The following is a 174,194-nucleotide window of genomic DNA, read 5'->3' as shown; positions in this document are numbered from 1 at the left end:
TATAGCTAAGCCCACAATCATTGATAGCCTCTCACGATGTCGTCGAGGGTGGTCTGGTCCTGATACTCGCGGCGCTTCTTGAGAGCGGCGAAGTCATGCTCGATGGGATTGAGGTCGGGAGAATAGGGCGCGAGAAACAGCAGGGTCGCGCCAGTCGCTGCGATGAGCTGCGCTGTTTCGGGTGCGGTATGAAATGCGGCGTTGTCCATGATCACGAGATGGTGGACGTTCAGACGCGGGCACAGCCGCGTCTTCAGCCAGGCGTTGAAGACGGTTGTATCGCAGGTGCCTTCGAATAGACAGGGTTCGGCGAGTCGCCCATCCATGCGAGCGGCGATGAGCGACGTGCGGGGCCGTCGATGCCCGGAAACCAGGCCGTCCACACGCTGGCCTTTGGGCGCATATCCATGCCGCCGCGCCGTCGAAGACACAAACCCGCATTCATCGATGTACACGGGGTGTTTGCCACGGCGCACGAACCGCTCGCGAAGGCGGAGGAACTGTTTTCGTCGGAGCGGGTCGCGTTCGGAATAGCCCAGTCTTTTTTTTACGGGTCACCCCCAATTTTCGCAGCGCGTTCCAGATACAGTGCCGCGAGACCTGGAACTGCCGCGCCCGTTCCGCTTGAGTCTGATCGGGCTGTGCCTCCACATGCCGACGTAACTGCTCCCAATCCAGCTTGCGGGCCCGGCGAGGGCCGGGACGCTGGTACGTCAGGCCGCCAGGCTTGAGCCAGCGGTACACGCTCGCCTCACCGACCTTGAACCGCCGAGCCGCTTCGGCCTTGCTGCCTCCACCGCGAACAAACTCCACAACCCGTTGGCGCAAATCTGTTGAGCATCTCATCCCACAGGATCGCACATGTCTACCGTCAATAGCGATCAGTAATTGAGGGCTTAGCCATAACAAGAACCCCGCGATCAAGGCCGGCAGGTACCCGAACAGCATCTCATGAACATGCCACTCACGCGGAGTATAAAGAAAGTCCGCCGACACCCTGCCTGCGAACAGGGCAACCCAGGCCAGGACGGCCAAACCGGTGAATACCGCTGCGCCGAGAAAGAAGGGACGGAATCCGTAGGATAAGAATGCCGGTCCTGCATAGCGAGGGAAGGTCGGCTCGTCGTCCTCTTGTTGCTCGGCCGCGGCCGGCCGGCCAACCATCTGGGTCGGTTCCGATGCCATAGAGCTTGATTCTGGGGTGGAGCTCAGATGCCTGTCAACCAAGGGCGAACGTATGGGCAGGCCGCCGATCTCATGTCGAACGGTCCAGAAACCGTTTGGAAGCGGGATAGGTGCTCCAGAGCAGTTCGAGGGTGATGGATGTCAACAGAGCCGCGAGTTGTGTGGGTGTCTTGTCCGTTCCAGGCGTGAGTTCTTGCTCCCGCAAACGTATCCACAGTTCATGCAAAGTGGCGCGCTGCCCCGCGACCAACGTTTTTACCTTGTCGATCCAGAACCTGGGGTCTTCAGGATCCGCAACGTACTGCCCCTGGCCTCGGCCGAAGTGCGCGACAGCCAAATACCGGATGATGACGTCTTGGACCAGCAAATCCAGATAGTCATCCGACCACATGACCGGAGTCTGCTGGTGACCTGCCTGCCGCTCCGCCCAGGCTTCTCCCCCGAAAAAGCCGAGAACGCCTCCGACCACGGCCCCAGCGACCGTGAACAGACCCATGCTGACCCCACCTGTCGCCGCGTCAAGATGGAGTCCCGCGTAGGCCCCGCTGGTCAAGGCTCCACCGATCCCCCCAATGGCAGTCCCGCTAAGAGTGGCTTCGCCCCTACTTTGTCCGCCTCGTAGCACTTCGACATGTTCCATTCTGGCCTGGATCACACCGATCGCATCCCCTTCCAGACCATGCAGGGCAATGACCGCTTTCGTCGTCGCCCCAACCTCGTTCACCAAGTCCTTCAAGAGACTATCGACGGCCCGTTGTTTCTGCGCATCCATCGACGAACCGTCACCCTTGGTCAGCACTCGAGCTCTCGCGGCGCGTGACACCAGCACAGCCCACTGCTCCATTGCCGCATGGAACAGAGTCAGGTTCGCCTTCTTCCACGCGGCAAACAATCGGGCCATGCGCTGACGGTCATCCGGGGGCAACAGCGAGTGAATGGTCTCGAAGAGAATGCCTTCCTGGACCCAGCAGCGGCTGAACGCATCGAGGCTGTGCACGCCCCTGACGAACCCATAGCGAGCGAAGTAGTCCTTCCAGGGTTGCTCCAGGCGTTCCTGATCTTGGCGGTCTTTAGGAGGGCCGGTTTGATTCAGGAGGACGACGACCGGCTTGCCGATCCATTCGAGTAACTGCAGTTCCGGCGCGATATACCCCGCCATGCTCGGTTCTTCGGCCGCATTCACGAGATAGAGGACGACATCCGCCTCTTGCTGGACATTCAACACCGCCTGTTGGGCACACCAGGACGGCCGATCACGAAAGCGGTCCCACACCTCGGTCAGAATCCGAACGATGGGATTCTTGGCCCCCTGTAACCGCGAGAGGATTTTTTGGCAATTGGGAAAGCCGGGCGTGTCCCATAACTGCAGGGACTCCCCGTCCTCCGTTTCCAGCACGATGTATTTTTGATTCTCGAGGGTGACATGGGCTCGATCGGCGACGAGGCCGATATCCTTCCGGAGCAGCGTTCTCGCCAGGGTGGTCTTTCCGATATTCGTATGGGAAATCAAGGAGAGGGCGATCTGCTGTTTCTTGACGCTCATCGCGCTCCCCGAAAATCGCCGGGCCACAAACAGTCCGGCAAGGTTTGCAGTTCCCCATCCGGCGGTCCGGCAGGGTCCCGGTATCTCAGGGCCTGGAGTCCGCACTCTTTCACCAGCGTAGCCCAGGCCTGACACCGTTCATTCAGACGCTTTTCATGGTCGATCTGCGCATAGGCTTCGCAATCCAGCAGGACCAACAGCATGTTCGGCCGACCTCGGCCTCGGACCGTGGTTTTCAGCTCCTCTAAAAATTCGCCATGTGTTTCCTCCGGAGCCTGGGCCACATTGAACAACGCGACAGCGCACAGAGCTCGATCCGGGTCGACCGGAAAGTGTGGAGGGGGTTCGCCGTACTGGACTGAGTGTCCCAGATGGATATCCGCCAGCACGCCGAATGCGTCGCTGAGGAATGCCAGAAGCCGATCGTCGCCCTCCTTCACGCGATGGCTATAGGCCAGCACCTCCACAAGCAGCCCCTTCCCTCGGTAAGGATTCAGCAGTCGCCGGAAATACGGCTCATTGCTCGGCAGATGCATCGCACCGGCCAGACGAGCCGTACGCCTCCAGGCCGCCGCGGCCAGCAAGGTCCGCGGCAGGACAATGAAGAGTATCGTCGTCATCGCCCAGAAATGAATCCAGATCGCCGCATTGGCCCTGGCTGTGCCTTGCAGGTCAACGATGGCTTCCACGCCGGGCATCGGGGTCCCCAACAGCCAACTTGCCGGCGCGAAGAGGACGGAGAGAAAGGTGTGGACGCCCTTGGCACCCATGAACGTGCTGTCCCATCCCGCCTTGTACAGAAAACTGAACCCACGCAGGTAGAGTCCCGCGATCACGCCGATCGCCAGCGCGGCCGCAGCCGCGTGGAGCAGACTGCGGGCATGGGAGATCAACAATTCACGGCCGCCGTGGAGCAGGCGCGCGGCGTACATCGCAAGGGATGCTGCAATCCATCGCTGTTCGTCGGAACCCTGTGCGCGATCAGACCGAAGTCGGCTGAGCCGTCCCTTCACACCGAGTCCCAGAAGCCATTCCACCAGCCCCTCCAGGCCTGGCTGCGACCGATCTCGCGACGGTCGCGGCACGATCATGTCGTAGAGCACACCGGCATAGACAACCGCATTCCAGAGGAGAAGGGTGAGAAGAGGAAAATTCAGGAGGTTAATCTGACCCGCAGGGCCTATCGGGTCAGCGAGAAAGCCTCCGATCACAGCACAGCCGATCAGCAGCGTGACCGGCGTCTTGATTCGCAGAACGGCGAAAGCCGAAGCGAGCGCGGGATGTTTCTGAGTCAGCCGATCGATGATGTATTCAGCCCGCTCAATGACCGAAGCCTCTCCATGGCGGGCAGGATCTTCCAGGGACTTGTCACCTTGAGGATCGAATCTTTCATGACGAGGCAACTCCCGCTCGTACCGCAAAATAAACTTGTGGTCCGGATCATGTTCTTCGCAGGCCTGAACCAGGAGCACTTTGGCAAGTTGGGCAGGCGTCATCGATAGTCAGCCACGCGCTCGTTGTTCACAATGAATGTCCCTCTCCGCAACACGATGTGGCGCATTATCGGAGCCCGAAATGATTCCGTCAATGCATGTTGGGGATTCTTCATTCCATCATGCAGCTGTGGAGCCACGTACGAAGGTCTGTATCATTTCGTCTCTCTGGGCGTATCACTTGAGATACGATTTGCAGTGAAAACCATTCCGGCGTGAGTGTCGGATGATACACGGCGAGCATGCTCCAGTCCCAACTTTGACAAGCATATACAGCCACGCAGCCGTGCAAGTTTCCCCATGGCATTATCGTTGCGTAGAGGAATCATTCATCACGAGCACGATCCTTTGCGCTCGGCCCATCATCAAAGGAGGGATTGCGATGAAATGCGTAAGATGCAGTGGCCTGATGGTCGTGGATCATTTCCTGGATATGCAGGAAAGTTGGATGCCGATGTGGATGCGGGGACTGCGCTGCGTGACGTGCGGCAATATCGAGGATCCCTTGATCCATTATAATCGAATGATTCATGAGGTTCGCAGAACCAGAAGGCGAGTGTCGCGAGCGGCGCACCCGATCACCGCACCAGCTCAGGCAGCATAGCTGGGGTGCGACCGCCCTCACGACCCACTGTTTGACTGCTCCCCGTCACATGGATAGATTGACCGCCTGTGAAAAGAAATGGAGGAAGACCTTGTTGTGCGGGCGGTTCGACTCGTGACGGCGGCAGACTCAACCAAAGACAGAATTATTTTCCTGAGACTTGGACCTTAACGGAGGAGCGCCTCGATGAAACGTTTAAGCGACCTCACCGATTACGTATCAATCCTTCCCTACGCGAGCGAAATTTTTGGAGTATATCAGCCATTAATAGGGTGGAAGTCCAAGCGAATCGAAGCGCGCTTCGGTGATGGCCTCGCCCAGGACAAACGAAACATCGCACACGCGCTGACCAAGAGCTTCACCGGTGATGTTCAAATCAAGTACTTGGACGATGACGGTCATCCCTGCGCGGAGCCGGAAATCAGAATTCGCATCGGGCGCTTACTGGATGGCAAAAAACGGCACTCTGATAGTGTCTTAATCGACACCATCTCGCAACGGCTTCCTCCTCGTGAAAAGATGAAGGATGATGAGTGGGCAGAACACCTCACGGAAGAGCGCCTCAACATCTACCTCGTCGAGTTTGTTCACCCTCACTATCGCCGCAGCTTTACAGATCTCTGCGCGGAACTCCATCAGTTCGGCGGTCATCTGACGCGAGACAAGATGACGCTTGAATCTTTGAAGTCGGCAATCTCTCAACAATTGAACTACGAGTCGGCGTTGGCTGGAGCCTTACACTTGCTGCTTAAGGAAAAGCAGTTCGGCACGATCAAGAATCTTTTCTATTCAACACTCTCGCAAAACCAGACCGCAATCACATTGGCCAAAATTCTTTCGGCAACGAACAGCGCGGACGCGTATCTGGAGCTGGACAATCTTGACCCGCAAAATAGAGACCATCTTCGCAGCGTGGCTCTCTCTCCGATTAGCGTGGTGCATTTGTATCGTCAGTTCTTCTTCGAGCTTGATACTTTTCTGGGAACACCGGTGAGCCATGTATGGATGAGCCCCGGAGCGACCGTGGAGCTCATTGAGACACACACGACAAGAACCCTCGTGGAGCGCACGGTAGAGACTTCACTTGAAACGACCATGAAATCGGAACAATCGAGAACTGAGAAAGAAGAGCTGTCCGATGCCACGAAAGAAGACAACAAGCAAGACATCAAGCTTGGGGCGAGCGTGACGGCTAAATACATGTCCATCACGGCGACAGGCAGCTTTGATTTTACCGCCTCCCAGCAAACATCGCGAGAGCAGTCATACAAAAGAATGCGCGAGCAGTCCGAGAAACTCTCTTCCGAGATCCGCAAGAATTACAAGTCCACCTTCAAAACAGTGACGGAGACAACCGACACATCAAGCAAACGCTACGTCCTCAGCAACACAACCGACAAACTTATCAACTACGAACTGCGCCGCAAGATGCGCCAGGTCGGGGTGCAAGTACAAGATATCGGCACGTATCTCTGTTGGCAATCCTATGTTAACGATCCAGGCGCCGCCTTGGGCGTGGCGGAGCTCGTTCACATCGCCAAGAAGCCCGATCTGGAGGATCCTCCTCATCCCGATAAAGTTGTTCCTCAAAAGGATTTCTCGCAGGACATCCAGCCCGTGCGCATTCCATTTGTGCCGACCAACGACCACGATGACCGCGGAGAAGATTACGACTACGGCGCCGAACGGAACGACGAGGGTGAAGAAACCAAGTACCGTATTCAATGGGAATTCCCTCAAACGGTGTCGTGCGACAAGCCCGAATATGAGTTCCACGACGTCCAACTCCAGGTTACCGATGGCAATGCCGTGGTGGAGGTTCGCGACAAGAAAGCGGAAGGGAACAGGGGCAGTTTCACGATCATTCTGAAGCATGTGCATTTCGGTGATCGCGATGCCATCATGGTAAAACCGACGATTTTCTGGAAGTCGACTCAGGACGTGACGAAATTGGAGGAGGAGAACGCAAAACAGTTGAAAGAGTTCAAGGTGAAAGAAGCGAAAGCTTATCACGATGCATTCATCCTCGCAGCCAAGGACCGTGTGAAGTTGGCCAGCAAGATCGGGCAGCGTCCGTCGGACGAGTTACGCGAAGAGGAGCGCATCGTCGTCTATCGCAAGCTCGTCCAGGAGATGCTGATGAAGGGCATCGCCCTTCCCGACGACGCGACCCGACATGTGGTAGCCGAGCTCATCAACAATATCTTCGATGTCGATAAGATGCTGTATTTCGTGGCTCCCGAATGGTGGCGTCCACGGCGCCACCAAAGTCACCAAAGCCTGGGGAAATACACGGGACCGACGGCAACTGCCGTTCAATCCAACCTCGGCGTCTCGAAATCGCTGGCTGCAAAAATTGCGGCTGTCCCGGCCTTCGCCAAGGGCGTTCTCACCACCGCCTTCGGCAGCTCACAAAGAGAGACGCCGCTGAACGAGCATATCGTAGGTTGGGGAGGGACCAAGGAGAACCGCGACGATAACTACTACATTACTGAAGACTCCGACCCTGCAAAATTAGGAAGTTCGCTTGGGTGGCTACTGCAGCTTGACGGCGACAATATGAGAAATGCCTTTTTGAATGCGCCTTGGGTTAAGGCCGTCATCCCTATTAGGCCAGGAAAGGAAGAAGCTGCAATAAACTGGCTCAAGGGAGTCGAAGGATTCAATGGAATTGGTGACACTGATATCTACCACGCAAACAATCCAGAGGAAAAAGACATTCATGGCAACCCACTCGATGGGCAAAAACTCATTGATGTTATTCTCGACTTGGCCAAGAAGATTAAGCAAAAGCATGAAGAGGGAATCAAACTGGGGAAATACCCCAAGCCACAAGAGCTTGACAAACCAGAATTGGTAGACAATGACAACGCTGTCACTTCAACCCCGATTGATAGAGTCTATGAACATGGCTTTTATCCGCTGAAAGGAGGATTCAAAGCGAAGGTTGAGCAAAACTACGACATGGTAGCCCAATGGATAGAAGTCCTGCCTACAGACCAAGTTGTGCCGGTCGAAGTAAAGTATGACCCAAAGACAGGACGACAGGTGTAACACCATATACTCGGTGACACTCGGTTGCCTGGTCCGATCTCATTTCCTGCCTTGCACATAAAAGCAAGGCGTAACCTGTAGGCTGTCGTATGCCTCTGATAAGACCAGTGGTAGGGTGCCATGAAAGTTGGATTTAACTATCCAATGTCCTTCAATAGGTTCGGGGCCGACATCGGACCGAACCCACATTGCTCATTACGGCAATGGGTAACGGAGCAATCGCTTGTCGCCAAGGGCGCTGTGGGACGCATACCACTTCCCCCACTTTTCGAGAATCTTGACCGCAATCTCGCCAATCTAAAGAAGATGGGGATTTATGTCGTGCGATTTTTCCTCTTGGCCAATGGCTTCAACTGGCTCGGCCATGGTCCGATTCTCCGAGGGCATAATGGCCAGAATCCGGCGCTCCCCTATCACAATTGGGAGTTTTCGCCTTTATTGAGTGTAGATCCGAGGTTTGTGCTTCATTTTGAAAAGCTGCTGGCGAGTTTCCGCAACGCTGAGCTGCTTATCATCCCATCACTTGTAAGCTTTGAATTTACCGGCAACAGCAGAATGCGTGACGAAAAAGGCTTGGCGCCAGGGGGACGGGCTGATTGCATTAAGGACCCCGGCAAGCGGCAAATATTTTTGAGTACGGTATTGAATGCTCTGCTCACTGCGTCAGCTCGATATACACAGCAGATTTATGCGTGGGAAGTGATCAATGAACCGTATTGGTGTTACTCGCCGATTGGCCCGCTCTCTAACGCATCGAGCGATGTCATGAAGGCCAACCCGGATACGCTCGTGGGTTTTGCTAGGCAGCCGGAGGTCACTCAGGACGAGATGAATACATTCATCGGAGAAGCAATTGCATTGATCAATTCGAAGGGTTTCCCATCAACCGTGGGGCATAGATTTTTCAGAGATTTAGAAGAAAGAAGGCCCCTGGACTGGGAGACTGTTAAACCGCCACAGAGTTACCTCTACTATGCGGGAAGCAAACCTCAGTTCCACTATTACGCCAAGCCGACGTTGGGACTCGGGGACCCCTACCAGATCAAGGATCAAGGTCTTTTCAACGCGGCAGCAGGAGGTATTTTACCTAAGCCATTTTTGGGTGAGTTTGATTCCGACCTAAACAGTTTCGGAAAACCCTGGCCCGAACTGCAAGGGAATGACTCCACGTTGAGCCGGTTGCGATTACTTGAAAGTCAGGGGTGTGAACTCGCATTGCTCTGGCCGGATCAAGGGACGCCTTCAAAAGATGCCCGCCCTGATCCTATCAAATTAGCTTCTACCACCCGTCAAGCCATAGTTAATTTTACTGGCGGAACGATGCCCCCTCCAAACGAATGACCACACAGGATGACTTTCTCCGACGTCTCTCTAAAAACAATCGCAACGTCAATGAGCATGGACCTGCAGCTTCAACAGTCGCGACGAACAGACGCTCATTATTGACGCTTTGTCGAGTTGCAAAAAAATGTTGCCTTTTCCAATACCCAGGACGTACGGAAAATTCGCTGATGGTTGTTAACCCCCATTGACCACGGCCAACACCCGTCGCCCGTATCGTTCGGCCTTCAGCTCGCCGATACCCGGAATCTCCAACAAGGCCGCCGGCGTCCCTGGCTTGAAACCCGCAATGGCTTTCAACGTCTTGTCATGAAAAATGAGGAAGGGCGCGACACCCTCTTCTTCGGCTAGTTCGGTGCGAAGTTGTCGGAGCCGTTCAACAAGCCGGGGATCCGGCGCCGAAGCCGGAGCGATGCCTGCGAAGGCGGCAGACGAGCGACGCGGCTTGTTCACCGATACATCGGTCTCAGGCTCCTGTTCCTGTGTCAATGCCACTTCACGAATCCCCTGCAGCACCTCTCGCCCCCTAGACGTCAATTCGAGAGTGGGATACTCGGTGCCTTCGATGCGAAGATACCCGGACTCAATGAGGCTCTTCACCAGACCCATCACAACCGGCTTGGTCTGTGCCCGACAGATCCCGTATGTCGGACAGTCTTCCGCGCCGGAGCCCACCAGCGCTTTCGCACGGCTTCCACGAAGCATGTCGACGATGCGCCCCATGCCGAACCGCCCCATGCACCAGGACACCGTTTCCAATATCGCCTTTTCCGAAACGCCGGTCGCATGCAAGACCGTCCGGCTCGGCTGCCGGGCCGGCGCGACACAACGATCGCACAGGCCGCAGGGGCCCAAGGCCGGCTCGGTCTCATCGCTAAAATACTCGAGAATCGCGCGCTGCCGGCAGCTCGATCCCGATACATACCCCAGCATTTCTTGAAGGAGCGTCCGCATTCGTTCCGCGCGCGCCACGCCTTCCTGGTCTTTTAACGCCTGATCGATGAAGTATTCCTGCGTGGCGAGATCGCGCTCATGGAACAACAACGCACAAGCCGCGGGCTGTCCGTCACGACCGGCGCGCCCAACCTCCTGGTAATAGGCTTCGATGCTTCCGGGAATGTCGAAATGGACGACCAATCGGACGTCCGGCTTATCGATGCCCATGCCGAAGGCATTCGTCGCGGCCAGGATTCGCACCGTCCCTCGGCGAAACTCCTCATGGACCATCCGTCGTTCCTCATCTGAAAGACCGGCATGGTAATAGCCCACCGAGGCATGGGATTGTCCCAGCCATGCGGCGACCTCCTCCACGGCTCGTCGAGTAGCGCAATAGACGAGGATCGTGCCCTTCTCCGTCTCGCGAACCAAGCGTCCCAGCGTCGACAGCTTGTCTTGTCGAGACTGAGGGAGATGAACGGAGAGAGCGAGGTTGGCCCGACGAAACCCTGCGACGAGTCGGAACGGATCGCGAAGCGACAGCCGCCGGCAAAGATCCGTTTGCACACGAGTGGTAGCCGTCGCGGTCAGCGCCAGGCAGGGAGGATTCGTGAGTTCCTGGCGCAGGCGACCGATTTTGAGGTAATCGGGCCTGAAGTCATGGCCCCACTGGGAAATACAATGCGCTTCGTCGACCACCAACAACGAGACCCAGAGGGAGCGCAACAACCGGAGAAATCCCTCATGTTGCATCCGCTCCGGCGCCAAATACAGCAGCTGGAGCCGCCGCTGCTGGAGCTCCTGCATCACGCGGCTCTTTTCCAACCCGGTGAGGCCCGAGTGAAACGCAGCCGCGGCAATCTTCCGCTGCTTCATGGCCGTCACTTGATCCTGCATCAAGGCGATCAGCGGAGAAATCACCAGCGTCAACCCTGGGAGCAGGGTCGCCGGCAACTGATAGCAGAGCGACTTCCCCTGCCCTGTCGGCATGACCGCCATCGCATCGCGTCCTGCCAACACGGCGCGGATGACTGCTTCTTGGCCTGGCCGAAACGTGGCAAAGCCGAATCGTTCGCTGAGCTGTCGAGTTAGATCATCCACAGGGAAGGCACATCAGAAGGATAGGATCGTGATAGCGATCACAGCGGATCGCAGTATAGATGACCGGCCATGGGCAAGTCGAGCAAGCGGAAAGAGCGCCATTGGCTCTCACGCCATATGCCCGCATCCGTGACCTAACCGGACTGCCGGAACCGACTACCGGACGTATCCAATTCGATTCATGCGAGGTATCTAATTCGATTCTATATGACTGAGAGAAGTCGACAGACGATAAGAGCACCACGTAGCGCTGTCACGCCATTTCAAAGGTACCGCCTTGCGCAAGTCAATTCTTCTCAATGGCATGCGGTTTGCTGAGCACCCAGGCATTCGGCGACTGGGCGGCATGCGCACATCGTCGTGAATCAGTGCATCTACTTATTGTTACCGACCAGTAGGCATTGAGGGACCTGAATGACGGGCATATACGATGCTCGCCCGTACGCCCCCTCGCATGCCGATGTGTTCGGTTCAATCGGATAACAACGGTCAGATGTCACATTTCATTCTCTCATCATTAAAGGAGGCTTCCATGAAGAGGTACGTTAGTTTCGGGGCTGCCCTCTGCCTTGCGGCGGGAGTAGCCGGTTGTTCCGGAGACGATTCTGCACCGCCGACGGCTAACCCGTTTCCGCCGCTGCCGACGGCCAATACGACGTATTTTGATGTGACGGACGAGGCGGGGCGTTGGTTCGATACGCGTGCAACGATTGCGGGCACGAACTCACTTGCGGTTGTGCCGCCCGGCCAGAAGATTCGGTTTCTGCAAACTCGTTCGTTCGCCGGTCCGTCTCGGGTCGAAAGCTTTCATACGGTCACGAGCCTGATTTTCCCAGGCGCGGCACAGCCGTCCGAGCAGATTGATCAGTTGACCGCGAATAAAAATGACCATGAAGTGACCCTGACCACTCCGGGTCTCCATGTGTTTGTGTGCAAGGTGCATCCCTACATGTTGGCCGGCGTGATCGTAGATGATCCCGCAACGGACGGGCTGGACATCGGCAACAAGCTTCATTTGATCGGCGTCACCAACCCGGCTAATGCGAGCACCGCGCTTCCGAGCAATTCGAACATCGGCCTCAGGTTGTTGCGCGCGTTCTTCATCGTCACCAGTCCGTCGAATTGGAAAGACTATACCAAGGTCGGAGAACAGTATAAGCCGACCTATCCCGCCGTACCCGTCCGCGTCGCAAACGCGAGCGGCGTTGAGGCCGTCATTCCCAATCTCAATGCTGCACTCCAGGGAACGTTTGACGGCGACACCATCCCGGCAGTGCAACATCCCAGCATCGACGGGGTGGGAGAGGTCTGGGTCGACACACAGTACGAGGAAAGCGCCGGCAAAGGTCCGGCCTATCCCAGCACGATGACTGTGGTCGACGTGGAAGGGACGGATAAATGGAAAGTGACTCGCAAAATCGCGCTGCCGGCCCAGAAGATGAATAACGCCCACAACATGTGGGCGAGTCACGATCAAAAGCAAATCTACAATACGGAATGGCATGGCAAGAGCATCTACTCCATCGACGGCGCGACCGGAGCCCTCTTGAAAGAAATCGTGATCGGCGAAGATCCGGCCCACGTGATGACGAGGGTGGATACGGAGCAGGTACACGTGACCTTGAACGGGGAAGATGCGGTGGTCGAGCTGAATAAGGCGGCGAATGGGGACATTGCCGTCAACCCGGCGCGTCCGGGAGGACAAGGCAGGATTCTGATGCAGGCCCCCGGCGCCGCGCAGACCCAGCCTCACGCGCATTGGATGGGGCATGACGGCAAAACCATGGCCACCCCGAACTCCAATTCGAATGATTCGACGCTCTTCGATTTCGTGCTAGACGTCATCAGGCACAAGCCCGCCACCGGCCCCTTGCCGATTGCCGCCGCGATGAACCCCACCTCAACGAAGTACTATGTCTCCAACTACCTGGGCCATAGTACTTCCGTGATCAACATGGCAACGGGAAACAAGATCAAGGATATCCCGCTCCTGCTGAACGGCAACTACGATCCCATCACCGGCGCCATCACGGGGCCGGTCGGCGGTCTGCCGATTCAAACTCCCGTCAGCCCCGATGGGAAATTCGTGGTCACGGGGAACACCTTGACCGGGACGATCACCATCATTCGAACCAGCGATGACACCTTGGTGGCGATGGTTCCCTGCGATCCGGGATGTCACGGGGTGAACTTCGGAGCCAAGAAAGGCGGCGGGTACTACGCCTATGTCACCAGCAAATTCTCCAACCGGCTGATCATCTTGGACTACGATGCCGACAATGATGGAATCGTGACCCAAACAGGACCGGACGCACCGGTCATTGCCGGGTGGGTCGTGTTGGTCGACGATTCCACCACAGCGAAGGATGACACGATTACCGGCAATAAAGGCATGGGCGGCCAAGGCGTCCTGCCTGTGCCCAATGTCTACAAAGGCTGGGTGCAGAAGCTGCCGACCGAATTTAAGAGCCAGCTCACGGCAGCGCAGCAGAATCCGGTTCCGTAGAACCGGCAATTTCACATAGCTGCATCGGAGAGGCCTCGATGTCGGTGGTGCGCAACCACCGCATCGGGGCCCCTCCGATTTTCCCAACGCATCACTGAAGAGGCAAATCGCACACTAGGCGGTAGGATAAGCCACAGCGCAAGGCAAAGCCCCCGCAGGGAGGAGATATGACCGGGAAATTGTGTCGTCGAACTTGGTCAGGCTGCCAGTGAATTGGCTCCAGCCCCCTGGTCTCCCACTGGGTTCAATTCATCAAGTCGCTGGATCTTAGCCTTATAGGCGCTCACCTTGCGCATAATCATCGCTCTCAAATCTTCATCGACATGAGAGAGCGCTTCTCGTACCCCGGCGATATCGCCATCCTCCGCGAGATGGGCTGCGATACCGATGAGCGGCAAAACTCCGGCATCACCCATGGCCTTGGCGATCTCGATGGCCCCGGATCGATCCCCGGCTTTGACAAAAACTTGAGGAAGTTCAAGGTAGAAGTGACTCGCCAAGAGGGACGGATCCGGGCATGAGACAATCGTGTCCTTGACAGACTGCACGTTTCCTCGCTCCGATTCGATAAAGAGCATCATTTGCCAGACTTCTCGCAAGTACCGTCTGTCGACCATTTCGCTGACCGTCTGTCGCGCCCCGACCGTATCGCCCGCCAGCGCTTGTCTGATCGCCTGGTCCTTCAACTGTGCATCCGTCGGTGTTTGAGTTGGCATCATGCCTTGACTCCTCTCTGCACTCCTTCGGAGTACGAAATTGAAATTCAGAACACCTGTTTCGAAATGTAGCGGTGAATGTCGTTCTTGTCGATCTTTTCCCGCCAATCGACAGGCCCATTGATCTGCCGTTGCGCTCACCTTATCGAGGATTTCGCTTTATCAATGAGACAGAATTAGACTGCGGGACTGAATCACGGTCATTAAAGGAGTGAGGTGTCCGTGAAGAGCAGATGACGAAAAGATCCGCCACGGAAGGGATGGTACAGGCTTACCCCCATTGGCGGCTTTGCCGCTTTTAAAAGATCGGACTTCTATGAAGTCTATTTCCTCCCATCACTTGCGCATCTGAAATGACCAGCTATACTTTCTCTGATGCGTTCCACGAAATACATCATCGTGCAAGACGGGGACGGGTGGCGCGGGTACCTGGAAGGTTACCAGGAGCAAGAGGCCTATGGGGAGTCGTTCGAAGAGCTGCAAATCAAGCTGTGGCAACTACACCAAGAACTCATCGCCCAAGAATCAGAACAGGACCGGTACGGGAACAGAGAACAGGACCGGCATCATGGTCATACGTCCACGCTCCCCCGTCACACCCCCACCGTATCCCGCCCCATGTCACGCGCCCAGATCAAGCGCCGAGCACGAGTGGAGCAGCTCATGTTTGCAATCATCAGTAATCGCTGAGCACGACCGACGTTCAGCCATTCTTCTGTCACCAACCCCATGACCGCCGGATACTGAATGCCGCGAAAAGCTTCCGAACTCAGCCTCCCATAAATTAGCCGGCTCACCGAAGCAGCACGAGACCACCGACTGATGCCTTCGACGGATCTGATCGGCCGGTCTCATGTTGAAATTTAACTGGATGTTTTTATTCACCACTTTCCCTGCGTACGTGGGGAAGCTCCGATTGACCCGATAGGTGAAGTGTTGATACACATATTTCTCGGGTATTCTCACCAAATTCTGCGAGGCCGGCCATGCCGATCGATGAAATCACACAAAAGGTCAGCGAGCGCTATGCCAAAGCCGCCAGTACCGGCGAAGAAATGTGCTGCCCCACCAGCTACGATATGGGGCACCTCAAAACCTTCATTCCGGAAGAGGTCTTGAAGATTGCGTATGGTTGCGGCACACCGGCGGGTCTCAAGACGGTGCAGGCCGGTGAGACAGTCTTGGACATCGGGTCGGGCGGCGGGATTGATTGTTTTGAGGCCTCCCGCTTGGTGGGCCCCACAGGCCACGTGATCGGGATCGACATGACCGATACGATGCTGGAGATCGCCCGCAAGCATGCGGCGGTGGTGACCACAAACCTCGGTTATCCCGAATCGAACGTGGAGTTCCGGAAAGGGTTGGCCGATGCGATGCCGGTGCAAGACGGCACGATTGATCTGATCATCTCAAATTGCGTCATCAACCTGGCGCCGGATAAGCGGAAGGTATTTCAGGAAATGTATCGGGTTGCCAAACCCGGCGGCCGGTTCACCATCTCCGACATTGTATCGGACCAAACCGTGCCGCAGTACCTGGTCCACGACGCCCAGAAATGGGGCGATTGTTTGTCCGGCGCCCTGACGCTCACCGACTACCTGAACGGCATGACGGCAGCCGGCTTTTTTGGCATTCATCTGGTGAAGTTTTCGCCCTGGCGCGTCATCGACGGCATCCATTTTTTTTCTGTGACGTTGACCGGCTACAAGCTGGCTCCGGCATCAACTACTCCCTCCGTCCAGTATGCGACCCTTCGTGGCCCATTCATCCGACTTGTGGATGAACGGGGCACGACCTACCAGCGCGGCATTCCGCAACCGATCACGTCGGAGGTGACGCTGTTATTGAGCACCCCTCCCTTCGCCGAGCACTTCCTCCTGACTACCGAACCTGTCGCGCTGGACGGCGATGATCCGCGCTGGACGGCAGTATTCCCGGCCGATGCCCCATGCACCTGGCAAGGCCACTATGCGCTGCTGGCCGGTCCCTTCGTTGAAGCGACCGATGACGATCACCATGTCTATCGACGGGGTGAGCCACTGGAGATTTGCTCCAAAACGGTGGCGGTTCTAGAAACGGGAGGGTATCGGCCCCATTTCGTCATCTTGAATCGAGCCGGCGACTCTGTGAGCGGCGAAGTTGTGACCTGTTCACCTAATGAAGGCTGCTGTTAGATGGCTGTCACGTTGCTTGGCCGAGGCAACCCTCTTGCCTCAGCGGCTGAACAACTTCGCCTCCTCGATCAATCATCTGTTTCCCCACCGTTTGACCTTCGCCTCGCTCAAGCCGATCTGTTTCCGCTCCAGGCGACCGGCATCACCGTCTTTCAGATCAACGTCGGCAAACTGTGCAATCAGGCCTGTCGCCACTGCCATGTGGATGCCGGCCCCGATCGTCCTGAAGCCATGTCCTTGGAAACGGCAGAGCGCTGTATGCGGGCGCTGGCCAAGACGGACATTCCCACCGTGGATATCACGGGCGGCGCGCCGGAGCTGAATCCGCATTTTCGCTGGCTTGTCGAACAGTCCCGCAGACTTGGCCGACATGTTATGGATCGCTGCAATCTGTCCGTGTTGCTGCTTCCTTCCCAGGCGGATCTCGCGGAATTCCTGGCTCGCCACCAGGTCGAGATCGTTGCCTCGCTTCCGTCGTACCGTGCCGGCCAGACCGATGCACAGCGAGGTGACGGCGTGTTTGAGAAGTCGATGGAAGCCCTTCGTCTGCTGAACCGGTTCGGCTATGGCCGTCCGAATAGCGGGCTCGCCCTGAACCTCGTCTACAATCCCGTCGGCGCGTTCCTGCCCCCAAAGCAAGATGCCATCGAAGCGCAGTTCAAGAACGAACTGCGGGCTCGACATGGGATCGAGTTCAACCGGCTGTACACGATCACCAACATGCCGATCAGCCGGTTCCTGGAGTTTCTCGTCGAAAGCGGCAACTATGACCAGTACATGACGCGCCTAGTCAACGCGTTCAATCCAGCCGCTGCGAGCGGCCTCATGTGCCGGTATACACTGTCCGTTGGATGGGACGGCAGACTCTACGACTGTGACTTCAACCAGATGCTCGAACTCTCGGTTGATCACAGAGTACCGTCGCATATCCGCGACTTCGATCCTGATCAACTCCATCATCGACAGATCGTCACGCGCAACCATTGCTTCGGTTGCACAGCCGGTTCCGGTTCATCCTGTGGCGGGTCTACTGCCTAGAAGGTCTTGATGGTCCTATCGGTCCTCACCTTTTCCAGATCCTCGTGCTCGCCTTTGCGTACGGCACGAATGCGTGTCGAAGGCCATCGCGACGCTGATCGACAGCGACATCACTGACTAGCGGAACTGCCGTCGTTTGGGGAACATGTGAACGATGATCGAAGCCGCCACTGGGCACCAGTGCGGGAGATGATCCTTGCCTGGATGGTAGCTCCTTCCCGCCGCACTCCCGGATTGGTCATATCCCACTCGGGTTATCTAGACCTTGTCTATTACGGCAACAGTCTGCTATGGTGCCCATCTGTTTTTCATTGTCATTGGATATCCTACAGCACTGAATGGTCTGGGACCCAAAAGATCCATGGGGCAAAAAGCCTGACCCGCTTGAAGAAGCCTTCAAGCAGGCCCAATCGCAATTCAAGGACATTTTTCCTCCTGGTGGCCTGAAGAGCCTCCTCCCCTCCGGCGGGGTCTGGAATCTCATCATCGCCGCTCTATTGATCTTTCTCGTCTGGCAAAGTGTGTTTATCGTCGCGCCGGATGAAGAAGGTGTCGTCAAGCGATTCGGGGTCCCGGTCCGGGCCGTAGAGCCAGGCCCGCACTTCAAAATTCCTCTGATTGAAACCGTTCTCCAGCCAAAAGTCGCCAAACTCTTTCGCGTAGAGGTCGGGTTCCGCACCAATCAGCAAGGCCGCCAGCAGATGGTGCCTCAGGAAGCCTTGATGCTGACCGGCGATATGAATATCCTCGCCATCGAATTCATCGTTCAGTACAAGATTAAAGAGGCCCGCAACTTCTTGTTCAACGTGGCGGACATCCATGAAACCATCGGCAAAGCGGCCGAAGCCTCCATGCGTGAAGTCGTCGGTAAAAGTAAGATCGACGAAGCTCTGACCACCGGGAAAGCCGTGATTCAGCAGGACACCTTGACGTTGCTGCAGACGATTCTTGATCAGTACCAATCCGGTGTGCAGATTGCCGCCGTGCAACTCCAAGATGTCGATCCCCCGGAAGCGGTCGCCGCCGCGTTCAAAGACGTGACGAATGCCAAGGAAGACCGGGAAAAGCTCATCAACCAAGCCCAAGGCTACCGGAACGACATTATTCCGAGAGCCAAGGGTGAAGCGGCTGAATTGGTCAACCGAGCCAAGGGGTTTGCCCAGGCCCGGCTCAATCGTGCCCAGGGCGAAACCAATCGGTTCCTCGCCACCTTGAAAGAGTACAGCCAATCCAAGGACGTCATCAGCAAGCGGATTTATATCGAAACCATGGAAGAAATCCTGCCGCATACGGAAAAGATCATCATCGACGGAAAAGGCGGAGAGCGCCTATTGCCATATCTTCCGCTGGACCGCCTCTCAAAGTCGGCATCCATGACCGGAGCCAAGTCCGTCTCCCAACCGGAGATTGAGGAGTCTCGACCAGAGCTATCTCCAACGCTAAAGGCGAGGGGCTCCCGACCATGACCAAGCAAGGATTGGTGATCACACTTCTCGCTGTGATGATTGCATTGTTTGTGCTCGGAGCTTCCCCTCTCTTCGTCGTAGACGTGATCCAAACTGCCATCGTCGTGCAACTCGGGAAGCCCGTTCGCAACATCACCGAACCAGGACTGTACGTGAAAATGCCGTTCGTTCAGGAGGTGACATACTTCGAGAAACGTTTGTTGGATTACGATTCGAATGCGCAGGATGTCATTACCTCGGACAAGAAGACCCTGTTGCTCGACAACTTTGCGAAATGGCGCATTGTGGATCCCTTGAAGGTCTATCAGAACTTCCAGAGCCAACGCGGTGCGCTCCAACGGCTGCACGATATCATCTATTCCGAGCTTCGCGTGGAGCTAGGCCGGCATGAGCTGCTCGAGATCGTGTCCAGCACGAGGGCCGACATCATGAAGGTGGTTACCGAACGGGCGAACGAGAAGGCCTCGGCGTACGGCATTGAGATCCAGGATGTCAGAATCAAGCGCGCTGATTTGCCTGAACAAAATGAGAAGGCCGTCTTTGCGCGGATGCAGGCGGAACGGGAACGACAGGCTAAGCAATATCGCGCGGAGGGTGCGGAGGAAGCGCAAAAAATCAGATCGGAAGCTGAGAAAGACCGGGAAATTATCCTGGCCCAGGCCTATAAAGAGTCGGAAGAACTTCGAGGCGGCGGCGATGCCAAGGCATTTCGGATCTATGCTGACGCTTACCGACAGGACCTAAAGTTTTTCGAGTTCACCCGCTCCATGGAAGCTTATAAGAGCGCCTTCAAAGACGGCACGACCCTGGTGATGAGCCCCGATTCTGAGTTCTTCAGATATTTGAAGCAGCGCTGAGTGACTATGACAGCCCCACTATTTTCCCGCTGGTCGGATCAAGCGTAATCCGCTCACCAGCCGGTTTCTTAGGTAATCCCGGCATCAACTGAATCCCTGAACAGACCGCCGTCACGAATCCAGCACCGGCCAGGATCTGCAATTCCTTGATGGGGATCGTAAAACCAGTCGGCCTTCCCTTTAACGTAGGGTCGTGCGAAAGCGACAGTGGCGTTTTCGCCATGCAAATGGGCAAGCCTCCATACCCCAATGCCTCGGCCATATCTATTTGACGCTTCGCCTCTGGTTCATAGGAGACCCCGGCAGCTCCGTACATATGGGTTGCAATAGTTTCTATCTTCTTTCTGATCGGCCATGACACATCATAGAGATACCTGAATTGGGCAGGTCTTTCAGAGGCCTTGAGGACAGCCGCTGCCAGCCGCTCGGCCCCCTTCCCACCGTCGGCCCAATGTGTGGAGACCGCCGCATCGACTGCTCCCATCCTCAGAGACTGTTCTCGAACCCAGTCCAACTCATCCTGAGGGTCATCCTTGAAGGCATTCACGGCGACCACAACTGGAACTCCATGCGCCAGAACATTGGCGACATGCTGTTCCAGATTAGCAATCCCTTTCGATAAGGCCTGCTGATTCGGCCCCGTGAGACTTGCAGGCAGTGCACTGCCTGCCTTGGCGACGCCGCCCCCTCCATGAAGTTTCAGCGCCCGTAAGGTCGCCACAACAACCGCCACAGTCGGAGTGAATCCTGATGCACGGCACTTGATGTTGAAAAACTTCTCCGCTCCAAGATCGCTACCGAAACCTGCCTCGGTCACGACGAAATCAGCGCATCGAAGTGCAATGGCATCGGAAATGATCGAGCAGTTCCCATGGGCGATATTGCCAAAAGGCCCCGTATGCACGAATGCAGGGGTCCCTTCTAGAGTTTGAACCAAATTTGGTTTGAGGGCGTCCTTCAGAAGAACCGCCATCGATCCGACGCACCCAAGCGCTTCAGCCCTGACCGGTGCCCCTGACGTTGTGAACCCGACCACTATTCGGCCTAGCCGCTCGCGAAGATCTTTGTGATCCTTCGCCAGTGCCACCACCGCCATGACCTCTGAAGCTTCGGTGATGACGAATTGGCCCCGCCGTCTGCCGGTTTCTTCCCCCAACAACACGTCCCGAAGAGCGCGATCATTGACGCACAGTGTCCGAGGCCATGTGATTCCTGTTGGATCGATCGAGAGAGGGTTGCCATGAAATAAATGATTGTCGAGAAAAGCAGAAAGGAGATTGTGACCGGCAGCCACCGCATGGGCATCTCCCGTCAGATGAAGGTTGATATCCTCCATCGGTACCACCTGAGCATGCCCCCCCCCGGTACCGCCGCCCTTCATGCCAAATACCGGCCCGAGAGATGGCTGCCTGAGGGTAAGCGCTGCCCGACACCCGAGCCGAGTGAGCCCCATAGCTAGGCCGATCGATGTCGTCGTCTTTCCCTCTCCTAAAGGTGTTGGGTTAATCGCTGTGACGAGTACATATCGTCCTTGGGGCACGGCATCAAGCCGATCCACGATTTGCGGCGATATCTTTGCCTTGTCCCGTCCATAGAGAGTCAGTTCTTCCGCGCGGATCCCAAGCTGAGAACCGATTTCTAAAATGGAGCGTGGAGTAACGGATTGAGCAATGTCGAGGTCGGTCAAGAGGGTCTCATCGTTATCTAGATTGCACGGGGCCGCAGCATCGCAGAGGCTCTAATCAAAAAGCGGATCGGGCGTCGGACAGTTGGATTTCGAGAAGCAGCAGAAACAGGTTGCGCTGCCTTCAATAGTGTCGAAACGATCTATTATTCCAGAATGTACTTAGTCGGATCAAGCGCCTGGCCGTTCAACTTCACCATGTAGTGCAGGTGGGGACCGGTAGATAGGCCCGAGCTCCCGACAAGCGCAATGACATCACCACGCTCGACCCTTTGGCCTTCCTTCACTAAGGCCTTCGCCAGGTGTCCGTAGAGAGTTTCAACCCCAAATCCATGATCGACGCGGACCATGTTGCCGAGCTTAGGATCGTATCCGACGGACGTAATCCGCCCTTGGGCAGGAGCACGGACCGGGGTGTTCGGCGCGGCGCCGATATCTAACCCATCATGCCAGGCCGGCTTCTCCGTAAAGGGAGAAATTCGAGGACCAAACCCAGATGTCACCCATCCTTTGACCGGCCAAATCGAGGGCGTCGAGGCCCAACGAGACGAGCGCTGCTCGGCCGCCTGTGATAACTCGTCAAGAATGCGTTCCTGCACCGTGGCTTGTTTTGAAAGCCTTTCCAACCCCTCTTTCACTGATGCAATCGCCAGGAGAGTATCTCGAGAGGACTCTAATCCAACGGCAGACGAGTGTTCGTGATTGCCGTCTGACGCTTGTTTGGAACTATCAGAGGCGAGACCCCGTTCGTCGCCACCAGATATCGCGCCTCCCTCTTCAAGAATCGGTACTTCTTCTCCGCCTCTGCCGTTTGCCATATCTCCTGTCTTGGGTACTTCTATGCCTAGCATGACTCGAAGCCTTTGATTCACCTCATTCATCGCCCCAAGACGTTTCTTCAGCTCATCAATGGCTGTGGAGAAGGCGGCGGTCTGCTCTCGTGCACTCATAGCTTCCGTGCGGAAAGCCGCCAACTCCCAAACCTCTCCCGTTCTGATGACATAGTGAGAAACGACAAGAAGATCGGCGAGAACCACCAATCCCACACAGACCAACAATCGGCGGAGTAGCTTCTTTGAAAAGCTGAAGCGGATAGGCTTTGCCGTAGATCCTCTGAAAACCACAACGGTATAGGCATCGCCGTCTTGAAGATTTGTCTGGTTCATAACCTTCGTCTCCCGTGCCAGCTTGTACCTGAAAAGCCTATCAAAAACTTACCCTGCAAGTTACCGATCTAACCCGCTCTTGGTCAACTCAAATATAGCGCTTGGACGAGACAGTTTCAGCTACATTATCTAGGAGGTTTCTCGATGAATCCACTCAAGATATGGTGGAAAACCTTGACCAACAGGAATTGCTATTATTTCCGGCACCTTGTAGGAATGGACCTTCCGTATTGCTTCTTCAAGGGAATTGAATTTATCAGAGGTTGTTTTGATTAGCAGTAACGACTCCTGATCGTTCATCAACTTTCCTTCCCACCAATACGTTGAACGCACGGTGGGAACCGTAGAAGCGCAAGCAGCCAGGCGCGACTGTACCACCTGATTGGCAATCTTCACCGCTTCCTCTTGGCTTGCCGTTGTAACCATGACAACCACCACATGGACCGGTTCAGCTCCCATAAGATAGCCAGGATACCCAAGCGCCTCTCTACAATCAACCTGATCATTGGCAATAATGAGGCAGGCTCTTTGAGTTCATGTTGAGCAACATCCGTGCCTTTCCAATAAAGACTCATAATTGACATTGCATTTATTTACAATAACTTACGATTCATCATGATTGAGGACGGGACTCTTCGATGAGAGAGCATAGGACAAGCGTGGAAGTCAGGCAATTTTTGGGACATGGACGTTCAAAAACCGACTCTCCCTGAGTTTTTCACAGGCTGTCTCATGAAGGTGATCAATACAGACTCTACGTCTTCCCTATCTTTGCTAACTCCGAGAAGTAATGAGCGAATGTCTTCATCCCCCCTGAAGCCTGACCCCAGTCGTAATATTCGTTGGGAGCGTGATATCCATGCTCAGGTAAGCTCAAACCTATGAAAAGGATGGGCACCTTCCAAGTTTTCTGCATGGTAACCACGGCACCGATTGATCCTCCTTCTCGCACAAATGCCGGATCCTTACCAAACCCCGCCTTTACGGCGCGTTTCACGCAATCCACGTATGATCCAGCAACGCTGCCCTTAAATGGATGGAGCATGCCCTCTTTCTCCACCTTCACATCCGGATTCACCTTCGTCACATGCTTCTTCAGCAGGGTAAACACTCTTTCCGGCACCTGGCCTGGGACAAGACGCATACTGACCTTGAGCTCCGCATGACCAGGCACAACCGTTTTAACTCCCGGTCCGTGGTATCCTCCGCTGAGGCCATGAATTTCAAAGGTCGGAGATGCCCAGATCCGTCGCATGACCTCCGCCGGATCCTGTACACGAAGTGATCGAAACCCGTAGGCTTCCTTAAAACGTCTTACTTCAAAGCCGGATTGAAGGAAACCCTTGATCTCATTGTCGGTAGGCTTGACCACATCGTCATAAAAACCAGGGATCTTTACCTTGCCGGTCCTGGCATCGACACAAGTATTCGCCACCTCCATCAATTCGGCCAGCGGGTTACGAGCGGCTCCTCCGGTCACGCCCGAATGAGCGTCTTTCTCTCCCGTGCGCAGAATCAGCCGCGCGCCGAGCAGACCGCGCAAGCCGTAGGGCACTGCAGGCCGGCCCTTGGCAATCCAGATCGTATCCGACACAACCACGGAATCCGGTCGTGGAATCGCATTGTGGTTTCTCAGCCCTGCGGCAAAGTGGGGGCTCCCGATTTCCTCTTCCAGTTCCCACAAGAACCGGATATTGATCGGCCAACCTTGCTCGATCGCATATCGAGCGCCGAACATCGCCGTGAGGGCCGGCCCCTTGTCATCGGTCGCTCCTCGCCCTCGATACATCCCCTGTTCATTCTTAAAGGCAAACGGCGCCTGCCTCCATTCCGGCTCCTGCGCCGGCTGCACGTCCAAATGATTGTAGATCGTGACGGTTGGATACTCAGGCCCTGTTACCCATCCGCCGGAAACGATGGGATACCCGCCGGTCTCTACCACTTGAACCTTGGCATTCATCCCGACCAAATACTGGCTCGCAAGGTCAGCCATGCGCCGCATATCGCCCGCACGTGATGAATCCATACTGATCGACGGTATCTCCACCATCTGCCCCAAGAAATCCTCAAACTTTGACCGTGATTCCTTGACAAAGTTCCTCAGTCGCCGCTCATTGACCATATGCGCGATCCTCCTTGACGAAAAGCCGTGGGATTATAGGCGATCATGCCTTGCAAGCGAAAGCGGCTCCGAGCTTCAAATTCAGAATGATGATAAGATGCCTTTCATCCCCATGACCACTTCGGCGCGAATCGTCGCTCCTCTCATCGTCCTGCTGCTCACACTTCCAGGAGCCGACCCACCGGTTCCGGCATGGGCGGAGGAACCGACCAGCATTCAAGCGATACTCGAAGAACCGCGGGACTATCACCTTCGGCATGTCACCTTGCGAGGTACCGCACGGGATGTGCAACCCCTGGAGCCCTACACGATTGTGAACGGAGACAATTGTTATGGAGCGTATTTGTTTCGTCTTGAGGACGATGAGGCGACGATCCCGGTGGCGGTGTTAGGTATTTGTGGCAGGCCAGTTGTCCGCGATCCGGAAGTCCAGGATGGAGATCGAGTCGAAGTCAGCGCCACGATTCAGGCACCGAGTCACGGAGGACACTATCTCAGTTTCAAAGGGTTGAAAGCGGTGACCGAACAAGAACGTGTGGTACAAGCGGTCGCCGATCGCATTCTTCCGATTGTGGAATGAACCCCCATCCAGATACAGCGAATCGGGAATCGCCGCGGTGAAGGTGGGGACATGGAGATGTTGCCAAGTATCGCAATAGTGCTATCCACCTTCCCTCCGGCGAAAGGCGTGGGAAACCTCCGATGCGAGAGTCCAAGACCGTCTGGTTGCTGATATTCCTGTTGGTAGCCGGCTGTGCGAGCAGCCAGGGGGTCGATCGGGCTGCCCTGAACGAAGTCCTTCATATCGATCCTACCCCGACCCCTGAGAGTCAGCCCCTCGCGAACCAGGACGTTCACCGTTCAACAGCCCTTCGGCTCGGGGTCTTTTTTGTGAATCACGATTTTCCACACAGGCAGTCCGTCCGAAAGGTGGAATGGCTGACCAGGCAGAGAGACCAACTTCTCCGCGAACTGGCACCACTACAAGATACGCATGTCCTCCAGGACACATTCGTGCTGATGGATGCTACCCTCCAAGGGCAAGATATCCGCGGGATCCGCCAGGCTGGGGCTCGATATGGAGCCGACCTGATCTTAGTCGTCGATGGAGCTGCTGCCGTCGATCGGTACAACAACCGCTTGGCCTGGTTGTATCCGACCTTACTCGGCGCCTATCTGGCTCCCGGCACGGAATGCGACACGCTCGTCATGGTCACCGGCGGCCTATGGGCTGTGCGCTCGGAATGGCATGCGCCGATGCAGACAGTGGAAGGAACTTCAAAGCTGGTCGGGTCGGCGGTTATGCTCGAGGATAGCGCGGCTCTCACAGAGGCCAAGCAGCGAGCGATCCAAACACTCGGCAAGCGCATCGTCGACCAGCTCCCGCGCTGGATACAGGAGCTCCCCCCGGCTGCCGTCCACTCACGGTGAGTCGAGGCTGACAAGAACTCCCAGCAAAAGCAGATGCTGCTCGCGCGCAAGGCTGACGACGTCGGGACGGATCCCCCCGCCCTTGAAGAACCCACCTCCCACCCCGGCGGAGTCATCGTAACGATGTTCGACTCGCACCACCGTGTTGACCCATTGGTACGGGAGCTTGTACTCGACCGTGGACGTGATGGCCTTCACGAATTGCTCTGAGCCTGTCCACCGACCATTGCGATCCCAGTAAAACTCGGGTCGCAACGCCACGGACCAGGGTCCGTTGATCTGCCACCTGACGACCATGTTGCCTCCCATGACAAAGGTTCGTGGACGACCGGGCCGACCGGAGATGCTCTCGGTTCCGATATCGAATGAGACCGCGACCGTCACATCATCCCCTCGCCATTCCAGAATGTGATTCCCATACACACGCCAGAACTCCAGAGAAGTATCCGTTTGATTTGGTCCAGCGAAGAACGTTTGACTCCACGTGACCCGTGGCATGGCTTTCCAAATCCATCTTCCCCCGTAGCTCGGCAGATCATTCGGGTGCGCCAGATGAGAGTAGCTATTCACGACGAAGGCAGTGACGGTGAGATTGTCCTGGAGAGGATACTGCGCATTCACGCCGAACATCATATAGGGCGTGTTGTCCGCGATCCACGATCTCGTATAATTGGCGTTGTCTTTTGCATAGAGCGACTCGTACCCCATCAGACTGTTGAACAGGCCGGCGGTGACCGTCAACCCGTTGCCGACCGGAGCCAGATACGACACGTTCGCGCGATGAACGTGCCTCAGCACATCCGATCCGTCGACCCGCCTCTCTCCCTGCAAAAATGCGAACTCTTCCGAATCCCGGCCTCCTTGAAAGCCAAGTTCCATGCCCCAGCGCGAGGACTCACTCGCATCCTTTCGCACATATCCCAAACCCATGTTGGGCGAAAGCTCGTTATGCTCGAATGCAGTGGTGCGACCGCGCCACAGGTGGTTATCGGGGAAATTGAAATTGCCGATGTAACTGACGTCCACGTAAGCCCCATAGTGCCAGCCGGTCGTGGCCGCCTCCTTGGGATTGGTTGCGCCCGGCACGAGTGTCGTGGTCTCTTTCGATACCTGATTCGAATCTTCAGCCACACAGACAGGCACCGCCGTGAAAAGCCCCCATGCAATTACTAGAAGGCTGATGCGCTTGTGGATCATGACGGGATTGGCGTCGCCTGCTTGCCTTATGGGGATTTTCAACATGTAAGACTCCGATGTCGGCTCGCAAACTATACTTCGCCGGGCATCAAAACGGGATAAAAACCGGCAAAGCGAAGATCAGGAAAGTGTAAGGAGAGGCTAGGGGGGTTATTCTGTCCGGAGTCGATATCCAACACCCAATTCAGTGACCAGATAGCGCGGATGCGCCGGATTGCCTTCCAGTTTGTTTCTCAACTGACGCATGTAGACCCGTAGATAATGACCTTCCTCCACATGCAGCGGACCCCACACTTCCTTCAACAGTTGGCGGTGGGTCAGCACTTTGCCGGCAGACCGGATCAACGTGGTGAGGAGTTTGTATTCGATCGGTGTCAGATGAACTTCCTTCTCTGAGACAAACACCTGCCGCCGCCCGAGATCGACCTTCAGATCGCCGAGCACGAACACCGATCCTCCGCCGTCACCGGTTTTGGCTGCATGACGAAGCGCCGCTCGCATCCGTGCGAGGAGTTCGTTGACCCCGAAGGGCTTCGTCACATAGTCGTCGGCGCCGAGGTCGAGGGCCGCCACTTTCGCCTGTTCCTGGTCACGCGCGGACAGCACGATGATGGGGCCAGCGGTCCATTCCCGCACCTGCCGAATGACTTCGGCGCCGTCGAGATCCGGAAGGCCGAGATCCAGCAGGATGAGGTCGGGATTCCACGCTTTGGCCTGAGCGAGACCATCGTGTCCTGTCGCAGCCTCATGAAACCGAAATCCGTGAGCGGGCAACGTCGTCCTGAGGAAACGCCGGATTTCCGGCTCGTCTTCGATTAAGAGTATCGTGGCTTCCTGTGACATAGGGCGCTACGCACCAGCTCTCCGATTGAAAAGGATCGGCCTCGTCGAGCCTCCGCCTACTCCGTCTCCACAGACGGTTGCCGGTCCGGCAACGGAATCGAGAAATGAAAGAGGGCGCCGCCTCCGGAGCGATTCCCGGCCCACATACGGCCGCCATGCGCTTCCACGATGCCGCGACAAATCGTCAGCCCGAGTCCAACCCCACCATCTCGCGCAAGCCTGCCGCGATAAAATTTATCGAAGATGCGGTCCTCCTCCCCGGAGAGGATGCCTGGCCCTCGATCGGCCACTTCGACCACGACTTCGCGATCGCTCGCCGATGCAGACACATCAATCCTACTTCCCGAGGGCGTATACTTGACGGCATTTTCCACAAGATTGATCACCACCTGTTCCAGCAGCACTCCATCGACCAACACCAGCGGCAGATCGGCCGGAAACGCCGTGTGAACGGTGCGCTCGCGCAACCGCCCCTCCAATCTCGCCAGAGCCGCTCCCGCGACTTCATCCACGGAATGCCATTCTTTGTTGAGCTTCACGGCTCCCGCTTCGAGTCGCATCATATCGAGAAGGTTCTTCAGCAAACGGTCAAGGCGATCAGCCTCTCGATGGATGGATTGCGCGAGCTCGCGCCGCGCAACGGCGTCAAGTTCCCCTCGTTCCACCGCCAAGCCACTGGCGGCCCCGATGATGGTGGCGAGGGGGGTCCGCAGGTCGTGGGACACGGAGCTGAGGATGGCGTTCCGCATGCGCTCCGTTTCCGCCTGCACATGCGCCTGCTGAGCTTCGTCGGACAACCGAGTCCGTTCGATCGCCAAGGCCACTTGATTCACCAGCGATTCCAGCAAATGCAACCGTTCGGGGTCCATGAGGAGAGCGGCGTCTTTCGGCCGCACCGCCACGACACCGATGGCGCCGGATGAAGCCGTCAAGGGCAAATAGAGCGAGCCGGCTCCCGGAAGCGTATCGGTCCCGAGTCCGGCTCGCTCGCTGTGGTCGTAGACCCATTGAGCCACACCCGACTCTTTTGGGTCCAATTCAAAGAACAGAAGTTCCCCGCGTTGCAACTGCACCCGCTTCTCAGCATCCGCCAGGAATACGGCGACTTGCGCGTCAAACGCGTCCCGAAGATGCTTGGCCGCGATCTGAGCCAGCATGCTTGTGCCCCGATAGGTGGCGAGATCCCGGCTCATGGCATAGAGCACGCCCGTGCGTCTTTCTCGGTAGCGGGCGAGCTCGACTTGCCGCTGAAGACGCACGGCCAGATTGCTGATGACCAGGGCCACCGCCAGCATCACGCCGAAGGTCAACAGGTATTGAATGTCGGAGACGGCAAAGGAGAAATAAGGCGGGACGAAAAAGAAATCGAACGTCGCCACGCTCAGAACGGAGGCCAGGACCGACGGCCCTCGCCCACAGCCGATCGCGACGGCGACGACGGCGATCAGGTACATCATGATCAAATTCGCCGACGCGAAGTAAGGAAACATCAGCCAGTCAACCGCCGTCCCGGCCAACACCCCCGCCAGGGCGTAGGCATATCCCGCCACATCGCCGGCACTTCGGAAAGCACGGCGCGCGAGAGGTTGTCCCTCAGCGGCCGCTCCCGTGATGACATAGATATCGATCTCTCCACTTTGATGGACGAGGTCCGACACCACCGACCCGAACAGCCATTCCTTCCAGCGGGATCTGATCGGTTTTCCGACGATGATCTTGGTGGCGTTCCGGCTCCGCGCGTAAGTCAAGAGCTCCTGAGCCACGTTCTCTCCCGTCAACGTGATCGTTTCGGCGCCGAGCTGCTCCGCCAGCCGCAGGCTCTGCACCAGCCGGTCTCGTTCGGACTGAGGGAGTCGGAGATGTCGGGGAATCTGGACGTACACCGCGATCCATTTGGCGTGTAGGTCCGCCGCCATCTGACGCGCGGCCCTGATCAGGCGAGGCCCGCGGGGCTTCATGTTGACGCACACCATGATGGTTTCCGCCGCCGGCCAGGTCCGCACGACCGCATGGTCGCGCCGGTAGACCTCCATTTGCTGATCGACCCGTTCGGCCGTCCGGCGCAAAGCGAGTTCACGAAGCGCGATCAGATTACCCTTTGCGAAGAAATTTCGAATCGCATGCTGGATCTGCTCCGGGACATACACCTTCCCGTCCTTGAGTCGCTGAAGCAAATCGTCGGGCGGAAGGTCGATCAACTCCACATCATCCGCCCGTTCGAGCACGGAATCCGGCACGGTCTCGCGCACCCGCACGCCGGTAATCTGCGCCACCACATCGTTCAGGCTTTCCAGATGCTGCACGTTCACGGTGGTGTAGACCGTGATGCCGGCCTTGAGTAATTCCTGCACATCCTGCCACCGTTTGGCATGACGCAGACCCGGCGCGTTGCTGTGCGCGAGTTCGTCGATGAGGATGACAGTAGGATGGCGCACGAGCGCCGCATCGAGATCAAATTCCCGGAGTGTGGCGCCGTGATACTCGACTGCGCGAAGCGGTAGGACTTCCAGTCCCTTCACCAGCGCCTCGGTCTCCGCCCGACCATGCGTCTCCACGACGCCGACGGCGACGTCCACGCCGTCTCGCCGTTGCTCATGCGCCGCTCCCAGCATGGCATAGGTTTTCCCCACGCCCGGGTTGGCGCCGAAGAAGACTTTGAGCTTGCCCTGCAACCGCCGGTTCTCTTCATCCTGCGCGCGCTTGAGCAGCGCATCGGGATCTGGTCGCTGTGAGTTCATGGCGGGTCCTCAGCTCAGGGCCGCACCGGGCTCGAGCAATGGTGACGGCTGAAGGCATCGCCAATATGGTCCGCCGATCCTTCGACGGGACCGGCAGGCGCCCCCGACTTTTACGCCGTATGATACGCTGACAGGGTCTTCTTACCACATCTTGCTGCGCTGAGGATTGTGTTGTGTCCGACAGCAAAGAGAGGAGCCGCTATGGAAAACATGGACATCGGGAGATTGATCACAGCGAGACCGCCCGGCATCGGACCGATGCAGCTCGTCCTGTGGATCGTCATGATGGTTCGGCATCCCGGATTCGATGATTGCGTCTCGACCTGAGTGAGCCCCATTCTGACGAACTCAACCGTTGGGCGGACGGTGCACCCTATCGCCTGGTGGCAACCATTTCCCCAGCAGCCAGATTAAGAAGGCCATCGCCCAAAGGGTAACCATAAAGAGGATAAGTATGACCACGCAACGCTCCTTCCGCGCGTCGGAAAGTTCAACGGAGAATCGGTTCAGCGATGCAGCGCATCGAGCGCAAGGTTCAGCCGCAACACATTGACTCTCCGTTCACCCAGCAATCCGAATTGGCGTTCTTCTGTGTGCCGGGAAACCAGCTCTTGCACGAGGGTCTCATCCAGACCTCGCGCGCGGGCCACTCGCTTCACTTGGTACAGAGCGGCAGCCGGGCTGATGTGAAGGTCCAGCCCGCTTCCGGAGGCCGTCACCAGGTCGACGGGCATGGGCAAATCGTTGCTCGGATCGGCCCCTCGTAAGGCGGCGACTCTCGTTTTGACCATTTCGATCAACGTCTGGTTGGTCGGTCCGAGGTTCGACCCACCCGATGCAGCGGCGTTGTAGGGAAACGGCGAAGTCGCCGACGGACGGCTCCAGAAATACTCCGGTTTGTCAAAATATTGTCCGATCAACGCGGACCCGATCACCTTGCCTTCGCGCGCGATCAAGCTGCCGTTCGCCTGCTCCGGAAACAACGTGTGCGCGATCCCTGTGACCGCCAGCGGATAGAGCAGGCCCGTCAAGACAGTCAGGAGGAGGAGCATGGTCAGGGCGGGTCTCATTTGGTCCTTCATATCTCCCTCTTCGCGTCCTACTCGTTACTCGATCACACAAGATGCAAGGCCACCAGAACCAGATCGATCAGCTTGATGCCCACGAACGGCACGACGATGCCCCCCAATCCATAGATCAAGAGATGCCGCCGCAGCAGCAGCCCCGCTCCGATCGGCCGATAGGTGATGCCTCTCAAGGCGAGCGGAATGAGTGCGACGATAATGAGTGCGTTGAAGATGACCGCCGAAAGGACCGCGCTCTGCGGAGTCGCCAAACGCATCACGTTCAATGTATCGAGCGCCGGATACGTCGTGGCGAAGGCAGCGGGAATGATGGCGAAGTACTTGGCCACATCGTTGGCGATACTGAACGTGGTCAAGGCGCCGCGAGTCATGAGCAATTGTTTGCCGATTTCCACGATTTCAATGAGCTTGGTCGGGTTGGAATCCAGATCGACCAAATTGCCGGCCTCCTTGGCTGCTTGGGTTCCCGTATTCATGGCGACCGCCACATCGGCCTGCGCCAGGGCCGGCGCGTCATTGGTTCCGTCCCCGGTCATGGCCACGAGACGTCCGTCCGCTTGCAGATCGCGGATCAACTTCAGCTTGGCCTCCGGTGTGGCCTGCGCCAGAAAATCATCCACCCCGGCCTCCGCCGCCACGGCCGCCGCTGTTTGCGGGTTGTCGCCCGTGATCATGACCGTTTTGATGCCCATCCGGCGGAGCTCAACAAATCGTTCCTTGATCCCGCCCTTCACGATGTCTTGTAGCGCGATCACCCCGAGCACCTTGGCTTTCTCCGCCACCACGAGCGGCGTTCCGCCTTGTTTGGCGATCGTTTCGACATTCAGTCGGACAAGCTGAGAAAAACGTCCTCCCTGCTCTGTCACAGAGGCCTCGATAGCGTCCGCCGATCCCTTGCGGATCTGTCGCCCATCAAGGTTGACCCCGCTCATCCGCATCTGGGCCGTGAAGGGAATGAATGTGGCGCCCATCTCATGGAGGTCTCGCGCGCGCAATCCATACTTCTCCTTGGCCAGGATGACGATGCTGCGGCCCTCCGGCGTTTCGTCCGCCAACGACGAGAGTTGGGCCGCGTCGGCCAACGTCCGGATGTCGACTCCTTCCGCCGGCAGGAAGGCGGTTGCCTGACGGTTGCCCAGCGTGATGGTGCCGGTCTTATCCAGCAGGAGGACGTCCACGTCCCCCGCCGCTTCAACGGCCTTTCCCGACATCGCGATGACATTGGCTTGCACCATGCGATCCATGCCGGCAATGCCGATGGCCGAGAGAAGAGCCCCAATGGTCGTTGGAATCAGGCAGACCACAAGCGCCGTCAACACCGTGACAGTGACCGGCGTCCCCTGCCCCATGGTCTGCACGCTGTACAGCGAGAACGGCAACAATGTCACCGTGGCCAATAAAAAGATGCTGGTCATCGCCGCGAGCAGAATGGTGAGGGCGATTTCATTCGGTGTTTTCTGGCGCTTGGCTCCTTCCACCATGGCGATCATCCGATCCAGGAAGCTTTCTCCCTGACCGGCTGTGACGCGAACGATGAGCCAGTCGGACAGGAGCTTCGTGCCTCCGGTCACGGCGCTGCGATCGCCGCCGCTTTCCCGAATGACGGGCGCGCTCTCGCCGGTGATGGCGCTCTCATTCACCGACGCCACCCCCTCCACGACCTCGCCGTCGGCCGGAATGAAATCACCTGGCTCCACGAGGACCACATCTCCTTTCGTGAGCTGATTTGCTGAGACCAGGCTGAACGTATCGCGTCGCTGGAACCGGCGGTTCCACGCACCATCGTGCTGACTCCCAGGATCGACCTTGCCAAGCTTCTTGGCCGTGAGTTCCCGCCGCGCCCGCCGAAGCGAATCAGCCTGCGCTTTGCCCCGGCCTTCCGCCATGGCTTCCGCAAAGTTTGCGAACAGCAGGGTGAACCAAAGCCAAAGCGCGATGGCACAAATGAACCAAGTCGGCGCTTCTCCTGTTCCGGCCAGCGCCTGCAGAAGCAAAAGGGTCGTCAAGACGCTTCCAGCCCACACCACGAACATGACCGGATTCTTGACCTGATGACAAGGGTCTAGCTTGACGACGGCGGCGCGCCACGCAAGACTCATCACGCCGGCGTCGAAGAGAGATGGGGCCTTGTGTGATGTTGTCGGCATGCTTATCGATGTGGCTCCCTACTGCCCCCTCGTCATCAGCTCTTCGACGACGGGCCCCAAGGCTAGAGCGGGAAGAAATGTCAGCGCCCCGACCATCACGACCACGCCGATCAAGAGCACCACGAACAGCGGCGTGTGGGTCGGCAAGGTTCCGGGTCCGGCCGGCGCCGCTTTCTTGCGAGCCAGAGCGCCTGCGAGCGCCAGAGTCGGGATGGCCGGCCAGAACCTCGACATCAACATCGCAAGGCCGCCCGTCAGATTATAAAAAGGTGTATTGACGTTGAGCCCCGCGAACGCGCTGCCGTTGTTGTTGCCCTGGGACGTATAGGCGTAGAGGACTTCGCTGAACCCGTGGGGACCCGGATTCAAGATAGACGATCGGCCTGTCTCGGTGCTGATCGCAAGGGCGGTAAAACCCAAGACGACGATGGGCATGATGAGAATGAGCAGCGCAGCCATCTTCATCTCATAGGGCTCGATCTTCTTGCCCAGATACTCCGGTGTCCGACCGACCATGAGCCCGGCGACAAACACGGCAATGATGGCAAAGACGATCATGCCGTACAGTCCAGAGCCGACTCCGCCGAAGACCACTTCGCCGAACTGCATGAGGAACAGCGGCATGAGTCCGCCCAGTGGGGTATAGGAATCGTGCATCGAGTTCACCGAGCCATTGGAAGCGGCGGTCGTCACGGCGGACCACAGGACCGAAGCCGTGATGCCGAATCGCGTCTCCTTCCCTTCCATGTTGCCTCCCGCTTGACCGGCTTGAGGCTGCTGATCCACGCCGATACCGGTCAGCAATGGATTGCCGCTTTGTTCGGCCCACAGCCCGAAGGGAATAACACAGAGCAGCAGAATGGTCATGACGGCAAGAATGACCCTGCCTTGCCTGGTGTCTCCCACCATTCGACCAAACGTGTGGCAAAGCGCGGCAGGAATGAGGAGGATGGCCAAGGCCTCAAGGAAATTGGACAGCGGCGTCGGGTTCTCGAATGGATGGGCGGAATTCACGTTGAAGAATCCGCCGCCGTTCGTGCCGAGTTGCTTGATGGCGATCTGAGAGGCAGCCGGCCCCACTGCAATGACTTGCTCGATTGCCGTGGCCGGTTCGGTTTTTGGCTTTCCCTGTGCATCGAGCACGGCCTGGCCGTTCGCATCGGTCACGGGCTTGTCGTAACCGAAAGGCTGGAACAGCGTCGCCGTTTGGTATGAATTGAAGGTTTGGACGACACCCTGAGACACCAAGGACACGGATAACAGCAGAGCCAGAGGCAGAAGAATGTAGAGCGTGCCGCGGACCAGATCGCTCCAGAAATTTCCCAGCGTCGTCGATGTGCTCCGGCTCAAGCCCCGGATCAATGCCACGAGCACCGCCATTCCCGTCGCGGCGGAAACGAAGTTCTGCACGGTCAGGCCAAGCATCTGGGTCAGGTAACTCAGGGTGGTTTCCCCGCCATACGCCTGCCAGTTGGTATTGGTCACGAAGCTCGCGGCCATGTTGAAGGCCAGGTCCGGTGCAACGCCGCCTAGATCGGCCGGGTTGAGGGGCAAAAGATTCTGAAGCCGCTGCAAGCCATAGAGCAACAAAAGCCCGGCTGCATTGAAGAGCAACATCGCCATCCCGTAACGTTTCCAGTCCATCTCGTCGGTTGGTCGAATGCCGGAAAGTCCATACATGGCCCGTTCCATGGGACCCAGAAGAAGGTCCAGGCCAAAGGGCTTGCCTTCATAGACTCTCGCCATGTACCAGCCGAGCGGCGTCGCGAGCGCCAGCAGCACGACGAAGAACACGAGCACTTGGAGGAGGGCTTGCATCGTCATCAAAACCACTCGGCCTTCAGCAATGCGACCATGAGATAGATCAGCAGGCCAGCCGACACCATTCCGCCGAACACATACATCGCGTTCATCCGCATCCTCTTAGAGGCGATCCAACCCAAACATCAGCCAGCCGGAGAGAAAGAAAAACCCGAGTACCAGCGCTACAGCGACGATGTCCATGGCGGTTCCTTCCCTTACCCTTGCAAACCACCCTACAAAATCCTCCGTAAAAATGGTGTCAAAATAGACGGCTGCCTCATCAAGAAGGAGTGAAAACCGGCTCCGAAAGAGAAAAGTTATGGAAGCAGTGGCGTGTGGTAGCTAAGCAGTCCGGCGGCGATAGTGGCGCAACAAGAGGGCGCCTCCCCAAAGGAAGGACACAAGCATGAGGAGAATCCCGACGTTGTAGGTGAGGTGAGCCAACCGATGATCCCATTCCAATAAGCCGAGCATCGTCAGAATGTTGTTCCAATCGTGTCCGTCGGTTTCTTTCCCGGTCACGCCGCCGATCAGCATGAGGTCCAGCGCTCGCGCATCGTTGATGTAGGGAGCGATATCCATCAGGCTCTCCGCTGTCCACCACAAAGCCACGGAAGCTCCGAAGGGATCACGAGTCTTTACAAGGAATGTGCCGAGACAGATGATCGGCATGAGAACCTGACCGAGCGTTCCACCCAGAACCGTCATGAAGCGACCGAACGGGATGAAGATCACATGCCCGGCTTCATGAAAAGGAAGGTTGATGAGGTGAAGGAAAGACTCGCCGGTGTAATTTGTTTCCAGTGGCGTCACGATGAACGTCCAGCCCCACCAGACCATGGCCACAAACAGGGCTGCTCGGCCGTAAAACGTCATCGAATCGGTCGTCATATCCGACTCGATCAGCCAATGCTTCGCCGTTAGCAGCCACGGAGATCTCGCAATTGACGAGGACGGTGAGGGAAGACGTGCTTTCGGAAAATCCAGCCGATACTTGGCGAAGATGATCCCACATCGGGCACACTCCGGCGTCTCATCAAGCCGTTCGGCATAACATTTAGGACAACGTGTGGTGGATGCTCCGACGCCCAGCATCTCCACACTGTAGAGCCGCACCTGGAGTCCGACAAGAAAATCATCAGAACAGTGCAGCAGTTAGACACTCAACCCCAACAAGTCGATCCGCAGAGAAGCAGCAGATCTCTTCAGCTTGAAAGAGCAGACGTGCTAAGATGCCCTCTTATGTGAGTGAAGGTTTATACCGACAGTTCTGAGGGTTGGTCCTTATCGGTTCTTCTTTTATGAGGGCGATCGTGATGACCCATCACATATCCACATTGAACGAGAAGATAAGGTGGCAAGGTTTTGGCTTGATCCGATTCGGTTGCAAGAAAGCGGAGGATTTTCACGTCCGGAAATCGTTCGGGTTCATACACGCGTGACCGAGCAAAAGAAATGAATACTTCGGCAGTTGACATTTCATTGCCGGTAGCCGAAACAGTGATACTGACAGAAGACACGCTCACCATAGAGCTGAGCGATGGGCGGAGCTTGTCCGTGCCATTTGCTTGGTTTCCCCGCCTGGTTCATGCCACACCCGTAGGACGAAAAAACTGGCGATTGATCTGCAGAGGGCACGGGATTCACTGGGACAAGCTCGACGAGGAAATCAGTATCGAAGGCCTTCTTGCAGGCAGACCGTCCGGTGAAAGCCAAGCGTCGTTTAAGAAATGGCTCTTAGCTCGCGGGTCCAGTAGGACGCGAAGCTCTGTTCGACGTACTGGGAATCATCGTCATTAGCGATTCATCAAGCCTTCCCTCGCCAGCTGGATTCGTTCATCTTGCAGGCAACTGTACAGTTCTTTTGAACCGGTAGAACATCCTTGTGTGGTCTTGCAAGCCAATGCTCCTGACGCCGCGACCGACAACGGATTGCCGACAGCACTTTTCAGATCACCATCTGGATCATCACAACTCTCTCGTCACCGTTTCAAAACCACACTCCGCTCGCACTTCCGTTAGAAAACCAGCCTGTCCCTATTTTCCTCTCCGCAGCGCACACACTCCACAGTCTCTTCCAGCCACTGAGCCCGACATTTTGGACAATGAGTTATAGATGCACCCGGCGGTAAGCATCTCTACACTGTAGGACCGCGTCCGGAATCGGACAAGAAAATCAGAAGACTGTTGCGAGGGAGAAGGGAAGTGGCAACCAATCACATCTGGCTCATGCTGCCCTTCCCCCGATTTCACAGACACCTCCCTAAGTGGGAGAATGAGGAAATCGGAGGACAGTATGAGCTCGAAGACACGACGGTCGTATACGGAGGCGTTCAAAGAAGAAGCGGTGCGCTTAGTCCGGGAGTCAGGACATCCCGTTGCACAGGTGGCGCGGGATCTGGGGATTGCGGACCATCTCCTCTACCGGTGGCGCGCGGAGCAACAGCAGGCTGAGGGGTGTGGACAGACCCGGCACTCTCTCCGGGCCGAACAGGCGGAACTGATCCAGCTCCGGCGGGAAAATGCTATTTTGAAGCAGGAGCGGGATTTTTTAAAACGTGCGGCGGCGTTCTTCGCGAAGGAGTCGCGATGAGATACCGCGTGATCCACGAACACGACCGTCGCTATCCGATCCGCTTAATGTGCCGTGTCCTCGCCGTCTCGGCAGCGGGCTATTACGCGTGGCGATCACGGCCTGAAAGTGCCCGGTCCATCCAGACGCGTATACTGCGCTCAGCCATTCGGGTGATCCACCAGGAGTCGCGGGAAACGTACGGCAGTCCCCGGATCTGGGACGCCTTAGTCAAACAGGGGCACCGCGTTGGCGAGCATCGCGTCGCTCGGCTCATGCGCCAAGACGGTATTCGGGCGAAGACCGTGACGAAGTGGCGCGCCACCACCCAGTCCCAGCATCAGTTCCCGGTGGCCGCGAATACTCTGGATCGGGCCTTCACGGTTGAAGCTCCTAATCGAGTGTGGGCCGGAGACCTGACCTACGTCTGGACACGGGAGGGCTGGCTCTATCTGGCGGTTCTACTCGATCTGTATTCACGCCGGGTGGTCGGCTGGGCGATGGGCCAGCGATTAACGGGTGAGTTGGCGGAGCAGGCCCTCCTGATGGCCGTGATGAACCGAATTCCCAGGGTAGGGCTCCTGCACCATTCGGACCGCGGCAGTCAGTATGCCGCGACGAGCTACCAGCACCGACTCGCTGAGTATGGCCTTATTCCCAGTATGAGCCGCAAAGGCAACTGCTGGGACAACGCGTGCGTCGAAAGTTTCTTTGGAACGCTCAAGCGGGAGCTCGTGTACCATCGGCACTATGCCACCCGAGACGAAGCCAAGAAGGAGATCTTCGAATACATCGAGGGGTTCTACAATCGGCAGCGTCGGCACTCAACCCTCGGCTATCACTCCCCAGCTGAGTATGAAGCGCGGGCAGCAGTCGCGTAACCACGTGTCCATGAAATCGAGGGAAGATCATGCCTCGGCTAATGGGATGCACAAAACATTATGTGAGGTGGCCCCATTTATGACAACTTAGGTGAGGAAGTAGCACATTTGCCGTCTGGCTTCGAAATAGAGATCGTCTGAATCTACTTCGAAGGATATCTATTCAGCCGGATGTGCACGGTTCCCGCACTTTATGCACACGAAACTTTGTCCTTCCTTTCGCTGCTCAAGGTCTCCTAGTTTCAATAGTTTTAAGGCTAGCGGAAGTTTCATTATGCCTTCTTTGCACTTAGGGTGTTTCATGTCTGTGCTCATAGAACCTCCCTTCTGCCGTCATAACATGACCCGCACACTTTATATTTGATCTGACGTTTCTCATCGCTTCCTATTTACCGTCTCTCAACTTCTCGATCTCGGGATCCAATTCCGAATAAACATGCCTTACTCCCTTCTTCGTGTTTTCTCCAAAGTGCCGGAAACCGGCTTCAACTAACATGGGCATTACTAGCCGTAGATCGCTCGACGATCCCGTACTCGTGATGTCCCCCTTCCACAGTGTGATAACTTGGCTAGTGGTCTTATAGTGTGCAAGGTCGACTACATCGACTATGAGAATCCTTGTGTATTCTCTCACGCTTCCCGAAACAGTCTGTGAGCCCACAACTCCAGATGTCGTTCCACTAAAGGTAGTCATTCCACCGCTGCCAAAACTACTTCCTGAAAAATTATTTGTTCCGTATATGGGGAGACTATACGCATAGTTTCGGACTCCGGCAGAGTTGATGCCGTACGCGATGAAGATTGCCATGTCCGCCAAGCTAAGATCAGCTCGGCGGTACCCACGTTCGCCTAATTTCATTTCAACCATGCGGGCATAGTCTTGGAATTCCAGATCACTATCTTGACCTTTGACTGGGAGAATGGCATAGGTGGCTTGTGCTGGGAGTTGTCGGTCTCTGTGTTGAAAGCCGTTGGCAACGACGTGAAATTCCGCGCACCCTGTTTGAAGGATTGCAAATACCGCTAGCAGTAATGCCCATTGCCACATATTGCCCTCCGCGAAGCGATGTCCTGGATAAGAAATATAAATAAGGCTACGTTTCAAAAGAGAAGGCGTCAACTTTCGTCAGATATACTGCTCTCCCTAAGACAAGAAAATGGCTGCAGGGTCGGATCTTGTATTGTGCGCGGCCAAGGGATCGATCAACGACTCCGATCACTGGACATGGTCAGGTGTTGGCAAAAGTCATCCGTGGCCAAGTTCCTTATGTCCTCCAATTCTCAACGCCAGCCAGTCGCCCGCCAACCGGCGATACTGCAAATGCGCTCGCACACGATCATTGATCCGAATCGAATAAACATCTGGCCCTTCCTTTGGCCATTTCTTGAAATCAGCCCCGGCTGTAATCCCCATCTTGAGTTTCTCTTTTGTACGCTCCCAAGCCTTTTGGATTGGGGGATCAAGCACCCGAAGCCTGTCCCGAAACTTGTCTGAATATTGAATGCATGTGATTTGACTGAAGAACGTCAGCCAATCGGGTGGAAGGTCGAGCTTGGCTCCGTCTTGCACGAGATGAATGGGACAGTATCGCCAATCAATCCGTGGCCACATGGGAAACTGTGAGGCCCAATCGTAGCCGAACTGCGCATCAAACAAGTAGCGAATGATTGAACCGTTTGTGGAATGCTTGCCGTATTGTTCGGCTAGCTCTGCTAGTTTTTTTTCCCAGTCTGCTGGTTGGACTCGCCATCCGTCCCGATAACCTTCCGGCTGATCCTGAGTAAAACGCCGAAGAGCAGCCTGTTTTCTTGGTACTTGTAACCCAGGCTTTCTACTGCGGAACGCCTTCAACATATAAGCGTTAGCCAATTGCTCCTCGAGAACACGGTAAGAAGGCTTGCTCGACTTATTGGCTGCCTTGGCGGGTATCCACCACGGCTCTTGATGAACTAATTCTGCCTGGGCCACCGCATAGTCCGTGGCAAAGTGAAACAGCTCGTGATTCAGGATCGCATGAAATGCGAGATGAGCCTTAGCGCTAAGCGAGACCTGTAAGTCTGCAAACACATGGTGGATCACATAAGCGATACCGGACACCTTTACATAGCTACCCCATTGGACTCCCGTGACATGAAACGATGCATACCACCCAAGCGCATCCATGCCGTGTATCAAGATGCTCTGTCGAATGCGCTCCCCTTCTTCCCCTCCTAGTGCCGGAAAGGTCTCATCAATATTCGCGCCTATTTCAATCACAGGGGTGAACTCTGAAACAGAATCACCTTCGTTCATCTGTTCTTCATTTCTGACCGGAGCGATCGCCAGGCCAGTGTCAACAGTCTTATCTCCTTCCCAAATGGTCGAAGTTTGCACGCCTGGTTCCGGACCCCGATATGTGGAATCCGACGGGAATGCCACAAGTGCGCCGGGGGGCTGACTTAAGCCACGTCGAATATCTGCAATACGTTTCATCTCATCGACACCCCGTCAAAGGTTGACTAATGACCAGCGCGATGCAGTGTCCCTCCTGACTGAGAAGACGCACAAGTAGCAGGGTCGGCTTTTGAACTGTGCATGACCAACATATCGAACGACGGGTCCGATGCACAGAACAAGATGAGGTCCCACCATGGGTAGGTGCACCGGTCACGAGCATTTCTACACTTTAAGATCGCCTGTGGAATTGGACAAGACAATCAACGGAACAGGACGAAAGGAAAAAGGAAGAGGAAACGAAGCGCTTAGTGGAAAGAAAACGGTACCGGGGCAAAGGTGACGACAAACACAACTAAGGCAATCCAACCCACAATGGTCCGATTGCGACCCAACGGAACGTGAGGATCCATGACGGGGGGATGGCCGAGTCCCCAGAGTCCCGCCATGAATGCCCAGAGAAACCAGCCGGGCCAGCCGAAGAAGCCTAAGGCCAACAAGATCGGGAGAAAGGCCATCGCCATCGTCCGTTGGCGCCGGCCCCACAGGGCATAGGCAACGTGGCCACCGTCGAGCTGACCGATCGGAAGGAGATTGAGCGACGTGACAAAGAGCCCGAACCAAGCAGCAAAGCCGATCGGATGGAGCACCACGTCTGCCTCCGGTGGAAGCGGCCCGATCACCAGCCACGACATGAGCTGAAGCAGCAACGGTTCGCCGAGTTGCAAACCGTGGGTGGCCGTTCTCTCCACCACCGTGGACAAACTGAGTCCGACGATCAGCGCGACAACGGCCACGATGAAACCCGCCAAGGGACCGGCAACCCCGATATCGAACAGCGCGCGACGACTCAGAATCGGGCCGCGCATGCGGATGATGGCGCCGAATGTCCCGATGAAATGGGGCGGCCCTGGGATAAACAGCGGCAAGGAGGCGGGCACCCGATGAATCTTGGATAGCACATAGTGCCCCAGCTCATGTGTAGTGAGAATAAACAGCAGCGCTCCGGCAAACGGAATTCCCCGCCAGAGCGTCTCGGGAGAGGCCAGGAGAAAATTCAGGGGCCCACGCGCGGGACCGTTGTAGGCTTGGTAGGCCCCGGCCCACAATGTCGTAAAAACGGTCAGGAGAAAGAGGACGATCGGTAATGCCCACTTGGAAAAAACCGACGGCTCGACATCGTCATCGTCCTCCGCCTCGTCCCTGGGCAGCGGAGCCGGCTCTTCTCGAGTTTCAAGAGCGAGACCGCGATCGAGATCTCGCTGTTCATTTCGCTCGAATCCATCCATGTCATTCTAGTCTACTGAATCGTCGCAAACGGATTGTGATCGAGTTCTTCCTCAACGGTGGTGGCAGGCCCATGCCCGGGCAAGAGACGATAATCGGGTGCGAGGGACAGCACACGGTCGCGAACCGAATTGAGATGAGTCGAATACAATTCCTTGGGATTGGACCGACCGATCGATCCGGCAAAGAGGGTATCTCCGACGAAACAGACTGGGAGTTGAGCATCATCCAGCCGATAACAGATGCCGCCCGCGGTATGGCCCGGCGTCGTGAGACAGTGAAGCCTCCGGCCTCCGACGCTGATGGACAATCCATCGACCGGTGCAACGAGTACATCCGTTCGTGGCCGCCAACTCAACAGATCGATGTCCTCCGTTCCAATGTATACCGGTACGTCATAATGGCTCAGAATCTGCTCGATCCCATCCGCATGGTCCGCATGGCCATGCGTGAGGCAAATGCCGATCAGCCGCAGACCCAGTCGACGAAGTCGATCAAGCATGGCGGGGGCGTTATAGGCGGTATCCACCAACAGTGCCTCACCCTCATCATGCACAATGTACCCCTGCACACCATACCCACCGACGGATCCCTGAACCATCTCCACCCACGGCGGTGTACGCTGCGCAACCGGCTCCCATTTATCGATTGCAATCTGTTCAAGCGGCTCGGCTCGCAGGCCCAAGGCCTTCGCCAACGCCCGCACCTCAGCGCGGTCTCTAGGCTGGTCTCCCCGTTCCAACGCCGTGATATCTCCGCCGGGCAAGCCCGTCATCCTCGCAACATCGCCGACCGAGAAGCCCTGGCCCGTGCGTGCCTTTTTGAGAATGTCACAGAAGTCGTCTTCAAGGGGCATGTGTCTCGCTTCAGCTACTGAATTCTTAGGTTCTCGATCTTGCCACTAGCCTAACCTAGAAACTGAGTAAACAGTACCATGATTTCGGCCCTTCAGTGAATCAATCCCACTCCGCAATTCTGACAACTCACAGTACCGTGCCGTATCGGTTTCAATCAAGAATCGACCTAGCTGCCGTATGAGTTCCCGCGCCATGTCCTTGACACTTCATTTCTATATGGTGTCTACTGCCATATGCCGAAAGCCAGGCTGGTCCTCCACACAAGATATGTGGACGAGCAGGGAGGGCTGGTGGAAATGAAAGCCTATGATGTTCCGAAGGCCCTGGCAACTCCTCACGGATTCAAGTATTCCTTGGTTTACATACGCAACGGAGAGCGGCTGGTCGGATATGACAATCACGAGCACAAGGGTGATCATCGGCACTCTCGTGCAGCCACATCGCCGTATACCTTCACGACTATCGCACAGTTAATCGAGGACTTTCGCCGCGATGTCGAAGCCATAAGAAAGGAGTGAGAACGATGAAAGTCAAACGGCTCAAAGTGGGTGTGCGGTCGTTGGATGAAGGGCTTCAAGAATTCGGTTCCACACTCAAGGCCATTCAGTCAGGCAAGGTCTTGACCAAGCGAACAGGAGTGTATTTCGTCAGTGTGGAAGCGATGCGGCAGGTACTGACACCATCTCGCCTGGCCTTGTTACATCTGATCCGTACACGTCGCCCTCGCTCTATTGCGGCACTGGCCAAGCTGATAGGCAGGAATTTTAAGAACGTGCACGCTGACGTGAAGCTTCTCGCCGATCTCGGTCTCGTGCATTTGGAACCAGGAGCGCACTTGCGTGACGCCGTCACTCCAACCGTCCCCTATGAGCGAATTCAATTCGAAATCGCGGTGTGAAAGCGAAGTGCGTCATGACGCACATTCATTCCCAAGCACCACCGGCTTCTTGAAGTAGCGCCCAGAAATCAGCAGCACTGTAAAACGACTTATGGTGTCCAAGTGTGGATTCCACAATCTTTAGGTTTCCCCGGAAACATCAGAAGACCAGGAGGGCGAGGAGCTGCGCACATCTTCCGGTGTGTAGAGATAACCAGATTCCGGGTGATTGTCCAAAAGAATCAGAACCCACTTGTCTCCATAGATGCGTTTCAACTTTTCCAAAATCGGCTTTCTGACTCCCCCCACTCAACAGAACTTTCAGGAACATACAACCCGAAATCACCTTCGCCAATTCCTAGCTTCCTGAGCAGGGATGCCGAATCGCGCTCAGTTGTTCGCCGATGCAAATGAAGAACCTTTGACGACCCATCACGATCAACGTCGAAGTGCTTCTCGATCATTTCGACGAACCTGCCGAATACTGTTACAGGGTCTATGCCAATGCCTCTCCTCCATTCGTTGCATCCATCAACTTTCTGCTCGGCTGGAAGGACGGGCACGGGCGATCGCCATAGCGTCGCTGCGATCCAATAGCTGCGATCAAGCGCGCACGACGACATTGCGACGCTGCGTCGCGGCCTCAGAGGAGTGCGCGGTCAAACGAAAAATGGTCTCGGTCACTCATGCAACCGCATCGCATCATGGCGACGCCGAAGCTGCCCGCCCTTCCGGCTGCTTCCTTTCTCTATCCTTCTGGTGACAGCGTGATTTCTTTCACGTCGCCGAACGTCGCAAGCGCTTTCGGCAAGGCCTCCCCTGACCCGACGGCCACGATCTTCAATCGATCCGGGCGCAAATGTTTCTTGGCCGCCGCCAAGACGTCTTCCTTGGTCAGTCGCACGACCTTGGCCCGCAGCTGTTGAAGAAAGTCCTTCGGCAAGCCATCATATTCTAACTCGACCAACCGGCTGACGATCGCCGAGGGGCTGGAAAAAGAAAACACGAACGAATTGACGTACGCTTCTTTGGCTTCCGCAAGCTCGGTATCGGTCACCGGCTCGGCGCGCATTCGTTCAATATTCGCCACAAACCGCTCGATCACTTCCTGAGTGGACGTCAACTTGGTTTCCGCCCGCATCAGCCAGACACCTTGGTCATGCATCCCCGTATTGAGGCGGCTCCCGACGGAATAGGCCAGTCCCCGTTTCGTCCGCACGTCGTTGAACAGGCGGCTGCGAAACGAACTCCCACCCAAAATATCGTTCGCGATGGCCAAGGCGACATAGTCGGGATCATTCTCCTTGAGCGAGAGATGTCCTACCCGGAGGTGGGTCTGCGAAGTTTCTTTCCCGACGAACCGGACAACCGGTCTGGACAGCTCCGCCTCCGGCACATCGAAAATCTTCAGCTCGGGCACCGTTCCCTTTTTCCAATCGCCGAACACCTTCCCGAGTAACGCCACCATCTCGTCTCTTTTGAAGTCACCCGTCACGCCAAGGATCATGCCGTTGGGGTGAATCGTGTTGCGATGGAACGTGACGAGATCCTCCCTCGTGATGCGTGTGATCGAACCCTGCGAGGTTTCTCGCGCGCTCGGATGATCGGCTCCATAGAGCGCCTTGGAAAATTCCCGCCCGACGACGGAGCCGGGATTATCCTGACGGCGGCGGATCCCCTCGATGGCTTGCAATCTGGCCAATTCGACACGAGCAGGATCGAACGCCGGGGTCCGAATGAGACCGGCGAAGATCTCCAACCCCCGATTGACATCCTTGCTCAGGACATCGAGAGACGCCGACCCTGATTGTCGTCCGATCCCGATACTCACATCGGCCGCGAATTGCTCCAGTTCTGCATCAACCTGCTCAGCGGATAGACCGCCACCGCCACCGGTCCGCATCACCGCCCCGGTCATGCCGGCCAGTCCGATCTTATCGGTCGGATCGAGCCAACTCCCTGTCCGCATCGTGGCCGTGATCGTGACCAACGGTAACTCATGGTCTTCAAGCAGATAGAGGACCATGCCATTGTCCAACACAACCCGCTCGGGCTCCGGTGGTGAGAATTCCACAGGCTTGAATGTCATGGTTCTGGGATCACCGAGCGTCAGATCGGCCGCATCAGTTCCGGCTGCCGAGGCCATCAACACCATCAGCAGGCCGAGCAGCGTCCCGAGCCGGCCAGTCATGCCCACCCGCTCTCGTCTCATCCGATTCATGGCTTCACCTCATTAACGGGCATGGCCACAATAGCCTTCGGGTTCCCCTTCTTCACCAAGACGGCGACGGTACGATTCGACTTGGTAAAGTACTGTGCCGCGACTCGCTGCACATCGGCGGCCGTGACCTTCGCGACTTGGTCACGTGACGTGAGGATGTAGCGCCAACCACCGGCCACCGCCTGATACAAGGCCAGTTGAGAAGCAAGACCGCTGTTCGACCGCAGGCCTCGCACCAAGTCGGCGTCCAGATTATTGAGCACCTTTTCAAGCTCCTGAGCAGAGACCGGTTCACGTTTGAGTCGTTCAATCTCCTCATAGATGGCGGTTTCGACCTCCGCCGTCGTATGAGGGGCCAAGGGAGTCGCCGTCACGACGAAGAGATTCGGCGCCCGCACCCCCGGATGGTTCCCATCCGACCCGACCGAGGCGGCCAGCCGCTTCTCCCGTACCAGCCTTTGATGCAAGCGCGACGTCAGTCCATCGCTCAGCACGGCATCGATCACGTCAAACACATCGTCATCCGGATGGTCCACAGTCGGCTTGTGATAACCGATGACAAGAGCCGGTTCCGCATCGAACTCGACTTCGACGCGGCGCTCGCCTCGCTGCTCCGGCTCGACCGTCACCAAAGGCGGTGATGGCGGCGCGGCAGGGATCTTTCCAAACGTCTGTTCGATCAAGGCAATCGTTTTTTTCGGATCGATATCACCGACCAGGGCAATCGTGGCGCGATTCGGACCGTAGTGGGTCTTGAAGAAGGCCTCCGTGGCGACAGGCGTCAACGAGAGAATGTCTGATCCCCACCCAATCGTCGGAACCCCGTAACTATGGGCTCGAAACGCCGCTGATGTGAACGTCTCGAACAACAGGCCATTCGGGCTGTCGTCGTTCCGAAGCCGCCGTTCTTCCATCACGACACCGCGTTCCTTATAGAACTCGCGCAACACGGGGTTGGCCATCCGATCCGATTCGATCGCCGCCCACAAGGGCAGCCGATTGGACGGCAGACTGATCATGTACCGCGTCAGATCTTTCCCCGTCGATGCGTTCAGTCCCACGCCGCCGTGCCGCTGATACAACAAGGCCATTTCATTCCCGATGACATATTGAGCGGCCTGAGCCTGTAGATCCAAGAAGCGCTTTTGAAGCGACTCGATCGTCGCTCGCTCTTCAGCCGTCGCATGACTCCCTTTGGCGGCCATGTCACGCTGACGTTGGTCGAGCTCTGTCCCGACCAGCGCCAGTTCGTCCAATATCGGCTTTTCTTTCTCGTAGTCGGTCGTGCCGACCGTACGTGTGCCTTTAAAGGCCATGTGCTCATAGAGATGCGCGAGTCCGGTTTGCCCGACCTGCTCATTGATCCCGCCCACCGCGAAAGTGATATTGATGGACACGACAGGCGTCTGATGGCGTTCGACCATGAGAACGGTCAGCCCATTGGCCAAGCGATGCTCGACCACCCGTTCCGCAAGACTCGGCGACGCTGCCGACAGCGCGTTGACGTGTAAGACGAGACCGAGGGTCATGACAAGCGAACAGAGCGTAATGCGTGAAGCGTGAAGCCTTGTTCGACGCGTACCCGCCAGTTTCGAGTTCCATGTTTCTTGTTTCATGTTCGGGGTTCCTTCAATAGCTTGAAACCTGAAACTTGCAACATGAAACTCTTGAGCGGGATGCGCTTCATGAGATGCCAGAGACGGGTGAATTGTCATATAAACAGCTCCATGAGTTGTTCCGGCCTTTCGATGAACCAATCGGGCTGACAGGCTTCCATCTTCGAGCGATTGCCCATGCCATATCCGACGGCGCAGACACGGATGCCGGCGTTATGTCCTCCGTTGATATCGTTCGTGCTGTCCCCGACAAGGATCGTCCTTTCTTTCGGCGCGCCCACGGTTTCCATGAGGTGCAATAACATTCCTGGTTCCGGTTTGAGTCCGAACCCGTTGTCTCCGCCGACCATGTGCAGGAAATGCTGCGGACCCAACCCGTTCAGGATCACACGGGTATATTCGATCGATTTGTTGGTCGCAATCGTTTTGTCTTTGTGGGAAAAATGTTGCAGCATCGGCTCAATGCCGGGGTAGAAGCTCGTCCGATCCAGACAATGTTCGAGATAATGGCCTCGAAAGACTTTCAGCGCTTCTTCAAACTTGGTCTGATTTCCCTCCCCGACCGCCAGACGCAGCAACCGCTTCACCCCATCCCCGACAAAACCGAAAATGTCTTCAATGGGGCGCTCGGGTAATCCCAGTGCGGCAAGGGTGAAGTTGACGGATTGCGCGATGTCCCACTTCGACTCGATCAACGTACCGTCCAAGTCGAAAATCATCAAATCCACGGGGGTCTTAGCCATTACTTCGCCTTTCGTAAGGAGTCAATGAGGGCAGCGAGCAGGATCCGTTGTGCGGCATCCTGTTCATGGGTTTCCGCCTCTCGCGCAAAACTCACCATCCGTTTGAGGCCGACGTGAGGAGGGAGGACCGGCGAAACGATGCGCCAGTAGTTCCGCACGACCTTTACGTGGAAACGAACCTCTTCCGTCGTGTCCTCGGGAACGAAGGTGGCGGTTTCTAAATAGACGGCCCCCCGCACATGAAAGGTGACGGGGATAATCACCTCCAGATTATTGAGAATCTCCCATTTTCGATAGTCCTCCGGGACAGTTGCTTCCTGGATGACCACGACGCGACCCCATGCCGGCTCTTCTGTCCAATCGATATAGGGGCTCACGGTGTCGAAGGAGGAAGTGTCTAAACGAGCGCCCTTCTGGTCCAACAGCACATACCGTTTCACGACTTCCACCGGAGACCGCCTCATCGAACCGCTCGGACTCAGTTGTGCGTGTGAAGAGACAGCGAGAGTCAGGACAGTCAGAGCGACAAGGGAGTGGACAAGGCACTTGGGTAAAGAAATCACGTGTCTAACCGGTGGACCTCATATACATACATCGGTTCCGCACGAAGGCGCCTAGACGCACATCCGACACCCTGTGTTTTTCAGATATGCGCTTCAGCCGCCTCATTCTAGCAAACGGGACGCGAGACATCCAGGTAACGAAGTGATGGCGCCTCCGTTGTTTGACCTTCTCGAAACGAGAATGCTACGGTCGCTCTTCGGATCGACGTCTTGCAAGGAAGAAGAGCCTGTGTTCACCCTTCAGCGGAGACGGATTCAGCGCATCGGTTTTCTCATCGGCCTGCTGGGCGCGTTCAGCCTATTGTCCGTAGTCTCGACCACCGCCGCCGACTTCGGCGACGGGCCTCTGAATGCCGACACCGGCATCAGCCAGCCGGGTCAAATCGAGCGGCTGTCCTCGCCCACAACACCTCCCCGGAAAGCCTCCGATCTGCTCACGCAGCTCGAAAAGCGAGGTGGGATACCGCTGCCTGGCTACGTCGGGGGACGTGATTTCCAAAACCGAGAACGACGTCTTCCACGAGGCTTCTATCGGGAGTATGATGTCAATCCCAAGATCCGAGGCCGCGGACGCGATGCCGAACGCATCGTTATCGAGCGGCGGACCGGGAAAGCCTATTACACCGGAGATCACTACCGAACGTTTGTCCCTCTTAACTGACGAACATCTTAAACAAACGAACATTCCTATGGCGGGAACCCCTACGTTACAGGCTCACCTTTGCAATGCCACACCTCCCTGGTCGGCCCTTCTTGTCGTCCCTCGGGGGACCACCACCGCAGCGCTGGTGAAAACGCCGCCGGGGTTTGCCCTGCGGACCATCCAAGGAAAGAAATGCCGAACTCCTTCGGATCTCTTCGGCGAGTTCGCGCGGGCGCTCGCCTTTCCGGACTACTTCGGACATAACTGGGACGCGCTTGAAGAGTGTTTGGCCGACTTCGAATGGCTTCAAGCCAAAGGGTACATCTTGCTCATTCATGACGCCGAAGCCGTGCTTCCCCTGGATGAGGAAGAGTACGAGACACTATTGGAAATCCTCAGCGACGCCGGCGAAGCTTGGAGCAAGGGACAAACGGCTGAGGGTCGGTGCGCCCCATTCCACGTGTGTTTTGCGGTGACGGAACACAACAAATCGAAACGGACACACTGGCACTTGAAGGAATTCTCTCCTACCGAATCAAAAAGACCCAAGACGCAGCCCGGCCCCAAACGCTCGCCCAAGCGGGCTAAGAAATAAAATCTTCCACGCTGAGCTGAGATAGGCCACACGGCGAGAAGAAACTACCCGCGAGTCTTTCGAGCCAAACCTCTTAAGCCGACACATAACCGCATGACCGATCGCACCGCCCGTCGAATACGAGATGGATGCGCCTTCGCCATGTCGACGGAAACACCAGAGAGACCTGTGTCTCGTTGACAGGCGGTCCATCCGGCTTGTACCGCTTGCAAATGCTCAAGGCAGATACTATGCGTCTCTCGACGATCTCCAAGGGGAGCCTTTTCGCCGACGAATCCTACCCGACCTTCTCCACGGCACCATGAGCAGATGACTTGCATAATCCGTCTCGCTTTTCCGCTAGTCTGAAAATACAGCAAGAATCGCGCCGTCACGGAAAAACGGAAGCCAGGACGAAAACAAAGTAAAAATTTGAACTTCCGGTCGAACCTCAGCCTGTCGCCGTATCGGTATCGATGGATCCTGTATCCCTTACAACATTTTTTGACCGCTCACAGCGCGCCTCCGAACGGATCGCGCAACAATGCGTTTCTTGACCGGCTCTCGCCTTGCATGATAGGGTGCGCCGCCGTTATGAAAACATCCCGCTCTGCCAAGCTTTTCGTCGAGGCTCAGCAACTCATTCCCGGTGGCGTCAACAGCCCCGTTCGAGCCTTTCGCTCGGTCGGCGGGCAGCCACGTTTCATCGCGCGCGCCAAGGGATCGCGCCTCTACGATGTGGACAAGAACGCCTACATTGATTACGTGCTGTCCTGGGGGCCGATGATTCTGGGACATGCCCATTCGGCCGTCATCGCATCGATCAAGAAGGCGGCCGGACAAGGCACGAGTTACGGAGCGCCCACGGAATTGGAAGTGTCACTGGCCAGAGAGATTCGCAACGCCTTTCCATCAATGGAGAAGCTCAGGCTGGTCAGTTCCGGAACGGAAGCGGTCATGAGCGCGATCCGGGTCGCCCGCGGATTCACCAAGCGGACCGGCATCATGAAATTCGAAGGGTGTTACCACGGACATAGCGATTACCTGTTGGCAAAAGCCGGATCGGGATTGGCCACCTTAGGGATTCCGGATTCACCGGGCGTGCCGGACGACTTCGCCAAACATACCCTGACCGCGCCCTATAATGACATTCGGACGATCCAGCAGATGATCAAGACCCACCGAGATCAGCTTGCCTGCATTATCGTCGAGCCGATCGCCGGAAATATGGGCGTCGTTCCTCCTGCTCCGGACTTCCTCGCGGCACTGCGGCAACTGACCACTGACCACAACATCTTGCTGATTTTCGATGAAGTCATCTCGGGATTCCGGGTGAACTACGGAGGCGCGCAGGCCCTCTACGGCATCAAGCCGGATCTGACCGTACTGGGGAAAATTATCGGCGGTGGATTGCCGGTGGGTGCCTATGGCGGTCGGAAGGAGATCATGGACCTCATCGCGCCGGTCGGGCCGGTCTATCAAGCCGGGACTCTCTCCGGGAACCCGCTGGCAGTGACCGCGGGACTCGCCACTCTCAAACAGTTGCGGGCAAAGGGGGTGTACAAGAAACTCGACGAACGATCAGCCGCGCTAGCCAAAGGCATCGGTGAGGCCGCGAAAAAGGCTGGAATTCCCGTAACGCAAACCCGAATCGGGTCGATGTTGACGACCTTCTTCACTCCTGGACCTGTCGTCGATTGGAACACGGCCAAACAGTCCGACACGAAGCGGTACGGCCGGTTTTTTCACCACATGCTGGAGCAGGGCGTCTATCTCGCCCCTTCTCAGTTCGAGGCTGCCTTCCTCTCCACTGCACACAGCGCACAGGACATCGAGAAGACCGTCCGCGCGGCGCATGCGGCGTTCAAGAGACTCTGATCGCGTCGCTCGTATCGAGTAAGATACACAATTATCTATTTAGATACAGTACACACCTGAGAGTTCCTTCGCTTCCCGAGATACGCTCGCTCGCCTCGCGGCGAAGCCGAGGGCCTCGCCCACCTCGCAGACTCTTCGATGCGGGCTGAGTCGGAGGGGGCTTCACGCTTCACATCCCTACTCATCATCCTCGTCGTCCGCCTCCAGTGCCTCTTGCCGCTTCTGTTCCTCCATTGCGTTATGGAGCAACATGCGGATAAACATGGAATAGAGCGACCCTTTTTCCAATGTGCCTCCGGGTGGAATGGCGATTTTCCCTTCCTTGATCATGCGGTCCATCCAAGCTTTTTGATCCGGGGCGATCAATACCGGAATTTCTACCAGCCCCACCCGTCCCATCATATCCATGACATTCAACCTCCGTGAAGCGTGAAGAAGCGTCGTTCGTATCTCGCAAGATGTGGATACTCCTCAACGAGATACGTTTCACGAACGACGAGATGCGAACCAATTTCAGCATGCGGTTTCGAACATTGTCAATCAATCGAAATCTGGCACGACACCTGCGTACACAGACAAACCATGAAACCGCGCCGACGCATGATTACAGCCTGGTTGATCATATTCATAATGTGGCAAATCCCGTCACTCGACGCCCATGCCCAACGCATACAGAAGTCCGACCTCGGCTCAACCCTGGAACCTCAGTGCGACCGTTGTTGGTATCCATCACCGAATGATGAACCATCGAATCGCCTTCCCACGTACAAACAACGGCGCCACCCACGTCCGCCGGACAGCAGACCACAGCGCTATCCAAAAGGCCGCTACAAATTAGAGTCCTCGCATAAGCCGTCTCGGCTTTCTACGCTTCGAGCCCGGTCGCGGCACGAGATGAAGGTGCTGAGCACATTACAAATGCGCGTAGTCGACGGTGATACGATTCGAGTCGGAGGCGAGCGGATCAGACTTCGCGGCATCGACACGCCCGAGTTGAGCGAACTGCAAGGCCCGGCGGCCAAGCAGCGGCTGGAAGAGTTGCTGCGCAGCGGCGCGATTCGTATCGAGCCGCACGGCCGAGATGTCTACAACCGCCTGCTGGCCGACGTGTTTGTCAATGAACAGAACGTGGCGGAGATTCTTCGAAGCGAAGGTTTCTCAAAAACAGGATAGAGAGGAAGCGCGTCATTCATTGGTCTACTCGCCCACGGCAAGAGGAGAAGCGTTCATCTCAAAGCATTCAGACGAAACTCATCATGCGCGACAAGAATATCGCATGTGTTGAAGTGACCAACATCTCCAAACATGGACTCTGGCTGTGCACCAGAGACAGCGAGCTCTTTATTTCATTCAGAGAATTCCCTCGGTTTTTAGACGCCTCCGTATCAAAGATCATGAGAGTCGAACAACCGAACCCCGACTTCCTGCATTGGCCGGATCTCGGCATCGATCTCGCCGTCGAGTCCGTCAGATGTTTTCCGCTCCCGTCAAAACCGTCGCGCCCGACAACACGTGCTTGTCGACAAGCGAAGACCGGACCCAGCACACAATCGAAAAGCAGTCTGCCTTCAGCTCCCGTCAAACGCCGCCCAAAGAACAAAGCATGAGTCTTCCCGGGATTCCGCACTTTCCTAATGCCGTTAGCCATGTAAAAGACGATGAAGGGGGCAAGACTCAAAGCACGGACTAACAAACCGGCGCATCACCATACCCTCCGTTATTCATGTGCAATCATCTATCGGAAGGGCGTGACGATATCCGCACATCTGCCCGACATGGCATAAGACCATCCTTGTTCCGCGCAATAACCTAACCGTCTGCTCAGAGTTTACTCAATCGCCAAGTCATTCCTCCGGTCAGATCTGCCGGCCTCTTCCGAATCGAATCCGATCCATTGTGGAATCCATTTAGATACAGACTGGCCGACCAGCTCCGAAACGTACGTCTAGGCTATTGAAATACCAGGCGCTTCGTCCCGGACGCATGTGGCGCAGAACGTGCTTCGACAAAAGAAGAGAGCGCCCGATATTTACTGCGCACAGTAAGGAGTAGGGACATTTTTGAATTCAACTTAATCTTTAATTCGTAGGAGGTTACCCATGGATGGTATCGGTACCGGCAATCAACGGCTTCTCGACATGGTCAACATTCGACGGAAGCTATACCTTGATAAACCTGAGCTATTCTTTCCATGGCGAAAGCCCTGCATAGTGAACGCCTTGCTCGTGGTCGATGGGCTCGACTTCGGCATGGGGGATTTTGGGCTATCAGCATTCGTCGACATCCTGAAGAACGACGGGCGTAGCTACGTGAAATTCAACCTCACGCTTGCCCACTTGGACCCGAATGCCGGCAATACGGCCGTGCAGGCCGGGGCGCCTGGCATCGCCCGCAGCATCAAAGGATTTGTGTTTGACGACCCTAATCATTTCACCTCGACGATGTATGACGAAGTGTGGATGTTCGGCGTTAGAGATAATTTTCACACAACACCCGATGGAACGACAATATTCGCTAACCGACGATCCAATCCAGCTCGTTACCCGGCGGACCGGCTCGGTGACGGCGAACTCGACGCACTGACGGCGCATATGAATCGTGGCGGCGGCATTTTCGCCACCGGAGACCACGGCACCCTTGGGAAAGCGCTCTGTGGCTCAATCGACCGCGTACGCAACATGCGCTATTGGGACGACTTCGGCTCGGGCGAAACAAGCATGGGCGGCCCGCGCCGAAATGACTCAAACCAAACCGGGCACGACGCAGGCAGTCAGTTCAGTGATCAAAGTGACGACATTCCTCAGCGTCTGGACCTTAAACTGTACAGCACCCCTGTCGGAATCTTTCGCGAGGCGCGTTATCCACACCCGGTGATGTGCAGCCGTCTCGGCCGCATTGATGTATTTCCTGATCACCCCCACGAGGGAGAGTGTCGTGAGCCGAGCAGTCTCAGCGGAACGTGTCGTGACGGCACACCGGAATATCCGACACCACACCTGGCCGCTCCGGAGGTTGTCGCAACGGGTCACGTCCCGGCGGGCAACCGGGCATCATCTCGCAACGGCGCCTCGCTAAAAGATGCGACGCAGGCACACTTGTTTGGGGTCGTGTCCACATACGACGGTCATCGGGTTTCGAAAGGTCGAGTGGTGTGCGATTCGACATGGCATCATTTCGTCAACGTCAATCTTATCGGAGTGGTCGAGGGTGGCATCTTCGACGACTTCGATTACCCGGGGCACCCGGGAACACCGGGCACGCACACCTCTAAACATGATGGGTTTCTCTCGTCCGCGGCCGGACGCGCCGCGCTCGACAAGATCAAGGAGTACTATGTCAACGTCGGCGTGTGGATCGCGCCGGCCGACAAGATCAGCTGCATGAACTCACGCTTGTGGTGGGAACTGATCTTTGCTGACCGCATTGTCGAGGCGACGTTGACTGAGTTCACGAAGCCCTGGACGGAAATCTCGCTGCATCAGCTGTACTTGATCGGTGTCCATGCCCGCGACGTGATCGGGCGGCAAGCCGGCACTTGTCAATCTCTTGCTTGGATACTGCCTGAGATCGACCTTATCTGGATCGAGTTGCGGCCATGGATTGATCCGTGGGGGCCGTTGGATCCAAAGCGCGTGAAGGACCCGGTGCTGCCATGGTTTGATCTCCAGCCGCTCCTCGACATCGCCGTCGGCGGCGCGGTCGCGGCCTTGCGTGAGGCCTTCCCGGCAGTTCCCACGGCCGATGCGCTTGATGGCCGGTCGATTGAAATCGTACGCAAGGCTACATCCGTGACATTCGGACGCGCACTGAAGGCGCTGGGCAACGAGGTAAAGTCGATCGATGGGTTGATGGCCAGTGGTCGCAAGCGCATCAGCTAAGAGCAGCACTTCTTTGGAGGGGGGCTACCTGTCCCCCCTCCTTTTCCCAGGTGCAGCGTCTATGCTCGCTTCAGATTTTCAGGACACATTCGGCGCATCGATGTGCCGTCTATCGATGCTCACCTCGCCTCGTTCCTGAAGGGAACGTTCCATAGCGCGCACAGTTTCACGGTCGGATCAGTCATGCCGTGAATCTGTCCTGAGTCCGGTTCTCCGAGTCAACAGGAAGGGCCATTGAATCGGCGAAACGCCGAGGCTACAATTCGCCAGTTCGTCTCGTAGCGTCAATGTAAACGGCCGGCGGTAAAGCACGGCTCATCCTTGGTCGAGGGTATTATTTTTTTAAGAACAGGCAACTTGAAGCTGAGACACTTCATCGCCATCTGTGGCGTACTCTGGGTATCGCCTGTCCATGCCCAGAGCCCCATGGCAGCTCAAGTCTGTAGTCTGCTGACATCTCCCTCGTTGACGGCCGTCCAATCCAGGATGGGAACGGGCGAGGGGTGCGCGTGGCAATGGCCCAACGGTCAGGTGCTGTCAGTATATGTACACGTCGACCTACAAAGTGAAACCGTGACGGAGACCAAACAGATCCTCGACCTGTCCTTGCAGAACCCGGCGTTCAAACGAACGGCATTCCCGGTTTGTACGGGAGGGGACATGGTCCTCGGTGATTTTCGGAACGGCAAAGGCCCTGGCGGCACCGGCTATACTCAGTGTTCGGGATTTGTGCTGACCTTTAGCTTTCAAGGCGCCGATACCCAAAAACATTTGCCTAGCATCGCCAAGCGACTCGCCGGCACAACCTTGGCTCGCTAGCCCCTGATCCTGTGAAGAAGCGGTCCATTCTCGCATCGCGTCACATGAAGAACCTGGTTCCGGGTTCGGCCTCCGGCGAAGCCAAAGGCTTCCCTGAATCGCCCATCGAAGTCGTTGCGGAGAACCAAAGAGCCACCATTTTCGCGGCTGAAAGGGTACGAGCATGAAAAATGTTGAGATGAGTATCGAAGGGTCCGTGTTGACGATCAGAGTGGACCTCTCAAAGGAGTTCGGTCCCTCTTCAACGGGCAAGACCATCATCATAGCTTCGACGGAAGGGAACGTGACGATTCCGAATCGACAAGAGAAGATCGGACTCAATGTGTACCGAAAAAAATAGCGCCGCCCTTCAACCATACGGCTCTACCGTCTTCCTTGACGGGCCTGTTTGCTTTTTCGACCCTCTCTCGTGGCAGATCCGAAAGAGCGCTCTAGACGCATCAATTAGGCTTCGATCCACAGAAAATCCTCATGGCTGTGGATAAGGATACGTCCGGGTGGTCGGATCACTGCGCCGGTAGGACTTGTTGATGGATGCCTCATACATATCGCTAGGAATGGATGGAAACATCCAGAAGAATGATAGGAGCCACTATTAGCAGTGGGTCTTCTTGATGCAATCCAGACGCTCAAAAAGTAGGCAGTGTTGTGAATAACCCCATCATGTATGCATAGTCTGACTAAGAAACAGACTTACTCACAAGGTTATCCACAGAAGGTGGGGATTGAAGAGGAGATTCGTTGAATTCTCCAAACGGGCCGGGCATGTGAAGATTCCTTGAGGTGGTCATGAAACGCTTTTGCGCAACGCTTGCTGTCATCGCTTCGATGTGTATAACGGGGTGCGCCTCCTTCGCTGAGAAGGCAGGAGGGCCGGATCGCCCTGCGCGGGTAACCGCGAGCGGATACACGCAAGAAGGCTGTCTGCTCAATCTGAAGCTGGCCGCGCGCGAGAGAAGCGTACGATTGATACCAGACGACGTACAAGTGGACGCGAGCTGGCTCATGCTTATTTTCCCGTTCTTGAATCAGGAAGCCTATCGGTGCTCGGGAAGTTTCATCGAACGAGCGAAACGGCCGTCGAGCAAAGATTCGCTCTACCCCATCGATTAATGCCGGCAGCGACGAGACTCACTCAGTTCGCCGCGCGGTCCGATCTCGCCTGCCGATGGGGCGACAGCCGGCTGACCATGGGCGCGCGCCACGACAATCGCGAACAGCGTCACGGCCCCGTTGCAAAGTGAATCAGGAGACGATAGGATCGCCTTCCCTCTTTCCCTTTTCGCTCAAGAAACAGGGAAAGCGCCGACATCGATAATGCCAACGTGGGTACTTCTGCCTGTGCCGCTATTGCCGGACGCAGCACCTTATCGACTTTGTGGGTGAGACATGATCATCAACGTATTCGCTTTCGCGCTTGTCACCATCGCCATGTTATGCGGAACCATGCCGGTTTCTCTGGCCGCCGGGGACTCAAACGGCCAGTCGTCGCAAGACGAATTGAGTGTGACGAGAAACTATCTCCAGCAGGCCAAGCAACGAATCGATGAGCTCGAGCGACAACTCGCGGCCGGCAATCTGGAGAATGCTAAACGACGGATCGGCGAGCTCGTTCTTCAGCTCCATGCCAAGGAGAATGAGATCGCCGCCCTGCGAGCCAATGCCTACGAGAGTTCCAAGAAGCTTCGAGAGGATCTTGCGTCACAAACCGAGGAGCTCAACCAGGCCAAACGTCGCGTTGCCGACGTTGAACAACTGATGACGACGGGGAAAGGACAAGAATTGACGCAGGCTAAACGCCGCGCAGCCGACGCCGAACAACAGACGGCTAAAAAAGACCAGGAACTGGCGCAGGCCAAACGTCGTATCGCCGACATCGAACAACTGATGGTGGGGAAGGAGCAAGAACTGGCGCAAGCCAAACGTCGCGTTGCCGACGCCGAACAACAGATAGCGGGGAAAGATCAGGAACTGACACAGTCCAGACGCCGTATCGCCGACATCGAACAACAGATGGTGGGGAAGGAGCAAGAACTGGCGCAGGCCAAACGACGCTTTGCCGACGCCGAACAGCAGACGGCGCGGAAAGAACAAGAACTGGCACAGGCCAAACGCCGCCCAGCGGAAGCAGAACAATTCGCGACATCAGGGAAAGAGCAAGAACTGGCGCAGGCCAAACGCCGTGTTGCCGATGCCGAACAACAGATAGCGCGGAAGGAGCAAGAGCTGGCGCAAGTCAAGGACGATCTCAAACAAGCCACGCAAAAACTGGCGGATCTCAATCCTCAACTCATGGCGCGAGACGCGGAACTCGCGCGCGCGAAGCAATTGCTGGCGGACCTCGAGCGCAATTCGCCCAAGCAAGCCGAGCTCGCTCCGGCCCAAGAGGACAGCGCCGTGGATAAGAATGTGTTTCCTCTGCAATCGCTCGATCAGAACCTCGCCGTGACCAGCCTGCTGCCATCCACGCCTGCGGTTGCCGATGAGACAGAGGCCCTGACAAGCAGCGACCTCGGCAAGATGAGCGAGAGCCTGGCGAGCCTCTTACAGCCCGAACTCAAGAAGGGCAGCGCGACGTTGAGGCAGCGAGGCAATAAATTGACCCTCGCGTTTGCAACCGGTGAATTATTCCCCTCCGGCGACGCCACGATCACCCTCGGCGGCACCTCGTTACTCGAACGGGTCGGAGCCGTTTTACAGGGATTCCGTTACCAGAGCATCGAGGTTGCCGGCCATACCGACAACACGCCGCTCCGGAACGACCCTCGGAAAGGCGTCCGGGATAACGTCGAACTCTCCCGAACACGGGCCGAACATGCCACTCAGGTCCTGCTCAACGGAGGGCTTGAGGCCGACCGCGTCAAAGCCATCGGGTACGCCGATACCAAGCCCATCGCGGCTAATGACACCGAAAAAAATCGAAGTAAGAACCGGCGCATCGAAATCGTGATTACGCAGTGGTCGGAATCAGGAGGCACAGTGGGTGACACGAAGGCGCAGCTCGGCAAGAAACTCCAGGGCTTCTCGACTCAAACGGTCACGCATCATTGACGATGACGGAACCGCCCCTGTTTTCTCGTAATCAACGAGCCTCCATCTCCGACCGAACAAGTCCGGAGATGTTCTCCGTGTCGAGCGCGTTCGGTTAAGGATGGGCCGCCGACCGGAGCGCGGCGACCAGGTCTCTGTCCAAACGTTTGACTTTCCCGTTCCCGTCCGTCGCCGCCAACCGAGCCGACCCTTCGACCACGACACGCCCACTCGCTGCATTCTTGATCACATGAGCGAAGGTGAACGACGCAGCCGTCGTCTCGGAAATAACCGTCTCAATCATCAACGTCTCGCCATAGCGGGCAGGCGACCGGTAGTTCGCCTCCGCATGCACGACGACGAACACTGTTCCTTCAGCCATGAGCCCTGCCACCGACAGCCCTCGATCTTCGAGATAGTGGGTCCGCGCCCGCTCAAAATATTTGAGATAGTTGGCGTAGTAGACGACCCCACCGCAGTCGGTATCTTCGTAGTAGATTCGTATCTCCATAGATTTATAAAGCTACAAACTCGAGTTTGAGTTGACTTCGCGATCACTCCTTAGCGAGGAAACAAAAAATCTTTGAACTCATTCCTCGGTAAAATAGTCTGAGTCAATCCGTTTTATCTGGAAGGTTGCTGTCGTGGGGCTTAGAGGCATTCCCTTCCTCTGAACAGGATGGCGCCCTATTTGGCTTTCGGTCTGCCTAGCTGCAATTGTTGCAAGAAGCCATAGATCCAGCCGTTTGGTTTCAACACTCCTATATCGTCAAGGAATTGATTCAACCGTTTGACAGTGTACTTTCTTCCACCACGGCTCCCATGCCTGGCATCAGTAAAATGGGTCGAAAGTGTGTTTAGCCTGTTGCGCTCTAGATTAGCGAGAATATCCTGCCCCAGGAGTTCGATGATGTAAGGACGCGAAGCCAGCCTAACTTCGGACGTTTTGCCGGACCCTTCATCTGCAAGAATCCTATAGATGTTGTTTATGGATAAGTCATAACGAACAAAAGAAAATCGCCTTTTGATAGCTTCGTCGAGTTTCGACTTGACGATATCCCATACCTTTTCATTAAACTCTGCCTCGACTGCCCTCCCAAAGCCCTGAGGAATGGATCGACATTGCTCAATCTGTAGGGTGGGAGATCGGCTATTTAGTACGGCTTCTATCAGGGATTCCTTCGCATCAGGAGAAAGCACCCGTACAAGCTGTCCCAAATTCTGATTGAGCCATTCAATTGCCGCCTGCCTCTCTTCCTTGAACAGAACTCCTGATTGTAAGCGGCTAATCTCAAGCCTTGCATTTTCTCTATCACTCTCAAGTTCGTGAATATAGACTAAAAGTGTGTTCCGAATGCCAGCATCATCTTCACTTTCTATTCCGGAGTAGCTTCTGGCAGCTTCCGCAACATAGCCTAATCCAGCTTCATAAAATTCCCTGTCAACCTCTTTCGCCTCGTAGGCTTCTTTAACGTGTACAAGAAGTTCACGCACCCGTTCGTATTCGCCAAGTTGAGCATAGACTCCCATCGTTTCTAGTAAATAACTTTTATCTACCTCAGAAGTGGTACGGGCGTCTCGATGGAGATCCTCGTAAACTGCTGCCGCGTGGTCGAGCACATCATGGTCTCGGTACCAGAGTGCAATGCCCTGCTTCTCAGCCCACCCGAAAGTGACATCGTGTTCGGTCTCAAATTCGGACCAGGCTGTTCGTCTTTGGTCTGGTGTGAGTGATTTGGCTGTGAAGGATAGCTTCTCAAAGATAGGGTCAAATTCTGACGGAAACGGGATGTCACCTCCATCCTGACAGCACCTTTCCAGTAGCTTGAGCAACTGCTTATCCCCCCTTGTACTTGCTATCTCTTTTTCAGAGATAGGACTGGACTTTGGAGAAGCAGTTATAAGGTCATCAATTGCGCGTTTTGTCTCTTCATCCATAACGTTCATCCGGCCATTCCGCATACGCGGCACTCCTGCTCAATACCAGGAGTACGATTAGGCGCGGTCGTACAATTTAGTATGTCTCCGTATGAGACCGCCAGGCTGCGGCAGCTCGTTGCCATCTTTGGTTGTAGGAAAAGTCCCTATAATCGGTAGTACTCAAACCGGCCTCTGATTCTCTAACTCTAGAAAGTGAGCACCGGAAACTTCGGCAACGATGTCTCATTGACGCCCGACAGCTTGATGACCACATCATAAAGCTGCTGCACTCGCTCCGCTTTGATCGGCTCGAAGCCGTGCCCTAACACCGCGTGGTTGGCCGCATCCAGCAACGGCTTCATCTTCGGCCATTCCTTGAGAAAAGCTTGGCCCAGTTGATCGCCCAGCCCGGCCAATACACGAAACTGCGCTTGGAGCGGCAACTTATATTTGCCGTCGATGTCCTCGAGATAGCAGGCGCGGCAGGTCTCTTGAAGCGCTTGGGGGAGCTGTTCGGGCGAGACATCCCAACTCTTGAGCTTGTGCGCCTTATAGAGCCGGACTTGCGCGAACGCCTCCAGCGCGCGAACAAGCGCTGTCATAGCCCCTTCGGGGTCATGGCCGACATGGAGATGCCTGCCCACATGCGCCAATAAGTCCAGCGCCAGGTATTCTTTGACCTCCGCAGGGTCCAACACCAGCTTCTCCAGGAAACTCGCGTTGGCCTTCAGCGCAGGCAAGATCGCTTTCAATCCGGTCGGCCCGCCCCACAACGAAGCCATCTCCAGAGCCTTTGTCGCGGTCCTCAACTTGTCCCAGGATTGACGGTACTGAAACCGTTCCCATAACTCATAGCCCTCGGCCAAATCGGTGAAGGCGCGATAGAGCGGCTTTTGCCCGCCGCTCACCCGCAGTTCCACGCCATGGAACAGTTTGGCCGCTGCGTGAAAGAGGCCCCGGTTAAATAACTCGCATCCTTCCCGACGTGACACGGTCGATTGCTCGTCCCATGGATTACTCTGGGTCCAGACGAGCCTCTTTGGACCCAACTCGATACAATCGCCCTCCTGACCCTCACGCGCCTGAATCAGCTCGACCACCCGGGAAGTCCATGGGAGCGCCACCAAGGTGAGCGCGCTCGCCATCGCCGGGGTGGCTCCGCTCAGATCCACCACCAGCTCTCCCGGCTGTATCTCCCATGTCCGCATGAGATCCGGTAACGACCGGGCAATCGTCTGATAGATAGCTGGGAACTCCGTGGCGTCCGCCATCACGATCCAATCCCACCGCCTCGGCATCTGTTGGATCTTCGGCTGGACGGCCGATTCCACCAAGGCTTTGCTTCCTTCAGGCAACACGAAACACAGGGCTTCCGGGTTGAGCCTGTTGATCGAATAGACCGCCGCTGCCGCATCATCGACCAATGCAACCACGAGCGTCTTGATGGGTTGGTCTTGTGCCATCGCGCGACGACTATACCATCGCGCTCACGCGCGTTCAATTTGATGCACGGGAACAGTGAGACGGCCCTCGTCCTTGACAGCCTAGACGCCCTTCCCTAGAATCGCGACCATGCAAACAATTGTTTTGACGGCTTTTGCGGACAGCGCCAGAGTCAAACAGCAGTTTGCGCAGGATCACGCCGATCGTATCGTGCAGGTCGCGGCGCTCCTCGCGAAAGCTTTCCAGAACGGCAATAAAGTCCTCCTGTTCGGCAACGGCGGGAGCGCGACCGATGCCGCGCATATTGCGGCGGAGTTTGTCGGGCGATACCAGCGCGACCGGATGCCGCTACCCGCGATTGCCTTGGCGACGGACATTGCCGCCATTACCTGCATCGCCAATGACTATGGGTATGAGGAACTCTTTGCCCGTCAGGTGCGCGCGCACGGACGAAAAGGCGACATCGCCATCGGCATCAGCACCAGCGGAAATTCTCCAAACGTATTGAAAGGGGTCGAGGCGGCCCGCGACGGTGGCTTGACCACGATCGCCTGGACCGGCGCCAACGGCGGAAAGCTGGCCGGGTTGGTCGAGTATCCCTTCGTCGTCCCGTCGACGGTTACGTCTCGGATTCAAGAAAGCCATATCACGCTCGGCCATGTCCTGTGCGAATTGGTAGAGGATCATTTCCTTGGGAAAGCGTCCTGACCGGACTCTCTCGACTCGGCCTCCCGCCTTGATCCCTCCGATCAATGCATCGGATCTCAGGACCTATCCGCTGAAAAAACGGCACAGCAAGGTCCGGCTTTCGGACTTGGCCGCGCCGTGGAAACGCGGGGGGACGTTCTCGACATTCTATGCCCGCCTCCCGAACATTCTCGCGGTCAAAACGTTGCGGGCCGTCGCCCAGGCCGTCGTGAAAGCACATCGACGGCGTCGCCCCGTCATCCTCGGAATCGGCGCCCATGTCATCAAGGTGGGCCTCTCCCCGATCATCACCGACTTGATGGAACGTGGCATCGTCACGGCCGTGGCCATGAACGGAGCCGGAATTATTCACGACTTTGAATTGGCCCTCATGGGTCACACCTCCGAAGAAGTCGATGCCGAGATCGACGAGGGGCGGTTCGGCATGGCGGAGGAAACGGGGCGGATTCTGAATGAAGCCATCACGCGTGGCGCGAAGGACGGCCATGGACTGGGTGAAGCCATCGGACGCTACATCAACCACACAGCCGATCAATTCCCGAATCGAGCCGTCAGCATTCTCGCCACAGGAGCGACACTCGGAATTCCGGTGACCGTGCATGTCGCGGTCGGAACCGACATTATCCACATGCACCCCTCCGCGGACGGCGCAGCCATTGGAGCCACTTCTCTCCTGGACTTCAGGCGTCTGACCGCTGTCGTCGCCGGGATGGAAGGTGGCGTCTATCTGAACGTCGGCTCGGCTGTGATTCTGCCGGAGGTCTTTCTGAAAACACTGTCGTTAGGGAGAAATCTCGGCCATCCGATCGCCGATATCACGACCGTGAACATGGACTTTCTCTCCCATTACCGGCCGCAGACCAACGTCGTGCGTCGCCCCACGCAAAAAGGCGGCCGGGGCTATTCCTTGACCGGTCACCACGAGATCATGCTGCCGTTGCTCGCGGCGGCCGTGCTGGAGGAATTGGGATGAGCCCAACCCCGTCCGCTCCGAGCCTTTCAGTGGTCCTTTCCTCGGAATGCCTGCAAGCTCGTTGGCAGCGCTTGAACACACAGTACTTTTCCGGTGCACTCAAGCCGATCGAGATCGTCTGGAGTCAGCGCTTGACCTCCTCGGTCGGGATGTTTGCCTGTCGCGAAGGCTCAAAGGCATTCTTCCCTCCCGCCCTCACTCACAGTCATCGAGAAATTCGCCTGTCCCTCCCGCTCTTTGAACAGCTCGCCGCGCGGACACCATACGCGGAACAGGAACTGCTCAACACCTTGGCTCATGAAATGATTCATCAATGGCAATTCGATGTATTGAAACGTCGACCTGATCATGGCTTGGAGTTTTTGCGGAAGATGGCACAGATGAATCGATCCGGAGAAGTCGCCGTGACGACCTACCACACGCTGGAGAAGGAAGTGCTGGCCTTATCGAAATTCGCCTGGCGATGCCAAGACTGCGGGCGACTGTATCAACGGCACCGAAGAACGATCCAGCCCAAGCGTCATCACTGCGGATCCTGCCAAGGCGCCTTGCAGGAACTCGTGTCGCCGACTCAACTGATCGAGGATCATCCCACGCCCTACCCGACTCAGGCCTCGGACCCATCACCTCGGTCAGCCGGATCGACGAAGCGTGCCGGAGCACCGGAACAATTGACGCTTGAGTTGACCTGAGAGAGGGGGGGAACTGCTGGAGATGCAGCCTACGCGGCTTCTTGACTGCTCTCCGGGCTGGGCCGTCCCTGTTCCTGGTTCACTCGGCTCAGGACGCCAGCCAGCGCGTCCACAGAAATAGGTTTTGGCAGATAATCATCCATCCCCGCCGCCAGACACCGTTCACGGTCTCCCTGCATGGCGTTCGCGGTCATGGCGATGATCGGCACGCGGTGGGGAGTTTCGAGTTTGTGGTTTCGAGTTTCTAGACCCGAAACCGGAAACCCGGAACTCGAAACAGTTCCGGCCGCTTCACGTTGTCGAATAATCCCTGTCGCTTCCAAGCCATCCATGTCCGGCATCTGGCAATCCATGAACACCACGTCGTAGCGTATGCGAGACACCGCCTCGACCGCCTCACGCCCGTTGGCCACGACATCGATTCGATGCCCCAATCGCTGGAAGAGGCGAACGGCTACTTTTTGATTAATGATGTTATCCTCAGCCAAAAGAATACGGAGATCCACTTTGGCCTTGGTCTCCGCAAGGGTATGCCGAGTGATGAGCGGCGGCGAATCTCCCATGGTCGACTGACCTGCGCTGCCGGGGCGCTGGGCAAGGACCGCGACGAGACAATCATGCAACTGCCGCTCACGAATCGGCTTGGTCAGATAGGCTGCGAGTCCGGCTTCTTTGGCTGTCTTGGCATCTCCCCGCCGACCGAACGACGTGAGCAGCACAAGTTTGGTCTCGCTTCGTTCAGCTTGCGCCTGGATCACGCGCGCCAATTCGATCCCATCCGTCGGACTCATATCCATATCCAACAGCGCCAGATCGAACCGTGGTTGCCCGGGCCGACCACTCAACACATCCACCGCCTCGGAGCCGCTGCGAGTCAGTGTCGGCAACATGCCCCATTTCTTCGTCATCAGCTCCACAATCCTTCGATTGATGGCCTTATCATCGACGATCAAGATGCGGAGACCCGCCAGCACAGCGGCAACGGGATCGGCACTGCGGGAGCCTTCCGCCTGCTTGCGCAAATTCATCGTAAACCAGAAGCAGCTTCCTTCCCCCACCCGGCTCGTCACCCCAATCGTTCCTCCCATCATTTCGACCAGACGTTTGCAAATCGCAAGACCGAGGCCGGTCCCGCCATATTTCCTCGTCGTGGACCCATCGGCTTGGCTGAACGACTGAAACAGCCGTTCGCGGGCTTGCTCGGAAATTCCGATGCCGGTGTCCGTGACGGCAACGCGAATCCTCGCATCCTCCTTCGATTGAGCCTCAACCGTCACTTCCACCACCACGTCGCCGCGTTCGGTAAACTTGATGGCGTTCGCCGTCAAGTTCATCACCACCTGCCGGAGTCGACCCGGATCACCACGCAGATCGCGCGGCACATCGGCATGGAAGAGACAGGCCAGATTGAGCCCTTTGGACGACGCCCGTTCGGCCACCAGGTTCAACGACTCGTCGACGGCAAGACGAAGATCGAATTCAATCGTCTCCAAATCCATTTTTCCCGCTTCGATCTTGGAGAAATCGAGAATGTCGTTGATGATCGTCAGCAAGTGATTGCCGCAGGTTCGAACGATTTCAGCGGATTCCCTCTGCTCGTCGGTCAGTTTCGTATCAAGCAAGAGGTCTGTCATGCCGATCACGCCGTTCATCGGTGTCCGGATTTCGTGGCTCATGGTCGCCAGGAACGCCGACTTGGCCTCGGTGGCGGCTTTAGCTTCCCTCAAAGCGGCATCCAGCTGCTGATTCACATGCTCCAACTGTCGGGCATAATTCTTCTGTGCTTGCTCCGCTTCTTTCCGGCTCGTGATGTCTCGGATAAACGCGCTGAAGATGACGGAGTCCTCGACGGCTAACGGCGTCATGGCGATTTCCACTGGAAACTCCCGGCTGTCGCGCCGGAGACCGATCATTTCGACCAGCCGGTTCGGGAGGGGCCCATCCCTGAGTTCAAGGAGCCGCTGAACATACTCGCGATAGCTGAGTCGCTGGGATGGCGGAAAGATGATATCGGCGACATCACGCCCGATCACCTCGTATGCCGACCAGCCGAACATCTGCTCGGCCTGGGCATTCCACTCGGTAATCCGACCCATGTGATCCATCGTCATCACGGCGTCGAGCGCCGTGTCGATAATGAGGCTGGTCCGGGCTTCATTCTCATGCAGCGCCGCTTCCACTTCAGTTCGTTCGACGAACAGGCCGATCTGTCTGCCGACCGTGCCCAAGGTTCCCAGCAAATCCCAATCCTCAGCCTGAGGCTCGCGGCTGAAGAGCTCTATGACGCCGTATACATTAGCCCTCAGCCAAATCGGGAACGCGCAGGCCGCGCGTAGCCTGCCCGTCGCTTCGACAGGCCCGGGTGCCGCCATGGGGTCTCGCGCGAGATCCTCCACCCACAGTGGCTCGCCGCGGGCCCAACAATGCTCCGGCAGATCGGACCCGGCAGCGTACGCCGCCTGCCGACGACCGCCCATACATTCCTGCCCTACCGCTGCATCGATCGACCAGTTCTGCGCGCAGACAAGGGCTCGCCGGTCCTCTTGCACCCGCCAGAATAGCCCGGCATGCCAATCGAGATTCACGACAATGGCCTGGAGAAGGTCGGGAACCGCTTGTTCGACGGTGGAGGCGCCGGCGAGCACTTTGGCCACAGCGTGCTGAAGCGCTTGCCGACGGTCGGCGCGCCGTTGCTCTGTGAGGTCCCGGACGACGCTAAGAACCGCTTGCACGGTGCCGTCGCCGGCCGGCAGTGGGACGAATGTGATCTCGACCCACCGCACCTGCCCCGATAATCCAACGAGCCGCCCCTTCCCACAGGTTTCTCGGCCTTCCCCGGCCGCCTTATGCATTTCTTCGATCCGCGGACAATCGTTCGCCTGGAGATACGCTCGAACATCGGTCCCCACAATCTCTTCCGAAAAACCCGCTTCGAAGAAGAGGCAGCCGGCAGGATTGATTTGAAGCACCCGGTAGTCGAGCCCAATCACCAAGATCCCATGGGGTTCGGCTTCCAAAATACTCCGGAGCCGCTGCTCGTTTTCCTGGAAGCGGAGTCTCTCGGCCTCCGCGCAGATCCTGGCGCGGCGTGCTCGCTGGGAGGTCCGTATGAGAAAGAAGATCAAGGAAGCGACCAGCACAACATTGGCCGCTGCAATAATCCAGACCATACTCACGCCATCCACGATCATCGCCCCTGCTCCAAGCACATCCGTGACTCTAGCCCAAGTCCCTTGCCCAGGCCTTCGAGTCTGGTATGTGCCGTATCGGTTCATTATGTGGCAACCGGTCCGGTAACACCAGGATTCTGCTGAAACATCGTGTGCATCACGAAAGGATGTACGAGCCCCGGACGGCGGGCACCGTCCAGTCCGACTTTCTTTCCATGTAGCCGACAGGGCGATCTGCACGGTATGATGGGAGCATGATCACAAAAGTGTTGCCACGCGATCGACTCCTCTCCGCGCTTTCCGGTGAACGGGCAAACGGAAAACGGATCGTGTTCACAAACGGCTGTTTCGACTTGATGCATGTCGGACATACCAGATACCTACAAGCCGCCAGGGCCCTCGGCGATGTCCTTGTCGTCGGGGTCAACAGTGATGCCTCGGTCCGTACGCTGGACAAGGCACCCGACCGGCCCATCGTGCCGGAAGCACACAGGGCTGAGGTGCTGGCCGCCTTAGGCTGTGTGGATCTTGTGGTCATTTTCGACGAACCCACTCCGCTCCAGCTCATCGCGGCCGTCCAACCGGACGTCCTGGTGAAGGGAGGGGATTGGATGATCGACCAGATCATCGGCCGGGAAATTGTCGAAGCTCGCGGAGGTGCGGTCAAGACGATCCCGCTGGTTCCCGGCATGTCGACCACGGGGCTTCTTCAGCGCATTCGCTCGGCTGTGAAGTGATGCGTGTCTGAAGCTCAGATCCAACCCCCAGCCTGGCTTGTCCCCCTTCGTTCGGCACTGAGCCAAGGACAAGCTCGCGCCTGTCTGCTTGGGGCGCACGGCTCGACCGCGGCTTGCGCCCTGACCCTACTGAACGACATCCCCCAAGCGACTCCGGATCGAGCCGGTCTCTGTGTGGTAGTGACTCCGAACGACGACTCGGCCGAACGAATCTTCAATGACCTGTGCTTCTTCCATGGACTCATAGGTCGTCCGGTCGAGGACCTGGCGTGGTTCCCGGAGTGGGAAACACTTCCCTACGAAGCGACGGCGCCGCATGTCGGATTGATTGCGCACCGGATGACGACACTCCATCGCCTGCTCATCAACCCGCCCAGCATCCTCGTCACCTCCGTCGCCGCCGCGATGCATCGTGTCATCCCACGCTCGACCTTCGAGCAGGCGATCTTCCACTTCCAAACGGGTGCCGCCTTCGAACGGGAGTCACTGATCACCAACCTCCTTCGCCTGGGATACCGGCGGGTGTCCGTCGTGGAAATTCCTGGAGAGTTCAGCGTCCGTGGCGGCATCATCGATATCTTCTCGACCGCGTACGCGAATCCGGTCCGGGTGGAGTTTCTCGGGGATCATGTCGAATCCATTCGTTTGTTCGACGCCTCGACCCAGACCTCCATCACAAAATTGAACGAGGGCTGGGTGTTGCCGGCGCGGGAATTCGTTCGGCCTCCACATGCGCCGGAGGCGATCGTGCCGATCCAAGCGGATGCGGAGTGGCGAAGCCCTGACCTGTACGATTCCATGGACACCCTGTTCGACTATCTCACAGCGGTTCCTTTCCTCGCGCTCGATCAACTGGATGCGCTGAAAAAAGCCTGCGAGACTGCCTGGGAGAAGATCGACGACGGCTATCTCCGTCATGTCGACCGGGATGCCACCCAGCCGTATCCCTCGCCCGAACGGCTCTTTCTCACCTGGGAGGGCATCCAACAGCGGATCGCGCCCTGGCCCATGTTGGCTCTTGAGCCCCTAGCGGCGCCCGACGCGACCTGGGATCAGACGTTTGTGTTTTCCGCCCAAACGCCCGGCAGCATCGGACTCGGAATCAGGGGTACCGCCTTCAGCCAGACCCTGAGCCTGTTAGAAGGGCTCCGGAACGAACATCGGGTCGTCTTGGTCGCCCGAAGCCGCGGGCAAGTCGACCGCTTGCTCGCCCTGCTCCGAGAACACGATTTACCCGCCGACCCGTGGAACCCGACGGCCTGGTCAAGCCAGCGAACCGGAAAGCGACCGTTTTATGTGCTGCACGGCGATCTGTCGGCGGGGTTTCTCTCCGGAGACTTTCGGCTCGCGCTCCTGACGGAAGAAGAGCTCTTCGCAAAGGGCGCCCGCCACAAACCGCAACCGAAAAGCAGAACCGCGACCTTCCTCTCCTCTTTGGAAGATCTCAACGTGGGCGACTATGTCGTGCATGTTCAGCACGGCATCGCCAAATATCGAGGGCTCAAGCGCCTGTCGGTCCAAGATTTCGAGAGCGACTTCCTGATTCTCGAGTTCTCCGGCGGAGATACTCTCTATGTTCCTCTCGATCGATTGAATCAGGTGCAACGGTACGGCGGAGCCGAAGGCCATGTCCCTCGGCTGGATCGCCTGGGCGGTACCAGTTGGGCCAAGACCACCGCGCGGGTGAAGAAAAACATCGAGGAAATGGCGCAAGAGCTGATCGATCTCTACGCCAACCGCGAACTGGTGAAACGGAATGCCTACGGCTCGACGACGACCCTGTACCACGAATTCGAAGCCGCCTTTGAATACGAGGAAACATCGGATCAGCTCAGGGCCATCGCGGACATCGGCCGCGACATGGAGTCGACCAAACCCATGGATCGGCTGGTCTGCGGGGACGTCGGATACGGAAAGACCGAAGTGGCCATGCGCGCGGCCTTCAAGGCCGTGGAGCATGACCGCCAAGTGGCGGTGCTGGTGCCGACGACGCTCCTGGCCCATCAACACTATGAGAACTTCGCCGAGCGATTCGCGCCCTTTCCGATGCGCGTCGCGCTGCTCTCACGGTTTCAATCGCCCAAGGAGGCCAAAGCGACTCTGAAGGATGTCGGCGCGGGAACGGTCGACATCGTGATCGGCACGCACCGTCTGCTGCAGAAAGACGTGGCATTCCGACAACTTGGCCTCGTCATCATCGACGAAGAACAATGGTTCGGCGTCAAACATAAAGAGCGCCTGAAGCAACTTCGCACCCAGGTCGACGTGCTGACGCTGACCGCCACTCCCATTCCGCGCACCCTGCAAATGGCGATGTCGAGCGTGCGGGATCTCTCGATCATCGACACCCCGCCGGCCGGACGACTGGCGATCAAGACGGAAGTGGTCCGGTTCAGCGACAAGGCCGTGCGAGACGCCATCCTGCGTGAACTCGGGCGTGGCGGACAGATCTATTTCGTCCACAATCGAGTCGAAACCATGGAACGGATCGGGGCATGGCTGCATCAATTGGTTCCCGAAGCCCGGATGGTCATGGCCCACGGCCAGATGGATGCGAGGCCGTTGGAAGCCGTGATGCTGAAATTCGTGAAGCGCGAGGCGGATGTCCTGATCGCTTCGGCCATCATCCAGTCCGGGCTCGATGTCCCCAACGCCAACACCATCATCGTCAATCGGGCCGACCTGTTCGGCCTCGCGCAGTTGTACCAATTACGCGGGCGAGTCGGGCGTGGCGGAGAGCAAGCTTACGCGTACTTCCTGATTCCCGATGAAGGGACATTGACCGGCGATGCCCAGAAGCGATTGATCGCGATTCAACAGTTCACGGAGCTGGGATCCGGGTTCCGTATCGCCGCGGCGGACCTTGAGATTCGAGGGGCCGGCAATCTTCTGGGCAAACAGCAGTCGGGGCATATCGCCGCGATCGGGTTGGATCTCTACATGCAAATGGTGGAGCAGGCAGTTCAGCGGTTGAAGGGGCATGTGATCGAGGAAGACCCCGACCCGACATTGCAGTTCCCGGTTTCGGCGTTTATTCCGGAACAATATGTGACCGACCCGCACCACCGTCTGTCCCTCTATAAACGGCTGACGGCTTGCGGTCAGATCGGTGAGCTGGCTCTGTTGCATGGGGAGATTCAGGACCGTTACGGTCCCCCTCCGGAACCGGTCGAGCGACTGCTTGAAGTCATGCAACTCCAGACCCACGCCAAACGTCTTCGCCTGGCTTCGATCGAGGTGCACGACCAGACGACCAAAGTTGTGTTCCACCCGAAGGCCGTCATCCCCGAGAGCTCCGTCCACCGATTGATGGATCAGCTGAAGAAGCGGCTGCGCCTCCTGAGCCCCGTCGCATTCGAAATTCAGATGCGTCATAGCGATTGGCCCTCGCTTTTTTCGGAACTCAACGCAATCTTGCAAAGCCTCGATCTCTGTGATACCAAGACCATCCAAAGGGATACGACTGTCTCGTAAGCGAGATCGATTGGCGCCGCAACTTATGATGCCCTTCCGGTTACTCATATTCCGAAGAACATATTGCCTCCCTGGACTACTCGCCGGCCTCTTAGCCGGTGTGGGGCCGGTGATGTCCGGATGTGGCGAGCGACATGAAGAACCGGTCGTCGCCCTGGTGAATGGGCGAGCCATCACCCAAACCGAATTTGACTTTCGGTGGGGCGAACTCTCCAAGGCCACGCGCTCCCGCTACGAGAAGGAGGGGGGCAAGCAACGATTCCTGGACGAACTCATCACCCGAGAGCTGTTGATGCAGGAAGCCCGTCGCCGAGGGCTCGATCAAGACGATAGCATTCGAGACAAGACACAGCGGTATAAGGAACAGTTGATTCTCGACGAGCTGCTGAAAGACAAGCTCCAATCCAAGGTCGAGCTCACCCAGGCCGAACTCGACGCCTATTATGAAAAGCACGCCAGCCAGCTCTTGGATCCCTTGAAGGCCGATGTCTCGGTGATGCTGCTCCCTAATGTGTATGCCGCCAAGGACCTGGAAGCACAGGTGCATCGCGGCGGTAATTTTTCCAAGTTTGCGCAGCGCTACTCGATCGACGAAAAGACGAAATCGAAGGGCGGCGAGCTGGGGCCCTACCGGAAAGGTCTGGTCCCCCCCGAGGTCGATGCCGTCATTCACACCCTCAAACTTGGGATCGTCAGCGCGCCGATTAAGACCGACCACGGCTATTACCTGGTCGTGCTGACCCCGCTCGACGAAGCCATCATCCAAGCCGACTTGGCGACGCAGGAACGACTCCGACAAGAATTATTGTCCGATAAGCGCCGCAAACGATTCGAAGAAGTCATCGCCGACATTCGAGCCAATGCCGCGGTTCGCTTTGCCGAAGCCTCCCGCCATATCACCGAGGACACCGGGAAACGCTGACTCGAGGATGTTGCAAAAGCCGACCTACTCGATATCCACCAACCCGCCGCTTCGTGTAGAATCATGCATCAGAGCTCTCTGCCGCAAGATGAACGCACCATGAGACACGCATCGGTCGGATCGGATCGGCTGGTCCGATTCAAATTGCCGCTCGCCCTCTTGATGATCGCGCTGTGGCCCCCGGCCTTTTCCGAGGCCCGGCTACAAGATCGCATCGTCGCCATCGTCAATTCAGAATTGATCATGTGGTCGGATGTGAAGCGTGAATTTGAAACGGAGCACGAGCGGCTTTCCCGCGAGCACGCCGGAAGCGACCTCGCCCAACGGTTGAAAACAGCGGAGTATATGGCCCTGACGAAGCTCATCGAGCGGCGATTGCAACTGCAGGAAGCCAAGGCTCAAAAGGTTCAAGTTTCCGATCTGGAAGTGAAGCAAGCCCTCGAGCAGATGAAGCGGCAAGGCAGCCCCCTCGACACCGCCAATCCAAGCGATCTGCAGACCGTTCGCGACCAGCTCCTCCTCATGCGGGTCACCGACCAGCATATTCGCGGCAACATCACCGTCGGAGACTCCGAGCTCAAGCGGTTCTACGAGGAACATCGCGACCGGTTCGCGCTTCCCGAAGAATACCAACTGAGCCAGATCCTCATTCGACCGCGCTTCTCCGATGGATTGGCCGAGACCTTGACCAAGGCCCGCCGAGCCATGGACGACTTGAAACGAGGCGACAAGTTTGAAGACGTCGCCATGCGGTACTCCGACGGCGCCAACGCCTTACAGGGCGGACGACTCGGATTGGTCCGGCAAGGGGAACTCATCCCGACCATCGAACAGGCCGTCGCTCAGTTAGTGCCTGGAGGGATTTCCGATCTCATCGAGAGCCCTGAGGGAATCCAGATCATCCGCATGGACGACAGAAAGCCGAAACAGTTTCGCCGATACGAGGACGTCCGGCGAGAAGTGCAGGAGCTGGTCTATCAGCGGAAGAGCGACGACATGTATCAGTCGTGGCTGGTGGATCTCAAGAACAAGGCCTACATCGAGATCAAGTTCGAACAAGCGGCCGATAAAGCTCAGTCGCAGCCTGTACGGTCATCACCATAAACGGAGATCACAAAACATCCGCGCGAAGGCTGCCGGCCACGTCGCGAATGGCTCTCCACATCCGATCCCGCCCATCCCCGGTCACCGATGAGTACGGAATCAACATCTCCCCCTCGGCGAGTCCTAAGGCTCGATGGGTCTGGCTGAGCGTGCGGACCCGTTCGCCGGGCTTCAACTTATCGACCTTGGTCGCAACGACGAGGGGATTCCGGTGGATCGAACGAAGCCACGCGAGTGTCTGGCAATCCTGATCGGTCGCGACCCGGCTGTCCACTAACATCACGACCACGAGTAACGACGCTCGACCGACAAGGTAGTCTTCCATCAGCGGCCCCCACTGGGTGCGGACCGATTTCGACACTTTGGCGAATCCATAGCCGGGCAGGTCCACGAGATGGAATTGCGAAAGATCCGGGTCGGAGGTCGAGACGAGAAACACGTTCACGGCCCGCGTCTTGCCCGGCGTCCGGCTGATCTTTGCCAGATCCCGACGATTGAGCAACGAATTGATCAACGACGACTTGCCCACATTGGAGCGCCCCACGAAGGCCACCTCGTGGAGAGTGCCGGCAGGAAACTGTTCTGGAGACAGACAACTTTTGATAAACTCAGCGGCGAAGATTTTCATGTCGTTACCCCGCAGTATTCATGACGGTTCGTGGCGATATGGCGAAGTCGCGTTGCGAGACGGGCACGCGGAGCCCTGAGAAAGCGAGGCATACTTGAAACAGTATGTCGAGGTTGCGAAGGGCGAACCTGCCCGCCGAAGGCTCGTCGTAGCAGCGAATTCGCGATTGCAGTAGAAGCGTTCATGAATAGTGCGGGTTAGGCTGATCAATGGATGCAAGACAGAAGTCCGATCACAGTCCGACCTTTCTGCGTCACTACACATACGACCCTCCTCCGCCCAAGTCAACCGGCCGGCGCAGGGTGACTCGTGTGCTCCTCTGGAGCACCGCACTCATCGGACTTCCGTTGGGCCTCCTGGTCATGGGCTGGCTGATCATGCTTCCCGACACCGACCTCCTGGCAAAGACCAACCCGACCTCGACGGCCCTGATGGATGCTCGACAGGCGCAGGCGACGAAACAACGTCACGCGAGCGGACGGCAGTGGATGTGGGTGCCGCTCTCACGTATCTCTCCTCACCTTCGCCATGCGGTCGTGGCAGCTGAAGATGCCTCGTTTTTCACTCACGAAGGATTCGACTGGGAAGGAATGAAAGAGGCCGCGAAATACAATCTCGAAGCAGGCGAATTCAAGCGTGGAGGAAGCACCATTACCCAGCAGCTGGCCAAAAACCTCTACCTGTCATCCGAACGGTCCCTGTTCCGAAAAGCGCGGGAAGCACTGATCACGCGCTCCCTCGAACAGCATCTGACGAAAAAACGCATTCTCGAGCTGTACCTCAATGTCGCCGAATGGGGGGCACGGCATCTATGGCGCCGAAGCTGCGGCCCGTCATCACTTCGGGAAGTCGGCCGAGGACCTGACGATCGACGAAGCTGCCTGGCTGGCGGCCATTTTGCCGTCTCCACGCAGATACGATCCCCTTCGGAAAACGACCTTCCTCACTCGCCGCCACGAACGTATTCTAAAATGGATCGATCGGCAATCCGCAACGCCCGTGCCCATCGCCGATGAGGAGATGCACTAGTATGGCATGGCAAAAGAGAGTCCATCCATTGCGGCCATAGTTCGATTCGGCTAGGATGCCGCCCCATATGTCACGTCATGTCATGACTTTGAGAAATGCCAAATTGGAATCTCAAACTTGAAATCACAATCTGTAATCTTGCCGAATCTGCCGTGGGATCTAGAGTCGCAAGATGCAACCTTAAAGGAGGAGGGACGGGGTGAGCAACGTCATACCAATTGAACGAATTGAGCGGACGATCCTTCTGGTCAGAGGCCATAAGGTCATTCTAGACCGAGATCTGGCCGCTTTATATGGCGTGGCCACAAGAGGCTTGAATAAGGCCGTCTCCAGAAATCTCGAACGGTTCCCGGCGGATTTCATGATGCAGCTCACAAGGTCAGAGTTCAGCAACTTGAAGTCCCAATTGGGAACATCAAGTTGGGGCGGAACCAGGAAGTTGTCGAGAGCATTTACTGAACAAGGTGGCGATGCTTTCTGGAGTCCTTCGCAGTAAGCGCGCAATACAAGTCAACATTGCCGTTATGCGAGCTTTTGTTCGCCTGAGAAGCATGATCGCGTCGAACAAGGAAGTACGACACTCAATTCAAAGTCGTCTTCGACGCCATCCGGGAGCTTATGACACCTCCAAACACTCCCGTTCGGCGGATTGGGTTTCAGCGCGAAGGTGCTAAGTGAAAAGATGGGGCATGGCTCACAAAGTCCTAGGTGAAACCTATTAGTCCGTCGGTTCACTGCCAGTATCGCCTACCTCAGTAAAATCCTGCTCACCGAAGATGGCTGATTCGTAGGTGTAGTGTTTGAATTCAAGCAGGTTGTGGGACGGGTCCTCCAGGAAAAACGTGCGGTGCTCGATGCGCGTGCCGGGAAAGCGCACGCGCGGTTGCTGGTAAAAAGTAAGGCCTTTCGCCTTGGCTCGATCGGCCAACGCCTGCCATTCCTCCAGCGAGAGAAACACCAGCCCGAAATGACTGGGGTAGATTCCTTTCTGCTTCGAAGGTTGTTCCGGCACGAGATGCGCCACAAGCTGATGGCCAGCCAAGCCAAGTGTGACGGCGTGTTTCGATCTCCGTCCAACGGAACAGCCGAGGCCATCCACATAGAACCGTAGCGTGGCTTCGACGTCGTGAATCGGAAAGGCGAGATGGAAAATTCTATTCGCCATACTTGTTCACTTATGTGAATGGAATGGTCAAGAGTACTCTTCCATAAGAATATAATGCTCTCGTGACCTACCTAACGTGTCGTAGAGTTTATAGCTTTTGCCCTGTTGTTATAGAAACCTAAAGACCGCAACTCTAGCTTTTCAAATTCTTTTGCTTTTATAGGGTATGGTCCCATCTCGATGTAATCACGCCCGTGAACTAGCTTCTGATCTGGCATTGCGCGGAATAGTTTCTCTCTCATCTCTGAATAATCATAAAATCCTTTTCTCTCGCTACTCCCCTTACCTTTCTTTTGGTTAACCTGCGCTGTAATCCACGCGTACTGAGTAGACGAACCGGGATCCGCCCTTGGTTGAGCGATGAGGATGAGGGCGAGAGAAAGCACCGGGAAGGGGTACTTATTTTCATCATTAATTTTCCTAAGATCATCCATCAGAGGATTAATTGAGAACCGCATATCAAACGACCAACTCCCCAGCCATTTGAGTTCGATTCCAGCTCTAATGTCCGGAAACTTCTGCCACTCATTCGTGGAGGGATTATCTTTGGAAGAACCAAATGGAGGACCATTGTATATAACAATGTCGATAAACTGCTTTTCGCAACCAATATAAACTTCTGTCGAAAGATCATGTCTAAGAATTGCTTGGAGTCTATAAGCCCATTCAAACTGCACCCACCTCTCACACGAGTGTCCATGAAGCAACCACCATAAAAGGCGCTCGCTGATTGTGGAGTCATTTACGAATTATCGATTGACTCTTTCGATGATGCTTCCATCTAGCTGATTCAAGTGCCCCTCAATGCCACTTGGTCAAGTAGGCTTTTATCGAACACATAAAATGAAAAGTAGTATAGATGCCTTGATTAGCTTTATCTATGCATAAATCTCCAGACAAGCATTCAAATCTATTCGGCTAAAGCGTATGAATGTCCGACCCGCAAAACCCCACCGTCTCTCGCTCCTCCATCGATTCTCCAGACTTCGAGGCTTCCTTGCGCTGTAGACGAAGCACTTCCACGCTCTTCAACAAAGAGTTGTCTGTAGGTTCGCAACTATCGTGTGCGCATTCGAGCAGGGCGTTTACCACGATTTCTTGAACATAGGCCATCGAGAATCCTTCAGACCGTCGAGCCGTCGTCTCAAGCGCCGATTCGGAGAAGAATGTTCCTCCTTTTCTGCGGAGAAGTTCAAGACGTTGTTCATACTTAGGCAACTCAAACCGCCAGACCCGGTCGAACCGGCTTGGACGATGGATCAGCGCTGGGTCAAGCTTATCCGGCTCGTTGCAGGTTGCGATCACCAGCACGCCGTTCAAGACCTTGAGCCCATCCAAGAGGTTCAAAAAGTGGGATAGCGAAATCCCCTTGGCCTGCACCATTCGGTCGAGATCCTCCAGCAAGACAACCGCCGGCGTACACCCCTCGGCTAGATCCAAGGCGTTACGGAGCATGCTGTCGTCCACATCCGCTGTCCCCAGCACGGAAATGAACTTCGCAGGCGTGTTAAAGGCCAGAGTCTTGAGCGTGAGTGTTTTCCCGCAACCTGGCGGCCCTGCAAACAGAAATCCTCGACGGTGGGGGAGGCCTAGGGCCGCGTACCGCTCCTGGCCGGCAAAAAAGCCATCCGTATTGACCCGAATGTCCTGCGCCATGGGAGGCGGCAGCACCAGATCATCCCACGAACTCGCGGTCACCGGAATATTGTCGCCATTGACGACATAGATTTCCTTCTTCTTTTGCTTGAGTCTGGCTTTGCCGTACCGATCCAGGACGAGAAGCAGGTCTCGAAAGGCAGCAAGGGACTTGGTCGCAACGAAATAGATTCCAAAGCAGCCCTTACCCAACATAGTGAGAACGTGCGACAATGGATCTCTTGACCGTTCCAAATCAATTCAATGGTCCCTCGCCAGCCATAGGCGTTGGCTTCTTCTGAAGCACCATTCAGGGCACCTGCTTCGGACGCAGCGCAGATGGGCATCACATTCCGAAACGCTCCCGCCCCAACGAGCGGGAGGGCGGTGCGGCATGTGATCGCCGTCGGATGCCACTCTCGGAGGCAATCCAATAGGTAGTTCAGCGACAGCTCCTCAGCCGAGTCGCTACCAAATTCATGAACCAGCCAACCTGCCTCGCGCGGATGCGCGGCGAGAAACCGGCTACTTTGTCTCTGGAGAAACAGGGACTCACTCATGTCTCCCTCCTTCTTGATGTGCAAGGAAACCCTAGCACGGAGGTGCGACAGAATAAGTCGTTGGGCGTTGGAGAGAGATTAGCGGGAGGATCGATATGATTGGACGGCGGCGGCCAACTGACCGGAAACCTGATCGATCAGCGCCTGCGGACCCAGTACCTTCGCCCCAGGCCCGAAAGACAAAACCCAGGCGGTCAATTCATCGAGACCGCCGCACAGCATGGTCAGAATGACGGAGCCGTCCTTCTGGGACTGAAGCTTCTGTGTCGGATGCCAGCTTCGTTCTTTGACGAAATAGGCCCACTCAGGCGCAATCCAGATCTTCACTTCCTGTGGTGGCTCGTCGATCAGCCCGAATGCACGGTCGAGGCGGTCCGCAAGAGGATCAGACTGGGGCAGCTTGAACATGTCTTCCGTGACCGTGACGGTCTTGATTCGCTCCAGCGCGAATGTCCTCGTCGCTCCCGCTTGATGGGAATACCCGCTGAGGTACAGACCGTACTGGTACAGAATCAGCCCGTAAGGATCCACTTTATAATCTTGTGCGCGTTCTCCCGGTTTCCGATAGCCGTGCACAACAACCGTAAGCTGGCGAAGCAATGCCTTGCGGATGGACTCGATGACTTGCCTTTGAGCGGCATAGGCCCGGACCGGCCGTTGAAGCGGCGCGAACGTTGTCACGATGCGCTCAAGATGATTTCTGACTTTATCGGGCAGACCTGACTCGACTTTCCTGATGACGGACTCCAGATCGTCAACAAACGGCGTTCCTTTCAAATACGCTAAATGCCTCTGAGCAAGATAAAGCGACATCAGCTCGTACGGTGATACCACTACCTCCAACCCCTTGAAGCCGAGAGGCAGCCGCCATCTTCCCTCTTCCTGCTCTAATGGATAACCTGAGTCCTCAATCTGTTGCAGATCTCTATGGATCTGGCGCTTCGTGACTTGTAGCTCTTCGGCCAGTTCGCCGACCATTGCCCCTCCACGAAGGCGGCGAAGCATGACCGTGATACGCGCGACCTGACTATAGCGTTTAGGTTTCCGCCCTTTACGAGGAGGCACAGGAGTCCTCAGCTATCGGAAGGTGTCGTTGACCACCGGGTTTCCGCGTCCAGCCCAGTACCCGGCCATCATGTGGGAGGTGGAATGACGAATGGTGAATCGTCCTTGAGAAGTGAGGACCAGGCATCCCGCAGCTCCATGAATACGAGCGACCAGTTTCTGCAGCACAAGTCGTGCGGCAGTGGCTGGGGTTTTTCCTTGACCTACTCGATCACAGATCTCTTTGGCGAGTGCCAAGCGCATGATGCCCTCGCCCAATCCTGTCATCGATACGGCGCCGGTCTCATTGTCGGCATAGACCCCACAGCCGATGATCGGCGTATCCCCGACTCGTCCCGGTAACATGCGATCGATCCCACCGGTCGAGGCGCCGGCGGCAACCGTCCCGGCCCGATCGAGTGCGACGGCTCCAACCGTCCCATGTTTTTCTCGGTTTTGTGCAATTTTTCGGAGAGCCGTTTCATAGGAAAACCGGCGAGGCTTGCCCGTGAACGATTGGCGCTCCATCTTGAAATGCCTGGCGAACTTCGTCGCCATCGGCCCGACGAGCAAGACATGATCCGTGTCTTCCATCACGCGTCTGGCGGCGCTGATCGGATGCACGACCCCTTCGATCGAGACCACCGCACCGGCGCGTAAACTTTCTCCCTCCATGATGGACGCATCCATCCGCCGCGCTCCGTCGAGTTGCAGATGCGCTCCTGTTCCCGCATTAAAGAGTCCGCTGCCCTCAAGCGCGCGGATGGTCTGTTCAACGGCAACGAGCGCGGAGCTGCCCCGATCCAGTAAGTGATACCCGACTTGCAGCGCGGCACACAGGCAGGCGGCTTGTGGTGAAGTCATCGCGCGGGAGCCCGCCCCCCCGTGCACGAGGATGATGGGGCGGACAGATTTCAATTCAAGAGCAAGTCCCGGGTCTTCCGATAGGCGGGATTCTGCATGCGATCGAGATCGGACCGCACAAAACCCAGACCTGTCACGCAGAGTTCGAAGTTCTCGGACAGTTTTTGAAACAAGGGCAAGCTGGTGTCCGCATCATCGCGGCCGATCTGCGCCACGATTCCGTACGACCGCTTGCCGGTCTTCACATAATCCACGAGGAAGTCCTTGTGATAGATGCGCCCGGCCGACTTGAGGCGGCGAAGGTACTCGGGAAACAATCCCGCCATGAAGAGGGTGAAATCACCGATGTGACGATGGACATCCCGTTCACGGTCCAGCGATTGGGCTTCGAGCATGACCTCGGACTCGAAGAGCAAGTCCACAACCGAATCGACCTGCCGGTTCTCTTGATTTCTGATCTTATAGAGCTGATCCGTATGGGTAAAATCGACCAGGAGGTTGGAGACGTATGACGTGACTTTGGCATCGGGCCAGCCGAGATGTTCCGTAAAGCTCTTCTCGGTGAGGGCGCCGAAGAGTTGTCGGAGCGGATGTCGTGGAGGAACTTGAGTGCCCATCTCCACCTCCTGCGAAGACCGAATGAGGCCTGACTCAGTATATCAGATCTCGGCCACAAACCGGCTTCCACTCTTGTTGATTCTATCGGAACTCACCGCTGGATCTTGAGCCAGGACTAGCAAACTACGATTCCAGGTGTTCAAACAGACCATCATTCTCACTGCCCACCCTAGCGCGCCAAGACGCGCATTTCACCGAACAAGGCCGCAGCGAGTGAAGAGGCGAATCATAGATAGCTTTCACCCGCCCACCCATCACCTGTATGAACAGGCGCTTGCCCAGGCCGTACGTTGAGCCTCTGAGCGATGCGAGAACGCCGCTGGCGGACTGTTTCAACACCCTGCTAGCGCTCCTCCCTGCTGTCCACCACAAATGTCACCGGCCCGTCGTTCACCAAGGCCACCTGCATATGCGCGGCAAACACACCGGTTTCAACCGACGTCCCGCATGCCCGCAGCTCAGCCGCGACCTGCTCGTAGAGGCGCTTGGCGTCATCAGGGAATCCAGCGCCATCAAAGCTCGGGCGGCGGCCGTTGATCGTCCGGCCCAGCAGCGTGAATTGGGAGACGAGCAACACTCCGCCTCCGACCTCCGTGAGCGATCGATTCATCTTCCCCTGCTCATCGGCGAAGATGCGGAGTGTCCGGATTTTGTCGACCAGATACTTCACATCGGACGCGTCGTCGCCTTTCGCGACCCCCAACAAGACCATCAAGCCATGTTGAATCCGGCCCACGACGTTGCCCTCAACTTCAACCGAGGCACTGGTGACCCGCTGGATTACCGCTTTCATGATGAGCGTTATAGTCAATCGTCAACGGTCATTCGTGATTCTTCATCGGCCGCAGACGAAACCATAGGTATCTTCATCCTTGACCATGGACCGATGACTAATGACCTGCTTTTAAACAACGCAGCGTGTCCTCAAGAGAGAGCAATTTGCGCTTCATGGACAACCCGCCGGAAAACCCGCCGAGCGAGGCATCGTGGGCGACAATCCGGTGACAAGGAATCACGATCGGCAACGGATTCGCGCCGACGGCGTTGCCGACCGCGCGGGCATACTGTGGTCCGCCGACACGCGCGGCGATCCATTGATATGAACGGAGTTTGCCGTAGGGGACTCGCTGCAACGTCCGCCAGACCTGCCGCTGGAACGATGTTCCCTGCGACAGATCAAGCGGCACATCGAAGGTATTCCGCTTCCCGGAAAAATAATCGAGCAGTTGGCGACGGGCTGCTTCCAATCCTACGGATTTTGCTTGCTGCAATGGCCCGTCTGACTGTGCCCTCAAGTCAGACTCCACGGCCCGTTTCGACCGTTTCGGCAATACGATGGCTTGGATCCCCTTCGACGATTCAGCGATTCCCATCCAACCCCAGGGCGAATGAAAGATCATCGCGCGATGCATAGACCACTCCTTGTCATCCGGATACTCTGACACCATAAAAATTGTCTAGCAGGCTGTTCAGAAAGGCTGTCCAGCAAGGCCGCAGCGAGTGAAGTGGCGCGGCGTACGCTTTGGTACGTTGAGCCTCTGAACGATGCGACCTGTCTCGCAGAGCCGCTTCGGCAAGGCGGGGAATGATGCTGGCGGCCTTTATCAACGGCCTGCCACCCGACCCAATTTCTTGCGCGCCATTCCCCACACCACTCCGAGTTCCTCGGATCGCAACAATGCGTGGACACCGAGATACCCGCCGACACTCAATCCAATGGCGGCGAAAAGCAAGGCGGATTTCGCCACCCACTCCGCGGGATGATTCCAGATCCGCGCCTCAGCCACCCACCAACAGGCCACCACGATGGGCACACAGGCCACCAGCACTCGTCCGGCTGAGCGGATCACTGATTTCCACTCGATACCGCCCAGCCTCCGATTCAACACCACCACGAGAATTCCGCCATTGACCATCGCGGCCAGCGCCGTCGCAAGCGCCAGCCCTGCCGCTCCAAGGCGCGACATCAGCGCCAACGAAAACAGGATGTTCGCCACCACCGCAATCGCGGCGGAAACCGCCGGCGTGGTGGTGTCTTTCAATGAATAGAACGCCGAGACGATAATGCGCACTCCCCCGAATGCCCACAAACCGAGGGAATAACACAGCACAGCAAAGGCGGTTTCAGCGGTATCGTGTGCCGTGAACGTGCCGTGCTCGAAAAAAAGATGCACGATCGGCGTCCGCAACAGAATCAAACCCGCCATCGCCGGCAGAATGATAAAGAGGATCATGCGCAGACCGAAACCGAGCGTCGTGCGTAATTCGTCCAGCGCGCCCCGTGCCGCTTGCGCCGATAAGGTGGGGAGGATGGCCGTGGCCAGGGCGACGCCGAAAATGCCGAGCGGAAATTGGATGAGCCGCATGCCATAAAACAGATAGGTCGGACCACCGGCAAAAAACGACCCCAGAATCGTGCTTACCGTGATGTTGATCTGTGTCACCGACAGCCCGAGCAACGACGGAATCATCAGCCGACCGATCTTTCGCACACCGGGATGGCCGGGATTGAACGTGAATCCGAACAACATGCCGCGCAGCTTGAGCCCCGGCAATTGCATGGCAAACTGCGCCGCGCCGCCGGCGACGACACCGATGGCGACACCGAGGATGGGTTCCCGCATGGTCGGCGCAAGAAAGAGCGAGCATCCGATGATGAACAGATTGAAAAAGACCGGAGAAAACGCCGGAGCCGCGAAGGCCCGCAGGGAATTGAGAATCCCCATGGCCAGCGCGGCGAGGCTGATAAAAATGAGATAGGGGAACATGATGCGCGTGAGCAACGTCGTCATTTCGAGCCTGGCCGGATCATCATGGAACCCAGGAGCCAAGAGCCAGACAATACCCGCCGCCCCCAAAGTCCCGAGCATGGTAATGCCGATCACAATGGTCAGGAGCGTCGTGAATACGGCGCTGGCCAACTCCCACGCATCCTGTTTGGACTTGAGCGTGTGATATTCGGTGAAGACAGGAATGAACGCGGCGGACATCGACCCCTCGGCAAAGAGCTCACGGAGCAGATTCGGAATACGATAGGCGACGAAGAAGGCGTCGGCCGCCGGCGTGGCGCCGAAGAGCTTGGCGAGGACCATGTCACGGATGAAACCAAGAATTCGGCTTGAGAAGGTCGCAACCCCGATCATCCCAGCCGCTTTGACGACCGATTGATTCTCGTCCTGAGGTTTGGTGGGAGCGCCGGTCGAAACGGTAGGCTCTGACATGGACGGGATTCTAGCGGAACGCTCGCGGGGCGTCTATCGATGCGGCGATTTCATTGCAATCCTCAATCGGCTCAGACGGCGAGCACTATGCGGCCGCCAAGCTGCGCGAGCTGCCTTTCATCTTCTGTGCCGGCAGCCGTTCTCAATGTGGGTAGCCGAAAGACTGAGGGAAGAAGTCAAAAAAGCCGGTTGATCGCTCGCAAGCAACCGGCCTCTGGCGCCTGTCAGACCCGTCGCCAGAGGTCTCGGTGCCTGATCACGCCGCGAGTCGTTGAACAGGCGGCCGACTCGTGATGGTTACGACGTTTGCGTCCACGTCCCGCGACCTCACAGCCTTGGCCTGCGGCTTCATCTCCAAGGTTCCATTGAACACCACTCCCTCTTCCATCGAAAGGACCGGTGTGATCAAACTCCCTTGCACCACGGCCGGAGCACGGAGCACAATCTGGTCCTTCGCGTGAATATCGCCATGGATGGTTCCTTGGCACACGACGGTCCCGGCCGAGACCTTGGCCTTGAGCACTGCCTCAGGCCCAACGAGCAAGCCGCCGTCGGTGTGAAGTTCGCCGTCCAGGGCGCCATCAATCCGTACCGTGCCGGAATAGGTCAGGATCCCCTTGAACTCAACATCCTTGCCGATGAAGGCCACCTCATCCGGCAGTACCGGCCCACCCTGTGGCGGGCTGCGCTTGTCCTCCACCCACCGTTCTCGTTCCACTTCTCCCTCTCCTGCCTCCTCCTGTTTCCACATGATCGGGCTCCCTCCTTATCCGAATAGTCCACCTGAGCTGAGACGGTCTCGCCAAGTCTCTTATCTATCGGTTGACTTCAGGGTTTTATTGAGTGCTGAAGGGAAGGGAGCGAGTTTTCATGGTTCTTGAACCACTTCGTTCGATAATTCATCAGGGTTGTCTCCTGGACGACCAGGGCAGACCTCAGCGAGAAGAACACCGCACGTCTGGATACTCTGGCATAAGCCACCGACGACATCTCCTGTCTTCAATCGGTCGACCGCTGCCTCGACAACCCTCGACCATTGCTCACTCGGCACTCGCTGAAACAAAGGTCGATCTGCCAACACATGGATCTGGTGCTCCAAGAGAGACACTATGATCAGCACACCGGTTCGCTCGCGAGTCTGAGAGACGGCATGTTGCGCGAAGGCCCGCTCAGCCCTGAGCCTCACTTTATGTCGCATCCGCTCGGTCAGTGTGAGCAGGCGAATGATCGGGACAAGAGTGCCGAGCCATATTCCTGCCCCATAGGCCAGGACTGTCACCAGTACCAGCCAGGCTGCATTGGAAGCATGCCAGCCCCAGGGAAGCCAGAATAGTTCCGTGCTCAACAGCAGCGTGAGGGTGGACAAGGCAAGGATCAGCCCAGACCAATGTTGCGCGTCGCGGTAGAGTCCGGAACGGCTGACGACCATCGGGACGATTTCCGCATTCGTATGTAGTTCGGCCTCATGGACCGCCAGCCTGATCCGCTCCCGCTCTTCGGCTGTCAGTCGAAGCCCCTCACCAGTTTCCACTGGCACCTCCTCCCCCGAAACTGCCGCCGCCTCCACTAAAGCCGCCCCCGCCGAAGCCTCCACCACCAAGAGAGCCTCCACTCCACCCACCGCCGCGACTGCTGTACCAAAGCCAATCATCCATCCCCCGGTGTCCGGTCCTGTTTCCCGTCCCGGACAGACCGATGACCCAGAGCAGCAGCAGGGTTATCCCACTCGCGACGAGCGCCGGCACAAGCCAGGGCGCCAGCAGCGTCGAGAGCCCTGCGCCCACAACCGGACCGACGAATCGATGGATGTTCATGAACACGAGCCCCACGAGCAATCCAACCACGACGGCCACGACGACCTGTTCGATGACATCGCTCTTCTGTCGAGGGACTGTCTTCTCGGACGCCTGATAGGTCCCCTCGATTGTCTTTAGAATGGCGGTGATTCCCGCCGCGACTCCGCCCGGCATATCGGCGGCGCGAAACCGAGGCACGATCTCATTCCTGATGATTTGTGCCGATCGAGCGTCCGTGAGGACACCCTCCAACCCGTACCCGACTTCGATACGGACCTTGCGTTCCTGGATCGCCACCAACAGCAAGGCGCCGTTGTCGGTGCCTTGCTGCCCGAGTTTCCAAGTCGTCGCGACACGATGCGAGAATTCCTCGAGCGGTTCACCTTCGAGAGAGGGAACGATCAGGACGGCCACTTGATTGCTCGACTGCGCTTCATGCGCCGCCAGTTGAGTGGTCAGTGACTCAACCGTGGAATTCGGCAAGATGTGGGCGAGATCGACGACTCGTCCGGTCAATGGAGGAACATCGAGCGCAGAAGCGGAGGTTGCGAGGGAGAACGTGGCGGCTGCCAGGCAGCAGCAGAATGCGAGGCGAGTCATGCTGAGTAATCTCAACCTGCTCCTCTGTCTCACCCTCGGTTCAAAATTTCACCTCAGGCGGCTTTGCCACTGCCTTTTCATCGGCAACGGTAAAATTCGGCCGTTCTTCGAGGTGGAGGAGAAACTTGGCCGTCAGGTTGGTCGGGAAATATCGGACCATCTTGTTGTATTCGGCGACTCGATCAATGTATCGCTTACGCGCCACGGCAATCCGGTTTTCCGTCCCTTCCAGCTGGCTTTGGAGGTCTCTGAAATTTTGGTCGGCCTTGAGGTTCGGATAATTTTCGGCGATCGCGATCAGTCGGCCTAAGGCCGATGTCAGTCCCGCTTGAGCTTTTTGAAACGCTTCAAATGCGGCCGGATCTTTGAGAACCTCGGGCGTCACTTGCATCCCGGTCGCCTTGGCTCTGGCATTCACAACCCCCTCAAGGGTCTCTTTTTCATGCGCCGCATAGCCTTTGACCGTCGCAACGAGGTTCGGAATGAGGTCGGCCCGGCGCTGGTATTGATTGATCACTTCACTCCATGCCGCCTTCGTATCCTCATCCAGGCCTTGGAGGTCGTTGTACCCACAACCGGAGACCAAACACCCACTGATCATCGCCAGAGTGATCACCGTCTTTTTCCACCAAGTACGCCCCATACCGTCCCTCCTTCGCCAGTAGAGCAGGATGCAGTGTCCCCTCATCTTGCGATCATGCTACCATGGGCATAATCATTAAGATATGTCGGTCAAGAGGGCCCATGCCACGGAAACCATCGATTCAGGAACCTGGCGGGTTTCAAGTACGACATCGCGTTCTTGGTGTCTATCAAGGTCGGGCGATCGACCTTGTCTTCTGGCACCCCTCGTCAGGCATGCCCGAACACGGGCTCTATCGATTTTCAACGCAAGACAAGGCCCAGACGTTGATCGATGCGTTCTCCTCGGCAGTCTCGGAACCGATGGATCAAAACGATTTGACCATCGAGCCGTACGATCGCGCCGAACATGATCGCCTGATCAGCGATAATCCGTTGCCGTCTGCCTGGGAGATGCCGACCTAGGCCTGAAGATCGGGGCTAGCCGGTGACGATCGGCTCGACGGCCTTGGAGAGAACAGTGGACGTGGAACCCGAATGTGATTGGATGAATGTCTGTAGACGTTTGTTCTCTTGAGCTTTGCGGAGAAACTTGAAGGCAATGCCGCGCACACTCACGGACCGTACCATGGCAGCGACTTCGACGGGCGCTTCATCCTCGGCGAGGGCAATCTCCAGATAAAAAATATCGTCGATCCGAACGTGGGTCTTGCTCTCGATGATGCACCCACCCAGGGAGAGGTCCAGCACCATGCCCTCGCCCCTCACCTTCCCTCCGGAAAACGACAGGCACAGCCGAACAGGGATCCGGAGATGTTCCCGGCGCTCAATCGGGTGAGAGGATCCCGTCGTGCTCGCGCGACGGGCGAGGAAACGATGGCGACAGTCTTGGCACTGGAATGGAGCGATCCAAATGAGCGCCGCAACCAGTTCGCGCGGGGTCTGCGGTCGCCCCTGCAATACATCGTCCTTGTGACACCGTGGGCAGGACACCCGGCGACTCATGCGACATGCCTCTCTCTCATATCCAACTCCACAACCAGCCTATGACCGCACTATAAAGGCCTTTCCCCCACAGTCAAGCTGATTGCCATCCGGCGCAAATCGGCTTCCAACAGCCTTCTACGCTAGTCGAGAGATCCGCAAGTGACGCTCACATCGCGCTTAGCGGCGAATCGAAACGAAGAGAGCCCCTGCCCGCCGGCGGACCGACTAGGCGGACTCTGCATGGGGAGATTCCGGCTCGGCGGGAAGGCCGGATTCGACGAAACCGGCTCGGACATATTCGCGATTGAGATTGGCAATGAACCGCACACTGATGCTTTTGGGACAGACGGCTTCGCACTCATACTGATTGCCGCACGAGCCAAACCCTTCTCGATCCATGGCCTCCAGCATCGCGCGCACCCGATGCGTTCGCTCGGGCTTTCCTTGCGGCAAGATCGCCAAATGGGACACCTTGGCCGCCACGAACAGCATGGCCGAGGCATTCTTACATGCCGCGACGCAGGCGCCACAACCAATACAGGACGCGGCATCCATCGCGGTTTCGGCCTGGTCTTTCCCGATCAATAACACGTTCCCATCCACCGCCCCGCCGGTATTGACGGAAATATACCCACCTGCCTGCATGATCCGGTCAAGCGCGCGTCGATCCACCACCAAATCTTTAATGATGGGAAACGCGCGCGCGCGCCACGGCTCCACCGTGATGACGGCTCCGTCGGTAAACCGCCGCATGTACAACTGACAGGTTGAAATGCCCCGATCCGGACCGTGTGGAGTGCCGTTGATCACCAGGGAGCAACTTCCGCAGATGCCTTCCCGGCAATCCTGCTCAAACGCCACCGGCTCTTCGCCCTTGGTGATCAATCCCTGATTCACGCTATCGAGCATTTCCAAGAACGACATGCCGGAGCCGACGTCGTGAGCTTCATACGTCACGAACCGGCCTTTCTCGTCCGGGCTCTTCTGCCGCCAGATTCTCAACGTGAAATTCATGGCCTCGTCGGATGTCCTCTTTGGCGCTCTCGCCTCGCAGCGAAGCGGGCTTCACGATTCACGTCTTATTGATAGCTTCTCGTGGTCGGTTGCACGAACTCGAAGGCGAGGGGCTCCTTGTGCAAGATAGGCACTGCACTCTCTCGGTACTCCCATGCGGCGACATGCGCGAAACGAGTGTCATCGCGCATTGGTTCACCCTCGGCCGTCTGATGCTCTTCGCGGAAATGCGCCCCGCACGACTCTTCCCTATGTAACGCATCGTGACAGAGCAGTTCGGCGAACTCGAGATAGTCCGCCACTCTTCCCGCGTATTCCAGCTCCTGATTGAAGGCTTCTCCCGATCCGGGAACCACGACGTTCCGCCAAAATTCTTCCCGTAGGGCCGGGATCGACCGCAGCGCCAGTTCAAGCCCTGCCTGGTTGCGGGACATGCCGCAGTGATCCCATAAGAATTTGCCGACCGCGCGATGAAATGAGGCCGCGGTTCGACGGCCTTTCGCGTTCAGCAGGCGGCTGATCCTGCCCGTCACGCGCTGAAGCGCCGCGCGTGATTCCCTGTGATCTTCCCCGATCGGGGAGAGCTTCGCCGTCGCCAAATAATGACCGATCGTATAGGGCAGAATAAAATAGCCGTCGGCGAGCCCTTGCATCAAGGAGCTGGCGCCGAGCCGGTTGGCGCCATGATCCGCAAAATTGGCTTCCCCGACCACGAACAGTCCCGGAATGGTGCTCATAAGATTGTAATCAACCCACAGGCCCCCCATCGTATAGTGCGGCGCCGGATAAATCCGCATGGGAACGTGGTAGGCATCTTCCCCTGTGATCCGGTTATACATGTCGAAGAGGTTGCCATAGCGCTCGTGGACCACATCCAGTCCCTGCCGTTCAATCACATCGGCAAAATCCAGGTAGACGCCCTGCCCTCCCGGGCCGACGCCATGGCCTTCGTCGCACACCGTCTTCACGGCGCGGGAGGCGATGTCGCGCGGCGCAAGATTGCCGAAACGTGGGTACCGGCGTTCCAGAAAATAGTCGCGTTCTTCGGCGGGTATGTCGCCGGGTGGCCGGTGATCCGCGGCCATCTTCGGCACCCACAACCGCCCGTCGTTGCGGAGCGATTCGGACATCAGGGTCAACTTGGCCTGGTGTTCGTCCCCCGGCGGGATCGCCGTGGGATGAATCTGCATAAAGCACGGATTCGCGAATGCGGCGCCCTGTTTCCACGCCCGATACGTGGCCGTCACGTTGCTGCCGCTCGCATTGGTCGACAGGTAGTACACATTGCTGTAGCCGCCGGTCGCCAGAACCACGGCATGGCCCGTATGGACACTCACCCGCCCCGTGACGAGATCACGCGCCACGATTCCTCGAGCCCGGCCGTCGACCACGATCAGATCGAGCATCTCGGTCCGTGGGCGCATCGTGACCTGTCCACGCTCAATTTGCCAGCAGAGCGCCGAATAGGCGCCCAAGAGCAGTTGCTGTCCGGTCTGTCCCCGACAGTAGAACGTGCGCGAGACTTGGACGCCTCCGAATGATCGGTTCGCCAACTGCCCGCCGTATTCCCTGGCGAACGGAATGCCGAGCGCCACACATTGATCGATAATTTGCGCACTGACCTGGGCGAGCCGATAGACATTCGCCTCTCGCGAACGAAAGTCTCCACCCTTGATCGTGTCGTAAAACAGCCGGGCCACACTGTCCCCGTCATCCTGATAGTTTTTTGCCGCATTGATTCCGCCTTGCGCCGCGATACTGTGCGCACGCCGCGGGCTGTCCTGAAAACAAAAGCACTCCACCTGGTAGCCGAGCTGCCCCAAGGTCGAAGCCGCGCTGGCTCCCGCAAGGCCGGTGCCGACAACGATGACCGTGATGTTCCGCTTGTTATTCGGACTCACCAGTTTTTCACCGAATCGATGTCGGTCCCATTTGGTTTCCAGCGGACCCGCAGGAACTTTTGGATCCAGCATCGTCATAGGCGCACGACTCCCAAAAAGACCGCCAGGATGATGGCGACGTTGCCGACAACCACGAACAGCGCGACCGCCGGGCCGGCCACCTTGAACAATCTGTTGAGGGCCGCATGTTCCAGACCAAGAGTCTGCATGCTGCTGGAGACGGCATGGCTGAGATGGAAGCCCAGCCCCAGCTGACCCACCACATAGAACGCCACGATGAACGGATTCTGAAAGGCCTGGACGATCTTCCCATAGACATCACGATGTCCTTCGACATCGAGCCGATCGGCGGAAGAGGGATCGAGAACCCCGGCTGTCAGATGCAGGAGGTGAAATATGAGGAAGAGCAAGAGCACAAGGCCGGAGACGGCCATGGTGCGGGACGCCAAAGAAGCTTGACGATACTCGCGGACCGCATAGGCGACCGGGCGGGCTCGACGATTGCGCAAGGTCGACTGGATCGCCAGGGCGATGTGGAGAGCCGCAAGGCTCAGCAACCCGATCCGGGCTGTCCAGAGGACGATCGGCATATCGCGGATAAACGCCGCATAGCCATTCAGCGCATGGGGTCCTTCGAATACCTGAAGATTTCCCAACATGTGAAATACAACGTAGAGCACAAGCCCTAGCCCGCTCAAGGCCATGACGACTTTGCTGCCGACCGATGACTGGAAATGGTTAGACGGGCGTGCCATCCGCGATCATTATACACCGCTTGGATTCACGAAGACTCACGGAGACGTCGGAGACCAGTCCTGTTGCGCAACGGAACAGCGCCGTGAGCCGGGTCGCGCTCGCTCATTTGTCGGACGCAACGAGGACGCGATCGAGCCGTCGACAGTCCGAACGCGCCTGCCCCAAGGCCTCCGATTCGAGATCACGTTGAAGAATATTGTTGAAGTCGTGATGAATCGACGATGATCGTCTACGACAAGAACCCGCCGATTGGGAGGATCAGTCGGCACGGATGAGCCCGCCCTTCTTTGTTGAACGAGACCAGACTCTACGCTGCCATGACACGACCCGGTTGAGGCGATGCCCGCTTGAGCTGAACCGTGCACCAAAACGTTGATCCTCGCCCAGGAGCACTGTCGACACCCACCACGCCCCCCATCAGACATGCCAGTTGCTTGACGATGGCCAGCCCAAGTCCTATCCCGCCATGCTTGCGCGTGGCACTGCCGTCGGCCTGTGTAAACGGTGTAAAGAGGTTGGCTTGGGCGGCCGGCTCGACGCCGATGCCTGTGTCCCGCACTTTCAGACACAGGGTCGTCGTTCCGATTGTACTCTCAGCCACCGTCACGTGAAGAGTGATTTCCCCTTGGACCGTAAATTTGACGGCATTGCCAAGCAGGTTGGTCAAGATCTGCCGAATGCGCACCGGATCACCTTCATATTCCGGGAGAAGATTATCGTCGAGTTCGGCCGTCAGGTTCAGCCCCTTGCTGTTAGCCGGACCGGAAAATAGATCCAAGACATCCTTCACAAGCTGACACAGATCGAACGGGATACATTCGAGCTGCAACTTGCCGGCCTCGATCTTGGAGATATCAAGGATATCATCGACGATTTTCAGCAGGGCCATCCCGGACTTTTGCAAAGTCTCCGCGTACCGACGTTGCTTGTCGTTCAGAGGCGTCTGCAACAAGAGTTCGCCCATACCGATAATGCCGTTCATCGGCGTGCGGATCTCATGGCTCATGTTGGCTAGAAATTGGGACTTCGCGACATTGGCTGCCTCGGCGGCTTCCAACCGTTGGCGCGCCTGGCGCGCCAGGCTCCATTTGGTGGTCAGGGAGATTGCCAATTGCGAGACTTCGATGGAGGAAAACGGTTTTTGCAGGATCAAGAGACGATCGTCGTAGCCCAATCGGCGGATGATGTCGTCCCATGAATGGTCGGTGTAGGCCGTGCAGATCACGGTCTGAATCTCCGAGTCGACCTCCCACATACGCTCGATGGTCTCAAGACCATCCCATCCCGGCGGCATCCGCATGTCCACGAACGCCACCGCATACGGCCGCCCCTCTCGCTGCGCCATTTGCACGAGGGCCACGGCAGTTTGCCCCTGATCGGCATAATCCAGATCGAACCGCGCAAGCGCCTTCTGAAAAGATTCGCCGCCGAATAACGACGCACGTGCTTCATCCAGAGCCTGAGTCTCCGTTTCCGGTTGAAGGATTTTGCGAAAGTCCTCGTGGATCGAATGATTGTCGTCAATGACCAAGACTCGAAGGTTGCCACTGCTCTTGCTAAGATCCGTATTCATATCGCTTGTTCTCACGTCCCTCTACCGGCCTGTCGCTTAGGCGGCGCGGGAGCCAACGGCAGGCAACCACCGGCGGACGGCCTTCTGCATCTCTTTGAGCCCCACCGGCTTCGGCAGAAAACCATCCATCCCGCCCGCAATGCACGCCGTTTCAACAGTGCTCACTGCGTACCCGGACAGGGCGAGAATCGTGACGGGCTTCCCGTCCGTGCCCGTGAATCCCCGTCGGCGAATTTCCGTCGTCGCGGTCAATCCGTCCATCTCCGGCATTTCACAATCCATGAAGATCAGGTCGTATGGGCGCCGCTCCAGCGCCTGGATGACCTCTCGGCCCGTACTCACCATATCGACTGATTCCCCGCAGAGCTCCAGCATGCGGAGAAAGACCTCTTGGTTCGTCGGATTATCTTCAGCTAAAAGGATTCGCGCGCGCGACCGTGGCTTGGAGGAATGGATGCCCGGGGTCTTCTCGTGGCTTCTCGCGATCAAGAGGTCAGGCATCGAGTGGCAATCCGCCTGCTTGTCCTCTCGACCGGCTCTGTCACTCGCGCTCACCTTCTCGAGACAGACCGTAAACCAAAATGTGGAACCGTTTCCTGGAAAACTGGTGAGACCGACGTCTCCCCCCATCAAGGAGACGAGTCGTTGAACAATCGCAAGTCCTAAACCCGTCCCTCCGTATCGCCTCGTCATCGATCCATCCGCCTGGGCGAACGGATCGAAAATTTTCCGCTGCGCCTCCAGAGGAACACCGATTCCGGTATCGCACACCGTTATTTTGAATAAGGTCTTCTCCTGGCGATCCTCGAGACGCTCGATATGAATCAGGATGCCCCCTCGTTCGGTAAACTTCACGGCATTGCTCACGAGGTTCATCAGAATCTGCCGAAAACGCCCGCCGTCTCCTCGCCACAGCGCGGGCAACTCGGGGTCGACCTGACATTCTAAACTGAGCCTCTTTTGCCGCGAGGGTTCACGGAAGAGACCGGCAACATCCTGCACGGTCGCAAATAGGTCAAACTCCGTGATGTGGAGGTCCATCTTGTTCTCTTCGATCTTAGACAAGTCGAGTATGTCGTTGATGATCTGCAGCAACTGCTCGCCGTTATTATGGATGGTTTGGACGAAATGACGCTGCCGGTCGTTCAACAAGGTCGAGAGAAGTAGCTCATTCATGCCGAGCATCGCGTTCATGGGCGTCCGTATTTCATGGCTCATACGCGCTAAGAACTGTGACTTGGCCTGATTGGCCTTGTCCGCCGCCACCTTTGCCTCCTTGAGAGCCTCGACCATGTTCCGTAGTTCATCATTGCGCTGTTGAAGCTCGGCAGTCCGTGTGGCAACCTGTTGTTCGAGATGCTGATTCGTCGTCTGAAGTTCTCGATTGCGTGCATTGACCTGTGCCACGAGGTCTTCAATCTGCAATCGAACGTCTCGCCCCAACGCCCATTTTCTGGTCAATGATGCGGCAATCTGTTGCACCTCAATGGGATCGAATGGTTTTCGAAGGATGAGCAACCGGTCGCCTATTTCTAGTCGTGCCGCGATCTCCGCCCATGAATGGTCTGAATAGGCCGTGCAAATGACCACTTGCAGCCGTCCGTCCGCCTCCCAGAGCCGTTCGATCGTTTCCAAGCCGTCCCATCCCGGCGGCATCCGCATATCGATAAACGCCACCGCATACGGCCGCCCTTCCAGACGCGCCATCTGCACCAACGCCAACGCCGCTTGTCCTTGATCCGCGTAATTCAACTCGAACCGGTCCAGCGCTTTCACAAGCGGCGTCTCTCCGAACAACGTTGCCCGCGCGCGAGTGAGACTCTCTTCCTCGGTCGGGGCTTCAAGGATTCTTCGAAAATCCTCATGGATCGCCCGATTGTCGTCGACCACCAAGATTCGGAGATTTGTATTGTTGTCGACCATGATCCTTCCTGTCCTTCTGCAGGCCGAGAGCGGGAGCATCAGCCCTCACGGCCTCAGGTCTGAGTTTCGTCTTCCACCCGCCATGAACACATGCATATCATTGATGAGGGAAAGCAGATCCTCCGCGCACCGTTGGAGTGTCGTCGCATGCTCGCGCTGAGCGGGACTCAGAGGACTATCCAGCAAGAGATGCACCTTCCTGACAAGCTCGTTCATCGGGGTCAGAATTTCATGGCTCATAATCGCTAGGAATTCTTCCTTCTGACGGAAGGTTGCCTCAATCCCGTTGTGCGGATGGGCTGAGGCGAGATCCGCAGCCCGATCGACGATGTTTGCTTGCAGGCGCTCGTTCGCCTCCCGCAACTCGGCGGTCCGCCGGCTTACGCTGAACGCGAGGCTGTCAATTTGCATTATGACAGCGCGTGCCAGGTGCCATTTCTTCGTCAGCGAGTTGGCCAGTTGGACCACCTCGATACTGTTGAACGGTTTCATCAAGATGAGCAGCTTGTCCGTGTTCCCGATACGACGACTCACATCGTCCCATGGATGGTCGGAATAGGCGGAGCAAATCACGATTTGGACATCCGGGTCGGTGTACCAAATATGCTCGATGGTCTCGAGCCCACCCCACCCCGGCGGCATTCGCATGTCTACAAATGCGACCGCATAGGGATTGCCTCTCCGATGAGCGGACTGGATGAGACCGAAGCCTTCACGCCCCTGGCTCGCAAACTCCAACTCATACCGCACTTGTGGCGGGAGGGTGGGCACCTCTCCAAACAAGGCCGCTCGAGCTTGACTGAGCGTGTCTGCCTCTTGTGGCGGCGCCAAGATCTTGCGAAAGTCCTCATGGATGTTGGCATTGTCGTCGATGATGAGAATACGCCGATTGTCGATCGTCTGATTGCTGTTCATGCGGCAGCTTCCACCACGATCAACGGGAGCTCCAGCGTGAACGTGGCGCCACACCCCTCGCCCGCACTCTGCGCGCGCAATGTTCCGCCAAGATTTTTGGCGGCGATGGCCGCGCTATGAAGCCCAAGCCCATGACCGGCCTTTCTCGTCGTAAAGCCTTGTGCAAACAGCCGAGGGAGATGTTCCTGTTTGATTCCGCCGCCGGTATCGATGACCTCGAATTGAGCGAAGGTCTTAGCCGAAGACACTCCGATACGCAACGTGAGACAGCGGGTGCCCCCCGAGTGCTCCACCATGGCGTTCTTAGCATTGGTGATCAGATTGACTAATACCTGCAAGACTTGGTGCCGATCCGTCATAATGGTAGAGACAGCGTGATATTCTCGCACGAGGCGGATCTGGTACTTCTCCGGCTCGGGAAGCGCCATCAGGACCGCCTGTTCCATGAGGTCCTCAACCGACACGGGCTCACGGATGTTGCCCGCGCGCGCGATATCCTGCTGTGACATGATCGCTTGTTTGATGTGGTCCACTTTTTTTACAAGCGAGTCGAGCTCCCCTTGGATCGCCTGGTGACTTCCACTCAGCGACTCGGCCACCAACCCTAGATACGAAGGGATCTGCTTTCCCTTCGGATCCGCCGTCAAAAATTCCTGTAAGTTATTCTGATGTTCATGAAAGAGCGATGCTATCCGACAGACATCTCCGACCATCGGCTTCTTGAGCGTCTTCAGCAGGGTATCGGTCGAAACATTGATACTATTGAGAACGTTGCCGACATTATGCAGCACACTGGACGCCACATCCGCCATGCCGGCTTGGCGCGAGGCATTCATGAGCTGCTGATACAACTTTTCCTTTTCGGCTTCGGCTTTTTTTCGTTGATCCATCTCGACGTGCAAATTCGTATTCGTGACCTCAAGTTCCAAGTTTTTTTCAAGAATTTGGATGCGCGATGCCTCCAGCTCACTGTTCGCCTCCTTCAGCTGAGAATTCGCGCGGTCAAGCTCGGTGACATCGTGAAATGAGACGAGCGCCCCTCTGACAGTTGACCCATCATCTATAATCGGAACGGTATTGACGATAAATCTCCGCTGTTCACTATCCGGGAGATTCAAGAGGAGGGGAATATGGTCGAGGGGCTGCCGATCCATAACGGCCTTGGTCCACGGATGCACCATAAGCGAATCCGACGGAGTCGCCGACGTCCAACCAAGCGCCCCAAGATCGGTCCCGATCAGCGATGTCACCGGCTTATTGACGGCGCGGCTGAATGAATCGTTGGTGAGGACGATCAGGTCTTGTGCGTCGATCATCACGACGCCTTGCGACAGGGCATCGAGCGCCGCCTTCACACGTGTGGGGACAACGCCGGATGGATCGAGCTGACGGAGCGTGCGCTTCATGAAAAAGAGGTAGCCGAAGAACGCCGTCACGCTGACGAACGCAAGGAACCGCACCCAAGGATCAGTCAGAAACCAGTCTAGCCCTGTCGCCCCTGTTTGGCGGAATGCGATCTGAAGCACACCCCACTGCTGGTTTCCTGCGAAGATCGGAACTTGCAGAAACTGCAGCGTCGATTCGCCGCCTGGCGGCTGCACCCAGACCTGCGCATGCTCGCCGACCTTGGCGACAACCTCACCGTCCCTTTGCAGCAACGCCAGCGACAGAATATCGCGATTCCGGCCGGCAAGCGTTTCCATCCCGAATTTTATGATTTCGACCTGGTCCCGTTCAGCCAAGACTGAGTATTGGATGGCGAGCGACTCTGCTATGGTGCGGCGATACTCAAAAATCTGACGATCGTGGTTAGGCACTAAATTGACAAGAGAATCTCCAGCCAGCATGACGCTGAGCGTCAAACCAACCAGGCCAACGCTGATCCAGACTAAGGGTGTCGCTCGCATAACGTGCTCCCGTACCTCGTGTGCATCTCTTTCCGCTTGATTCTTTGTATTGAAGCGTTCAACACCCAAGCCGGTTGATGGCGCACAGCTCATTGCAGATAGCACAGCAACCAGCCGCAGTGGTGACCCATTTCTTGTGAGAATACTCCCTGGTCTTGGATGTCCCCAGTATTTTTACTTTTTTTGACATGCCGTTCTCCTGTACAGCAGTCATACTGATTAGCCAGTGGCTCTCCCATGACTTTGTCCATCGGCCTTACCCATGACTCTTAATAGGGATCTGTTATGCGGGAAGGCTTATGAGGTGAGGTGAGACAAGACCAACAGCACAGTCACCGGCTTGGTTCCTAAAATCCTTCGCATGGTGGCGTCCCGTCTCCGAGTGATGCCGCCAGATTCTAGGCGCTTCTTTGCTAACAGCCCAACTACGTATATGATCACAACATCTATGATTACAACATCCGTGACAGTAGGGAACTGAACCGACCGCTTCGATCTTTTCTGAATGATGTGGATCGCGCTCGGGGCGACGGTCTCTTATTTCTTATGCAATGGAACTAACAGGATCTTCATTCTCTTCTGGCTCATCCATGGAAATACACAGTTGTGCCTTTTTAGATACAGTTACATTTCAGCGATTCATATATATTTCAAAGCAATAACAATAGCTTGTGAATATCATGTGTGGGCACATGAATTGCTTAGCCTAAAAGTGGACGGCTGTGTTTAAGCATTTGTCTCTATGAGGGAGGACTTGTGCGCAATCAACAAACTTTGGCATCGGCAGTAACCTGTTCTGGTGTAGGTCTCCACTCCGGCCAGTCGGCGTCTATTACGCTGCGGCCTGCTCCCCCTGACACCGGCGTGGTTTTTGTCAATCGCAAGACGGACGTTGATGCATATCTTTCTGCCTCCATTCAACATCGAGTCCCCACCGAATTGTGCACGGCCATCAGCGGCAATGGGTTCCACGTTCAGACCATTGAACATCTGCTCTCGGCGTTGTCTGGTCTTCATATCGATAATGTGTTCATTGATGTATCGGCAAGTGAAGTTCCCGTCATGGACGGAAGCGCCGCCCCCTTTGTCCGATTGATTCAATCTGTCGGTATTGTGCCTCAGAATCGGAAACAACCGTTTCTTAAGATTATGGCGCCGATCGAAGTGAACGAGGGCTCCAAGCGTGTTCGGATCGAGCCTTCTTCCACTCCACGGATCACCTACTCCATTCACTATGAGCATCCCCTGATCAAAACGCAGACCTATGCGTATGATTGCTCTGCAAGCTCATTCGAGAGTGAGATCGCCGAGGCCAGGACGTTCGGCTTTCTGTATGAAGTTCAAGCATTGTGGGCTCGCGGGCTCGGCAAGGGCGGAACCTTAGATAACACCATTGTGCTCTCGGATGACGGGGTCGTTAATGAATCCGGCCTTCGATTCGGCGATGAGTTTGTCCGCCATAAGATTCTCGATCTGATCGGTGACTTTTCCCTCCTGGGGATGCCCTTCATCGGCCACATCGTCGCCGATAGGTCTGGGCATGCACTCCACACTCGGTTGGTCCAGCAGATCTTGACTCATCCAGAAAAGTGGATGCTTCTCAACGCAGAGCCCGCAGGAGAGGGAAAGCGATCGACCGCACACACACTTCACCTTCAGCCTGCCGTCGCCCTTCAGGCTTCGTAGCAGCTTACAAGGATTTGATATCCGGCGGATTGCCGATCTTCAGGTAGGACACGTCCTTCATCTCAGCACATCACAGCATGGTACGCCGGGAGTAAGTGGCCTTACCCCCGGCGCATCATACTACATAGCGGGGATTACTTCTTCTTCTTCTTCGCTGCTTTCTTTGTCGCCAAGAGTCTCACCCCCTTTCTCAGTGTCATGTTAGGCCCGTTGATTGATCCCTACACGGCTTGAATCAACATATCGTCCAACGCCTCGAACGTGTTTGGACCGACCTTCCTAAATCGTTTATCACGCTTGAGCGAGGTGGCAATAGATGTCAGTGGTGTTTTCCCTTTGATCTGCAAACCACCTTCGATGAGGCGCTGCACCAATTCCTTCGCATGCATGGAACGGTTTGACTCCCGGAGGATCTCATAGGCCGCCTGCGGCACGCTTTTCCCAACATACTTACTTCGGCCAAGCAAAATTTCTCGCGATTGATCGGTCACGTCCATGACCTGTTGAGGCCGAATGCCCTTGGAGTCGTCTGCGGGAATGATTTGGTTGGAGAGACTGGCAAGCTTGGCCTTGTCGGCCTCGACGCGGTAGAGAGTTTCAGCAAGTTCGAGGTATTTTTTAATCGTCGCAATTTCTTCATCCAAACGACGACGCTTCTTCTCCAAGTCCTGGAACCGACTTTTGTAGGCGTTGATCCGTTGATCCAGCCCAACGAGAATGTCTCTTAATTCCTCCACAAGCACCTCTCGTAAAGCATGCTTGCTTTATAGCATTGCTTCTAATCTCTGTCAAGTTTCTTGATTCAAATAATGTGTTCTCTCAATAAACATACTCTTGCACACATGTAATCCTTGCCTGCACGTTGTAGAGAAGGCTTGTTTCTGTGGAAAGCACCATTACCACTCGATTTCACACCCGGGCATGCTACAATCCGGCGTGCCGATTCAGCATGACCACCTGTCCAACGACGTCCTACTCGATACGGCGATTGCCGCCGGCAAAGAAGCGGGTGACCTCATCCGAACATATGCGAGTTCAGGGTTCCGCATCGAGTATAAGAATCCCATCAATCTGGTGACTGAGGCGGACCATGCCGCTGAACAGTGTGTCATCGAATGCATCAAGGCTCGCTTCCCCACCCATCGATTCCTAGCCGAGGAGCGTGGCCGTATTGAGGGGGCCCAGTCACCCTATCTCTGGGTTATCGACCCGCTTGACGGCACGACGAATTTCGCTCACGGCTACCCCATCTACTGCGTTTCCATCGGCCTCGAGTATGAGGGGCGCTGCATTCTTGGCGTGGTCGTTGATCCCTCGCGGGACGAACTCTTCACAGCCATCGAACATGGTGGCGCTCGGCTGAACGGTCACCCCATCCACGTAACCAGCACGGCAACGCTTGATCGAAGCCTGCTGGTAACAGGCTTCGCGTACGACATCCGGGACACGCCACGCAACAACCTGGACCATTTTGCCAAGTTTGCACTCAAGGCACAGGGACTTCGGCGAACGGGTTCTGCGGCGTTGGACCTCTGCTATGTGGCGGCGGGACGCTTCGATGGGTTCTGGGAAGTCCGGCTCAATCCCTGGGATATGGCGGCCGGATCAGTCATTGTGAAAGAAGCCGGAGGGCGGCTGACCGATTTCAGTGGGAAAGATCTGTCTATCTACGGACAAGAACTCGTGGCAAGCAATGGGCACATCCACGAGGCCATGCTCCACGTCCTCAACCAAGACGCTCCACGGACATAAGCGCACGTGAGACTCCATCACGATGTACAACAAGAGTGGGGATACGGTATGCTGTGAATATCGCTCAACCGGAGTCTTCACATGGCGCGCGCCGGACCTCCACCAGAACAACCGAACAACAGTCTTTCCGATGATCAAACCGCAGATCCGGCCTGGGACGTGGAATTGCTTCGCGTGCTCGTCAGCCGAAAAGGGATACAAGTTGAAGCCCAATGGGCGATTCACCCCCAGTTGAAGCAGGACTTGTTGCCGACCGAATGGCAGGAAGTGAAGGATCTCATGGCGCAGGTGACCGACATCGTCGGTAATCGCTTCTCCGAAGCTCTTGCGAATGTCGAGCCTATCCCTCCGGGCCATGCCTGATCGTTTCATCGCTCTCTACGTCTTTTTGCTCCACATTATCGAATCACATGGGAGGTTTCCTCATGGACTCGTATTACCATTCGCATGATCTTGGCAAGTTTGCCGATATCGGGAAGGGCAACAAAGCGCTATGGGAGAAGTTCAAGAACTACTACGACGCGGTGTTTGCGGAGAACGCGTTGACGGAGCGAGAGAAGGCGCTCATTGCTCTGGCCGTCGCCCACACCGTGCAATGTCCCTACTGTATCGACGCCTATACCCAGGCTTCACTGGAAAAAGGATCGAATATTGAAGAAATGACCGAAGCCGTCCACGTCGCCTGCGCGATCCGCGGCGGCGCATCACTGGTCCACGGCGTACAGATGCGCAACGTGGCCGAGAAACTGTCGATGTAGGAGGCTTACGGGAGTCAAAGATAGGGATTCTCCGGAATCGCCAGCGTGAAGTGCTTGCCGCGCTCTTCGTACAAGACGCGTTGCGCTGTAAGGTCGTCGAGGATAGGCGACAAAACCGCATCGCTGCAATCGATCCGCCCCGCCAGGGCTGCGCAGATCTGCTCCGCCGTCTTCGCCGACTCATTACAGATCTCAATCACCATCGCCGCCAAGCCTTCATGTCGTCGGCGAGTCGGCGCTTTCGGATTTCGTCCGTCGTAGACTGTCACGTAGTTCGGGGCCTTGGAGTAATACAGAAAGGGCTTGTCTTCGGACTTATGCAGCCGCTGCCAGCTTTCGATTGCAGCGACCAACTCTTGATACAGGTGCGGATCCACCGGCCAGTGGTCGAGCTCATACTCGAAATCATAGGCGATCTTGCTCACATCAACCTGCCGCGCATCGTACACATATTCATATGCCATCCCCGGCCCGATAATCCGGATGCCATACTCATGCGGCCTAGTGAAATAGGGGCTGAAGCGCTGGAGCCAGAACTTGCCGGTGGCTTCCGGAGGTTGCAGGTGAAGCAGTGATGGAATCAGCTCGAGTTGACGCTGGTAATCCTCGTTGGTCTCGCCTGGGAACCCCAACAAGATGTTCCACGACACCCTCACGTGATAATACTGGCTCCACTTGAGACAGACGATGTTCTGCATCGGCGTGACGCCCTTGTCCATCGAGCGCAACTGAGCGAAGCTGAGGCTTTCCAGGCCCGGCTGCATGCACTTCACCCCGCCGGCAGCCAAGGTCTTGATCTGTCGTTTCTGGAGATTGCTCTTGGTTTCGATAAACACGTCCAGGTCGCAATGGTCCTGCGCCAGTTTGCCGAACAGATGGTCGATATAGGCCATGTCGATGATGTTATCGACGAGACGAAACCGGACGGCATCGTAGCGCTGAGAGAGCGCGGCAATCTCCCGCATGACTTGCTCGGGCGCCTTCGCTCGGAACTTCATGCTCTGTGCATTGAGCCCACAGAACGTGCAGTGATGTTTCTCGCCCCACCAACAGCCCCGGGAGCCTTCGTACAGGAGGATGCGATCGAGCCCCTGTGCCTTGTCGCCCAGCTCGCCGAGCAGGTGATAGTAATCGTCATAATCCGGTGGACCGGTCTTGGCAAAATTGGAAAAGAGCGAATCGTTCGGCGTGAGTCCGATCTTCGCGCCCTTCCGGTAGATGACGCCGTTCGGATAGTCACCTTTCTTGCCGGCCAGAACCTGACGAACCAGGGGCAAGAAACTTTCTTCCCCTTCCCCAACTACGACATGATCAATGAAGGGAAACGCCCGGAAGTGTTCCAGCCCCATTTCGCCGTCGAAGTTGGCGCCGCCGAAGACGATGGTCACGTCCGGATACAGATCCTTGATGAGCTTAGCCATCGTGAGACTCGCGACGTTCTGATCGAACGTCGATGTAAACCCGACCAGCTTGTACTGCCCCCAATCGATCGACCGTAGCGCCCAGGTCAGAAACTGCGGAGCAATGCGGGTCGCCATTTCTTCGAAGTAGCCGACCGGCTTCCCGCTCTCCCGAGCGATCTGCTCAAAGACCGGCTTGAACACGTGCGGATACTCCGTGCGCTTCGGATTCTCCCGAAAGAAGAGATAGGAGAAGAGCCACTCGCCGAAAAGCGCGCGTTTCTCGCAAATGCTTTCATGTAACTCCACGCCGATCAGATGGGCAAACCGGACGTTCAAGTGGTGACAGGCGACGGGAATGCCGTTGGCTTTGAGCAGCGCGGAGAGCGTCCCGAGTTGAATCGAGGGATACTTGGCGTAACTGAACGGCATGTTGACGAGCGCCACGTGAGTTTCTTCGCTCATCCCATGCCTCGCGTGGTAGGAAAAGCTCCCGATGAACTTGCGGTACGATAGGCCCGACTAGGCTCCTGCCTTGAACGGCTCAAATTCACGATCCGCCTTCGCCGCCAGATAGAAATCGCTTTCGGTTAGGCCGTCGACCTTGTGTGTCCAGATCTCAACCTTGCACTTGCCCCAGGCGAGATAGAGATCCGGATGATGGCCCTCCGCCTCTGCGATCGCTCCGACCTTGTTCACATAGGCCAACGCCTGCGCAAAATCCTTGAACGTGTAGAGACGCTCCAGATGACCCTGGGCATTCAACGTCCACCCACGGCCGAGTTCCTTCAGCAATGCCTCAGCGCGGTCATTCGGTAACGGCGGCACCCCGCCACGACAGGGTACACATTTATTGTCAGCAAGCGCCATAATGTCCTCCTTGCGAGAAAATCCAATGAAACATTCTAAAGGTGCGCTCAGTCGGGAAACAAGGTGGAGAAAGGGGAAACGATTGACTACGCTCTCTCGTCCGGCGCCCCGCCAAGCTCGGCCAGATCGTGCATCTTGAATCGCGGGCGCTCTTCATAACAGAACGCCCGCGTGATCAGGGGCCGGTTCTTCGAACTCCAGCGCATAGATGTCTTCCGGTGCACCATCGAGTTGCGAGCGACAGGGCTCTTTTCGATTTCTTTTCCATCACTGCGATATGGCGCAATGTGGTAGGACAGAGCCATGACACAAGAACCCCCTACGAGCACGATCCTCCGCATCGGACATCGAGGCGCCTGCGGACACGCACCGGAAAATACCTTGGCCTCCATTGAGCAGGCGATCGTGCTTCGGTGCGCCTTGACGGAGGTGGACATTCAACGAACGTCCGACGACGAATTGGTCCTTCTGCATGACAAGCGGGTCGACCGCACCACGAACGGTCGCGGGTGTGTTGCGGATCTGACGCTACCAGCTATTCGAATGCTGGATGCCGGTGGCGGCGAAAGCCCTCCGACCTTAGACGACGTGCTCAAGGCCGCGAACGGCCGAATCGGCCTGATTCTGGAGCTGAAGACCGGGGGATCGGCCTATGATGTCTGCGCGATCGTCCGTGGCAGCGGTTTCAATCAACCTGTGATCTATGCTTCATTCCTACAGGAAGAGCTCCAACATGTCCGACGAGCGAATCCACACGCACAAACCATGATCCTCTTTACGCGTTTGCCAGCCAATCCAGGAGCCGCAGCCGCTAAACTTCATGCCACCCACGTAGGTTTGCGTCTCGATACCGTGACTGAGCCACTCGTGAATGCTCTACGCAACGACGGCCTGATCGTGTTCGCTTACACGGCCAATCAGCCCGCTCAAATCAGCAAGATGAAGATACTCGGGGTGGATGGGATCATCTCCGACTTTCCGGACCTTGTCTGAAAGGCCACGCAACCATCGGCGTTGCGCAAGGCTCCTCACATAGCACGGGCGACCTTGCACTGCGGTGGGAGGTCGCCCGTGATCGGCGCTTAGGACGCCGGAATATGAAGATCTCAGTTGTTGCGGCCCAGAAGACCCACACGATACAAGTCGTCCAAGGTTTCCAGTCGGGGAAGACCTCGTCATTCCGGGTATCTGTGTTCCTCCTGCTCCCGAGGTTTCTCCGCTTGTATGGCTCTGGCCTCTCGCATACGAGTGACCATCCGTGCCGCTCTGCACAGCCAGCGAAAAATCGGGCTAGCAAGACCGACGAGAAACCCACCCGTGAATCGGTGGGCCTGATGGGCCAGGTGGCGTCGTGTCGTCCATTTCCACCCTCCTCTCGCTGTGAAGTCACCGAGAGACCTGGATGGCAGCCGCGCGGTCTACCCGATCTCTCGAACTTCCGTTAAAAGATGGGCCGCAATGACCTCACTACGCCTATTAGAAAACCTTGTCAAGAGTCACATCACTCTTCCGAGCCCCGAGACGTAACGCATCGCAGATTGCCAACCAGCACGAGGTCCTCGAGCGGGGAATACCATCGCACAGGCGATCGCGCCTCTGTCCAACGATCCGATTCATGGAACACCTCAGCATGAATAAAGAAGGAGAAGTGGGGTGCTCATACCGCGCTTCCCCTTTCAGGCCTCACCCACGACGAAGCATGACGCGTGGCACCGACCGGTCCCAGTCGGCCTGACACCCCGCTACACGATCCTGAGCTTGGTAAAATCCACACCATCCGGTGCCGGAGGCATCTTGAGTTTCATGTCTTCCAACGCGTTCACGACACGGTCAGCCACAATAAGGTTGCGATACCACTTTCGATTCGCCGGCACGACGTACCAGGGCGCGCTCTCGGTGCTGGTCGCCGACATGACCTCTTCGAAGGCCTTTTGGTACTCATCCCACAGCTTCCGTTCCTCCAGATCGCCGGAACTCCATTTCCAGCGTTTCTCCGGATCGGCGATGCGGGCTTCCAGTCGTCCTTTCTGTTCGTCCTTCGAGATATGGAGGAAGACCTTGAGCACGGCCGTCCCGCTTTCGGTCAGCAGTTCCTCGAATTCTTTGATTTGGTCGAATCGACGCTTGGCAACTTTGTCGGACACCCACCCATGGACCCGCGTAATCAACACATCCTCATAGTGCGACCGGTTAAAGATGCCGATGTAGCCTTTGGGAGGCACCTCGCGATGCACACGCCACAGAAAATCGCGGGCCAGTTCATCCTTGGTCGGAGCCTTGAATGCCGCCACTTTGCAACCTTGCGGGTTCACACCGGACATAACGCTCTTGATGGTCCCATCCTTCCCGCTCGTATCCATCCCCTGCAGCACGAGCAGGAGCGATCGCGTCGCGCCGGCATACAATCGTTCTTGTAATCCATCGAGCCTGGCAATGAGCTTGGCTGTTTCGGCTTTGGCCTTCGCTTTTCCTTGTTCGCTCTTCTTGTAGTCGCCCGTGTCGTCAGGATTCAATTCTTTGAGCGAAAGTTTTCCGTCGGGCTTCACACGGTATTGTTTCACGGATTCCTCCCTTGGCTCCGGCCGCGGATATGCGGCACCCTTCCCTAGGACGACCTCCGAGCTTTCGCGGTGTTGCCTGCGATCGGGCAGGGACAAGACAAGCCTACGGCTGCTTCTGAACATCCTGGGCGCAGCGGAAGCCCACATTCGGATCTTGCTCGGTCGGATCACCCTTCGTGCGAAACGATGACCGCAGTCGATACGGCGTATTGATGTAGGATCCACCACGCTGGACTTTGGTCGTTCCTTCGCTGGGACCGCGGGGATTGATCGCGGGGCTGTTGATAAAGCTGGAATAGAAATCCTCGGCGTACCAGTCTAGCACCCATTCATAGAGATTACCGGCCAGGTCCTGCACACCATACGGACTTTGCCCCATGTGGTGATTGCCGATGACCGACACCGTCTCCGCGCCGCCTTCCTTCAACCCATAGACCGCATGCACCGGAGTCGGCGGATCGTTTCCCCACGGATAGGTCCGTTCATCGGTCCCGCGTGCCGCCTTTTCCCATTCGGCCTCTGTGGGCAGCCGTTTCCCCAGCCAGAGGCAATAGCCCATCGCATCCATCCAGTTGACCCAGCGGACCGGACGTTCGGCATGGATCACGGGCGTCTCCTTGTCCGTGAATCCCCACGGAGGCTCGCTCTGAATGGCCTCGACATATTTGGCGAATCGTCCGTTCGTCACCTCGAATTTATCGATGTAGAAGGCATTGAGGTAGACGCGATGCGCAGGGGCTTCGTCTTCATCACCTTTATCGCTTCCCATCACAAACTCGCCCGCCGAAACCAACACCATCGGCGCTCCGTCTTTCCCGATAAGTTCAGGAACGACGGCGTGCAACAGAGCCAGCTGGTGCGCAGCGCCACCGTTGGCCGGCGGCTTGCTCTTTTCTGCAGTTTTATGATCGCCGTTGGCGCTGGATGGTTTCGCCGGAAGGGCAGAAAAATCAGGCTTGAGGGAAGTTGATGGAACAGACTCAGGCTTCGATGTCCGGCCTTCGGTCGCCGCTGCAAGCCCTATCTGTAGAAAGAGGGTCAGAACACCGGTAGCCCATGCGGTCACAATTCGTCGAACATTCATACATTCGTCCTCGACCGATACTACGGTACCGAAAACGCAAGATCAAATCCAGCCCACCTCGACTCGGCCGCTGTATGGCCCGATGGCGGTAGCCCGTTAAGCATGATCGCCGATGCTTGCGTGCAAGAGTTGCACTTACCGATCGTCCAGTGTAGCGTAGGTGTCAGCATGCCGGTCTCGATTGCGTTCGCCATCCAAAAGTGCCTCCCTCTTGGCACCTGTACCCTGCTCGTCGCCCTGGCCCTCGGCGTTTCCGGCTGTGGTGGGCCTTGGCGAGATACCTATTTCAAGAAAGGGGTCGGTCGACTGTCACAGGAGGAGATTCGAGAGCGACTCGGGCCTCCGCACACAGCCAAGACGCCGGCTCTCGGTGGGGATAGTCATTGGACCTATCGGTTCGCGCTCAGCGAACAGGACCTCACCGCGTGGAACTCCTCCTTCGTCGCCGACGCGTCCAACTCGGTCACCGGCTTGATGGGCAAGGGGACAGAGATCTCCAAACCCACGTTGTATTGCTATCGATACACGTTGACGTTCTCCGAAGACAAGACCCTGAAGAACTGGAAACGCGAGGAATGCGTTCCAGGTACCCGCGAAACACTCACCGCCAAATAGAGGACGGTCGTGCCCCCAAGCGAGTGGTTTCCCATCGACAGCTCGGTCACCCTTGACGGACTCAAGTCGCTGATCCTGTTGCTGTTCTTGATCATCATCAGAGCGCTGACCGTCCGATGGATCGCCGGCAATCCGACGCTCACGATGGAGTCGAAACGTCGATGGGTGGTGACGACCCGGAATTCCGTCGTCTTCGCGTTTTTTATCGGCCTGGTGATCATCTGGGCCCACGAGCTCCAGGCGTTTGCCGTATCGCTCGTCGCGTTGGCGGCGGCGATGGTCTTGGCGACAAAAGAGCTGATCCTCTGTTGGAGTGGCGCTGCGCTGCGAGTGGGCGGCAAGGTCTATGCCGTCGGTGATCGAATCCAGATCGCAGGCCACCGCGGAGTCGTACTGGACCACGATGTCTTTGCGACGAAGTTATTGGAGATCGGCCCGGGGCAATCCGCGCACTTGTACACCGGCCGGGTCGCCGTATTTCCCAATAGCCTGCTGTTCACGAATGCCTTGATCAAAGAGAATCCAGACCAGGAGTACGGCCTCTATACACTCGTGGTGCCGATCAAGGCCGATGATGACTGGCAAAAGGCTGAACGCACGCTCGTGGAGGCCGCCAAGGCCGAGTGTGCCCCATTCATGGGGGAAGCCGTACGGCAAATGAAACTGCTGGAGCAGGCCAATCTGCTGGAAGCGCCGTCACCGGAACCCCGCATCACCATCCAATTACCCGAGTCCGGAAAGATCCATCTCGTCCTCCGGTTCCCGGCTCCCGATCGAGGACGCTCGCGTATCGAGCAAGCGATCCTGCGTCGTTATCTTATCGGAACGGCCCCACCCCCCTGACCGGCTCAACCCCTGATAAAAGAAGAGGGGCTTCCCTCGCTGCCGAAGGAAGCCCCCCCGATGACGCTCGTACGATCAAACTACCCTATTACTTGGGAAACGCCTTTGGCGCCATGACGTGTTGCCACCCTTCCCCATTGAGCGTATGGAGAAACTCCACCAGGTCATGCTTTTCCTGCTCCGTCAGCTCCAGCGGAATAACGAGGTTGTCCTGGTGGGGATTCTTGACACCACCCTTGTTGTAGAAATCGACGACTTCTTCAAGGGTCTTGAAGCGCCCGTCGTGCATGTACGGAGCGCTTCGAGCGATCTCCCGCAAGGTGGGGGTCTTAAATGCGCCAAGTTCCTCAGGGTTCTGGGTGACCATGTACCGGCCGAGATCTACTGTATTGTTGTCCCAGCCGATGCCGAGATTGTGAAACTTTTCGTCGCTGAAATTGAACCCGGAGTGGCACTTGGTGCAACGTGCCTTTTCACGGAACAGGATGAGGCCCCTCTGAGCGGTTTCTGAGATGGCCCCTGTTTCCCCTCCCTGATCGAACCGGTCCGCGGGGCTGTTCCCGGACAGAACAGTACGCTGGAAACTGGCAATGGCCATGCCCACTCTCTCCGTCGTGATGGTGTCATCACCGAAGACTTGTTTGAAGAGTTTCCGGTAGCCTGGGATTTTCATCATCTTCGCATTCATCACATCGTAGTTGACAAAGCCGTGCTCGATCGGATTCGTAAATGGACCGACCGATTGGGCTTCCAATGTCGCAGCCCGGCCGTCCCAAAATTGTGCACTGCTGAACACCCGGTTGAAGGACGCTGGTGCGCTGCGACCACCCTTCTGGCCTCGGATGCCGGTGGAGACCGGCTTGCCATCCGTGAACGCGAATTTCGCGATATGACAATTCGCACAGGCGATAGTGTTGTCCTGCGACAACCGCTTATCAAAAAACAGCAACCGGCCTAACTCGATCTTCTCCTTCGTCAAAGGATTATCGGCCGGAATGGCCACGGCAGTCTCTTCGAGACCGAAAGGAATCTTGAGCTTGTACTCCTCCGCTTGTGCTTCGCCGAAAGAGAATCCCAACAGTAGTCCCAACACCATACACGCACGCACAGGTATCGAATTCGTCAACCTCCACCTCTTCATCTTCATCTCCTCCCTTCTACAGGTCTACAGGCTATATCTGTGACTTTTAGCTCCCTCTGCGAACTCACCGCTTCATCGTTCGTTACCTCTGGATCCTTCTCGAGTGGATCGACCGTACGTGGAAACCGCCATCCGCTCTCATCTTATTCTTACTCCAGCAGACTGCGGAGCATCCACGCCGTCTTCTCGTGCACTTGCATACGCTGGGTCAACAGATCGATCGTCACCTGATCCGAGGCCTTCTCAGCCGTTGGAAAGACATTCCGCAATGTTCGCACCAATGCTTCCTGCCCTTCGACCAACTGGCGGATCATGTCTTCCGCCTTCGGTACGCCCGCCGCTTCGGAGATGGACGAGAGCTTGGAAAATTGCGCATAGCTTCCCGGCGCGGGATGTCCCAAAGCCCGTATTCGCTCCGCAACCAGATCGACAGCCAACGCAAGTTCATTGTATTGTTGCTCGAACATGAGATGGAGCATCTGAAACATTGGCCCCGTCACATTCCAATGGAAGTTGTGCGTCTTGAGATAGAGAGTATAGGTATCCGCCAGCACGTTCGCCAAACCTTCAGCGATAGCCTTTCGCTGCACCGGCGAGATCCCAAGATCAATCTGCCGACTCCCACCGACGGCCACTGCTTTCCTCGCTGCTTTTTCCATGATGCTTTCCCTCTCTCGCTTGGTGGGCCCGCTGGACACCATTGGTCCAACGCGAGCCTGTCATATCATGACTCGTGCTGCCGACTCAATTGTTGGACCATCATCAAGTCCTGAGCCACAGGAAGAATGGGCCTTCCACAGCGATTCAACTGAGGAGAGCAGGATGCCCTCCTCAGTCAAAGATGCTCGGCGATCAGTGGCTCATCGGCTTGGTGTAAGGATATACAGCCCCATCTGATCCAATGGTTTCAATGACATCGACTCTCGTCTTCCGGTTCTGAGTCTTCACGCTGTCCTGCTGCGCGACCGTCTCATGGAGAGCATCGATGACGTCCACTCGATACGCATCGGAAGCGAAACTGTCAGCCGTATTTGTCGCTCCGGTTACCGCCATTACCGCCAAGAATCCGACCATCAATATACCTTGCACTCTCATGACATCCTCCTTCTGGTTTATGTGTTTGCTGCGGGATTCTCCCGCGTGCTTGAATGCAAGGTAACCGGACATTGTATATCAGTCCAATTTATAATATACCGTGTAATGATAATAATAACTTATTACGGTAGCGATCAATGACTCTGACGGAATTGCAATATGTCGTCGCCGTGGCTCAAGAGCGCCATTTCGGCCGTGCCGCCGAGCGCGTATTCGTGACCCAGCCGGCATTGAGTCTGGCTATCAAGAAGTTAGAAGATGAATTAGGCACGACGATTTTCGAACGCCGCCGGAGCCGAATCGAACTGACTCCGCTCGGTGAGCAAATCGTCCATCAGGCACAACGCGTGCTGGAAGAGGCGGAGCACATCAAAATCCTTGCCGCCCAAGGCAAGGATCAACTGAACGGGCGGCTGCGGCTCGGCGTCATCGCGACCGTGGGACCGTATATCCTTCCGGATTTGGTCCCGCTCCTGAATACGCGGGCGCCAAAAATGCCCCTGGAACTGGAAGAAAACCTCACACAGAACCTGGTCGGCATGCTGAAGAGTGGAAAGCTCGATGTCGTCATGATCGCCCTCCCCTTCGAGGAACCAGGAATACTCACCACCGCCTTGTACGATGAACCGTTTCAGGCCGTGGTCCCCGCCGGACACCCGTGGCAGAAAAAGAAGGTTCTCGACTCCCGTCAATTAGGCGCGGAGAAGGTCCTCCTGCCTCATGCAGGACATTGCTTCCGACAACAGGTCCTCGATGCCTGTCCGGAGCTTAGTCGCTCGGATACGGAAGGCTGGCAGGGAAACTCGTTGGAAACCATCCGCCAGATGGTCGTCTCGGGATTCGGCATCACCGTGATGCCCTGCAGCGCCCTCACGCCGAAGCACCAAAGCAAACGCCTGATCACGATCAAACTGGCAGATCCGGTCCCTGGTCGGCGAATCGGTCTCGCCTGGCGACGGGGGTTCACGCGACCTCAGGTCATCGATGTGATCCGCGAAGCCGTCCATGCGCTGAAGGTGCCGGGCCTCAAGATGACGATGGGATGACGCTCATGACCAACCTATCCTGCCGCTTGTTGCCGTAAACGGCTTTTGTTAGGATGCGCCGACTCACTTGGGAGCGCATTGGGAATGAAAATCGCGACCTTCAACGTCAATTCATTGCGCAAACGTTTGCCGATCGTGCTTGAGTGGCTTGATCGGCATCAGCCGGACGTTCTGTGTCTCCAAGAGACGAAGGTCCAGGATAGCGAGTTTCCCTTGCTCGCGCTGGCACCCAGTGGGTATGAGACGACCTTTCGTGGAATGAAGTCCTATAACGGGGTGGCGATCCTCAGTCGAAAGAAGCCGGAAGCGGTGTTCTACGGATTCGACGATGGAGGAGACCCGGAGGACTTTCGTTTGCTGAGAGTGGTCATCGATGGGATTCCCATCGTGAATACCTACGTGCCGCAGGGGTTCGAAATCGACTCGCCGAAGTATGCCTACAAGCTCGCCTGGTATGCACGACTCCGGAACTATTTCGACGCACACCTTTCACCGCAAACCCCGGCGATTTGGTGCGGAGACATGAACGTAGCCCCTCGCCCCATGGATGTTCACAGTCCGGAGAAGCATCTGAACCATGTCTGCTACCACGAAGCCGCGCGGAAAGCATACGAGCAGACGGTCGCATGGGGATTTCAAGATGTTTTCGTAAAGCTCTATCCGACACGTCAACAATATACATTCTGGGACTACCGCGCGCCGAGCTCACTTGCGGCCAACAAAGGGTGGCGCATCGATCATATGATGGCCACCGCGCCGCTCGCGGACAAATGCGTGAAGGCGGATGTGGACGTCGAGCCTCGGCGAGCGAAAGAACCTTCAGACCATACCTTTTTGTGGGCTGAGTTTTCGATCTGACCGTGCGCGCGACATCCACTCCAACCAAGCTGATCGATTCCAGGGTCTTGTGATCGACCAGAATGGGACTCCTCTCCTAGGCTGCCTTGGCGCGCATATGGTTGCTACGATTCTGCTCGATCAAGGGATCAATGATCAGCCCACAATTAAGACAGCGCAGAATCACGGCACTGGACGAGACCGCCGGTTGACGCTCGTGGATCATCAGACCTTTGCATTTCAGACAAGTCATGCATCCCCCTCCTGCTGATATGAATGACGACAAACTAAATAGCATCACAAGATTAACCCCGTGTTAACGGCCAGTTAAAAGTCTCTAATGTCGTGTTCGATCGTCATGTGATTTTCAGCGCAGGATGTCTCGTGCCCACCAGATGACCGTTCAACCTCGGTGAGGAAATCACGATTGGCTGCGAAGTCCTGGGCCAAGAGTGTTTGAAAAACGGCCCATGAAGCCAGCAACGCTATCCGCTCAGAAAACATCCACGACGGACGTGGCAATTATCGGTGGCGGGGCGGCCGGCCTTGCCGCTGCAATCGCAGCCGGAGAACACAGCCAAAACGCAAAGATTTGCCTGCTTGACGGGGCTCGGTCATTGGGGGCTAAGATTCTGGTCTCAGGCGGAGGACGTTGCAACGTCACGCACGATCGTGTGACACCGAAGGATTTTTTCGGCAATCGACACATCATCCGCAACGTCCTCGCGGCGTTTTCAGTCGAACAAACGATTGCGTGGTTTACTTCACTCGGTGTTGAATTGAAGCGCGAAGAGACCGGCAAGATGTTTCCGATCACCGACCAAGCACGCACTGTTCTCACTGCACTGCTTACCCACGCGCGGGAGTCGAGCGTCACGCTCTGCCTGGATCATCGTGTACGCGAGGTCGCTCGGTCTGGATCCGGCTTTGAAATTCGGCATAGCAATGGCCTGCTCCATGCCGACCGACTCATTCTCGCCACCGGTGGTCAGTCATTGCCGAAAACAGGAAGCGATGGATTCGGGTACCGGCTAGCCCGCTCCTTCGGCCATCATGTGACTCCGACGGTCCCCGCGTTGGTCCCGCTCCTGTTGGACCGCTCCATGTTTCACACGACACTCTCAGGCCTCTCGCAGGAAACGGCGCTGACGACTCTGGTGGATGGTCGAGAAGTCGATCGACGCACAGGGAGCCTGCTCTGGACCCATTTCGGGATCAGCGGCCCAGTCGTCATGGACGCAAGCCGTTTCTGGACCCTTGCAACGAATCGAGGCGCGCGCGTTGATCTTTATGGCAACTTCGTGCCGGATCGATCATCCGAGGCCTTGAAGGAATGGTTTATCAGACAGACCGTTGAACATCCGAAACGCTCGCTTGTACGAACTCTCTCCTTACTGGTCCCAGATCGCTTTGCCGAATCACTCTGCCGTCATTATCGTATCGAACCGCAGCGCATCATGGCTCAGGTCGCGCGCACTGATCGAGATCGGTTATTGAACGCTCTGACCAGGTTTCGATTTTCGATTGAGGGCGACCGCGGGTGGAACTTTGCCGAAGTCACGGCCGGCGGCGTGCCTTTGGAAGAAATCGACTATCGCACGATGGAATCAAAGCTGCTTCCTGGCCTCTATCTCGCCGGGGAGCTGTTGGATTGCGACGGCCGAATCGGAGGGTTCAATTTTCAATGGGCTTGGACGACAGGATGGCTGGCTGGACGATCGGCAACCAGAAGTCTGTTTGCGATAAAACCAGCATCGGGAATTCCATGATCCTCACTGGGTTCGCTCTTCCGTTCGACACCGGCCTTACGAATTCCAAGATCACCACACGCCAGCCTCTGCCTCCGAACAAGCCTTGGCTCTAGGAAGAGTCCGATACGAAGCGACTCCTTCCTTCATCGGTGTCTCATGGGGAGACACCGTCATCACCTGGAGTTTCTCTTCACCGAGCGCCTCATCGTTGGTCCGCAAGACGCCTTCGCGATTCAACATCTTGACCACATTCGTGCGCGACACGATCGGAGGGTATGGTCTGAACTGATCCGCTGAGACATAGGAAACCTGGATGGTCACAGGGCGGCGCTTGGCGTAAATGAATTCTCGCAGATTGTCGTCAATAAGCGTCTTCAAGGTGACGACGACGGAGCTCTCAGCGGGAAGAGTCGCGATCGAAAGGACATACAACGGCTTGATATCGGGCGGCGCCTCTTTCTGGCCGAGGGCCATACGATTCGGAGCCGTCAGCAGCTGCGTCGACTGATTGATCGCGGGAGACCGGACACCCACCCGCAAGTTCGTGATGTCGCGATCGGACACGTTTTCGAGCAAGAGCTTGATGAGCACCCATGCTTGCGGATCGGGAGCTTTGGCCCGACCATTCGGCACCGATTGTTCCTCTCGGCGGATGCTGCAATCGGACACCAGATTGCGTCGTTCAAAGAAATAGAGCGTATTCATCCCTTGTGGTTGCATTCCCCGTTCATATGTATAGAACGACACGCCGACATGGATCATTGTCGGTCTGAACCAGTTCACGACCGTCGGAAGGACAAAGGGAACAAAGGCGGCAAATAAGCCGAGAATGGCAACCTTACTGAGGAGGCTTTGCCGCCAAAACCAGTTCCAGCACTTCTTCAACCACGCCATGGAAACCTTGCTCGATATTCTCGGTCTTGCATGTACTAACCATACGCCCTTGGAGGAACTCCCGACAAGAGTCAGACTGGTCCTTGACTGTCGCCGTTCCAAGTCGCCATGCTGATCGTGAACCGGCCCGAGAGAAACCATGTCGGAGAGGCAGTCTCAAGACGCTCATGAAACAGATCGGCGGATCACCATCCGCTGGAAAGTGATGCTTGCGCTCGGCGCCGTCCTCATTGCGCTGGGGCTCTTTGTCGACTGGCCCTCTCCGCAAGAAGCCGGCGTACCGAATACGTCATCGTTTCTGATTATCCTCGGTGGGCTCCTCGGCGCGGTCGGACTCCTGACCGCGCTTCGGGGAGAGTAGATGCATGGATAGGGAGAGGGCACCTCTGCGCTGACGACTCTATGAGGAGATCGCGGGCTACCGACTTCCCGTCTGGGACTGAACGGCGCTCACGCCATACGGGCTGAAGAAGGCCAACACCTTGTCGCCCACCTTGAACTGACCGCCGAGTTGGGTCTGTTGCGTGAGGTTCAGAATATGGAGCTGCCCTTTTTCGTCTCGAATAACCATCGTTCCCGGAATACCGACCGTCATGGAAACAACTTCCCCTTGAACGGGCGGAAGGGCGAGGGCGGAAGCGGGCAGACTGACTATGGTGATGGCCAGAAGCAAGAAACCGTTCAATGCGCTGGTTATAAGCCGCTGCATGGCGACATTTTCTTTCCTCATATTGTTATGGTCAGTCTCTGTCACCACATCATGATCGCCAGTAAGGATCCCGGCGCTGACCGACCAGCCGTCATTGTATCAGGATGCCTGTCGCCTGGGCATACGACGGTTGAACAAGAAGCGTGTCGACTCGCAACTCGCGCAATTCTTCCCCATAACCGTCGAGATGGCCCCAGTTTTCATGCGATCCCAGACTCTTGGTCACATTGTCCCCTGCCGATCAGGGTGACCAATCCTGGCCAAATTCACCACCTTGTCTTTACACTGATCGCATAGATAGAAGGTACGTCATTCTCCTCTGTGTCACCGGTGACGCCCAGGATACGTAACGTGGGCTATGGGCGTGGAAGGAGATCCCCCTCTTTCGCGGTAGATATTTCGAGGGATGCGCGCGCTTACTCTCTCCGCTACGCTTGATCCATCACCCTGGAGCAGCAACATAAGCGGAAGGAGCAGCCATGGCTAATAGGACGAATCCCGTGCGACGCCATAGTCGGTTTCCGGTCAGCTGGCCCGTGGTATACGGAAATGAGGCGCTTCTCGCAGAAGGGACCGTTCTAGACCTGACCTCTCGAGGCTGGCGGGTGGCAGGATCGATGCCGGTGACAGCCGGCATGCAGTTAACTCTTCAGGTATCCATCCCCGAACGGTCCGCACCGCTGTATGTCCATCGGGCAACCGTACTGTGGGTACACGATCATGAGTTTGCAATTGAAGCCCACGAGATGACATCGATCGATCAAGCCTGGGTCACCGAATTTCTCCAGCACAAACTCGGGCTCATGTGGATGTCGCGAGCCACTGATCAAGAGACTTCGCTTCAAGCCAGAGACAAGACCTCCCATGCTGAGATCGCCCGGCCACAACCTCCTGATCCCTCTGAGGAGGATGTTCTGCGTCGATTCCTTGCGAGTGAGACCGCTTCAACTGATCAGCCTGTCGAAAGGCGGTGGGACAGTGCTTTGGAGTTTCAGGAGACCGAGACACCTACCCTTGCCGGCCGCCGGCCGGAGAAAGTCTTGCGCGAAGCGCGCCGCATCCTTCGACGCATAGTGGCTATCAAAGCGAATCGTGTCCAGACAGGCCAAAATCAGATTTTAAACAATTAGCCCTCTCCAACAGAATCCCAACTCCCTGTCGCTTCAACAGCCTGGTCGATGCGAAAGGGGAGGATAGTAGAGAACCCCAGCAAAGAGCTTCCATAGTTCCCTGCTGGGGCCTTCACGACCACTACATGGTGTTACTGCACGCCTGGTGCACCTTCTTCTTGTTGTTGTGGGGTCGCCTGTGGGTTCGCTGGGCTCTTAGTACTTTGCATTTCAATATTGGGTGCCGTGGCACCTGCGCAGTTTGGGTTTCCCACAGGGTAGTGGGCGTACCTCAGAGTGAAATTGGCATTGCTTGCGCCTCCGAACCAATGATTGATTGATACCGTGTACCACCCACCATTCGGTGTACTAGCAATCTTGACGAGAGGGCAATTGGCGCAGGCTCCACTGTCATCGTTTCTCCACGCGGTAAAATAGTTCGGTGCGGTGACCTGCATCCCGAGATCCGTTCCTTGTGATGTCACTTCAAGACGAAGGCAACGCTGGGCGGGGACTTGGATTTGGGCCACCCACGGTCTGGCCATACTGCCTCCCGCAAAGGTTGAGCCAAAAACGACATGAGAACCACCGTTAATTGAGGTGCTCGAACTAGTAGGGGCCATCAATTCCGTGGCCCATGCGGTCCCAACCATGAGAGCGACGCCGAGGACGATTCCCCCGGCCCCTAACAATTTTACCGCTGTCTTTTTTACCATAGTTAATCTCCTTATTTGCCGGATCGTACCGGCTCGTTGGGTGAAGGGAACGGATATCAGTGAAAGCCCAACATCTCTCACCAACTCTGCACCAGGTGCAGACACCTCTGAGGCCAATCAAGCTGACCCAGCCAGCCATCCCTCCTCTCCTCTGATCAATGCCAGGCCGTTCCATTCATCCCGTGCATAGAAGACACCGTTGAGTGTTTATGGTGCTCCTCTCATCGGTTTTTCCGCTCACCGGATCTCTCCTCTTGCTCCGCTTCGTATTCCAACTGCGCCGTCTCTTGCACAACACTCCAGTTGTCGTGTTCACTGCTCGCGTCATCATTCAGGTCTCCAGGAACCGCGACTGACTCCGAAGTTCCCTCCTGCCTCCACCCAGTCATGGATGATGGACTATTCTGTGGCACGGAGTGCGAGGCGGACGGACTGCTCAGACCTGTGCGTGATTCCGAGCTCGGCGCGGGGTCGGTTGGCATCGGTCCACAGGCGGATAATCCGATGAGGAGCACGAGGCACACCAACCATACCCGTCGACGCAGATACCGCGAGCACACTGTCTTAAATTCCTTGGCCATGCCACGCCAACCTGTGATCTCGTTCTGGGTATACTGACGGCATCGAAAACACCGTCCGAAAGACATACGGGCTTGCCCCAAGCTCATCGGCACGCCACCGCGACTCGCGTCGGGAGGCTGGTCGCTGTCTCGCTCAGCAATGCCGTAACGCATTCGTTGTACTCCTGAGACCTGCCGTCCCGTGATCAATACTCAAACAACAGTTTTCATGCTTCCATCGACCGCACTGGGATCCCATTCCAGTCACCTCTCAAATCGTCTCTCGTGCAAGTCTGTCTGGATCTACAGCAAAGGAGATGCCAACAGAGGGCAGGACAACATGCGGGTTCAAACAGCAACTACGGCCTACGTAATTACAACGGCATACATAGCTACTACCTAAATATACATATACGAGCATTGTTGCTTATTGACATGTGTGTATCTCATTGGATTCAAGACATGTATCGAATCAGATTCATCCGCGAGAGTCGTCATGCTGTGACCAGCACGTAGCCGAACCCATCTGGCCATCCCCCCACGCAAGGTCGCAAGACTCGATAGCTCAGGCATACGCTTGGCCTGGCTTTCCCTTCGACTCGACTGCTTGGTCAACGCCGGCCGTGCTGGAATCTCTTTGAGAGGATGATTTGAACTTGGACGTATTTTGAGCGCCGTGCGACAGAGCCTCCCGCCCATTCAAGAAGCTTCCCGAGAAAATGAGGCGTGATGAGCCTTATAACTTCGGCATCAAGCGATCGGCCGAGAAGGAGCTTAAAAGCAGTGCCTTCTGGCGATCTCAATGTCGTCGATCGCGTACGTCAGATATGTGTCGTATTTGCGACCCGTCTCGTGGAGGAGGTGAGGATTGGCACCGACGTGAGATCTATCAATAGGCTTGCCCTGTTGCTCAGGACCGTGATGATCAAATTTTTACGAACACAAGCGTGAGTCTACACAGATAGACCGTCAGCAACGAGGAAAAGAAATGGTGTGGATGACGGGTTTCGAATTGCACCTGGCATCGCCACATCAATAAGATAGTTCTGCATGCGAAATCACCGCTGCTCGCTCAGGGCAAGTGCCGGCGATCCTTCGGTCTGGCATTCCCAAAGGCTCCAGGAATAATCCATTGAGATGACTTGATATTCCGTTCGCTTCACGAACCCGGGATACTCCTCGAGCATCAGTTCCTCGACCGGACAGGAGTACGCAATGAGAACGCGGCGTCCGGTGACGGCTTGGAAGCGTCGCAGATTATCGGCGACGTGCTTGAATATCGGCCCGAGGAAAGGGCGGTACATATAAATCAGCAGGTTGCTGTCCGGAAACTCGAAATCGGCCGCATTGACACAGTCGACCCTGACGTTTCTGCAGAGCGCGGGGTTCTTTACGTCCGACAAATACCGATCGATATTGACTCTTGCCACTTCGCAATGTAAGGGAGACAGTTCGACACCGATCACTTCCTTAAACGGCAGCTGCGCCGCCACAATCAAAGTTCGCCCCTTCCCACACCCTAAATCGATAAATGAATATTGCCCGAGATCCAGCCCTTGGGTCGTGTTCGTCAGAATATGCCGGATAACGAGTTCCCTTGTTGGAACGTAACCGACCGCCAGACTCCTCGCCGTTTCATCGACGATTCCTGCCTCGCTGGACTCCGTGACACCCGAAGTCATCACCCCGTATTTCTTGTCGAAATCGTCGTGTAGCTTCTGGCTCAAGAGATACAGAATGATTTCCTTGAGCGTTTCCCAAAAACCGAACACCCGATAGGTATTCATCACGATCTTGAACTTTCCGCCGGTGTCAGGGTTGTATTGCATGCGACTCCTTCCATCCATCACGGATCGTTTTTATTGCCAGTATTTCATTGATGCGTTGATGAACCTGAATGCTCCGCACCGCATCCGTATGTTCACCGAGAATGGTTCCGATCTCCGCGGTTCCCCTTGTATATAACGCCCAATCGACCGGAGCTTTTCCGTGCTTGTCGAGCGTCGCGCTGGTCCACCAGGCATGGATCGGCGCGTGCAGAGGGTCCTGCATCGCATCGCGGAGAACTCTCCCCGTCTCGCGGTCCAAGGCATAGGCGACTTTGAGCGCGGAGACGGATGCATCGGATTCTTCGCGGGACAGCAGCTTGCGATCCTGAACCCATCGGATCGCATAGTCCACTCGGTCTTCCTCGCACAACCCTTCCAGTGTGTCTTTCAGTGCCTGCCGCTCTGACTCGGGCAAGGCCATGAAAGCCTCCTTGCGGTCGCCTTGTATATACTGGTTCAGTTCATCATCGGCCGACGCTGTCGATTCCGATGCCGTCAGGGGTTGTGTATCCAGAATGCCTACAAACGCGACTGACTGCCCCTGCCGCTCCAGCATGCGGCCCACGACCAAGGCGATCGCTCCTCCATTGGACCATCCGAGCAGATGATACGGCCCATCCGGCTGCCGCTCGCGAATGATTGCGGCGTAGCGTGCGGCGATCAAGTCCATCGACAGGACATTCCACGGTTCGGAGAAAATCCAGCTCAAGGCCAATCCGTAGACGGGTCGATCATTGCCCAACGCATGGGCGAGTGATTGATAGGCCGAAACGTGCGTTCCGGTCGGATCGAAACAAAAGAGCGGCACGCCCTCGCGTCCGGCCTGAAGCACGACGAATGGAGAGGACGCCCTCTCGGCTTGACCGGAGATCCGGTCCGCCAAGCTCGCGATCGTGGGCGCCTGGAAGAGATCGAGCAATGCGATCGGATTCCTGCCCATCATCTGAATGCGGGACACGAGCTGTACCGCCGTCAGGGAGTGGCCGCCGAGATCAAAAAAGTTATCGTGAATTCCCACTTGCGGCAGGCCGAGCACCTTTCCCCACTCGAGCGCAAGTGTTGCTTCCATATCCGTACGTGGCGCCACGAACGTCTGTTGCGGATCACGGCCTGTCGGTTCGGGCAATGAACGGCGATCGACCTTGCCGTTGGTGTTGCGTGGCAACGACTCCAGCACGATGATGCCGGACGGCACCATATAGTCGGGCAATCGTTCGTGCAGGAACTCCCGAAGCGCACCACCGGAAACGCGGCCTGACGCATAGGCCACGAGCCGTTTATCGCCTCCGGCATCTTCTTTGACCACGACGACAGCCTCGTGCACGTCCGGATGCTCGAGGAGCTGCAACTCGATTTCTCCTAGCTCAATCCTGAAACCCCGCACCTTGACCTGATGATCCATCCGCCCGAGAAACTGGATGACGCCGTTCGGCAAGTAGTAGGCCATGTCGCCGGTCCGATACAGACGAGCGCCTGGCTCTTTCGAGAATGGATGGGGCACGAATACGTCGGCCGTCTTGGCCGGATTTCGCAAGTAGCCCCGCCCGACTCCGACTCCGGCCACGCACAACTCTCCCGTCACTCCGATCGGCAGCGGTTGGAGAGACGGTGACAGCACATACAGCTCGAGGTTGGGTACCGGCCTGCCGACCGGCATCGAGGCAACTTGCGGGTCGGGGCTTTCGCTGATCTGGTGTAGAGCCACGTCGTCCGCGCATTCCGCCGGCCCATAGGCATTGACCAGCGGAATCGACGGATAGCGGGCAAGCCAGCGTCGGCACAGCTGACCAGGCAGCGCTTCTCCCGTCGGCAGAATCATCCGCAGTCGTTTGAGCTCCGGGTCATCCGCCTTCCTGTCGGCTGCCATATCGAGCATGCTCTGCAATAGCGCAGGCACGGTCTCTAAGACTGTCACGCCGGTCGCCTCTACATGACGCAGCAGCCTGGCTGGATCGTGAGCAATTTCGTCGGGAACGATGCAGACTTGGCCACCGCATAAGAGCGGAGCTAGAAACTGCCAGATGGAAATGTCGAAACACTGGGACGCGGTCTGCGCGATCACGTCGTCTGCGGTCAGACAAAGCGTCGTCACTTTTCCCCACAGGTGATTGAGCATCCCGCGATGTTCGATGATCGCTCCCTTGGGCGCCCCGGTGGAGCCGGACGTATAGATCACATAGGTGGCTTCCGCCGCATGCCAAGACCGGTCGGGATTGAAGTCCTGCTTCACCGACGATTGAACCCCCTCCATCGTCAGCAGGGTCGGCCTTGCGTTCCCCGTGAGCCTTTCCACCAGTGGCTTCGCGCGCGCGATGAATCTCCGTGGTCAACAGCACGCGCGCGCGGCTTTCGTCGAGCATGTGCGCCAGACGATGGTCCGGATGCCCCGCGTCGAGCGGCAAATACATCCCGCCCGCCTTGAGTATTCCCAGCAGCATCGCGAGAAAGTCCGGATCTCGGTCGCCCAAAAGCGCCACGACAGTGTCGGGCTTCACTCCTTTGATCAGCAGCCCATGAGCCACTCGGTTGGCCCGACGATTCAACTCACGATAGGTCACGCGCCGATCCAACCAGGAAACTGCCACGCTGTCCGGCGCCGCCAACGCTTGCATTTCGAACAGCTGGGGAATGGACCGGTCGGGCACATGCAGGGAAGGTCCCTCGTTCCAATCGCTCAACAAGCGCCGCTCTTCCTCGCCGGTCAACAGGCGCAACTCCTCGATCGTCGCATTGGGCTGCGCCGCCATGTCTTGAAGGATCAGTTGATAATGCCGGAGCATGCGCATGACACTGTCTGCGGAAAACAGATCGGTATTGTATTCCATCGACGCCGTCAGCCCGCTCTCGGTTTCGCACAGTGTCAGCGTCAGATCGAACTTGGCCGTCAACGGCTCCACGTCCACTGTGGCGATGCGAAGTCCCGGCACGGCCAACTCGGCAGTCGGCGCGTTCTGAAGCTCGAACATCACCTGGAAGACCGGCGAGTAGCTGGCGTCGCGCACCGGCTGCAGCGCTTCGACCAATTTTTCGAACGGCATGTCTTGATGTGTGTAGGCGCCGAGACACACCTGTCGGACCAGCGCCAAGAGTTCGCGGACTGACTGATTTCCCGACAGGTCGGCCCGTAGCGCCAGCGTGTTCACGAAGAAACCGATGAGCCCTTCGATCTCGCTCCTGGTGCGGTTGGCAATGGGAGACCCGACGATCAGATCCGGCCGGCCCGTATACCTGAACAACAGCGCATAGAACCCGGCGAGCAGAGTCATGAACAGCGTCACGCCCTCGCGCCGGCTGAGCTCGGTCATTGCCGAAGACAATTCGGAGGACAACGAGATCGTCAGCGACGCGCCGCGCGAAGTCTGGACCGGAGGTCGCGGGTGATCCATCGGAAGGTTCAGCGGCTCAAGCGCGCCGGACAGCCGCTCCTTCCAGTAGTCGAGTTGGCGATTCAAACGCGCGCCGGACAGCCATTGCCGTTGCCAGATAGAAAAATCCGCGTATTGAACGGGCAGCTCCGGCAGCAACGCGGGTCTGCCTTGGACTTGAGCGACGTACAGTTCCGTCATCTCCCGCACCAGAATATGCGAGGACCAGGCATCGGACACGATGTGGTGCATCGTCAATAGAAGAACGTGTTCTTCCGCAGCGAGTCTGAGCAGCGTCACGCGCAGCATGGGACCATGGGCCAGCTCAAACGGACGCTGCGCTTCGGCCGTGGCGAGCCGCAACAGGGCCTCCTCCCGTTCGGATGCATTCAAATGCTCGAGCGGGATCACATGGAGCGTCACCGCCGATGTCGGCGCCACGACTTGAGCCGGTTGTCCATCGATCAAGACCACCGTGGTCCGCAGCGCTTCGTGCCGGCGGATCAGTTCGTTGACGCTCCGTTCCAAGGCCGCGACATCAAGCGCCCCCGACAACCGCAGCGCGATCGGAAGATTGTAAGAGGCGCCATCCGGGTCCAGTTGCGTCAACACCCACAAACGCTGCTGAGCAAAAGACAGCGGCGCCGGTCCGTCACGCTCCACTCGCGAGACCGGCGGCACTTCCGCGTCTCCATCCAGCAAGCGGGCCGACTCTATGACTTCCGCCAATTGCGCCACCGTCGTCGCCTCGAACAAAGTCCGCAGCGGCAGTTCCACATGAAAAACCGAGCGCGTCCGCGCCATCACTTGCGTGGCCAGCAGCGAATGCCCTCCGAGATCGAAGAAATCGTCATGAATCCCGATCCGGTCCCGTTTCAGAATGGTCCCCCAGATGGCCGCCAGCATCTCTTCCGCCGGATTGCGGGGCGCGACATAACGACGGCTCGACGCCAGATATTCTTCAGGATCCGGCAGAAGCGCGCGATCGACTTTTCCGTTCTGATTCAACGGCAGCGCCGGCAGACAGATCAGCGCGGTGGGGATCATATAGTCCGGCACGCGCTCCTTCAAAAACTCCCGCCATCCCGGCGGCTCACCGCCGGAATCGCGGGGCACGACGTAGGCGGCCAGATATTTCTCGCCGGCTCGGCTCGCTCGCGCCGTGACCACCGCTTGTTGGATGCCGGCATGTTCGGTAAGACACGCCTCGATCTCCCCCAATTCAATGCGGTAGCCGCGGAGCTTGATCTGGAAATCGGTTCGCCCGAGAAATTCCACTGTGCCGTCCGGCAGGGCGCGCGCCAGGTCACCGGTCTTGTAGAGGCGACTTCCCGGTTCAGATGCCAACGGATGGGGTACGAACCGCTGGGCCGTGAGGTCGGGCCGTCCAAGATACCCGCGCGCCAGTCCCGCCCCGCCGAGATAGAGTTCTCCCGGCACGCCGATCGGCGCCGGCTCGAGCCGCTCGTCCAGAACGTACGCTTCCGCATTGTCGATCGGACGGCCGATCGGCACGGTTGCGGAGAGTCTCGCGTCTTCATGATGTTGCTCGACCGGAAACGTCAGACAGCCGATCGTGGTCTCCGTCGGTCCGTAATGATTGACCAGACGGCAGCGGCCTGACGCCGTCACCTGGTCGGCGAGCGCATGAGACAACACATCCCCTCCCAGCACGAGGAGACGCCGAGGCTGCACCTCGGCGCCCTCCGCCGTAGCGAGCAGCGACTGGAAATGGGCCGGAACGATCTTCAGCACATCGATCGGGTGCTTCGCGCAATAGGCCCCGAACTTCCGTCCGTCTGTGGCCGTGTCGTATTCGATCACGTGCAGGCAGCCGCCGGACGCAAGCGACGCAAAGATCACGGTGTTCCCGAGATCGGCGCCGAGTGTCGAGACGGTCGCATAGTTCAGGTCCGCCTCTGCCCGGAGCGCGCGGCAGATGAAGCCCGTGTAGTTCAACACTCCGAGATGGGTCACGGCGACGCCTTTCGGAACACCGGTGGATCCGGAGGTATAAATCACATAGGCCAATTCCAACGGATGAATCACCCGATCCGGATTGTTTGACGGCTCCTGCGCGAAGATCCAATCATGGAAGTCCAGACAGTGCAGCGGCGTCCCGGCGGCAGGCAAGCGAGACCGCCATTTCTCCTGCGTCAGGATGGCGGCAATCCCAGCCTGCGAAACCTCGAAGGCGAGGCGAACGCGAACCGAGGAATTGTCCGGATCGAGCGGTACATAGGCCGCGCCGGCCTTGAGCACGCCCAACAATCCCGCCACCATCTCGATCGAGCGTTCGACACATAATCCCACCAGCGCGCCCCGCCCGACTCCCATCCGGTCCAGACCATGCGCGATCTGGTTGGCTCGAACATTCAATTCAGCGTAGGTCAGTCGGCGGTCGCCGCAGACGACGGCGACCGTCTCGGGCCGCGCCGCTGCTTGCCGTTCGAACAGAGTCACGAGCGATTGCGCCGCCGGAAGCGGATACGCGGCGCCGTGGCCCGCATGCAGCAATCCGCGCCGCTGCGACTCGCTCAGCATGGACAGCAGCCCGACACTCGTTTCAGGCTGTGCAGCCGCGCCGGTGAGCAACGCAGTCACGGCCTCGCTCACGATCGGAAGCGCCGCCGGATGAACCAGCCCTCCGTTCGCCTGCAGACGCAATTGAATCGACCGGTTCCGCTTGATACAGGTCAAGGTCAGTTTGAGCGGCTCAATCCGGACAGCCGCCGGTTCGAATGAGAAGACAACGTCAGCGGCATGCGCGAGCGGCTTCACCGTCTCGAATTCAAATCCCACCAACTCCGTCGTCGCCGGAGCTGTCGCGTCCGGCCCGCTGTCCCACATGAAGTACTCCTGCCACTCACGCGCCTGATGCTGGTCGGTCGCGACCGCAGCCGCCAATTCCTGAAACGATTTGTCGGGATCGACCAGGCACCGCAGCGGCACCCACTTGGCGAAGAGCCCCATGCCGGATTCCAGTTCTTCGTATGTTCTCCCGTCGCTGAGCAATGCCATCTGATAGGCTCGTCGGCCGCTGACCCGGGAGAGCACGGTTTGCCAGGCCGCCAATACCAGTGCCTCAACCGGCGTCTCACGCCGTTCGGACAGGGCCAGCAACGATGCAACGACTTCCGTATCCAGGTCCCGAATGAGAGCCTCAGTCCGCCGCCCGGCAGCCTCTTCATCTGCTTGCTCGAACGGAACGGTCATCGGAGCGAGATCTGCCAGCGACTCTCGCCAGAATTGCCGGCCCTTGGGCGCATCTTCCCCCGCGAGCAACTCGTTCTGCCATTCCGCGAATTGCGCGTACTGCACGGGCTCCTCGGCCTGTCCATGCCGCACCGCGGCACCGTACCCCTCGGCGATCTCGCCGGCCAGGTTACGAAGCGTTCGGGCATCGGCACACATGGCAGGCAGACTGATGAGGAGCCAATGCTCACGGCTCGACAACCGGCACAGGGTGCAGCGGACCAGCGGTCCCCGCTCCCAATCGATCGTCTGGCGGCGATGCTCATCGAGCAACTCATCCCGCTTCGTCGCCTGCGCCGCCGCGTCCTTTGCCTGTCGCTCGACGGTCTCCCACGTCGGCTTGCTCTGCTCAACGATCACCTGCAACGGCACCTTGACGCCCGGTTCCCTGCGGAACAGAGTTCGAAACGTTTCGTGCTTGGCCACCGCCGCGTCCACAGCCCGTTCAAGGCGGACGACGTCCAACTCGCCATGGATCACCAGCGTCCCTTGCGACCACACATCTCCGAACGTTTGCTGAAGCGCCCAGAGGCGTTTTTGTTGGGGAGAAAGCCGGAATCCTTGTATGTCGATGCTTGGTTGCATGATGCCTCTTGCAGGATGTTGAACCATTCCGCCGGCTTTGGTCTCGCATCGCTGAACGGCCCTTTTGACCATCCCGCGGACTGTTCAATGCCGAACATGATGTGGCAGCTTGCTAGACGTTCACCATTTGCACGTCTCGCTGATTGACCATCTCTCCCATGGCCACGACGATCTTCCGCGGGCCGACGAACGGCAAACGGGCGTGGGCCACCAGCATGTTGTCGAGCATGAGCAGGTCTCCGTTCCGCCAAGGGAACCGCACCGATGTCCGCTCGTAGAGCTCGCCGATTTCCGCCGCCGTCTCGTCGTCGATCGGAGAGCCGTCGCCGAAGTACACGTTGCGCGGCACCCGTTCGATGCCCAGCACCTCGATCAGCGAGTTCCGAACCGCCGGTTCCAGATAGGAGATGTGATGGAGTTGGATCTGGTTGAAGAACACCAAGTCGCCGGTTTTAGGGTGCTTGATGATCGCCGGACAAGCCTGTCTGGTCCGCATCCCTCCGTCCGACGTCCATTCCCATTCGACACCGTGCTGCCGGCACGTCTCTTCGACGGCGGCCTGGTCTTCGGTGTGAAAGAAGTCCTGCCAGCTTACGTCGAACCCCGGCGTGAAATTCCTCACATACATCAATGCCCGCTCCTGAAATTTCTCGCGCAACTCCGGCCGCAGGCGCTCACACATCTTCCGGCAATCCACGATGGGCGTCTCCCCGCCCTCCTGCGCCGCCTGCACGCAGAAAAATGATTGTTTCAACGGCCAGCGATGCAGATGTGAGCTTTCGTTGTGAAAGAGAATGGACCTGTCGGCCGGATAGGGTGTGGATCCGTACAGGCGGCGCCCTGCTTTCTCCCGCGGCAGATCCCCGTATTCGCCGAACAACGTGGGGCATAGCGCTTGAGCGACCTGCTCGAAATCCTCAGCCCCCTTGAGCGGGAACCCGCGAAACAGGATGGCTCCGTGCGCGAGTAATTCTTGTTCGACTTTCTGCCTGTTGTCCTGCGCCCAGGCGGCCAGATCCACGTCCTCGACCGTCGGCTGCAGGACCAACGGCAACGGCTGATCCGACTCGAGATACCGCCGCTCGACCAGCGTCCGTTGAGCGAGAGACACCGCCTTCGGCTGAATGTTCTTGAACCGCTTGAACTTGCTCTCCTCACGTTGCTTGGATTCGATCATGGCGGACTCCTTTTCTGCACGAGACTGGATCTCGATCGCGGACAGCTTGGTCTCGGGGCCGGCGGCAACGCTTCCCAGCAGCGTCACGAACCGCTCCGAGAGAAGGGCGATCGTGGAGGCATCGAAGAGATCCGTGCTGTATTTCCACAGGCCGGTCAGGCCCTCATCGGCATCCTCCATGAACAACCCCAAGTCGAACCGCGCGACCTCGCTTTCGAACTCGAGCGCGCCGACTTCCAGCCCCGGCAATTCCATGGACGGCGGCGGCACGTTTTGCAGCACCAGAAGCGCGTGGACCAGCGGGTTGCCTCCCAGATCGCGCTTGAGTTTCAGCGCTTCCACGATCTTTTCGAACGGCAGGTCCTGATGCGCGTACGCCTCCAAGGCCGTCCGTCGCGCCTGGGCCAGCAGCTCCAGGAATGTGGGATTGCCGCCGAGATCGCTGCGAAGCGGCAGCAGATTGACGAAAAATCCCACCAGGCCCTCGCTTTCCTCACGATTACGGTTGGCCACGTCGGTGCCGATCAAGATGTCTTCCTGCCCGGTCGTGCGGAACAAGAACGCGTTGAACGCCGCCAGAAGTGTCATAAAGAGGGTCACGCCCTGTTTGCGGCTCAGCGCGCGCAACCGATCGGCGTGCTCCGCGGGGACCGTGAAGACGTGACGGGCTCCGCGGAAGGTCTGCACGGCGGGACGCGGCCGATCCGTCGGCAGTTTCAAGATCGGCGGGTTGACGCCCAACCGTTGTTTCCAATAGGCCAGATGCCCATTCAACACCGGTCCTTGCAGCAGCTGTCGCTGCCAGCGGGCGAAATCCGCATACTGCACCGGCAACGACGGCAGTGCCTCGGTGGTGTCGGCCATCTGCCCGACCCTGGCCTGATAGAAGACCGCGACCTCATGGGCCAACAGTGTCATCGACCAGGCGTCGGCGGCGATATGATGGAGCGTGACGAGCAGGACATGTTCCCGCTCGGCCAGACGCAGCAACCTGGCGCGAATGGGCCGATCCTGATCCAACCGGAACGGCCGTCGAACCTCCACCGAGGCGGCCTCCCGTACTGCCTCATCCCGTCGATTGTCAGGCAGTCCGTTCAGATCATCCAGCGGCAAAACGAACTCACCCGCCGAACCGATGACTTGCACTGGTTCGCCTTCGACCTCGCGAAACGTCGTCCTCAGCGTTTCGTGTCTGGCAATCACCTGCTCGAAACTGTGCGACAAGGCATCGACATCGAGCGCGCCGGACAGGCGTAAGGCAAACGGTAGATTGTACGACCAGCCTTCCGGCTCCATCCGCGAGAGGAACCACAACCGTTGCTGGGCGAACGACAGCGCGAGCGGTCCATGTCGCTCGTCCAGCGCCGGCCGCACCAGCGGCGTCTCGTCCGGGCCGGAGCGAGCCTGCACGATAACGGAGCTCAACCCCTCGACCGTCGGGGCTTCGAAAAGGCTTCGAAGCGGCAGCTCGATCTGGAACGAGGTCCGGATCCTGGAAACGACCTGCGTTGCCAGGAGCGAATGGCCGCCCAGCTCGAAGAAGTTGTCGTGAACGCCGACCTGTTTGACCCCGAGAATCTCGGCCCAGATCCCGGCGAGGATTTCTTCAACCGCGGTGCGGGGTGTCCCGCTCTGCGTCAACGGCTCACCGTCGTCCGGCGCCGGCAGTGCCTTTCGATCGATCTTCCCATTCGGCGTCAGCGGAAGCGCGTCGAGGAAGATCACCACCGCGGGGACCATGTAGTCCGGCAGCGTCTCGGCCGTGAACGATCGGATGACTGCGGCGTCGCGCACGGAACTTTCATTTACGACGTAGGCAATCAATCGCTTGTTTCCCGGCCGATCTTCCCTGACCGCCACGACGGCTTCCCGCACCTGTGAATGCTGAACCAGTCGCGCTTCGATTTCCCCCAACTCGATACGGTAACCACGGACTTTGACCTGATGATCTCGCCGCCCCAAAAACTCCAGCGTTCCGTCCGAGCGAAACCGCACCAAGTCGCCGCTGCGGTAGAGACGAAGGCCGGGTTCGGTTGCGAACGGATCCGGCACGAAGACGGAGGCGGTCTTCACGGGATCGTTGAGATAGCCTCGTCCGACGCCCACCCCTCCGATATAGAGCTCTCCCGCTACGTCGACGGGGACCGGCTCTCCGTTTCCGTCCAACCCATAGAGCCGGAGATGAGGAATCGGTCGGCCGATCGGCACGTGAGTCGCTCCATCGGGAGGCGCCTTTGTGACCGCATGTACGGCAACATCGTCCGAGCACTCCGCCGGTCCGTAGGCGTTCATCAGAGGGATCGACGGATAGCGGCTGAACCAAACTCGGCAGAGCTCAGGAGTCACCGCTTCCCCCGTCGCCAGCAGCCATCGTAAAGAAGACAACGGCACGACCCTCCCATCGAGACCGGAAACAAGGAGCGACGGCACCGTCTCCCATACCGTGATTCTCGACCGCTCGATTTCGCGGAGAAGCCGCTGCGGATCGCGCACGAGATCGTCGAGCAGGATCCTCGTGCATGCGCCGCAGAGCAACCCGGTCAAGAACTGCCAGACCGAGATATCGAAACACTGCGACGCGGTCTGGGCGATCACGTCCGATCCGGACAGGCCCAATGCGGGAATCTTGCTGAGGAGATGATTGACCATCCCCCGCTCTTCCACCATCGCGCCTTTCGGCACACCGGTTGAACCGGAGGTGAAGATGACATAGGCCAGATTCGCGGAGGTGCCTCGGCGCGGCGGATTGTCGTCGGGACCTGTTTCCTTCACCGAAAAATCCAGCAGCATACGTTGCGTTGCGGACTCAGGAGCCGCGGCAACGGCGGCCTCGGCCAAGGCCGCGTGCGCTCGGACCGTCAACAGCAGCGCCGGGCGGCTGGTTGCCAGAATCTGCGCCGTCCGGGCAGGCGGATGATGGGGATCCAACGGCAGGTAGGCGCCGCCGGCTTTCAAGACGCCGAGGATCATGATCAGCAAATCGATCCCACGGGTATGAAGCAGCGCCACGATCCCGTCCGGCCCGACGCCGCGCCGGCGCAAGGCGTGGGCGACTCGATTGGCGGCCCGATTCAAATCGTGATAGGTGATCCTCCGCTCATCGTCGATCGCCGCGACCGCATCCGGAGTCCGCCTCACTTGAGCCTCGAACAATTCGGCGAATCCTTTCTCCTCGGGCCGCTCTGCGGCCGTCCTATTCCATTCGACGAGCAATTGAGCCCGTTCCTCAGCGCTCAGAAGTGACAGGTCGCAGAGGCGAGCCTCCGGCCGCGTCGCCATGGCTTCAAGCAGGTGGCTGAGGTGTCCTACCATCCGGCGCACCGCCTCGGGCTCGAACAACCGCCGGTCGTACGACAGGCGCATGCCCAATCGAGGACCGGGATATGCCACCACCGTCACCGGGTAATTCGTGTGGACGCGGTCGTGGTCGAACTCCAGGCTCACCTCTCCGACTTGCTCGCCCAGTCGCGGATCCACCGGCGCGTTTTCAAAGACGACCAGGCTCTTGAACAGCGCCTGCCCTTTGGGAATCTCGCTCCACCGCTGGATCTGCACGAGCGGTGGATATTCGTATTGCCGAACGCGGTAATTGTCGGCCAGGATGCCCTTGAGCCATTCGAGCAGTCGCGCATCCGACGCGATTCGCACCCGCAGCGGCAGACTGTTGATGAACAGCCCCACGATGGATTCCACGCCTTCAAGTTCCGTCGGTCGTCCGGCGACCGTGACGCCCATCACCACGTCGTGAGTTCCGCTGTATCGGCTGAGCAACAGCGCCCAGGCGCCCTGCAAGAACGTGTTCAGCGTCAATCCCTGCTGCTGAGCAAGCGCGGTCAGCCGCTCGGTTACAGGTTCCGATAGTTCACCGAACTCATCGCCCACTTCGGAGACGTCCTCTTGGCGAGGCGCCGACAGGCGCTCGACGCCGAGGGAGGTCGGAGCACTGAAGCCCTCCAGCTCCTTGCGCCAAAACACTTCAGCTGCGCCGAGATCCTGTCGCTGGAGCCAGGCGATGTAGTCGCGATAGGGGCGCGGCGTCGGCAAGTCGATCGAACGGCCTTCCAGAAACGCCTCATAGTAGGACAGCACTTCCATCATCAGAATCGAGAAGCACCAGTCGTCGGTCAGGATATGGTGGAAGCTTCTGACAATGTGATAGGACTCCTCGCCCGTGCGGATCAATCTGATCCGCATGAGCGGCGCGCGGCTCATGTCGAACCCGTCGGTCAATTCTTTCTCGAGCGCGTGGACGAGGCGATCTTTTTGCTCGGCGGCGGAACTGCCTCGCCAGTCAAGCACGTGCACGGCTTCGGCGAGATCGATTCGCCGCTGCACGACCTGCAGCGGGCGCTTCAGATCCTTCCAAATGTAGGCCGTGCGTAGAATCGGATGCCGGCCGATCACCCGTCCCCACGCTTCGACCAACCGCTCCAGGTTCAAGGGCCCGTTCCACGTGTAATGCTGCTGCATGAGATAGATGCCCGTGCCTGGATTCAGCAACGTGTGGAACAGCATGCCTTCCTGCATCGGCGTCAACGGGTAGAGATCCTCGACCGCGCTCCGGTCCGGAAACAGCCGATCGATCTCCGCCGGGTCGAGCCCGCTGAGAGAAAAATCCTGTGTCGCGAAATCGGGCGCTGATTCCGCGAGCGCAGTCGCCGCGACGGCGGCGGTCTCCGCCACCGTCGGGTGCTCGAACAAATGCTTGGGCGTCAGCTTGATGCCGGACTTGTGCGCGCGCGCGACGACCTGAAGGCTGCGGATCGAATCGCCGCCGATCGTGAAGAAATTGTCGTGGATCCCCACGCGATCCAGATGAAGAACATCCGCCCAAATTTGCGCCAGCATCGTTTCGACTTCGTTCCGCGGCGCGACATAGGCGGTGCTCTGCGGCGTCTGTGCCTGTTCCGGGTCCGGAAGAGCGGTCCGATCAATCTTGCCGTTGGCCGTCAGGGGAAGCGCTTCCAACACGGTCACGGTCGAGGGGATCATATAGTCCGGCAAATGGACCGCCAGGCTGGACCGAACAGAGTCCGGATCAAGATCGGCCGGGGCCACGACATAGGCGGCAAGCTGCTTCGCGCCGTCGGCCGCGGCGCGCACGACCACCGCGGCATCCTTCAACCGGCCGTCGGCCCGCAGCTGCGCTTCGATTTCTCCCAATTCGATCCGGAATCCACGGACTTTCACTTGATTGTCCATACGGCCGTGAAATTCTATCGCGCCGTCCGGTCGATACCGCGCCCGATCGCCGGTCCGATATAGACGCCCACCGGCCCGCTCGCCGAATGGGTTCGGCACAAACCGCTCCGCGGTCAGGTCCGGACGGTCGAGATATCCCCTCGCCAGCCCATCACCGCCGACATACAACTCCCCGGAAACTCCAACCGGCGTCGGCTGACCGTCCGAATCCAGAATGAAGACTTGGCTGTTCGCCAAGGGCCGTCCGATCGGAATAGGTCCCTGCCGGTCCGCTTCCTGGTCGATTCGATGGGTGAGCGCTCCGATCGTCGTTTCCGTGGGTCCGTAGTGATTGATAATCTCGCAGCCCGGCGCGAGCGCTCGGATCCGTTCGACAAGGCCGCCGTGAGCCGCTTCGCCGCCGAGAATCAGACAACGCCGCGGGAGCACCTGCTCCGGCCGTCCCGCTTCCAGCAGGCCGGCCAGATGGCTCGGGACGATTTTCAGCACGTCGATCCGGTGGCCGGCCATGTACTCTGCGACGGCATCGGGATCGAACCCCCGTTCGACCGACAGCACGTGAAGCGCGCGACCGGAACAGAGTGAACCGAAGATCGAGGTGTTGCCGAGATCCGCCGCCACCGTGGAGACGGTCGCGAAATTCGTTGCCTGCTCGAGCGGAAGACGGGACAGGAGCCCGGACACATAGTTGACGACCTGCCGATGCTCGACAGCGACGCCCTTCGGCCGGCCGGTCGAGCCGGAGGTATAGATGACGTAGGCCAAATTCTCCGGTCGCACGTCCCGCCGCAACGGTTGATCGCCTCCTGACGAGATGTTCTCCCAATCACGGTCCAGATAGACTTGCCGTATATCCGAATCCTGGAACAGGTCGCCGGACGCGGCCTGCATGAGGACCACACGGGCGCCGCTGTCCGACAGCATGTACGCCAGCCGTTCTTTGGGAAGCTTGGGGTCGAGCGCCACATATGCGCCGCCCGCCTTGAGGACCCCGAGCAGTCCGACGATCAAATCAAGCGATCGCTCCACACAGAGGCCCACCCGCGCGTCCGGACCGACACCGCATTTCTGCAAGTACCGCGCAAGCCGGTCGGCCCGGGCGTCCAGCTCTCCGTAGGTCAAGGATCGCTCCTCATAGACCACGGCGGTTGCCTCCGGCCGTTTGCGCGCCAGCCGTTCGATTCGTTCATGGACACATGTTCCATCTACGAGAACCATGGTTCGGTTCCAGTCCGTCAGAAGCCGGTCTCGCTCCGCCTCGTTCAGCGGAGACAGTTCCGCCAAACGAACATCCGGCCGTTCCGCCATCGCCATCAATAGCGTACGGTAATAACCGAGGAGACGTGTGATGTCTTCATGTGCAAACCGCTCGCGGGCATAAGAGAGAATCAGCCGCATTTCCGCGGCGGGCTCGACCATCAACGACAGCGGATAGTTGTTGCGACCGGCCGTCAGGACATACTCGGCCTCCTGCCGCTGAGACGCCATGGGAGCGATCCGCAAACCGAGCTGATCCGTGTCGCTTTCCTCTTCAGGGTAGCTTTCAAAGACGACGATGCTGTCGAACAACGGCCGGCCGCCCGGCACGCCGCTCCAGCGCCGGATTCGGGACAGGGGCGTCCATTCGTATTGCCGCAGGAGGCTATTCTGTTCCTGCAGCGAGCCGAGCCAGTCTCCCAGCTTCGCGTCGGAAGGTATGGAGACTCGAACCGGCAGCGTATTGATGAACAGCCCGACCATGACGTCCGACCCGGGAAGTTCCGCCGGCCGGCCGGAGACCGTCGCGCCGAAGAGCACCTCCCGATCTCCGGTGCACCGATGCAAGAGGACCGACCAGGCTCCTTGCGCCAAGGTATTCAATGTGAGTCGGCGACGCTTGGCGGCGACGGTCAATGTTTCGACTTCCGCCTTCGACAGCCGCACTTCCTGTTCCGCGTACGGGAGGGATTTCAGCTCTTCCGACGCCGGGCATTGCGGCGTTTCCAGCGGCAGCGCGGTCGGCGTCGAGAATCCTGAAAGGTTCGTCCGCCAGAAATTCTCGGCCGTGTCAAGGTTTCGGCTCCTCAGCCAGGTCAAATACTCGGCATAGGGCCTGACAGGCGGCAACCCCGGTTGTCGCCCATGGGTCAATGCGTCGTAACAAGTCAGCACCTCGCGCAGCAACAGCGCGACGCTCCAACCGTCCAACAGAATATGGTGGTGGCTATTGATGAAATACCAGCGACTGTCCTCGATCCGGATCAGCGTGAGGCGCATCATGGGCGGTGTCAGCAAATCGAACGGCTTGCGTCGATCCTCGCGCAACAATACCTCCAGGGCTTCGTCCCGCTGCCTGCCGAGAAGGGCCCGCCAATCGAGGATCTGCAGCGGAATCCGCACGCCGAGCCGCGCCACCTGCATAGGCTGCTTGACACCGTCCCAGACGAAGCCGGTGCGGAGGATCGGATGACGCTCCATCACCGTTTGCCAGGCCTGCTCGAACGGATCGAGCTTCAGCTCTCCGTCGATGACGAAGCCGGTCTGCGTGAAGTATGGGTCCGCGGCCGCGTCGGACACGGCGTGGAAGAGCAGTCCTTCCTGAAGCGGAGAAAGATAGTGGATCGATTCGATGTCTTTTCGTTTGCTCATTGCCTGCCCCACGTCAGTTCATTTGTTCCAAGATCGCGTCCAGCGCATCCTGCTCCAGCTCCACATTCGGAAAATCGGACGGTGTGTAGCCGCCGGCGTCGGCGCGCAGGCAATGCGCGATCAACGTCTGCAAATCGTTCAGATATGCCGCCGCCAGAGACGAGATCGTGCCGGAACCATAGCGCTCGCGACTGTATGTCCACATGACTTCCAGGCGTCCGTTCACGATCGACGCGTTGATATCCAGCTCGTATTCCATCGGATTGCGGGGATCATGCTCGTTGCCGACCGATTCCGTGGACAGGACGAAGGCCGACTCCTCCGCGACGACCGCGTCGAACTGCCCGAGATAGTTGAATCCCACCGGAATCCGCGCCGCCGGCCGCGCCTCGGCCGCGGAGCGGCCTTTCTTCGTCAGATACCGGACGATGCCGTAGCCGATGCCGCGACCCGGGATCCGCCGAAGTTGTTCCTTCACCGTCTTGAGCGCTTCTCCTGGCGAGACCGATGACATCACGTCCAAGGTCACGGGAAAGACGCTGGTGAACCACCCGACGGTGCGCGAGACATCCAGTTCAGGGAACAGATCCTCCCGTCCATGCCCCTCGAGATCGATCGTCACGCGATCGAGACCTGTCCACCGGCCGAGGGTCTGCGCCAACGCCGTCAACAACACATCGTTGATCTGCGTTCCGTATGCGGGGGCTATCTCGTGTAGCAACGCTTCCGTGTTCCGTTCGTCCAACGACAGGGTCAAGGTCTCGGACGCCGCTTCCCAACCACTGCCGGCTGGGTCGTCGGCGGGCAGCGCGACCGATCCTTCCTCTTGCGCCGTCAGCCAGACGTCGGAAGACGGATCGTTCCGGACCTCGGCTTCGGCATATCGCCGGAGCCGTTCCGCCCACTGGCGGAATGAAGTCGTTTTGGGCGGCAGATGTATCGGGCGGTTTTCCGCTGCTTGCCGGTAGACGGTCTGCAGGTCCTCCAAGAGGATTCTCCAAGAAACACCGTCCACCGCGAGATGATGCACCGCGATCAGCAGCCGATCAGCCGAACCTTCTCCCATCTCGAACCAGACCACCTGCAAGAGCGGCCCTTCCGAAATATTCAAACTTCCTTGCCATCGCGTGGCCTGCGTTTCGAAGGACGCACGGCGTTCCGAATCGGAGAGCGCGGTCAGGTTTACTCGGTGGACGAAGGGCCCCGGCGGAACCGGCGCATGCGACTGGCGCCACCCGTCGTTCGTTCGAACGAATCGAAGCCGCAACGCGTCATGATGGGCGATGAGCGTCGCCACCGCCGTCTCCAAAGCCGACTCCACGAGCGGCTCCTTCGCTTCCAGCAAGACCGATTGATTCCAGTGGTGCGGATTGGCCAGCGGCAATTCGAAAAACGCGCATTGGATCGGCGTCAATGCCGCCTCTCCCATGATGACGCCCTGCTCGGCTTCCAGAACGACCACCGCATCCCGTCCGGCGACCGCCGCAAGTTCGGCCACCGTCTGGTGTTGGAACAACTGACGGGGGCTCAGCAGCAGCCCGACCTGTTTGGCCCGGGCAATCACTTGTAAACTCACGATGGAATCGCCACCCACTTCGAAAAAATTGTCCTGCGTGCCGACCCGCGGCAATCCCAACACCTCTTCCCAGATCTTCGCGAGCGCCGCCTCCGCGGGCGTAACCGGAGGTCGGTAGGAACGTTCCGCCTGTCCGGCGAGATCCGGCACCGGCAGCGCGTTGCGGTCGATTTTTCCGTTCGAGCTCCGCGGCAAGGTATTCAGGACGACAAAGGAACTCGGAATCATGTAGTCCGGCAACGTGTTCTGAAGCCGGCGCCTCACGTCTTGGGTATCCACCGCTTCAGGAGCATCCGGTGTCACGTAGGCCACCAGCCGCCGCTGCCCAGGCTGGTCTTCCCTGGCCACCACCACGGCTTCCAGAACACCTCGCTGCTCCAGCAGTCTGGCCTCGATTTCGCCCGGCTCGATGCGGTAGCCGCGGATCTTGACCTGGTGATCCACGCGCCCTACAAACTCGATGGTCCCGTCCGGCCGATAGCGGGCGAGGTCCCCCGTGTGATACAGCCTCGCTCCCGCATCCGGTCCAAAGGGATCCGGCACGAACGCCTCCGCCGTCCGCTTGGGATCGCGGAGATAGCCGCGCCCCACCCCCACGCCCCCGACACAAAGTTCTCCGACTGTTCCCATAGGCACGGGGGACAGATGGCGGTTCAAAATATAGAGGCGCAGGCCTGGTACGGGTCTCCCGATGGGCACCGGACGATCCGGATCATCCGGAGCCGCAGAGATCGTATGCGTGGCGACGTCGTCCGAACATTCCGCTGGTCCGTACACGTTCATCAATGGAATAGCCGGATAGCGCGCGAACCATCGGCGGCAGAGGGCCGAGGACAGAGCCTCTCCCGTCGGCAGCACCCACCGTACCTTGGCCAGGGCAGGCACGTTTCCATCGACGGCAAGAATCCCCTGCAGCACCGCCGGCACCGGCTCGACGATGGTGATGCCGGCTTCATCCAAGCACGACAACAGCGCCGTCGGATCATGCGCCACGTCGTCCGGAACGATGTGCACCCTCGCCCCGCACAAGAGGGCCGCCAGAAACTGCCAGACGGAAATGTCGAAACATTGCGAGGCGGTCTGCGCGACGACATCGTCGGCCGCCATCCGCAGACTCTCCAGCTTGTACAGGATATTGTTGAGCATGCCGTCCTGCTCGACCATCACGCCTTTGTGCGCGCCGGTGGAGCCGGATGTATAGATGAGATAGGCCAAGCGTCCGGGCGGGCGGATCGGTCTTGGGCCTGTGGGCTCGAGATCCTGCTCCGTCACCTGCTCGATGGTGAGTATCCGCGGGTGCCTGTCCACCGGAAGATCGTTCAACAGGTCCGCGGCCCGACTTTCCCATTCCCGCGTCACCAACAGAACAAGCGGCCGGCTGAGTTCCACGATCTGCGCCATGCGCGGTCGAGGATGCCGTGGATCCAGCGGCAGATAGGCGCCTCCCGCCTCCAAGACACCGAGAATCATCGCCAGTAGTTCAGGGCTACGATCCCCGAGCACTGCCACGACCGAGTCCGGACCGACTCCGGCCGATGTCAACGCATCCGCGGTTATGTTCGCCCATCGGTGGAGTTCCTGATAAGTCCAACTCCGCTCACGGCATATGACCGCCGTGGAGTCAGGCGTTCGCCTGACCTGCGCGGCGAACCGCGTGACATAGTCGGCCGTCAAATCGGGACCCGGAACATTGTTCCAATCGATGAGTTGCAGTCGACGCTCGTGCTCCGTGACAGGCGGCACATCGTGCACTCGCCCTTCCGGCTCGGCGATCATAGAAGCCAGAATCTTCAGAAAGCCGTCCGCGTAACGTTTGACGGTACGCTCGTCGAAAAGGTCCCGGTTGTACTCGAAAGATCCTGACAGCCGGTCGGGCTCGACCACCATGTCCAGCGACAGGTCAAACAGCGCGGTGCCAGGATCGATCTCCATGTTGTCCACCCGCAGCCCCGGCGTTTCCATGGATTGTTCCGCCGGCGTCTGCAGGGTGAACATGACCTGAAAGAGCGGAGAATGGCTCAGGTTCCGTTCCGGCTGCAGCGCATCCACCAAATGTTCGAAGGGAAGGTCTTGATGAGTCTGCGCCCCCAACACCTCTGCCCGCACCCGATCCAATAGATCGATCCAACGCGGATTGTCCGGAATGTCCGTTCGCAACACCAGCGTATTGACGAAGAGTCCGATCAGCTCTTCCACCTCGATCCTGAGCCGGTTCGCGACGGGACTGCCGACCACAATGCTGGTCCGGCCGCTGTAATGGTGCAGCAAGGCCGTGAAGGCCGTGAGCAAGGTCATATATGTGGTGAGGCTGTGCCGGCGACTGAAGCCCGTGATCTGCTTCAACAACTCACCGGGCACCGTAAACTCGCAGCAGGCGCCGCGATAGGTCTGCACGGCCGGACGAGGCCGGTCGGTCGGCAACTCCAATGCGGGCGGCGCATCCCCCAAACGATCCTTCCAGTAGGCGAGCTGAGCCTCCAAGGCCGCGCCCTGCATCCACTCCCGCTGCCAGACCGCATAGTCGGCATACTGGATGGACAACGGCGGCAACTCGGCCGGTCGTCCCGAAACACCGGCCTGGTAGTACGTCACCAATTCCCTGATCAAGACATCCATCGCCCAACCGTCGGAAATAATGTGATGCAAAGTCATCAGCAGCACATATTCCTCTTCCCCGACACGCCACACTCGCGCGCGCACCAGCGGCCCGCGCGTCAGATCGAAAATGCGCTGCGCCTCCGCTTCGCTCTGCCTGGTCAACGTGGCCGGCCGCTCCTCCTCGGGGATATCGCGAAGATCGACGACGGGAATCTCGACCATCACCGAGGACAGCGCGACCTGCGTCGGTTGCCCGTCGGTTTCCTGAAACACCGTCCGCAATGCCTCGTGCCGCGCGATCACTTGATTGAGACCGGCCGTCAACAGATCCACATCCAACCGGCCCTTGAGACGGAACCCGGCCGGCAGATTATAGAAGGGACTGTCCGGCTCCAGTTGCGCGAGAAACCAGAGGCGCTGTTGCGCGAAGGAGGCGGGCAGCGGACCGGTGCGCGCGATCGGCGCCAACGGGGGCGCCTGGCCGGCTGCGCCGTCTTTCCGAGCGCGGTCCACGGCCGTGGCCAAGGCCGCGACACTCGTGGATTCGAACACGGTCCGCAGCGACAGCTCGATGTGGAAGGTGCTGCGGATCCGCGACATGATCTGCGTCGCCAGCAGCGAATGGCCGCCCAACTCGAAGAAATCGTCGTGCGCGCCGACCCGCTCGACACCCAACACATCGGACCAAATGCCCGCCAGAATGTCCTCCGTCGCCGTGCGCGGCGCCGTATAGGGACGGGCGAGCTGATCGCCGAGATCCAGCGCGGCCAGCGCAAGGCGATCGATCTTGCCGTTCGGCGTGCGCGGCAATGCCGGTAACGGCACAAACGCCGTCGGCACCATGTACTCCGGCAGCTGCGACAGTAAGAAGTCGCGCAATGCCGGCACGTCCGGGCCTCCCCCCTCATGGCCGACGAGATAGGCCGCCAATCGTTTCTCCCCCCGCGCGTCGGCATGCAGCAGCACGGCCCCTTCGCGCACGAGCGGACTCGACAGCAGATGTGTTTCGATCTCGCCCAATTCGATCCGGAAGCCGCGCAGCTTGATCTGCTGATCGACGCGCCCGACGAATTCGATGGCTCCGTCCCGGCGATAGCGGGCAAGATCACCTGTCCGATACATCCGCGCGCCCGGCTCGGATCCGAACCGGTCCGGCAGAAAGACCTCGGCCGTTCGAGCGGGGTCTTGCAAATATCCGCGGCCGACCCCGGCCCCCGCCACATACAACTCCCCGGGAACACCGGGCGGCACCGGCTCCAGCCAGGCGTTGAGAATGCGCAGGCGGGTTTGTTCGATCGGACGGCCGATCGGCATGTGCGCCTGGTCGACCGGCGGCGGTTCGAGGATGGGATGGACGGCCACATCGTCGGCGCATTCAGCCGGTCCATAGGCGTTCAATAATGGTATTGCCGGGTAGCGGGCCAGCCATTGGCGGCACAGCGGCGGCGGCAGGGCCTCGCCGGTCGGCAAAACCCACCGGAGATGTTGAAGCCGAGGCGCGGCACCGGACCCCGCTTCCGATGCCGCTTCCAACAAACCTTGGAGTAGAGCCGGCACGGTTTCGAGGATCGTGGTGTCCGTCTGTGCGAGGTGGGCGAGCAAGTGAAAGGGGTCGCGCGATAGCTCGTCGGGAACGATGCTGGTTCTGGCGCCGCACGTCAGCGCCGTCAGGAACTGCCAGACGGAGATATCGAAACATTGCGAAGCGGTCTGCGCGATGACGTCGGACGGCCCCAGCGCCAAGCCCGACACCTTGCTCCGAATATTGTTGAGCATCCCGCGCCTCGTCACCATCGCTCCCTTCGGCACTCCGGTGGAACCGGAGGTATAGATGACGTAGGCCAGATGTTCGGATTGTCCTCGCGCTTCCGGATTGTCTTCACGACCGGCTTCTTTGAGAATCCGTTCGATCACCATGAGCCGTGGCCGCGACGCCTCATCGATCTGCGAGACCGCTTCCTGCAGGCGCGCGAGATACTCTTGCGAGGTGAGCACGATCGGGGAACGGCTCAGCTTCAGAATTTGCGCGAGGCGCGACACGGGGTGATGCGGATCAAGCGGCAAATAGGCTACGCCTGCTTTAAACACGCCCATCATCATCGTCAGGAGATCGATCCCGCGATCGCCCAGCAGCGACACGATCGTATCGGGTCCCGCGCCAGTCTCGGCCAATACATGGGCGACACGATTGGCTCGCCGATTCAGCTCGCCGTAGGTGGCGCTCTCGTCGAGGCATTCGACAGCCACGGCGTCCGGACGACGCTCGACCTGTTCCTCGAACAGCCGCGGCAGGCCATCGAACTCTTTCCTCCAGGATGCATCCGCGACAGGATTCCACTCGGTCAACAGTTGCCGACGCTCGTCCTCCTTGAGCGGCGAGAGATCGGCGAGCCTCGCGGACGGCCGTTCAGCCATCGCTTCGAGCAGCCGCTTGAGATGCCGGATCATGCGGCCGGTCGTATCGGCGTCGAACAGCCGTTTGTCGTAAGAAATTTTGAGCCCCAATTCGCGTCCCGGCCACCCCATGACGGTCAGGGGATAGTTCGTGTGAACACGGTACTGTTCCTCCTCCGCTTTGAAAATGATCCGCCCCTCGCACAATTCCCGATCCACCGGCGCGTTTTCGAACACGAACAGGCTGTGGAACAGCGCCTCCCCCCTCGGCACCTCGCTCCACCGCTGCATTTGGACGAGCGGGGTATAGTCGTACTGGCGCACAAGCACGTTTTCCGCCAGTAAATCCTTGAGCCAGTCCATTAAAGGACGGTCCGGTCGCATGGAGATCCGAAGCGGCAGCGTGTTGATAAACAGACCGAGGATCGACTCGACACCCGACAACTCGGTGGGGCGGCCGGCCACCGTGACGCCGAACAGGACCTCGCGTTCGCTGCTGTAGTAGTTCAATAGCAAAGCCCAGGCGCCCTGAAAGAACGTGTTCACCGTCAGACGATGCCGCTGTGCCAAGTCCACCAACGTCGCGGACGTTTCCGCGCTCAGGTGCAGGCAGTGATCCGCCGCGTCCTCGTTCTGGTCGGCGAAACCTTCGGGCAGCCGGTCGTAGGGCAACGGCGTCGGCGTGGAAAAGTTTTTGAGGTACCCGCGCCAAAAAGACTCCGCGGCATTGATGTCCTGTTTCTGCAACCATGCGATGTAATCGCGATAGGGACGCGGTTTCTCGCGCGTGAGCCGCTCTCCACGCGCGAACGATCCGTAGTGACTAAGAAAATCCATCAAGAGAAGGGAGATGCACCAGTCATCAAGCAAAATGTGATGGAAACTGTGGACGAATTGATGCATGTCCTCCGTCAGTCGAATCAATCTCAAGCGCATCAACGGCGCTTTGCTGAAATCGAAACCTGCCTGAAGCTCGGCACGGAGCTCGGCATCCAATCTTTCAACCTGCTCGGTGCGGCTCAGACCTCTCCAATCCATTGAGATGACAGGTATGTCCACATGCCTCTGCACGGTTTGAAGAGGACGCTTTTGACTTTTCCACACGAACGAAGTCCTGAGAGCAGGATGCCGATCGAGCACGCATCCCCAGGCATTCACAAAAGCGTCGTAATTGAGGTCGCCCTCGAGCAAATACCGATTCTGCATCAGATAAATCCCGCTTCCAGGATTCATAAGCGTATGGAACAAGATGCCTTCTTGCATCGGTGAGAGCGGATAAATCGACTCGATATGGTCTGGCAATGCCGGCTTTCCCACTCCGTCTCCTATTTCAATTCTTCCAGCAGATTGCTCATGTCTTCCTCGGACAGCTCAATACCCACGAGCCCACTGGTCCCCGTTTCTTTTGCCTGTAGGTCCTCTTCGGCGGACCCCTCTGTCGGTACCGCCACGGCGGCGGAAGCCGCCACGGTCGGATGCTCGAACAATTGCTTGGGAGTCAATTTCAAGCCGCGCTGATGGGCACGAGCAAGCACTTGCAGCGTGTTGATCGAATCGCCGCCGAGCTCGAAGAAATTGTCGAGCCGTCCCACGCGGGGCTGCCCGAGCACCTCGCCCCAAATCGAGGCCAAGATCCGCTCGGACTCCGTGACCGGCTCCTCATAAGTCTGCGCCAGCCGCGCCTCTAGATCGGGCACCGGCAGCGCTTTTCGATCCACCTTGCCGTTGGGCGTCAGCGGCAGGCGGTCCAGCAAAACGATTGTAGACACCACCATGTAATCCGGTAGGGTCTGTCGGAGAAACTGCCGCAGCATTTCAGGATCCGGCGGGGCCCCGTGAGGCACGACATAGGCCACCAGCCGGTGAACTCCCGGTTGATCTTCTCGAGCCATCACGACCGCATCCCGCACCTCGGGATGTTCCGCCAGACGAGCTTGAATCTCGCCCAATTCAATGCGAAATCCACGCACCTTCACCTGATGGTCCAACCGTCCGAGAAACTCGATGCTGCCGTCCGGCCGATAGCGCGCTTGATCGCCGGTCCTATACAATCGCCGACCCGGTGCCGGACTGAACGGGTCCGGCACGAACTTCTCCGCCGTCAGTCCGGGCCGATGCCAATATCCACGAGCCAACCCCGCGCCCCCGATATGGAGTTCGCCCGGTACTCCGATCGGCACCGGCAGTCCCTGCCCATCCAACAGGTAGATCTGCGTATTGGCAATCGGTCGGCCGATCGCCACTGCTTGTCCGACTTCGTGTACCCGATAGACCGTGGACCACACAGTGGTTTCAGTCGGCCCATAAAGATTCCATGGATGATTTTGACGCTCGAGTAAGGCTCGGGCCAGCTCGTGCGGAAACGCTTCGCCTCCACACAACACGTGCATTGTGCGGCTAGGAACCCATCCGGCGCCGAGCAGCATCTTCCAGGTGACCGGCGTGGCTTGCGCGATGGTCACGGCGGATTCCGTCAGCAGTGCGGCCAGCCGAGCGCCATCAGCAGCGATGTGCCGAGGGGCCAATACGACCCGCCCGCCTCGCAATAACGGCAGAAACAGTTCCAAGACGGCAATGTCGAACGACAGCGAAGTGACCGCCACCAACGTATCTTCTGGAGATGGTTTGAACCGCTCCGTCATCGCATGGAGAAAGTTGACGGCACTCCTGTGGCTGATCATGACGCCCTTCGGTTTCCCCGTGGATCCCGATGTATAGATTACATAGGCCGCCAGGTCTGAGTGAGTTCTCAGGGCGAGGTCATGTTCCGGCTCCTGCGCGATCGCTGGCCGCTCGCGGTCGAGGCACAGGATTGGAACTTGATCCGAGGGAAGGCCGGCGACGAGCGGCTGCTGCGTCACAAGCAATTGCACCTGCGCATCGGCGAGCATGAAGGCCAGACGTTCGCGGGGATAAGTGGGATCCAGCGGTATGTAAGCCCCGCCGGCCTTCATGATGCCGAGCAGCCCCACCACCATATCCAGCGAACGCTCGACGCAGAGCGCGACACGGACTTCCGGTCCCACGCCACGATTCCGGAGATAGTGAGCCAGCTGATTCGCCCGCTCGTTCAACGTGCGATAGGTCAGCTGCCGACCTTCACATACGACGGCGACAGCTTCAGGCGTTCGCAGAACTTGCGCTTCAATCAGATGCGGAAGGTTCCGCTCATCCGGATAGGCCACCTCTGTTGCGTTCCACTCTTTCACCACCTGTTGCCGTTCGGCTTGACCTATGATTTCAATCGTCGCCAGCGGCGCTTGCGGACAGGCGGCCAATTGGTCCAGCGCAATGCCCAGATGAGCGGCGATACGCTCGATCTGTCCGGCCGACAAACGTTTTCTTTGGTATGACAATATCAGTGAAAGTTCTTCACCGGGAATGACGTGGAGTGTCAGGGGATAATTAGTCTGTCCCTCGAGGCGAACCTCATGAACCGTCATGCCGACCTGCCCCTCTTCCAGCATCCGATCCGTCGGATGATTGTCGAATACCAGCAGACTCTCGAAGAGCTGCCGGCCGCGCGGCATCTGACTCCAGCCCTGGATCTGCGCGAGGGAGACATGCTCGTATTGACGCAGCTCGCTGTTGTGCATGAGCAAGTGACGAAGCCAGGCTTGCACGGGCATGTCCGGCGATACGGCGACACGAAGCGGCAGCGTATTGATGAACAGCCCGAGCATCGTCTCGATGCCCGGAACATCCGCGGACCGTCCCGACACCGTGGTGCCGAACAGCACGTCTTTTTCTCCGCTGTACCGGCTCAGCAACAGCGCCCATGCTCCCTGCACCAGCGTATTGACCGTGATTCGTTCTCTGGAGGCATACTCCTGAAGCACGGACGTCTCGGCGGCTGAGAACGTCAATCGATGCATGCCGTAGCCGTCATCCGATTGCGCGCCGTCCGACGAGCGATCCGTCGGAAGGGGCGTGGGTGACGTGATGCCCGCCAGGGTCTTGCGCCAGTACTTTTCCGCTGCCGTCTGGTCCTGAGAAAGAATCCACTCGACGTAGCCTCGATAGGGTTGCGAGGGCGGCTCGCCCGGATCCGGGCCGCCTTTGAAAAAGGCATAGCAGGCAAACAGATCGCTCAGAATAATGGGAATACACCAGCCGTCGAGCACGATGTGGTGATGCGTCCAAATCAGGTAGCGCGCGTCATCCGCGACACGGATCAAGGCGAGGCGCATGAGCGGAGGCCTTGCCAGGTCGAAATCCGTCAGGCGATCGTTCCGAAGGAATTCGCGCAGCCGTTCGCGCCGGTTGGATTCCGGCGCATCGCGCCAGTCGAGCTCGATGATGGGCGGCGCCTCCCCCGGCAACACGGCCTGCATGGGCCTGTCGAGTTCCTGCCACATGAACGCGGTGCGGAACGACGTCGACCGCGCAATCACCATCCGCCATGCGTCGAGGAATGAAACATGATCCAGCCGGCCCCGGAGGAGGCAACTCAGCTGCTCAATGTAGACGCCCGACTGCGGTTCGTACAGGCTGTGAAACAGTAGCCCCTGCTGCAACGGTGTGAGCGGGTAGACATCTTCGGTACTGGGATGAAATCTCCGCGCCGTTTCGAGCAGGGCCTGATCAGTCGGCCTTTGAACTCGGATCCCGCGCTTCGGCTCCGAATCGACTCTTTCAATCCTGTCGCCCGCCGCCTCCGCCAATTCGGCGATCGTCTGATGTTGAAACAGATGTCGCGGCGTGAGCGGCAGGCCTTGCGTCTTCGCGCGAGAGACAATCTGTAAACTAAGAATGGAATCCCCTCCCAGCTCGAAGAAATTGTCGTGCACGCCGACACGCTCCACACCCAGCACCTCGGCCCAGACAGCCGACAACTGCGCTTCAGTCGGCGTGCGGGCCGGAGTCCATTCCTTTACCGCCGCATGGTCCGGCTCGGGCAAGCCCTCCCGGTCGATCTTGCCGTTGACATTGCGTGGCAGCGCGTTGAGCATGATGATGGCAGAGGGGACCATCGGCTCCGGCAATTGCTCGCGCAGCAGCCGGATCAACACATCGGCATCGCAGGATGCGCCGTCTCGAGGCGCGACATAGGCTACCAATTGCTTATGCCCAAGACGGTCCCGACGCACGACAGCCGCCGCTTCGCGAACGTCCGGATGGGCCTGCAAACGAAATTCGACTTCACCCAGCTCGATGCGCACACCTCGGACTTTGACTTGATGATCCCGGCGTCCGAGAAACTCCATCGTTCCGTCCGGACGATGGCGGACACGGTCGCCGGTCCGATAGAGTCGCGCGCCCGGTTCATCGGAGAAGGGATCAGGCACGAACATCTCGGCAGTCCTGGCGGGATCGTGGAGATAGCCCCGGCCGACGCCGGCTCCCGCGACGCACAGTTCGCCGGCGGCGCCGATCGGTACCGGTGCCAGCCCGCTGTCCACGACATAGCCACGTAGGTTGGCGATGGGCTTGCCGATCGGCGCATGCGCATGGGTGTCATCCGGCGGCGTGGTGATCGTCGCCGTGGCCACATCGTCGGCGCATTCAGCCGGGCCATAGGCGTTCATCAGCGGCACATGCCGGTATCGCTCGAACCACCGGCGGATCAAAGCAGGCGGTAGCGCTTCTCCGGTGGGCAAGAGCCATCGCAGTTGAGTCAGCGTCGGCACGTCGGCTCCGGCGGCGGCACTGTCGAGCATGCCTTGCAGCAACGCCGGAACTGTTTCAAGGACGGTCACTTTCTGCGCATCGACATAGCGGAGGAGTTGCTCCGGATCGCGGGCCGCTTCGTCGGGCACGACAAGCGTGCGGGCGCCGCAGAGGAGCGCGGCCGTAAGCTGCCACACCGAAATGTCGAACCCCTGGGAAGCGGTTTGCGCAATGACATCGGTCGGTCCAAGACGGAGCATGGAAATCTTGCTCCGAAGATGATTGACCAGACCCTGCTCCGTCACCATCGCTCCCTTCGGGACGCCGGTCGAGCCACTGGTGTAGATCACATAGGCCAATTTCGCGGACGGCCACGCGGCTCGCTCCCTACATAGAACCGGCTCTTCCGTGAGACAGGCTTCGACGGTGCGCACCGCAGGCCGCGCGGCCCGCGGCATCTTGGCGACCATGTCGTTTGCCCTGGATACCCATGCCGCCGTCGTCAATACCATCGAGGCTTGACTGGCTTCGAGAATCGACATCCATCGTGACGGCGGGTGTGCGGGATCGAGCGGCAGGTAAACTCCTCCGCACTTCCAAAGGCCGACCATCATAGCCACATAGTCGATGCCACGCTCGCCGAGCACAGCGACGACGGTTTCGCAGCCGACACCGGCCATCGCAAGCGCGCGGGCAATCCGATCGGCGCGATCATTCAAATCCCGATAACTGAGTGTTTCCTTGCCGCAAGAGACGGCCACGGCCTCCGGCGACCGCGCCGCCTGCGCTTCGAAAAGACGGGCCACCCGACCGTCGGCAAAACCTGGGATCGAGGTGTCATTCCATTCAATCAGAATCTTCCGACGTTCGGCCGCCGTCAGCATCGCGAGTTCGCTGAGCCGAGCCTGCGGGTGATCGACGATGCTTTCCAGAAGCTGCCGCAGATGAGCCGCCATCCTGCCGACGGTGTCTTGATCGAAGAGATCCTCGTTGTACTCGAACGCGCACTCCAGTCCGCCCTTGTCCTCCGTCATGTCGAGCGACAGATCGAACTTGGCGCCTCCCGAATCCAGCTCCATTGCGCTGACCTCCAGCGAAGTCATCGCCAGTGTCCTGGCCAGCGAAGTTTGCAGCGCAAACATCACCTGGAACAGCGGCGTATGGCTCAGCGCGCGGACCGGCTGCAACGCGTCTACCAGTTGCTCGAACGGCAAATCTTGATGAGCCTGCGCGCCGAGCACCGTTTCCTGTACACGCGCCAACAGGTCGACGAACGGCGGATTGTTCGAGAGGTCGGCCCGCAGGACGAGCGTGTTGGAGAAAAAGCCGATCAACGACTCTGTCTCCCGCTTCGGCCGGTTCGCGACCGGCGTGCCGAGGCAAAAATCTTCCAGGCCGCTGTACCGCATCAGGAACACCTGGAAGGCCGCCGCAAGCGTCATGAACAGCGTCGCGCCTTGCCGGCGGCTCAACGCATGCAGCCGATCGGTCAGGACACGCGACACCCCAAAAGGAACGCGCGCGCCACGGTCGCTCTGCACGGCCGGACGCGGGCGATCCGTCGGCAGGTCGAGCACCGGTAGTCGTCCTTGCAATTTCTCTTTCCAATAGGCCAGCCGTTCCTCGATCACCAGTCCTTGCAGCGACCCGCGCTGCCAGACCGCGTAATCCGCGTATTGAATCGGCAATGGAGGCAGCGGCGACGGCAGGCCCGCATCGAATGCCTCATAGAGAGTCACGAATTCCCGCGCGAGGATCTGCGACGACCATCCGTCGCAGACGATGTGGTGGAGCGTGAGGACCAACACATGCTCCAGCGGCGCCAGTTTGAGCAGCCGCGCCCGCAGCAACGGACCGGTGCGCAGATCGAAGGGACGATGCGCTTCCGCCTGCGCCGCCGCTGCGGCCGAGGTCTCGCGCCTGGACGGCGACTCCATGCTGAAATCCGTGACCGGCACGTCCATTGAATGGTCCGCAACGATGATTTGAACCAACTCGCCGTCCGCTTCGTCGAACGTCGTGCGGAGAACTTCATGCCGCCGGACGATTTCGCCGAGGCTCTGCGCCGTCGCTTCACGGTTGAGCGGACCTCGCAACCGCACCGCCAGCGCCGTATTGTATGAAGCACTGTCCGGTTCCAACCGGGAGAGAAACCACAAGCGTTGCTGCGCGAAGCTGGCGGGAAAGACGTCCACGTTCGATTGCGACACAGCCTGCGCCGTGGCGCCGATGATGTCTCTATGTGAAGGCATCGGTCTCATCATCGACTCTTATGGGCTTCAGCCATCGCCACCAGAATTTTTCTCGGTCCCTTGAACGGCGTGCGCCCATGTGCCACCAGCATATTGTCCAGCATCAACACGTCGCCTTCCTCCCACGGAAACCGGACGGCGTGGCATTGATAGATGTCACGAATTTCGTCCAATACGGCCGTCTCGATCGGGGTGCCGTCTCCGTAACAGGCCTGCCGGGGGAGATCGGCTTCGTTCACGACGGCCAGCAGCGCCTCGCGGACGGAGGGCTCCAGATTCGAGACATGGAACAGATGCGCTTGGTTGAACCACACCGTTTCCTTGGTGCGGGGATGGACGGCGACGGCCTGGCAGACTTGCCGCGTGCGGAGCTCTCCGTCCCGTTTCCACTCATGGACGATCCCCGCCGCCCGGCAAAATCGCTCCACGATCCCGCGGTCCGTGGTGTTGAACACCTTGGTCCAGGGCACGTCCAGTCCGTTTCCATAGTTGCGCACGTACATCACGCCCTTTTCGATGAATCGCTCTCTGATGCGGACCGGAATCTGCCGATACACCTCGCGGCTGTCCGCGATCGGCGTATAGCCGCCTTCCGAAGACGCCTGCGCGCAATAAAACCAGATTTTCATCGGCCATTCGGTGGTGTACGCTTGTTCGTTGTGCAGGGGAATGTGCTGATGGGGAGGATATTCCGTCGACGTATAAATCTGGTTGTGGACCTGCGACCGGGGTGTGGATCCGAACTCGTAGGAAGCCAGGTCAGGCGAAATCATTCGCGCGAATGCCTCGAAGTCCGCCGCCGATTCGATCGGAAACCCCCTGAACAGCAGGCCTCCGACGGTCGAAAGATGGGCGTTCATTATCCGCTCCACGGCGTCTCGGTATGCCGCCAACGACTGCTTCTTCGCGGGATTGACCACCACAGGAAGAAGGGTGTCGGAGCCCAAGTAGCTCACCCGGCAGGACGATCGACCGAATGCCTCTCCGGATGTTTCCTCCACGGGCATCGGCGCGCTATTGTTATGGTCGGCGTGCATGCTGTTCCTCCATCTCTCCCACGTTCGGCGAGCCGAATAGCCGGGCTTCCTCCCGATCCCACGCCCATTGAAAACAACGCACACGGGAAGGCCTGCCCTCGGTCACCAACGCCCCGGAATAATCGGATCCCAGGGGAATCGTGAACATGGCCCAGCGATGATCCCTGAGGCCGCCACGAGTCGATGCGGGGAATCGCTCCTCGAATTCGTCGGCAACGTCGATTCGATCCAACGGCCATTCCAATCCCGCGCCGAGAGCCTTGACGTAGGCTTCCTTCAGGGTCCACCACGAAAAAAACGTGTCCGCCTGCGCCGGTCCGGCGAGTGACGCCAGCACCGCCTGCTCGCGTTCCGAGCAGGCATACGACGCAACGTCGCGCCACGAAAATTCACGATCCCGCCATTCAATATCGACGCCGACTTCGCGTCCACGCGCCATGGCGCAGAGGACGAGTGACCGCGCATGCGAGATGTTGAAGCGGAACGCCCCCTCATCCGAGAGCAAGCACGGTTTCCCATTCCGTCCCGTGGTCAACCGAACCGAGCCGGGCGACCGGCCGAGATAGTCTCCGAGCATCATCCTCAGAAAACCATGGGCGTGAAGATACCGCCGGCGGTCTTCTTCGAATGCGAAACTCCGCGCGCGAACCTGCTCGTCCTCGCCGAGCATGCCGCGGAGAAAAGATTCCGGCCATCGCTCGCGCATATCGGCGCACCACACATGCACGTCGCCGCCCGGCAACGACCATGAGGCCGATCGCATCGGAACGACGAATCTTTCCGCCGGCGAGACCATCATCGGTTGATCCTCTGCTGCTGAGACAACGCGGCGGAGAGTGTTTCCAGCATCGGTTCTTGAGCGCTTCTCATGAAAAAATGATCGCCTTGGAACAGCCAGAGCTGAAATCGATCCCCTGTGTGCTCCCGCCAGGCCCGCAACACGGCGCAGTCCACATGCGTATCCGCCATTCCTCCGAACGCGGTGATGGGGCAGCTCACCGGAGGCTCGTCCTTGTAGTCATATCGATCGCGAAGCGCGAAGTCCGCGCGAACAGCGGGAAGCATCATGCGCATCAATTCCGGATGATTCAGCACCTCGGACGGCGTCCCGTTGAACCGATACAACCGCTCGAGAAATTCATCCTCCGACAGATCACACATCCGTTCCGAAGGGGGAAGATGCGGAGCAGGGCATCCCGAGACGAAGAGATGGCGCGGCTCGATTCCATTGGTTCTCCGCAACTCGCGCGCCAATTCAAAACTCAGCAGCGCGCCGATACTGTGGCCGAACAACGCGAACGGTCGATCCAGGTACGGCTCCAATGCCTCCCGCAGCAGAGGCACGAGGTGACGCAAGTCCTCGATGGGAGGTTCGGTGATCCTCGCCTCCCGCCCCGGAAGCTGAACGGCGCACACTTCCACATTCGACAACATGGAATTTTGACCCCAGCTTCGAAATACGGAGGCCCCCCCGCCCGCGTACGGGAAACAAATCAACCGCATGCCGGCGCCTACCTGCGGATGAGTGACGATCCATGGAGTCGAGCGCGCGACCGTCAGCATGAGGAGGCCGTCTTCTCTGTTTGCGCCTGCTCATCCATCCATTTCCTCAAACTCAAGGGGCGCATGTCGGTCCATATTTCCGCGATATGGGCCAGACATTCGGCCTTGAGCCCGGTCTTGCCTTCGTCCCTCCAGCCCAACGGATTCTCGCGATAAGACGGCCAGATCGAGTATTGCTCTTCATGATTCACAACGACCTTGTACACAGTCGTGTCTTCGCGTTCTTCGCTGTTCATCGCTTCTCCTCCTGGTGAAATCGACGTTCGGCGGGCATGCGTGTCTGTCCGTCGACCATCTGTGTGGTTCGTGAATGGGGAACCAGCTTCAGCGTATGGACCGGAGTTCCGGCCAAGAACGGAAGCGGCATTCCATGACTCCAATACGGTTGTTGATCCCGATAGTGAGGCGAGAGGGGATGCCCGGACTGTCCACCGGGCATGTGGAGAATCCCTTCGTCCCGATGACCGGGCGCCACCACGAGCCGCTGGCTCGCTCCGAGGCCGTCCTGCATTACGCGAATACATTGCCCACATCCGGCTGCGGGCTCATCCGGCATATTGAGGAGGTATCCCAGGCCTGGAAGCGCTCCGGCGAGGGGATGCTCCATCTTCACGCGATTCAACCGCCCCCACCTCAGCTCGGTCAGCGAAACAGACGGATGTTCCTCTTCTAATTCTCGGACACTTTGCTCCACCGCATTCAGAAGGAATTCCGACCAGTCGGGGAAATGGTCAGGATCCGGGTTCAGTTCCGGGATCTGTGCCGTGAGAAGCCGGCGTAACGGGGTATCAAGATCACCATCGTAGCTAAACTGCGCGTCACGTTCGCGACAAGAGGACAAATAAGGAGCGAACACCGAACGCACGAGCACTTGACGAAAGCGGAGAATGAGCGCGAAACCACGGCTGTCAGCATCGGCCTTCCCGTTCCAGGCCTCGAAGGCCTGACGCGCTTTCGCCAGAGATGGGTTACATTCACTCACCGCGTCGGTTAACAGCCCTTTGGCAAGGTGCCAATAGAACTCATAGAATTGACTGGTCGAATCCAATTGCAGGTCAAACAGGTCCCGTTCCCGCATGTTCGCCATAGCCTCCAGCCGTTGCGAGATTCTGAACGCGCGATAGCCGTTGGCAAACGAATGGCCGACGACATAGGGAGAGGGGGTGTTCAGCATGCGATGGTTGGCGCTGACGATGAATCCCGACGGAGGATCGACAATTCTTGGCACCGCGTCCGGAGGCACATATCCCGTCCAACCGAATCGACCGTCCGCCCAGGAGACACTCACCGAGCCGTCAAATCCTCGGCGCATGGGAATCTTACCGGTGTAGGTCCAGGCGATGTGGCCGCCGCTGTCCGCGAGAATGACGTTGTTCGCGGGACCGCCCGCATGGGTCATGACCGTGACGGCCTCATCTACCGACCGGACCTGATCCATGCCGAGCTGCCCAAGATTGACGGCCTCCGGATCGAGCGCGGTCCAGCGAACGGCCACAGGCCCATCCATCAGAGCATTGTGCGACACAGGTCCCCACACGGTGTCTTTGATCTCCACCACGGAGTCAGGAGCATCTTTCACCTTGATGATTTCTCGTCTGATCGTGAACCGCTTCCAGCCGTCCGGCGTCTTGTACTCATTCCCATCGAGGGGATTGACCTCCAAACGCACGAGGTCTAGAAAATCTCCCTCGACATTCGTCACGCCCCAAGCCACGAGACCGTTCGTGCCCGCAACGACGACCGGGATACCGGGAACCGCAACACCGGCCAGTTCGACCTGCCCGTATCGCAGCTGGATGCGGTACCAGATGTTGGGAACGGACATGTCCAAATGCATGTCGTTTGCAAGAACGGATCGTCCATCCGCCGTCTTGGCGCCTTGCACAACCCACCCGTTCGAACCCAATCCGCTCTTGCCGCTCTTGCCGAATCGAACCAGGCTCGCCCGGCGCGCGTGCATCTGATCGAGAGGCCTCCGTAAGGCCGCCAGGGCCCGAATTGGAATCGCCGGAGAAGAGAATGATTTCCTGCCGAGCACCGCATCCGTGTAGGGATCCGTCTCCGGAACAAGAAACGTGACGACTTCAGAAGGCAACGTCTGTTCCATCACCGTTCGCATCCGCTCTTCCTCGTCGGTCCCACTCAGCATATGAAACATTCCAAGCAGGATCAGAAGACTGTCCTCGACCTTCCAGCGATCCGGCTTATAACCGAGCAGCACACATTCGACCGGTGGAGTTTCCATCCGATCCAGGTAGTCGTTCACCCCATCCGTGTATGCATCGAGGACATCCCGCTGATCTTGCGGTAACCGTTTTGCTATGGCTCCGGCGGCGCCGCTGAATCCGAACATGCGTTGCCTGAGATCGGTTTCGCGCATCGTTTCACCTAGGACCTCGGCCAGCCGCCCTGCGCCGGAACGGCGCAGGAGATCCATTTGAAACAGCCTGTCGCGCGCGGTGACATACCCGAGAGTTCGGATCGCATCCGCTCGCGAACCGGCCATAATGGTCGGGATACCGTAGGCATCCGAAGTGACCGTGACCGGTTCGTGCAGACCGTTCACGCTCACTTCGCCGTCCAACATCGGCAAGGAGGCGCGAATCGTCATCACGACGTAACCCACACCACAGGCCAGCACGAGGCAGACGACCATTGGGAGAGCGACTCGTCTCATACGCGTGAATCTTGCTCCGCCGCTCGAGCTGCGTCACAGAATATCGACGCAATCGTGTCCACTTCCTCGGCGGTGACGATGAGCGGCGACAAAAATCGCACCACACTGCCGTTGCGTCCGCCCAATTCGAGAATCAGCCCGCGATTGAGGGCCTGGGATTGAATCTTTCGCGCAAGTTCCGGAGCGGCCGGATAGGCTCCTCCGGCGTCGGGGCTCGCGTCGGCATCGATAATTTCGACACCGATCATCAACCCGCGACCGCGCACGTCGCCGAAACTGCGCAACGACGCCTGGGCCTTGCGCAGATGCGAGAGGAGGCGCTCCCCCATGATTTGAGCGTGCTGGTCCAAGCGATGAGTTCGGACGAATTCGATGGTGGCCGCGCCCGCGGCCATGGCCATCTGGTTTCCGCGGAAGGTGCCGGCATGCGCTCCTGGTTGCCACTGATCCAATTCGGCCCGATACACCACCACGCTTAACGGCAACCCACCCCCGATCGCCTTGGACAACACCACCGCGTCGGGAATGATCCCGGCGCGCTCGAACGCAAACAACGATCCGGTCCGCCCCAATCCCGTCTGAATCTCATCGACGATCAGCGGAATGTCGCGATCTTTGGTCATTCGGCGAATCTCCCTGAGCCAGGCATCAGGCGAAGGAATCACGCCCCCTTCACCCTGAACCACTTCCAGGATCACAGCCGCCGGCGACACGACACCGCTGTTCGGATCGTCGAGTAATCGCTCGATATAGGTGCTGGAGAGACGATGCCCTCCCTCGCCGCCGACGCCGAAGGGACAACGGTAATCGTAGGGGTACGGAAGGAATTGGACATCCGGCATCAGACCGGTGATGGCGGCTTTCGGCGCCAGGTGGCCCGTCAGCGCCAATCCGCCGTGCGTCATCCCGTGATAGGCGCCGTGGAACGACAGAATCGTTCGCCGCCCGGTGGCCGTCTTCACCAGTTTGACGGCGGCCTCCACCGCGTCAGCTCCGGAGGGGCCGCAAAACTGAATGCGCGCCTCTTCCGCGAACTCTTTCGGCAGCGCGCCGAAGAGCGCATCGACAAAGCGGTCTTTCACCGGCGTCGTCAGATCCAGCGTCTGGAAGGGCACGCCGTCCCGCAATAATTGCTGGATGGCGTCCAAGACGACCGGATGGTTGTGCCCCAACGTCAGCGCGCCGGCGCCGGCCAGGCAATCGATGTATGTTCGGTTGTCGGTATCCTGCACATAGATGCCCTTGGCCTTGCTCAGCGCCAACGGAAGCCGTCTCGGGTAACTGCGGGCATTCGACTCCCGCCCTGCCTGTCGTTTGAGATAGGGATTCCGTTCTCTTGCTTCCACCACGGACTGCGGCATTGCCGAAAACAGCTTCTTCATCTCATCCACATGAACGGTCATCACGCGCTCCTTCCTTCACAAGTACGGCAACGTTGCGACTGTGGCCCCGATTGCCGCATGCCGACAGCGGTACCGGTTATCGAAAGGCACCCGCCCCTTCCGACACTGTCATGATCTTTCCCAGATCCATCCGGAGACATCGATCCGCGATCGAAAAGTATTGATCGTCATGGGTAATGACCAGTGCCGTTTTCCCCCGAGCCTTCAAGTCGGGCAACAGCTCTTCGTAGAACACCCTGCGAAACACCGGATCCTGATCGGCCGCCCACTCGTCGAACACATAGAACGGACGGTCCTCGAGATAGGCGGTCAACAAGGCCAACCGTTTGCGTTGCCCTTGTGAAAGCGCTTGCGTGGAAAACTCCCCGTCTCTGATCCGCACTTTCCCCTGGAGCTGCAGACGATCCACATATTCACGCGCTTGTCCATCGAGGTCGGTCCTGTTCAAACCGAACAAGGTGTCGAAGAGGTGGTAGTCGGAGAACACGGCGGAGAAGAGCTGGCGATAATTCTCCCGATTGATTTCGTCGATGGGAACCCCATCGAGGCGAATCGTTCCCGATTCCGGCGCGTAAAGCCCCAACAGCAGCAATGCGAGCGTCGTTTTTCCGCTGCCGTTTCCGCCGACAAGAAAGACCAGCTCACCCGGAGTGAAACTCAGTTCGATCGGACCCAGATGAAAACTGCCTTCTTCCTCCTCCCGGTAATATCGATGCGTGACCCCGACCAGCTCGATCCGCTTCCACGCGATGTTGAGGACGGGTCCGCCGGAGCCTTTCATCCTGACCGTTTCGCTTTTCTCGAGTTGGTCTTGAGCTGAAGCCGCTTCAAGCGACAGCCCCAACGTCTCGACTTTTTCCAGCGCGACATCGGCGCGTCCGACACTCGGCAGGGTTTCGACGATTTGCGCGAACGGCCCCATCATATAGAGGAGCACGAGCGTCGCTCCCGCGATGGCCTGGGGAGTCAGCGTCAGCCACTCCGGCAGAACAAACAGAGCAAGCCCGATGACCGCATAGAACAAGAACATGCCCCAGTTCGTGGCGATGGCGTAGACCGTCATGCCCTTGACGAAGTCCCGCTTATACGCCGTCACGGTCGGACGGAGCGCGGTGGCGAGAAATGCCTGGCGGCGTTCACGGTGAAGCTTGAGCTCTTTGATGCCTTCGAGAATCGATTGAAAATGGCGAAACAACGTGTCGTTTGTTTCTCGCGCCCGCTTGAACGAGTGGAGAGCCTGCTTTTCTTGCGCTTGGAACGACAGCGCGCCGAAGATCATGAAGCCGAGGACGATGGCCAGCACCGGCCATGAAAGCCAGCCGAGATAGGCCAGACATCCGACGACCGTCGCGCCGTTCACGCAAATCAACGGAATTTGCACGTAGGCCTGGGCGATGACGTCCGTATCCTCGTTGAGCGCGGCCAGCAATCGATGGCGGCCGAGTTCCTGCACGTGCCGGAGCGGCGCGCGAAGAATCTGTTCACTGAGGTGCACCCGCAACTGCGCGATGATGTCTTGGCCCAATCGTGTCAGCACCACCTCCGAAAAGGCTTTCGTGACCACCACGAGCGCGACACCTCCGAGAAAGCTCACGCCGAGAGCGGTCGTGCGGCGGCTTTCCTCCAACGCCGAATTGATAAAGGCGATGATCCCGGCGCTTGCCAGGCCGCTGATCAGGCCGGCGACCATGGAGAGCATGACCAGGCGCCACGAATTGCCGTACAAGAAGCGGATCAAACTCATCGTCGCGCGTTCCTCATGATTTCGGTCCACCGGGGATATCCGAATGCGCGGCACCCATCCGTTGAGGGCGGGCTTTGCGAGGAAGCGGAACAATGTCCGGTGCCGCCGTGATGCCGCCCGCTTGTTGACGCCGAATTTGTTCGGAGAGTCCGGTGACCGTCGGAGACTCAAAGAACTTTTTGAGAGAGACCTCCATGCGGAAAATGTCCTGTACACGATTCAAGATCTGCAGAGCGGCCAGCGATTCGCCGCCCAACGTGAAAAAGTCGTCCTGCGGACCGACATGATCGACTCCGAGAATCTCTCGCCAAACCAGCGTCACCGTTTCCTCGATCGTTGCGCCGGCCTTCAACTCTGTCCAACCGTGGAGCGGTTTCTCGTCTTTTCCCTTACCGGCAAGACCTGCGACATGAGATAGGGTGGCTCCGGAGTTCTGTCTCGCGAGAGAGGCACAGTCGCGAACCGACACGATCACTTGTGGCGACGTCCATCCGTGCAGAATCCGGCCGAATGCGTCCTGGGCTTCCGACGCCTCCATGCCGTCGAATTCGGACGCCTCGATCTGCAAAGCCTTCAGCCGGGCTTCGGCCTGCACGGCCATTCCCACCTGATTCCAGCGATCGAAATTCACTGAGATCACGCGCCCTCCGCGCTTCGAGAACGCGTGAGCCATCGCATCCATAGCTGAATTGGCGGCGCAATAGGCGACTTGCCCCACTCCTCCGGTCAAGGCGTTCAACGAGGAACAGAAGCAGATAAAATCCAGGGGCGCTTTCCCGAACAGCTGGTCCAGGACGAAGGCGCCGCTGACTTTCGGGCTGAATTCAGCCTCCACAGCCTCTGCGGTCTTGAGATCGACCAACCCGCCACCTGCAATCCCCGCCGCATGGATGACCCCATGGATCTCACCGAACCGATCCACAGCCTGAGCCAACGCCGCGCGCATCTGTTGCGGGTCCGCCACATCAGCCTGGATGCAGAGAACTGCGCCGCCCACCTGTTCGAGCCTCTTCAATCGCTCTACCTGTTCCGCCGTCGGTTTCGAGCGGCCTATCAACACGAGGCGTGCCTTGACTGTCCTGGCCAAATAGTCCGCGAGTTCAAAACCGACTCCTCCAAGTCCGCCCGTGATGAGATAGGCCCCCTGCGTCCGCAGCAAGGCCGGCCGTTCGTTCGGCTGGTCCAGCCTCACCGGCTCGAAGGCCGGAACCCACCGGTACGCCCCTCGAAAAGCCACGACCGGCTCATCCTGTCCGACCAGATCTTCGGCAAGAAGTCGGGTGATCTCTTGCCTCGTCAACACGTCTTCCTCGTGGTTCGATGCTGGGAGATCGATCACACGGCATCTAAGATTCGCGTATTCCTGTGGAATCACCCGACAGAATCCGATAAGCGGAGCCAATTCCGGGCGCAGTGTTTCTTCACCGGTGACATCGGATAACCCGGTTGCCAGGACGCAGATATTTGTCGGCTCTGTCGACGTTCTGCTTCCCAAGGCCTGTGAGAGGAGCAGCAGACCGTACAAGCCTCGATGTTGCGCGGCGCTGAAGGTGTCGATGGATAACGAACCAGGAGCGGGGTCGAGGTTCCAACAATGCATCACTCGATTCGGCGAGAGGTCCTGCTCCCGTAATTCGTGAATCAGCCTGTGATAATCTTCGCGAGCTCCCGGTCGTATCGCATACTGTTCCTTGGCGAGTCGGTGGTATCGCTCTCCGGTCGACACCGTGACGACCGGCCTCCCGTCCGATTCCAGTTGCGCGACGATGCCTCTTCCTTCACCCCGCTCGCCGACGAATACCAACCACGAGCCGTCTCGAACCGGTCCGGCCGATTGAACGGCCCGCGATCGCTTCCAAGACGGTTCATAGAACCAGTCCCCGATATCGGCCTTTTTGGCGGGCACTCCGGCCTGACCCCTCTCAGACGGCCGTTTCATCGACTCGACCCAAAACCGCCGGCGCTCAAACGGGTACGTCGGCAGGGGCACACGTCGAGGACGCCGGCCTCGATCGAGGCCGGCCCATTCGATCGGCACGCCCGCCGCCCAAAGATTCCCGACCGCTTCGAGAAAGCTCGACGGTTCGGATACCGGCGACGATCCGTTTCGCGGTGTGGGTAAAGAGGCCAGCGCCATCACCGAGCGGCGATCGATTTGTCGCTGAGCCAACAGGCACAAGGTCTGTCCAGGTCCCACTTCGAGTAGAATCCGCTCCGGCTTTCCACACAGCGTCTCGATGCCGTCCGCGAAGCGGACGGTCTGCCGGACATGATCGGTCCAGTACGACGCGTCCATGGCTTGAGCCGGCGTGATCCAATCGCCGGTGACATTGGAAATCCAAGGAATCGTCGGCGCGTGACGCGCCATGCCGGCAACCTGAGCATGGAAGGACTTCAGAATGGGGTCCATCATGCGTGAATGGAACGCATGGGACGTGTGAAGTCGCACGCTCCGGACACTGCGGCCCGTTAACGTTTCTTGCAGACGCTCGATCACGGACTCAGGCCCGGACAGGACGCATTGATTCGGCGCGTTGACCGCCGCGAGGTCTATGTCTTCGCGCAGATAGGAGATCGCATCGGCTTCCGACATCGATACCGCCAGCATTGAACCAGGCGGCATGCTTTGCATGAGCCGACCGCGAAGCGCGACCAGCCGCAGCGCATCCTCGAGCGAAAAGACACCGGACAGGCAGGCCGCGGCATATTCTCCGATACTGTGTCCGATCATGCCATGGGGATGCACATTGAGGCTCATCCACAGTTTGGCAAGCGCATACTCCAGCACAAACAAGGCCGGTTGCGTGAGCGCCGTACGGTTGAGTCTCTCGGGATCCGTCGAACATTCCTCGAACAACACCGACGTGATATCCACCCCGAGGTGAGGCGCCAGCAGGGCCGCGCAGCGGTCCACCTGTTCACGGAACATCGATTCGTGGGCATAGAGGCTTCGGCCCATCATGGGATACTGGGCGCCCTGCCCTGAGAAGAGGAACACCACGGGCCTCGGTTCGCCGACGTGCGTGACGGTGTTCGCGGAGTCGGATCGGCTCAAGGCGCGGATCGTCGATGCCATGTCGTCGGCCACCACCCATCGGCGGCAGGAAAATGCTCTTCGCCCGGTCTGCAGCGTGTACGCGACATCCGGCAGTTCGGCCTTCGGATGTTGCTGAAGATAGGCGACCAGGCGTGTGGTCGTCTCATTCAATGCCGCTTCAGATCGCGCGGATACGATGAGGAGTTGCGGGCGTCGCTCGATCCGGTCAGGCTCTCGCTCGACAAGCGGCGCCTCCTCCACGACCACATGCGCGTTGGTGCCACCGAGACCGAACGAGCTGACGCCGGCCCGTCGAGGCGCGCCGGAGGAATTCCAATCGGTCAGTTTCGTATTGACGTAAAAGGGCGTCTCGGAAAAATCGATGTCGGGATTCGGGGAGGAACAATGCAGGCTGGGAGGAATCTGTTGATGCGACAGAGCGAGGACCGCCTTGATCAATCCCGCGATTCCGGCCGCCGCATCGAGATGGCCGATGTTGGTCTTCACCGATCCGATGGCGCAAAATCCGTTTCTGTCGGTGCCGTCACGAAATGCCTGGGTGAGGGCCGCGACCTCGATCGGATCACCCAGAGGCGTCCCGGTCCCGTGCGCTTCGACATATCGAATTGAATCCGGCTCAACCCTGGACGCCGCCTGCGCCGCCCGAATCACCCGGGCCTGTCCTTCCACGCGCGGCGCCGTATACCCGACCTTCCGCGCTCCATCGTTATTGATCGCGGTGCCCTTGATCAGCGCCAGGATATGGTCCCCGTCGGCCTCCGCATCCTCGAATCGCTTCAACAACACGATACCGACGCCGCTTCCTCCGACCGTTCCCCGCGCATCCGCGTCAAAGGCCCGACAGTGGCCGTCCGGAGAAGCGATTCCGCTCTTCTGGTAGAGATAGCCGACCTTTTGCGGCACGTTGATGGACACACCCCCGGCGAGCGCCATGTCGCATTCTCCCGCGAGCAGTCCCTGACAGGCCAAGTGAACAGCGACCAGAGAGGTGGAACAGGCGGTTTGGACCGCGATGCTGGGCCCTTCCAAATTCAATTTGTAGGAGACACGGGTGGGAAGGGAATCTTTCTCCACGCCGAGAATCCCGGCCATGTCGGAGGCCGATTGCAGCAGGACGCCATCGGGGAAAAGGTTGAAGAGATACCCGCTGGTACTGGAGCCGGCATAGACACCGATGGATCCCCGGAACCGTTCCGGATCATATCCCGCGTGTTCGAACGTCTCCCACGCGCACTCGAGGAATAACCGATGTTGCGGGTCCATGAGTTCGGCTTCTTTGGGCATGACGCCGAAGAAGTCGGCATCGAACAGGTCGATCCCTTCGATGACCCCCCGCATTCGGACATAGTTCGAATCATGGCGCAGACGCGCTTGAACCCCTGAGGCCCGCAGGTCTTCTTCGCCGAGCACCGTGATGGATTCCACTCCGTCGCGTAAATTGCTCCAGAATGTCGCGCTGTCCTGGGCTCCGGGGAAACGACAGGCCAACCCGATGACCGCAAGGTCCAACCCATCGTGATCACTGATCTGATTGCCGCCGTTCCGTTCCATCTCAAGTCCTATCCGTCGTCGTCTGACGTTGCTGTCGCTGCCGCTGCACACGGCGGATGCCCGCCATGCGCCGCTCCTTGGTCTTGTGCATCTGGTCGGCCTCGCCGGACGCTTCATTGTGTCCGATCGAAGGACCGTCGCCGTTGAGATACGCGGCAAGCGCCTGCACGGTCGGATATTGGAACAAATCCACCATCGCCAATGGCCGCGCGCTGATGGCGCGAACTTGGGTCAGCACTTTCGTGAGAAGAAGGGAGTGCCCTCCCAGATCAAAGAAATTGTCCTGTCGGCCGACCGACTCTCGCCCAAGGATCTTTTTCCAAATGTCCGCGATGGCTCGCTCCGTATCAGTCTGAAGGGGCGACGAAACCGACTCCCTTTTCGGAACCAGTTCCGCGAGAGCCCTCAGAGCCCGGCGATCCACCTTCCCACGCGACGTCAACGGCATCGTCTCGATAAAGATCCATTCAGCCGGAATCATGTATCCCGGGAGACGCGCCGCCAGAAACCTCCGGAGGTCGTGAGCAGTCGCGGCGGTTTCACCCCGATGCACGATATACCCCACCAATCTGGGCTCCTGTGCCCGCGCGCCCGCCGACCCGTCCGGTTGCTCGTTCGAGTCCTGCAGAACGAGCGCATCTTTCACGGCCGGATGTTGCTTGATTCGACATTCAATCTCGGCCGGTTCGACTCGAAAACCCCGTACTTTTATTTGATCATCGTATCGACCGAGAAATTCCACCTGGCCGTCCGCGCGCCGTCTGGCCTTATCACCCGTTCGATACAATCGTCTTCCTGGTTCGCGACTAAAACAGTGCGGGACAAACTGTTCCGCTGTCCGTGCCGCCTGGCGATGGTATCCCCTGGCCAATCCGGCCCCGCCGATATAGAGCTCACCGGCCACGCCGATGGGGACCGGCCGGCACGCCGAGTCAAGGATATGCATTTCAACGTTGGCAATAGGCCGCCCGATCGGCACCGTGGACGCCGAGATCCAATCCTCCCCCCCCTCCGGCATGAAATAGCTCGCCGTGATCGTGGCTTCAGTCGGGCCATACGAGTTGCACCAGGCCACGCGATCACCGACAAGCCGTTCCCAGCGAACCAGGCTATCCGGTCGCGCTTTTTCGCTTCCTACGATCACCAGGCGGATCGACACCGGAAGAGCCGTTCCCGGTTGTTCGCAGGATTCGATCCAATCAGCCCAATAGGGGGTCGGCACATTCAGCACGGTGAGACCGTGATCATCGATAAATCGCCCAAACTCGGAAAACTCCGGCACCGGCTCGTTGGGCCGCAACACCACCGATGCGCCGGCCGCCCAGGTAGGAAAGTACTCCTCAGCCGCGACATCGAAACTGATCGAGGCAAATTGCAGCACACGATCGGCGGGCCGCAGCCCATAGTGCTTCGCCATGGCCGTGCTGTGATTGACGAGCGCGTGATGAGAAATCTCGATTCCCTTCGGTCGGTCGGTCGTCCCGGAGGTATAGAGCACGTACGCCAGGCTCTGAGGAACGGCGTACGAAGGACAGTCGAGATCGGACAAGGACGCCAGGGCCGGCCACGCCTCATCCAGCGCAATGACTGGAATCGTCGCGTCGCGAAACAGTGCGGCAAACCGCTTTTGGGTGAGCAGCAATCGCGCTCCGCTGTCCTGGATCATCACGCTCAATCGCTCCTGGGGAGCGGATGGGTCCATCGGCACGTACGCCGCCCCCGCTTTCAACGCTCCGAGCAGAGCCGTTCCCATTTCCAGGGACCGGTCCAGGCACAATGCGACGCGGCTTTCCATCTCGACGCCCAGCGACCTGAGATGGCGGGCCAATTGGTTGGCTCGCCCATTGAGCGACCGGTAGCTGTGCGAGACCCCCTCCCACACCAGCGCGACGGCATCCGGCGTACGTTTCGTCTGGTGTTCGAAAAGCTGATGGAGACACAACTCGTGCGGATAGGACGCAGCCGTATCGTTGTAATCCTGGAGCAGGCGCCTTCGTTCATCGTTGCCCAGCATGCCGAGTTCGCTCACAGGCGCGTCAGGATGCAATGCGATCTGTCCGAGCAATTCCTGAAAATGTCCAGCCATGCGCGCGATGGTTTCACCGGTGAACAGATCCGTGCTGTATTCAAACACCGCTTCCAACACCCCGCTTTTCATTGCCACCAATTCAAGCGTGAGGTCGAAGGCCGAGGTTCGGAGGCTCGTCTTCATCCGACGGGCGTCCAAGCCGTCCAGCCGGCAGAGCTCGGGTTGCTCTTCTTCCAAGGTCAGCATCACCTGATACAGCGGCGTATGACTGAGACTGCGAGGGACCTGAAGGGCGTCGACCAACCGTTCGAATGGAAGGTCTTGATTGGCCTGCGCCTCGAGCACCGTCTTCCGCACCTGCGTCAGCAAGTCGAGAAACGTGGGATGACCGGACAAGTCCGCTCGCAATGCGACTGTGTTGACGAAGCAACCGATAATGGAAGCGGATTCGAGGTGGGAGCGGTTGGCGACCGGCGTGCCGATACAGAACTCCGATTGCCCGCTGTAGCGGGCCATGAGCACGTCGAACGCGGCCAGAACGGTCATGAACAATGATGCCTGTTGCCTGCATCCGATGTCGTGGAGCCGCCTCCCGACATCTTCGGGCACAGTCCAGGCATACCGATCCCCCTTCTGCCCTTGCACCGCGGGACGAGGGCGATCGGTCGGCAGCTCAAGCACATGCGGAACGGATGCCAGCTGTCGGCGCCAGTACGTTTCTTGCCGCTGCCATTCCTCACTGTCCACACAGCGGCGCTGATGTAAAACTGCATCCAGGTACTGTCTCGACAGAGGCACGAGCGGGGAATCCGTTCCCTTCTTGAAGGCCTCGTACAATTGCGTCAATTCGAGGCCGAAGATTCGCATGGACCAGCCGTCCGCGACGATGTGATGGATCGTGAGCAACAGAACATAGTCCGTTTGACTCAATCGCAGCAGTCGCGCCCGAATCAAGGGACCCGCCATCAGATCGAACGACTGATGCGCTTCATTCGACGCCAGCGCCGTGACGTGCTCTTCCTGCACTGTTCCTTCCAGGCTCGTGAGGTCCTCGACGGGGAGAGGAAGATCACACGGCGGATCGATCACTTGAGCCGGATGACCCTGGTCGATGATGAATCGCGCGCGAAGGATTTCGTGGCGCCGCACGATTTCAGTCAGGGCGCGACGTAGCGCCGTCAGATCGAGCGCTCCCCCGATTCTCAAGGCAACGGGAATATTGTTGAATGAACTTCCCGGTGCAAGTTGATCGAGAAACCAGAAGCGTTGTTGGGAAAACGACAACGGCGTGAGGTCCTGTCGGATCGTCGGTTCCAAATGCGTCCGCGCCGGTGACGACGTTGATCGAGACCCTGCTTGAATCTGTGTCGCCAAACCCGCCGCCGTGGGGGCATCGAACAGCGATTCGAGAGGAAGGTCGACCCCGTAGATTGCTTGTAGCTTGGCCAACACTTGTATGCCACGCAACGAATCTCCACCCAACTCGAAGAAATTGGCGCCGGGCTCAACGTGAGGACGGTCAAGCACCTGGGCCCAGACTTCAGCCACGGTTGCGACCACCTCATCATCGACATCCGCAGCAGCAAGAGCGACCCCTGTTTCCGCCGGCTCATCATGGAACGTTGCGTGAACGGCCTCTAATTCATGGGCCAAGAACTTGGCGCGACAGAGATGCCGCTGAACCTTTCCGCTCGATGTCTTCGGCAGAGTACCGGGCTTGATCAAGACAACGGCATGGACTTGAACCTCGTGATATTCCGTGACCGCTCGACCGACTCCCGCCGCGACAGAGTCGAAATCGATGGCTGAATTGCCGACCACTTCCTGCACCACGACCAATCGCTCCTCATCCTCGACCGGGATGGAGAAGACCGCGCCGCAGCCTGGCCGGAGAGAAGGATGGCTTTCCTGTACCGTGGCCTCGATGTCGTGCGGATAATGGTTCCTGCCACGGATGATAATCAGGTCTTTCAACCTTCCGACCACGAACAGCTCCCCGTGCTGAATCACCCCCAGGTCGCCCGTCCGAAGAAACGGGCCCTCACCTGTATCCACCGTCTTCGCTAAAAATATCGCCGCCGTCGCTTCGGGGCTCCCCCAGTACCCCTGCGTGATACTTAGCCCCTTCACCCAGATCTCCGCGACCCTTCCCTCTAGGCAACGCGAGAGGGTGTCCGGGTCGACAATCATCACCTCCTGATCAGCGCTTGTTCGGCCACAGCCGACCAGTCGCTGAGCAGAGCTATTCGTTTGAGGAGAATCGATGAACCGCCCGCGCTCCATCGCGGTTTTTTCCACCGTTCTCACAACCGGCAACGCGCCCTGTTTCCCACCGGCCACAAACAGCGTCGCTTCCGCTAACCCATAACAGGGATAAAACGCCGCTCGCTTAAAACCACAAGGAGCGAATCGTTCCGAGAATCGATCCAGCGTGCCCGCGTGAATCGGTTCCGCGCCATTGAACGCCACCGACCAGGAACTCAAGTCCAACTGATCCCGTTCCTCCAGGGCGATCTGACGGACGCAGAGGTCATAGGCGAAATTGGGCGCTCCACTTGTCGTTGCGCGATAGCGGGAAATGGCGGACAGCCAACGGAATGGCTTCTGCATGAAATGCACCGGTGACATCAACACACAGGGCCGGCCAAGATAGAGCGGCTGGAGGACGTTCCCGATCAGGCCCATGTCGTGATAGAGCGGAAGCCACCCAAGAACCGTCGTCTCCTCGTTGTGCCCGAACGCCTTATGAATCATGCGTTGGTTGTGCAGCAGGTTCCCATGACTGACCATCACGCCTTTCGGAGAACCGGTCGATCCCGACGTATATTGAAGAAACGCGAGCGTCTGTCCGGTCACGGACGGCGTCTGCCACGCGCTTTCGATGTTCCGGGGGAGAGCGTCGGTTTCGATCCACCGCACGCTCCCGAATTCATCTATTCCGGAATCCTGTCCACAAAGCCGATCGATGCCGGCTCGCACCTTAGTTGTCGCCAGGGCAATGGTCGCTCCCGAATTCGCCAGCACCGCGCGCAATCGTCCCAGCGTTCGTTTTCGTTGCGGAGGATAGGCCGGCACGGCGACGATGTCCGCATACAGGCAGCCGAAGAAGGCCGCGATATAGTCCAAACCAGGCGGATACAAGAGGACTGCCCGATCACCGCGCGCGCCGAATGATTGAAGCCGCGCCGCGATGGCGCGCGCGCGCCGATCCAATTCGCCGTAGGTCAGTTCGCAGGTCTCCGTCTCTCCGTCGATCAAGAATATGAAGGCAGGCCGGTCGGCGAGATCGTCCGCCCTCCTACGAAGGAGATCGACGAGCGTCACGACGCCTTTTCGTTCCTCGGATGCCAATGCAGTCTCCCTCGGGCGTTAAGGACACACCAGGAGCGTGGGATGTCGGTTGCCCGTTCATCCCGAACCGCAGTGAACCTCTGTAGGGTTTCTCGCTTTGCCTCAGCCGGTGAGCTCGAAGGCCATCTGTCTCGAAGGGAATAACACTAGCGCGGCAGCAGGGCCGCGTCCCTTCTCTGATGGCTGAGTCGTTCTATACTACGTAGACGGAATACGAAATTATTTCCTCACCACAAAGTATGCAAATAGTTCTGTGGGGCCGGTTCTCAGATTTCCACCGGCAGATTGAGCTCGCAATCCGGGAGATGCGTACTTCCTCGGTTCTGACCATACGGTAGGCCTGGTGATGTACGTTGCTGCGCTGCTTTAACCCAGGTTAGTGTTGGTCGGATAACACCAAGGACTTCGTGTCCCCAACCAAATCGGCGAGTGCGCCTGCCTGGGCGGCAAGTTCGTCTCGCCCCATAACGATCCCTGGGTTGAGTATGTGGCCTATCCTGTCGGACAGCCCTTGAGGTCGCAGAGAGAGCTTGTTCATCGCGAGGGCGAGCTGCTTCTCACCCGGGAAGTACTCTCGATTCAGCGCGAAGAGCACCTGGATGAGTGCCTGTAGCGTGTGCTGCACAATGGCGGAGGTGTAGATGAGATCCACCCGCTCGACGGCACTCTTGTAATGAGGATTGTTCAGCCAGAATGCGGCCTCGCGCATGAAACGATGCAGCAATGATCGGCGTAAGGCTTCGGGATAGCTGCTCACCTGCTTTTCCATCGATCTAGGGTTCCTTGAAGATCTGCCCTTCCCCCGATTTCACAGACACCTCCCTAAGTGGGAGAATGAGGAAATCGGAGGACAGTATGAGCTCGAAGACACGACGGTCGTATACGGAGGCGTTCAAAGAAGAAGCGGTGCGCTTAGTCC

At 58.0% G+C, this 174,194-nt stretch carries 129 protein-coding genes and 2 pseudogenes; 50 read left to right on the top strand and 81 right to left on the bottom strand.

Annotated features, from left to right (window positions below):
• Positions 1-17: 17 nt before the first annotated feature.
• The 4 genes from COMA2_RS18000 to COMA2_RS17985 all read right to left on the bottom strand — a co-directional run bounded on the left by COMA2_RS18000 (position 18) and on the right by COMA2_RS17985 (position 4,224).
• The gene (locus COMA2_RS18000; RefSeq protein ID WP_175304559.1) at positions 18-476 is read right to left on the bottom strand and encodes a transposase; all 459 of its coding nucleotides are present in this window, start codon (positions 474-476) and stop codon (positions 18-20) included.
• Complete coding sequence (locus COMA2_RS20360; RefSeq protein WP_175304706.1) at positions 442-1,185, bottom strand: IS630 transposase-related protein; 744 nt, start codon at positions 1,183-1,185, stop codon at positions 442-444. Before COMA2_RS20360 ends, COMA2_RS18000 begins: the two co-directional genes overlap by 35 nt.
• Positions 1,186-1,255: 70 nt before the next feature.
• The gene (locus COMA2_RS17990) at positions 1,256-2,728 is read right to left on the bottom strand and encodes a DUF3482 domain-containing protein (protein ID WP_090901706.1); all 1,473 of its coding nucleotides are present in this window, start codon (positions 2,726-2,728) and stop codon (positions 1,256-1,258) included.
• Positions 2,725-4,224: a DUF2868 domain-containing protein gene (locus COMA2_RS17985; protein ID WP_090901704.1), complete on the bottom strand. Its 1,500-nt coding sequence runs from the start codon at positions 4,222-4,224 to the stop codon at positions 2,725-2,727. Before COMA2_RS17985 ends, COMA2_RS17990 begins: the two co-directional genes overlap by 4 nt.
• A 384-nt stretch (positions 4,225-4,608) precedes the next feature.
• On the opposite strand from COMA2_RS17985, the gene COMA2_RS20960 reads away from it, so the two are divergent.
• From COMA2_RS20960 to COMA2_RS17970, 3 genes are all read left to right on the top strand, one after another.
• Positions 4,609-4,740 carry a hypothetical protein gene (locus tag COMA2_RS20960; protein WP_281176464.1) on the top strand — a complete coding sequence of 44 codons (132 nt, stop codon included), beginning with the start codon at positions 4,609-4,611 and terminating at the stop codon, positions 4,738-4,740.
• 271 nt (positions 4,741-5,011) lie between these two features.
• The gene (locus tag COMA2_RS17975) at positions 5,012-7,879 is read left to right on the top strand and encodes a hypothetical protein (protein WP_090901698.1); all 2,868 of its coding nucleotides are present in this window, start codon (positions 5,012-5,014) and stop codon (positions 7,877-7,879) included.
• 120 nt (positions 7,880-7,999) lie between these two features.
• Entirely contained in the window at positions 8,000-9,220 is a 1,221-nt protein-coding gene (locus COMA2_RS17970) for a hypothetical protein (protein WP_139077479.1), read from the top strand.
• Between the two features lie 177 nt (positions 9,221-9,397).
• Here COMA2_RS17970 and COMA2_RS17965 read toward each other — a convergent pair whose 3' ends face one another.
• Positions 9,398-11,257 carry a RecQ family ATP-dependent DNA helicase gene (locus COMA2_RS17965; RefSeq protein WP_090901692.1) on the bottom strand — a complete coding sequence of 620 codons (1,860 nt, stop codon included), beginning with the start codon at positions 11,255-11,257 and terminating at the stop codon, positions 9,398-9,400.
• Between the two features lie 532 nt (positions 11,258-11,789).
• Between COMA2_RS17965 and COMA2_RS17960 the strand changes: the two genes are divergently transcribed.
• Complete coding sequence (locus tag COMA2_RS17960; protein WP_090901689.1) at positions 11,790-13,763, top strand: hypothetical protein; 1,974 nt, start codon at positions 11,790-11,792, stop codon at positions 13,761-13,763.
• A gap of 197 nt (positions 13,764-13,960) precedes the next feature.
• On the opposite strand, the gene COMA2_RS17955 is transcribed toward COMA2_RS17960, so the two are convergent.
• A complete protein-coding gene (locus COMA2_RS17955; RefSeq protein WP_090901686.1) occupies positions 13,961-14,482 on the bottom strand; it encodes a hypothetical protein in 522 nt (173 codons plus the stop codon).
• A gap of 372 nt (positions 14,483-14,854) precedes the next feature.
• Between COMA2_RS17955 and COMA2_RS17950 the strand changes: the two genes are divergently transcribed.
• From COMA2_RS17950 to hflC, 5 genes are all read left to right on the top strand, one after another.
• Positions 14,855-15,169: a hypothetical protein gene (locus COMA2_RS17950; RefSeq protein ID WP_090901683.1), complete on the top strand. Its 315-nt coding sequence runs from the start codon at positions 14,855-14,857 to the stop codon at positions 15,167-15,169.
• 296 nt (positions 15,170-15,465) lie between these two features.
• On the top strand, positions 15,466-16,653 hold the full coding sequence (locus tag COMA2_RS17945) for a methyltransferase domain-containing protein (protein ID WP_090901680.1): 1,188 nt from the start codon (positions 15,466-15,468) through the stop codon (positions 16,651-16,653).
• Positions 16,654-17,691 (top strand): arsenosugar biosynthesis radical SAM (seleno)protein ArsS, encoded by a 1,038-nt coding sequence (arsS, locus tag COMA2_RS17940; RefSeq protein ID WP_090901677.1) that lies wholly within the window; start codon positions 16,654-16,656, stop codon positions 17,689-17,691. It begins immediately after the preceding gene.
• A gap of 338 nt (positions 17,692-18,029) precedes the next feature.
• Positions 18,030-19,157 (top strand): FtsH protease activity modulator HflK, encoded by a 1,128-nt coding sequence (gene hflK / locus COMA2_RS17935; RefSeq protein ID WP_090901674.1) that lies wholly within the window; start codon positions 18,030-18,032, stop codon positions 19,155-19,157.
• Positions 19,154-20,014, top strand: coding sequence for a protease modulator HflC (gene hflC, locus COMA2_RS17930; protein ID WP_090901671.1), 861 nt, complete (start codon positions 19,154-19,156; stop codon positions 20,012-20,014). Before hflK ends, hflC begins: the two co-directional genes overlap by 4 nt.
• A 4-nt stretch (positions 20,015-20,018) precedes the next feature.
• Here the strand turns inward: hflC and COMA2_RS17925 are convergent, their stop codons facing one another.
• The 4 genes from COMA2_RS17925 to COMA2_RS17910 form a co-directional block, all read right to left on the bottom strand.
• Complete coding sequence (locus COMA2_RS17925; RefSeq protein ID WP_090901668.1) at positions 20,019-21,701, bottom strand: formate--tetrahydrofolate ligase; 1,683 nt, start codon at positions 21,699-21,701, stop codon at positions 20,019-20,021.
• A gap of 143 nt (positions 21,702-21,844) precedes the next feature.
• A complete protein-coding gene (locus COMA2_RS17920; RefSeq protein ID WP_090901665.1) occupies positions 21,845-22,864 on the bottom strand; it encodes a M23 family metallopeptidase in 1,020 nt (339 codons plus the stop codon).
• Positions 22,865-22,993: 129 nt separating this feature from the next.
• Positions 22,994-23,290, bottom strand: coding sequence for a divalent-cation tolerance protein CutA (gene cutA / locus COMA2_RS17915; protein ID WP_217490815.1), 297 nt, complete (start codon positions 23,288-23,290; stop codon positions 22,994-22,996).
• Positions 23,291-23,618: 328 nt separating this feature from the next.
• Positions 23,619-24,986, bottom strand: a complete 1,368-nt coding sequence (locus COMA2_RS17910; RefSeq protein ID WP_090901659.1) for a M20/M25/M40 family metallo-hydrolase — start codon at positions 24,984-24,986, stop codon at positions 23,619-23,621.
• 97 nt (positions 24,987-25,083) lie between these two features.
• On the opposite strand from COMA2_RS17910, the gene COMA2_RS17905 reads away from it, so the two are divergent.
• Together COMA2_RS17905 and COMA2_RS17900 are read left to right on the top strand one after the other, a co-directional pair.
• On the top strand, positions 25,084-25,566 hold the full coding sequence (locus tag COMA2_RS17905; RefSeq protein WP_090901657.1) for a hypothetical protein: 483 nt from the start codon (positions 25,084-25,086) through the stop codon (positions 25,564-25,566).
• Positions 25,567-25,688: 122 nt separating this feature from the next.
• Positions 25,689-26,417 (top strand): hypothetical protein, encoded by a 729-nt coding sequence (locus tag COMA2_RS17900; protein ID WP_090901654.1) that lies wholly within the window; start codon positions 25,689-25,691, stop codon positions 26,415-26,417.
• Here the strand turns inward: COMA2_RS17900 and COMA2_RS17895 are convergent.
• The 3 genes from COMA2_RS17895 to COMA2_RS17885 all read right to left on the bottom strand — a co-directional run bounded on the left by COMA2_RS17895 (position 26,409) and on the right by COMA2_RS17885 (position 31,195).
• Positions 26,409-27,659, bottom strand: a complete 1,251-nt coding sequence (locus COMA2_RS17895) for an outer membrane beta-barrel protein (RefSeq protein WP_245631100.1) — start codon at positions 27,657-27,659, stop codon at positions 26,409-26,411. The two genes, COMA2_RS17900 and COMA2_RS17895, sit on opposite strands and share 9 nt — an antisense overlap.
• 105 nt (positions 27,660-27,764) lie before the next feature.
• Positions 27,765-28,457 (bottom strand): response regulator, encoded by a 693-nt coding sequence (locus COMA2_RS17890; protein ID WP_090901651.1) that lies wholly within the window; start codon positions 28,455-28,457, stop codon positions 27,765-27,767.
• A 56-nt stretch (positions 28,458-28,513) separates the two neighbouring features.
• On the bottom strand, positions 28,514-31,195 hold the full coding sequence (locus COMA2_RS17885) for a sensor histidine kinase (RefSeq protein ID WP_090901648.1): 2,682 nt from the start codon (positions 31,193-31,195) through the stop codon (positions 28,514-28,516).
• Between the two features lie 201 nt (positions 31,196-31,396).
• On the opposite strand from COMA2_RS17885, the gene COMA2_RS20955 reads away from it, so the two are divergent.
• Positions 31,397-31,522 carry a hypothetical protein gene (locus COMA2_RS20955; protein WP_281176462.1) on the top strand — a complete coding sequence of 42 codons (126 nt, stop codon included), beginning with the start codon at positions 31,397-31,399 and terminating at the stop codon, positions 31,520-31,522.
• Between the two features lie 179 nt (positions 31,523-31,701).
• On the opposite strand, the gene kdpC is transcribed toward COMA2_RS20955, so the two are convergent.
• The 5 genes from kdpC to COMA2_RS17860 form a co-directional block, all read right to left on the bottom strand.
• Entirely contained in the window at positions 31,702-32,277 is a 576-nt protein-coding gene (gene kdpC / locus COMA2_RS17880; protein ID WP_090901645.1) for a potassium-transporting ATPase subunit KdpC, read from the bottom strand.
• A gap of 32 nt (positions 32,278-32,309) precedes the next feature.
• On the bottom strand, positions 32,310-34,427 hold the full coding sequence (gene kdpB / locus COMA2_RS17875) for a potassium-transporting ATPase subunit KdpB (protein ID WP_090901642.1): 2,118 nt from the start codon (positions 34,425-34,427) through the stop codon (positions 32,310-32,312).
• Between the two features lie 18 nt (positions 34,428-34,445).
• A complete protein-coding gene (gene kdpA, locus COMA2_RS17870) occupies positions 34,446-36,251 on the bottom strand; it encodes a potassium-transporting ATPase subunit KdpA (RefSeq protein ID WP_090901639.1) in 1,806 nt (601 codons plus the stop codon).
• Positions 36,251-36,340 carry a K(+)-transporting ATPase subunit F gene (kdpF, locus tag COMA2_RS17865; protein WP_090901637.1) on the bottom strand — a complete coding sequence of 30 codons (90 nt, stop codon included), beginning with the start codon at positions 36,338-36,340 and terminating at the stop codon, positions 36,251-36,253. Before kdpF ends, kdpA begins: the two co-directional genes overlap by 1 nt.
• 232 nt (positions 36,341-36,572) lie before the next feature.
• A complete protein-coding gene (locus tag COMA2_RS17860; RefSeq protein WP_139077477.1) occupies positions 36,573-37,121 on the bottom strand; it encodes a hypothetical protein in 549 nt (182 codons plus the stop codon).
• Positions 37,122-37,488: 367 nt separating this feature from the next.
• On the opposite strand from COMA2_RS17860, the gene COMA2_RS21195 reads away from it, so the two are divergent.
• The 3 genes from COMA2_RS21195 to COMA2_RS17845 all read left to right on the top strand — a co-directional run bounded on the left by COMA2_RS21195 (position 37,489) and on the right by COMA2_RS17845 (position 39,683).
• Complete coding sequence (locus tag COMA2_RS21195) at positions 37,489-37,689, top strand: DUF4160 domain-containing protein (RefSeq protein WP_090901632.1); 201 nt, start codon at positions 37,489-37,491, stop codon at positions 37,687-37,689.
• The gene (locus COMA2_RS21190; RefSeq protein ID WP_090901629.1) at positions 37,686-38,030 is read left to right on the top strand and encodes a DUF2442 domain-containing protein; all 345 of its coding nucleotides are present in this window, start codon (positions 37,686-37,688) and stop codon (positions 38,028-38,030) included. Before COMA2_RS21195 ends, COMA2_RS21190 begins: the two co-directional genes overlap by 4 nt.
• Positions 38,031-38,526: 496 nt before the next feature.
• Positions 38,527-39,683, top strand: a protein-coding gene (locus COMA2_RS17845) for an IS3 family transposase (RefSeq protein ID WP_407919001.1) whose coding sequence is annotated in 2 segments (ribosomal slippage) — positions 38,527-38,791 and positions 38,791-39,683 — 1,158 coding nt in all. Because the reading frame shifts where the segments join, the coding sequence is not laid out codon by codon here.
• Between the two features lie 385 nt (positions 39,684-40,068).
• On the opposite strand, the gene COMA2_RS21445 is transcribed toward COMA2_RS17845, so the two are convergent.
• From COMA2_RS21445 to COMA2_RS17825, 4 genes are all read right to left on the bottom strand, one after another.
• The gene (locus tag COMA2_RS21445) at positions 40,069-40,731 is read right to left on the bottom strand and encodes a DUF4136 domain-containing protein (protein WP_090901626.1); all 663 of its coding nucleotides are present in this window, start codon (positions 40,729-40,731) and stop codon (positions 40,069-40,071) included.
• Between the two features lie 198 nt (positions 40,732-40,929).
• Positions 40,930-42,156, bottom strand: coding sequence for a hypothetical protein (locus tag COMA2_RS17835; protein WP_139077475.1), 1,227 nt, complete (start codon positions 42,154-42,156; stop codon positions 40,930-40,932).
• 269 nt (positions 42,157-42,425) lie between these two features.
• On the bottom strand, positions 42,426-43,406 hold the full coding sequence (locus COMA2_RS17830; RefSeq protein ID WP_090901620.1) for a site-2 protease family protein: 981 nt from the start codon (positions 43,404-43,406) through the stop codon (positions 42,426-42,428).
• An 11-nt stretch (positions 43,407-43,417) separates the two neighbouring features.
• Complete coding sequence (locus COMA2_RS17825) at positions 43,418-44,260, bottom strand: MBL fold metallo-hydrolase (RefSeq protein WP_090901617.1); 843 nt, start codon at positions 44,258-44,260, stop codon at positions 43,418-43,420.
• A 234-nt stretch (positions 44,261-44,494) separates the two neighbouring features.
• Between COMA2_RS17825 and COMA2_RS17820 the strand changes: the two genes are divergently transcribed.
• Both COMA2_RS17820 and COMA2_RS17815 read left to right on the top strand, forming a co-directional pair.
• The gene (locus COMA2_RS17820) at positions 44,495-44,779 is read left to right on the top strand and encodes a toxin-antitoxin system TumE family protein (protein ID WP_090901614.1); all 285 of its coding nucleotides are present in this window, start codon (positions 44,495-44,497) and stop codon (positions 44,777-44,779) included.
• A 5-nt stretch (positions 44,780-44,784) separates the two neighbouring features.
• A complete protein-coding gene (locus COMA2_RS17815; protein WP_090901611.1) occupies positions 44,785-45,159 on the top strand; it encodes an HVO_A0114 family putative DNA-binding protein in 375 nt (124 codons plus the stop codon).
• 727 nt (positions 45,160-45,886) lie between these two features.
• Here the strand turns inward: COMA2_RS17815 and COMA2_RS17810 are convergent.
• The 4 genes from COMA2_RS17810 to COMA2_RS17795 form a co-directional block, all read right to left on the bottom strand.
• Positions 45,887-47,359: a M16 family metallopeptidase gene (locus COMA2_RS17810; RefSeq protein WP_090901608.1), complete on the bottom strand. Its 1,473-nt coding sequence runs from the start codon at positions 47,357-47,359 to the stop codon at positions 45,887-45,889.
• Positions 47,356-48,975 carry a M16 family metallopeptidase gene (locus COMA2_RS17805; protein ID WP_245631097.1) on the bottom strand — a complete coding sequence of 540 codons (1,620 nt, stop codon included), beginning with the start codon at positions 48,973-48,975 and terminating at the stop codon, positions 47,356-47,358. The genes COMA2_RS17810 and COMA2_RS17805 overlap by 4 nt, the downstream gene beginning before the upstream one ends.
• 95 nt (positions 48,976-49,070) lie before the next feature.
• The gene (locus COMA2_RS17800) at positions 49,071-49,718 is read right to left on the bottom strand and encodes an HAD family hydrolase (RefSeq protein ID WP_090901605.1); all 648 of its coding nucleotides are present in this window, start codon (positions 49,716-49,718) and stop codon (positions 49,071-49,073) included.
• Complete coding sequence (locus COMA2_RS17795) at positions 49,718-50,167, bottom strand: hypothetical protein (protein WP_090901603.1); 450 nt, start codon at positions 50,165-50,167, stop codon at positions 49,718-49,720. Before COMA2_RS17795 ends, COMA2_RS17800 begins: the two co-directional genes overlap by 1 nt.
• A 259-nt stretch (positions 50,168-50,426) precedes the next feature.
• On the opposite strand from COMA2_RS17795, the gene COMA2_RS17790 reads away from it, so the two are divergent.
• The 3 genes from COMA2_RS17790 (at position 50,427) to hemL (ending at position 53,376) form a co-directional block, all read left to right on the top strand.
• Positions 50,427-50,942 (top strand): ribonuclease domain-containing protein, encoded by a 516-nt coding sequence (locus COMA2_RS17790; protein ID WP_217490814.1) that lies wholly within the window; start codon positions 50,427-50,429, stop codon positions 50,940-50,942.
• Between the two features lie 28 nt (positions 50,943-50,970).
• Positions 50,971-51,519, top strand: a complete 549-nt coding sequence (locus COMA2_RS17785) for a barstar family protein (protein WP_090901600.1) — start codon at positions 50,971-50,973, stop codon at positions 51,517-51,519.
• A 573-nt stretch (positions 51,520-52,092) separates the two neighbouring features.
• Entirely contained in the window at positions 52,093-53,376 is a 1,284-nt protein-coding gene (gene hemL, locus COMA2_RS17780) for a glutamate-1-semialdehyde 2,1-aminomutase (RefSeq protein WP_090901597.1), read from the top strand.
• 177 nt (positions 53,377-53,553) lie between these two features.
• Here hemL and COMA2_RS17775 read toward each other — a convergent pair whose 3' ends face one another.
• The gene (locus COMA2_RS17775) at positions 53,554-53,784 is read right to left on the bottom strand and encodes a hypothetical protein (protein WP_090901594.1); all 231 of its coding nucleotides are present in this window, start codon (positions 53,782-53,784) and stop codon (positions 53,554-53,556) included.
• A gap of 492 nt (positions 53,785-54,276) precedes the next feature.
• On the opposite strand from COMA2_RS17775, the gene COMA2_RS20355 reads away from it, so the two are divergent.
• The 7 genes from COMA2_RS20355 to COMA2_RS17745 all read left to right on the top strand — a co-directional run bounded on the left by COMA2_RS20355 (position 54,277) and on the right by COMA2_RS17745 (position 61,124).
• On the top strand, positions 54,277-54,549 hold the full coding sequence (locus COMA2_RS20355; protein ID WP_175304705.1) for a thermonuclease family protein: 273 nt from the start codon (positions 54,277-54,279) through the stop codon (positions 54,547-54,549).
• An 83-nt stretch (positions 54,550-54,632) separates the two neighbouring features.
• Entirely contained in the window at positions 54,633-54,983 is a 351-nt protein-coding gene (locus COMA2_RS17765; RefSeq protein ID WP_090901589.1) for a DUF2442 domain-containing protein, read from the top strand.
• Between the two features lie 492 nt (positions 54,984-55,475).
• Positions 55,476-57,254, top strand: coding sequence for a hypothetical protein (locus COMA2_RS17760; RefSeq protein WP_090901586.1), 1,779 nt, complete (start codon positions 55,476-55,478; stop codon positions 57,252-57,254).
• Between the two features lie 357 nt (positions 57,255-57,611).
• Complete coding sequence (locus COMA2_RS17755) at positions 57,612-58,073, top strand: hypothetical protein (RefSeq protein WP_139077473.1); 462 nt, start codon at positions 57,612-57,614, stop codon at positions 58,071-58,073.
• A 163-nt stretch (positions 58,074-58,236) separates the two neighbouring features.
• Complete coding sequence (locus tag COMA2_RS20350; RefSeq protein WP_175304704.1) at positions 58,237-58,413, top strand: hypothetical protein; 177 nt, start codon at positions 58,237-58,239, stop codon at positions 58,411-58,413.
• Positions 58,414-58,862: 449 nt separating this feature from the next.
• Entirely contained in the window at positions 58,863-59,186 is a 324-nt protein-coding gene (locus COMA2_RS17750) for a hypothetical protein (protein WP_090901578.1), read from the top strand.
• A gap of 276 nt (positions 59,187-59,462) precedes the next feature.
• Positions 59,463-61,124 (top strand): OmpA family protein, encoded by a 1,662-nt coding sequence (locus COMA2_RS17745; RefSeq protein WP_090901575.1) that lies wholly within the window; start codon positions 59,463-59,465, stop codon positions 61,122-61,124.
• 94 nt (positions 61,125-61,218) lie between these two features.
• Here COMA2_RS17745 and COMA2_RS17740 read toward each other — a convergent pair whose 3' ends face one another.
• The 3 genes from COMA2_RS17740 to COMA2_RS17730 all read right to left on the bottom strand — a co-directional run bounded on the left by COMA2_RS17740 (position 61,219) and on the right by COMA2_RS17730 (position 64,486).
• Complete coding sequence (locus COMA2_RS17740; RefSeq protein ID WP_090901572.1) at positions 61,219-61,614, bottom strand: acyl-CoA thioesterase; 396 nt, start codon at positions 61,612-61,614, stop codon at positions 61,219-61,221.
• A gap of 176 nt (positions 61,615-61,790) precedes the next feature.
• Positions 61,791-63,041, bottom strand: a complete 1,251-nt coding sequence (locus COMA2_RS17735) for a hypothetical protein (protein WP_139077472.1) — start codon at positions 63,039-63,041, stop codon at positions 61,791-61,793.
• A 188-nt stretch (positions 63,042-63,229) separates the two neighbouring features.
• Positions 63,230-64,486 carry a TIGR02710 family CRISPR-associated CARF protein gene (locus COMA2_RS17730; RefSeq protein ID WP_090901566.1) on the bottom strand — a complete coding sequence of 419 codons (1,257 nt, stop codon included), beginning with the start codon at positions 64,484-64,486 and terminating at the stop codon, positions 63,230-63,232.
• A gap of 109 nt (positions 64,487-64,595) precedes the next feature.
• On the opposite strand from COMA2_RS17730, the gene COMA2_RS17725 reads away from it, so the two are divergent.
• Genes COMA2_RS17725 through COMA2_RS17715 form a run of 3 tightly spaced genes read left to right on the top strand, consistent with a single transcriptional unit; the run spans position 64,596 to position 66,839 of the window.
• A complete protein-coding gene (locus COMA2_RS17725) occupies positions 64,596-65,174 on the top strand; it encodes a D-sedoheptulose-7-phosphate isomerase (RefSeq protein ID WP_090901562.1) in 579 nt (192 codons plus the stop codon).
• Positions 65,158-66,147: a GSU2086 family protein gene (locus COMA2_RS17720; RefSeq protein WP_245631095.1), complete on the top strand. Its 990-nt coding sequence runs from the start codon at positions 65,158-65,160 to the stop codon at positions 66,145-66,147. Before COMA2_RS17725 ends, COMA2_RS17720 begins: the two co-directional genes overlap by 17 nt.
• Entirely contained in the window at positions 66,144-66,839 is a 696-nt protein-coding gene (locus tag COMA2_RS17715; RefSeq protein WP_090901556.1) for a SprT-like domain-containing protein, read from the top strand. The genes COMA2_RS17720 and COMA2_RS17715 overlap by 4 nt, the downstream gene beginning before the upstream one ends.
• A gap of 29 nt (positions 66,840-66,868) precedes the next feature.
• Here COMA2_RS17715 and COMA2_RS17710 read toward each other — a convergent pair whose 3' ends face one another.
• Positions 66,869-70,030, bottom strand: a complete 3,162-nt coding sequence (locus tag COMA2_RS17710; protein ID WP_175304703.1) for a response regulator — start codon at positions 70,028-70,030, stop codon at positions 66,869-66,871.
• Positions 70,031-70,263: 233 nt separating this feature from the next.
• On the opposite strand from COMA2_RS17710, the gene rfaE2 reads away from it, so the two are divergent.
• From rfaE2 to COMA2_RS17690, 4 genes are all read left to right on the top strand, one after another.
• The gene (rfaE2, locus tag COMA2_RS17705; RefSeq protein WP_090901550.1) at positions 70,264-70,746 is read left to right on the top strand and encodes a D-glycero-beta-D-manno-heptose 1-phosphate adenylyltransferase; all 483 of its coding nucleotides are present in this window, start codon (positions 70,264-70,266) and stop codon (positions 70,744-70,746) included.
• 3 nt (positions 70,747-70,749) lie between these two features.
• A complete protein-coding gene (gene mfd, locus COMA2_RS17700) occupies positions 70,750-74,220 on the top strand; it encodes a transcription-repair coupling factor (RefSeq protein WP_139077470.1) in 3,471 nt (1,156 codons plus the stop codon).
• Between the two features lie 25 nt (positions 74,221-74,245).
• Positions 74,246-75,142 carry a peptidylprolyl isomerase gene (locus COMA2_RS17695; protein WP_090901545.1) on the top strand — a complete coding sequence of 299 codons (897 nt, stop codon included), beginning with the start codon at positions 74,246-74,248 and terminating at the stop codon, positions 75,140-75,142.
• A gap of 99 nt (positions 75,143-75,241) precedes the next feature.
• The gene (locus tag COMA2_RS17690) at positions 75,242-76,246 is read left to right on the top strand and encodes a peptidylprolyl isomerase (RefSeq protein ID WP_175304701.1); all 1,005 of its coding nucleotides are present in this window, start codon (positions 75,242-75,244) and stop codon (positions 76,244-76,246) included.
• 7 nt (positions 76,247-76,253) lie between these two features.
• Here COMA2_RS17690 and yihA read toward each other — a convergent pair whose 3' ends face one another.
• Positions 76,254-76,874 (bottom strand): ribosome biogenesis GTP-binding protein YihA/YsxC, encoded by a 621-nt coding sequence (gene yihA / locus COMA2_RS17685; protein ID WP_090901540.1) that lies wholly within the window; start codon positions 76,872-76,874, stop codon positions 76,254-76,256.
• 209 nt (positions 76,875-77,083) lie between these two features.
• Between yihA and COMA2_RS17680 the strand changes: the two are divergent.
• From COMA2_RS17680 to COMA2_RS21435, 3 genes and pseudogenes are all read left to right on the top strand, one after another.
• Positions 77,084-77,617: pseudogene (locus COMA2_RS17680) on the top strand (transglycosylase domain-containing protein); the annotation flags it as partial.
• Positions 77,618-77,657: 40 nt separating this feature from the next.
• Positions 77,658-77,903: a transglycosylase domain-containing protein gene (locus COMA2_RS21440; protein ID WP_407919023.1), complete on the top strand. Its 246-nt coding sequence runs from the start codon at positions 77,658-77,660 to the stop codon at positions 77,901-77,903.
• Between the two features lie 199 nt (positions 77,904-78,102).
• Positions 78,103-78,399 carry an ORF6N domain-containing protein gene (locus COMA2_RS21435; RefSeq protein ID WP_217490812.1) on the top strand — a complete coding sequence of 99 codons (297 nt, stop codon included), beginning with the start codon at positions 78,103-78,105 and terminating at the stop codon, positions 78,397-78,399.
• 222 nt (positions 78,400-78,621) lie between these two features.
• Here the strand turns inward: COMA2_RS21435 and COMA2_RS17670 are convergent, their stop codons facing one another.
• From COMA2_RS17670 to COMA2_RS17610, 13 genes are all read right to left on the bottom strand, one after another.
• A complete protein-coding gene (locus COMA2_RS17670) occupies positions 78,622-79,068 on the bottom strand; it encodes a VOC family protein (RefSeq protein ID WP_090901536.1) in 447 nt (148 codons plus the stop codon).
• Positions 79,069-79,139: 71 nt separating this feature from the next.
• Positions 79,140-79,745, bottom strand: coding sequence for a hypothetical protein (locus tag COMA2_RS17665; RefSeq protein WP_090901533.1), 606 nt, complete (start codon positions 79,743-79,745; stop codon positions 79,140-79,142).
• A gap of 241 nt (positions 79,746-79,986) precedes the next feature.
• The gene (locus tag COMA2_RS17660) at positions 79,987-80,919 is read right to left on the bottom strand and encodes an AAA family ATPase (protein WP_090901530.1); all 933 of its coding nucleotides are present in this window, start codon (positions 80,917-80,919) and stop codon (positions 79,987-79,989) included.
• A gap of 422 nt (positions 80,920-81,341) precedes the next feature.
• The gene (locus COMA2_RS17655; protein WP_090901527.1) at positions 81,342-82,328 is read right to left on the bottom strand and encodes a helix-turn-helix transcriptional regulator; all 987 of its coding nucleotides are present in this window, start codon (positions 82,326-82,328) and stop codon (positions 81,342-81,344) included.
• A gap of 12 nt (positions 82,329-82,340) precedes the next feature.
• Entirely contained in the window at positions 82,341-83,198 is an 858-nt protein-coding gene (locus COMA2_RS17650) for an isoaspartyl peptidase/L-asparaginase family protein (RefSeq protein WP_090901525.1), read from the bottom strand.
• Between the two features lie 23 nt (positions 83,199-83,221).
• Positions 83,222-83,788 carry a hypothetical protein gene (locus COMA2_RS17645; protein WP_090901522.1) on the bottom strand — a complete coding sequence of 189 codons (567 nt, stop codon included), beginning with the start codon at positions 83,786-83,788 and terminating at the stop codon, positions 83,222-83,224.
• A 344-nt stretch (positions 83,789-84,132) separates the two neighbouring features.
• A complete protein-coding gene (dtd, locus tag COMA2_RS17640; RefSeq protein WP_090901520.1) occupies positions 84,133-84,582 on the bottom strand; it encodes a D-aminoacyl-tRNA deacylase in 450 nt (149 codons plus the stop codon).
• A gap of 97 nt (positions 84,583-84,679) precedes the next feature.
• Entirely contained in the window at positions 84,680-85,201 is a 522-nt protein-coding gene (locus COMA2_RS17635; protein WP_175304700.1) for a methylated-DNA--[protein]-cysteine S-methyltransferase, read from the bottom strand.
• 192 nt (positions 85,202-85,393) lie between these two features.
• Complete coding sequence (murJ, locus tag COMA2_RS17630) at positions 85,394-87,010, bottom strand: murein biosynthesis integral membrane protein MurJ (protein ID WP_090901514.1); 1,617 nt, start codon at positions 87,008-87,010, stop codon at positions 85,394-85,396.
• Between the two features lie 256 nt (positions 87,011-87,266).
• Complete coding sequence (locus tag COMA2_RS17625) at positions 87,267-87,761, bottom strand: bactofilin family protein (RefSeq protein ID WP_090901511.1); 495 nt, start codon at positions 87,759-87,761, stop codon at positions 87,267-87,269.
• Between the two features lie 117 nt (positions 87,762-87,878).
• Entirely contained in the window at positions 87,879-88,541 is a 663-nt protein-coding gene (locus tag COMA2_RS17620) for a TPM domain-containing protein (protein WP_090901506.1), read from the bottom strand.
• Positions 88,528-89,406 carry a TPM domain-containing protein gene (locus COMA2_RS17615; protein WP_090901503.1) on the bottom strand — a complete coding sequence of 293 codons (879 nt, stop codon included), beginning with the start codon at positions 89,404-89,406 and terminating at the stop codon, positions 88,528-88,530. Before COMA2_RS17615 ends, COMA2_RS17620 begins: the two co-directional genes overlap by 14 nt.
• Before the next feature lie 40 nt (positions 89,407-89,446).
• Positions 89,447-90,049, bottom strand: coding sequence for a LemA family protein (locus tag COMA2_RS17610; RefSeq protein WP_090901500.1), 603 nt, complete (start codon positions 90,047-90,049; stop codon positions 89,447-89,449).
• Positions 90,050-90,150: 101 nt separating this feature from the next.
• Here COMA2_RS17610 and COMA2_RS17605 point away from each other — a divergent pair, with 101 nt between their 5' ends.
• A complete protein-coding gene (locus tag COMA2_RS17605) occupies positions 90,151-90,453 on the top strand; it encodes a hypothetical protein (protein WP_090901496.1) in 303 nt (100 codons plus the stop codon).
• A gap of 15 nt (positions 90,454-90,468) precedes the next feature.
• Here the strand turns inward: COMA2_RS17605 and COMA2_RS17600 are convergent, their stop codons facing one another.
• The 8 genes from COMA2_RS17600 to COMA2_RS17565 form a co-directional block, all read right to left on the bottom strand.
• Positions 90,469-90,993, bottom strand: a complete 525-nt coding sequence (locus tag COMA2_RS17600) for a PilZ domain-containing protein (protein ID WP_090901493.1) — start codon at positions 90,991-90,993, stop codon at positions 90,469-90,471.
• 207 nt (positions 90,994-91,200) lie between these two features.
• Positions 91,201-91,989, bottom strand: coding sequence for a succinate dehydrogenase/fumarate reductase iron-sulfur subunit (locus tag COMA2_RS17595; RefSeq protein ID WP_090901490.1), 789 nt, complete (start codon positions 91,987-91,989; stop codon positions 91,201-91,203).
• 65 nt (positions 91,990-92,054) lie between these two features.
• Positions 92,055-93,968 carry a fumarate reductase/succinate dehydrogenase flavoprotein subunit gene (locus COMA2_RS17590; RefSeq protein ID WP_090901487.1) on the bottom strand — a complete coding sequence of 638 codons (1,914 nt, stop codon included), beginning with the start codon at positions 93,966-93,968 and terminating at the stop codon, positions 92,055-92,057.
• Positions 93,965-94,645, bottom strand: a complete 681-nt coding sequence (locus tag COMA2_RS17585; protein WP_090901484.1) for a succinate dehydrogenase cytochrome b subunit — start codon at positions 94,643-94,645, stop codon at positions 93,965-93,967. The genes COMA2_RS17590 and COMA2_RS17585 overlap by 4 nt, the downstream gene beginning before the upstream one ends.
• 308 nt (positions 94,646-94,953) lie before the next feature.
• On the bottom strand, positions 94,954-96,219 hold the full coding sequence (locus tag COMA2_RS17580; protein WP_090901481.1) for an ATP-binding protein: 1,266 nt from the start codon (positions 96,217-96,219) through the stop codon (positions 94,954-94,956).
• Between the two features lie 36 nt (positions 96,220-96,255).
• Positions 96,256-98,142, bottom strand: a complete 1,887-nt coding sequence (locus COMA2_RS17575; protein WP_090901478.1) for a response regulator — start codon at positions 98,140-98,142, stop codon at positions 96,256-96,258.
• A gap of 45 nt (positions 98,143-98,187) precedes the next feature.
• The gene (locus COMA2_RS17570) at positions 98,188-99,057 is read right to left on the bottom strand and encodes a response regulator transcription factor (protein WP_090901475.1); all 870 of its coding nucleotides are present in this window, start codon (positions 99,055-99,057) and stop codon (positions 98,188-98,190) included.
• Positions 99,054-100,964, bottom strand: a complete 1,911-nt coding sequence (locus tag COMA2_RS17565; protein WP_175304699.1) for an ATP-binding protein — start codon at positions 100,962-100,964, stop codon at positions 99,054-99,056. Before COMA2_RS17565 ends, COMA2_RS17570 begins: the two co-directional genes overlap by 4 nt.
• Before the next feature lie 756 nt (positions 100,965-101,720).
• On the opposite strand from COMA2_RS17565, the gene lpxC reads away from it, so the two are divergent.
• Entirely contained in the window at positions 101,721-102,650 is a 930-nt protein-coding gene (lpxC, locus tag COMA2_RS17560; protein WP_175304698.1) for a UDP-3-O-acyl-N-acetylglucosamine deacetylase, read from the top strand.
• Positions 102,651-102,871: 221 nt separating this feature from the next.
• Here the strand turns inward: lpxC and COMA2_RS17555 are convergent, their stop codons facing one another.
• Positions 102,872-103,387 (bottom strand): winged helix-turn-helix domain-containing protein, encoded by a 516-nt coding sequence (locus COMA2_RS17555; protein WP_090901467.1) that lies wholly within the window; start codon positions 103,385-103,387, stop codon positions 102,872-102,874.
• A gap of 184 nt (positions 103,388-103,571) precedes the next feature.
• Between COMA2_RS17555 and COMA2_RS17550 the strand changes: the two genes are divergently transcribed.
• The 3 genes from COMA2_RS17550 (at position 103,572) to COMA2_RS17540 (ending at position 105,160) form a co-directional block, all read left to right on the top strand.
• The gene (locus COMA2_RS17550; protein WP_090901465.1) at positions 103,572-104,402 is read left to right on the top strand and encodes an inositol monophosphatase family protein; all 831 of its coding nucleotides are present in this window, start codon (positions 103,572-103,574) and stop codon (positions 104,400-104,402) included.
• Positions 104,403-104,483: 81 nt separating this feature from the next.
• A complete protein-coding gene (locus COMA2_RS17545; RefSeq protein ID WP_090901462.1) occupies positions 104,484-104,765 on the top strand; it encodes a hypothetical protein in 282 nt (93 codons plus the stop codon).
• Between the two features lie 62 nt (positions 104,766-104,827).
• Complete coding sequence (locus COMA2_RS17540; RefSeq protein WP_090901460.1) at positions 104,828-105,160, top strand: arsenosugar biosynthesis-associated peroxidase-like protein; 333 nt, start codon at positions 104,828-104,830, stop codon at positions 105,158-105,160.
• A 14-nt stretch (positions 105,161-105,174) separates the two neighbouring features.
• Here COMA2_RS17540 and COMA2_RS17535 read toward each other — a convergent pair whose 3' ends face one another.
• On the bottom strand, positions 105,175-107,025 hold the full coding sequence (locus tag COMA2_RS17535) for a RiPP maturation radical SAM C-methyltransferase (RefSeq protein ID WP_090901456.1): 1,851 nt from the start codon (positions 107,023-107,025) through the stop codon (positions 105,175-105,177).
• 57 nt (positions 107,026-107,082) lie between these two features.
• Positions 107,083-107,430: a 4a-hydroxytetrahydrobiopterin dehydratase gene (locus COMA2_RS17530; RefSeq protein WP_090901453.1), complete on the bottom strand. Its 348-nt coding sequence runs from the start codon at positions 107,428-107,430 to the stop codon at positions 107,083-107,085.
• Between the two features lie 303 nt (positions 107,431-107,733).
• Between COMA2_RS17530 and COMA2_RS17520 the strand changes: the two genes are divergently transcribed.
• Positions 107,734-108,423: a glycerophosphodiester phosphodiesterase gene (locus COMA2_RS17520; protein WP_090901447.1), complete on the top strand. Its 690-nt coding sequence runs from the start codon at positions 107,734-107,736 to the stop codon at positions 108,421-108,423.
• Between the two features lie 749 nt (positions 108,424-109,172).
• Here the strand turns inward: COMA2_RS17520 and COMA2_RS17515 are convergent.
• Both COMA2_RS17515 and COMA2_RS17510 read right to left on the bottom strand, forming a co-directional pair.
• Complete coding sequence (locus COMA2_RS17515) at positions 109,173-109,991, bottom strand: polyphosphate kinase 2 family protein (protein ID WP_245631093.1); 819 nt, start codon at positions 109,989-109,991, stop codon at positions 109,173-109,175.
• Positions 109,992-110,094: 103 nt separating this feature from the next.
• The gene (locus COMA2_RS17510) at positions 110,095-111,075 is read right to left on the bottom strand and encodes a formylglycine-generating enzyme family protein (protein ID WP_090901441.1); all 981 of its coding nucleotides are present in this window, start codon (positions 111,073-111,075) and stop codon (positions 110,095-110,097) included.
• Between the two features lie 168 nt (positions 111,076-111,243).
• Here COMA2_RS17510 and COMA2_RS17505 point away from each other — a divergent pair, with 168 nt between their 5' ends.
• Together COMA2_RS17505 and COMA2_RS17500 are read left to right on the top strand one after the other, a co-directional pair.
• A complete protein-coding gene (locus COMA2_RS17505; RefSeq protein WP_090901438.1) occupies positions 111,244-111,690 on the top strand; it encodes a hypothetical protein in 447 nt (148 codons plus the stop codon).
• 9 nt (positions 111,691-111,699) lie between these two features.
• A complete protein-coding gene (locus tag COMA2_RS17500) occupies positions 111,700-112,533 on the top strand; it encodes a mechanosensitive ion channel domain-containing protein (RefSeq protein ID WP_090901435.1) in 834 nt (277 codons plus the stop codon).
• An 88-nt stretch (positions 112,534-112,621) separates the two neighbouring features.
• On the opposite strand, the gene COMA2_RS17495 is transcribed toward COMA2_RS17500, so the two are convergent.
• From COMA2_RS17495 to COMA2_RS17485, 3 genes are all read right to left on the bottom strand, one after another.
• Positions 112,622-113,674, bottom strand: coding sequence for a cytochrome-c peroxidase (locus COMA2_RS17495; protein WP_245631092.1), 1,053 nt, complete (start codon positions 113,672-113,674; stop codon positions 112,622-112,624).
• A gap of 149 nt (positions 113,675-113,823) precedes the next feature.
• Positions 113,824-114,333, bottom strand: a complete 510-nt coding sequence (locus COMA2_RS17490; protein ID WP_090901716.1) for a Dps family protein — start codon at positions 114,331-114,333, stop codon at positions 113,824-113,826.
• Between the two features lie 193 nt (positions 114,334-114,526).
• Positions 114,527-114,769: a hypothetical protein gene (locus tag COMA2_RS17485; protein WP_090901430.1), complete on the bottom strand. Its 243-nt coding sequence runs from the start codon at positions 114,767-114,769 to the stop codon at positions 114,527-114,529.
• Between the two features lie 137 nt (positions 114,770-114,906).
• Between COMA2_RS17485 and COMA2_RS17480 the strand changes: the two genes are divergently transcribed.
• Together COMA2_RS17480 and xth are read left to right on the top strand one after the other, a co-directional pair.
• Positions 114,907-115,815, top strand: a complete 909-nt coding sequence (locus COMA2_RS17480) for a hydrogen peroxide-inducible genes activator (RefSeq protein WP_090901427.1) — start codon at positions 114,907-114,909, stop codon at positions 115,813-115,815.
• An 84-nt stretch (positions 115,816-115,899) separates the two neighbouring features.
• Entirely contained in the window at positions 115,900-116,673 is a 774-nt protein-coding gene (xth, locus tag COMA2_RS17475; RefSeq protein ID WP_090901425.1) for an exodeoxyribonuclease III, read from the top strand.
• A 76-nt stretch (positions 116,674-116,749) separates the two neighbouring features.
• Here the strand turns inward: xth and COMA2_RS20345 are convergent, their stop codons facing one another.
• Positions 116,750-116,905, bottom strand: coding sequence for a hypothetical protein (locus COMA2_RS20345; protein ID WP_175304696.1), 156 nt, complete (start codon positions 116,903-116,905; stop codon positions 116,750-116,752).
• A 217-nt stretch (positions 116,906-117,122) separates the two neighbouring features.
• On the opposite strand from COMA2_RS20345, the gene COMA2_RS17470 reads away from it, so the two are divergent.
• Complete coding sequence (locus tag COMA2_RS17470) at positions 117,123-118,421, top strand: BaiN/RdsA family NAD(P)/FAD-dependent oxidoreductase (protein WP_139077466.1); 1,299 nt, start codon at positions 117,123-117,125, stop codon at positions 118,419-118,421.
• A gap of 51 nt (positions 118,422-118,472) precedes the next feature.
• On the opposite strand, the gene COMA2_RS17465 is transcribed toward COMA2_RS17470, so the two are convergent.
• On the bottom strand, positions 118,473-119,297 hold the full coding sequence (locus COMA2_RS17465) for a hypothetical protein (RefSeq protein WP_090901419.1): 825 nt from the start codon (positions 119,295-119,297) through the stop codon (positions 118,473-118,475).
• 139 nt (positions 119,298-119,436) lie between these two features.
• Between COMA2_RS17465 and COMA2_RS17460 the strand changes: the two genes are divergently transcribed.
• Positions 119,437-119,658: a hypothetical protein gene (locus COMA2_RS17460; RefSeq protein WP_090901416.1), complete on the top strand. Its 222-nt coding sequence runs from the start codon at positions 119,437-119,439 to the stop codon at positions 119,656-119,658.
• Positions 119,659-119,715: 57 nt separating this feature from the next.
• On the opposite strand, the gene COMA2_RS17455 is transcribed toward COMA2_RS17460, so the two are convergent.
• Both COMA2_RS17455 and COMA2_RS20950 read right to left on the bottom strand, forming a co-directional pair.
• Entirely contained in the window at positions 119,716-120,027 is a 312-nt protein-coding gene (locus tag COMA2_RS17455) for a hypothetical protein (protein WP_090901414.1), read from the bottom strand.
• 70 nt (positions 120,028-120,097) lie between these two features.
• The gene (locus COMA2_RS20950) at positions 120,098-120,232 is read right to left on the bottom strand and encodes a hypothetical protein (protein WP_281176460.1); all 135 of its coding nucleotides are present in this window, start codon (positions 120,230-120,232) and stop codon (positions 120,098-120,100) included.
• A 253-nt stretch (positions 120,233-120,485) separates the two neighbouring features.
• Here COMA2_RS20950 and COMA2_RS17450 point away from each other — a divergent pair, with 253 nt between their 5' ends.
• Positions 120,486-121,136, top strand: a complete 651-nt coding sequence (locus tag COMA2_RS17450) for a PilZ domain-containing protein (protein WP_090901411.1) — start codon at positions 120,486-120,488, stop codon at positions 121,134-121,136.
• Positions 121,137-123,449: 2,313 nt separating this feature from the next.
• Here the strand turns inward: COMA2_RS17450 and COMA2_RS17435 are convergent.
• The 16 genes and pseudogenes from COMA2_RS17435 to COMA2_RS17360 all read right to left on the bottom strand — a co-directional run bounded on the left by COMA2_RS17435 (position 123,450) and on the right by COMA2_RS17360 (position 174,044).
• On the bottom strand, positions 123,450-124,220 hold the full coding sequence (locus COMA2_RS17435; protein ID WP_090901404.1) for a class I SAM-dependent methyltransferase: 771 nt from the start codon (positions 124,218-124,220) through the stop codon (positions 123,450-123,452).
• Positions 124,204-126,471, bottom strand: a complete 2,268-nt coding sequence (locus tag COMA2_RS20945; RefSeq protein ID WP_090901401.1) for an amino acid adenylation domain-containing protein — start codon at positions 126,469-126,471, stop codon at positions 124,204-124,206. Before COMA2_RS20945 ends, COMA2_RS17435 begins: the two co-directional genes overlap by 17 nt.
• A gap of 58 nt (positions 126,472-126,529) precedes the next feature.
• Positions 126,530-131,425 (bottom strand): annotated as a pseudogene (locus COMA2_RS20810) (amino acid adenylation domain-containing protein); the annotation flags it as partial.
• Positions 131,426-131,537: 112 nt separating this feature from the next.
• Positions 131,538-140,444, bottom strand: a complete 8,907-nt coding sequence (locus COMA2_RS17420; protein ID WP_245631091.1) for a non-ribosomal peptide synthetase — start codon at positions 140,442-140,444, stop codon at positions 131,538-131,540.
• Between the two features lies 1 nt (position 140,445).
• The gene (locus COMA2_RS17415) at positions 140,446-148,317 is read right to left on the bottom strand and encodes a non-ribosomal peptide synthetase (protein WP_090901396.1); all 7,872 of its coding nucleotides are present in this window, start codon (positions 148,315-148,317) and stop codon (positions 140,446-140,448) included.
• 8 nt (positions 148,318-148,325) lie between these two features.
• Positions 148,326-154,862, bottom strand: coding sequence for a non-ribosomal peptide synthetase (locus tag COMA2_RS17410; protein WP_175304694.1), 6,537 nt, complete (start codon positions 154,860-154,862; stop codon positions 148,326-148,328).
• 8 nt (positions 154,863-154,870) lie between these two features.
• Entirely contained in the window at positions 154,871-155,899 is a 1,029-nt protein-coding gene (locus COMA2_RS17405) for a TauD/TfdA family dioxygenase (RefSeq protein ID WP_245631090.1), read from the bottom strand.
• Positions 155,883-156,698, bottom strand: coding sequence for a 4'-phosphopantetheinyl transferase family protein (locus tag COMA2_RS17400; RefSeq protein WP_090901390.1), 816 nt, complete (start codon positions 156,696-156,698; stop codon positions 155,883-155,885). The genes COMA2_RS17405 and COMA2_RS17400 overlap by 17 nt, the downstream gene beginning before the upstream one ends.
• Positions 156,695-157,462 carry a thioesterase II family protein gene (locus tag COMA2_RS17395; RefSeq protein ID WP_090901389.1) on the bottom strand — a complete coding sequence of 256 codons (768 nt, stop codon included), beginning with the start codon at positions 157,460-157,462 and terminating at the stop codon, positions 156,695-156,697. The genes COMA2_RS17400 and COMA2_RS17395 overlap by 4 nt, the downstream gene beginning before the upstream one ends.
• The gene (locus COMA2_RS17390) at positions 157,456-157,698 is read right to left on the bottom strand and encodes an MbtH family protein (protein WP_090901386.1); all 243 of its coding nucleotides are present in this window, start codon (positions 157,696-157,698) and stop codon (positions 157,456-157,458) included. The genes COMA2_RS17395 and COMA2_RS17390 overlap by 7 nt, the downstream gene beginning before the upstream one ends.
• Positions 157,695-160,139 carry a penicillin acylase family protein gene (locus tag COMA2_RS17385; protein ID WP_090901383.1) on the bottom strand — a complete coding sequence of 815 codons (2,445 nt, stop codon included), beginning with the start codon at positions 160,137-160,139 and terminating at the stop codon, positions 157,695-157,697. Before COMA2_RS17385 ends, COMA2_RS17390 begins: the two co-directional genes overlap by 4 nt.
• On the bottom strand, positions 160,136-161,521 hold the full coding sequence (locus tag COMA2_RS17380; RefSeq protein ID WP_342672628.1) for a diaminobutyrate--2-oxoglutarate transaminase: 1,386 nt from the start codon (positions 161,519-161,521) through the stop codon (positions 160,136-160,138). Before COMA2_RS17380 ends, COMA2_RS17385 begins: the two co-directional genes overlap by 4 nt.
• 97 nt (positions 161,522-161,618) lie before the next feature.
• Positions 161,619-163,286 carry a cyclic peptide export ABC transporter gene (locus tag COMA2_RS17375; protein WP_090901709.1) on the bottom strand — a complete coding sequence of 556 codons (1,668 nt, stop codon included), beginning with the start codon at positions 163,284-163,286 and terminating at the stop codon, positions 161,619-161,621.
• 13 nt (positions 163,287-163,299) lie between these two features.
• On the bottom strand, positions 163,300-167,895 hold the full coding sequence (locus COMA2_RS17370; RefSeq protein WP_175304693.1) for a type I polyketide synthase: 4,596 nt from the start codon (positions 167,893-167,895) through the stop codon (positions 163,300-163,302).
• Position 167,896: 1 nt separating this feature from the next.
• Positions 167,897-173,275 carry a non-ribosomal peptide synthetase gene (locus COMA2_RS17365; protein WP_090901374.1) on the bottom strand — a complete coding sequence of 1,793 codons (5,379 nt, stop codon included), beginning with the start codon at positions 173,273-173,275 and terminating at the stop codon, positions 167,897-167,899.
• 376 nt (positions 173,276-173,651) lie between these two features.
• Entirely contained in the window at positions 173,652-174,044 is a 393-nt protein-coding gene (locus tag COMA2_RS17360) for a DUF4037 domain-containing protein (RefSeq protein ID WP_090901371.1), read from the bottom strand.
• Between the last annotated feature and the right edge of the window lie 150 nt (positions 174,045-174,194).

It is taken from the genome of Candidatus Nitrospira nitrificans, from assembly GCF_001458775.1.
GTDB classification, from domain to species: Bacteria; Nitrospirota; Nitrospiria; order Nitrospirales; family Nitrospiraceae; genus Nitrospira_D; species Nitrospira_D nitrificans.
This window is presented reverse-complemented; position numbering and strand designations above follow the sequence as displayed.

What these genes read in the sequence shown, in the direction of transcription:
- COMA2_RS20360 (WP_175304706.1), bottom strand. Translation starts at nt 1,185, where the DNA reads ATGGCATCGGAACCGACCCAGATGGTTGGCCGGCCGGCCGCGGCCGAG.
- COMA2_RS17990 (WP_090901706.1), bottom strand. Translation starts at nt 2,728, where the DNA reads ATGAGCGTCAAGAAACAGCAGATCGCCCTCTCCTTGATTTCCCATACG.
- COMA2_RS17985 (WP_090901704.1), bottom strand. Translation starts at nt 4,224, where the DNA reads ATGACGCCTGCCCAACTTGCCAAAGTGCTCCTGGTTCAGGCCTGCGAA.
- COMA2_RS20960 (WP_281176464.1), top strand. Translation starts at nt 4,609, where the DNA reads ATGCGTAAGATGCAGTGGCCTGATGGTCGTGGATCATTTCCTGGATAT.
- COMA2_RS17975 (WP_090901698.1), top strand. Translation starts at nt 5,012, where the DNA reads ATGAAACGTTTAAGCGACCTCACCGATTACGTATCAATCCTTCCCTAC.
- COMA2_RS17970 (WP_139077479.1), top strand. Translation starts at nt 8,000, where the DNA reads ATGAAAGTTGGATTTAACTATCCAATGTCCTTCAATAGGTTCGGGGCC.
- COMA2_RS17960 (WP_090901689.1), top strand. Translation starts at nt 11,790, where the DNA reads ATGAAGAGGTACGTTAGTTTCGGGGCTGCCCTCTGCCTTGCGGCGGGA.
- COMA2_RS17955 (WP_090901686.1), bottom strand. Translation starts at nt 14,482, where the DNA reads ATGATGCCAACTCAAACACCGACGGATGCACAGTTGAAGGACCAGGCG.
- COMA2_RS17950 (WP_090901683.1), top strand. Translation starts at nt 14,855, where the DNA reads ATGCGTTCCACGAAATACATCATCGTGCAAGACGGGGACGGGTGGCGC.
- COMA2_RS17945 (WP_090901680.1), top strand. Translation starts at nt 15,466, where the DNA reads ATGCCGATCGATGAAATCACACAAAAGGTCAGCGAGCGCTATGCCAAA.
- arsS (WP_090901677.1), top strand. Translation starts at nt 16,654, where the DNA reads ATGGCTGTCACGTTGCTTGGCCGAGGCAACCCTCTTGCCTCAGCGGCT.
- hflK (WP_090901674.1), top strand. Translation starts at nt 18,030, where the DNA reads ATGGTCTGGGACCCAAAAGATCCATGGGGCAAAAAGCCTGACCCGCTT.
- hflC (WP_090901671.1), top strand. Translation starts at nt 19,154, where the DNA reads ATGACCAAGCAAGGATTGGTGATCACACTTCTCGCTGTGATGATTGCA.
- COMA2_RS17920 (WP_090901665.1), bottom strand. Translation starts at nt 22,864, where the DNA reads ATGAACCAGACAAATCTTCAAGACGGCGATGCCTATACCGTTGTGGTT.
- cutA (WP_217490815.1), bottom strand. Translation starts at nt 23,290, where the DNA reads ATGGTTACAACGGCAAGCCAAGAGGAAGCGGTGAAGATTGCCAATCAG.
- COMA2_RS17910 (WP_090901659.1), bottom strand. Translation starts at nt 24,986, where the DNA reads ATGGTCAATGAGCGGCGACTGAGGAACTTTGTCAAGGAATCACGGTCA.
- COMA2_RS17905 (WP_090901657.1), top strand. Translation starts at nt 25,084, where the DNA reads ATGCCTTTCATCCCCATGACCACTTCGGCGCGAATCGTCGCTCCTCTC.
- COMA2_RS17900 (WP_090901654.1), top strand. Translation starts at nt 25,689, where the DNA reads ATGCGAGAGTCCAAGACCGTCTGGTTGCTGATATTCCTGTTGGTAGCC.
- COMA2_RS17895 (WP_245631100.1), bottom strand. Translation starts at nt 27,659, where the DNA reads ATGTTGAAAATCCCCATAAGGCAAGCAGGCGACGCCAATCCCGTCATG.
- COMA2_RS17890 (WP_090901651.1), bottom strand. Translation starts at nt 28,457, where the DNA reads ATGTCACAGGAAGCCACGATACTCTTAATCGAAGACGAGCCGGAAATC.
- COMA2_RS17885 (WP_090901648.1), bottom strand. Translation starts at nt 31,195, where the DNA reads ATGAACTCACAGCGACCAGATCCCGATGCGCTGCTCAAGCGCGCGCAG.
- COMA2_RS20955 (WP_281176462.1), top strand. Translation starts at nt 31,397, where the DNA reads ATGGAAAACATGGACATCGGGAGATTGATCACAGCGAGACCGCCCGGC.
- kdpC (WP_090901645.1), bottom strand. Translation starts at nt 32,277, where the DNA reads ATGAAGGACCAAATGAGACCCGCCCTGACCATGCTCCTCCTCCTGACT.
- kdpB (WP_090901642.1), bottom strand. Translation starts at nt 34,427, where the DNA reads ATGCCGACAACATCACACAAGGCCCCATCTCTCTTCGACGCCGGCGTG.
- kdpA (WP_090901639.1), bottom strand. Translation starts at nt 36,251, where the DNA reads ATGACGATGCAAGCCCTCCTCCAAGTGCTCGTGTTCTTCGTCGTGCTG.
- kdpF (WP_090901637.1), bottom strand. Translation starts at nt 36,340, where the DNA reads ATGAACGCGATGTATGTGTTCGGCGGAATGGTGTCGGCTGGCCTGCTG.
- COMA2_RS17860 (WP_139077477.1), bottom strand. Translation starts at nt 37,121, where the DNA reads ATGACGACCGATTCGATGACGTTTTACGGCCGAGCAGCCCTGTTTGTG.
- COMA2_RS21190 (WP_090901629.1), top strand. Translation starts at nt 37,686, where the DNA reads ATGAATACTTCGGCAGTTGACATTTCATTGCCGGTAGCCGAAACAGTG.
- COMA2_RS21445 (WP_090901626.1), bottom strand. Translation starts at nt 40,731, where the DNA reads ATGTGGCAATGGGCATTACTGCTAGCGGTATTTGCAATCCTTCAAACA.
- COMA2_RS17835 (WP_139077475.1), bottom strand. Translation starts at nt 42,156, where the DNA reads ATGAAACGTATTGCAGATATTCGACGTGGCTTAAGTCAGCCCCCCGGC.
- COMA2_RS17830 (WP_090901620.1), bottom strand. Translation starts at nt 43,406, where the DNA reads ATGGATGGATTCGAGCGAAATGAACAGCGAGATCTCGATCGCGGTCTC.
- COMA2_RS17825 (WP_090901617.1), bottom strand. Translation starts at nt 44,260, where the DNA reads ATGCCCCTTGAAGACGACTTCTGTGACATTCTCAAAAAGGCACGCACG.
- COMA2_RS17820 (WP_090901614.1), top strand. Translation starts at nt 44,495, where the DNA reads ATGCCGAAAGCCAGGCTGGTCCTCCACACAAGATATGTGGACGAGCAG.
- COMA2_RS17815 (WP_090901611.1), top strand. Translation starts at nt 44,785, where the DNA reads ATGAAAGTCAAACGGCTCAAAGTGGGTGTGCGGTCGTTGGATGAAGGG.
- COMA2_RS17810 (WP_090901608.1), bottom strand. Translation starts at nt 47,359, where the DNA reads ATGAATCGGATGAGACGAGAGCGGGTGGGCATGACTGGCCGGCTCGGG.
- COMA2_RS17805 (WP_245631097.1), bottom strand. Translation starts at nt 48,975, where the DNA reads ATGAAACAAGAAACATGGAACTCGAAACTGGCGGGTACGCGTCGAACA.
- COMA2_RS17800 (WP_090901605.1), bottom strand. Translation starts at nt 49,718, where the DNA reads ATGGCTAAGACCCCCGTGGATTTGATGATTTTCGACTTGGACGGTACG.
- COMA2_RS17790 (WP_217490814.1), top strand. Translation starts at nt 50,427, where the DNA reads ATGGCGCCTCCGTTGTTTGACCTTCTCGAAACGAGAATGCTACGGTCG.
- COMA2_RS17785 (WP_090901600.1), top strand. Translation starts at nt 50,971, where the DNA reads ATGGCGGGAACCCCTACGTTACAGGCTCACCTTTGCAATGCCACACCT.
- hemL (WP_090901597.1), top strand. Translation starts at nt 52,093, where the DNA reads ATGAAAACATCCCGCTCTGCCAAGCTTTTCGTCGAGGCTCAGCAACTC.
- COMA2_RS17775 (WP_090901594.1), bottom strand. Translation starts at nt 53,784, where the DNA reads ATGGATATGATGGGACGGGTGGGGCTGGTAGAAATTCCGGTATTGATC.
- COMA2_RS17765 (WP_090901589.1), top strand. Translation starts at nt 54,633, where the DNA reads ATGCGCGACAAGAATATCGCATGTGTTGAAGTGACCAACATCTCCAAA.
- COMA2_RS17760 (WP_090901586.1), top strand. Translation starts at nt 55,476, where the DNA reads ATGGATGGTATCGGTACCGGCAATCAACGGCTTCTCGACATGGTCAAC.
- COMA2_RS20350 (WP_175304704.1), top strand. Translation starts at nt 58,237, where the DNA reads ATGAAAAATGTTGAGATGAGTATCGAAGGGTCCGTGTTGACGATCAGA.
- COMA2_RS17750 (WP_090901578.1), top strand. Translation starts at nt 58,863, where the DNA reads ATGAAACGCTTTTGCGCAACGCTTGCTGTCATCGCTTCGATGTGTATA.
- COMA2_RS17745 (WP_090901575.1), top strand. Translation starts at nt 59,463, where the DNA reads ATGATCATCAACGTATTCGCTTTCGCGCTTGTCACCATCGCCATGTTA.
- COMA2_RS17740 (WP_090901572.1), bottom strand. Translation starts at nt 61,614, where the DNA reads ATGGAGATACGAATCTACTACGAAGATACCGACTGCGGTGGGGTCGTC.
- COMA2_RS17735 (WP_139077472.1), bottom strand. Translation starts at nt 63,041, where the DNA reads ATGGATGAAGAGACAAAACGCGCAATTGATGACCTTATAACTGCTTCT.
- COMA2_RS17730 (WP_090901566.1), bottom strand. Translation starts at nt 64,486, where the DNA reads ATGGCACAAGACCAACCCATCAAGACGCTCGTGGTTGCATTGGTCGAT.
- COMA2_RS17725 (WP_090901562.1), top strand. Translation starts at nt 64,596, where the DNA reads ATGCAAACAATTGTTTTGACGGCTTTTGCGGACAGCGCCAGAGTCAAA.
- COMA2_RS17715 (WP_090901556.1), top strand. Translation starts at nt 66,144, where the DNA reads ATGAGCCCAACCCCGTCCGCTCCGAGCCTTTCAGTGGTCCTTTCCTCG.
- COMA2_RS17710 (WP_175304703.1), bottom strand. Translation starts at nt 70,030, where the DNA reads ATGATCGTGGATGGCGTGAGTATGGTCTGGATTATTGCAGCGGCCAAT.
- rfaE2 (WP_090901550.1), top strand. Translation starts at nt 70,264, where the DNA reads ATGATCACAAAAGTGTTGCCACGCGATCGACTCCTCTCCGCGCTTTCC.
- COMA2_RS17695 (WP_090901545.1), top strand. Translation starts at nt 74,246, where the DNA reads ATGATGCCCTTCCGGTTACTCATATTCCGAAGAACATATTGCCTCCCT.
- COMA2_RS17690 (WP_175304701.1), top strand. Translation starts at nt 75,242, where the DNA reads ATGAGACACGCATCGGTCGGATCGGATCGGCTGGTCCGATTCAAATTG.
- yihA (WP_090901540.1), bottom strand. Translation starts at nt 76,874, where the DNA reads ATGAAAATCTTCGCCGCTGAGTTTATCAAAAGTTGTCTGTCTCCAGAA.
- COMA2_RS21440 (WP_407919023.1), top strand. Translation starts at nt 77,658, where the DNA reads ATGTCGCCGAATGGGGGGCACGGCATCTATGGCGCCGAAGCTGCGGCC.
- COMA2_RS17670 (WP_090901536.1), bottom strand. Translation starts at nt 79,068, where the DNA reads ATGGCGAATAGAATTTTCCATCTCGCCTTTCCGATTCACGACGTCGAA.
- COMA2_RS17660 (WP_090901530.1), bottom strand. Translation starts at nt 80,919, where the DNA reads ATGTTGGGTAAGGGCTGCTTTGGAATCTATTTCGTTGCGACCAAGTCC.
- COMA2_RS17645 (WP_090901522.1), bottom strand. Translation starts at nt 83,788, where the DNA reads ATGGGCACTCAAGTTCCTCCACGACATCCGCTCCGACAACTCTTCGGC.
- dtd (WP_090901520.1), bottom strand. Translation starts at nt 84,582, where the DNA reads ATGAAAGCGGTAATCCAGCGGGTCACCAGTGCCTCGGTTGAAGTTGAG.
- COMA2_RS17635 (WP_175304700.1), bottom strand. Translation starts at nt 85,201, where the DNA reads ATGCATCGCGCGATGATCTTTCATTCGCCCTGGGGTTGGATGGGAATC.
- murJ (WP_090901514.1), bottom strand. Translation starts at nt 87,010, where the DNA reads ATGTCAGAGCCTACCGTTTCGACCGGCGCTCCCACCAAACCTCAGGAC.
- COMA2_RS17625 (WP_090901511.1), bottom strand. Translation starts at nt 87,761, where the DNA reads ATGTGGAAACAGGAGGAGGCAGGAGAGGGAGAAGTGGAACGAGAACGG.
- COMA2_RS17615 (WP_090901503.1), bottom strand. Translation starts at nt 89,406, where the DNA reads ATGACTCGCCTCGCATTCTGCTGCTGCCTGGCAGCCGCCACGTTCTCC.
- COMA2_RS17610 (WP_090901500.1), bottom strand. Translation starts at nt 90,049, where the DNA reads ATGGGGCGTACTTGGTGGAAAAAGACGGTGATCACTCTGGCGATGATC.
- COMA2_RS17605 (WP_090901496.1), top strand. Translation starts at nt 90,151, where the DNA reads ATGCCACGGAAACCATCGATTCAGGAACCTGGCGGGTTTCAAGTACGA.
- COMA2_RS17600 (WP_090901493.1), bottom strand. Translation starts at nt 90,993, where the DNA reads ATGAGTCGCCGGGTGTCCTGCCCACGGTGTCACAAGGACGATGTATTG.
- COMA2_RS17595 (WP_090901490.1), bottom strand. Translation starts at nt 91,989, where the DNA reads ATGAATTTCACGTTGAGAATCTGGCGGCAGAAGAGCCCGGACGAGAAA.
- COMA2_RS17590 (WP_090901487.1), bottom strand. Translation starts at nt 93,968, where the DNA reads ATGACGATGCTGGATCCAAAAGTTCCTGCGGGTCCGCTGGAAACCAAA.
- COMA2_RS17585 (WP_090901484.1), bottom strand. Translation starts at nt 94,645, where the DNA reads ATGGCACGCCCGTCTAACCATTTCCAGTCATCGGTCGGCAGCAAAGTC.
- COMA2_RS17580 (WP_090901481.1), bottom strand. Translation starts at nt 96,219, where the DNA reads ATGAATACGGATCTTAGCAAGAGCAGTGGCAACCTTCGAGTCTTGGTC.
- COMA2_RS17575 (WP_090901478.1), bottom strand. Translation starts at nt 98,142, where the DNA reads ATGGTCGACAACAATACAAATCTCCGAATCTTGGTGGTCGACGACAAT.
- COMA2_RS17570 (WP_090901475.1), bottom strand. Translation starts at nt 99,057, where the DNA reads ATGAACAGCAATCAGACGATCGACAATCGGCGTATTCTCATCATCGAC.
- COMA2_RS17565 (WP_175304699.1), bottom strand. Translation starts at nt 100,964, where the DNA reads ATGCGAGCGACACCCTTAGTCTGGATCAGCGTTGGCCTGGTTGGTTTG.
- COMA2_RS17550 (WP_090901465.1), top strand. Translation starts at nt 103,572, where the DNA reads ATGCTACAATCCGGCGTGCCGATTCAGCATGACCACCTGTCCAACGAC.
- COMA2_RS17545 (WP_090901462.1), top strand. Translation starts at nt 104,484, where the DNA reads ATGGCGCGCGCCGGACCTCCACCAGAACAACCGAACAACAGTCTTTCC.
- COMA2_RS17540 (WP_090901460.1), top strand. Translation starts at nt 104,828, where the DNA reads ATGGACTCGTATTACCATTCGCATGATCTTGGCAAGTTTGCCGATATC.
- COMA2_RS17535 (WP_090901456.1), bottom strand. Translation starts at nt 107,025, where the DNA reads ATGAGCGAAGAAACTCACGTGGCGCTCGTCAACATGCCGTTCAGTTAC.
- COMA2_RS17530 (WP_090901453.1), bottom strand. Translation starts at nt 107,430, where the DNA reads ATGGCGCTTGCTGACAATAAATGTGTACCCTGTCGTGGCGGGGTGCCG.
- COMA2_RS17520 (WP_090901447.1), top strand. Translation starts at nt 107,734, where the DNA reads ATGACACAAGAACCCCCTACGAGCACGATCCTCCGCATCGGACATCGA.
- COMA2_RS17510 (WP_090901441.1), bottom strand. Translation starts at nt 111,075, where the DNA reads ATGAATGTTCGACGAATTGTGACCGCATGGGCTACCGGTGTTCTGACC.
- COMA2_RS17505 (WP_090901438.1), top strand. Translation starts at nt 111,244, where the DNA reads ATGCCGGTCTCGATTGCGTTCGCCATCCAAAAGTGCCTCCCTCTTGGC.
- COMA2_RS17495 (WP_245631092.1), bottom strand. Translation starts at nt 113,674, where the DNA reads ATGAAGAGGTGGAGGTTGACGAATTCGATACCTGTGCGTGCGTGTATG.
- COMA2_RS17490 (WP_090901716.1), bottom strand. Translation starts at nt 114,333, where the DNA reads ATGGAAAAAGCAGCGAGGAAAGCAGTGGCCGTCGGTGGGAGTCGGCAG.
- COMA2_RS17485 (WP_090901430.1), bottom strand. Translation starts at nt 114,769, where the DNA reads ATGAGAGTGCAAGGTATATTGATGGTCGGATTCTTGGCGGTAATGGCG.
- COMA2_RS17480 (WP_090901427.1), top strand. Translation starts at nt 114,907, where the DNA reads ATGACTCTGACGGAATTGCAATATGTCGTCGCCGTGGCTCAAGAGCGC.
- xth (WP_090901425.1), top strand. Translation starts at nt 115,900, where the DNA reads ATGAAAATCGCGACCTTCAACGTCAATTCATTGCGCAAACGTTTGCCG.
- COMA2_RS20345 (WP_175304696.1), bottom strand. Translation starts at nt 116,905, where the DNA reads ATGACTTGTCTGAAATGCAAAGGTCTGATGATCCACGAGCGTCAACCG.
- COMA2_RS17470 (WP_139077466.1), top strand. Translation starts at nt 117,123, where the DNA reads ATGAAGCCAGCAACGCTATCCGCTCAGAAAACATCCACGACGGACGTG.
- COMA2_RS17465 (WP_090901419.1), bottom strand. Translation starts at nt 119,297, where the DNA reads ATGGCGTGGTTGAAGAAGTGCTGGAACTGGTTTTGGCGGCAAAGCCTC.
- COMA2_RS17460 (WP_090901416.1), top strand. Translation starts at nt 119,437, where the DNA reads ATGTCGGAGAGGCAGTCTCAAGACGCTCATGAAACAGATCGGCGGATC.
- COMA2_RS17455 (WP_090901414.1), bottom strand. Translation starts at nt 120,027, where the DNA reads ATGAGGAAAGAAAATGTCGCCATGCAGCGGCTTATAACCAGCGCATTG.
- COMA2_RS17450 (WP_090901411.1), top strand. Translation starts at nt 120,486, where the DNA reads ATGGCTAATAGGACGAATCCCGTGCGACGCCATAGTCGGTTTCCGGTC.
- COMA2_RS17435 (WP_090901404.1), bottom strand. Translation starts at nt 124,220, where the DNA reads ATGCAATACAACCCTGACACCGGCGGAAAGTTCAAGATCGTGATGAAT.
- COMA2_RS20945 (WP_090901401.1), bottom strand. Translation starts at nt 126,471, where the DNA reads ATGGAGGGGGTTCAATCGTCGGTGAAGCAGGACTTCAATCCCGACCGG.
- COMA2_RS17410 (WP_175304694.1), bottom strand. Translation starts at nt 154,862, where the DNA reads ATGCCTTCACATAGAGACATCATCGGCGCCACGGCGCAGGCTGTGTCG.
- COMA2_RS17405 (WP_245631090.1), bottom strand. Translation starts at nt 155,899, where the DNA reads ATGCACGCCGACCATAACAATAGCGCGCCGATGCCCGTGGAGGAAACA.
- COMA2_RS17400 (WP_090901390.1), bottom strand. Translation starts at nt 156,698, where the DNA reads ATGATGGTCTCGCCGGCGGAAAGATTCGTCGTTCCGATGCGATCGGCC.
- COMA2_RS17395 (WP_090901389.1), bottom strand. Translation starts at nt 157,462, where the DNA reads ATGCTGACGGTCGCGCGCTCGACTCCATGGATCGTCACTCATCCGCAG.
- COMA2_RS17390 (WP_090901386.1), bottom strand. Translation starts at nt 157,698, where the DNA reads ATGAACAGCGAAGAACGCGAAGACACGACTGTGTACAAGGTCGTTGTG.
- COMA2_RS17385 (WP_090901383.1), bottom strand. Translation starts at nt 160,139, where the DNA reads ATGAGACGAGTCGCTCTCCCAATGGTCGTCTGCCTCGTGCTGGCCTGT.
- COMA2_RS17380 (WP_342672628.1), bottom strand. Translation starts at nt 161,521, where the DNA reads ATGAAGAAGCTGTTTTCGGCAATGCCGCAGTCCGTGGTGGAAGCAAGA.
- COMA2_RS17375 (WP_090901709.1), bottom strand. Translation starts at nt 163,286, where the DNA reads ATGAGTTTGATCCGCTTCTTGTACGGCAATTCGTGGCGCCTGGTCATG.
- COMA2_RS17370 (WP_175304693.1), bottom strand. Translation starts at nt 167,895, where the DNA reads ATGGAACGGAACGGCGGCAATCAGATCAGTGATCACGATGGGTTGGAC.
- COMA2_RS17360 (WP_090901371.1), bottom strand. Translation starts at nt 174,044, where the DNA reads ATGGAAAAGCAGGTGAGCAGCTATCCCGAAGCCTTACGCCGATCATTG.